The following is a 227574-nucleotide window of genomic DNA, read 5'->3' as shown; positions in this document are numbered from 1 at the left end:
AAATATTGCGCGTTGCGCTCAGAAACGCTGGCGCAGATCCCGGTCATGGGCGTTGGCGGGATCGTCAACGCGGCGGATGCGGAAGAGGGGCTGGATCACGGTTACGATCTGATGGCGGTGGGCCGAGCCTGCATCGCCTACCCGGACTGGGCTTCACGCATTGCCAACGGTGAAACCCTTGAGCTCTTTATGGACAGCACCCAGCGTGAAGCGCTGAACATCCCCGAGCCGCTATGGCGTTTCTCGCTGGTGGAAGCGATGATCCGCGATATGAGCATGGGCGCGGCGAAGTTCAAACCGGGCGTCTTTGCTGAAACCGTGCAGGATGACAGCACTACGCTGGTGTTCAACGTCAGTCTTGAAACGGACTGTATTGCGGATATTACGCTGGCGGAAGGCCCGCTGGACGATGTCGAGTTTACCAGCAGCTTTGAAGAGATCCGCAGCCGTATCATCGATGCCAACTCTCCGCACGTAGACGCTATCTCCGGCGCAACCAGCCAGAGCGAAGCGGTTAAAAAAGCGGTGTCGAAAGCGATGGTGAAATCGAGTAAAGCGCGGATCGCAGAGGAGGGTGGTGATATCAGCGCGCCGAAAAATTACGATGTGGTTGTTATCGGCAGCGGCGGTGCTGGTCTGGCTGCGGCAATTCAGGCGCACGACGAAGGTGCCAGCGTCCTGATCGTCGAAAAAATGCCGACTATCGGCGGCAACACCATCAAAGCATCGGCAGGGATGAACGCGGCAGAAACCCGCTTCCAGCGCGTAAAAGGCATTCAGGACAGTAAAGCGCTGTTCTACGCTGAAACTTTGAAAGGGGGCGGCGAGAAGAACGATCCTGCGCTGCTGCGCCGCTTTGTTGAACATGCGCCGGAAGCGATTGAGTGGCTGGCACGTCGCGGCATTATGCTTAACGACATTACCACCACCGGCGGCATGAGCATTGACCGTACGCACCGCCCACGCGATGGATCGGCGGTAGGTGGCTATCTGATCAGCGGCCTGCTGCGCAACGTTACCAAACGCAATATCGACGTCATGCTGGACACCTCCGTCGAAGAGATCCTCTTTGACGCCGGCGAAGTGCGCGGTGTACGCCTGCTGACCGAAGAGCAGGAGACCTTGAGCGTTGACGCGAAGAGCGTGATTGTCGCCACCGGTGGCTTCAGCGCCAACAGCGCGATGGTCGTGAAATATCGCCCCGATCTGGACGGCTTCGTCACCACCAACCATAAGGGCGCGACCGGTAGCGGGATTTCGCTGCTGGAACGCCTTGGCGCCGCCACCGTGGATATGGGCGAAATCCAGATTCACCCGACGGTTGAGCAAAATACCTCTTATTTGATTTCAGAGTCGATTCGCGGCGGCGGGGCAATTCTGGTCAATCAACAGGGCAACCGCTTCTTTAACGAGATGTCGACCCGCGATAAAGTCTCTGCGGCCATCATCGCGCTGCCGGAGCACTATGCTTACATCGTCTTTGATGAGCACGTTCGTGCGAAAAACAAAGCGGCGGATGAGTATATTGCCCGCGGTTTTGTCACCAGCGCGAGTTCACCACGCGAACTCGCGGATAAGCTGGGTATGGATTATCATGCCTTCCTCGCCACGCTGGAGCGCTACAATGGCTTTGTTGAAAAACAGCATGACGATGATTTTGGGCGCACCACCGCACTGCGCGCACCGATTAACGAAGGTCCGTTCCACGCTATTCAGATAGCGCCAGGCGTGCATCACACCATGGGCGGTGTAACCATCAACACCGACACTCAGGTGCTTAACAGCGAGCAGCAGGTTATTCCGGGTGCTTTTGCGGCGGGTGAAGTGGTAGGCGGCCTGCACGGCGGCAACCGCATCGGTGGCAACGCGGTGGCAGATATTATCGTCTTCGGTTCGCTGGCGGGGCATCAGGCTGCACTGCGCGCAAAACGGTAACGCATTAACGCAAAATGGCTGCGCCTTATCAGGCCTCTCACTCTCCCTGGCCTGATAAGCGTAGCGCCACCAGTACGCAACAGAAGGAGTATGCAATGTCTGCTAATCCGAGCTGGCGCTACTCAGCCGTGCTGATGGGCTCGCCCATCCTGCTCACGCTCTTTGTCCATGATGAGGCGCTCGCCTCCCGCGTATTCTCCCTGATTAAGCGCTACGAAGATCTTTTCACCGTCAACCGCGCCAACTCTGAAGTGATGGCAATCAATCACGCCGCAGGGCGGCATCCGGTTGCCGTTAGCCGTCCGGTTTTTGAGCTTATCAAATGCGCGAAAGCCGCCAGCATGATGCCTGGCAGCGCCTTTAATCTGGCAATTGGCCCGCTGGTGAAACTGTGGCGAATCGGGTTTAAAGGTGACCGGGTGCCAGAGGCGGACGCGATCGCCGCGCGGTTGCGCATCACGCGCGTTCAGGACGTTGTCCTTGATGATGCCGCGGGCAGCGTTTTTCTTACGCAGGCCGGGATGGAGATCGATCTCGGCGCGATTGCCAAAGGGTTTATTGCCGATCGGGTGCGCGACTATCTGCACCAGCAGGGGGTGAGCGAGGGATTAATCAATCTTGGCGGCAACGTGCAGACGCTGGGAACGCCGCAGGAGCGGTGGTCGATCGGCGTGAAAAAGCCGTTCGCACAGGCGGATGCGCTGATTGGCACGCTTGAGGTCGCCAACCAGTCGGTAGTCACTTCCGGCACCTATGAGCGCTATTTCGAGCAGGACGGCCGACGCTGGCATCATATCCTCGATCCGCGCAGCGGCTACCCGCTGGAAAATGAGCTCGACAGCGTGACCATCATCTCCAGCGACTCACTCGATGGCGATATCTGGACCACGCTGCTCTTTGGCGTCGGCGTCGAGAAAGGGTGTGAGCTTCTGAAACAGCGCGAGGATATTGAAGCGCTGTTCGTCACCAAAACGCATGAAGTGATCCTCTCTTCCCGCCGCCACTTCAGCTACACCCACGTTGACGACAGCTACCGGTTTATTGACTGTACTGCTTGAGCAGGCTGTACTGCTCCGCAATAAGCTGATAGCGATAGACCGGCCGACCGGTCGCACCATAGTGGATGGTGGTGTAGAGAATATTGATCTGCGCGAGCCAGATCAGATATTTACGGCAGGAGACGCGGGAGATATTGACCGCATTCGCCAGCTCATCCGTCGAAAACTCAATCCCCGGATGGGCATCGATCCACTGGCAAATGGTGCGCAGGGTCTGGGCAGTGAGCCCCTTCGGCAACCGACGGGTGTCTGCAACTTCCGGCGCGCCGCCGTGCAGCAGGCGATCAACATCCGACTGCTCATAGTAGGGGTGCGCATCCATCAGCTTGCGCTTCTCGCGCCAGGTGGTAAGCGCCTCTTCAAAACGCGGGAACTGGAACGGCTTAATCAGATAGTCGACCACACCGTAGTGCAGTGAGGTCTGAATGGTGGCGGCATCGGCAGAAGAGGTGATCATAATCACGTCGATAGCCCGCCCGCTGGCGCGAATAATCGGCAGCAGATCGAGACCGCTGTCCTGCTGCATATAGACATCCAGCAGCACCAGATCGATCTCAAGCAGCGGATTATTCACCATCTCCTCCGCCTGACGCAGCGTTGACGCCGTGCCGCAGCACTGAAAACCGGCTATCTGCGCCACATACATGCGGTTCAGCTCGGCAACCATGGCATCATCGTCAACAATTAATACATTTATCACGCGTTCTTCCTTTCACTATCCCACGGGAGATGGACAAAAAATTGGGTAAATACACCGGGTTCAGATTCCACGCTCACGGTGCCGCCAAGTTCAGCCAGCTGCTGGCTGGCGAGGAAAAGCCCGACACCGCGGTTTTCACCCTTGGTAGAGAAGCCTTTGCGAAAGATAGCCTCGATATTGCCCGGCGCAATACCCGGCCCGTCATCGCTCACTTCACCAGCCAGCCAGCCATCCTGGTAATGCAGGAACAGACCGACTTCACCCTCCTGCTGGCCGCTCATCGCATCGAGCGCATTTTCAATCAAATTACCAAGCACGGTAACCAGCACCGTCACCTGTTTCTCATTCGGGTTATCCGGCACGTGGCTCTCATCGGCCAGCGTCAGGGTAAAACCACACTCTTTGGCCCGGTTGATTTTACCGAGCAGAAAACCGGCCACCACCGGCGACTTGATCTGATGCTGGATCGCGCCGATATCGCTCTGGTAGTTCTGGGCCGTTTGCAGCACATACTCCTGCAGCTTGTCATAGCGCTTCATATTTAACAGACCGAGGATGACATGCAACTTGTTCATGAATTCGTGCGAGGTGGTTCGCAAGGCATCGACATAATTGACCATACCATCGAGTCTTTGCATCAACTGGCTCACCTCGGTCTTATCGCGGAAAGTACAAATCGCGCCGATAATACTCTCCTGGCTGCGTACCGGTACGGTGTTACTGAGCAGCAGACGACCATTGCACCCCAGCTCGCGATCGAAAATAGGTGTGCCGGTCTGCAACACGCTCAGCAGATCAGCAAGCAGAGGTTGATGGGTGCCTGCGCCCTGCGCCGTACTGCTGAGTAACATCCGCCGCCCGGCATGGTTCAGCAGCGTCACGCGCCCGTCGGCATCGACCGCCATTACTCCCTCTTTAAGGGACTGCAACATCGCCTGGCGCTGTTTAAACTGGGCTGAAATCTCATACGGCTCAAGCCCGAGCAGAATCCGCTTTAACACCCGCACCACTTGCCAGACGCCAACAAAGCCCACCAGTGCGCTGAATATTAAAATCCACATCGCCGCCTGGCGGCTACGGCTGACCTGCTCGTCGACCTCGCTTAACGAAATGCCGACCACCACGACGCCAATCTGCTGGTGGCGCTCATCATAAACCGGGGTAAAAACGCGCAGCGCCGGCGCCAGTACGCCGCGGTTCACTGCGGCATTCTCGTGGCCCTTTAACGCAGGCTGCAGATCCTCGCCAATAAAGTTCTGCCCGATCATGCTGGCATTCGGGTGCGCGTAGCGAATGCCCTGCATATTAGTCACCACCGCATAGAGCAGATCGTTTCGCGCCGCCACCGCCTGCGCAAGAGGTTGAATAACATTGCTATTGGGTGGCAGGAGCAGCCCGCGCCTGATTTCCGGGGCATTGGCAAGGGTACGCGCCACTGCGAACCCGGTTGCTTTCACGCCGTCGCGCGTGGCGTTGCTTATCTGCCAGAACCAGAGGGCGCAAGCCAGCAGCAGCACGGAACCCGTCACGCTGCACACCATAAGTGTAACCATGGTGCCGAACTTCATTGGCCGTTTGCGCGGGGAGGTCGCCGTGGGCGCTATTTGAGTCATGCCGAACCCGAATTATTCAACTGAGAAAAGGTATTATCGCCGATGGGCGGCAATTCATAAAGCCGCGTGATAAATGAGGAAAAATAGTCGCGCCGGGAAGCGTGACCCCACTCGCAAGCAGCAAGCGCAAATACCCTTATAGTGTGTGGGGAACCTTTAACAAGGAGCAGGGTATGAGCAGTAAGCCAAACGGTTCAATGGAGGCGCGTCGTAATAGCCGCACGGGCGATATCGACCGCCTCGCCACGCTGGATATGCTGACACTTATCCATCAGGAGAGTGAAGAGGTCACGCAGGCGGTAACCGCCTGTCTGCCGGCGATCACCCGGCTGGTTGACAACGCCAGCGCGACGCTTAACCAGGGCGCAAGAGTGGTGCTTGCCGGGGCGGGTGCCTCGGGGCGGGCGGCAGTACAAACTGTCGAGGCGTTCGCGCCGGATAGCCAGCACGGGCTGCTGGCGTTAATGGCCGGTGGCGCACGGGCAAGGAAAACAGAGCAGGATCGCGCCGCGAGCGACTACACCTGCGGCGGTAACGATCTCAAGGCGCTGGGGCTAACGGCGCGCGATATGCTGGTGGTGCTGTCGTTAAGCGGCAAAACACCGTGGGCAAACGGGGCGCTGCAGCAGGCGAGGGCGCTTGGGGCATGCGTGGCGTTGATCACTCGCGCACAGGCGTGCGAAGCGGCGCAGTACGCCGATATTGTCATTGCGCCCGATACGGGAGCCGAAGCGGTAAGCGGTTTTGGCGAGCCAAAAGCGCAGCTGGCACAGCAGCAGATCCTCAGCATGTTTTCTACCGGACTGGCCATTCGTGGTGGGCGCGTTTACGGCAACCTGCGCGTCGACGTGGCACCGGTGAATCTGCACTGGGCCGAGCGGCAGATCGCCGTGGTGATGGCGGCAAGCAACTGCACACGTGAAGAGGCGAAACGTGCGCTGGCGCAGGCGAATAATGAGTGTCGCGCTGCCATTTTAATGCTGCTGACCGGCGTGAGTGCTTCGCGGGCGCAGGTTCTGCTGGCAGAGAACCATCGCCATTTGCGTCTGGCGATCGCTGGTGCAGAAAGTGAAAGAGTAGACGCCTGATAATCGCTATTCGGCCGCTGCGTGCGGCCGTTATTTATTTTCCATTTAATTGAAATACGCTAAATTTTATTTCTCCCCCTAAGATAAATTCCCGCCAAAATAAGTCCACACAGAGTGCGTCACTACTTTTTTTAATTAAAAAAAGCAAAGAGCAAATAAAAACAAAATTATTCTATTTTGTGAATGATATTTTAAATTAACGTAAAAATACGTTAATATGCGTCACCACGAATCACTTGTTGTTACCTAACCGAATAATTATGCCTGCAATGAAAAAAACAATTATTGCCTTCAGCGCCGTCGCGATGCTCGTCAGCTCTGCGACCAGTGCATGGGCGGAAGAGAACCAAAAAACCGACTTCCTGCTGATTGGCGGCGGTATCATGAGCGCCTCCCTGGGCACCTGGCTGCAGACCCTGCAACCGGAGTGGAAACAGGTGATGGTTGAGAAGCTCGACGGCGTTGCGCTTGAGTCCTCTAACGGCTGGAATAATGCCGGTACCGGTCACTCGGCAAATATGGAACTGAACTACACGCCACAGCGTGAAGACGGCTCCATTGATGTCACCAAGGCGCTGGAAATTAATGAACAATTTATGATTTCCCGTCAGTTCTGGTCCACCCAGGTGAAGCGCGGTATTTTAACCAACCCGCACTCCTTTATTAATTCCACGCCGCACATGAGTTTTGTCTGGGGCGATAATGTGGATTATCTGGCAAAACGTTATGCAGCGCTGCAGCAAACCACGCTATTCCAGGGAATGAAATTCTCCACCGATCACCAGCAAATTAAACAGTGGGCACCGCTAGTGATGGAAGGGCGCGATCCGCAGCAAAAAGTGGCCGCGACCTGGACTCCGGTCGGTACCGATGTGAACTATGGCGAAATTACCCGCCAGCTGATCGGTAGCCTGAAAAAGAGCAAAAACTTCTCGCTGCAAACTTCGTCTGAAGTTACCGATTTCAAACGTAATGCCGACAACTCCTGGCATGTGACGATCAAAGATGTGAAAAGCGGCGATGAGCACACCATCGATGCGAAATATGTCTTTATCGGTGCCGGTGGCGGCGCGTTGAAGCTGCTGCAAAAAACCGGTATTCCGGAAGCGGACAACTATGCGGGCTTCCCGGTAGGCGGCTCCTTCCTGATGACCGAAAACCCGGCTGTAACCAACATTCACCGTCAGAAAGTGTATGGTCAGGCTTCCGTGGGCGCACCGCCGATGTCGGTTCCGCATATCGATGCGCGCGTCATTGACGGTAAACGCGTGGTGCTGTTCGGGCCATTCGCGACCTTCTCGACCAAGTTCCTGAAAAACGGCTCCTTCTTTGATCTGCTGAGCACCACCACCACCAGCAACTTTATGCCGATGACCCATGTAGGTCTGGATAACTTTGACCTGGTGAAATACCTGATGGGTCAGGTGATGCTGAGCGACGACGACCGCTTTGAAGCGCTGAAAGAGTACTACCCGCAGGCACGTAAAGAGGACTGGAAACTGATCCAGGCCGGTCAGCGCGTACAGATCATCAAGAAAGATGAAGATAAAGGCGGCGTGCTGAAGCTGGGCACCGAAGTGGTGGTCGATCAGCCGAAAACCCTCTCTGCGCTGTTAGGCGCATCGCCGGGTGCCTCTACCGCAGCGCCGATTGCCCTGAACGTCATCAAGAAGATGTTCCCGGAGCAGTTCAACTCGCCGGAGTGGCAGAGCAAGATCAAAGAGGTTGTACCAAGCTTTGGTCAGCATCTGAACGGCAACGTCGCACTGACGCAGCAGGTGTGGGATGACACCGCCGCCGCGCTGGAGCTGACCAAGCCGCCGGTTATCGACATGAAAGACGCGCAGGCTGCAACGCCAGCCGCGCCGAAGAGCGAAAACGCGCCACAGCATGATATGGCGCTGTAAATAAGAGAGGCGCACCGCGGTGCGCCTTTTTTTATGCCCTACAGATGGCGGGCAAACCATGCGGTTTGCACCTTGCTGACACGCTCAAACGCCTCCCCACTATAGATATCGTAATGGCGCGCGCCGGCCTCTTCGTGCAGCGCTTTCTCTGCTGCTGCCACTGCGTCAAACAGCGCCCGGCCTTGTGCGGGCGGGTTGACGCTATCCTCAGCCGCAATTACTACCAGCGTCGGACAGCTCACCTTTGCTGCCCACTCAGCGGGGTGATAATTCAGCGTTTCGCGAACGGTTAAAAAGGGGATTTTGATATCCATCTGCGGGAAGCGGGTGCGGTTCTCCTCAAAGAATGCTTTTGATTCCGCATCGGAGAGCACGCGCGTAATCGCCACCATCATCTCTTTGCCGGTCGCCTGCTGTTTCTGCGCCATCTTATCCAGCGTGTCGATAAAGGCGCGCTTTTCGCCTTCATTCATATGGCCGGTGACGATCGCCTCACCGTCGGCAAACGCCAGCTGGCTGACCACGCATTTTATACGCGCATCCTGCGCGGCAGCGGCGAAGATGTGGCAGCCGCCAAATGAGGTGCCCCACACTCCGATGCGCCCGGCATCCAGCGCGGGCTGCTCGCCGACCCACGCTACAACCGAAAGAATATCCTCAATCTGCATAGCAGGCACCAGGCGTCCACGCTCCCCTTCGCTGTCGCCAAAGCCGCGATAATCGAAGGTGACTGTAGCAAAACCGGCCCTGGTAAAGGCCTCAGCGAAAGCTGGCAGCAGAATCGGCTGGATGCCGCAGAAGCCATGACATAACACGACGGTAGGATGGGGGCCTGTCGCAGCAGGCGTGCGCAGGGTAAGGGCAATACCATTGGCGAGCGAGTAAGTTGAAGTATCCATATAACTTATGATTTCCTTTTTATCATTTGTCTGAATAATCAAACGCTTAACGGTGAAGGGCCATCTTACCCGCCCGCGCTTTTTATCGCCAGATATCAATGCAGAGATAACCGGTTTTGCCATGCTGAAATATTTATCAGATGTCGGCATTAATAACGGAGCAGGGATGATGAGGCGTTAAATCATTTTGTACGCCTTGTGCGAAGTGTGGGTTGAGAATAATCGCAACAACAGGAAAAGTGTCTCTGTTTACTTCCCGCGCCGCACTTTATATATTTCACTCAGCTTTAAATCATCAATATGACCCGGTTAACAGAATTACGCTATTTCAAAAAAGGCGGCGATTATTGCTGCCCTGCGTGTGTGTCGGCCCTATTTCGGAGAAAACAGAGTGAACCCAAAAATTAAAACGGCGCTTTGCGTTGTCGCCGCGCTTTTGCCATTTGCCAGTGTAAATATGGCTTCAGCCAGTGACCGCATGGTCAGGATCGTCAACGGCACACCGGCGCAACCCGGCGAATTTCCTGAGTTTATCACCATCAACGCCAACAATACGCTCGCCGGGCACCGCTGCGGTGGCGTACTGGTTAATTCCCGCTGGATATTAACCGCCGCGCACTGCGCCACCACATTTGATTTAACCGAAGCCAATATTTTAATTGGCGCGGAGAGTTACCAGCCGCTAAAAATAAAAGAGAGTGTGCCGGTTGAGAAAGTTGTTGTGCACCCCTCATATGATGAGTCGACAATGGAGGGCACGGCAAAATACGATATCGCTTTAATTAAACTGGCCCGTGAAACCACCAGCACCGATTTTGCGCTGCTGGCCGGAAATAACCCGGGCGATGAGCCACCCGCAGCGCTGACGGATATTCCACTGACCGGCGTGGGTTTTGGCGTGAATGAAAATGGTCTGCAACCTAATGTGCTCTATAAAGGGCACCTGAGCGTGCTGCCAGATAGCCAGTGTATCGATGTCCCGCAGTTCTATCCGCCGACCTATTTCGAGCCGCAGATGCATATCTGTGCTGGTTACGCCACCGCCGGGGGCGATTCTGGCGGCCCGTTGTTTGCTGATTACAATGGCAGCCGTTACGTTGTCGGCATTGTCTCGCGGGATCTCATTCTGCCGGCGCAGCAGTTCACGCGCGTCAGCTACTATGCGGACTGGATCAATGCCACCGTTGCCGGGTAGAGCCTGGCAGGGGGAGCCGGGCTGCCGCTTAGCGGCCTGGCTGCTCCTTCTCCAGCCGCCGGTAGAGCGTGCTGCGCGAAATGCCCAGCTTCTTCGCCGCCAGGCTCATATTGCCCTGCGCTTCGGCAATCGCCTGCCGGGCATCGGCCTGCGGTGCTGTATCTGTTTTTATGGCGCTGACCGGTTCGCCCGGCAGATCGCTAAGCGTAATGCGATCGCCATCTTCCGCCAGCGCCATCAGTACGCGCAGCTGGCTCAGCAACTGGCGCACATTGCCGGGCCACGGTCGCTGCGCCAGTGCGTTGAGCACCTCATCGCTTAATGTCAGCCCGCGGCGGGCAGCACCCAGTTCATGCCACAATTTTTCAATAAAGCCCGGCAGGTGCGGCCATGCGCGCAGCGGCGGGATCGGCAGGTGAAACTCCTGAATGCGATAGAGCAGATCCTCGCGGAAGCTGCCGGCCTGCACGCGCGCGGCGAGATCCTGGTGGGTGGCACAAATCAGCGTGAAGTTGACCTCCATGCTGCTGTTGGCGCCGAGCGGCGTCACGCGCTTCTCCTGTAGCACGCGCAGCAAGCGGGTTTGCAGCGCCAGCGGCATATCGCCAATCTCATCCAGGAACAGCACGCCGCCATCGGCTTCGCGGCATTTACCGATATACCCCTTCGGGTTTGCGCCGGTAAACGCGCCGGGGACATAGCCGAAGAGTTCAGACTCAATCAACGGCTCCGGCAGCGCCGCGCAGTTGATGGCGACAAATTTCCCCTCATGCCACTGGCTGCGCTGAAAAAGCTCACGCGCCAGATGCTCTTTGCCGCAGCCCGTTTCACCCGTAATACACAGGGCGATACCGGCATTAACGATGCGCAGCGCTTTCTCTTTTTCGCGCGCCATGTGATCCGGCTGATACACCGTACGCGGCGCGCTGTAGCGCCGGGCGGGCAGCGTCTGGCGGGCAAAGTAGTGGCGCGCGTGGCTCGATTCGAGGGCGCACTCACCGGCTTTTGCACTGAAACCGGGGAAGAGGGTGTCGATCTCCATCGCGCCAAAGTGGTTGGCGGTAAGGGAAAACTCCTCCATCGCCAGCCGGTTCGCGCCGAGCAGGGTGTTCTCTTCAAAAATAAGCAGCAGCTCCTGCGCGCTGCCGAGCACCGCCCGATCGTGATGCAGGCTTAACAACCACCGGTTTGCGCCGAGCGCGCTGCTGGCCCAGCTATGTTCAATCTGGCACACCGCACGGCGGATCAATGCCGAAGCATCGCGGCGCGGGGTCTGAGCCGGGGTGGAGAGATCCAGTACGCCAGCAATCTGCCCATCGGGGCGAAACACCGGCGCGGCGGAGCAGAATAGCCCGGCGTTACGGCTGAGAAAGTGTTCGCCGCCGGAGACTTCGCAGTGGCACTGTAATGCCAGCGCCGTGCCGATGGCATTGGTGCCGCGCGCGTGTTCGCCCCACAAATGGCCCGGCGAGAGGGCAAAACGCTGCGCTTTATGCAGAAAGTCGCTATTCCCGTAGGTCTCCAGCACCAGGCCGGTGGCATCGGACAACACCAGAATCGACGGATGGCTGGAGAGTTGCGGACGCAGGCGCGCCAGCAGCGGGGCGACCAGGTGGTTCACCCAGCCATTCTCCGCGCGGGCGTCATTGAGCAGAGAGGAGGCCACCCAGGGCTGCACGTCATCATCCCGGGTTAATCCATAACGTGAACTGCGCTGCCAGGAATCTTCCAGTTGATGTGGCAGGCTGACCTCGTGCGAGGCGGGGGACAACGATCGGGCGCGTGATGGCATGTTACTCTCCGATAATTGAAATGTTGCAATTGTGTATCACATGAGTGTCGCGTATGTAGCGACATGCAACACACTTCCCGTAATCGCCATCACACTTTTTTGTTACCCCACTTTGCATTCCCATAATGAAAATTTTATTACTCATTGATTTTTATAATATTTTACCTTTTTTTGTTGACGACATGTAAGCGGTTGGCATAACAACTGCTTATATGCTTCTGTCCACCACGATGTGAGACGCCTCTTCTGTACCGATAATAACGAGGAACACCTTATGAAATATCTGCACCCTGGCCTTGATGGCGCGAAAGTCTCTTATAAGCCGCGTTATGGCAACTATATTGGCGGCGAATTTGTCGATCCGATTGAGGGCCGCTGGTTTACGAATACCTCGCCGGTGACCGGAGAGGTAATTGCCGAGTTCCCGCGCTCCGGGTCGGAAGATATCGAAAAAGCGCTCGACGCCGCCCATGCCGCCGCCGAGAGCTGGGGCAAAACCAGCGTGCAGGATCGCGCCAATGTGCTGCTGAAAATTGCCGATCGCATCGAAGCCAACCTTGAGCTGCTGGCGTTAACGGAAACCTGGGACAACGGCAAGCCGATTCGCGAAACGCTGGGTGCCGATATTCCTCTTGCTGTCGATCACTTCCGCTATTTTGCCGGCTGCGTCCGCGCGCAGGAGGGGACAGCGGCAGAGATCGACAGCAATACCGTCGCATACCATATCTATGAACCGCTCGGCGTGGTCGGGCAGATTATCCCGTGGAACTTCCCGATCCTGATGGCCGCCTGGAAGCTGGCGCCCGCGCTGGCCGCCGGTAACTGCGTGGTGCTGAAACCTGCTGAGCAGACGCCGCTGGGCATCTGCGTGCTGATGGAAGTGATTGGCGATCTGTTGCCGAAAGGTGTGCTGAACGTGGTGCACGGTTTCGGTATGGAAGCGGGCGAGCCGCTGGCGCGCAGCAAGCGCATCGAGAAGATTGCCTTTACCGGCTCAACGCCGATTGGCCGCCACATCCTGGCCTGCGCGGCTGAAAACATCATCCCCAGCACCGTCGAACTGGGCGGTAAATCCCCCAATATCTACTTTGAAGATGTGCTTAATGGCGACGCCGAGTATATCGATAAAGCGATCGAAGGGGTGGTGCTCGGCTTCTTCAACCAGGGCGAAGTCTGCACCTGCCCGTCGCGCGTGCTGGTGCAGGAGTCCATCTACCCGCAGTTTATTGAAAAAGTGATTGCCCGCATGGAGAACATCCGTAAAGGCGACCCGTTCGACACCGACACCATGATTGGCGCGCAGGCATCCCAGGAGCAGTACGATAAAATCCTCTCCTACATCAATATCGCCCGTGAAGAGGGCGGCGAAATTATCGCTGGCGGCGCGCACCTTGAGCATGGCGATAAGCTGGAAAAGGGCTACTACATTCAGCCGACGCTGATCAAAGGCCACAACAAAATGCGCTGCTTCCAGGAGGAGATCTTCGGGCCTGTGATCGGTATCACCACCTTTAAAGATGAGGCGGAAGCGCTGCAAATTGCCAACGATACAGAATATGGCCTCGGTGCCGGGCTGTGGACGCTGGATATCAACCGCGCGTGGCGTATGGGGCGTGCGATTAAAGCGGGTCGTGTCTGGACCAACTGCTACCACCTCTACCCGGCGCATGCGGCGTTCGGCGGCTACAAAAACTCAGGCGTGGGGCGTGAAACCCACAAACTGGCGCTCAGCCACTATCAGCAGATCAAAAACCTGCTGGTCAGCTACAGCGGTTCCCCGCTGGGTCTCTATTGATTATCCATCAGCATGAGGGTGAAAGAATGCAACTGAAAAGCATGAAGGCCGCCGTCGTGAAGGCGTTTGGTCAACCGTTGGTGATTGAAGAGGTGATGGTGCCTGCCGTGGCACCGGGCAAGATCCTGGTCAAAATCGCTGCCACCGGCGTGTGCCATACGGATCTGCACGCCGCGGAAGGTGACTGGCCGGTAAAACCCAACCCGCCGTTTATTCCGGGCCATGAGGGCGTTGGCCATGTGGTTGCGGTGGGCGCAGGCGTGACGCATATCAAAGAGGGCGATCGCGTCGGCGTGCCGTGGCTCTACTCGGCCTGCGGGCATTGCGAACACTGCCTCGGCGGCTGGGAGACGCTGTGCCATGGCCAGCAGAACTCTGGTTACTCGGTTAACGGCAGCTTCGCCGAATATTGCCTGGCGGATGCTAACTACGTCGGCATCCTGCCGGATAATGTCGGTTTCAACGAAATCGCGCCGATTCTCTGCGCCGGGGTGACAGTCTATAAAGGGCTGAAGATGACCGAAGCCTCCGCCGGGCAGTGGGTGGTGATCTCCGGGATTGGCGGGCTGGGGCATTTAGCCATTCAGTATGCGGTGGCGATGGGGATGAATGTCGCGGCGGTCGATATTGACGATGAGAAACTGGCGTTTGCCCGCCGTCTTGGGGCGTCAGTGGTGGTAAATGCCCTTAACGAAGATCCCGGCACGCGTTTTCACGAGGAGTTTGGCGGCGCGCACGGCGTGCTGGTCACGGCGGTGTCGCCGAAGGCCTTCGCGCAGGCCACTACCATGATGCGGCGTGGCGGCACCATGGTGCTCAACGGTCTGCCGCCAGGCACGTTCGATCTGTCGATCTTCAATATGGTGCTGGATGGCATTACGGTGCGCGGGTCGATTGTCGGTACGCGTAAGGATCTGCAGGAGGCGCTCGATTTCGCCGGGCGCAACAAGGTGCATGCCGAGATCGCCGTGGAGCCGCTGGAGAACATCAACGACATTTTCGATCGTATGCGCGCCGGGAAGATCACCGGCCGTATTGTGGTGGATATGGCGATGTAAAAATTGCCGGATGGCGCGTAAACGCTTATCCGGCCTACAGCAACGAAGCCGCCATCCGGCGATGGGGTTGGTATGTGGCTTTGGTGGATGGGTTCCGTTCACCAGGCATTGGGGAGTTTCATTGATCTCTTATGCGGTGAACGGGACAAGGGGAGCGGCCGCGCTCCCCTTGTCAATCCCCGCGGCCCCGCGAGGAAATCGGTGCTGCGCACTGCGCTCACCTCCCGCGCGTCTGACGGCGGCCGGCTCGACTCGACTTACTCGTTCCATGCTGGAACGAGTCCATGTCTCGGTTCGCCTCTGTCCGCCATCCATGGCGTCCAGGCCTTGTCATTCACGCTTCGGTTCGCCGATTTCAGCGGGGGTCAACACCGTCGCTGCGAGACCGCAGGTAAATGCAATGAAGGTGTCGCTGTAGGCGCGGTTTTGTAGGCCGGATAAGGCGAAGCCGCCATCCGGCAAGGGTGCAGCGGAGATAATGCCGGATGGCGCGTTACACGCTTATCCGGCCTACGCGGTTTCAGTGGCTCCGTTTTTGTAGGCCGGATAAGGCGAAGCCGCCATCCGGCAATCGGTGCCGCGGAGAAATTGCCGGATGGCGCGTTACACGCTTATCCGGCCTACGCGGTTTCAGTGGCTCCGTTTACGTAACCGCCATCCGGCAATCCGCTTATAGCCCGCGTTTCGCCATCAGTGCCGCAAGCTCCACCAGCCGGTTGGAGAATCCCCACTCGTTATCGTACCAGGCGAGGATTTTCACCATATTGCCGCCAATCACCAGCGTTGAGAGCCCGTCGATAATCGATGAACGCGCATCGCCCTGATAATCACTGGAGACCAGCGGCTCATCGCTGTAACCGAGGATCCCTTGCAATGGCCCGGCGGCAGCGGCTTCGCGGAAGGCGTTATTCACTTCATCTGCCGTCACATCGCGCTTCAGGGTTACGGTCAGGTCAACAATCGACACCACCGGCACCGGCACGCGTAACGAATACCCGGTCAGGCGACCTTCGAGCTCCGGGATCACTTTCCCCAGCGCTTTCGCCGCGCCGCTGGAGTAGGGGACAATTGAGAGCGCCGCCGCACGCGCACCGCGCAGATCTTTCTCTGGCTGGTCGTGCAGCGCCTGGCTGTTGGTGTAAGCATGGGTGGTGTTCATCAGGCCATGCTCAATGCCAAAGTGCTGGTGCAGCACCTGGGCGGCGGGAGCCAGGCCGTTGGTAGTGCAGCTGCCGTTGCTCACCACGAGGTGTTTTTGCGGATCGTACTGCCCATCGTTCACGCCCAGCACAATGGTTAAATCGTCGTTTTTACCCGGCGCGGAGATAATCACCCGCTTTGCGCCGCCGCTGCTGATATGTACCGCCGCTTTCTCACGGTCGGTAAAAAAGCCGGTCGCTTCGATCACTATCTCTGCGCCCACCTCGCGCCACGGGATCGCTGCCGGATCGCGCTCGCTAAACACGCGGATCGTTTTGCCATCAACCCGCAGTTCGCCTTCGCCCGCCTCAACCGGCACCGGGAGTGTGCCGGAAAGCGAGTCGTACTTCAGCAGGTGCGCGAGGGTTTTACTGTCGGTGAGATCGTTAATCGCCACGATCTCAACGTCTGCATTGCCCAGCGCTGCTCGTAACACGTTGCGGCCGATACGGCCAAAACCATTAATGCCAACCTTAACCATGATGCTCTCCTTCCAATCGGGGTCTGCATTCACTGTAGGCCTGGCATCTTTTGGCGTAAATGACAAAAAAGGATCACTTTACGCCAAAGTGCGGCGGTGGAAACGCTGGCGATATTCGCCGGGGGTGAGGTGCAACTGGCGCTCAAAGGTGCGGCGCAGGTTGATGCTGCTGCCAAAGCCGGTTTGCAGGGCGATGCGCTCCAGCGTGTCGCGGCTCTGCTCAAGCCTGTCGCGCGCGGCGGCAAGGCGCGCTTCGGCAACATAACGCGCCGGGGAGATGCCGGTTTCGCGGGTAAAGACGCGGGTGAAATTGCGCGGGCTCATCGCCACCTGTTCGGCCAGCGCCTCAACGCTTAAATCCGCCGCGAGGTTTTGCAATATCCAGCTTTGCAGCGTGCTGATTGGCCCGCTGTTTTCGGCCTGTTGCAGATGGTAGCGGCTAAACTGTAGTTGCCCGCCGGGGCGGCGCAGATACATCACCAGATCCTGCGCCACATCGCGGGCGAGGGTAAACCCGTAATCCTCTTCCACCAGCGCAAGGGTAAGATCGAACCCGGAGCTGACGCCGCCGGAGGTCCAGACCGGGCCATCCTGAATATAGAGCGGGCCGCTTTCAACCGTGATAGCGGGGTAACAGCGCTGCATCGTCTCCAGCAGCCGCCAGTGTGTTGTCGCCCGGCGGCCATCCAGCAGACCCGCCTGCGCCAGCAGCATCGCACCGCCGCAGATGGAGACCACGCGGCGCGCATGGGGAGCGGCAAGACGCAGCCAGTCCACGACCGCCGTGCCTTCCTCTTCGTCGTTACCGCGACCGGTGATCATAATGGTGTCCCAGGGCTTGCGCGGATCGATCTCCGGCAGCCGATGGTCGGCTAACAGGTTTAAACCGGACTGGCCATGGATCACCGGGTGAGGTTGGGTGGTGGCAATACGCAGGGTATAACGGGGTTCACCGGTGCCGTCCGGGTGCAGGCGATTGGCCTGCATCAGAATGTCGGCAATACCGGCGGATTCAAACAGCATGCCGCCATCAGGCACAATAATCAGGAAGGTTTTCATGTCCTGAAAAGTACGCTGATAACAAAATAAGTCAACCAGCGGAGCGAAAAATGCCCGGCGTATAAAGGCCGGGCAAGTCAGGCAAGGCACATAGCGGGAGGGTCTTTACCCTCTGTTACTCATGTTGTTCAGCCAGCTCCTTCACCTGCTGGCGATTCGCCATCCTTGCGACGAGGTATTGCTGGAGCGGATCGAGCTTCGGTTCACGGTGTGCGCGTGGCAGTGCTTCTTCATTACTGGCGACCACCTGTACCGGTACGAAGGGTTTTTCCAGGCGAGTACGTTCAAACTCATCCTGCACCTGCCAGCCGAGATCGGCGCTGGTGCGCGAATTAACACGGACATTCCTTACACGTTTCAGGTTCTGTTGCATATCTTGTTCCTCATCGGTGACGACAGCCTGTCTGATTGCGAATCGAGGTGCCGACATTGCCGCAATATGTTCCAGGAGTGGTGATCGTAAAGACCACGCCAGTAAAAGAGGTATGCCGTTGTAACACACCGTGCATCCTGAAATAATTCAGTACGGCTAATCAAAGTGCTAAATCAAGGAATTAGGTCATTCTTATAATAATGACCACGCAGGTTATCGACGTTAATTTATCGTGCAATAACAAGAGTTCGCCTTGCCTGACTTTTGCCGTACCGTTTACCTTGGTGTGCGCATACTCTTTTGGCTGATAACGCCTTTAAATTGACCGCAGATTAACTCACTGTCATTTAAAGCGGTTATCAGCCACAACGAAGCGGGAAATTATTCCACTTCTGCTTTCTGGTTAATTTTGCTGGTGGCGATTTTAGTCAGGAGATTATCGGTATTTTTCTCCTCTTCCAGGGTTTGCGCCAGCAGCTCAGCTGCTTTCTTATAGCCCAACTGTTTTGCCAGCGTGCAGAGCGTGCCGTAAGAGGCAATTTCGTAGTGCTCCACTTTTTGCGCGGCGGCAATCAGGCCCGCATCGCGCAGGGTGCCTTTTTCGCTCGCTTCGATCACTTCGTTCGCTTCTTCAACCAGACCTTCCATCGCATGACACTTCATACGTTTCAGTTTCACGTTAGCTTCTGCTTCCAGCAGCATATCGATACGTTCAATCTGACCATGGGTCTCTTCGAGGTGCTGTTTAAATGCCTGCACCAGCTCAGCGTTAGAGGCTTCGCGCGCCATTTTGGTCAGTGCGCGCGCCAGCTGCTTCTCAGCGCTGTAAATGTCGGATAAACCATGAATAAAAAGGTCGTTAAGCGTATTAATCTGCATAATATCCACCCAATAATAGCGTTAAAAATAGCGAGCCATCGCTGGCTCGCCAGTTATTAATCTTTAATTTCAAAGCAGTGATTTTCCATCACGGCAATATTAGTTATTGCCGGATTTACGGCCGCCGCTGTGGCTATTCTGGCCGCCTTTTTTACCTGCTTCGGAAGCGCGCTGCGGATCGTTTTTGAAATTACCGCCGCTCTGTTGACCGCCTTTGCGGCCTGCTTCTGATGCCTTTTCACGATTCTCGGCGAAATTACCTGAGCCACCACGATGTTCAGCCATAATATTTCTCCTGTTTCGTTGTTTCAGTGTAACGACACTTTATTTGTGAACAGTGTCGCCAGCGTTCGTCATTAAATTTAGACCCGCTTGGGGAATAGTCAAACGGCAGGGGGAAGGCGGAAATTAACAAAAATATAATATCGTTTAAGAGGATATATTTTAATTAGACCAAACGGTCATCTGAAAGGCATCTTTAAAATAAGTGACTTAGCGAAAAGTAAAACCCATTCCGAATAATAACTTGCGAAACTATCGGCGTTGATTGTCACAAAACATTCTTGCGCTGCGCTTTTTTTGACAAAAATTTACGTTTGAAGGGGCGTGATATATCATTTTTGCTTATGGTTTTGAGAGAAATCTTAGGCTTACGAATAAATATATCGTGGCCGTTTGGCTCAGCGGGGCGGCAGGGTCTACGTTTAAACCTTAATAACCGATACGCCACCCGAACAGGGGCGACGAGCCGCACTGTTACGCGCGGTCGATTGCTCCGGGAGTGGACGTACAGCCCTTTATTGGTGAGGAAGTAACATGAGCCTGCAAAAATGTACCGTCATTTATGATGGTAAGCCCCTTATTGGCCCGGCGGACATGCCGCTGATCCCCTTCCTTGAACACTGTAATGTGAAACTGCCCCATGTCTGTTACCACCCGGCGCTCGATCCGCTGCAAACCTGCGATGTCTGCTGGGTGGAATCGGAAGGGGAGCTGGTACGCGGCTGCACGCTGCGTAGCCGTGAAGGCATGGTGATTAATTCAGCGAACGAACCCGCCCGCGCGGCGCGCGAAGAGGGGATGGATCGGCTACTGGCAAAACATGAACTCTACTGCACCGTCTGCGAGCACAACACCGGCGACTGCACGCTGCATAACACCGTAGTGGATATGCATATCCCGATTCAGCGCTATGCCTTTGAGCGCAAACCCTATGTCAAAGATCACTCCAACCCCTTTTACACCTACGATCCCGATCAGTGCATTCTCTGCGGCCGCTGTGTGGATGCCTGCCAGAATGTTGAAGTGAATGAAACCCTGAGCATCGATTACACCATGGAGCACCCGCGCGTGCTGTGGGACGGCGGCACACAAATTGCCGGTTCCAGCTGCGTCAGCTGTGGGCACTGCGTCACGGTATGCCCCTGTAATGCGCTGATGGAGAAGAGCATGCAGCCCGACGCCGGGCCGTTCACCTCGATGCGCCAGTCGCTGAAGCGCCCGCTGATCGACATCATTAAAACCCTGGAAAACTCCACCGGGGCGGAGATTATCTCCGGCGTCTCGGTGATCGATACTCACCTGCGCCAGCAGGAGATTAAACGCACCAAAACCGTCTGCACCTACTGCGGCGTTGGCTGCTCCTTCGAGATGTGGACCCGCGATCGCCACCTGTTAAAGGTGCAGCCGAGCGTCGAAGCGCCAGTGAACAGCATCTCCACCTGCGTAAAAGGCAAATTCGCCTGGGACTTTATCAACAGCCCGGAGCGCATCACCACACCGCTTATCCGCGAACACGGGCGCTTCCGCCCGGCAAGCTGGGACGAGGCGCTCGATCTGGTGGCGAAACGTCTCCTCTCCATCCGCGACAACGCTGGCGCAGAGAGCATCGGTTTTATCGGCTCCAGCAAAGGCAGCAATGAAGAGGCCTATCTGACGCAGAAAATTGCCCGCGCGATTATTGGCACCAACAGCGTTGATAACTCCTCCCGCTACTGCCAGAACCCGGCGACGGAAGGGCTGTTTCGTACTGTTGGTTACGGCGGCGATGCCGGTACCATTGAGGATCTCATCAAGGCCGATCTGGTGATCATTGTTGGCAGCAACACCGCTGAAAACCACCCGGTGATCGCCTCGCGTCTGAAAGCGGCGAAAAAGCACCACGGCCAGCAGTGGCTGGTGGTCGACCCGCGCCGTCACGAAATGGCCGAGCGCGCCGATCTGCACTTGCGCATTCAGCCCGGAAGCGATCTCGCCTGGGCCAGCGCCATGTCGCGCTACATGTTTGATAACGGCTATGCCGATGAGGCGTTTCTCGCCAGTAGAGTCAATAAGGTGGAGGAGTACCGCCAGTCCCTTGCTCCATTCACACTTGATTTTGCCGCCGAACAGACCGGCTTATCGCCCGAGCTCCTCACCCGTGCCGCCGATATGATCGGCAAGGCCGGGCGTGTCTGCATTATGTGGGCGATGGGCATCACGCAGCACAGCCACGGTGCGGATGCCAGCACCGCACTCTCCAATCTGTTACTGGTGACTGGCAATTACGGGCGGCCGGGCACTGGCGGCTATCCGATGCGCGGACATAATAATGTGCAGGGGGCGAGCGATTTTGGCTGCCTGAAGAACTTCTACCCTGGGTATGAGTCCGTCAGCGATCCCGCCGTGCGCGCGAAATGGGCCAACGCCTGGGGCGTGCCAGCGGAACGGCTCTCGCTGGAGGTGGGGGAGGACAACTTTATGATGGTGAAGATGGCGCGTGAAAAGCAGATCCGCGCCATGTATGTAATTGGCGAAGATACCGCCTTTGCGGATGCCGATGCCCACAGTGTGCATGAAGGCTTCACTGACCTCGACTTTCTTGTGGTGCAGGATCTCTTTCTCAGCCGCACCGCGCAGTTTGCCGATGTGGTGCTGCCCGGCTGCCCGAGCGTGGAAAAAGAGGGTAGCTTTGTGAATACCGAGCGGCGCATCCAGCGCTTCTACCCGGTGATGCCACCGCTTGGCGACAGCCGCCCGGACTGGCAGATCCTCACCCAGCTCGCCGCGCGTATGGGCTATGACTGGGGGTATCAACACCCGCAGGAGATTATGCATGAGGCGGCGAGCATTGCGGAGAGCTTCGCGGGCGTCAGCTATCAGCGCCTTGACGGGTGGAAATCGCAAATCTGGCCGGTGAAGGCGGATGGCAGCAGCACGCCGCTGCTCTATACCGAGCGCTTCAACACGCCGGATGGCCGCGCCAACCTCTACCCGTTAAGCTGGAGTGCGCCGGAAGAGAGTGCCGATGAGGAATACGATCTGCATCTTAACAATGGCCGCATGCTGGAGCATTTTCAGTCGACCAACCAGAGCGGGCAGGGCGGACGCACCACCAGCCTGTCGCCAAACTGGTTTGTTGAGGTCAGCCCGACCCTTGCCGCCGCGCGCGGTTTGCAGGAGGGAAGCTGGGTGAAACTCACCTCCCGACGCGGTGAGATCGACGTGCCGGTGGTGATCACCGATCGCGTGGCGGGCAACGAACTCTTTATCCCCATTCATCACGGCAAAGAGGGCGTCAACGTCCTTACCGGCGAGCACCACGATCCGCAGGTGAATACCCCGGCTTATAAAGAGCTGGCGGTGCGCCTGACGCTGCTCGATCGCCCGCCGCTGCCCGACCCGCTACCGAAACACAATTTCCGCCACGGCAGCCGCACGCCGATTGATAAGGTGCCCGTCGAAGAGAAGTGGCAGCGCGACGACTACCGCCAGCCCCCCGCAAGCGAACCCCATCCGGAGAAATTTTAATGGCTAAAGCAATTGATTATCAGCCGGAGCCGGCCAAAATCGGCCCCGACGCCCATGAAGAGCTGGAGCGTTTACTCCAGACATTGCACGAACACGGCGTGCTGCGCCTCGCCAACGATGTGGTTGGTGCCAATAACGAAATCGCCGAGGTGTTGGTAAAGGGCCTGCAGCGCGAAGGCACGCTCAACGCCCTGCAAAATATCTCGGTGCTGCTGATGGCGCTCTCCAGCGTCTCGCCGGACAAAATGTACAAGCTGGCCTTTGGCCTGCGCGATATGGCCGAAGCCTTCAGCCAGCCGCCGTCGCAGGAGCAGCATAAAGCGCCGGGGGTGCACGGCGTATGGAAGATGTTGCAGGATGATGAGCTGTGGGGCACCGTGCAGCCGCTGTTACAGGGGCTTAAGGCCTTTTCGCGGCGCATGGAGGAGCCGGTGGATAAACCGATCTCCGCCTTCACCGGCAAACCCAGCGACGCGTAATGAGCCAGGAGTTCGCTCTGCTGCTGGCGCGCAGCCAGTTTGCCTTCACTATCGGCTTTCATATTGTGCTGGCGGCCTTCACCCTCGGCCTCGCGCTGTTTCTGATGTTTCTCGAAGGGATGTGGCTGTGGCGCAGGCAGCCCGTGTGGCTCTCGCTCTGGCGCTACTGGAGCAAGATCTTCGCCCTCAATGTGGCGGTCGGCGTGGTCACCGGCGTGGTGATGGAATTCGTTTTCGGCACCAACTGGAGCGCACTCTCCAGCCGCGCCGGGGCGATACTCGGGCCGATGATGTATATGGAGATCCTCGTCGCCTTCTTCCTCGAGGCAGGGTTTATGGGGGTGATGCTCTTCGGCATGGGCCGGGTGCGCCCGTGGGTGCACTTTATGGCTACCACCATTGTCGCCATCGGTACGCTGTTTAGCGCCTTCTGGATCCTTGCGGCCAACTCATGGATGCAGACGCCGGACGGTTACACGCTGGCAGCCGACGGGCGTTTCCTGCCCGTCGACTGGTGGGCGGCCATTTTTAATCCCTCCTTTCCGTGGCGGCTGGCGCATATGACGGTGGCGGCGCTGCTCGGTACAGCCTGCCTGGTGGCGGCCTGCGGTGCATGGCATCTGCTGCGCGACGCGCATGCCGCGCCTGCCCGCAAAATGTTCTCGCTGGCAATGTGGATGCTGGTGCTGCTGGCACCTTTGCAGGCGGTGCTGGGCGATCTGCACGGCGAGAACACCCGCGATCATCAACCGATCAAACTGGCGGCAATGGAGGGTGCCTGGGATCCGCCGCCAGCGGGCGAGGGTGAACCGCTGCGCCTCTTTGCGCTGCCGGATATGCAGGCGCGGCGTAACCATTACGAAGTCGCCATCCCCAACATTGGCTCGCTCTATTTGCGGCACAATTTGCAGGGGCGCATCCATACGTTGAACCAGTATCCGGCGGCGGATCTGCCGTGGGTGCCGGGGGTGTTCTGGGCCTTTCGCCTGATGGTCGGGCTTGGCCTGCTGATGGTAGCAACCGGCATTGCGGGGCTGGTGGTGCGCCTGCGCGGCAGATTGTGGCAGGCACGCTGGCTACAGCGTGTGATGGTGCTGATGGCCCCCGCGGGCTTTGTGGCGATGCTCGCTGGCTGGTGGGTCACGGAGACCGGACGCCAGCCGTGGACCGTGTACGGTGTGTTGCGCACCATGGATAGCGTCTCGCCGGTCAGCGGCCAACTGGTGCTCGGGTCGCTTATCGCCACCGTGCTGGTCTATTTACTGGTCTTCGCCCTCGGCCTGCGGTTTTTACTGAAACTGATGTCGCATTTGCCGACTGAGGATGAGCCGGGCGCGGCACCGGAAGTGGCGCAGCGTAGCGGAAAGGGGGAGCAGTAATATGTTAACGATCCTTGGTTTTCCCTGGCTTGAAACGCTTTCCGCTGTCGCGCTGGCGGGCAGTCTGCTGATCTACGTACTCCTCGATGGCACCGATCTGGGTGCCGGGATCCTTACCGGTTTTCAGCGTAGCCCACAGGCGCGGCAGGATATTAACCTCTCGCTGCTGCCGGTGTGGGACGGGAATGAAACCTGGCTGGTGCTGGCGGCGGGCGGCCTGCTCGGCCTCTTTCCGCTGGCTTACGCCATTGTGCTGAGCGCGCTCTATATTCCGCTGTTTGTGATGATGCTGGCGCTGGTGGTGCGCGGCATGGCGATTGAGTTTCGCCCCCATGCGCCACGGCTATTTGACGCGATGCTCGTTAGCGGCTCGCTCCTCACTGCGCTGGCGCAGGGCGTGGTGGTCGGCGCGCTGATGCAGGGGATCGCTACCGACGGGCAGCAGTTTACCGGCAGCGCGTTCGCCTGGCTGCGGCCTTTCCCCCTTTACTGCGGCGTGGCGCTGGCGCTGGGCTATGCATGGCTCGGCGCGGGCTGGCTGGTGTGGCGCATGACCGGCGAACTGCGCACATGGGCGCGACGCGTGTTGCCATGGCTGGCGCTGAGCGGCCTGGTGATGATTGCAGGCCTGCTGGTGTGGTGCGCGCAGTTACAGGAGAGCTGGCGGCAGCATCTGCTCAACCCGTTCTTGTGGGGGCCATCTCTTGCGGCGGCGCTTGCGGGCATGGCGCTGTTTGTTGTTGGCCTGCGCAAAGGGCGCGATTTTTTGCCGTTGCTCGGCGTGCTGGTGATGGTCAGCGTGGCGTTTTGCCTGCTGGCCTTCACGCTCTTTCCGTGGATCGTGCCGCCGCATCTTACTCTCAGCCAGGCGGCGGCACCGCCTGCCACGCAAACATTCCTGCTGATCAGTTATGGCCTGTTGGTGCCGGTGACGCTGCTCTACAACACCTGGGGATTTCGTCTGTTTAGTGGAAAAATTGGCGGCTAGTTTGGCAAAAGCAGTCTATAAGAATAGGGGCGATGGTTTCTACAACGGCACTACGCGGAGAGGGCTTTATGTCCAGAGCAAAAGCGTACAACCTGAAACAGGCGTATCAGATGGCGACATCGGGCAAATATCAGCAGGTCGAGCTGGCATTTGATGTCGATGCCGATACCTTTTTTATGTTAACCACCAACTATGGTTTGAGCGGGGCGAAAATCGAACGCCACGATCGCCATTTTGTGCTGACGCTGGAGCAGGAGACCTCCCACACCTCGGGCTAAAATGCCACGCAACTGTCACACCGGCGTGACAATCATCCCTTTTAATGACCGCAAGCCTGCCGGAAAGCCTGCGGCTTGATCTGTTGTTACCCGAATTTTTGGCGGCTGCTTTGCCGCCGCACTTAACTCGTTATCACACACTTTTCCCGGCAGCCTGCCGGGATTTTTTTGCCAAAAAAAAGCCTGCGCCCCTTTTCAGGCGGCGCAGGCGTGTACGGTAATGCGAGCTTACAGCAGGTCGAAGCGATCCAGATTCATCACTTTCGTCCAGGCGGCGACGAAGTCGGTGACAAACTTCTCTTTGCCGTCAGCGCTGGCATAGACTTCCGCCAGGGCGCGCAGCACCGAGTTGGAGCCAAACACCAGGTCGGCGCGGGTGGCGGTAAACTTCACCTCACCGCTGCGACGATCGCGGCCGTCAAACAGTTCGCCTTTGTCGTCGCTCGCCTGCCAGACGGTGCGCATATCGAGCAGATTGACGAAGAAGTCGGTGTTCAGCACGCCCACGTTGTCGGTAAAGACACCGTGTTTGCTGCCGTCGTAGTTGGCACCCAGCGCACGCAGGCCGCCGACCAGCGCGGTCATCTCCGGCGCGGTTAAGGTCAGCTGCTGGGCTTTATCCACCAGCAGCGTTTCGGTGCTGACGCCATCCCAGACGCGGCGATAGTTACGGAAACCATCGGCCAGCGGCTCCATTAAGGCAAAAGAGTCGACGTCGGTCTGATCCTGACGCGCATCCACGCGGCCTGGCGTGAAGGGAACGGTGATCTGCACCCCGGCAGCGGCTGCGGCTTTTTCCACCCCAACCACACCTGCCAGCACAATCACATCCGCCAGCGACGCTTTGCCGGAGGTCTGCTGAATGCTTTGCAGGGCAGGCAGCGCTTTCGCCGCAATGGCATTCACTTCCCAGCCGTTCTGCGGGGCCAGCGCCAGACGCGCGCCGTTAGCGCCGCCGCGTTTGTCGCCACCACGGAAGGTGGAGGCCGACGCCCAGGCGACAGAGACCAGTTCGCTCACCGACAGGCCAGATTCGGCAATCGCCGCTTTCAGGCTGGCAATATCGGCACCGTTTGGCTGGTGCACTGCCGCCGGCAGCGGATCCTGCCAGATCAGATCTTCTTTCGGTACTTCCGGGCCAATGTAGCGTGATTTCGGCCCCATATCGCGGTGGGTCAGTTTGAACCACGCGCGGGCAAACGCTTCGTTAAATGCCTGCGGATCGTTAAGGAAGCGGCGGGAAATTTTCTCGAACCCCGGGTCAAAACGCAGGGTCAGATCAGTCACCAGCATTGTCGGTTTGCGTTTCTTCTCCGGGTCGAACGGATCCGGGATCACCGCTTCGGCATCGACCGCTTCAAACTGGATCGCGCCGCCCGGGCTGCGGGTCTGCACCCACTCATATTTGAACAGGTTCTCGAAGAAGTAGTGGCTCCACTGCGTCGGGGTTTGCGTCCAGGCCACTTCCAGCCCGGAGGTGATGGCATCTGCGCCAACGCCGCTGCCATAACTGCTGCTCCAGCCAAGCCCTTGCGCTTCCAGCGGCGCGGTTTCCGGGTCGGCACCGACATAATCCGGTGCATGGGCCGCACCGTGGGTTTTGCCCAGCGTATGACCACCGGCAATCAGCGCCACGGTCTCTTCGTCATTCATACCCATATTGCCAAAGGTCGCACGGATCGCGGCGGCGGCGGAGATCGGCTCCCCGCTGGCGTTTGGCCCTTCCGGGTTAACGTAAATCAGGCCCATCTCGGTCGCACCAATGGCGGCCTGCGCCAGGCTTTCCGGGTGGCGGTGGGTCAGCCACTCTTTCTCGCTGCCCCAGTCCACGTCCATATCCGGTTCCCAGACATCTTCGCGGCCTGCGCCAAAACCAAAGGTACGAAAGCCGGAGTTCTCCAGCGCAACGTTACCGGCGAGGATCATCAGGTCGGCCCAGGAGATCTGCTGCCCATACTTCTGTTTCACCGGCCACAGCAGGCGGCGGGCTTTGTCGAGGCTAACGTTATCAGGCCAGGAGTTGAGCGGGGCGAAACGCTGCTGACCACGGCCAGAGCCGCCGCGTCCATCAACGGTGCGGTAGGTGCCGGCGCTGTGCCAGGCCATACGAATAAAGAGACCAATGTAGCTGCCCCAGTCTGCGGGCCACCACTCCTGGGAGTCGGTGAGCACGCCGCGAATATCGGCTTTCAGGGCGCTGTAATCGAGTTGTTTAAAGGCTTCGCGGTAGTTGAACTGCTCGCCCAGCGGGTTCGAGCGGCTGGAGTGCTGATTTAACAGATCGACACGCAGTTGGTTCGGCCACCAGTCACGGTTGGTGGTAGGGCCGCTGCTTTTCGTTTCCGGCTTGCTGGCTTCATGATGAAACGGGCATTTGCCCATTCCGGCATCGCGGTTAGTCTCGTCTGACGTGCTCATAACTGGCTCCATTGGCTTACGTATGCCGCTACGATATCTCGCCACCATATTTAAAGGTACTTGGATGAATCTACGGATTTGATAGTTAATACCTTTCTTAAAAAACCGACCGCTTGGCACCACATTCCCGGATTATGGATGGGGATATATTGTGCAGCCCGCGCCACCGCTGCGTTTGTGCCGATCTGATTTGCCGTTTTCACTGGCTGAATAGCCGCAATGGGCTACCCTCATAACTCCAGATCATGATCAAAGGAGAGACAATGAAAAGGCTGGCCCTGTACCTCGTACTTCCCCTCGCTCTTGCCGGATGCAACGCCAATAACACCCCGCCGCAGACGCCGATCCCCGGTGAAAAAACCTCGGGTAAATTACAGACGCTGGAGAGCGGCGCAGCGGTGATGCAGTCCCGCCCGCCGATCGACGCCATCAGCACCTATCTCGACGGTTTCCACTTCTACAGCGGCAACCAGAAGGGGCAGATGGAGGCGCACCACTATGTCACGGTGTTAAATGAGGATGTGATGCAGGCGGTGATCTACGACGGCAATACCCGCGATGCGCGCCTGATGGGTGTCGAGTACATCATCAGCGAACGGCTGTTCAAGACCCTGCCAGCGGAGGAGAAAAAGCTCTGGCACAGCCATCGCTATGAGGTGAAATCCGGCAGCCTGGTCGCGCCGGGTCTGCCTGCGGTGGCAGATAAGGCGCTGATGAGCAAAATCGTCAACACCTACGGCAAAACCTTCCACACCTGGCACACGGATCGCGATAAAACCCTGCCGCTTGGCACACCGGCGCTGATGATGGGCTTTACCGCCGACGGGCAGCTCAACCCGGCGCTGCTGGTAGACCGCGATCGCCGCTTCGATATCAATACCGAAGCGATTAAAGCCGAGCGCGCCGATCTACCGGCTAACCCTGTCGCCAAAGGGGCAGATGCCTGGGAGCAGGGGAAAGCGGTACAGCTTCGCGTCGTCCCGGTCTCTGCAGGCGCAGCCCATTCTCACTGACTTTTCGGGAGGTCACGATGATCGTCCATCACCTTAACTGCGGGTGCATGTGCCCGCTTGGCGGCGCGCTGTATGACGGCTTCAGCAAAGGGCTGCATGCGCACCTGGTCTGCCACTGTCTGCTGATCGAGACCGACCGCGACGGGCTGGTGCTGGTCGATACCGGTTTTGGCCGCGAGGATATGCAGGCCCCACAGCGCCGTCTGTCGGGTTTCTTTCGCCTGATGAATAACATCCAGCGCCGGGATGAGCTGACCGCGCTGTCGCGCATTCAGGCGCTCGGCTTTAAGGCGGAAGATGTCCGCCATATCGTGCTGACCCATCTCGACTTTGATCATGCCGGCGGCCTGACCGATTTCCCCCATGCGCAGGTACACCTGATGCAGCAGGAGATCGACACCGCCCAGCAGCGCCACAGCTGGCTTCAGCGCGAGCGTTACCGGCCAGGGCAGTGGAGCGCGCGCTCCGGCTGGCACGGTTACGCGCCGCAGGGCGAAAGCTGGTTTGGTTTCGAGGCGGTGACAGCGCTGCATGGCCTGCCGCCGGAGATCCTGCTTATCCCCCTTGCCGGGCACACGCCGGGACATGCGGGTGTGGCGATCCAGCGCCCGGAAGGGTGGCTGCTGCACGGCGGGGATGCGTGGTTCTATCGTGAAGAGATGGGGCGTCCTGAACGCCACTGCACGCCGGGGCTGCGTTTTTACCAGTGGATGATGGGAATGGACAATCAGGCGCGCCGCGTTAACCAGCAGCGCCTGCGGGAACTCTCCTGCGCCCATCAAGCGGATCTGACGCTCTTTTGCAGCCACGATGCGCTTGAGCTGCGTGCATTGCAGCAGGGCCGGGCATAAAAAAACACACCCCGCAGGGGGTGTGTTTATTAACCGTAAGCAGAATTACTTTTTCGACTTCGGTTCGCCGGTTCCCAGTTCAAAACCGGTAATCGGTTCAACGGACGGGTCAGACATGGTGCGGTCGCTCATCGCTTTCACCATCGCCAGCTGTTCCGGCGTCAGCTGTACCGTGATCAGACCATCACCGCCATCAACAGCCGGCTGCGGATTGGCAACATACTCAAAGTTCTCGTCGCTGTTCCAGCTGCCGCGCGGATCATCGCCTTCCGACATGTTGTAGTAGACGTTGCTGTACTGCTCAATCGGCGGCAGTTTGCCCGGCGGGAAGTTGTTGCGAATCGAGTAGAGCGCTTTTTCAAACGACATCATATGCGCCACTTCACGGGTCATCAGGAAGCCGAGCGCATCTTTCACACCCGGATCGTCGGTGAGATTGATCAGGCGCTCGTAGATGATTTTTGCACGCGCTTCGGCGGCAATGTTAGAGCGCAGATCGGCTGTCACTTCACCGATGGTGTCGATATAGGACGCCGTCCACGGTTTACCCGCTGAGTTGGTCAGCGCCGGGCCACCGCCGTAGAGCAGGGAGGTGACATGGCTGTCGTTACCGCTCTGCGTCAGGGAACGATAGAGTTCCGCTTCGCTCTCGGTGCCTTCCGCCAGCGCACCTTTCGCGCCTTTGTTCAGCATACCGACCAGCGAGCCGATAATTTCGAGGTGGCTGAGTTCTTCGGTCGCGATATCCATCAGCATCTCTTTACGCCCGGCGTCATCATCACCCAGACCCTGAGTGAAGTAGCGGCACGCCGCGGCCAGTTCGCCCTGCGGTCCGCCAAACTGCTCAAGCAGCAGATTGGCAAGACCCGGGTTTGGCTCGCTAACGCGAACCGTATATTGCAGTTGTTTTACGTGACGAAACATTGCTTGCCTCCTGAATTCTAATAATTATTTTTTCGCTTCTACGCCATCCGCATCGCTGCGTAGCAGGAATTGAGCGGTAACGTCCGGAATATGATTCAGCGCCCATTCCGCCATTGCGACTTCTTCGGCAAGAATGCGTTTGAAAATATCTACGCTGGCGACATCGCCGGCTTTTTCCGCTGCGGTGATAAGGGAGGTGTAACAGGCAATCTCAAATTGCTCGAAGACGTAGCTGCTGATTGAACCTTTAACAACTTCATCCGGTGCAAACATGCCGCCGAAAGCCTGGCCCATGGCGGCCATTTTGCTGGTGGCATCTTTCATTACCGAACGATTAATATTATTGCGATCCATAACTTCTTCAAGTAATTGGATCTGACCCTGCGTTTCGGTTAAATGCTGGGCAATACGGGAACGCAGATCCGGGTAGTTATCGATACGCTCGCTCATGGACTTCAGCATCGACTCAGCCTGTTTTTCCATCGCATGGGCATCACGTAACCAGTCATGATAATTTTCTTGAGGTGTCATAATGTAATCCTTCTCTTCGTCGTTTTCGCGTAAGGGGAATTGTGTGCCAGCGTTTCGCTGTAGCACAGAAATATATTTTTGCGGTGATGATTTTTCGAATAACGAACCGGGAATGATTCGCCTTAGTCGTTAATTGAAATATGTGCAAGTCATCAGCTAATAATAATTTCCCTATGATCTAAAAACTCATCTCATTATTAAGCGAAGTTTTTTCGCACCCACAAATAAAACTAGCTGGAACTGCTCTTTAGTCAAATTACGCAGCGAAAAAACCCTTATTTCGCCGAGTTTGAGAACAATCTCAAAGCGGGTTATGCTTGAGCAGCGCAAATAAGCGAAGCGGCAGAGAATAGATGAATGACGAAATTGAACAGTACGGTATTTGACGCGTTTCGCTGCCTGAATTTACTGGCGACCGGCAACCGCGCGTTTGGCATTCGTGAGATTGGACGCGAGCTGGCGCTGGACTCGGCGAAAGTGACGCGCCTGATGCAAACCTTACTCGCATTAGAGATGGTGCAGCAGGATGCAAAGCGCAAATATCGCCTCGGTATGGGTATTCACCGCCTCTCCGCCAGCGCGATCCATCACTCCGCTTTTTATACCGCCGCGCTGGAGATGCTGGAAGAGACCGGTAGCCATAACGTCTCGATTGTGATTGGCGTGCTCAGCGGCAACCAGGTGGTCTACCTGCTGCATACGCGCGGTGGCAAAAGCATCGCCCGCGCGATTGGCAATTATGAGTCCTGGCCGGTGCGCGATTCGGTGATTGGCATCAAGCTGCTCGCCACCCTCAGCGATGAGGAGATCATCAACCGTATCGGCATCCACGATTACCATCTTTTGCAGCAGGATATTGAGCAGGCGCGCCAGCACCAGGTGTTTGGCAAGGCGTGGGCGCCGGGGGATTACCGGCTGGCCTGCATCATTCCGGGCATGCAGGCGGCGATTGCGCTCTCCAACATCGGTGGCGACAAGGTGAATATCGACACCCTGCGCCAGTTTCTCATCTCCGCCGCGCGCAAGATCAGCGGCGAATCACTCCCCCCGGTGTAATAACTGCTGGCAGCGCTGCGCAGTCACCGCCGCCGTCTGCCCCGGTTTATAGAGCGATGAGCCAATTCCAACGCTGTCGTAATGGGCGAGATAAGCCGCCGCATTACTGACATCGACGCCGCCGACGGCAGAGAAGGGCACTGCCTTCGAGAGCGGGCCTTTGATCATCTGCGGAAAGTTGAGCGGCAGCGCTGAAGCAGGGAAGATCTTCAGCACATCCACCCCCAGTTCGCAGGCGCGAAAAATTTCACTGCTGCTGAACACCCCGGCGCAGACGCGCAGCCCCTGCTGCTGCGCTGCCTCAACCACGCGGGCGTCGAGGTTTGGCGTCAGGATAAACTGCGCCCCGGCCGCGCGGCACGCCGTCACCTGCTGCGCGGTCAACACGGTGCCTGCCCCGAGCGTGATGGCGTCGCCAAACACCGAGGCCACGCGCGCAAGGCTGCTCTCCCACTGCGGCGAGTTGGTAGTGATCTCAATGGTAGTAATGCCGTGATCGCGCAGGCAGGCCACCTGTTCGATGCACTCGGCGGGCGCGATCCCGCGCAGGATGGCGACAATCTGCTCAGGCTTCATCACGGAACACCTCATTCAGCCCGGCGATCAGCGCCTGCTCCGCCTCAAGGGTGGTGAAGGGGAGATCGAGCGCCTCGCAGGCGAGGGCATAGCGCGGCAGCAACGCACGGCTGCCAATAAAGCAGACCGCCTCATGGCGCGGGTGGCCCTGCAGGATCTCATGGGCAATGAGTAAACCCGACAGCCATGCGCCTGCTGCGGCCGGGTCAAGATCGCCGAGAATATAGTGCCCGCGACAGCGAAACAGCTCGCTCACCAGCGTTGTTTCGCCGTGCTCAACCTGCCGGGCAGTGGCCACGCCGCGCAGAAACGCCTCGTCTGATGCCGACTGCTCTGGCAGCCCTTTGCCGACAATCGAGTGGTTGAGCACCAGATTCCACAGCTCGCCGGTCATCAGGGTGCGCAGGCTCTCCACCTGCTGCTGCGCGCGGTTGACCGTCAGCCATTTACTGTGGGTGCCGACGGCGGCGAAGGTCTGGCTGGTGGTCAGGGTTAGCGCACCGGCAAGTTGCATCTCCTCCCCGCGGCAGATCTCCATCACCCGCCGGTCGCAAATACCAGGACGCAGCGTGACAGGGTTGGGCAGAATGCCCGGCAGCGCGCGCCCCTTTGCCGTCAGTTGGGCAAAACTGAGCGGCAGCGCCAGATAGCCCGCGTCCGCGAGGCCAATATTGCTGCCGACCATGCCGCATAACAGCACCGGCAGCGTCTCATCCCACCCCTCTTCAAGGCGCAACAGCTGTTCGCGCAGAATATCCGGCAGCGCCTCGCGCGCGCATTTGCCCACCCCGCACCCGGCTTCAACGCTGCGATACACCTCGCCGTTACGCACGCTGAGGGCGCGGAAATTGCTGCTGCCCCAGTCCACCGCGATGTAGTTCATCGGCTCGCCTCCAGCACCGCCAGCGGCAGGGCACGGGTCAGATCGCGCAGTTCATCACGCGTTGCCTCATCAAGCCCTTTTGCCGGTTCACGCACTACATCGGTGGCGAAAATGCCCGCCTGATGCAGCACGGTTTTGTGGATGGCAACACCCAGACCCGGCTGCACGCCGTAGCGCAGGAAGGGGAGGTAGCGGTAGAAAATGGCCTGCGCTTCCTGTTTGTCGTGCTGCCAGGCGTGAAGGATGGCGTTAATCACCTCCGGGAATTCGCAGGCGGGCATGGTGCCGATAATGCCCCGGCGCAGCTCCTCATAGAGAAAACCGCCATTCAGGCCACCAAACAGCCCGACGCGATCGCCGAGCGCCTGCTTAAGCGCGCTGATCTTCAGCGTGGTCGGCGGTTGCTCCACCTTGATGTATTTGATGGAGGGAAAATCCTCGCACAGCTTCACCAGCGTCGGCACCGGGATGTTCACGCCGGTCATCAGCGGCGCATCCTGCACCATGATGTCAATGTCACAGGCGGAGCAGATATCGCGCCAGAAGTTGTAGATCTCCTGCGGGCCGGGTTTCACCACTGACGGCGGGTTGACCATCGCCACCTGCGCCCCCCAGCGCTGCACGCGCTGAATATCTTCAATCGCCACCACTGCCGAGGCACCGCCTGCGGCAGCAATAAGGGGCAACGCGCCGGTCAGACGTTTTACACAGGCAAACAGCGCCTCTTTTTCCCCGGTCGTTAGCGCATAACCTTCCGACGCATTGCCAAACAGCGCCAGCCCGTCGATCCCCTGGGCCAGCAGAAATTTCACTAACTTCTCGATGGAGCCAAAGTCCACCGCACCATGCTCATCAAACGCCGTCGCCAGAATTGGCACATTACCCTTTAACATGTGACCCTCATTACCGATTCGCGTACCCGCGCTTCATTAATTGCAATTCCCAAACCTGCCCCCTGCGGCAGCGTATAGTGACCCGCTTCGCACACCAGCGGCGTATCGAGCAACTGGTTGGCAAGCTCAAACACCGGCGGCTGATACTCAAGCATGAAGAGATTCGGCAGCGCGGCGGCGACGTGGATCGACGCGGCAATGCAGGGCCCGAGGCCGACGCTCAGGTGCGGCGCGACCTGCAAATTCCAGGTCTGCGCAAGGGAGGCGATATGCATCAGCTCGGTAATGCCGGTACGCCCGACATCCGGCTGCACAATGTCCATCGCCCGCTGTTCAATAAACGGCTTGAACTGGTAGCGGGTACGCTCGGTTTCGCCCAGCGCAATCGGCAGCGGGCTTTTTGCCCGCAATTCGCGATGCCCGGCGATATCCTCCGGCAGTAGCGGCGCTTCAAGAAAGCCGACGCCAAGGGGATGCAGCGCGTTGGCCAGCTCTGCCGCCTGCGCCACGCTGTAGTTCCAGTGGGCATCAAGAAAGAGGCTGGCTTGCGGGCCGAGGGCGTCACGAATGGCACGCACATTCTCAATGTCCTGCTGCACGCCGTAGCCAAGCGCCAGCTTGATGGCGTTGAAGCCTTTCTGCTGCCAGCGCAACGCCAGCGCGCAGCGCGCCGGAAGATCCGGCTCCGGCAGGCCCGAGACATAGCAGGGGATCTGCTCGCGGAATGCGCCGCCGAGCAGCTGGTAAACCGGCTGGTTGAGGATCTGGCCTTTCAGATCCCACAGCGCGATATCCACCGCCGCCAGCGCGTCAATGTGATACCCGGTGATATGGCCGCGATCGCGCATCGCGTCATACATCCGCGCATTGAGCACCTGGCTGGCAAAGGGCGACTGGCCGGTTAACAGCGGCGCAAAGAGCTGCGTAATTATCTCGGCAATCACCTGCGGCACGACGGGGGCGAGGGCTTCGCCCCAGCCTACGTGGCCGCTGTCGGTGGTGATTTTGACCAGGCAGGTCTCCATCTTGCGCGAATAGACGCAGCGGTACTCCGGGCGGTAGTAGTAATCGCTGTCGCTCGCCTTGACCTCGCCGCCGAGATAGGCCTGCGGCGTGGTGATTTTGAGCGGAAAACAGTCGATACGGCTGATCTTCATGACAACTCCAGGTCAGGTTAATCGAGAACTTTGCCGGCGGTCTCTTTGGCGATCCACACGACAATAAAAGAGATAAGGGCAGTGCCCATCACGTACCACGCCGGGGAGAGCGGGTCGCCGGTCAGGGTGATAAGCCCCGCCGAGGCGAACGGCGTTACGCCGCCAAAAACTGCAACCGTGAGGTTATAGGCGATGGCGATGCTGCCGTAGCGGATGGCGGTCGGGAACAGCTCGACCATCGCCGCACCGCAGCCGCCGTTAAACATGGCAACAAACACGCCGAGCAGGCTCATGGCGGCAATCGAGGCGCCTACCGATCCCTGGCTCATCAGCAGCATCGCCGGCCAGGTGAAGAGAATGAAACCGCCGCAGCCCATTAACATTAGCGGGCGTCGGCCCCAGCGATCCGACAGATAGCCGGTCAGCGGCATACAGATCGCCACGCTCAGCAGCCCTAAGGTGGTGATGAGGTAGGAGTCGGTGCGGCTGTAGTGCAGATGTGTAGAGAGATAACCCGGCATAAAAGATTGCAGCACCCAGCTGCTTACCGCTTTCACCACCACAAAGCCGGTGCAAAACAGCAGGGCGGTCATTGAGGTGGAGAGGGTTTTACGCAGCGGTGAGGCTTCGATTTTGCCGCTGGCTTTCAGCTTATGGAACTCGGCAGAGTCTTCCATATTGCGGCGCATATAGAGCCCACCGAGGCCAAGCGGGGCGGCCAGCAGGAAAGGAATGCGCCAGCCCCAGTCGTTCATCGTTGCTTCGCCGAGGGTATGGGTGAGCAGCAGCACCAGCCCGGAGCCGCAGACAAAGGCCATAAAGCTGAAGTTTTCGCTCCAGCAGGTGAGCGTCGCGCGACGGTGCGGCGGCGCGCTCTCGGCGAGATAGGTGATAACACCAGAGCTTTCACCCCCGGCGGCGAAGCCCTGCACCAGGCGGGTGAGCACCAGCAGTATCGGCGCGATGATCCCGGCCTGCTGGAAGGTGGGCAAGATGCCCATCACAAAGGTGGAGATGGAGGTGATAACGATCACTGTCACCAGCACTTTGCGCCGCCCCTGGCGGTCGCCCATTGAGCCGAAGAAGAGGCCGCCGAGCGGGCGCATTAAGAAGCCGGAGCCGAAGACGGCGAAGGATTTCAGCAGGCCGATCGCCGGATCATCGCTGACAAAGAAGTTGCTGGCGATGATCGCCGCCAGCGTGCCGTAAAGGCCGAAGTCGAACCATTCGATAAAGTGCCCGACGCCCGCCGAAAGCATAATTTTGGCGGTGCGACGGGCCGGCACTTTCTGCTCTGTGCCGTCGTAGGGCTGTGAGGTGGTGTGCTCCATTGAGCCTCCCGTAGTGAGTAGGGTATCTGCGTTGTTGTTATCGTGCAGGGAGTGTTGGGGATCGAAAGCGTGCAGGCGAGCGGCGTGTTGTGTTGCGTGAGGCTTATCAAAGATTGCGCGGGGAAAGTGCTTCATATAGTGAAGCAATGGGGTTCGGGCATTAGCCGATGCGATTCGCCCTTGTAGGCCGGATAAGGCGAAAGCCGCCATCCGGCAATGGGCCTGGTATGTGGCATTGGTGGAAGGGTTCCGTTCACCAGGCGCTGGGGAGTTTCATTAACCACTTATGCGGTGAACGGGACAAAGGGAGCGGCCGCGCTCCCCTTGTCAATCCCCGCGGCCCCGCGAGGAAATCGGTGCTGCGCACTGCGCTCACCTCCCGCGCGCCTGACTGCGGCCGGCTCGACTCGACTTACTCGTCCCATCCATGGGACTCGCCCCTTCGGGGCCAGCGCAAGCGCTGTTCAAAATTGCTCCCGGCAATTTTGTCCCTGTCTCGGTTCGCCTCTGTCCGCCATCCCTGGCGTCCAGACCTTGCCATTCACGCTCCGGTTCGCCGATTTCAGCGGGGACACAACCCCCATCGCTGTCATATCGAAGATAAAAAAAACCGGTGTCGCTGAAACATTGCCGGATGGCGCGTACCGCTTATCCGGCCTACGGAGCACCGATGCATAGGCTTTTGTAGGCCGGATAAGGCGAAAGCCGCCATCCGGCATTGCGGGGATGCCCGATGGCGCTGCGCTTATCGGGCCAACAAGTGCCGGGTAGGGTTGCCGGAAACTGACAAAATGTGCGCTTATCTTGACAATCCATTGACACTTATCTGCCTGGTCAGTAATTTCATTTGTAATTATTGACCAGGCAAATATCATGACAAATTCTGCGGATAACCCCAACCCGAAGCTGCACCTCGGCCTGCTGATCCATCTGGCAAACCAGTTCAAAGACCAGCTTCTCAGCCACTACTTTTCGCCGGCGGATATCACCGCCGCGCAGTTCAAGGTGCTGATCAGCATCTATAAAGGCTTCACCAGCCCGGTCGAAGTGAGCAAAAACCTGTTGATGGACGCCGGTGCCATGAGCCGCATGCTTGAGCGCATGGTAAAGCGCGACCTGGTGGTGCGCACCACCAACCCCGACGATAAACGCCAGGTGATCCTCGGCCTGACGGAGAAGGGGCGGGCAATTTGCGATCGCTTCCAGAATGAGGCGCTGGCATCGATCCTCACCTCACTCACCGAGCGTCTCACCGATGATGAAGCGCAACAGCTGGTGACGCTGCTGATCAAAATGCTGCCTGACGGCGCAACTCAACCCTATCGCTAAGTTTTCCTGAAAGGTGATCAAGATGACCGATTCAGCAGCTCAACCTGCACGCGCGCCGAGTAAACGTAAGCGCAACTTCGCCATTCTGTTTGTGCTGCTGGTGGTTATCGCCGCCGGCGGCCTGGCCTGGTATCTGCTCTATGCCCGCTATTACGAAACCACCGATGACGCCTATGTCAGCGCCAACCAGGTGACGCTGACGCCACAGATTGGCGGTACTGTCACCCAGGTTGCCGTCGATGAGGGCGACTTTGTGCAAAAAGGGCAGCCGCTGGTGCTGCTCGACCCGGCCGATACGGAAATTGCGCTGCAACAGGCGCAGGCCAACCTCGCCAGCACCGTGCGCCAGGTACGCGGGCTTTACAGCACGGCGGATAACTACCGTGCGCAGGTGGCGGCGAAAAAAGTGGCGCTGCAAACGGCGCAGAGTGACTACGCGCGTCGGCAGAAGATTTTCGCCACCGGCGCGGTCACCGCTGAGGATTTAGCCCATTATCGTGACAACGTCACCAGTGCGAAAAGTGACCTGATTGCCGCGCAGCAGGCGCTCAACACCAATATGGCAATGGTTGACGACACTGTTATCGACAGTCATCCGGAGATTAAAAGCGCCATCGCCACCCTGCGTCAGCGCTTTCTCGATAACGCCCGCAGCACCATCGTTGCACCGGTGAGCGGCTATGTGGCAAAGCGCGCGGTGCAACTTGGCATGCGTGTCGATTCCGGCACCACGCTGTTGTCGATTGTGCCGCTCGATCAGGTGTGGGTAGATGCCAACTTCAAAGAGAGCCAGATGAGCACCATGCGCCTCGGGCAGAAAGTGACGCTGACTGCCGATCTCTATGGTGATGACGTGGAGTATCACGGCACGATTGAGAGCCTCGGCATTGGTACCGGCAGCGCCTTCTCCCTGCTGCCCGCGCAGAACGCCAGCGGCAACTGGATCAAGATTGTCCAGCGCCTGCCGGTGCGCATTACCCTCGACCCCCATGATATGCAGAAACATCCGCTGCGCGTTGGTTTGTCGATGGCCGCCCGCGTCGATATTCGCGACACCGAAGGGCACCTGCTGCCGCAGCAGAGCGTCGCGCAGCCGCGTTTCGCAACAGACGTCTACCAGAATGCGCTTGATAAGGCCGACGCGCTGGTGGCGAAGATCCTTCATGATAATAGCCAGCCGGTAGCCGCCCGCTAAGAGAGACGCGATGCAAGATAAATCGGCATTTACGCCGCCCAGCCTGGTGCTGGCGACGATTGCGCTGTCGCTGGCGACCTTTATGCAGGTGCTGGACACCACCATCGCCAACGTGGCGCTGCCGACCATTGCGGGCAATCTCGGCGTTAGCGCCGATCAGGGCACCTGGGTCATCACCTCGTTTGCGGTGTGTAACGCCATTGCGCTGCCGCTCACCGGCTGGTTTACCCGCCGCTTTGGTCAGCTGCGGCTGTTTGTCGGCTCGGTGGCGCTCTTTACCCTGGCGTCATTTCTCTGCGGCTTTGCCCACAGCATGACGGAGCTGATTATCTTCCGTGCGCTACAGGGCTTTTTCGCCGGACCGATGTTTCCGATGTGCCAGACGCTGCTGCTGGTCATTTTCCCCACCAGTAAACGCAGCATGGCGCTGGCGCTGCTCTCAATGGTGACGGTGGTGGCACCGATTGTCGGGCCGATCACCGGCGGCTGGATCACCGATAACTACGCCTGGCCGTGGATCTTTTACATTAACGTGCCGATTGGTATCTTCGCGGCGATTGTCGTCTGGATGCAGCTGCGCGAGCGGGAAGAGACCACTACCACCTCGCCGATTGATTACATCGGCATTGCGCTGCTGGTGCTTGGCGTCGGCCTGCTGCAAGTGGTGCTCGATAAGGGCAACGATCTCGACTGGTTCGCCTCGAACGAAATTATCGTGATGTCGGTGCTCTCGGCGATTGCGCTGGTGTCGTTTGTGATGTGGGAACTTGGCGAGCAGCACCCGATTGTTAACCTGCGGCTGTTCAAAGATCGCAACTTCGCCATCGGCACCGCCACGCTGACCCTCGGCTACGCGGCCTTTTTCGCCATCAACATTATTTTGCCGCAGTGGCTGCAAACCCAGATGGGCTACACGGCGATCTGGGCCGGGCTGGCGGCGGCACCAATGGGCTTTCTGCCGCTGCTGCTGACGCCGTTTATTGGACGCTATGCTCATAAAGTTGACCTGCGTATTCTGGCAACGCTGTCGTTTCTGACCATGGGCGCCTCCTGCCTGCTGCGTGCGCAGTTCAATACCGAGGTCGATTTCCGCACCATTGCCGAAGTGCAGATGTTTATGGGCATTGGCGTGGCATTCTTCTTTATGCCCATCACCACCATTGTGCTCTCTAACCTGCACGGCCAGGCGGTGGCGGAAGGCTCTGGCCTGGCGACCTTTTTCCGCGTGCTGGGCGGCTCGTTTGCCTCCTCGCTCACCACTTGGATCTGGTCACGGCGCGAGATTTACCACCATGCCACTCTCAGCGAAAGTGTCTCGCAGTGGAACTCGGCGGCGACGGACTATCTGCATAAGATGGGCGGCGCGACGCAGCAGCACCTGGCGGCGGTGGATAAAACCCTTGAGCAGCAGGCCTATATGCTGTCGACTATCGACTACTTCTGGCTGCTGGGGTGGCTCTTTTTAGCACTGATGATTGTTATCTGGTTTGCCCGCCCGCCGTTTGTGCGTAGCGGTGCGCCCGGCGCGCCGTCGGCCGGACATTAATTACCACCCATAGAGAGATGTTATGGCACCCCTGTTATCCGCCAGCGATGGCCGTTTATTGCAGCACCGATCCTTTGTCGCCTTCTGGCTGGCGCGCACCAGCTCCAGCTTTGGCTTTCAGATGTTGTCGATTATTGTCGGCTGGCAGATCTACTCCCAGACGCAGAGCGCCTTCTGGCTGGGGATGATTGGCCTGGTGCAGTTTATTCCCTCCCTGACGCTGGCGCTGCCCGCCGGGCATATCGCCGATCAATTTGACCGCCGTCGCGTGGTGCTGCTGTCGCAGGTGTGCGAGTGGGTGGCGATTGTCGCGCTCGCCTGGCTCACCTGGCAGGGGGACGCCAGCGTTGGCGTCATCCTGGCGCTGATTTTTGTTATCTCCTGCGCGAAAACCGTCGAATCGCCGTCGATGATCTCAATGCTACCGGCGTTGGTTCCGGCCTCGATTCTGCCACGCGCCACGGCGGCGAATGCAGTCTCCGGCCAGGCGGCGCAGATCGTTGGCCCGGCGCTGGGCGGCTTTCTCTACGCTGCGGGCGCGGATGTGGTTTATAGCGTCACGGCGGCGCTCTATCTGCTCTCGCTGCTGCTGGTGATCACCCTGAGCTATGAGCAGGCGCAGCCAAAACGCACGCCCGCGACGCTCTCTTCCCTCTTTGCCGGGGTGCGGTTTATCCGTAACCGGCCGGATGTGCTGGGGGTGATCTCACTCGATCTCTTCGCCGTGCTGCTCGGCGGTGCGACGGCGCTGCTGCCGATTTTCGCCCACGATGTGTTGCATACCGGCCCGCTCGGGCTGGGGCTGCTGCGCAGTGCGCCAGCGGTGGGCGCGCTGCTGGTTGGCTTCTGGCTAAGCCACCGTGCGCTGACGCGCCGTGTCGGCATCATTATGTTTATGTCGGTCGCGGGTTTTGGTGTGGCGACGCTGGTGTTTGCCTTCTCAAGCTGGATGTGGCTCTCGCTGCTGGCGCTGTTTGCGCTCGGCGGGTTTGACATGATTAGCATGGTGATCCGTGGCTCGCTGGTACAGCTTGATACGCCGGATGAGATGCGCGGGCGGGTCAATGCGGTCAACTCGATTTTTATCAATACCTCCAATCAGCTTGGGGAGTTTGAGTCCGGGATGCTTGCCGCATGGCTGGGGGCGGTGCCCGCGGCGGCGATTGGCGGGGTGGGGACGCTGATTGTGGTGGCGCTGTGGATGAGGTGGTTTCCGGGGTTGCGGCATCGGCAGCGGCTGGAGAGTGATGCTGGGTGATTTGCCATCCGGGCGATGGGGCTTGCATGGGGGCATTGGTGGAATGTTTCCGTTCACCGGGAGTTGGGGAGTTTCATTCATCTCTTGTGCGGTGAACGGGATAAGGGAAGCGGCCGCGCTCCCCTTATCAATCCCCGCGGCCCCGCGAGGAAATCGGTGCTGCGCACTGCGCTCACCTCCCGCGTGCCTGACTGCGGCCGGCTCGACTCGACTTACTCGTTCCATTCTGGAACTCGTCCATGTCTCGGTTCGCCTCTGTCCGCCATCCATGGCGTCCAGACCTTGTCATTCCCGCTTCGGTTCGCCGATTTCAGCGGGGGTCAACACCGTCGCTGTGAGATGGATATCCAATGAAAAACAGTCGCTGCTGGAACCGCGTAGGCCGGATAAGCGTTCACGCGCCATCCGGCATTATTCCCGCCACGCCATTGCCGGATGGCGGCTACGCCTTATCCGGCCTACCAAACCGGAGCCCGCTGAAACGGCCCAGGCCGGATCAGCGTTCACGCGCCATCCGTTATTATCACCGCCATACCAATTGCCGGATGGCGGCTACGCCTTATCCGGCCTACCAAACCGGAGCCCGCTGAAACGGCGTAAGCCGGATAAGCGTTCACGCGCCATCCGTTATTATCACCGCCATACCAATTGCCGGATGGCGGCTACGCCTTATCCGGCCTACCAAACCGGAGCCCGCTGAAACGGCGTAGGCCGGATAAGCGTTCACGCGCCATCCGGCATTATTCCCGCCACGCCATTGCCGGATGGCGGCTACGCCTTATCCGGCCTGGCGATTGCAGAGGTTACTCGGGGGCGCCGCCGTCGCCCTGCGCGGAGGGCCATTTCCAGCCGCGGACTTCGGGTAAATCTTCCCCGTGTTCGCGCACGTAGCGGTGATGCTCGGCGATCTTTTCTGCCAGCTCATCCAGCACCGCATCCGCTCTACCTTGCAGGGAGGAGGTGCGCACAATTGCCTCCTGCGCCAGGTGGAAGCGGTCCAGCTCATTCATCACCGTCATATCGAACGGTGTGGTGGTGGTGCCTTCCTCCATAAACCCGCGCACGTGGAAATTGCCATGGTTATTGCGCGGGTAGGTGAGGCGATGGATCAGGCTCGGGTAGCCGTGGAAGGCGAAAATCACCGGTTTATCCGCTGTAAAGATGGCGTCAAACGCCTCATCGCTCAGGCCGTGCGGGTGCTGCTCTGCCGTTTGCAGCGCCATCAAATCGACAACGTTCACCACCTGAATGCGCAGATCCGGGAAGTAGTCGCGCAGCAGATCGACCGCCGCCAGCGTCTCCATCGTTGGCACATCACCGGCGCAGGCCATCACCACATCCGGTTCTTCACCCTCGGCCACCGTGCCCGCCCAGTGCCAGATGCCCATACCCGCCGCGCAGTGTTGCTGCGCCGCTTCAAGGTTGAGCCACTGCGGCGCAGGCTGCTTGCCAGCGACAATCACGTTAATGCGATCCCAGGTCTTCAGGCAGTGATCCGCCACGCAGAGCAGGGTGTTGGCATCAGGCGGCAGATAGACACGCACGATATCGGCTTTCTTATTCACCACGTGGTCGATAAAACCAGGATCCTGATGGCTGTAACCATTGTGATCCTGACGCCAGACGTGAGACGAGAGCAGGTAGTTAAGGGATGAGATTGGCTCACGCCACGGCAGTTTGCGCGTCACCTTCAGCCACTTGGCGTGCTGGTTAAACATCGAATCGACAATATGGATAAAGGCTTCATAACAGTTAAACAGGCCGTGCCGCCCGGTGAGCAGATAGCCCTCAAGCCAGCCCTGGCACTGATGTTCGCTGAGGATCTCCATCACCCGGCCATCGGCGGCAAGCTGCTCGTCGTAGGGTTTGACCGGCTCCTGCCAGGTGCGGCTGGTGACATCAAACACTTTGCTTAAGCGGTTCGAGGCGGTCTCATCCGGGCCAAACAGGCGAAAGTTATCCCGGTTGCGCTGGAAGATGCCCGCCAGATAAGCGCCGAGCGCAGCGGTGGATTCCGCCTGCGTCTCGCCGGGCGAGGTGACATCAACGGCGTAATCGGCAATCGCCGGAGTATTAAGCTCGCGGCGCAGACGGCCGCCATTGGCCCATGGCGTGGCGCCCATGCGTTTGTCGCCCTCGGGTGCCAGCGCGGCCAGCTCCGGGCGCAGCCGCCCCTGCTCGTCAAACAGATCCTCAGGCTGATAGCTGCGCATCCACTCTTCGAGGATCTGCCGGTGACCGTCATCTTCCCGGCAGGAGGAGACCGGCACCTGGTGCGCGCGCCAGAAGTCTTCCACTTTTTTACTATCCACCGTTTGCGGCCCGGTCCACCCTTTCGGGCTGCGCATAATAATCATCGGCCAGCGCGGTAACTCTTCAGCGGCTTCACCGCTGCGCGCCTGCTGCTGGTAGTGGCGAATACGCTCCAGCGCCTGCTCCAGCGTCTGCGCCATCTGGCGGTGCATCTTCTCCGGCTCATGACCGCTGACAATCAGCGGCTCGTAGCCGTAGCCGCGAAACAGATGCAGCAGATCCTCATCGCTACTGCGCCCAAGAATGGTCGGGTTAGCGATTTTATAGCCGTTGAGATGGAGGATCGGCAGCACCGCGCCATCGCGCGCGGCGTTGAGAAATTTAATACCGAACCAGCTCGACGCCAGCGGCCCGGTCTCCGCTTCGCCGTCACCAATCACGCAGGCGGCAATCAGCGACGGGTTATCAAACACCGCGCCAAAGGCGTGGGAGAGGGAGTAGCCCAGCTCGCCGCCTTCGTTAATCGACCCCGGCGTTTCCGGTGCGGCGTGGCTTGGAATGCCGCCCGGAAAGGAGAACTGGCGAAAGAGGGTTTTCATCCCCTGCGCGTCCTGGCTCACCTGCGGGTAGATCTCGCTGTAGCTCCCCTCAAGCCAGGTGTTCGCCACCATGCCTGGCCCGCCGTGTCCGGGGCCGCAGATGTAGATCATATCGAGATCGTGCTGGCGAATGGCGCGGTTGAGATGGGCATAGATAAAGTTCAGCCCCGGCGTGGTGCCCCAGTGGCCGAGCAGGCGCGGTTTGATATGTTCAGGCTTAAGCGGCTCGCGCAGCAGCGGGTTATCCATCAGGTAGATCTGCCCGACAGAGAGGTAGTTGGCCGCGCGCCAGTAGCGGTCGAGCAGGTGTAGTTGATCATCGGGAAGTGAGGCGTATTGCGTCATGCGTTTCTCCGCGTCAGTGAAGTGAGTTCCTGTTAAGCCTGGCACAGATGCGGGAACCCTTTGCGTCACCTACGCTTAAAGCGTAACCGCACGCATAAGGATCCGAATGAAAACCGACACTCAGACCACCGCCGTGATTGATAAGCACGGCATTATCGGCAACCTGCGGACCTGCGCGCTGGTGACCGTTGAAGGGGCGATTGATTTTCTCTGCTGGCCCAATCTCGACAGCCCTTCCGTTTTTAGCTCGCTGCTCGATGCTAAACGGGGCGGCTACTTCGCCGTCGCGCCGTTGGGCGAGGGCTGGCGCGCCATTCAGCACTATTTGCCGGATACCAATGTGTTGCAAACCCGCTGGCTCTCGAATGAGACGATGGTGGAGCTGACGGACTTTATCGCCATCAACGAGGATGACGAAGCCAACCCGCTGATCGTGCGGCAAATCACCCTTATCTATGGCGAGGCGACCATTAAGCTCCACTGCTCGCCGCGCTTCAATTACGCCAGCGACGTGCCGGAGGTGAAGGAGGATAAACGGGTTTATCACTTTAAGGGCAAGAAAGGCGCGGCACTGTCGCTGGCCTCATCCGAAACATTACAGGTGAAAAAAGGGCTGGTCGAAGGGGAGTTCACGCTTAAAACGGGCGAAACCGCGACCTTTGTGCTCGGTGACAGCAAAGTGAAGCATGCGGCGCTAAAACAGGTGGCGGCGATGCGCCAGCGCACGCTTGCCTACTGGCAAAGCTGGGTGGCGCAGAGCAAATACAGCGGCCGCTGGCGCGAAGCGGTAACGCGCTCTTCGCTGGTGCTAAAGCTGCTCACCTCGCAGCGCTACGGCTCGATTGCCGCGGCGGCGACTTTTGGCCTGCCGGAGTTGCCCGGCGGCGAGCGTAACTGGGATTACCGCGCCACCTGGCTGCGCGACGCCTCTTTTAGCTGCTATGCGTTGATCCGCTTAGGTTATGTGGAGGAGGCAAAAGCCTTCGGCGCGTGGATCGGCAGCTGTATGGAGAACAGTAAGTTCGACCCGAAAAAGTTGCAGGTGATGTACCGCCTCGACAGCGGAACGGATCTCACCGAAGAGGAGCTGCCGCACCTTGCTGGCTACCTCAACTCCCGGCCGGTGCGCAAAGGCAACGAAGCCTATAAACAGCTGCAACTCGATATCTACGGCGAACTGATGGACGCCGTCTATCTGACGACCAAATATGGCGACAACATCTCCCATCGTGCGTGGGGGCATGTGATGCGGCTGGTGGATTATGTCTGCGAGATCTGGGATTCACCCGATGCCGGCATCTGGGAGATGCGCGGCGAGCCGGAGAACTTTCTCTACTCGCGCCTGATGTGCTGGGTGGCGCTCGACCGCGCGCTGCGCCTGGGTGCCAAGCGGTCGCTCTCAATGCCGTTTGCCCGTTGGGAGGCGACGCGGCAGAAGATCCGCGACGACATCTGGCATAACTTCTGGAATGAGAAGCTCGGCCACTTTACCTCAACGCGCAACGGCAGCGATGTCGATGGTTCGATGCTGCTGATGCCGCTGTTTCGCTTTATCGGCGCCAAAGATCCTGACTGGCTGGCAACGCTCGACGCTATCCGCACAAAGTTAATGCGCGACGGCATGGTGCGGCGTTATTTGCAGGAGGAGACCCCGGCGGATTCGCTCCAGGGGGAGGAGGGCTATTTTGCGCCATGCTCCTTCTGGTATGTCGAATGCCTGGCGCGGGCGGATTTTGTCGATGAAGCGCGCATTGAGTTTGAGAAACTGCTGCACTACGCCAACCACCTTGGGCTTTACGCCGAGGAGTTCGATCAGCGCGGCTTCCCGCTCGGCAACTTCCCGCAGGCGTTGACGCATCTGGCGCTGATCAGTGCCGCGTTCTACTTAGATAAAAAGATGTCCGGGAATCAGCAAACCTGGCAGCCGTAAGGCTGCGGTTTACTGCGGGCCGTGAAAGGTGAGGGCGAAGCCCTGCTCCTGCCAGTGGGTAAACTGCTGTGACTGGCGCTGGGTCAGCGCTTTGCCCGTCCAGACCACCAGCTGCTTTCCCGGGAAAAACTCCGGGTGCGGGAGTCGAGCGGATCGGCGAGCACATCCAGAGACCAGCCCTGCTGCGAGAAGCGCCAGGCTTCCAGCCACAGGCGCGTACGATCGTCATTGTTCCAGGCAATAAACAGCGCCTCTTTACTTCCCTGCTGGCGATTGAGGGCCAGGCGGGTGACGGCAAAGTCGATCAATACACCGTCCAGCAGGCTTAAGATCACCCGCGCGGTGTTCTGATCCCGCGCCAGCAGCAGGCGCACCGGCATAATCACTTCATCGATAAATTGATCGACGCTGTATTTACGCCCCATATCCAGCACCATGGCGCGCAGCCTGGCCGGGTTAACCTGGCGCAGGGTTGCCAGCAGATCTTCCTGCACTTTTGCCCAGCCCTGCTCGACGCCGACGGGCGTCTCATCCAGCAACGCTTTTACTTTACTGACCGAGACGCCGCTTTCGATAAAGCGTTTAATGGCCTCAATGCGCAGAATGTCCGCTTCGTCAAACTGACGATGGCCGCCCTCGCTGCGCTGGGGCTTTAGCAAACCGTAACGACGTTGCCATGCGCGAAGTGTGACGGGGTTAATTCCGCACCGTTCTGCCACTTCGCCAATACTGTAAAACGCCATGACTTCCTCGTAACCCCGATATACACCCGCAAAGCCTAGTTAAGCCTTGCAGGCTGTACAAGCACTTTGTACAGCTTTACTTAAGGAGCAATTAAGCATCGTCCTGTTTTTCTGGCCAGCAGACTGCTGGAATACCGTTGATATCCGGGCGCGCGAAGAGGTAGCCCTGGAACTGGGAGATACCCGCCGACTCCAGCCACATCCACTCTTCAGCTTTCTCGACACCGACGGCGGAGATCTGAATTTCAAGGGATGTACAACATTTGATGATCGCCTGCACAATCGCCTGGCGTGAGCCGCTCTTATGCACATCCTGGATCAGATCGCGGTTGATTTTGATGCGGTCCGGCTGGAACTGCGCCAGCAGCAGCAGGCCCGCAAAGCCGGCGCCAAAGTGGTCAATTGCCACGCGGATGCCGGCGCCTTTCAGCAACTTCACCGCTTCGGTGAACTCTTCGAGGCGCGAAATGATCTCGCTCTCGGTGAACTCAACGATAATCTGCTCCGGCACCAGCCCGTTAGCCTCAATCTCGCGTAGGATAAACTCGACCGCACCGGGCACTTCAACCAGCGTCATCGGCAGCAGGTTGACCGAGAGGGTCTGCGCGCCAATATCCAGCGCGGTGGCCATTGCGAACGCCACTTTCTTACTCTCAAGATCGGCGTTATAGAGGGCATCACCCGTCAGGCCGTCAAAGTAGGCCTGCGGTGCATCGCCAGAAGGGGTACGCAGCAGGGCTTCAATCGCTACCACTTTGCGGGCGAAGGGATCGATCAGCGGCTGAAAGGCAAAGCGGCAGTCGGTGCTGGTGGCGGCAACGGACGCGGGCAGGGTAACGGCGCTGCCGTCGGGAACGAACTCCCACTCGTCGTCGACCGGGATCTCAAAGTAGTTCTCTTTCTGGCCCTCTTCGACAAAGGTCTGGAAGAACTGCAGCGCGCGGTCGTCATAAATAAGCTGGTATTTTGAGGTGCCTTTATCCAGCACCGTTTGCAGCACCTCTTCCCGGTCGTAGGCGCGCAGATCAAACAGCTCCATCCCGGCTTTACCAAAGCGTCGTGACGGCGCGTAGTCGCGCAGCAGCTCCACAACGTTAAAGTGGCGCTCATCATTGCAGATGGCGTTGTAAATCGGATCCAGCGTCTCTTCCGGCCCTTCAAGCAGCTGGAAGAAGTGGGTGCCATTAAACAGCAGAATGCCGGTTACGTTGGCCTGGCTGTTTTTTTGATTGGCCGCTTCAACCATCCCTTCAAGCATCGAAAACGATACGTTGTCGCGAAAATGGCTGCGGTAAATGAGGGTGGTGAGCATAAGCGTTCCGAAACGGGTGAATGAGCGCTCACACTACCAGATGCAAAGTACCTCGTCTCCCTTGATTTAGCAGAGAATTATGCTGTTTGTGCCGCTTGTACACGCGGCTTTTCAGCTTGTACAACCTTGTTCAACCGCGTAAAAATTTTCCTGGTTATAATCACCTGATAAATATAAAGATTGTGAAATATTCATTAGATGGCTAACAAACTTGTACAATTACTATGTACAAAACGGCGTTTTTTGTATAACTTTAACGTTACTTTAACAAGTTAATGGACTATTTGAGGAGTGACATATGCAGCAGAACGGTTATTTTCCGAATACAGCTAATGCCATTACCCGCTATTTCAACAAGGCATCACTCCCGACTCAGCAGCAGACGCTGGGACAGATCGCCGTTGAGATCCTGAGCGAAGGACGCAACCTGAACCGCAAGGCAATTTGTACTAAATTGCTGAGCCGTCTGGAGCAGGCTTCTGGTCCGGAAGAGGAGAGCCACTATCACACGCTGATTGGCCTGCTTTTCGATCGCTAACAGAGTTTGACCAACGGCAATACTTTTGGCTTTTGAGTCAATTCTCGCGGGGTGATGAAGCGCTTCATGCGCGTGCAGAAAAGTTAATCGTCCCCAAGGGAGAATTGGCTTCATGCCGCAATTGCAGTTCGGCAAGTAGCGGCAACCCGAGATGCAGTTATGAATAGTAGTGAAATAGAGCAACTGACAGATGAACTTATCGGAGTGGCAGTATTGTCACTTCTGAAAGATAACTCACCCATTAGCACACGTGCGCTGATTAACAGGCTGCGGTCGATGGAGGCCAGCGAGCAGGACAATCAGCGGCGGCAGATGCTGGGGCGGATTATTGCTGAAATCAGCAACAATAATTTTGCCTCCTTAAGGCGCGACAAGGGAAGCGAGCGCGATGAGTGGGATGAGCAGAGCAGGGATAACGTTTTCCAGCTGTTTGGCGACAACACCGCCAGTAGTTCGAAAAAACATTAACAGACACGGTTATTATCATTAAAAAACGGGGTAAACGATGAGCCAGGTTTTGCTGGATTCACACGAATATGAAAATTTGCCTGATCTCTCGCTTGCTGAGTATTTTCGCAGCGGCGGCGAGACGCTCGCAGAGGAGTCTGTGGTACTGGGCGCGGCGATTCGTGGTGTTATGGCAGCCGGTGAACGTATTACCCACAAAGCCTTGATCCTGGAGTTGATCAAGATGATCGAGACCACAGAGGATGTGGTGAAAAGCGATATTGTACGCCACACCCTGGAAATCGTTGTACACCATACAACGGACGATATTTAACCGTACTGGCATCACCTGCTCTGACACCAAATCCACGCTCCGGCGTGGATTTTTTTTTGCTATTTCGCGAGCGATGAAATAGTGTCGACAGGCTTATTAACATGCCATCACGGAGGATAGTATGGCCAGTAAAGTAGTGCAGATTCACTTCGATTTTAACGGCCCATTTGGCGATGAGATGTCGCGGCAGCTGGTGGAACTTGCCGAATCAATCAATCGGGAGCCGGGCTTTTTATGGAAAGTGTGGACCGAGAATGCGCTCGCGCAGGAAGCGGGAGGGATCTATCTCTTCGACAGCGAAGCGAACGCGCAGCGCTATATGGATAAACATATGGAGCGGTTAAAACAGTTTGGTGCCACCAACATCACCGTCAAACTGTTTGACGTCAATGCACCCCTGACACGGCTGAATCACGGCCAGCTGGGGTAGTTGTTGTTATGCGGTAGCGGGCCTTCATAGCGCTTGTTACCGCAATTCCCTTAAAGAGCATAAAGTTTTCAACGCTCGTGCCGATGCTAATAGATAACCGCACCGCCGGTTTCAATCTATTTTTACAAGGAGTTGTAGCATGGCCGTCATCAATACCAATACGCTGTCACTCATCAACCAAAATAACCTTAATAAATCCCAGGCGGCGCAAAGCTCTGCAATTCAGCGTTTATCCTCCGGCCTGCGTATTAATAGTGCGAAAGATGATGCTGCGGGCCAGGCAATTGCCAACCGTTTCTCTTCCAGCATTAGCGGTATGGGCGTGGCCGCAAGAAATGCCAACGATGCTATTTCGCTGGCACAAACGGCTGAAGGTGCATTAAGCGAAATCAATAACAACTTGCAGCGTATCCGCGATCTGGCCGTGCAGGCGCAAAACAGCACTAACTCTGCCTCCGATGTCGACTCTATTCAGTCGGAAGTGAATGAGCGTATGGCCGAGATTAACCGCGTGACCCTGCAGACTGATTTCAACGGTATCAAAATTCTCAATACCAGCTCCGGTACGGCCAGTTACGGCTTCCATGTAGGGACAGATGATGGCGAAGAGATTGTTATCACGATGAGCAGCAGCGATGACTACAACCTGGGGGCAAATTCCGGTTCGATTGGCCAGGTCTCTGGCGAATTCATTCACGGCAATGCACGCAGCGTAAAAGCAGTCGGCTTTGATGTGCTCCATGGCACCGTCACCCCCTTCAGCGGTGCGATACTCAATAATCCGCTTGCCGCCATTGACGATGCGATAAAAGCCGTCGATACCCAACGCAGTTCGCTCGGGGCATTTCAGAACCGCTTTGAATCGACGATCAATAACCTTAATCAGGCGGCGACGAATCTTTCCGCCGCGCGCAGCCGAATCAATGACGCCGACTATGGCACGGAAGTGTCGAATATGAGCAGGGCGCAGATATTACAACAGGCCGGCTCGTCCGTGCTGGCGCAGGCCAACCAGGTGCCGCAGACCATGCTGTCGTTGCTGCGTTAACCGTTCGTTGAATGATAAAAAATCCACGCTTATGCGTGGATTTTTGGTTTGTGGCTAACGAGGCGTAAAGCTTGAGCAAAGCAGCACATTAATCAGCCGCCAGCATGGAATCACGTCGCAGAAACGGGCTGGCAACCCGCGTAGTCTGCTTGTGTTCACTACCGTTAATAATATGCAGGGCGCTCAGGCGCCCGATCTCATAATGCGGGAGCTGCACCGTTGCAAGGGAGGGCAGGAACAGCTCGCCGATGCCCACCATATTGTCGTAGCCCACCACTGCCACATCCTGCGGAATGCGCAGCCCCTGTGCGAGTAACGTTTGATACACCATAAACGCAATGCGGTCGTTACCACATATCACCGAATCGAACTGCGGCTTTTGCGCGTGGATATGCGCCAGCACCTGCGCCGGAATGTCACGGTAATGCTCGTCACCCTGCGCCATATAGCGGTGAATCAGGCCGTCCGGGTTAACCCCGGCTTCACGGCAGGCACGCTCAAGACCCTTGCGACGACGCGCAGTGGCGAGCAGCGGTTCGGGCAGATGCAGACAAAGAGGCTGGCGATAACCCGCCTCCAGCAGGGCTTTTACCGCGCTGTACTGGCCCTGTTCATCGTCGGGAATATAGCTGGCGACCGGATGGTGCAGGCTTTCGCAGTTGGCGAGCACGCAGGGCAGGGTAAGCAGCTTGGCGGGCAGCGGCACCTGGCGTAGCCCCATGGTGGTGTAGATAATGCCGTCGGGCCGGTGGGAGAGCAGCAGATCAACAATCGCATCCGGATTGTCGTCGGTGAACATATTCATCACGAAGCTGTTCCAGCCGTGCGCCCGCGCGGTCTCTTCAATCGATAAGGTAATTTCCACCGAGAAGGGTGTTGTCACCGTATCCAGCGCCAGCACGCCGATGGTTTTCGGCGAGGCGTGCGCACCGCGGATCTTTTTCGCGGAAAGATCCGGAACGTAATTCATCTGCTCAATCGCCGCCTGCACCCGCGCCAGCGTCTCCGGCTTGAGGCGTTTCGGGCTGTTGAGCGCACGCGAGACCGTCATCAGCGAAACATTCGCCAGCTTTGCTACATCCTTCAGAGACGCCATATCTGTTACTCCATGCGGGCTTACTTGCGCAATCACTGCGACCAGAGAGGGCGCTATCGTAACGTATTTATGGTGTCGTCACAGGCGCGGAGTTTGATCTCCCTCTCACTCCTGTTATGTTAACGTTAACTCTTGTGATTAACATCATGAATCTCGGCAGAACCCAATGAGTAACGCATAATGTTAACGTTATCATCGCTGCACAACTCCAACATGAGACTGTCATGATGAAAGCCCATCACGCTCACAGCTACCCACTGCTCAGTGCCTTACTGTTCTTCTTTTTCGTCACCTGGTCCGCTTCCGGTTCGCTGCTCTCCATCTGGCTTCATCAGGAGGTGGGGCTGAGAGCGGGGGATACCGGGATCATCTACGCCGTGCTCTCCGTCTCCGCGCTGTTTGCGCAGATCTGTTATGGCTTTATTCAGGACAAGCTCGGCCTGCGCAAAAACCTGCTCTGGTATCTGACCGCCATGCTGGCGCTCTCCGGCCCGGCCTTTTTGCTGTTTGGCTATCTGTTACAGATCAACATCCTGCTCGGCAGCGTGTTTGGCGGCATCTATATCGGCTTAACCTTTAACGGCGGCATTGGGGTGCTGGAGTCCTACACTGAGCGCGTCGCGCGCCAGAGCCAGTTTGAGTTTGGTAAAGCACGAATGTGGGGTTCCCTTGGCTGGGCGGTGGCGACCTTTTTTGCCGGTCTGCTGTTTAACATCAACCCGAAACTCAACTTCGCGGTGGCAAGCGCCTCCGGGCTGATCTTCTTTGTGCTGCTGGCGCGCTTAAAAGTCTCCTCTGCGCCGCACGCGATGCAGGAGGCGGTGAGCGGCGGGAAGGTAACACTCGCCGATGCGCTGGGTTTACTGACGCTGCCGCGTTTCTGGGCGCTGGTGCTGTTTGTGATTGGCACCTGTATTTATGGCGTCTACGACCAGCAGTTCCCGGTCTATTTCTCGTCGCAGTTCCCGACCTTGCAGGAGGGCAACGCCATGTATGGCTATCTCAATTCGTTCCAGGTGTTTCTTGAAGCGGCGGGGATGTTCTGCGCGCCGTGGCTGGTGAACAGGATTGGCGCGAAGAACGGCCTGATTTTCGCCGGCATGGTGATGGCGATGCGCATGGTCGCCTCCGGGCTGGTGGAGGGGCCGCTGCTTATCTCCATCACCAAACTGCTGCACGCGGTCGAGTTGCCGATCCTGCTGGTGGCGATCTTTAAGTACAACAGCCTGCACTTCGATAAACGCCTCTCCTCAACGCTCTACCTGGTGGGCTTCGCCTGCACCAGCTCGGTGATCGCCTCGGTGCTGTCGCCGCTGGCGGGCTACAGCTATGAGAAATATGGCTTTGCCCAGTCCTACCTGATCATGGGGCTGCTGGTCTTCGCCACCACCTTTATCTCCATCTTCCTGTTGCGTTCCGGTAAGTCATCTTCTGACCCGCTGATGCCGCAACCCTCCACCATTTAACCGAAAAGAGTAGCGACTATGACATATTCACTTGCCGGCGCTGAGCAGGCGCTGCTGGCTAAACGAGACAACCTGAACCTGCGCTGGTATCCGCGCTACCACCTCGCGGCGCGCGCAGGCTGGATGAACGACCCGAACGGGCTGGTCTGGTTTGATGGCTGGTACCACGCGTTTTATCAGCATCACCCCTATTCAACACAGTGGGGGCCGATGCACTGGGGGCATGCGCGCAGTAAAGATCTGCTGCACTGGGAGCATCTGCCGGTGGCGCTGGCACCGGAAGGCCCGGCTGATAAAGATGGCTGCTTTTCCGGCTCGGCAGTGGTCGATGGCGACACGCTGGCGCTGATCTACACCGGGCATAAATTTCACGGCGATGCCACGGATGAGGCCAATCTCTATCAGGTGCAGTGCCTGGCCACCAGCCGCGACGGCATCCATTTTGAACGTCATGGGATGGTGCTGGATACGCCGCCCGGGCTGCACCACTTTCGCGATCCGAAAGTGTGGCGGGAAGGGGATGCGTGGTACATGGTCGTCGGCGCACGCGACGGCGAAACGGGCCATGTTCGTCTTTACCGCTCCGACGATCTGCGCGAGTGGCAGGACGCTGGCGTGCTGGATGAGGCGGAAAAAGCGCTTGGCTTTATGTGGGAGTGCCCGGACTTTTTCACCCTCGGCGACAAACGGGTACTGATGTTCTCGCCGCAAGGCATCGCGGCGCAGGGCTACAGCAACCGTAATCTCTTCCAGAGCGGCTATATTCTCGGCCAGTGGCAGCCAGGCCAGCCTTTTGTGCGCGAAACCGAGTTTATCGAACTGGATCACGGCCATGACTTCTACGCCCCGCAAAGCCTGCTGACGCCAGATGGTCGGCGGATTGTTATTGGCTGGCTGGATATGTGGGAATCGCCGCTGCCGGAGCAGCAGGATGGCTGGGCCGGTATGCTGTCGCTGCCGCGCGAAGTGAGCCTGAGCGCCGACAACCGCGTGCAGATGCGTCCGGCAAGAGAGGTGGAAACCCTGCGCGGCGTGTGGATGCCATGGCCGGTTACGCGGCTTGAGAATCAGCAAATCACGCTGCCGGAGAATGACGACGCGCTGGAAGTACTTTTACGCTGGGAGTGCGGCAACAGCAGCGCAGAGCAGTATGGCGTAAGCCTCGGTGAGGGGCTGCGCGTCTACGTTGATGCGCAGATGCAGCGCCTGGTGCTGGCGCGTCACTATCCGCAGTATGGGCTGTGCGGGATGCGTAGCGTGCCGGTTGATATCAACGCGTCGCTGGAACTGCGCCTCTTCTTCGACAGCTCGTCAGTTGAGGTGTTTGTTAACGACGGTGAGGCATGTCTCAGCAGCCGCATCTACCCTGATGCTGATAAGCGCGCGCTCGCGCTGTTTGCGTGGAGCGGTTCGGCGTGCGTAATTGAAGCCGGGGCCTGGCCGCTGGCGTAACAGAGCGAACACTCCACGCCAGCGCGTGGAGCTTTTTAATGATGGGTGTAAAGCGCTTCGCACACCGCCCTAACGCAAATTGTTTGACGCTAAGGTGAAAGTGCTCAAGTGATTGATATATATCATTAGACGCAATACGACCGGCGGCGTAGAGTACCGACCGGATTGTCCTGTTACCGCCCCCAAATCAGGGGGCTGTACGTATGAGCAAATTATCGGGAAAGTATGCGCAGAGAAAAATATTGACGCATGGCGCCTGCCGGAAAACATATTCTTCGGAAGAAATAACAGTATCAGAAACCGTTGTTTCAATTAATCAGAGGTTTTTTTGCAGAAATATTTCACTTATTAAGCTATTTCGAACATACAGCAAGACGTGAGTAAACAACAGGTTAAAAAATAAAATGACAAATTATACGGATGTGGCGGTGAAAGAGCAGAATATCGGGCCTGGATTGTGCTTTTTACTGCTGGTAGCGGTTTGGGCTGGCGTATTTTTCCTGCCTGAAACTATTATTTTTATTCTTCCCGGGATGATGGCTTTTGCACTGCTGTTTTTTATTTATTACCTGGCATCGGAAGGGCATCTTGCCGGTATGCTGCGTGGAATGGTCATCAGCTTCATTTTGATGGCTATCGCCGCAGCCATTCCGATTATTGGTTGGATAGTTCTTATCTGCTGGATTTTGTACAACATCGGCAAAGCATTTGAAGGTATTAAGAATTTGCTGCCGGATGCTCTGCTGAGCGTAACGCTTTATGCCAGCCTCTTAATTCCTGTTATTTATCATCTTAATAATAGCGACAGCAATGTGTGGCTGACGGCAGGATGCGGCGTCGTCTACTTTATCGCGGCAGCAGCATCTGTCGGGCGTATCAGCGAACGTTCGGCTACGCCAAAACACACTTTGTTCCTCTTTTGCGTGATGTTGCTATCTGTACCGATGATTATGCTACTGGTTGCCTCGATTTTCGCCTCGCTGCGCGCGGCTTTCAGGATGAGCCTGGTAAAAACCTCTGCAACACTGCCACAATCCGTTAGCGGGTACACCACGGCACGAGGAACTGTCGTTGCTGACTATACGCGTAATGTTACCCAAACGGTGGTCACCTCGACGATCGTTCCTGGTGCCGGAGCGGTGGGCGCATCGCTAACCCGCTCACTGGCTGAAGTGAGCACGCCTGCGGATGAACAGCCTGTCTACCAACTGAACCATGAAACAGAGCAGCGCTACGCGACGAACAAAGATCATCACTTTTATCGCTATGACCAACTGAACGATAAAAAAATCGCTCATTTTATCCAGGCCGTTGCCGCAGCGGGAACATTACCGCCGCTTAAAAAAGATGATCTTCTTTTTTACTTTGATGAAACACTGGCAGGAAAGGGCGATCGTGGCGTGGTGTTAACCGATGAGGCTATCTACTGTTTACCAGGCATGTTTGAGGATGAAAAAAAATTCTTCACGCGGTTCAGCGATATTCAGAAGGTGACTTTTTCCGGTGCGTTGAATAAGCAGATTACGCTCTGGCTGAAAGAGGGGAAAAAACAAAAAATCTCGCTGACGCAATCGAACGCTGGCGCGAAAAAACTCTTTGAGGTCATTGAACTGGCGATTGCCTGAGAGAAGATGAAAAAACTCCACGCCAATGTGTGGAGTTTAAGCTTTACCTGATGCCAGATCCTGCAATGAGGCAGGCTGGCAAAGCCCCCGTTATCAAGTGGTTGTTAAATGAACCATTATGAATAACTTTCCCGCGTGGCTCCCCATCGTCATTTGATCTAACCAGGTCCACATAAACGGTTAAAAAATGCTTCTCTCCGCTGAAGCGCAGCGCATCTGGCTGCTTTTTATTAGCTGCATCACAAAACCTTAAAAAATCTCCGCAAAATTGAAACCGGGCCCGCTCGCATCCCACTCAACGCTATCGTTGCGGGGTGAGCTATTCATTTCGCAAGTCATCAACTGACCGGTTACTGATAACCGGCACAATCTGGCGGAGTGAGAATGATGGAAGGAATTAGACGCCCAGCTTCCCCTGTACAGCACGATGCAATTGAACTGGCCTCGCGCGGTGGGCCATCAACCAGCGCAGTCGCTACGACAACCCCCGCTGCGAGGGCGCGCTTAGCGGAGATCGGGCGTATTGCGAATACGCTGCATAACGCCTGTAGAGGCGGGGCGGATGTACATGAATACCTGGATGATATAGCTGTTGCCCTGCACGATGATTTGCACCAGACGGACGATCAGGTAAAAGATGTGCTCAAATTTGCTCGCAGCTGCGACACGATGATCATGGCTAAGGCAAAGGGGGCTATTGGCATGATCTATGCCCTTTCCGGTGTCCCCGGCGATCTGGTCGGTAAGGGGATAGCGAGCGCGATGAAGCTGGAGCCGGGCACGCCCATGCACAACTTTGTCGCTGGCGTGGCGGGGGGGATGACCGCCGTAGCGTTCAAAGCCGTGCTCACACGGGTTATCGGTAGCAGCATTCAGGATTCGAGATGGATGCAGGCGGATATGGATTCGCTGCACCCTCTTATGCAGGAAGAGGCAAAAAAACGCGATACCTTTCTGCATAAATTAAAAATGACGGCGCTGGGCGGGACAGGCTTTAACGTCCGCAACCCGATTACCGGTGGGGTTTCCAGTGCAACTCAGCTATTACCTGAAAATATGCCGCGGCCAGAGCCGATGGGGATTATACAAGCCGCGCTTAAGCCGGGTTATGCCATTAATCAGATTGCTGGTTTTGGCCTGACCTCGGGTGCCGGTTCATTGAGTGGCGTCGTTGAAAACTACTACGACAACCTGCACGGCGCGGAGTTTTTATTTGGCCGTAACGACTGGAAAGATCGTTATATGGCGCTGTCCAACGGCAAGAAGAATAGTGGCGAGGGTAGCCACTTCGATGCAGTGCTGGCGCACGCAAAATCGCCAAAACGTTGGGTTGAGGGCGTTACCACGCTGAGTGCATTAAGCGTGGTAGCCTCGGAAGGGATGGAAGCTCTCGGTTTGGGCACCGGCTCGGGCGCAGCGCGCGTGGCCAAAGGCGGTTTCGAGAAAATTTTCACCGACGGTCAGAAGGGGGCGGCTGAGACCGCTTTGGAGCTGGCGAAAAAAGGCAGCTTCCGCGCTTCCCGCGAAAGTGTAGGCAATGCGGCGGCCCTGATACCGAACGCCTATTCTTACTTCCAGCAGGGTTTGTTTGGTCTTCTGTATAAGGAAGCTGAGAGTGCAGTGGCAAACAAGCTTCGCCCGAAGGCCGCCGCCACGATCGAAGAGGAAGCCCCGGTAAGTTCTGGCGCAAGACCGCCCGCAGGCGAACCGCCGGTAGCGGGTCCGTCAACGGAAGCCGAAGTGCCAGCTGAAGAGACCCGCCGGGAATCGCCCGAAGCGCCGGAGGTAGAGGCCCGTCGTGAATCACCGGAAGCGCCGGTTGTTGAGATTCCTCGTGAAAGCTCGCCGCAAGCGCCTGCCGTTGACGCCCGCAGGAGCGATTCACCGGCAGCGGGCGAGTCGGACAGCGCCAGCATCCATTCGCATACCTCCGGCCCGTTGCGTAACACTCCGCCCGGGCGTTCACCCGAGATGCGCCGGGGTGATACCTATGCATGGTGGCAAACCTTCCCGGGGCTGGCGAGTATCAAAAGCCCCCAGCCTGAGAAGTTAACGCAGGCTGACTACGAGGCCATTATCGCCCTGCTTGAATCTGAAGCAGAGAAGATGAGCGAGCGTATCGCCGAGATGATCCCGCTGCCCGACTCCTTACCGACATCATCAGCATCATCAGCGGCGTCCGGGTCTTCTGCTTCATCAGAAGCCGCAGGGCCAGCAGGATCGCCAGAGCCTGAAGAGCCGAAAAAAGCCTCCTGATGCCCCCTCTTAAAAGCCGCAGCGATGCGGCTTTTTTTCGTCTGAATTTTCGCTGTAGCACGCTCTGCGCGGAACCCGCGCCGCGCGCTGTCCACTCAATCATACCCCGGTAAAACCGGGAGGGATGCGTCAGCGTGACTGGCGCTAATGATGACCCTTTGTTGAGAGGACAGAAGGATGAATATCTCGTCAGGTTCGGTTTTCGCGCCGATACAGCCGCAAATGCCTGATTTCAGCGCGCTCGATGAAAAAAACGTTGCCTCGTTCAGCCCGACAGATTTTGCTGGCGGCAGCCAGGCAATTAACTTTGGCAATGATGCCATGAGCGGCACGGATTTCAGTAGCCTCAGCGCCACGCCCGGCAGTGAGAGCAGTATGGATCCGATGCAGATGCAGGGGCTAATGCAGCAACTGGGCCCGCAAATACAAGCACTACTGCAACTGCTGATGATGTTGCAGCAGCTCTTCTCCGGTCAGCAGCAAAATAACAGCGCAGGAGCAGGCGCTGGTGCTGGAGCGGGTAGCGGCGGCGGGTCAGGGATGCCGGGCGCCTCAGCAGAGGAGGGGGCTGCGCCCGCCGCACCGGTGAACGCCGCTGTGCAGCAGCCTGTTGATCAGCCTGCCGGCGCCTCTGCGCAACAGCCGGGCAGTGCGGCACAACCGGGCTCTCCCTCCAGTGCTGCCCTGAACACACCTGCCCAGCAGACACCGGCATCCGGCGGCGTTCCGCTGATAAAAGGCGAGTCGGGACTGCATTTACCTGCGCCGCTACTCGATCATGAGAAGGCGATAATGCATGCCGCCAGAGAGACCGACCAACCGCCTGAAGTGCTGGCGGGGCAAATCTGGCAGGAGTCACGCGGGAAAATCGATGCGACCACCGTTAACGGCGGCAATGGGCTTTCCGACAGCGGCCTGATGCAGGTCAATTCGAACACTTTCGCCGATCTGCAAAGCAGATACCCGCATCTGCTGGGATCCGATGCCAGCCCCTCCAACCCTAAAGACAGCATTATGGCCGGTGCGCTCTATTTGAAAGAGCAGCGGCAGGCGTTTGGCGGCGATCTCGGTGCCGGGCTGCGGGCCTATAACTCAGGGCCGGGGAATGTGAATGTCAACGATCTGACAGATATCTCGAAAACCGGTACCGGCGATGCAACCTATGTCGGGAAAGTGCTCAATTTTGCCGATGTTATCTCCAGCGGCAAAGGTACGTTACCTGCATAACAGGCAAAAAAAAGTCCCTGTACCAGGTACAGGGACAAACATCAGCAAGGTAATAAATCAGGCAAACGGCGGCGGTTCGTTCTTCCCTTTCCCTCCGGCATTCTCCACCGCAATCTGCACGGTGTCGGTAGCGGCCGTAATGCCCCAGCCAATCGGCCCACGCGCCACGCTCATTCCACCCTCAGCCAGACCTTTCAGGCCACCGGTAAAGACTTCGCCCAGATTACGGGCCTCGCCAATGTTGTTGAAGAAAGGCGCAGCAACAGATTTGAGAATCGGGATATTCGACAATATCTTGCCGAACTCGCCCATGCCCCACTGGAAGTTGTCTTTATTGGTCCCATCCTTTCTTACGTGCGTATCATTGGTTTGCGGCAGCTGCTTATTCTCCGGCAGCATTTTCAGCCCCTGTTCGGCGATATCCTTCAGTACACCTGCCTCGGTACCGTGGCGGGCGTCGCCATCCTTGGTGATGCCCTCTATTTTGTCGTTAGCGGAGATCTCCGTTCGCTCGCTGCCATCGCGGGCATTGAGGCCTTTTATGCTGTTTAACACGCAGGCCATGTTATACGCCGCATCAGCACGACTCTTCGGATCTTTATTGGCGTCCGTCCAGTCACCAAAGCGCTCTTTTAGCTGCTCGCGCTTGATATCTTTCTGATTGCCGAGGTTTTTCAGCACCGGGTTTTCATCAATGATCTGCTCGGCGCTGCGGTTATCTCCCGGCGGACGGCCTTTCAGGTTATCTTCCGTCGGCCTGACGCTGAGGTCCTTCTCGCTGGTCCGCACGCCATCGCCCGCTGCCTGCGGCGTCTCTTCACCTGCGGTTTCGCTGGTAAATAACGCCTCGGGCATCGTTTCCCCTTCGGCGGCGGGATCAACAAGCGCACCCAGTCCAACCTGCTTTAACAGCTGATCGAACTGTTGGGTCGGATCGCCCAGGCCCGCCAGCGGCGTTCCGCTAGTGCCGGAGTAGCAGATCGGCAGATCGTTACCCAGACCCGGCAAAGAAGATCCGGGCAGGGGAGTGGTTAATGGCAGGTTACCCGGCAGTTGCCCGCCGGGTGAAAAAGCGGGGGTGATCCCCCCCGCGCCAGGTACTTGCATAACCATATAAGCCCCCCTGAATTAGAGCTGCGTATTTTTCTGGGAAGATTGCTCCTGACCGCCGCCCAACAGACCCTGCAACAGTGACGTCAGCCCCAACAGCGACAGCAGATTTTGCATCATCCCACCCTGTTGACCGCCACCGTCAGCCGCTCCCTGAGCAGGAGCCTGCGGTGCGTTGCCGCTCTGTTCGCCGCTGTCTGCCCCCTTGCCCTTATCGAGACCCATCATCTGCTGCAGCAGTTGCTGGAGCATCTGCATCAGCTGCTCAAGCGGGTTACTGCTCTTATTCGCACCCTGAGACGGGGCCGGGGTAGTTGGCTGTTCCGGCTGCTGCGCCTTATTACCGCCGCCCAACAGCTGTTGCAGACCTAGCAGCATCATAAGCTGCTGCATTAAGCCGCCGCCCGGCAGGGAGTTGCTGCCGCTCGCAGGCGCGTTTGCACCGTTTGACTGACCGTTGCTTTGGCTTCCGCCGAGGCCGCCAAGCCCGGTCAGCGACGCGAGCGTGCTCAGGCCGCCAAAGGCGTTACTGGCAAAAGAGAGCGGGCCCATTTTCGAATTATTGAGGAAAGACAAAGGCGAGGATTTGCCTGGCTGATCGGGCAGGTCTGGTTTGCCTGACGGCGTGCCCCCCGGTTTGCCTGGCATATTCGCCGGCGGGAAATCGGCTCTGTTTGCGTTTGTTGCTCCACCACCAAATCCTGGAATCTTCATAAATGTGTTCCTCAGAGTTAATAAGTCAGCGATTGGTTGGGCAGCAGCCGAAGCTGTAACATTTTGCAAACCTAATTCATGCTGTTTGCACAATTTTACCTTTCGGGCTGATGCTGCCTCGCACTGTGAGTGGCGATTGTTCCAGGGTAGTTCCGCTTAAAAATCTCTGTTTGTGATGCGTATTCCGAGTTTTAAAACTTATCGCTGCAGCCGTTTCGTACTCAATTGGTTGTTTTTAAATCTCTTTTTTTAAATCAGGTAAGGAAATCCTTACCTGCTGAGCGGCTATCCCTACGAAATAATAATCCTGGACTGATAGCGAGGATTACCTGATTGAGTGAGAGTGAGGCCGCTGTAAATTTGTAATTCTTTACATCAGGCTCAACTTCCAAAAAATCCACAAGCGCTGAATTACCCGCGCGTCCCGTGCAAGGCGCGCTTACGTGAAGCTAATGGAGAATGTATGGTTCGTCTTACCAGGACAGAGTTAATCCAGGGGACTGCAGATGAGGGGAGTGAGGATAACGTTTTACGCCAGGTTGACTCCCGCCCACGCGCGGCGGCGGGTTATCCGGAACCTGTGACCGATATCCATACCCATCTGTATAAGATTTTAAATACGATTGCACCGTTAAAAATTGATGTCCTAATCGAGGGGGAAACGGGTACCGGGAAAGATGCTCTGGCCCGGCGGTTGTATCAACTTTCCGGCTGTCGCGGCCCGATGGTGCCGGTTAACTGCGCGGCCATCCCGGAGACACTGGCCGAAAGCGAGCTGTTCGGGGTGATGGCCGGGGCGTTTACCGGTGCCAGCACTTCCCGCGCGGGCTATATTGAGAGCGCCAATCATGGCGTGCTGTTTCTGGATGAAATAGACAGTATGCCGCTCACGGTGCAGGCCAAGTTGCTGCGGGTACTGGAAAACCGGGCGGTGGAGCGACTCGGCAGCACCAAAAGTATTGAACTCGATCTGCGCGTGGTCGCCGCCTCGCAAATTCCGCTCTCGCAGCTGGTGGCGCAGGGGCGTTTTCGCCGCGATCTCTTCTTTCGCCTCGACACGATCAAACTTGCCACGCCAACCGTGCGGTCGCGGCCGGAGCTGATCCTGCCGATGTTTCGCCGCTTCACCCAGGAAGCGGCGATGCGCCTGAACCAGCCGCTGCCGCCGGGGTCGCCCGTGCTGGATGAAACCCTGCTGCTGCATAGCTGGCCGGGGAATATCCGCGAACTGAAAGCGGCGGCGGAACGCTTTGTGCTGGGCTTGCCACCGCTGTGCTGTGAGATAAAGCAGGAGGGGCGCGGGCTATTAAAAGAGCGACTGCGGCGCATTGAGCGCAGCCTGATCCACGACTGCCTGAAACGGCACGGTAATCGTATTGATGACGTTATTCTTGAGTTAGGTATTCCCAGGCGCACCCTCTATCACCGCCTGAAGCTGTTAAAACTTACCGCCTGACATGTCGCCCGCCCCTCTCGCGGTGGGCCAGAAGGCCTCTTCTGCATAAATTTTTTCTTTGCGATGGAACCAGGTGGCTTCGTTTATCACTTAATGAACGCAACACCCAAATACAACCCATCATTAACGCGAGGAATTACTATGTCAGGTGCTAGCTTACTTGCCAACGGGATCACCAACGCAGCCTCTGCTTACACTCAGGTTGCCGGTGCCTATAGTGGTGCGAAATATATGGTCCGTTCGCAGCAGGCGATGGACAGAATGCAGGAAAACCAGGCCGATAAAATGGATCGCGATGTAGAGTTCCAGCGCATTAACGGCATCGCCGAAAGTAATGCGCAGGCCGCATCCGCCGCAGCCCAGGTCAAAATTCAGTACTAATCGACTCCGGCAGGGAGGCGTTATTGACGACTCCCTGCTCACTCACCTACAGGAGTTTTGCTGATGAAAGTCTCTCAATCTCCCTCGCTTACCTCCGAACCGGTACCGTCAGTTGACATCTACGATGAAGCACCGTCGGCGGAAGATATTCAGTGGTTTAATGCAAAGCTTAATGGCGCCGCGCCTGAAAGCAGCAAGGCGGCCTCTTCGGAGCCGGGCGTGGTCGGCAATATTCTGCAATCCCTTAGCGGCAACCAGCGTGCGCAAAAAGATGCCTTTCACGATCTCAGGGTCGCGTCGCGATCCTCCAGTGCGGAGGATTTCTCCCGCGCCAATGCGCAGCTGTCCAATTACTACATTGAGAGTCTGATGAACGCCAAAGTGATCGCCAAAACCGTTCAGTCAGTCGACAAACTCAGCAACCTGCAGTGAAGCTTATGAATGGCTCTGTCATTAAATCCCTCTGCGCCCTGTGGCTGGCGCTGCTGCTTACCGGCTGCGGTGACCAGACCCAGTTGCACAGCGGGCTTTCGGAAAACGATGCCAATGATGTGGTGGCAGAACTGAGCCGCTTTAAAATCGAAGCGGAAAAACAGGTCTCCAAAGAGGGCGTGAGCGTCAGCGTCGCGCGCGGTGATATCGAGCGCGCGGTGAATATCCTCAATGCCGCCGGGCTACCGCATCAGGCACGGACCAACCTCGGCGCGGTGTTTCAGAAAAGCGGCGTTATCTCCAGCCCGCTGGAGGAGCGCGCCCGCTATATCTATGCCCTGTCGCAAGAGGTAGAAGCGACACTGTCACAAATCGATGGCGTGGTGGTGGCGCGGGTGCATGTGGTACTGCCGGAGCGTATCGCCCCCGGCGAGCCGGTACAGCCCGCTTCCGCCTCGGTCTTTATCAAGTATCACGAAAATCTCGACCCGGACAGTATCGAGCCGCGCATTCGCCGGCTGGTGGCAACCAGTATTCCGGGGCTAGGCGGGCGTGATGACCGCGACCTGGCGATCGTCTTTGTCCCGGCGAAAGCCTGGCAAGACAGAGTTGAAATGGTGCAGCTGGGGCCGTTTCAGCTGACCCCGGAGCGTTACGGCATGGTCAAAATAGTGGCAACCTGCTTTGGGGTGCTGCTGCTGTTGCTGGTGGCGAATGCATTTATTCGTCAGGCACTGAATCGTAAGCGCCAGGCGGCAGAGGCGAAGTGACGGATATGCAGAGCGCTGCGCCCGACGAGCAACTCGCCCTGCGCTGGCTACGCTGGTGGCACGCTGACTTTTGGTTGCAGGCCGATGAAAGCTGGCGTACCCAGCCGCTGGCCCGCTTATCTGCCCCTTTGCAGAGGCACTATCTGCGCCAGCATGCCGCGTGCTGGCAGCGCACGCTGGGGATACAGGGCGAACTGGTGGAACCAGAGCCGATGGTGCTGGCGATCGGCGACTTAAGCTGCGAGCAGCGCGCGCAACTGCTGGTTTTGGTGGCAGAAATTTGTGCCGGGGGCATGCCGCTACCCGCTGAGTTAAAGATCTGGTTACGGCGTGTGGCGAAAGGGATGCGCACCGAGTGCTGGCTGCCCGCCGGGCTGTTCACCGCCGGCGGCAGCGCCGACAGCCTCTGCCTGCTGCAAGCGTTATTCCCGGCCATCTGGCCGCGCCTGCGGCTGCTCTTTCCTGCAAGCGATGCGCCTGTGGAACCGGCGCTCTCACTGCCTCTCCATCGTCTGCGTCCTTTATGGGAAGCGGCGCTCTGGCAGGTGCAACAACATTCGGAAGCGACGCGCGATGTGGAAACTTAAAAGCCTGCGCCTGCCGGACGGTAGCGCGCCAGCAGGTAATTTGCTACGCCGCGAGGAGATTGCGCTCGGGCTTGAAGCGGCTGCCATTATTGAGTTAGCTCATAAAGATGCGCAGACGATCCGCGAACAGGCACGCGCCGAGGCGCAAGCTGAAAGGGAGGCCTGCCAGCGCGAATGGGAAGCCGCGTTCTGGCAGCAGGCGCAGACACTTCTTACTGACTGGCAGCAACAGCGCGCAGCCGAAGAGGCGCAACTGGTGGTGCTTGCCGGGAAGATTGTCAACGAGGCGCTGCAACACCTGCTTGATGAGGTGGATGATGAGCGCCGTTTTCATGCGCTGCTCAAACAGCTGTTGCGTCACCATCCACGTCAGCAGCAGGCGACGCTCTATTGCGCAAGCCTGCAGGAGCAGGAGATCCACGGCTGGCTCGCCGCGCAGCCGCAGCTGAGCTGGACACTGTGCGCCGACCCGATGCTTGCGCCAGATCATTTGCGGCTTATCACCGACGCGGGCGAGCTAATGGTTGACTGGCAAACGCTGCGCCAGCAGCTCGCGCCCGCGCCTGCAGAAGAGGAGGCATAAAAAAAAGCAAAATGTGTGGAACTGCTTCGCTTGCCGCACCACTTAAAAGTGGTGCCTAACAAGAGGAGTGAACATCATGAGTTCAAACGATCTGTTCCAGCGTCAGTTATCTTCCAACTCCGCCCGCAAACATCATGAAGCCTATCAGTTTGCCCGCGATATCTCGGGCGAATCCTTCAGTCTTGCGGATATGTATGCTTTCCAGAACCGGCTGCAGGATATGTCCAACGCCAGCTGGGCAAGTTCGCAATATACCCAGTTTAAGTTTGGTATCCGTAAAGCGATTATCGACGCTATTAACTAAGCCCCTGTCAGCAAGGAGTCAGGCGTGTTTACGTTTTCTTTTCCGGGCCGCCTGCTGGCGGCCATTACCCTGCTGGTGCTGAGTATGGGCATCACCAATGCCCGTGTGCCGGATGAGTGGAAAAACGGTGCGTATGCCTATTCGGCAGATAACACCCCGCTTAGCATTATTCTTGAAGATTTTGCCACCAGCTTTGGTGTCGAGATCAATCTTGGCACGCTGGGCGACAGCAATGTCACCGGTAAACTGCGCGCAGAGAGCCCGGAAGCGTTTCTTAATCGCCTGGCGCTTGAGTATCGCTTTCAGTGGTTTGTCTACAACAACACGCTCTACGTCAGCCCACAGGCCGCGCAAACCTCCCAGCGTATTGAGATTTCTCCGGAAGCGGCGCCGGATCTGAAAGAGGCGCTGCGCGGCGTTGGCCTGCTGGAGCCACGCTTCGGCTGGGGCGAACTGCCGGATGAGGGCGTGGTGCTGGTGACCGGGCCGCCGGAGTATGTACACCAGATAACTGAATTTGCCCGTAAATCGGAGAGCAAACCGCAAGCCGAGGAGAGTAAAGATATGATGGCATTCCCGCTGCGCTATGCGGCCGTGGCGGATCGCACTATTCGCTATCGCGATCAGGAGCTGCTGGTGCCGGGGGTAGCCACCATTCTCAATGAACTGCTGGGCCAGGCCAGCAACGCCTCTGCCGGTGGCACCTCATCAGGCCAGGGGGATGATGAGCAGGTATCCCGTGAACAGTCGCAAACGATTTTAAATGAGCTGATTAATCGCAATATGCCGGTCTCCGGGCGTAAAAAAGCGCCGGTCAGCAAGCTGGCGGGGAAAGTGTCGGCGGATGTGCGTAACAACCTGCTGCTGGTGCGAGACGATCCGAAAACCCGCGGCTCTTACCAGGCGTTAATTAACTCTATTGACGTCCCGCAAAAGCTGATTGAGATCGATGCGGTGATTGTCGATATCGACCGCAGCGCGCTGAAGCGCTTCTCCAGCAGCCTGGGCGGTCAGTTCGGCAGTGTCGCCAGCGGCGCCAATATGCTCTCCGGTGCCAGCACGCTGTTTGTCACCGATTTCCAGCGCTTCTTTGCCAGTATCGAAGCGATGGAGGGGGAAGGGACGGCAACGATTATCGCCAACCCAACCATTCTGACGCTGGAGAATCAGCCTGCGGTGATTGATTTCAGCGACACCGCCTTTATTCGCGCCATTGGCGAGCGGGTGGCAGATATTCAGTCTGTTACCGCCGGGACCAGCCTGCGGGTGACGCCACGCGCCATCAGCACCTCACAAAAATCGGCTATCCAGCTCATTGTTGATGTGGAAGATGGCAAGCTCAACAAAGATGACGATGGCGACGCACAAGGCACCCATAACGCAGCGGTCAGCACCCAGGCGCTGGTGGAAGCGCGCCGCTCACTGGTACTGGGCGGGTTCCACTCCAAAGAGACGGGCGATCGCGAGCGACGCATCCCGATCCTCGGCAGCATTCCGCTGATTGGCAAGCTCTTTACCTCCACGCGCTACGAAACCTCCCAGCGTGAGCGGCTGTTTATTATTACGCCGCATTTGATTGGCGACCAGGTCGATCCCTCGCGCTATATCGCTGCCGAGTCGCGCGAACAGCTTAATAGCGCGATGGATGAGGTGAGCAATCGGCATAAATACACCGACATTCGCGGGATGGTGGAAGGCGCGATGCGCGACCTGGCGCTGAACCGTGTGCCGACGGGGATGACCAGCGGCGGCACCGGCCAGACGCTATCGGCCTTATGCCGTATTCCGGGCGCGTTCCAGAGCGATTTCCGCCGCCATCAGTGGTATGGCAACAGCAGCGTGCAGATAACCGTTGGGGTGATCACCAATAACACCCGTCAGACGCAGCGGTTTGATGAGAGTGTCTGCCGCAGCGATCGCACGCTGGCGGTGGCGGTCTGGCCGCGCGGGGAACTGCCGCCGGGAGGATCGGCGGAGGTGTTTGTCGCCTTTGACAGCAATGCTCCGGCACGCCCGTCGCGCGCTTCGCTGCTCTCGGCATCTGGCGGCGCACCGGCAAAAAACTTCTGATGAGTGATAAGGAAAAAGCATGTTACTGCGAATGATCTTACTTGCCGCCGCCGCGCTTATGCTGAGCGCCTGCGCGCGGCCACAGGCCGGGTGTAACGACGTAAGCTGCCGCCCGTCGTCCGATCTGCATAAGCTCACCATCTGGTGGCAACCGCAACTGCGTAATGGCCCGAACGACTACACGCAGATAGCGGTCGATAACTAACCCCGTTTCGGCAGTCTCAGACCCCGGGCGATCGCCGGGGCCGTATTTGAGCGAGGATCATCATGGCTATTCACCTCCCTTTTCTGGGAAGCCTGCGTGCGGCGCAATCTGTGTCGCACGCCAGCACCGGTAACGCTATTCCGTTACGTCAGTTTTCCCGCCGCCCGCAGCAGACCGCGGGCGGCTCGCTGGATCAGGAGGTGGCCAGCCAGGCCGCGCCGACCCTGCGCCAGCAGGCAGCCGAAGCCCGCCAGCGTATGGGAAACCTGCGCCAGAGCCTCCACCGCCTGCGGGAAACGCGCCACCCCCAACCCATACCCGGCGCGTCGAACAGCACCTGCCCGCCGGATGTTAACAACAGCGCACCGGTGGCAGCGAGCAGGCGCCACAGTGAAGCCGCGCCCGACGAACCGCCGTTACGCCCGATGCGCGAGCCGCAATCCCGGCCGTCCCGCCGCCGCCATCTGCTTTCCCCCATTGAAGAGGAGCGCTACGCCGCGCTGCAAGAGAGCCAGCGCAATACCCAGCAACAGCGGGCCTACCGCGCGGGGGAAGAAAGCGCGGCCACGCGGCGAGGCGGCCTGCAACCGCAGTTTGCCCGGCTTGCGCTTGCGGATAACGGCAGCTTAAGCGTCCTCGACAGCGCGTCGGAGCCTCTTACCGCGCTGCTCAACGAAACCCTCGCCCGACCACAGCATCGCTGGCTGGCGCACCAGGCCAGTGACGATAATTGCCAGCATCTCCTGCAGGATCCCGGCGGCAGGCTCTTTACGCTACAAGGATCGCCGGTGGCGTTTATCGGCCTGACCAGCAGCCGTCCGGTGCCCGGCTGGCAGCATCAAACCCCTCAGCAGCGGCTTGCAGCGCTACCGGATGAGGCGACCCAGGCGCTGATGACCGGCATCTTTCGCCACGACCGCAAAATCACCGGCGGTGATGAAGCAGGCGGTAGCCCGGCAGGTGAGGCTGTTTCAGAGCAACTGCGCGAGCACAACGGGCGGCTTTACCGGCTAAACGAAGCCGCCATGCGCTGGGAGCAGATCGATAAAGATGAAGAGAAAAGCTATAGCAAGTTAAGCAAGCAGCCTGACGGCATGCTGTATGCCATTTACGATAAGAAGACTCTGCATAATCTCTCCAGCGGCGAAAAGTCGGCAAAAATTGGCAAAATCACTGCCTACTGCGTCAGCGCGCAGGGTTCTGCACTGCTGCTCCTCAGCGATGAGAAAACCGCTGAACAGTCGGTAATGTTGCTCAACACCCTCACTGCTAAAAAGGAGCAACAGCAGAAAATCACCCTCAAAACCGGGAACGCGGAAGGCGACAAGCAGGCTTTTCACGCTACCGGCGTTGCGCTGCATAACGATAATCTCTATGCGCTGGACAGCGAAGGGGTGCTCTGGCGCGCGGCATTACCGCAAGGGCAGGAGGACAGCGAGATTGTTATGCAGCCTGATATGAAGCAGGCGGCGCTGTTGGAGCAACTGGGCGCAGGGGTGATGTTCAGCAGCCTGCTCTCCCATCAGGAGGGAGGGCTGATGGCGGTGGTGAAAAGCGGTGCTGACCAGAAACACCTCTGCGCGCGCAATGCGCAAGGGCAGTTTGCGGCGCGCTGGAATCTTAGCGAGAGCCTGGTGCTGGATCATCACGACGGTTTACTCCAGCCGCGCCCCTTAGCCTATGAGAGCATCGACCTTGGCCGCGCCGGGCAACTGCTGGTGCATGAAGGCAAACTCTATGCGTGGGATAAAAACGCCGGGCGCTGGGAGGCAAGCCAGGAGAAGGCGGATAGCATCAAGCGGGCGCAGGATGGCAGCGGCTGGGTGATCCGTGACGGGCTGCCTTCGCGCGTTAAGATAAGCCAGAAGAGCGACAAGATTGACGGTGCGCACCACCGTTTCGCCCTGCGGCAGTTAAAGGCCAGCCTGAGCGTCGAGCTGCCGCTGCCGGGGTTCGATGAGCATAATAAAGCGCGTGCCATTGCGCCGCTGGATGGCGAGCACTGTGCGGCGATCAGCGAAACCAACACCCTGCAATATCACCGCACGCAGGCCGGAACCCGGCAGGCGCATAAGATGATGCAGACCCTGACGAAAGCGGGGATCGCCAACTGGCTGCCGCACACCCGGGCGACGCTGCCTGCGAACGGCGAGGGCAACACCCTTACCGATATCACCACCGATCAGAAGCGTAACCTCTATGTTCTCGACTCACAGGGCAGGCTATGGACGATGCCGGAAGCGGAGTGGCGCGCATCCCCCGGGAGCCGCCCGGATGCGCGCTGGCAACCGGTGACGCTGCCCCCCGACCTCGGGCCATTAGAGCGGTTGCATAACAGTTCCAGCGGCGCGCTGATGGTGGCGGACAGAGGCGGGCGCAGCGCGATTTTGCAGTTGCCCGGTATGCCGCAGGAAAGTACGAACGAGCAGCAAGAGGGCGCAAATCAGCCGCCAAACGCTCTGGAGGCGAGCTGGCAAGTACAGGGTGAGTTTGACCCGACCGCACTGCCCGTCAGCATGCCCCGGCAGGAGCCGCTAAAAGCGATGGAGCGGCTGGATGAAGCCTCGAAAAGTGTCAACATTCGCGGCATGACCCTGAAGTATGAGACCAGCATCGCCGGAATGACCGGACGTGATGGTAACCATGTCAACAGCCGCCTGCGCGACCGGCTTGGCGCACACTTGATCAATACCCGGCTGACGACGCCAAGACCCCTGAAAACCGCCTGGTACGCCACGCGCCACAACTGGCAGGGGCGTGACGGGCTGCGTCCGCTCTATGCGCAACAGGCGCAGCTCTATCAGCGGCTTAAAACCTTACAGGCAGCCCCTGGCGCGACGGCGCAGGAGAGTTTAGCGGCGCGGCTCGCCGCGCTCGATACCCGCCACTTTGACCGGCAGTTTATCGGCCATCTGCAAAACCTTATCGACACGGTTGCTGACAGCGTGCAGCACCACGGCACGCTGCTCGGGCAGCATATGGGCGCGTTACGCGGGGACGGGCGTGAAAAAGAGGAGTTTAGCCCCTCGCGGATCAAGGCGGCCACCCAGGCGCTCAACCCCTACAGTGATGACGAGAATCTGCTGAAACGGCTGGATGCGGTCTACCGGCGCTATCCGCTGCGCGAGGGCAGCAGCACACCGGTCAGCCACTTGCAGGCGCACGGCGTGGTGGCCCGGCATCAGAAAGCGCAACCGCCGATGGGGCGCATGCGCGATCCCCATGATGAGATGGGGCTGGTGAAATCCCGCCTGATCCTTGATGGATTGATGATGTCCGCGCTGCACGAGGTAGTGGATCAGATGGCTGACTGTAACGCTAACCCGCAGGCCAGCCCGGCGCAGGTTGCGGCGATTAAAGAGCGGGTGCGTTTTTTGCGTGACGAGGAGTATGGTGAAAACCTGGTGCAGAAAGCCACCAGTCAGGGTTTTCTAAATAATAGCCAGCTGGAAGCCTGCTATGACGCCATCAAATCCTTTATTAATGCGCTGAGTAAGCCGCACCACGGCCTGAATATGACCACCCGCACGGTGCTGAAAACCCCCGACCAGCAGCAGATGGCAGCGCAACTTCTTAATACGCTCAAAGCGCTGGAGCCGGGGGAGAACTTTGCCTTTGGGCGTAACTATGGCGGCATGGTGACCCTGTCGGTGATCCCCGGCGGGGAGGTGATCGGTATTCCGGGCGTGCGCGGCAACCTCGATCGCGCCTACAGCGCCAGCTTCTCCCGGAATGATGGGGGGATTAATGTCACCTTTAGCCGTAACGGCGGCGGCACCGGCACGGTATTTGGTGCCGTAGGCTGGAACCCGTTAAGCCAGCTTGCCGAGAGCAGCAACAAGGAGCCTGGCGGCAACCGCAGCATCGCCCCCTCGGTGCGGCTCGGTGGTCTGGTGGCCATCGCCATGCAGCGCCAGTTGCAAAACAGCGTCAGCTTTACGCTGAGCGAAGCGGAGCTTCAACCCTTTATCGCGCAGCTTACCGGCGGAGAACTCAACCCCGGCGAGCTGCTGGAGAAGGGCGTCAGCCATAAAGTGAAGCAGGGCACCACGCTTAATTTTAATGTTGACGCCACGGCGATGGCGATGGCTGGCGGCGCTCTGCGCTTTCCTGTCGGTGGCGGTGACGGCAAGAAAAACCGCGCCACGGTGCGCGCTGGCGGTATGGCGCAACTGGGGGCGAATATCCTCAATGCGCAACGTGAGCGCTCCACCGCACACGGCGCGACGGGCAGCACGCTGGGCCGCAGCGATAACCGCCTGCGAATGTTTAACACCGCCAGCGCCGGGATCGGCCTTAATGGCGGGGTGGGCATCACCGCCAGGCCGGCGTCGAACCTGCGCATCCCGCTGTTTGGCGTCAACAGCACCACCATTCAGGCCAGCATCGATAACCGCACTAAACACAGTATGAGCATCGATATTGCCCGGGCTGAGCCGGTTCACCCGCGCCAGCTGGAGAAGCTGATAGAGCAGGCAGGCAGCAACTTTGACGACCCACAAACCAATAAGCTGTTGCAGGAGATAAAGGATGCCGACAAACCGCCGGAGAAAGCGAAAAGCGAGCTTTCGGCCGGGCTAAACGCGCTGCAAAAAGCGAGCCTGAGCGCACGCAAGGCGCACGCAGGCACCTTACGTCCGCTTTCTAAAACCGAACGCAACACGCTTGAGACGTTGAACAAAGAGGACGGTGCGGCAAAGACAAAAGAGAAGAGCGACACGTTCAGCACCTTTATGCAGGATGAACCGCAGGCAACGGCCAATAAGCTCGATAAACTGCTGACCCATCTGCTGGCGCTAACGCCTGCCAACAATGGCCAGTACGGCGTGATTAACAGCGCCCGGGCGCTGGATTTGCAACGCCAGGCGCATGGGCTGCACTGCCATCAGCTCAACAGTGCCGAGTATCAGAGCACTTATAACAATCTGCGCAAAGTCGACAGCAATAACCTGATGCATGTGGTGCATAGCCTGTTTGCCAGCGAACTGCCGGAGAGTGCCGCCGAGGCAATCAGCCGTTTTATGGAGGAGAAGCCGCTGCTTAAAGAGGCGATCCGCGAGCTGCAAAAAAACCGCAACACCCAGGCGGTAGTGACCCTTGAGCTACACGATGAGCGGCGCTATGCGCTTCAGCAAATGTGGCTGCGTCATGAAACCCAGCCGGAGGAGGTCGCAGCGCTGCTGCGCGATCGGCACTGCCTGCGGGTCAAATCGATTGCTTTTAGCGAAACCGACAGCAAACAAGAGGGCATCTCCATCCCGCTGTTTGTCGCCGGAAGCAGTAGCGCCGCCAGCGTCAGCGTCACTCGTAACCTCGGGAAAATTAACTTTAACTATGGTGCAAACCAACTTTCACCTCTCGCCTTTACCCTTGAGGGCGAAATCGCCCACGCCAGCCAGGCGCTGGTAGATGCGCTGACGAATGCCGAAATTCAGGAGAAGCGCGGGCGGCTGTAACCCGCGTTACACCTTACTTTTACAGGAGTTTATGATGACGCAGCAACGACAGCTACAAGGGCTTCTGGATGATTTTGGCCGCCGCCAGGGCATCTCTCTGACGCTGGTCAATGGCGTTTGCGCATTGCAGGATGAGCAGGGCCAGGAGGCGGTAGTGCTGGAGCTGCCGCCGGGAAGCGATACGCTACTGCTCCATTGCCAGCTCTTTGCCGCCACCCAGCTTGCAGAGCAACTCACCACCTGGCGGCTGTTAATGAAGCTCAACTTCGAGATGCATGCGATGCGCGGCTGCTGGCTGGCGCTGGATGAAGAGGAGCAGGTGCGGCTCTGCTACCAACAACCGCTGGCCGCTTTAACCCCGGCTACCTTTAGCACGTTAATGCTCGCCTTTATGCAGCAAGCCCGGGAAGCGCGGGCGTTACTGCCAGAGATTGTGGCTGCCTGATAAGCACAGATCCGCGCACTACTCTTCGCGGATCTCAATCACCTCATCCAGGTAGTGATCTTCCAGCTCCCGCAGCAGGCGATAGACGTGGGCCACGGCATTTAACGTTTCGCGCGGGATATAGGCACCTTCGCGGGTAGTGCGCCACAGCGTGCGGGTCAGCCAGATAAAGCGGATCACCGGTCTCTTTTTACGCTGCGCCTCTTCAATCAATACCCGCGCCTCTTCATCACACGCCTTAAAAAGCAGACGCGGCAGCGGCGTTTCATCCGGGCGGTAGTAGAGGCCGACGGCGAAATGGGTCGGGTTAACCAGCAGCACATCCGCTTCTTCGACGTTGATCTCGCGCGCGGGAACCGGCTCTTCATTCAGGATCTCCTGCGCCACCTGGCGGCGGTGGCCTTTCATATGCGGATCGCCTTCGCTCTGCTTGAACTCGTTTTTCAGATCTTCATGGCTCATACGCTGCTGTTTCAGGAAGAAGTAGCGCTGAATACCAAAATCGAAGAGGCTTATCACCAGCATTACCATCAGCACCCGGCGCGACACCTTCATAAACAGCGCCATTACCCCTTGCCAGAAACCATTGAGATCGCCAAGCGCCAGCTGAGCAAGGCCGCCGAGGTCCGGCAGGATCGCTTGCCATACTACCAGGCCTATCACCACCGCTTTAACGATGCTGGTCAGAAGCTGGGTAAACTGACGGGCGGAAAACATATTCTTCAGGTGATTAACCGGGTTAAGCGCATCCAGTTTCGGTGCCAGCGCTTCGCTGGAGAAGAGCGGGCCGAACTGCACCCAGCCGCCCACCACGCGCAGCAGCATAGCAATGGCGCAGGCGAGACCGACCAGCACCAGCATAACGGTGACGCTGTCACTTATTACCTCTTCCAGCGCATGATCAAACGGGTCGCGCAGGCGGGATAACGGCAGCAGCATCATTGCCTGCAACCGCTGCATACTCGAGTCGACCATGGCAAAAATGGTCTCAAGGATGCCGATAGAGATAAGCAGCTTAGGGATATCCTGGCTCTGGCTGACCTGGCCTTTTTTGCGCGACTCTTTCAGTTTTTGCGGTGTGGCGTCTTCGGTTTTTTCGCTCATGGCGCGCTCCCGGCGGAAGGGGTGAAGATCTGCGGCAGGATATGGATAAGATCGCGCAGTTCATACAGCCGCGCATTTCCCAGATGGTCCAGCAGCGGCAGATAGAGGATAAAAAAGAGCATGCCGAGCAGGCATTTCAGCGGGATCGTCAGCGCCGTCGCCTGGAGCTGCGGGCTATAGAGGCTCATAATCCCGATGGCAAAATCGAGCAGCAGCATCAGCGCCACCGGCGGCCCGGCGTAGAGCACCATATCGCTGAAGACTTTCCCCACCAGCGTCAGCCAGACGTGAAAACCTGCCTCTTTGGGAAACGGCATCCACTGGGTAGCGGACCACAGATGGTAGCTGTCCCAGATCACCTGGGTGATGGTTGATAATCCCAGCCCGGTCACCAGCAGCAATATCAGCACCTGCTGCATTAACTTGCCGAGCGGCGTCACATCCGGTCCCAGTTGGGGGTTGATCTGCCCACCCATCAATGCGCCGCGCTGGTTATCGAATAATGCACCGACAGACTCATAGAGCCAGAAAGGCAGCGCCAGCAGCAACCCGAGCATAGTGCCTATCAACAACTCTTTCAGCACCAGACCTGCCAGCGTCATCATCGTCGGCTCAAGCAGATCAATCTGCTCTTTAATACCCGGCGCGATAAATAGCGCCAGCGCCACGGCAATCGCGGTGCGCAGCAGCCCTTTGATGACGCTAAAGGAGAATATCGGCGTTAGTAGCAGGCAGGGGAAGATGCGCGCCATACCAAGGGATAGCGCGAGGATCCCATTGAAGGTGTCGGTAAGCGGGTAACCTATCAGCATCAGGAGCCGACCGTTGACATCATGGCAAACGCCGCCTGCGCCAGCTCCATCAGCTCAACACCGACCCAGCGCCCGGTGAGCGCCAGCGTCAGGCCGACCGCCATCAGCTTGATGCAAAACGGTAGGGTTTGATCCTGCAACTGCATCGCGGCCTGCACCAGCGAAATGATCACCCCGGAGATCACTGCCACCAGCAGCGGCGGCGCGGAGAGAATAACCACCAGCAGTAACCCCTGGCGAAACAGCGTCAGAATATCCATGCGGGCCTCATAAATAGCTGTAGAACAGACCGTCGAGCAGCCGCGTCCAGCCGCTGATGAGCACAAACAGCAGGATTTTCAGCGGCAGCGACACGGTCATCGGCGAGACCATCTGCATCCCGAGCGCCAGCAGGATATTGGAGACGATCAGGTCCACGACAATAAAAGGGATGAAGATCAGAAAGCCGATTTTGAAACCGTTTTGCAGCTCCGACAGCACGAATGCCGGGATAATAAGCAGCATATTCTCCGGGGTGACCGAATCAGCCATTCTCTTAGGCCACATACGCTGGGCATTTTCCTGCAGATGGATAACGATGTCCGGGTCGGTATTTTTGCGCATAAACGTTTTCAGCGGTTCGATACCGTTAGCGGTGGTGTATTCCAGCCGCTCCATACTGCTGAAATCGACCGGGATCGCTTTCAGCCGGTCGGTCATATCGCTAAACACCGGTGCCATAATAAAGAGCGTTGCCGCCAGCGCGATGCCGTTAAGCGCCATGGTTGGTGGTACCTGCTGTACGCCCATCGCGTTGCGCGTCAATTGCAGCACCATGGTGATTTTCAAAAAGCTGGTGCAGATAATGAGCATCATCGGCAGCAGCGCCAGCGCACCGAGAAACAGCGCCAGCATAATTGGGTTTAGCGGCCCCATCTCCATCGGAATCACCTGTTCACATCCACGACGCTCGCCACGCCCGGCAGCATATGGGTAATTTGCAGCCCCAGACGCCCTTCAACATCGACCAGTTCGCCTTTCGCCAGCGGAAACTCGCCGTGGCAGAGCAATGCTTCACCCGGCACGACGTTATCGACGGTGACCGTCGAGCCGACATCGAGGCGATTTAACTCACCGAGCGTCAGTCTGAGATGGCCGCAGCGCACGGTTAAAGCCAGCGGCAGCGCATCAAAAGGCGAGGCCGAAGGCATCGTGGTTTCAGTCAGGTTTTCATCCGGGTGTGGGGTGTCGGCAGGCAGATTATCTTCGGGGGTCACATTCACGTAAGTATTCTCCAGACGGGTAATAAGAAAACGGGCAGGATGCCCCTCCTCGAACAGCAATTCGCCCTCAAGGTGTAATTGCGCAAGGCGAAGCTCGCCGCGACCGGTCGGGGAAAAATACGAGGTAGCAGGGAAAATCACATCATCGGGGCGAAGTGTGCGTAACTGCGCGGGGGCAAACGACACCACGCCCAGATCTATCGGCAGCGATAACGGCAGGTCGCTGCAAAGCGGCGCAGGCAGCGAAACCCAGCCAGGCTGGTTTAACAACGCCGCAAGGGTGGCGTGCGCAAGGTATAACTCACTTTGCGCCTGCGACTCGCCGAGCGTGACGCTCATCGCAAGCCAGATACCGTCAAGGGGCGCGCAGGAGGCCTCTTGCGGCGTCAGGTCGCCAAACAGCGCGCGCAGCGCCGGGCTGAGATGCTGGTTAAAGAGCGGCCAGTACCACTCAGCGCACGCGCCAGGCTCCGGTAGCAGCGGGCAGGCGGAAAAGAGGCTCAGCAGCGCTTCGCTACCTGACAGAGATAACAGCCCGGCCTTGCAGGAGAAGCGCTGCGTCGGTGGCCGATCGCCGGGGAGAGTCAGCCGGAACTGAAGCTCACCCGCTTCCCCCTCAAGGGTGAAGGGATAGCCAACACCGTGGCCGATACGCCGGCGCAGGCTGGCCTCCTCGCGCGGCAGAGTGCGCAGGGTTAAGGGTTTCATTCCCGGCCTCCGCGCTGCTCAAAGCGCAGGCGCACGGCGCAGGCCATCCGGCGGCGCAGCGACTCGCGGCAACGCTCCTGATGGGCAGCCATCATATTCATCGCCGCTGGCGCAAAACGCAGGCTGATATCCCAGCCCGCAGCAAAAGGGCTCACGCGGGCATCCACTTCGCCTAACAGGGGCAGCAGCAGCGTCATGGAGACCGGGTCGGCAGGCTGCTTCTCCACCATGGCGCACAGCGGGGGCTCCAGCTGTTGCCAGGCCCTGGCCGGTGAAGCGGGAGGTTCATGCTCATGGCTGAGCTGTGGCCCAAAAGAGGCGGGGCCCTCCCACGGTGTGATAAGCGGTTGCGCCACGTCGCTGGTGGGGAGCAACAGCGCGTCAAACAGCGAGCTCTCTTCGCGAAACGGCTCGGCGCGGGATTTACGCTCGGGGTTAGCGGCGTCTGACGATGCGGTTTGCGGCGAACGGCGCTGCACCTCCGGGCGGGCAGGCGGCGCGGGGTTATTTTGCTGGGTGTGGGGTAAAGCTGTCATCGTAATGCCTCGCTATGCTCCATCAGGTATTCCAGTTTTTCCACATCACGCAGACGCGCCTGGGTTTGCTGCTGCGCGTGCTGCACCTGCTGCTGCTGCGTGACCTGCTGTGTGCGGCACTGTTGCAGCTGATGACGCTGCCCGCTCACCGCGTCGCTGGCCTGGCGCTCCTCCGTCAATCCTTCGACCAGACGCTCCTGTTTTTGCAGCCCCGACTGGTGGTGTTCGGCAAAGCTCTCGCGCAGCTGTTGATAGTGCTGTTGTGCGGCTGCGAGCTGTTGTTCTGCTTCGGCTGACTGACGCTGCGTTTCGCGCAAAGCCTGCTCCGCTTGCCGTTGCAGGCGTTCGCAGCGGCGTAAGCGCTGGCGGCGAATCGGCAGCAGCAGAGAGAAGGCCTGCTGCAATTCAGTGCTGCCATCGTCAGTAATGATGTCGTTATCAGGCAGCGGATGACGGCGCATGCTGGCTTACCTCCGATAAGTGGTGCAGGGTGTCGTCATACTCTGTGGGAGCGTGCATTGCCTGTTGCAGATAGCCATTAATCGCCTCCTGAGCCGCTACCGCCGCATCGGTCATCGCATCGTGGCCCGGCTGGTACTCCCCAAGGCGAATTAACATCTCAACCTGCTGCCAGGCGGACATCATGCGCCGCAGCTGCGTGGCGTCGCGGATATGCTCGCGCGTGGCAACGTTGCTCATGGTGCGGCTGAGGCTTGCCAGCACATCGATAGCCGGGTAATGCCCGCGCTCCGCCAGACGGCGGGTCAGCACAATGTGGCCGTCGATCAGGGATCGCACTTCATCGGCGACCGGGTCGTTCATGGAGTCGGCTTCAATCAGCACCGAGTAGAGGGCGGTGATGGCCCCGCGCGAGGTTTGCCCGGCGCGCTCCAGCAGGGTCGGTAACAGGGTATAAACCGAAGGGGGGAGACCGCCGCGCCCCGGCGGCTCGCCAAGGGCAAGGCCGATTTCACGCTGGGCGCGGGCAAAGCGCGTCAGGGAGTCGAGGATCAACAGCACGCTTTTGCCCTTATCGCGCCAGGCTTCGGCGATGGCGGTGGCGGTAAATGCGGCTCTGGCGCGCTCCATACTGCTGCGATCGGAGGTGGCGCAGATAAGCACCGTACGGCTGCGCAGCGCCTCGTCCAGTTCGTGGTCGAGAAACTCCCGCAATTCGCGCCCGCGCTCGCCAATCAAACCAAAGACGATGACATCGCAGGGGGTGTTACGGGCGATCTCCGCCAGCAGGGTGGTTTTCCCGCAGCCCGCACCGGCAAAGATCCCGACCCGCTGGCCGACGCCGAGGGTCAGCGGGCCGTCAATCGCGCGAATACCGGTTGGCAGCGGCGTCTCTATGCGCGGACGATCGGTGGGTGCCGGGGCATCGCCCAGCACGCCGACCGCATTTTCCACCGTACCGGGCAGGGCGAAGGCGCCGGGCTGGCCTGCATCGAGCGGGCGGCCAAAGCCATCCAGCACACAGCCGAGCAGGGCGTCAGAGACCACAATAGAGTGCGGCAGGCGCAGCGGAACCACGCGCGCGCCCCGGGCGATGCCGTCGAGCTGACCAAGGGCGGAGAGCAGAGTGTGCTGCGGGTTAAAACCAACGACTTCAGCCAGCACGCTCTGCCCGTCATCCCGGGCGATCTGGCAGAGATCGCCGATCCGCGCCTGGGGCAGGCTGCTTTCAAGCAATATGCCGTTAATCCCGGTGATGCGGCCAAAACTCTCGACCGGTGAAAAGCTCGCCAGCCGCCGCCGCTGCTGTTGATACCACTCCTCCAGCGCTACCGTCATTACCAGCTCACCTTGATGTTATCGCGACCGTTAAACTCAATCTGATCGCTGGTGATCGATACCAGCCGCAGGTGGTCCACTTCATCGCCGACAAACAGGCGCTGCCCGTCGTCGGTGACGATATTGGCGCGGCTACCGGTGGTGATTTGCACAATCCGGAAGGGCAGGCTGACCTTCAGCAGTTTGACCTGGTTATCCAGCGGGGTAGCGCTGGTGTAGGTGGCGTTAAAGCGCTCCAGCATTCGGTTAAAGATCTGCATCTGCGACTTACTGAGTCGGCCCGTCAGACGCAGCCGCTGGTTGTGCATATCCAGCTTCACCACCTTTGCCAGATCGCGTTCGCGCAACATTTTCTGTAACGGTGCCTGCAACTCTGCAGGCGTGCTCTGCGGTGTAGAGGAGGCAACCTGGGTCTGGGCAACGGTGGGCTGCAAAACCCAACTGGTTACCGTCAGGGTGAGCAGCAACATCAGGCTCCATGCCAGCGTGCGGATGCCGCGGGTGAAAAACCCTTTACTGGCGGCGACGGGGGGCGCTGCCTGTGGCGGTGCTGCCGTGGATCCTTCTGGCGCAGGCGGTGTGGCAGGGGGCAGGCAGGCGGCCCACGGCGTGTCGATACGCGCCACGCACAGCCAGACGTCAGCGACCTGAAAAGGCGCTTCAATATTGATGCTAAAAGCGTCGCCGCTCTCCGGCTGTGCCAGCCACTGGGTCTCTTCCCGGCGCAGCTCGCAGGCGCGGGGGGCAACGCGCGCATCGCTAAGCATCAGATCGGCCTCATCGGCCTGGCCAATCAGCCATTTATCGCCGAAGAGGGGTAACGCGGCGCCCAAATGCAGGCCAGACAGCACGCGCAGTTCGAACATGATCAACTCTCCCACGTGGTAAGCGAGTAAGCGGCCGGATCAAGCTCTATACGTCCCAGCACATTTACTGCGAGATTAGGTTGTAGCTCTGCAAACGAGAGCACCGGCACATAGTGAAACTCTTCCTGGATAAGCCCGCGCATCGGGCTGCGCAGATCCTGTGCCACCAGCAGCACGGCGCTTTCCGGCGTGTCGACCGGGAAGGCGTTGGCGATGACCGAGAGAATGGCGGTGATCTGCTCATGGGTGAGCGCGAAGAAGAGGTCGTTTTGCGTCTGACGCAGCGAGTCGCGCAACTGCTCTTCCAGCTCCGGCGTCAGCAGCCAGACATGCAGGCCATCCGGGCGGGCATACTGGTAACAGAGATGGTTTTTTAGCGAGATGCGCACCTGGTCGGTCAGCAGCCAGACGTCGCGCTCATGCTGCCCATGTTCGATCAGCGCTTCGGCAATGGCGCGAACCGAGCGCAGCGGAATACGTTCGGAAACCAGTTTTTGCAGGACGCTGGAGAAACGCGAGATAGGCATCACGCGCTGTAACTCCTGCGACAGCTCCGGCTGCTCCGCTTCCAGCCAGCTCACCAGCGCGCGGGTCTCCTGTAGCCCGATAAAGTGCGGGCTGCTGGCGTGGATCGCGTTCTCCATGCGCTTGACCAGCATTTCGCGCGCCGTCCAGCGCTCAACCTCTTCGTTTTGCAGCAGCGGATGCTCCGCCGCCAGCCAGATAAAATCGCCCTCCTGACGCCGCTCATCCCCCTCGATCACGCCCTCCCGGTCGGCTGGCGCGATCTCATCCAGCCAGCGGCGTTTCACCGCCCGGTGCGTCACAGTAAATGTGCCGATCACCTTCGGGATTTCATAAACCGAGAAGCGAAACTCATCTTCCGTTTGCTGGTCGAGAAACTCGATATCGAAGGCGGGCAGGGTAAAGCCGAAGTGGTAAACGATACGGTTACGCAGGCGGCGAATATCCTGCACCAGCTCCAGCATCTCGGGATGGCCGCGCCATGCGGAGGGGAAGTTGATCAGATAGGGTCGCGTTGGGTTGAACTGACGCAAATCTTCCTTGCCGTTTAGCTCCGGCGGAATGAGCTCATTCTCCATTTGTGGCTGCGCCAGGCTCAGGGTCTTTCTGATGCGCCAGATCTGGAAGCCGCCGCTAATCATCGTCAGCGCCGCCAGCAGCAGAAAAATCGCCGTTGGCATACCGGGCAGCAGGGCAAAGCCCACCATGCCCATTGAGGAGAGCAACCAGGCTTTCGGTTGGCTGGTTAACTGCTCGGCAATCTCGCGGCCGATATTATTATCCGCCGTCTGTTCATTGTCGGACGAGACGCGGGTAATCAGCATCCCGGCGGTCAGCGAGATAAGCAGCGCCGGGATCTGCGCGATCAGCCCATCACCGATGGTCAAAATCGAGTAGATGTGCATCGCTTCACCGGCAGGCATACCCAGTTGCAGCACCCCAATACTGATGCCGCCAATCAGGTTGATCACCACAATCACCAGTCCGGCGATGGCGTCGCCTTTGACAAACTTCATTGCGCCATCCATCGCCCCGAATAACTGGCTCTCTTTTGCCAGTTCATTACGGCGGTTTTTGGCCTGTACCACATCAATCAATCCGGCGCGCAGATCGCTGTCGATGGACATCTGTTTACCGGGCATCGCATCAAGGGTAAAACGCGCCGCCACTTCGGCCACCCTTTCGGAACCCTTGGTAATCACCAGGAAGTTCACCACGGTGAGGATCAGGAACATCACCATCCCGACCGCAAGGTTGCCGCCCACCACGAAGTTACCGAAGGCCGCCACCACATGGCCCGCGTCCTGCTGAATTAAGATCTGCCGGGTGGTAGAGATGGAGAGCGCCAGGCGAAACATAGTGGTCAGCAGCAGCACGGCAGGAAAGGTGGAGAACGCCAGCGGCTTCGGCAGATACATCGCCAGCACCACCAGCAGGGAGGAGAGGCAGATATTCACCGCAATCAGCGCATCAATTAATGGCAGCGGTAAGGGAATGATCAACATAAACACCAGCGCCATGGCAAAAGCCGCGCCGACCACTTCGGAGCGCTGCATGGCGCTGATGGCGATTCGATTTAATATCTGAAACAGGGTATTCATCTTGGTTGCCTCACGACGCGGCGTTCCGGTTGCGGCGCTGCTGTTGCTGCTCCGCTTTGGTGACGTTCGTAATCATGCCGCGCAGCAATTTCAACGCGTTACTTCGTTTTTCCAGGTCCGGCCACAGCGAGCGAGGCACGCCGCGCAGCAGCGGAAAAAGCGAGCTGTAAAACAGCGGCTCATGGTGTTTGCTCTCGCCGACAATCTCCTGCGCAAGGCCGGTGAAATCACTCTGGTAGGCGCCGTTGTGGCTGATCTGTAACATCCGGCGCGCCAGCGTCAGGCTGTTCATGTCAACATTGGACAGTTTGCTGCGCATACGCTGCAAAAATGTAGTGCTGTCGCTCAGCGTCTGGCTTATCCGGGCGGCATCGCGCAGCCCGTGGTGAATACGCCCGAGGGTAAGAGCGCTAATCGAAGGGGCAAGCGCGGCCATATCATCCGCCAGCGCGCGCTGCAAGGTACGCAGCGTCGGTATCAGATTGCGTGAGCCGATCGCCTCCAGCACCATATCCAGCATCATGATGGCGGATTGCTGGTGGACGATGCCGTCGTAATAGAGGTTGCGCAGGGACTGTTTACGCTGCGGGTCGCTGGTATACCCGGCGATGGCGGGGGCCGTGTTGTTACCTGCGCGGATGGTCTGGCCGTGGGTCTGCTCTAGCTTATCCAGCTGCGCTCCGGCCAGCGTGGCCAGTTCCCCGTCGCCTTCATCGTGTGCCTGGTTGCCAAGCATACGCAGCAGCAGGGCGGTGCGTGCCGGATCGCCGCCGGTCTTTTCCAGCAGCGTGTCGCTCTCCGGCGGCGGGTTCTGGCGCAGGGCGTTACGCAGCCACTCCATCTGCTCAAGGGCTTGTTGTTCATCGCCGCCGTCGAGCAGGGAAAACAGCTCGTTCAGCTCAGCGACTTTGCCGATCCCATGCTTGCTGCGTAGCTGGTTGCGTAACGCATTACGGCGCTCCTGCGCCTTTTGCTTGCGCTCCATCTTTTCACTGAACGCCGCGCCAATCTCTTCCATCGCGTCATTTAAAGCCTCTGCCCGCACGCGGACATTATCCGGCACGTTGGTTTTGCCTGCCGCTTGTGGCGTGTTTTTATGCAGGGCTTTTAGCGAGTGCGCCAGCGCCGGTATCGCATGTTGTATCTTGAACATCGCCAGCCATCCTCAGTGGTCATTACCCTCTTTCTGTGTCAAAGCGCGCCTGTCGGTTCCCTGAAAAAGAGCAAAAAAAAATGTGAATAATTTCATCGGGTAACCAATGCAATTTTTTGCATAACGCAGCGGTCGGGCGAGGTAAAAACTGGCTCGGAAAACTCTGTATTCACAATGAATTGCTTTTATAAACAGAGGGTTAATTTGCGATCGGCAGGTGGCATATCTCTTGCTAAGTAGCAGCGCACTCATTTGCTACCTATCAGAGAGACAAGAAAATGATTAATTCAACGCTCGTGTCCACTGTCGTAGAGTCACCGTTCGCGATGAACGTGAACTGGGATGAGATCTTCGTTACGCATAATAAGAAGCTCTTAAACTTCATTCGTAAACGTATCGCCAGCCAGGAGGATGCTGATGACATCTTGCAAATGACCTGTCTGGAAGTGTTGTGTAACCGGCATAAGTTTCGTGGCGCGTCCCGCCCGGAGACCTGGGTGTTTGGTATTGCCGTTAACTTGATCCGCAACTACTACAAATCGAAACAGAGCCACTATCTGTTCGACAGGCTGGATGATGAGATTACCGCCGATCTGCTGCTGGATGACGATCCCAGCGATTTAACGGAAAACAGGCAACTCCTTAGCCATACGCTGGCATCCATCGAAATATTATCGAAAGACGTTAAGGTTATGCTCTCAATACTCGTGGAGGAGGAGGGCAGCTATCAGGATATTGCGCAGCAGTTAGCTATACCGGTCGGGACCGTGCGCTCGCGGCTTTCACGGGCGCGGGAGACGCTAAAAGGGAGAATTTACGCCTGAATCCTGGTTTGCTGAAAACGGCAAATTAACTGCTAAGATTATTAGCTCATTAATATTTAGCGGGTTATGACTGTCATGCCGTCGGGACGCTATTCTCTGCGGCATGATATATCCGTGGAGGGAATGATGCTTTTACAGGGTGTAACTGGGCAGGTTGATAATCATGAGGTTAATATCAGCGGCTTATCCAACATTGCCTTAGACAAAATCCATGATGCCATTTATTTGATAGACAGCCAGCTGCGTATCAAATATGTCAACGAAAAAGCCTGCCAGTTGACGGGATATTCCCGCGAGGCATTTTCGCAACTCAGCTTTGATATTATTGATAAAGAACTGCGCGACAGTGATGTGTTTGCCCTGTGGTGGAAACTCAGTACCCGTCCTGAAGGGATAACATTTACGTCGCAGCATACCGGGCGTAATAATGTTTTTCCCGTCGAGGCGAGCTGTAGCGGATATAACCAGGAGGGTGAGCTACATATATTATGTATTGTTCGCGATATGCATGAAATTCGCCGGCAAAAAGAGCAGCAGCTGCTGCGGGAAAAACAGCTGCACCGGGTGGTGGAAAATTCTCCCGACCTCATTTTACGGTTTGATTTGCAGACCCGCTGTGTTTACGCCAACCTGGCGGTTCGTAACTGGTTTAACCTGAGCGAAAACGATATCAGCCGCGTGCCGCTGACCGAAAGCGTGCCGCGCGGAGGCGTCGGGCTGAGCCTGTTTAAGCTGGTTTCGCGCACCATGGTGGATGAAAACAGTGCCGAAGATGAACTGGTGGTAAAGCGTAACGGCGAGAAACGCATCCTCCATGTGCGCTGCGTCCCGGAATATGATCTGCGCGGCGAGATAATGAGCGTGCTGGCGGTGGGGCGAGATATTACCGCTATCCGTAAGACCGAAGAGGAGTTGCGGCAGCTGACGCATAATCTGGAGCGGGCGCGGGAAGCGGAAAAAAAACAGCTGGCGCGTGATATTCATGACGAGTTGGGCCAGCATTTAACCGCGTTGCGTACCGGGTTGTCGCTGCTGGCGATGCGTAAAGATCAGTCTGCCGACGAGCAGCAGGCGGAGATCGGGCAGTTGATGGGGCGTCTGGACAGCACCATTCAGGTGGTACGGGATGTCTCAACCCGTTTGCGGCCCAACGTGCTCAATCTCGGGTTGATTCCGGCACTGGAGTGGTTGCGCGATCAGTTTATAAAAAACAACTGTATCCGCTGCATTTTGCTGGCGCCCGACGAGCATACCGTGGTGCTGGATGATGCGAAGCTGACGGCGGCATTTCGCGTGGTTCAGGAGTCCCTTACCAATATCGCCCGCCATGCCAGCGCCAGCAATGTCTATATCTTTGTCAAACTCCAGCCGGACGCGCTGCTTATCGAAGTGGTCGATAACGGCAAAGGCTTTCATCTGCAACGTGTGAAGAAAGGAACCTGCGGGCTGCACGGGATCGAGGAGCGTGGACGCATGCTAAACGGCGAGGCGACCATCAATAGCACACCCGGTAAAGGAACACGGGTTAAACTGAAGTTCCCCCTCTCTGTGAGCGTTAAATCAGCACCATCCTGTTCGAAAACCAGGAGGATAGATCGATGAGTGAACGCATACGTCTGATGATTGCCGACGATCATGCCATCATGCGCGAGGGCCTGAAGCAAATTTTTGCACTCGATGACACTATCGAGGTGGTGTGTGAAGCGCCGGATAGCGGCCAGGTGCTGGAGCGTTTGCGCCAGCACGACGTCGATCTGCTGCTGCTGGATATTTCAATGCCGGGCATGAGCGGGGAAGATCTTATTACCCGCCTGATACCGCTCTACCCCCAACTGCGCATTCTGGTATTGAGTATGTTTAACGAACCGCAAATTGCCCGGCGGGTGTTAAATAATGGCGCGCTGGGCTATATCACTAAAGACAAGTCGCCGGAGATTTTACTCAAAGCGATCCGTACCGTGGCGCAGGGATCACGCTATATCGATCACGATCTGGCGCAGGAAATTATCTTTTCCGACTACCAGAGTAATAATCGTGCGCCGCATGAGAGCCTGACAATGCGCGAACGGCAAATAATGATCATGCTGGCCCACGGCGAGTCGATTAATGCGATAGCCGATGCGCTCTCCATCAGTAATAAAACCGTCAGCACCTATAAATCACGCATGATGAAGCGGATGAAATTCACCAATAACGCCCATATCGTCAAATATTCCCTGCGGCATAACCTGGTGCAATAAGGGTTTTCACCACCGCCTGACGGGGGCAATTATATTGCTACGTGCCCGACCTCATTTTTAGCGGCGCTGCAGTGAGATTGAAGAGAGGGTATAAAAAAAATCCACGCAGATGCGTGGATTTTATCGTTTTTGTGATGCGTATGAGATTTAGCAAAACCTCATAAGACAACATAATCGTCAAGAGTTATCGTTTTTTAAATTTCCCTTTTTGTCCTGAGATAATTTCTCAAGCGTTAATAATTCTTGACTTTTGACTTTGCGGCAAAGAGAAACCTATAGTAGTGCACCGCCTTCTATGAATAGACGGCCATTTAATCGCTGGAAGAAAAAATATTGGAAAGCACGAGCACTGGACTTTTAGGAGACTAAAGTGATTGATATTTATAAAGAACTTGATGATTTAATTAGTGCAAGTGGTGAGGAAGCGCGAGGAAGTGGTCCCGCCCCTGAGGATGTAATTGAGCTTTATGAGAAAGAGCTTAAGGTTAAATTCCCTCCCACATATAAGTTTTTTTTAGAGAAATATGGGACGCTTTCATTTAATGGAGAGTCATTTTATGGCATCTCAAAGTTAGGCTTGGCCGCACAATCTGCACCTGATGTCAGGTATACAACCCTTAAGACCAGGGAACTTGGCGATATTGATAACAATATGATTTTGATAAAATCCTCTGGTTATGGCCCACTATTTTCTATTGACGTATCTGTTCAAAGTGGTGGCGAGGCAGCAGTAGTGGAAACAGACTTATCATTCAAGAGAGATGGCAGTAAAAAAATCGTGGCTAAGACTTTTGCAGATTTTTTGGTTTGTGAAATTAAAAAGTCTTTGGAAGATTTATAATATCTTTGAAGAGCTTACATGCGCACCGTGTTAACCAGGCTGTAAGGTATAGTATCCAGAGCAGGATTCAGTATGACGCTCTCGGTGGCATGAGTGTCCCAGGAATTCCAGACATAATAAATTAGATGAACTTATGAATATAAACCAGGCATCGATCGAAAAGTTATTAAGAATCAACTGGCTTTCAAACGCAGGAAAAGATAGCTCTATTCCTGACACTATACGCGTTAAAAATATAAATACTTTTCAAATTAATCTGGAAAGTGAAGAGTGGGAAAATGTTACTTTAGAAGCCCGAAATAATATCACAGGTTGGTTGGCGAAAAAACATGTGAATGCTTTTCTTGAATGGAACAAGCTCGCAGATGCTGCTGCTATTATCATTGAAAGTAAAATTGTTCCACAAATCCCTCCTATAGGAGGGAATCAAAAGGCTTTGCTTAATAATATAAAGTGGGATTTATTAAATTATTTACTAGAGGATGCTTATAGTCCCTTTTTAAATAAGTCACTTTTTTTTATGAATCTTATTTCTATTTATGAGCAAGGTCATATGCCCTGTGGCTGGGCCGGTCAGTGGCCCCAGGGCGAGCTGATAATTTACTAGCCCTACTGGCGGAATGCGCCGCGAACTGGTTTTCGAGCGCCGCTACCGCTGGGACCGCACCGATCAGAGAGTCCAGCAGATACACACCGACGCGACGCCCGCCATGCCGGGCGAGAAGTACAGCCAGTACCTGTGGTCTACGACGCGGCGGGGCAGGTGACAAAGGCTCTCGAACCGCAGAAAAAGAGCGCTTCTTCTGGGAACCTGCAGGCAACCGCACCGAAGAACACCGTAACCCGGTGTGGCACAACCTGCTGCTGCGCCTGGGCGGGCTGAAGCTCGATTACGACGGGTTCGGGAGGCTCACGCGCCGTCAGGATAAAATAGCGTGGTGCAGCATTTTGCGTATGATGATGAGCAGCAGGTGAAGGAAATCACCTTCATCGGTCATGCCGAATTCAGAAAGGTGGAATACCGCTACGACCCGGTCGCCGGGCGTTACACCCAGATGGACCTGATTGGGTTTGCGGGCGGGATTAATACCTACAGCTATGCGGGTGACCCGCTGGTGTGGGTGGATCCGTTGGGGTTGAGTTGTGGAAAGATAAAAGAGTTTGATATTGTTCCTTATTGACCTGGTAATTCTCCAACGATTGCTTTATCTGTAGAGAATCATGCTGCGACAAAAGTAGTCTATCGTGATTAATTAAGACAAAGAACAGGTAAACCAGTCGGTGGGAAGGTTGACTGGACAACAGTTAGCAATAGAGAAATGAAAGATCTTCCAGAAAAAATGTTTGATGCCGCACATGTTCCTGCGGCAAGTAGAGATGCATATTATCGAGCAGTAAACCAATATTTACATGATGGGTCTTTTGAGCCTGTGATATTTTAAGGTGAAGAGTATGGATAAAATAGATAACTTACTTGATTTGATTAAGAAAGATAAAAGGTGTGAAGTGACTCCTCCCAAAGGGGATCTGCCATCACTCCCTAATAATAAATTAAAATACCCTGAAGATGTAATTTACTTTCATCAAAAATGTAATGGAGTTAAACTTTTTTGCAACGATAACTCTCTGATCACATTTACCATTCTGCCTAATGATGAAGTTTTGAATTCAAACATGAAGATTGTAGGTGAATTATGTGAATATGATATATCTTCCACATGGTATCTGATAGCAAAAACGGATAACAATGATTATTTATCTATAGATTTATCTCTTGAGAGAAATGGCCGTTGTTATGATAGTAATTACGAGGTTCATGGGGTAGTCGGAAGCAGTACAGTTATAGCACTTAGTTTCTCTGAGTTATTGTCGGAGTTGTATAACACAGGTGGTAAAGATATTTACTGGAAAAAGAAAAACTATGGAGATGCGTATGATTAAATGAGGTTTTATAAAGGCGAAATATTATGAGATATCGAGTTTAAGGAAGCGCAGTGTATTATCACGTTTGCTCGTGATTGCTTGCCATTAAATTCTTTATTTTTAGAGTTGATGGGCTCTTTCTGTAATTTATTTGAGAGAGATTTTTTCATTATTAATCTATGCGCCAATTGCGTGAGTTTATTATTTCTTGATAAACAAAAAGTTTATGTTAAATAATTTAATTTCTTAGGCAGTCGCTGAGAATACGGTTACGACGAGCAGGGAAACCTGACGGAAGTGCGCGACCCGCTCGGCAATAGCACGTTCACCACCTGGCACCCGGTTTTCACGTTCCCGCTGAAGGAAGCGCTGCCGGACGGTGCCACCTGGCAGTATGAGTACAACGCGCGCGGCGATGTGGTCTTATTGGTACAATTCAATCTAAAACCAGGTACGCGAGCACAGTTAGAAGGTATTGGCATTAGAGATAAGTCTGATCTGGCTGCTGTAACCCATCCTGATATACCAAGCCCAGTAAAACCAAAAGGTTGGGGGTTGAAAATGCTTAATTTAAAGGCGATGATGACCAGATAAATATTAGTCCTGGAAGGGAAGGGGCGCTGCTTTAAAAATCTTTAACGATGGTGTCGATTCTTTTAATGTGTTGAGGCAATAATGAATTCAGAGCAAAAGAACTTAGTGCTTTCCGTGGTTAATAATAAGCCACTTAGAGCTGGAAAAATAACAGATGAAGAATTTCTAAAGCTCTTTCCATGTGCTCAGGGGAGTGTTGAGGATTTTATAGATGACATTTTAAAAAATGCGCACTCTTCTAAAGACCTGAAAGAAGTTGAATACGCTTTATATATTGGCTTTCATTTTGGATTTACAAGCAAGCATGAAGATATCTTGATACATCTTTTGGGTGATGATTTTCATTATAAACATGATGATGTTGTCCGGGCTTTAGTTGAAACAAAGGCTAAAAGCGATGATGCAGTAAATGCCCTGTATAACTGTGCTTTGTCTGAATATGATTATTTGGCTGATGACAGAGAGGATGATAATTACATGTTGAAATGGAATTGTATATACGCGTTAGCGAAAATAGGTTCTAAATACGCTGTTGAGAAATTAAAAGCATTGTCAAGAAATTCCATTCCTGAAATAAATAGTAAAGCAGTACAGGTTGGAAAGTCTTACGGTGTTTTAGATTAGAAAATAAATTTTTATTTAAGCCGGTTTCCGGCTTGAATTTTATAAGGCCGTTCTTGAGGGAGAAGCGAAATTGCTAAATGTATGTCCCCAGTATCTATGCACCCTTTTCTCTTTTTGACAAGGCTGGTTACATCTAAAATGTTGGCAATCCATTTTTTGCAATATTCGGGTGTCGCGCAGCATCAGCTTTGAAAATGAGGCAGCGCGAGGTGAAGGCGGGCTTAACAACGTCCGCTCCTGGCACAAAGTGGCTCTTGAGGAATGAGTTCTATCTTGTGGTTCACTAAGTGTATTAAGTTCTACTCGGATCCTGCTACCCATTTGTCCAACATATCCTCCCATTCCCGAATCATCACTTTACGCTCATCAAGATAGGTTGCATGGTTGTATGTGCGACGAACATTATTGGTATCAGTGTGCGCAAGTTTGACCTCAATAGCATCAGGTCGATAGCCCCTCTCGGCTAAACGGGTACTTTCTGTGGTTCGGCTTGCATGAGGGCTATAAGTACCACTCCAGCCCATGCTTTTCAGTAGCTGACGAAGAGAGTGCGATGTCATTGGACCTGGTGGATTATCCCTCCCCGAAAAAAGGTGCTGCCAATGCCTGGTTAATCCTTGTAATGTTTTGAGCATGTTGAGGGCCAGGGAGGGGAATAATATTTTCCCTACCAGCTTTCATGCGCGTTGCTGGGATGGTCCACAGTCCGTTATCAAGATGATGATCTCTCTGATAGGGAGCTTACCGATTAAAACAAAAATCCACGCAGATGCGTGGATTTTATCGTTTTTGTGATGCGTATGAGATTCAGCGAAACCCCATAAGACAACACATTATATTTAGACGTTAAACAGGAAGTTCATCACATCGCCATCTTTTACGATGTACTCTTTCCCTTCTGAACGCATCTTGCCGGCTTCCTTCGCGCCTTGCTCGCCTTTATAAGCGATGAAATCTTCATAGGCGATGGTCTGGGCGCGGATAAAGCCTTTCTCGAAGTCGGTGTGGATTTTACCGGCCGCCTGCGGAGCGGTTGCGCCGACAGGAATGGTCCATGCGCGTACCTCTTTCACGCCAGCGGTGAAGTAGGTTTGCAGGTTCAGCAGTTCATAACCGGCACGGATGACGCGGTTCAGGCCCGGCTCTTCCAGACCCAGCTCAGCCATAAACTCGTCGCGGTCGGCATCGTCCAGCTCGGCGATGTCGGACTCAACGGCGGCGCAAACGGCAACCACCACGGAACCCTCTTTCGCGGCGATGTCGCGCACGGTGTCGAGGTACGGGTTGTTCTCGAAGCCATCTTCATTGACGTTGGCAATGTACATGGTCGGTTTCAGGGTCAGGAAGCTCAGGTAGCGAATAGCCGCTTTCTCTTCAGCAGAGAGATCCAGCGAGCGCAGCATACCGGCGTTTTCCAGCTGCGGCAGGCATTTTTCCAGTGCAGACAGCTCAGCTTTCGCATCTTTATCGCCGCCTTTGGCTTTCTTCTGCACGCGGTGGATTGCGCGTTCGCAGGTATCCAGGTCCGCCAGCGCCAGCTCGGTATTGATAACGTCAATATCGTCAGCCGGATCGACCTTGTTGTTAACGTGAATGATGTTGTCATTCTCGAAGCAGCGCACCACGTGGCCGATGGCTTCGGTTTCACGGATGTTGGTCAGGAACTGGTTGCCCAGGCCTTCACCTTTGGACGCGCCTTTTACCAGACCGGCGATATCAACGAACTCCATGGTGGTCGGCAGGACGCGCTGCGGTTTAACAATTTCCGCCAGCTTATCGAGACGCGGATCGGGCATCGGTACGACACCGGTGTTCGGCTCTATGGTACAGAAGGGGAAGTTCGCCGCTTCGATACCCGCTTTGGTGAGCGCGTTGAACAGGGTGGATTTACCTACGTTAGGCAGACCAACGATACCGCATTTGAATCCCATGATGTAATTACCTTAATCTCTTGATAATCAACCCGTTATTGAAAACGGATTGTCGAAAAGTGAAAAACTGCGCCTAGTATACACATAACCAATGTTATGCGCGGCAAAAAAGGCGCTGGGCGCGCTTACTGCGCTTTAAAAGCGTGCAGGCGATTAGTGGCTTTGGTCAGCCCCTCTTTCAGCCACACTTCGGTACAACGCGCCGCTTCGTCTACCGCATCGTCGATTAGCGTCTGTTCTGACACCGGCGGTTTACCCAGCACAAAACCGACAACTTTGTTTTTATCGCCCGGATGGCCAATTCCGATGCGTAAGCGGTGAAAATTGGGGTTATTGCCCAGTTTGCTGATGATATCTTTCAGGCCGTTATGGCCGCCGTGACCGCCGCCAAGCTTAAATTTTGCCACCCCTGGCGGCAAATCGAGTTCATCGTGCGCCACGAGGATCTCGTCGGGATTGATACGGTAAAAGGTCGCCATCGCCGCCACGGCTTTACCGCTCAGGTTCATAAATGTCGTGGGCACCAGCAGGCGCACATCTTCGCCCGCCAGCTGAATGCGCGAGGTGAAACCAAAGAACTTCGGCTCGTCGCGTAACGGCGCGCGGGCGCGCTCCGCTAGTAAATCCACATACCATGCGCCAGCGTTATGGCGTGTCGCGGCATACTCCGCGCCGGGGTTTGCCAGCCCGACAATCAGTTTAATCGTCACTTTCTCTTCCTGACCAGGTCAATGTCCGGCGCGTAGTTTACGTCGAGCGGCGCGCGATGACAAAATTCTCACAACTTATGAGCCGTTAAGTGGAAATGATTGCTCACCTCAATCATTCGAATTTCAACTAGTTCATGGGGTTATGTGTAAATTTATGTTAGGTGGATATGTGTAATTGTGATCCTGCCCGCAACCGCTAAAAAGTGCGCTGTCTATACTTTGCACACAAGGATTGGGGATATCCCATCCAACCCACTGTTCGGAGGTGACACATGAAACGTAGAAACGCGTCGTTACTCGGCAATGCGCTCATGGGGTTGGGGTTAATCGTGATGGTTGTCGGCGTCGGTTATTCGGTTCTCAACCAGCTTCCGCAGATTAACCTGCCACAGTTTTTCGCCCATGGTGCGGTGCTCAGCATCTTCCTTGGCGCGGTGCTTTGGCTGGCAGGCGCGCGCGTCAGCGGTCATGAAGAGGTGTGCGACAAATACTGGTGGGTGCGTCACTATGACAAACGCTGCCGTCGCGACCGGCAAAACCACGGCTAACCAGCACTGATTTCGATAACGGCTCCTGCGGGAGCCGTTTTTTTTTGGTCTTTTGCTTGACCCTCACGTAACGTGAGGCACGAAAGTGGCGTCTGTGGAGCACGAAAGGAGCAGTTATGTTAATTCAGGTAGGTGAGCTGGCGCGGCGCGCGGGCATTAGCGTTCGCACCCTTCATCATTATGAGCACATTGGCCTGCTGCTGCCTTCTGCCCGAAGCGCCGCCGGTTACCGGCTCTATAACCTCGCGGATGTGAAGCGCCTGCAGATGATCCAGGCGCTGGCAAAATCGGGGATGGAACTGGCGGCAATTGGTGACTACCTGGCGCGGGAAACGCGCCCGCTGGCTGAATTGTTAAATGACCAGATTTCCCGGCTCGACAGGCAGGTGCGCGATATCGTGACCCTGCGCGATCGCCTTGTCGATCTCCGGGATGGTCTTGCCCGCGGCGCGGAGCCCGACCTTGAGTCCTGGCTACAGACACTGGAGTTGATGAAAATGTACGATCGTTGGTTTACGCCGCAAGAGTTAAACGAGTTACCCTTTGCCGCCCGGGATGAAGCGCGTGACCGCGTCTGGGCGACGCTGGTGGGTGAAGCAGAAACGCTGATGGCAAACAGCGTGGCGCCGGATGATGCGCAGGCGATGGATCTGGCGACCCGCTGGATGACGCGCCTTGAGCAGGATACCGCCAATAAGCCGGAGTTTTTAACGCGGCTTAATGAGATGCACAGCGCCGAACCACAGATGCGCGAGCAGACTGGCATTACGCCTGCAATGACCGAGTACATCACCCGCAGTTTTGCCGAGAGCAAGCTGGCTATCTGGCAGCGCTACTTAACGCCGCAGGAGATGGCCTTCACCCGCGCACACTACTTCGACCGCATGATGGAGTGGCCTGCGCTGGTGGCAAAACTGCACGATGCCAGCCGCCGCGAGCTTGATCCACACAGCGATGAGGCGCAGGCGCTGGCGGCAAACTGGCTGGAGCTTTTTCAGTCCTATGCCGGGCGCGATCCGCAGACGCAGCAGAAGTTTCGCACGGCGATGGAGCAGGAGCCGCACCTGATGAAGGGGACATGGATGACGCCCGCGGTGCTGCAGTGGCTCCAGCGGGCAATTGAAGTGATGATGCGCGCCCGTTACGGCGCGCCGGGATCAGAGATCGGCTAACGCCGCGTCGCGGTTCGGGAAGAAGGCCAGCCTGCCGGGGATGGGTTGAATACCGGCGCGGGCAAAGGTGCGCAGCGGCTGGAACTCCAGGTTGCTGACGCGAAGCTCCACGCCCTCCGGCAGGCGGCTGACGAAACGGCGGAAGGCATCAAGCCCACCGGCGTCGAGCACCGGAACCGCGTCCCACTTCAGCACCACGATGCGTTTTCCGGCGATACGCGTCTCCAGATCGCTGAACAGCCCCTCTGCCGCCGCGAAAAAGAGCGGGCCGATCACTCTCAGCACCAGCACATCATCCGGTACGCTGACATTCACCGCCGCAAGACGCGTCATGCGCGCGATGCGGCGCATAAACAGCAGCGAGGCGAGGACAATGCCGACGCTGATAGCAATCACCATATCGAACAGCACCGTCAGCGACATACAGATCAGCATCACCACAATGTCATCGGCCGGTGCGCGGCGCAGCAGATCGACCACCTTATGCGCTTCGCTCATATTCCACGCCACCATCAGCAGCAGCGCGGCCATCGCCGAGAGCGGCAGCCAGGAGAGCAGGGGAGCCAGCACCAGCAGCGCCATAATCACCAGCAGGGAGTGGATCACCGCCGAAATGGGCGACGTGGCACCGGCGCGCACGTTTGCCGCCGAGCGGGCAATCGCCGCAGTAGCCGTAATACCGCCAAAGAAGGGCGCGACAATATTGCCCATTCCCTGACCAATCAGTTCACTGTTGGCTTTATGCTTGGTGCCGGTCATGCCGTCGAGCACTACTGCGCAGAGCAGGGATTCAATCGCGCCAAGCATGGCCATAGAAAACGCCGCGGGCAACAGGGCGCGCAGGGAGTCCCAGCTTAAGGTAAAGGTTGAGCCAGGCAGATCCCACGGCAGCACCAGTTGCGGCAACAACTGCGGAATGCCGTTGCCCTGGCTGCCGTCAGCCAGCAGATAGTGAAACTGCGAACCAATGGTGGCGACATGGCCGCCGAGCAGGTTGACCACTCCCATCACCGCACAACCGGCCAGCAGCGCCGGCAGATGCCCCGGCACGCGCAAACGCAGGCGCGGCCAGAGGATCAGCGTGCCGAGCGTCACCACGCCGATGGCGGCATCGCCTGGGTTAATGGTCGGCAGCGCCATTACCAGCGCGCCCACTTTTTGCAGGTAGTGCTCCGGCACATGGGCCATTTGCAGACCGAGAAAATCTTTGATCTGCATGGTGCCGATGGTAATGCCGATCCCGGAGGTAAACCCGAGGGTCACGGAGAGCGGGATGTACTCAATCAGGCGACCAAAACGCGCCAGACCGAAAAGGATCAGGAATACCCCGGACATCAGCGTCGCCACCAGCAGGCCACCGAGGCCGAACTGTTGCGAAACCGGGTAGAGGATCACCACAAACGCCGCGGTCGGGCCGGAGACGCTGTAGCGCGATCCGCCGCTCAGGGCAATCACAATGCCCGCGACGGCGGCGGTGTATAAACCGTATTGCGGCGCGACGCCGCTGCCAATTGCCAGCGCCATCGCCAGCGGAATGGCAATAATGCCCACCGTGACCCCGGCGATCAGATCGCGGGTAAAGCGGGCAGCGGTATATTTTTCTTTCCAGCAGGCATCAATCAGCGCGCGGAAAGGCATGATGTGGGGAGAAAGTAACGTTTTCACAGGAGTCACTCTTTTGCGAAGCGTAGTCTAACTAATTAATAAATCATACAAATAAAAAAGAGGGTTAAAAAAACCCGCCGGAGCGGGTTTGATATGAAGCATCGATTAATGTTCGAACATCGCAGAGATCGATTCTTCATTGCTGATACGACGGATAGCTTCGGCCAGCATGCCAGAGAGCGTCAGCGTACGTACGTTCGGCAGCGCTTTGATCTCTTCGCTCAGCGGAATGGTGTCGCAGACCACCACTTCGTCAATCACAGAGTTGCGCAGGTTATTTACCGCATTACCGGAGAAAATCGGGTGCGTGGCGTAAGCGAAGACGCGTTTGGCGCCGCGCTCTTTCAGGGCTTCTGCTGCTTTGCACAGCGTACCGCCGGTGTCGATCATATCGTCAACCAGCACGCAGTCGCGGTTCGCCACGTCACCGATGATGTGCATCACCTGCGAGACGTTGGCGCGCGGGCGGCGCTTATCGATGATCGCCATGTCGGTATCGTTCAGCAGTTTGGCGATGGCGCGTGCGCGAACCACGCCGCCGATATCCGGTGAAACCACAATCGGGTTGTCGAGGTTCAGCTGCAGCATATCTTCGAGCAGAATCGGGCTGCCGAACACGTTATCAACCGGTACATCAAAGAAGCCCTGAATCTGTTCAGCATGCAGGTCTACGGTGAGGACGCGGTCAACGCCAACGCTTGAGAGGAAATCGGCAACGACTTTTGCGGTAATCGGTACGCGAGCGGAGCGGACGCGGCGATCCTGACGGGCGTAACCAAAGTAGGGGATAACGGCGGTGATACGGCCTGCGGAAGCACGGCGCAGGGCATCGACCATCACAACCAATTCCATCAGGTTGTCGTTAGTAGGAGCACAAGTGGACTGGATGATGAAAATATCACCACCGCGTACGTTTTCATTGATTTGTACGCTGACTTCGCCGTCGCTAAAGCGACCTACGGCGGCGTCGCCGAGAGAAGTGTACAGGCGGTTGGCAATACGTTGTGCTAGTTCCGGGGTGGCGTTACCAGCAAAAAGCTTCATATCAGGCACGAGAAGAACCTCAGGCATGCGTCCAGTGGTGGATAGGATACGCCAAAATGTGCGGTCAGGGCGAAAAACTATCCATGCGGTGTATTAAAGAGCGCGATGCAACGTCTGGAACAAGTGACGTTGTCACCGTGACTCAGCTTGCCCGGCGATGGTTTGTGCTAGCGGCGAGAGGTTAACGCCTCGCGCGACAAAACCGTTCAGCCATTCCGGGGCTTGCTCAAGCACCTGACGAGCGGAGGATTCGGTGTCAAATTCGGCAAAGACACAGGCTCCTGTGCCAGTCAGGCGCGACGGCGCGTATTCTAACAGCCAGGAAAGCGCCGCATCAACCTCACGAAAACGTTTTCTTGCGATAACCTCGCAATCGTTGCCGAATTCACAATTCAGTAACGTATTGATTGACCTGACGGGTGTATTGCGCGGGAGCGCCGGATCGCCAAAGATAAGCGGCGTCGGAATGCTGACGCCAGGGTGGGCGACCAGGTACCATTTTTCCGGCGGATCGACCGGCGTAAGCAGCTCGCCGACCCCTTCAGCAAACGCCGCATGGCCGCGCACAAACACCGGCACATCGGCACCAAGCGTTAAGCCCAGGTGCGCCAGCTCATCAACGCTCAGCCCGCACTGCCAGAGATGGTTAAGCGCCACCAGCACCGTTGCCGCATTCGACGAGCCGCCGCCAAGCCCGCCGCCCATCGGCAGACGTTTTTCAATGGCGATGTCCGCACCACAGCCTGCGGCCAGGCGCTCGGTCTCGGCGGCGCGTTTCATCAACAAGCGCGCCGCGCGCACGATCAGGTTCTCCTCGTCGGGCACGCCCTCGACCGGCGTCAGCAGGCAGATTTTGCCATCCTTGCGCGGCTCGATGGTCAACGTATCGCCATAATCGAGAAACTGAAACAGCGTTTGCAGGGTGTGGTAACCATCCTCACGCTGGCCGGTGATGTATAAAAAGAGGTTAAGTTTTGCCGGAGCAGGCCAGGTCATCATTTAACGATCCAGTTATCCATCTTTAACTTGATGCGCTGCTTGCCGTCGCTCAGCTCCATATTAGAAGGCAGGGCCGGCTGGGTTTTGCTGTCATAGCCGCCATACACCACTTTCCAGCTCTTACCGTCCTGGCTGTAGTTGACCTGGCTCAGGCGATACTGGTCGTCGAGTTTGTAATCGGTGGCATCGCCCGGCAGGCCGAGGATCCACTGGCGCAGGCTGTTAAGCGGAATCGGCATGCCGGTCAGCTTGCCAATCATCTCTTCCGCGTCGTCGGCGGTGTAGTGCTTACCTTTATTATCCACCAGCTCAACATTGCCCGGCTGCGCCTTTAGCTCAAGCTCGGTGCTGCCCAGCGGGTTGGTGAGCAGTAAGCGGTAGCGATCCTGGCCGGTTTGCTGCCAGAAGAAGCGGGCATAGACTTTTTGCTCATCCGAGAGATAAGCAAACGCGCCGCGCGTCTGGTACTGGTGTAAATCGCGCACCTGCTGCTGATGCTGACGCCACTGCGGCGCATCGGGGCTTTTTCCCGGCCCTTTCGGCGCGGTCAGGGTACAGGCGGTGAGCACGAGGCTTGCCAGCGGTAGCAGGCGAATGAGGCGGAAATCCGACAGAATCATAACGATGACAAATCCTTGTAACAGTTTACAGACAGAAGCTTAATGCTAGCGCCGCACAGAAAGAGCGTCTACGTTCACGTTGTCTTAAATCATAAAAAGACCAATTACTCCGAAAGGATAGTCTCCCTTTTATTGACTGGGCTCATCCTGTATGATGCGTGCAGTCTAACCTTATCAACGTTGGTACTATTCCCGCGCCCATGACCCTTTTAGCACTCGGCATCAACCACAAAACAGCACCTGTTGCGTTGCGAGAACGTATTGCGTTTTCGCCGGAAACGCTTGACCAGGCGCTGGAAAGCCTGTTGGCGCAGCCGATGGTGCAGGGGGGCGTGGTGCTCTCAACCTGTAACCGCACCGAGCTCTATCTGAGCGTCGAAGAGCGGGAGAACTTACAGGAAGCGCTGGTGCGCTGGCTCTGCGACTATCACCATTTACGTGAAGATGAGGTTCGTCAGAGCCTCTACTGGCACGAAGATAACGACGCCGTCAGCCATTTAATGCGCGTGGCGAGCGGGCTTGATTCGCTGGTGCTCGGTGAGCCGCAGATCCTCGGCCAGGTGAAAAAAGCCTATGCCGACTCCCATCGCGGACACGGGAATGCCAGCGAGCTGGAGCGCATGTTCCAGAAATCCTTCTCTGTCGCCAAGCGCGTGCGCACGGAAACCGATATCGGCGCCAGCGCCGTGTCGGTCGCTTTTGCTGCCTGTACCCTGGCGCGGCAGATCTTTGAATCCCTGTCGACGGTTACCGTGCTGCTGGTCGGCGCGGGCGAGACCATTGAACTGGTGGCGCGCCATCTGCGCGAGCATAAAGTACAAAATATGATCATCGCCAACCGCACCCGCGAGCGCGCGGAGCTGCTGGCGAATGAGGTCGGGGCGGAAGTGATCGACCTGAGCGAAATCGATGAGCGCCTGAAAGATGCTGATATCGTCATCAGTTCGACCGCCAGCCCGCTGCCGATTATTGGCAAAGGGATGGTCGAGCGGGCGATGAAGGCGCGTCGCAATAAGCCGATGCTGCTGGTGGATATCGCCGTTCCGCGCGACGTTGAGCCGGAAGTGGGTGAAATTGCCAACGCCTATCTCTACAGCGTCGACGATCTGCAAAGTATCATTCAGCACAACCTGGCGCAGCGCAAAGCCGCGGCGGTGCAGGCGGAAACTATCGTCGCCCAGGAGACCAGCGAGTTTATGGCCTGGCTGCGCGCGCAAAGCGCCAGCGAGACGATTCGCGACTATCGCAGCCAGTCAGAACAGGTTCGCGATGAGCTGACGGCAAAAGCGCTCGCAGCGCTGGAGCAGGGCGGCGATCCGCAGACCATTATGCAGGACCTGGCGTGGAAGCTGACCAACCGTTTGATCCACGCCCCAACCAAATCTCTTCAGCAGGCCGCCCGTGACGGGGATGACGATCGCCTGCATATTCTGCGCAACAGCCTCGGGCTGGATTAGCACACCACACTCCTGATAATTACTAAAAGGTGCCTTTACGCCTATGAAGCCTTCTATCGTTGCCAAACTGGAAGCCCTGCATGAACGCCATGAAGAAGTTCAGGCGCTGCTGGGCGACGCGCAAACCATCGCCGACCAGGATCGCTTCCGCGCCCTGTCGCGCGAATATGCGCAGCTGAGCGACGTTTCCCGCTGTTTTACCGACTGGCGACAGACGCAGGACGATATCGAGACCGCGCAGATGATGCTCGAGGACCCCGAAATGCGCGAAATGGCGCAGGAGGAGTTACGCGACGCGAAAGAGAAAAGCGAGCAGCTTGAGCAGCATTTACAGGTGCTGCTGCTGCCGCAAGATCCCGATGATGAGCGCAACGCGTTTGTCGAAGTCCGCGCCGGTACCGGCGGGGATGAAGCCGCGCTGTTTGCCGGCGATCTGTTCCGTATGTACAGCCGTTATGCCGAGGCCCGCCGCTGGCGCGTTGAGATCATGAGCGCCAACGAAGGCGAGCATGGTGGCTATAAAGAGGTGATTGCCAAAATCAGCGGCGACGGCGTCTATGGCCGTCTGAAGTTTGAATCGGGCGGGCACCGCGTGCAGCGCGTCCCGGCAACCGAATCGCAGGGGCGCATTCACACCTCCGCCTGTACCGTTGCGGTGATGCCGGAGCTACCGGAAGCGGAGCTGCCGGATATCAACCCGGCGGATCTGCGTATCGATACTTTCCGCTCCTCCGGCGCGGGCGGTCAGCACGTTAACACCACCGACTCGGCGATCCGTATTACTCACTTGCCGACCGGCATTGTGGTCGAGTGCCAGGATGAGCGTTCGCAGCATAAAAACAAAGCCAAAGCGCTCTCGGTGCTGGGTGCGCGCATTCGCGCGGCTGAAGTGGCAAAACGCCAGCAGACGGAGGCTTCCACGCGCCGTAACCTGCTCGGCAGCGGCGATCGCAGCGACCGCAACCGCACCTATAACTTCCCGCAGGGGCGTGTGACCGATCACCGCATCAACCTGACGCTCTACCGTCTGGATGAGGTAATGGAAGGCAAGCTTGATGCACTGATCGAACCGATCGTGCAGGAGTACCAGGCCGACCAGTTGGCGGCGCTCTCCGAGCAGGATTGATGGAGTATCAACAGTGGTTGCGCGAGGCAGTCAGCCAGCTGCAGGCCAGTGAAAGCCCGCGGCGCGATGCCGAGATCCTGCTCGGCTTTGTCACCGGCAAAGCGCGCACCTTTATTCTCGCCTTCGGTGAAACGCCTCTTACGGACGAGCAGCAGGAGCAGCTTGCTGGGTTACTGGCCCGGCGCGTGCGCGGCGAGCCGGTGGCGCATCTGATTGGTGAGCGCGAATTCTGGTCGCTGCCGCTGTTTGTCTCGCCCGCGACGCTGATCCCACGCCCCGATACCGAGTGTCTGGTCGAGCAGGCGCTCGCCCGGCTTCCCGCCGCGCCGTGCCGCATCCTTGATTTGGGGACCGGCACCGGTGCGATTGCGTTGGCGCTGGCCAGCGAGCGGCCAGATTGCCAGGTCACCGCTGTCGATCTCATCCCTGACGCGGTCGCGCTGGCGCAGCGTAACGCCGATCATCTTGGCATCCGCAATATTGAGATTGTGCAGAGCCGCTGGTTTAGCGCCCTTGAGGGGCAGCAATTTTCGCTTATCGTCAGCAACCCCCCCTATATTGATGCGCAGGATCCCCATCTGGCGCAGGGCGATGTGCGCTTTGAACCGCTCAGCGCATTGGTGGCGGCGGAAAATGGCCTTGCGGATCTGCATACACTGATTAAAGACGCATCGCGCTATTTACTGCCGCAGGGCTGGCTGTTGCTTGAGCATGGCTGGCAGCAGGGTGCGGCGGTGCGCGAGATTTTTGCCCGCTACGGCTGGCAGCAGGTAGAAACCTGCCGGGATTATGGTGATAACGAACGCCTGACGCTGGGACGGCGGCCGTAACGGGAGCAACAGGGAATGTGCCTCTTTAACATCCTGATTACGTTACATTTGACGTCGGTGGCGCTGACCATTAGCCTGTTCACCCTGCGTTACTGGTGGCGCTGGAGCAACAATCCCCGCTTTCAGGCGCGTTGGGTGCGGGTGTTACCGCATATTGTCGACAGCGTTTTGCTGCTCAGCGGCGTGGGGTTGATAGCTCTGACCGGCTATTTGCCTTTTACTGTTAAAGGCGCATGGCTGACTGAAAAGCTGTTTGGCGTTATCATCTATATCGTTTTGGGTTTTATTGCGCTCGGGCGACATCGTCCGCGCGGCCAGCAGGCAGGTTTTATCGCCTTTATGCTGGGGCTGGTGGTGCTGTACATCATCATTAAACTCGCCGCCACAAAAGTACCGATACTGGGGTAAGACATGAGGTCGTTAGCTGATTTCGAATTTAACAAAGCGCCATTATGCGACGGAATGATCCTTGTTTCCGAGCTGATACGCGATGATTTTCCTTCACAATACGTACAAGACGAACTGGAGCATCTGCTCGCGCTTGCCCGTGAAGAGATCAGTCAGGCAAAGCCTCAGGAGCATCAACTGGAGGAGCTCCTCGCGCTGTTTTACGGCGAATGGGGCTTCAAAGATACCCGCGGCGTCTACCGTCTCTCCGATGCGCTGTGGCTGGATAAAGTGTTGCAGAACCGCCAGGGCAGCGCCGTGTCGCTGGGGGCGATTCTGCTGTGGGTCGCCGGGCGGCTCAATATTCCGCTGACTCCGGTTATTTTCCCGACGCAGCTGATTCTGCGCGGTGAGTGGCTGGATGGCGAAATGTGGCTGATTAACCCGTTTAATGGCGACACGCTGGACGAACATACGCTCGAAGTTTGGCTGAAGGGCAATATTAGCCCGGTGGCCGAGCTGTTTAACGAAGACCTTGATGAGGCAGACAACGCTGAAGTGATCCGCAAACTGCTGGATACCCTGAAGTCGGCGTTGATGGAAGAGCAGCAGATGGAGCTGGCCCTGCGCGCCAGCGAAGCGTTACTGCAGTTCAATCCGGAAGATCCGTATGAGATCCGCGATCGCGGGCTGATTTATGCGCAGCTGGACTGCGACCACGTGGCGCTGCATGACTTAAGCTATTTTGTCGAGCAGTGCCCGGAAGATCCAATCAGCGAAATGATCCGCGCGCAGATCAACACGATTTCCCATAAACAGATTACCCTGCATTAAGCATTCACACTCGATAAGGCGATTTTATGAAACAAAAAGTGGTCAGCATTGGCGACATCAACGTGGCGAACGACCTGCCGTTCGTGCTGTTCGGCGGCATGAACGTGCTGGAATCCCGCGATTTAGCCATGCGCATTTGTGAGCACTACGTCACCGTGACCCAGAAGCTGGGCATTCCGTACGTGTTCAAAGCCTCTTTCGATAAAGCCAACCGCTCTTCCATCAAGTCCTATCGTGGACCGGGTCTGGAAGAGGGGATGAAGATTTTCCAGGAGCTGAAGCAGACCTTCGGTGTCAAACTGATCACCGACGTGCACGAAGCAAGCCAGGCCCAGCCGGTCTCCGAAGTGGTGGATGTGATCCAGCTTCCGGCCTTCCTTGCCCGCCAGACCGATCTGGTGGAAGCGATGGCAAAAACCGGCGCGGTGATTAACGTCAAAAAACCGCAGTTCGTAAGCCCGGGCCAGATGGGCAATATCGTCGACAAATTTATCGAGGGCGGTAACGACAAAGTTATCCTCTGCGATCGCGGCGCGAACTTCGGTTATGACAACCTGGTGGTCGACATGCTCGGCTTCAGCGTGATGAAAAAAGTCTCCAACAACTCGCCGGTGATCTTTGACGTCACCCACGCCCTGCAGTGCCGCGACCCGTTTGGCGCCGCTTCCGGCGGCCGTCGTGGTCAGGTCGCCGAGCTGGCGCGCGCGGGCATGGCAACCGGTCTTGCCGGTCTGTTTATTGAAGCGCACCCGGATCCGGATAATGCCAAGTGCGATGGCCCGTCGGCGCTGCCGCTGGCGAAGCTGGAGCCGTTCCTGCAGCAGATCAAAGCGATTGACGATCTGGTGAAGAACTTCGACGAGCTCAACACCGAAGCGTAAAAGAAAAACCCCGCGAAAGCGGGGTTTTTTGTATCCGAATAACTCAGGCGAAGATGGTCATCAGGTAGGCGGCAAACAGCGCCAGATGCGCCGCGCCGTTAAGCACATTGGTGCGCCCGGTCGAGAAGGAGATCTGGCACAGCATCAGTGATGCCACCATCACAATCATCTCCGGCGCATCGAGGCCGAACACCAGATCGTTGCCGGTAAACCAGGCAATCAGCGTGACCACCGGTACGGTCAGCGAGATGGTTGCCAGCACCGAACCGAAAAAGAGATTCATCGCACGCTGCACCTGGTTGTTCAGCACCGCTTTTAACGCGCCCAGCCCTTCCGGCGAGAGGATCAGCAGTGCGACGAGGAAGCCGGTAAAGGCCACCGGGGCGTTCACTTCCGTCAGCAGCGCTTCCAGCGGCTGTGCGTTCATCTTGGTCACCGCAATCACCGCAATCAGATGCACAATCAGCCACGCGGTGTGCCAGAAATTGCCGTGCGCCGACGGCTTACCGTGGTGCGGATCGTCGCCGTCATCTTCATGCTCATAGACAAACAGGCTCTGATGGGTTTTGGTCTGGATCAGCAAAAACACGCCATACATCGCCGCCGAGATGAGCGCCACCAGCAGTGCCTGGCCGGTGGTGAAGTTCGCTTCCGGCAGCGCCATCGGAAAGACCAGCACGATAATCGCCAGCGGAAAGAGGGCGATCAGATACTGCTTGATGCCAAACAGATTGACGTACTGCGTGGCAAATTTACGCCCGCCCAGCAGCAGTGAGAAACCTACCAGCCCGCCGGTAACAATCATAATGATGGAGTAGAGCGTATCGCGCATCAGCGTTGGCGCGGCATCGCCAGTCGCCATCAGCGCGGAGATCAGGCTCACTTCGAGGATAACGACGGAGAGACTCAGAATTAACGAGCCGAAAGGTTCGCCCAGACGGTGAGCAAGAACGTCAGCGTGGCGAACCACGCTAAAGGCGCTGGCTAAAATCCCGACCAGCGCCAGCACATTGATTCCGACTATCGCCGGCAGTGACTGCGAGCTTCCCCAGAAGAGCAGCACGGCCAGCGCCAGCACCGGGAAAATGAGCGTGGTCTCCTTGTGGCGGGTTTTAACCGCCTCGTGGGTTGTTGTCATTATGATTCTCCTCAGAGGGCAGTGTTGTTGAAGTATAGATAAAGAATGCAAGGTGATTAAAATAGCAAAAAAGTCGCATTTACGTGGTTATTTTTACCTATTTTTACGGCAGTAAAATTTTTTCCGTTTTAAAGCCGCGAAAATTGCTGTTTTGTGGAAATAATGAAATATAAACATAACGATAGTTACTTTAAAAAGTCATTTATCCTCCATGCCTGGCGCTCAGGCAGGTTGTCGACCAGACTTAACCTTTTAGCCCAACAAGGAGCAGAAAAGTGCCATATAAAGCAAAATCCGAGCTTCCCGATAGCGTGCAACACGTTCTTCCAGCCCATGCGCAGGAGATCTATAAAGAGGCCTTTAACAGCGCCTGGGATCAATACAAAGATAAAGATGACCGCCGCGGCGATGCCAGCCGGGAGGAGACGGCGCACCGCGTCGCCTGGGCGGCGGTCAAAAATGAGTATGAGAAGGGGGATGACGACAAGTGGCATAAGAAGAAATAGCGCGTAGCAGCGCCACCTTCGCCATTTATAGCTTTATTCGATGGATTGATGCTGTTGCATGCGGCGCGTGAATTGCATATCGTCATATGGCGCTGCGTTGAAACGACGGCGTATGTCGGGAAGGCAGCAGTAAAGCAGTCGCAAGGACGCAGGCAGTGGCGGAGGTAAAAGATGTTAACGCGTGATTTCTTGCGAACGGCCGATTGCAAAACGGCGTTTGGCGACATAGAAGAGTCGTTGTTGTGGTCGGCTGAGCAGCGGGCGTCCTCGCTGGCGGCGACGCTGGCCTGTCGGCCGGATGATGGCCCGGTGTGGCTTTTTGGCTACGGTTCGCTGATGTGGAACCCGGCAATGGAGTTCGATGAATCCTGCCCGGGAACGCTGGTCGGCTGGCATCGAGCCTTCTGTTTGCGCCTGACTGCCGGGCGCGGTACTGCGTGTCAGCCAGGGCGCATGCTTGCACTGAAAGAGGGCGGGCGCACCACTGGCGTAGCTTACCGGCTGTCGGAAGAGAGCCTGCACGACGATCTGACGCTGCTGTGGAAACGGGAGATGATCACCGGCTGCTATCTGCCGAGCTGGTGCAAACTTTCGCTCGACGATGGCCGCGTAGTCAACGCGCTGGTGTTTATTATGGATCCGCGCCACCCGCTCTATGAGTCAGATACCCGCGCGCAAACCATCGCGCCACTGATCGCGGCCGCCAGCGGCCCGCTTGGCACCAATGCCCAGTACCTCTTCTCCCTTGAGCAGGAGCTGATTAAGCTCGGCATGCACGATGACTGCCTGAATGAACTGGTGGGACGAGTGCGTATGCTGCAGGAGGGGGACAAACCAGGCCCGGAAATGGTGCCTGGTTTTGCCTGCTAAGGATGAAGTTTACGCCGCAACATAGCTGATCGAGTGCTCCAGCGACTGGCTGTGGCTGTCGATCAGCACGCTCCAGATGCCGCTGTAAGGCACCGAAAGATAGGCGCTGGCGCGGTTCTGGACACTCAGAATATCCGCCTGCGCATTCGGCCTGCGGCTCTTCTCACACATCAGATGGATATGGCAATTTTCAGAACAGCGAACCACCACCGTATCCCCGCCAAACAGTTTTAAACTTGCTTTTACTACCGCCATTTTTTTTAACCCCGTCATTTGAATAACGCCATCCCTGCGTGATGTTGTTCACAAAACACTCCGTGCATCACACCAAACGACCGTTAGCCAGATGCTGATTTTGATCAACAAATGACGTAAGGATTAAACAAAAATAACAATCTGCGGCGAGGGGGGAGATCCGGCGCGCGAAATCGTAGTCTTCACGCGCCGGTAAAAGATTAAATGCGGAAATGTCCGGCGGTGTCGGCAAGTTCACCCGCTTGCGCGCGCAGTGCCCCGGCAGCAGCGGTTGACTCGACGACCAGCTCGGCGTTCTGCTGCACCATACGGTCAAGATTTATCACCGCATGATTAATCTCCTGAATACCTTTCATCTGCTCGCTGGTGGCGACGGTGATTTCGCGCATGATCACCGATACGCTGTCGATGCTGGTGACGATATCCGTCATGCTGTCGCCCGCCAGCCGCACATAGCGCGAGCCGGTGGCAACGCTGTCGGTGGTGGAGTCAATCAGCGTTTTAATCTCCTTCGCCGCCTGCGCGCTGCGGCTGGCGAGATTACGCACTTCGCCTGCCACTACCGCAAAGCCACGACCCTGTTCACCGGCGCGCGCCGCTTCCACCGAGGCGTTAAGCGCGAGGATATTGGTCTGGAAGGCGATGGCATCAATAACGCTGGTAATATCGCCAATCTTCGCCGAGGCGACTTCAATCGACTGCATGGTGTTAATGGCCTGCGTCACCACCTGACCGCCGCGCGAAGCGGCTTCTGATGCGACGTGCGCCTGGGTATTCGCCTGCGCTGCGGCATCAGTCGATTGCGCGACCGACGCGGTGATCTGCTCTACGGCGCTGGCGGTTTCACGCAGGCTGGAGGCCGCCTGCTCCGTGCGCCCGGAGAGATCCTGGTTCCCGGCGGCAATCTCCTGCGCCGCCAGCTGCACCGAGTGGGTGGAGTCGCGCAGTTTCACCATCACCACCGCCAGCTTGTCGCTGAAGGCGTTAAAGGCGTGGGCGATTTGCGCCACTTCATCGTTACCGCTCTCCGGCAGGCGCTGGGAGAGGTCGTTGGTGCCGCTGCTGATGGCGTTCATCGCATCGCGGATCACCACCAGGCGTTTAAGCAGCGCTGCGACCATCCACTGCATCAATGCCCCGGCAATAATTACCAGCACAATAAGCGACACGGCGGAGGCTTTTAACTGGGCGCGCAGACCGGCGGTGGCGTCATCCCCATCGAGGGCGACCACCAGCAGCCAGTCGGTTCCTTTTACCCGGCTGGCTAACAGCGACTTCTCATTCCCGGCATACTCGCCAGAGACGGTTTTCCCGCTGCTCAGCTCGGCAAAGGAGACGCCATGAATGGCGTCAGAGAAGGGCTTCATCGTCAGCTTTTCGTCAGCGGCGGCAATCACTGAGCCATCGCTGGCAAGCAGCATACCGCTGCTGTGCGGCGTCGGGCTGATGCCGCGCACGTTAGCCACCACGCTGGTCATCGAGACATCCCCGGCGACCACGCCCTTCAGCGTGCCGTTCTCTTTTACCGGCACGGCAAACGTCACCACCAGTTGACCGGTGCTGGCATCAACATAGGGGGCGGTGACGACCGGCGCATCGGCTTTCACAGCCTGCTGATACCACGGGCGAATGGTCGGATCGTAATCCGCCGGGACGCCGCCGGGATCGGAGAACTTGGCGGTTTTGCTGGCGTAGCCAACGTAGACATTGATAAACCCGCCGGCGCGGGCAATTTGGGCAAATACCGGTACTGGATCGTCCGTTAAGGCGACGCTTTGCAGAGAGGCGATCATCGCGGTTTTGCTGGCGACCCAGTCGGCAATGGCAATGCCATGGCTGTCGCGGGTACTGGAGAGAATATCCTGCTGGGTTTGCTGGTTGTGCTGGCGTGTAACCTGGTAGTTGATGATGGTGTTAAGCAGTAAGGCGACAGTAAGACAACCTGCCGTCGCCGCCATAATCCGGGCCTTGATCGATGTGAACATTTTTATTGTACCTGCTGTGTTTGTCTTAAGTGGCTATCGGCAACACAGCAGGCAAACTTGATGACTCGACGCCATCCATAAGTAAATTGTATTAAACTCGCCGTTCCATTAGAAAGTTAATACTTTGTCTGCCGCCAGCGTCCACTGCGCCAGCTCGACAAGGGTACCGATCTCCACGCCTTCGACCAGCGGCAGGGCGCTGACGCCACGTCCGTCGGCGCAGGTCTTGCACAGTTTCACCGGCACGCCCTGGGCGGTAAGGATCTCCAGCATCTGCTGAATGTTATAGCCCTCAGCGGGCTTCTGGCCGCGCAGCCCGGCGGTCACCGCATCGGACATTAAAAACAGCTTCAGCGCGACAGACTCCTCCTGTTCGCGCAGCGCAATTGCCAGCCGCAGGCTGTTAAACAGCGATTCACTTCCGTAGGCCGCACCATTGGCGATGATCACAACGTTTTGCATTGTCACTCCTTCGATTAACCGTAGCGAAAAGGGCTATGCTACTGCGCCGCGCGGGCGGCGAAAAGGTAAAATCACTGCCCGAAGCGGCCAATCAGCCCGGCGGCGGCAAGGGCGTTGCCTTTAAGCTTGCTGAAAAGCTCCTCGCGGGTCAGCCCCTCCTCTAAGGTCGGTGGCAGTGAGGTGGCAATAAGGGTGAAGGTGTAGTGATGCGCGCCGCTGCCAGGCGGCGGGCAGGGGCCATGCCAGCGGAAATTGCCGGGCGTGTTTTTCCCGCCGGTAAAGCCTTTGCCATCGCGCAGCGCGTTTTGCGCAAAGCCCGCGCTGGAGGGCGAAATGTTATAGGCCACAAGATGCGTTACCCCCAGCCCGCGTGCGCCCTCCGGATCGTGCACGATCAGCGCAAAACTCTGCGTGTTAGTCGGCGCGTTACTCCACACCAGCGCTGGCGAGAGGTTTTCGCCGGTGCAGTTGGGGTTGTTGCTGGCGTTACCGGCGAATTTTTTCTCCATCATCGCGTTATCGGCAAAGGCCGGGGATTGCAGTGCGAAGAGGGGAGTGGCGCTAGCCTGCGCGCCGCAGAGCAGCATCCAGCCGCACAGCAGAGTTATTTTTGTTTTCATGACGCGTCTCTCGTGACAAGGATGCATTAACTGTAGCCGCAGCGAGGCGCGTCGATTAGGGATTTTCCTGATATATCGCCAGCGGCTGTAATCGCCCGCTAAAACCGCTAGACTAAGTGACTTACTTCACAAATTTAGCCCAGGAACCCCGTTAACGTCGTGATGCGCCGCTCCTTTACTTCTCCAGTTCTCTCCCTTCTTGCCTTCTTAGTGGCGGGAGGCGATGCCCATGCGCTGCAGAGCAAATATGTGCAGCAGGCGGAAAACCCGTTCGATAACAATGGCGACGGCCTGCCGGATCTCAGCATGGCACCCGAAACGGATGCGCAGGAGAAACACTTTGCCGAAGTGGCGAAAGCGTTTGGTGAAGCGAGCATGACCGACAGCGATCTCAGCGCTGGCCAACAGGCGCGCCAGTTTGCCTTTGGCCAACTGCGCGATGTGGTGAGCGGCGAGGTCAATCAGCAGGTGGAGTCCTGGCTTTCGCCGTGGGGCAACGCCACCGTCGATATGAAAGTGGATAACGAAGGGCAGTTTAACGGCAGTCACGGCAACTGGTTTGTGCCGTTGCAGGACAATAACCGCTATCTGAGCTGGAGCCAGCTGGGCCTTACGCAGCAGGATAGCGGGCTAATAGGTAACGTGGGTCTCGGGCAGCGCTGGGTCGCCGGCGACTGGCTGCTCGGCTACAACACCTTTTACGACACCCAACTGGAAGAGAATACCGGCCGTGCCGGGTTTGGCGCGGAAGCGTGGGGCGAATACCTGCGTCTGTCGGCCAACTACTACCAGCCGGTGAGCCACTGGCGTTATGACACGGCGACGCAGCAGCAGCGCATGGCGCGCGGCTATGATGTGACGGCACAGGCACGGCTGCCGTTCTACCAGTACGTCAACACCAGCGTCAGCGTGGAGCAGTACTTTGGCGACAGTGTCGATCTGTTTGACAGCGGCACCGGCTATCACAACCCGGTCGCCGTCAAACTGGGGGTCAATTACACCCCGGTGCCACTGGTGACCATCACCGCAGAGCATCGCCAGGGGGAGAGCGGGGTAAGCCAGAACGACCTGGGGCTAAAACTCAACTACCGCTTTGGCGTGCCGCTGCATAAGCAACTCTCCCCCTCTGAAGTTGCCGTCAGCCGCTCGCTGCGCGGCAGCCGCTACGATAGCCCGACGCGCAACAATCTGCCGGTGTTTGAGTACCGCCAGCGCAAAACGCTTTCCGTCTTCCTGGCGACGCCGCCCTGGGATCTACAGCCGGGGGAAACTGTGGCGCTTAAGCTGCAAATCCACAGTACGCATGGTATTCGCAGCCTGACCTGGCAGGGCGATACCCAGGCGCTGAGCCTGACGCCGCCGGTGAATGCGCGCAGCGGCGATGGCTGGACGTTGATTATGCCGCGCTGGGACAGCAGCGAAGGGGCGAGCAACAGCTGGACGCTGTCGGTGCTGGTGGAGGATGAGAAGGGGCAGAAAGTGGAGTCCAACACCATTGTGCTGAAACTGACCGAGCCGGTGATCCCACCGGCAACAGAAGGCGGTACGGACTGGTCGCTGCCAGCCGCGCCGTGATCAGAAAACCCGCTCCTGGTGTACCCAGACCGCCGCTTCGACGCGGGATTTAAGCTTCATCTTTTTCAGCATATGTTTGACGTGCACTTTCACCGTGCTCTCGGTGATATCCAGACGGCGGGCAATCATCTTGTTTGGCAGCCCCTGGGCGATCAGTTTCAGGATGTCGCGCTCGCGCGGCGTTAACTGGGAGATATCGCGATCGGTAGTCGCGCGGTTGGCGCGCAGGCTGGCCGCGAGCACCGGGGTCAGCGCTTCGCTCAGCACCATTTCGCCTGCCGCCGCCTGCTGTAACGCCTTCAGCAAATCTTCCGGCTCCATATCTTTCAGCAGGTAGCCGTCGGCACCGCGCTTGAGGGCGGTGACCACATCCTCTTCATGATTAGAGACGCTGAACACCACGATGCGCCCGGAGAGGGTTTTCTCCCGCAGCTTATCGAGGGTTTCCAGCCCGTTCATGCCCGGCATATTGAGATCGAGCAGGATCAGGTCCGGGTCCAGCGACTCCGCCAGCTCAATGCCTTGCTCCCCGTTGCTCGCCTCGCCGACGACGGTGATGTCATGGGCCATGCTAATTAACTGCTTCACACCGGTACGCAGCATCGGATGGTCGTCGATCAGCAGGATAGTTGCCGGATCCTGATTACTCATGGTTATCTCCTTGCATGGATGAGAGAAACGTTTCGGGTATAAACGTCACGACAACGTCAGTCCCCCCGGAGGCTCCGGGACGCACCTGGCAGTCGCCGCGCAGGCTTTGCGCGCGGTCACGCATAATAATTAATCCGTAGTGGTTGGTCCGTTCCGCATTGTCCGGGATCCCGCACCCGTTATCGCTGATGCGTAATATCACCCGGTTTTCCTGTTGTTGCACGGCGACGCTGACCGCGGTAGCGCCGGAGTGTTTTAACGCATTGCTCAGCGCCTCGCGGGCGATCTGCAACAGATGAATGGCCTGATGCGCCGGGACAACGCGCGGCGGAAGCTGGTAATCAAGCCGCACGTCGAAACCAAAATGGGCGCTGTACTCCTGACAGCTGGACTCCAGCGCCGGGCGCAGACCCGGCTCGGTGAGCTGTAAGCGGAAAGTGGTCAGCAGCTCGCGTAGCTGCGCCCATGAGGTATTGAGTTCATTGCGGATCTGGCTCAATAACTGGCGGCTGCTCTCGGGGATTTCATCGCCCTGCATCTGCAAACAGCTGACCTGCATCTTCATACAGGAGAGGGACTGAGCAATCGAGTCATGCAGCTCGCGGGCAATGGTCGCGCGCTCCTCCATCACCATTAATTGCTGCTGGCGATCCTGATGGCGATCCAGCGCCAGCGTGGCGGTAAGCTGTTCAACCAGAGTATCAACCAGCTGCTGCTGGTCATGGCTTAAATGGCGGCCCGGCGGCAGTTTCGCCAGCAGCAAACCGTACTGCATATGGGCATCCGCCAGCCGCCATTTGAGCGTCGAGCCAATGCCGGTCGATTCAATCAGCTTACCGTCGCGCGGGCAGAGGTGGCAGCCTTTCACGTCGCAACTGGCCGTCGACTGGCAGGTAAACTCCTGGTGATTCTCTTCATCTTCCAGGTCATAAACCCGCAGTTCAATATCGTGCAGCAGGGTCAGATTCTGTAAGCCATTGAGCACCGGCGAGAGGCGCTCACACATCGGAATGCGTGAATGCAGGCGGTGGTTGGCCTGCCATAAGAAGGAGAGGATTTCGTTCTTCTGCTCAAGCCCGGCGGTCTTCTCCTGTACGCGCCGCTCAAGCACCGCGTAACTTTCGCCCAGCTCCGCAGACATATTGTTAAGCGCCTCGCCAAGCGTTGCCATCTCGTTGCCGCCGCTGATATGGGCGCGCTGGGTAAAATCTCGCTGGCTGACGGCACGCGCCATATGCAGCAGCTGCTGCCACGGACGGAGCAGACGCGCCCGCAGCCACACCAGCGCAATCAGGATCAGCAAGCCCATCAGAATCGCCATCACCCGGTGCAGCACCACCACTTCGGCGATGCGGTGCTCGGTATTGCTGTCAAAAGCGGAGACCAGTTTATCGATGCGCCCAACGAAGACGGCGATGATCTCTGCAACCTGCGCTGGCTGCCGGGCATCTTTAATCGCCGGGATCACCACGTTGTGCCAGTAGGTTTGCAAATCAGCAAGCTGCGCCTGCTGGCCATCGCGTTTTGCCGCCAGCGCCAGTTCGGGGCTGAAAGCGGTGTGCTCCATCTCATCTAACAGATATTGCTCGCTTTCCTGCAGCGGGATGGCCGACATCAGGCGGTAGCTCTGCATACGCAGCGAACCCGCTTTGTTGATGGCGTGCGCGCTGCCCTGAACGCCCTGCACCAGCCAGCCGGAGACCGCCATACCGGTCACGCCAATCAGCGTGGATAACAGCATCAGTACGGCCAGTTGGCTGACCAGCGACATCGGTGAAAAGAGGCGTTTAAGCATGGGGAAATGAGACTCCTTGGCCGCGAAAGGTGCGGGTGGCGTTATTGTCAGATATCGCCTGGAGTATACCCATACCCACAAAGAGTTACTCCTTTATTGCCAGTGGGGTGACATTTGGAGGGGCAAACGACCCGGCAGCGGTCAGCGCCGTGAAAAACCACACCTTTTTTAGCGTTAAACGCTACTCATAAATGAGCATGATGTTTTTTTGCGCTTTATAACGCCAGCTTTTCCTTTGATTTATATCAACTTAACGCGCGCCACAGAAATTAATGTGGCAGGCATCAAACTGCACATCAGAGGTGTCTATGCATCAAACATCCGTTCCGGATTCGCGTTCGTCATCACGGGTTATTACCGAGTGGCGTCCCGAAGATCCGGCTTTTTGGCAGCAGCAGGGGCAGCAGATTGCCAGCCGCAATCTGTGGATCTCCGTGCCCTGCCTGCTTTTAGCGTTCTGCGTCTGGATGCTGTTTAGCGCAGTGGCGGTAAATCTCCCCAAAGTGGGCTTTCAGTTCACCACAGACCAGCTGTTTATGCTGACGGCGCTGCCGTCGGTCTCCGGCGCGCTGCTGCGCGTACCGTACTCCTTTATGGTACCGGTGTTTGGCGGTCGTCGCTGGACGGCATTCAGCACCGGCATTCTGATTATCCCCTGCGTCTGGCTCGGTTTTGCGGTGCAGGATATCTCCACGCCATTCACCACATTTATTATTATCTCCCTGCTGTGCGGTTTTGCCGGGGCGAACTTTGCCTCCAGCATGGCGAACATCAGCTTCTTCTTCCCGAAAGAGAAGCAGGGCGGGGCGCTCGGCATCAATGGCGGCTTCGGCAACCTTGGCGTCAGCGTGATGCAGCTGATTGCGCCGCTGGCGGTCTCCTTCTCCATCTTTGCTGCCTTTGGCGGCGGTGGCGTAACCCAGCCTGATGGCACCATGCTCTACCTGCAAAACGCAGCGTGGATCTGGGTGCCGTTCCTGGCGGTGTTTACGCTGGCGGCATGGTTTGGCATGAACGAACTGGCGACCTCGAAAGCCTCCCTCAGCGCGCAATTGCCGGTGCTGAAGCGCTCGCATCTGTGGATCATGAGCTTCCTCTACCTGGCGACCTTTGGCTCGTTTATCGGCTTCTCCGCTGGCTTTGCGATGCTGTCAAAAACCCAGTTCCCGGAGGTGCAGATCCTGCACTTTGCCTTCTTCGGGCCGCTGGTTGGCGCGCTGGCACGTTCCGCAGGCGGCGCGATTTCCGACCGTCTTGGCGGAACGCGCGTGACGCTGGTGAACTTTGTGGTGATGGCGATCTTCAGCGCCTTGCTGTTCCTGACGCTGCCGTCGAACGGCGAGGGCGGCAACTTCACTGCCTTCTTCTGCGTCTTCCTGGTGCTGTTCCTCACCGCCGGGCTGGGCAGTGGCTCCACCTTCCAGATGATCTCCGTTATCTTCCGTAAGATGACCATGGAGCGGGTGAAGAAAGCGGGTGGCAGTGAGAGCGACGCGATGCGTGAAGCTGCGACGGAAACGGCGGCCGCGCTGGGCTTTATCTCGGCGATTGGCGCGATTGGCGGCTTCTTTATCCCGAAAGCGTTTGGTACCTCGCTGGCGCTGACCGGCTCACCGGCGGGTGCGATGAAAGTGTTCCTTGTGTTCTATATCGCCTGTGTGGTGATCACCTGGGCGATATACGGGCGTAAAAAACAATAATAAATGTAGTGTGTTGATTATCATTGCGCGGCTTCGGTCGCGCATTTTTTTGTCTTCTTCATAGTTACAACATACTAACAGCCTTAACTGCGCCTGCTGCGGCCAGCACTGTGACCGCTATCGCATCGCAGCGGCGTCTACCCCTTAATACCTGGATACCGGGATAAATCTGAATAATCCAGTAACTAAATATAATATATTTATGTGAATCAGTTAGTTACGTGAAAATCATCGATAACTCTTTGGGAGTACTCCGTTGTCAGCGCATAAATGGCGCGCTATGGCGGCTTGATCATCATCAATTCTCGTTGTCTTTGCGGGGGTTACCTTCGCGGCAAATGCAGCAATGTCGATTTAGCCAGAGAGCCGTACAGGCTCCAACAGGAGAACCCCCGATGAGTAAATTCCTGGACCGGTTTCGCTACTTTAAACAGAAAGGCGAAACCTTTGCCGATGGGCACGGCCAGCTCGTAAACACCAACCGGGACTGGGAGGATGGATACCGCAGCCGCTGGCAGCACGACAAAATCGTGCGCTCTACCCATGGCGTAAACTGCACCGGCTCGTGCAGCTGGCAGATTTTCGTCAAGAACGGCCTGGTCACCTGGGAAACCCAGCAAACGGACTACCCGCGTACCCGTCCTGATATGCCGAATCACGAACCACGCGGCTGTCCGCGCGGGGCGAGCTACTCCTGGTATCTTTACAGCGCCAACCGCCTGAAATACCCCCTGATGCGTAAACGCCTGATCAAACTCTGGCGTGAAGCGAAAGCGCAGCACAGCGATCCGGTGAATGCCTGGGCTTCTATCATTGAAGATGTGGATAAAGCGAAGAGCTTTAAACAGGCGCGCGGACGCGGTGGCTTTGTGCGCTCCTCCTGGCAGGAGGTGAATGAACTGATTGCCGCCTCTAACGTCTACACCGTGAAAACTTACGGCCCTGACCGCGTGGCTGGCTTCTCGCCAATCCCGGCGATGTCGATGGTCTCTTACGCCTCCGGCGCACGCTATCTGTCGCTGATTGGCGGCACCTGCCTGAGCTTCTACGACTGGTACTGCGACTTGCCGCCTGCCTCACCGCAGACCTGGGGCGAGCAGACCGACGTGCCGGAATCCGCTGACTGGTACAACTCCAGCTACATTCTCGCCTGGGGCTCTAACGTGCCGCAGACCCGTACCCCGGATGCGCACTTCTTTACCGAAGTTCGCTACAAAGGAACTAAAACCGTCGCGATTACTCCGGACTACGCGGAAATCGCCAAGCTGTGCGATTTGTGGCTGGCGCCGAAGCAGGGCACCGATGCGGCAATGGCGCTGGCGATGGGGCACGTGATGCTGCGTGAATTCCACCTCGATAAGCCGAGCCAGTACTTCACCGATTATGTCCGTCGCTACACCGACATGCCGATGCTGGTGATGCTGGAAGAGCGTGATGGCTACTACGCCGCGGGCCGCATGCTGCGCGCCGCCGATCTGGTGGATGCACTGGGTCAGCAGAACAACCCGGAGTGGAAAACCGTCGCGCTGGATAGCGAAGGCAATATGATCGCGCCGAACGGCTCGATTGGTTTCCGCTGGGGCGAAAAAGGGAAGTGGAACCTCGAGCAGCGCGATGGCGGCAACGGCGCGGACGTTGAGCTGACCCTCAGCCTGCTGGGCAAACACGATGACGTTGCACAGGTTGGCTTCCCCTACTTTGGTGGTGACAACACCGAGCACTTCCAGGGTGTCACTCTGGATAACATCCTGCTGCACAAACTGCCGGTCAAACGCCTGCAACTGGCGGATGGCAGCAGCGCGCTGGTGACCACCGTTTATGACCTGAACATGGCCAACTACGGTCTGGATCGCGGCCTGGGTGATGAAAACTGCGCCAGCCGTTATGACGAAATCAAAGCCTATACGCCGGCCTGGGCAGAGAAAGTGACCGGTGTGCCGCAGGCACAGATCATTCGCGTTGCGCGCGAGTTCGCCGAGAATGCCGATAAAACTCATGGCCGTTCGATGATCATCGTCGGTGCCGGGATGAACCACTGGTATCACCTCGATATGAACTATCGCGGGTTGATTAACATGCTGGTCTTCTGTGGCTGTGTTGGTCAGAGCGGCGGCGGCTGGGCGCACTATGTCGGCCAGGAAAAACTGCGTCCGCAGACCGGCTGGCAGCCGCTGGCCTTTGCCCTCGACTGGCAGCGTCCGGCACGCCATATGAACAGCACCTCCTACTTCTATAACCACTCCAGCCAGTGGCGCTATGAAACGGTGACGGCGCAAGAGTTCCTCTCGCCGATGGCGGATAAATCCCGCTACAGCGGCCATCTGATTGATTTTAACGTCCGCGCCGAGCGTATGGGCTGGCTGCCTTCTGCACCGCAGTTGGGTACAAACCCACTGCGTATTGCCGCCGAAGCGGAAAAAGCGGGCATGTCAGCGGTGGATTACACCGTTAAGTCTCTGAAAGAGGGTTCGCTGCGCTTTGCCGCCGAGCAGCCGGAAAACGGCAGAAACCATCCGCGCAACCTCTTTATCTGGCGCTCCAACCTGCTTGGCTCCTCCGGGAAAGGGCATGAGTACATGCTGAAATATCTGCTCGGCACCGAGCACGGTATTCAGGGCCAGGATCTGGGCAAACAGGGCGGCGTGAAACCGGAAGAGGTGGAGTGGCAGGATAACGGCCTCGACGGCAAACTCGACCTGGTGGTGACCCTCGACTTCCGTCTCTCCAGCACCTGTCTTTATTCTGACATCGTGCTGCCGACCGCAACCTGGTATGAGAAAGACGACATGAATACTTCGGATATGCATCCGTTTATTCATCCGCTCTCTGCCGCCGTCGACCCGGCGTGGGAATCAAAAAGCGACTGGGAAATCTATAAAGGCATCGCCAAATCCTTCTCTGCGCTCTGCGTCGGACATTTAGGCAAAGAGACCGACGTCGTGACGCTGCCGATCCAGCATGACTCCGCCGCCGAGCTGGCGCAGCCGCTGGGCGTGAAGGACTGGAAAAAAGGCGAGTGCGATCTTATCCCGGGTAAAACTGCACCGCACATTATTCCGGTTGAACGCGATTACCCGGCAACCTACGAGCGCTTTACCTCTATCGGCCCGCTGATGGAGAAAATCGGTAACGGCGGCAAAGGCATCGCGTGGAATACCCAGAGCGAAATGGATCTGCTGCGCAAGCTCAACTACGTGAAAGCGGATGGCCCGGCGAAAGGCCAGCCGATGCTCAACAGCGCCATCGATGCAGCAGAGATGATCCTCACCCTCGCACCGGAAACCAACGGCAACGTGGCGGTGAAAGCCTGGGCGGCGCTGAGTGAATTCACTGGTCGCGACCATACGCATCTGGCGCTGAATAAAGAAGATGAGAAGATCCGCTTCCGCGATATTCAGGCGCAGCCGCGCAAAATCATCTCCAGCCCAACGTGGTCTGGCCTGGAAGATGAGCATGTCTCTTACAACGCCGGTTATACCAACGTTCATGAGCTGATTCCATGGCGTACGCTCTCTGGCCGTCAGCAGCTCTACCAGGATCACCAGTGGATGCGTGACTTTGGCGAAAGTCTGCTGGTCTACCGCCCGCCAATCAATACCCGTTCGGTAAAAGAGATGCTGGGCGTGAAAGGCAACGGCTACCCGGAAAAAGCGCTTAACTTCCTGACGCCGCATCAGAAGTGGGGGATCCACTCCACTTATAGCGACAACTTGCTGATGCTGACGCTTGGTCGCGGCGGCCCGATTGTCTGGCTGAGTGAAACCGACGCCAAAGAGATGGGCATTGCCGATAACGACTGGATCGAAGTCTTTAACAGCAACGGCGCACTCACCGCCCGTGCGGTGGTCAGCCAGCGCGTACCGTCCGGTATGACGATGATGTACCACGCCCAGGAGCGCATTGTGAACCTGCCAGGCTCGGAGATCACCGGCCAGCGCGGCGGCATTCACAACTCGGTCACGCGTATTACGCCGAAACCGACGCACATGATTGGCGGCTACGCGCAGCTGGCCTACGGCTTTAACTATTACGGCACGGTCGGGTCCAACCGCGATGAGTTTGTGGTGGTACGTAAGATGAAAAACATTAACTGGTTGGATGGCGAAGGCAATGACCAGGTACAGGAGAGCGCAAAATGAAAATTCGTTCACAAGTCGGCATGGTGCTGAATCTCGATAAGTGCATCGGCTGTCATACCTGTTCAGTCACCTGTAAAAACGTCTGGACCAGCCGCGAAGGGATGGAGTACGCGTGGTTTAACAACGTCGAAACCAAACCGGGCACCGGCTTCCCGACCGACTGGGAAAACCAGGAGAAGTGGAAGGGCGGCTGGATCCGTAAAATCAACGGCAAGCTGCAGCCGCGTATGGGTGGCCGCGCGATGCTGCTGGGTAAAATCTTCGCTAACCCGCATCTGCCGGGCATCGATGACTACTACGAGCCGTTTGATTTTGACTATCAGAACCTGCATAACGCGCCGGAAAGCAAGCATCAGCCGATTGCGCGTCCGCGCTCGCTGATCACCGGCCAACGCATGAACAAAATCAGCGCTGGCCCGAACTGGGAAGATGATCTCGGCGGCGAGTTTGAGAAGCTGAGCCGCGATCAGAACTTCGAAAATATGCAGAAGGCGATGTACGGCCAGTTCGAAAACACCTTCATGATGTATCTGCCGCGCCTGTGCGAACACTGCCTCAACCCGGCCTGTGTCGCCACCTGCCCGAGCGGTGCCATCTATAAACGTGAAGAAGATGGCATTGTGCTGATCGATCAGGATAAATGCCGCGGCTGGCGCATGTGCGTTACCGGCTGCCCGTACAAAAAAATCTACTTCAACTGGAAGAGTGGCAAGTCTGAGAAGTGCATCTTCTGCTACCCGCGTATCGAAGCGGGCATGCCGACGGTCTGCTCCGAAACCTGCGTAGGGCGTATTCGTTACCTCGGCGTGCTGCTGTATGACGCGGATGCGATTGAGAACGCGGCCAGCACCGAAAATGAGAAAGATCTCTATCAGCGTCAGCTGGATGTCTTCCTCGATCCGCACGATCCGGCGGTGATCGCTCAGGCTCTGGAAGATGGCGTACCGCAGAGCGTAATCGACGCGGCACAGAAATCGCCGGTCTACAAAATGGCGATGGACTGGAAGCTGGCGCTGCCGCTGCACCCGGAATACCGCACGCTGCCGATGGTCTGGTATGTGCCGCCTCTGTCACCGATTCAGTCCGCTGCCGATGCGGGCGAGCTGGGCAGCAACGGTATTCTGCCGGACGTCGAGAGCCTGCGCATTCCGGTGCAGTACCTGGCGAACCTGCTGACCGCCGGGGATACCCAGCCGGTGCTGCTGGCGCTGAAACGTATGCTGGCGATGCGTCACTTCAAACGGGCTGAAACCGTCGACGGCGTGATTGATACCCGTGCGCTGGAAGAGGTGGGTCTGACGGAAGCGCAGGCGCAGGAGATGTACCGCTATCTCGCCATCGCCAACTACGAAGACCGTTTTGTGGTGCCGTCCAGCCATCGTGAACTGGCGCGTGAAGCCTTCCCGGAGAAGAGCGGGTGTGGCTTTAGCTTCGGCGATGGGTGTCATGGTTCAGATAACAAATTCAACCTGTTCAACAGCCGCCGCATCGATGCGGTGAATGTGACAGTGAAAACGGAGCCGCACGCATGATTGAACTGGTGGTTATCTCCCGCCTGCTTGAGTACCCGGATGCTGCCCTGTGGCAGCATCAGCAGGAGCTGTTTGATGCGCTGGCCTCTGGCGACAATCTGTCAAAAGCGGACGCCCAGCAGGTTGGTATCTTTTTACGCGACCTGACGTCGCAGGATCTGCTCGATGCCCAGGCCACTTACAGCGAGCTATTCGATCGCGGTCGCGCCACCTCGCTGCTGCTGTTTGAACATGTGCACGGTGAATCGCGCGATCGTGGCCAGGCGATGGTGGACCTGCTGGCGCAGTATGAGCGCCACGGGTTGCAGCTCGACAGCCGCGAACTGCCAGACCATCTGCCGCTCTACCTGGAGTATCTGGCGCAGTTACCAGCCGCTGAAGCAATTGGCGGTTTACAGGATATCGCGCCGATTCTGGCACTGTTACAGGCGCGCTTACAGCAGCGTGAAAGTCACTATGCCTCGCTGTTTGACGCGCTGTTGACGCTGACGAAAACCGAGGTGGATAACGCGCAGGTGGCTGAAAAAATTGCCGGCGAAGCGCGTGACGATACGCCGCAGGCGCTGGACGCAGTGTGGGAAGAGGAGCAGGTGAAGTTCTTTGCTGAACAGGGCTGTGGCGATTCTGACATTACTGCGCACCAGCGTCGTTTTGCCGGTGCCGTTGCGCCGCAATATCTGAATATCTCAACAGGAGGAGAGCGCTAATGCACTTCCTTAATATGTTCTTCTTTGACATCTATCCCTATATGGCGGGTGCAATCTTCCTGATTGGCAGCTGGCTGCGGTATGACTATGGGCAGTACAGCTGGCGCGCGGGCTCGAGCCAGATGCTTGACCGTAAAGGGATGAACATTGCATCCAACCTGTTTCACTTAGGCATCCTCGGGATTTTTGCTGGTCACTTCCTTGGCATGCTGACGCCTCACTGGATGTACGAATCCTTTCTGCCGATTGAAGTGAAGCAGAAGATGGCGATGATCGGTGGCGGTGCCAGCGGCGTGCTGTGCCTGGTCGGCGGCCTGATGCTGCTCAAACGCCGTCTCTTTAACCCGCGTATTCGTGCCACGTCGACGGCGGCAGATATTCTGATCATGATCCTGCTGATGGTGCAGTGTACGCTCGGTTTGCTGACCATTCCGTTCTCCGCGCAGCATATGGACGGCAGCGAAATGATGAAGCTGGTGGCCTGGGCGCAGTCTGTGGTGACCTTCCATACCGGTGCCTCCGCGCATCTCGATGGCGTTGCCTTTATTTACCGCGTGCATCTGGTGCTCGGCATGACGCTGTTTGTGCTCTTCCCGTTCTCACGCCTGGTGCATATCTGGAGCGCGCCGGTGGAGTATTTAACGCGTAAATACCAGATTGTCCGCGCCCGCCGCTGATAACGATGGTTGACGATGATAAACCCTGCTTCGGCAGGGTTTTTTGTTTTCGGCGCGGTGCGGTTTGCGTGCCGGATGGCGGCTGCGCCTTATCCGGCCTACGGGGTGGCACGATGCAGAACCGGGCATTTTGCACGATTCAACATTGGGCGCTGGTTTTGTAGGTCCGATAAGCGAAGCGCCATCGGGCAATGGTGAGGTTGCAGAACTGGTAAATATAAAAGAAGGGTTGCGGAATAAGCTGGGGGGAAGGATTACTCGTCGCTGCGCTCCTCGCCCTTCGGGTCGTTGCCTGCGGCAACGCTCTCTCGCGATGCTCGAGTCGAACCTTAGTCGAAGCTTCTCAGCCTTCCCCGAATGGAGAATATGAGGTAATGGAACAGGTGATTTGATTGGGGAGTTATTTAGAAGATGGTGGTGGGGGAAGGATTCGAACCTTCGAAGTCGATGACGGCAGATTTACAGTCTGCTCCCTTTGGCCGCTCGGGAACCCCACCACGGGGTTACTACATTGTATGGTGTTGCAGAGGAAGGATTATTCGGAGCTACGCTCCTCACCCTTCGGGCCGTTGCCGTTGGCAACGTTCTCTCGCTGGTGCTCGAGTCGAACCTTCTAAGTCGGTGACGGCAGATTTGCAGTCAGCTCCCTTATGATCGCTCGGGAACCCCACCACGGGGTAATACAAATTGTGATGCAGGACGTAGATGGTGGTGGGGAAGGATTCGAACCTTCGAAGTCGATGACGGCAGATTTACAGTCTGCTCCCTTTGGCCGCTCGGGAACCCCACCACGGGGTCACTACATTTTACTGGCCGCTTCCTTCTCGGGAAGCGCGGCGCATCATACCAAATGACGCGTCTCTGTAAAGCATTCAATCGTGAAAAATGAATCGGTTGCCTGCTTTTTACCCGTAACGCTGTAAAGCCAGGCAACCTCAAGAGTAAGTGCTTAAAGAATGATCGTCCGGTTGCCGTAAACGAAGACGCGCTGGGCCAGCACCTGGTAGAGCGCGCGGCTGAGCACGTTCTTCTCGACGTCGCGACCTGCGCGCATCATATCTTCAGCAGTATAGGTGTGATCGACATGAATCACGTCCTGCATGATGATCGGGCCTTCATCCAGGTTGTCATTCACGTAGTGCGCCGTAGCACCAATAATTTTCACGCCGCGCTCGTAAGCCTGGTGATACGGGCGTGCGCCGATAAACGCCGGCAGGAAGGAGTGGTGAATATTGATGATCTTATTCGGGAAGCGCGAAACAAAGTCCGGCGTGAGTACACGCATATACTTCGCCAGCACCACGTAATCAGGCTGATGGGCTTCAATCGCTTTCACCATCAGATTGTCGTGCGCTTCACGCGTTAAGCCTTCATGGCTGACCAGCTCGAAAGGAATGTCGAAGCGTTCAACCAGCGGGCGCAGCGTTTCATGGTTGCCGATGACTGCTGCAATCTCCACATCCAGGCCGCCATAGTTGGCTTTCATCAGCAGATCGCCCAGGCAGTGCGCCTCTTTGGTCACCAGAATCACCACCCGACGACGACCCGCCGCGTTCAGCTCACGAACAGAGCCTTCCGGCAGCGCGCTGTCGAGATCGGCCAGCAGCGTGGCATCGTTAAAAATGCCCTCAAGCTCGGTACGCATAAAGAAGCGGCCGGTACGGTGGTCGACAAATTCATTATTCTGAACAATGTTCAGCTCGTGCTTATAACAAATGTTAGTAATACGAGCGATAAGGCCCTTCTGATCGGGGCAGATGGTGCGCAGAATTTTACGTTGTAAAGAGTGCATTGCCGGGTAAATCCTGTTGAGTGTGTTTGTTAAGGGTGCTGGCGGCTTATTGCCCGCAGCACTTTTTAAATTTTTTACCTGACCCGCAGGGGCAGGGATCGTTACGACCAAACTGTGGGTGCGTACCGTCAATGTAGTACCATTCGCCGTTTTCCTTTAAAAAACGGGAACGTTCAATAATTGCGCCATTTTTGTCATTCTCGCGAAAGCGAGCAACAAAACTGACATAACCTTCATTGTCATCGTGACCGTAAGCGTGCTCAAATAGCGTCAGTCCGAGCCAGGTTGTGGCGGCGAAACCGGCCTCAATCTGTTCCCGAAAGGTGTGTGCCGCGCAGGAGGGATGCCAGGTTTTCACCAGATAATCCGTCTGATGTAGGACAAAAGCGGTATAGCGAGAACGCATCAGGCGAGAGGGATCCGGCGCTGCGTGTTGACCAGACAGATAAGGCTGGCAACATACGCTATACTCCTGAGCGCTACCGCAAGGACATGTTTGAGACAAAACAGCATTCCTGAAACAATAATAACGGCGCAGCACGCGCCAGGGTGGCAATATGTTAACTGAGCCGCCGCGTTGTGGCTACAGTAAGCCGGGGGAAGTGAAGCACGCGGAATGAGAACGGTAAAAATCGGTCTGGCGCTGGGTTCTGGCTCAGCCAGAGGTTGGTCGCATATCGGCGTCATTAATGCGTTAGAGCGCGCCGGCATTACTATTGATGTCGTGGCGGGATGCTCAATCGGGTCATTAGTTGGCGCGGCATACTCCTGCGGACGTTTGTCTCTGCTGGAGAATTGGGTGCGCTCTTTCCGCTACTGGGACGTACTGCGGCTTATGGATCTCTCCTGGCGCCGCGGCGGTTTGCTGCGCGGTGAACGCGTGTTCAATCAATACCGTCAGCTCCTTCCTTTCGAAGACTTTAGCCACTGCGAAAAGCGTTTTGGCGCGGTCGCAACCAATCTCAGCACCGGGCGTGAGTTATGGTTTACCGAGGGCGATCTGCACCGTGCTGTGCGCGCCTCATGCAGTATTCCCGGTTTGATGTCGCCCGTTGCGCATAATGGCTACTGGCTGGTCGATGGCGCGGTAGTCAACCCGGTGCCGGTCTCATTAACCCGCGCGCTGGGCGCTGACATCGTCATAGCTGTTGATCTCCAGCATGATGCCCATTTGATGCAGCAGGATTTGCTCTCCGTAACGCCCTCCGATAGCGAGATGGAAAAAGGCAGCGGTGAAGCTCTGCGCTGGCATCAGCGCCTGCGCGAGCGGCTTAGCCGCACCACGCCGAAGCGCCCGGTGACGCCGACCGCGATGGAGATCATGACCACGTCGATCCAGGTGCTGGAAAACCGCCTTAAGCGCAACCGTATGGCGGGCGATCCGCCGGATATTTTGTTGCAACCCATTTGTCCGCAAATATCCACTCTCGATTTTCATCGTGCTGATGCGGCCATTGCCGCCGGGCAATTAGCGGTGGAAAAGAGCATGGACGAGTTACTTCCGCTGGTGCGGACTTTAGCGTGAACATAATTTTTATAAGACTTCAGCAAATTCTGACAGGCGAGTGTCGGCGAAGCATGCCACTATTGATCTACTGTCAGGCAGGGGAGAAGAGATGACGCAGCCGTTGGTCGGGAAACAGATATTGATAGTGGAAGACGAACTCGTTTTCCGATCGCTGCTGGATTCATGGTTGCAATCTCTTGGCGCAACGACGTTGCTGGCCGGAGACGGGGTGGATGCGCTGGAGCAGATGGCTGGCAATCAACCCGATTTAATTATTTGCGATCTGGCCATGCCGCGTATGAATGGTCTTGCGCTGGTTGAAGCGCTGCGTAACCAGGGCATGCAGACGCCGGTGCTGGTGATTTCCGCTACCGAAAATATGGCCGACATTGCAAAAGCGCTGCGTCTTGGCGTGCAGGATGTCGTGCTGAAGCCCGTTAAAGATTTCAATCGTCTGCGGGAAACCATCTTCGCCTGCATCTACCCAAATATGTTTAATTCCCGGGTCGAGGAGGAGGAGCGTTTATTCCAGGATTGGGATGCGCTGGTGGATAACCCGCAGGCCGCAGCCAATTTATTAAAAGAGCTTCAGCCGCCTGTTCAGCAGGTCATTTCCGGCTGCCGCGTAAATTATCGCCAGCTTGTTTCGGCAGAAAGCCCCGGGCTGGTGCTGGATATTGCACCGCTTTCCGGACACGATCTCGCCTTCTATTGTCTTGATGTAACCCGCGCCGGCAATAATGGCGTGCTGGCCGCGCTGCTGCTGCGCGCATTATTTAATGGCTTACTTCAGGAACAATTGTCACATCAACGCCAGCGCTTACCTGAAATGGGTGCTTTACTTAAGCAGGTAAACCAACTGTTGCACCAGGCAAATTTGCCGGGGCAGTTCCCGTTACTGGTGGGGTATTACCACAGTGAGCTTAAGAATTTGTTATTAGTCTCGGCCGGTTTAAACGCCACGTTAAATACCGGAGAGCATCAAATTCAAATCAGCAGTGGCGTTCCTCTCGGTACGCTTGGGAATACCTATCTCAACCAGGTAAGTCAGCGCAGCGAAGCGTGGCAATGCCAGGTCTGGGGTGCAGGCGGGCGGTTACGCTTAATGTTGAACGCGGAATGAGCGATCGCGTGGCGAAGCTCAGATAGATTTACCCGTCATATAAAAACGGGTGCTAATATCGCCGCAGTTTCTTCGTATTAATCCTAATTAGTTGTTAGCGCGTCCTTTTCAGACCTGGTCATTGGGTTGGTACTGATATACTCAGACGCGAGTTAATTCATGAACCTGTTCAAATCATGGACAGTCCAGGAGATTTCAATGGCTGCAATAAATTCGAAAGTGACTAAAGCAGTAATCCCGGTCGCGGGTTGGGAACGAGGATGCTACCAGCTACGAAGGCAATTCCGAAAGAAATGTTGCCGCTGGTTGATAAGCCATTAATTCAGTACGTGGTCAATGAGTGCATTGCTGCGGGTATTACTGAAATCGTTCTGGTAACACATTCATCTAAAAACTCTATTGAAAACCACTTCGATACCAGCTTTGAGCTTGAAGCAATGCTGGAGAAGCGCGTTAAACGTCAGCTTCTTGAAGAAGTGCAATCTATTTGCCCGCCGCACGTGACCATCATGCAGGTGCGTCAGGGGCTGGCGAAGGGTCTGGGTCATGCCGTTATGTGCGCGCATCCGGTTGTCGGCAACGAGCCGGTCGCCGTAATCCTGCCAGACGTTATCCTTGATGAGTTCGAGTCCGATCTGTCGCAGGATAACCTCGCTGAGATGATCAAACGCTTCGACGAATCCGGTGCCAGCCAGATCATGGTTGAGCCGGTAGATGACGTTACCGCTTACGGCGTAGTGGACTGCAAAGGCGCCACGCTGAACCCGGGTGACAGCGTGCCGATGGTTGGCGTGGTTGAGAAACCGAAAGCGAACGTCGCGCCGTCAAACCTGGCAGTTGTTGGCCGTTATGTCCTGAGCGCTGAGATTTGGCCGCTGCTGGCGAAAACGCCTCCGGGAGCCGGTGATGAGATCCAGCTTACCGATGCTATCGATATGCTGATCGAAAAAGAGACCGTTGAAGCCTATCACATGAAAGGCAAAAGCCATGACTGTGGTAATAAACTCGGCTATATGCGCGCCTTTGTAGAATATGGCATTCGCCATAAATCACTGGGCGAAGAGTTTAAAGCCTGGCTGAACGAAACAGTAGGCGCTGCTAAAGCATAACCCCCAGCGCAGACAGTAAATAAGGTCGACGTTAATCGTGCTCAGCACTGTTTATCGTCGGCCTTTTTTATTGCGCGTTTATCAGCGGCCCGCTGTGAAGAGGGGGATAAGAAAAAGCGTATAATGCTGGTAATGAAAGTGGCGGGTTTTTGAGCGCTGCCCATGACGAAAACAAACGACGTGTTTGTCCGGGCTATTTGTGAAGAAATTGTGTAGAACGGATAAAAAAAATCCCGCCAGCGGCGGGATATTAAAAGCAGATAAGAGTTTACTCACTTACGCGAGCAGGAAATCTTCCAGCTTTTTACCTTGTTCATCGATAGCTTTTTTGATTACTGCTGGAGTACGACCCTGGCCGGTCCAGGTTTTCGTTTCGCCATTTTCATCTACGTAGCTATATTTAGCCGGACGCGCAGCGCGTTTTGCTTTGGTACCCGTTTTAGCCGCAGCCATGCTGTTCAGCAATTCATTCGGGTCAATACCATCAGCAATTAACATTTCACGATACTGCTGCAGTTTACGGGTACGCTCTTCAACTTCAGCTGCGGCAGCGTTCTCTTCTTCACGACGCTCATTAACCACAACTTCTAATTTTTCCAGCATCTCTTCCAGTGTTTCCAGCGTGCATTCTCTTGCCTGTGCGCGCAGAGTACGGATGTTGTTCAGAATTTTAAGGGCTTCGCTCATTGTAGTAATCTCAAACTTATATTGGGGTGGTTTGTTGGGCTAATAATAGAGCGTTAAATTCAGCAGTGCAATAGCCGCGAATGTAAGGAATTCAAAATGGCCCTTTATTTAAGTTTTTCTAAATACCGTTATCTTAAATTTTTAATCAACAACCACACTGCCAAACAGGTATAAGCGTGCAATGCAGGTTCGGTCATATGCAAAGGTGAAGCGATATTTTTTGATTATTCCTTTGGGAGAAATAGCCATAATGGATAAATAACAACCGCGTTTATTACCCGCTTAAATGCGGTTACTTTAGTAAAATATTAATAATTTCTGAATGATATGATGAGAATCATCGCATAAGAACAGTATGCTAACTTCCTGAATTTGTTATGGCTGTTTCTTTTGCAGCTACAACCGCTGCGATCGGAAAGTGCGCATTTATGCGTAAATCTGTCTACAGGATTAACCTAAGCTGCAATGGTTGCTCAGGTCCGGCCGTTAAAACATGATACAATTCGCCGCAGGATCATCACACTTTGATTAGGGTTTTGCGCGCAATGGCACAGCTTTATTTCTACTATTCAGCAATGAATGCAGGGAAATCGACGGCATTACTACAGTCCTCGTACAATTATCAAGAGCGAGGCATGAGAACGGTAGTTTATACCGCAGAAATTGATAACCGCTTTGGTGCAGGGAAAGTCAGTTCCCGGATTGGTTTATCCTCGCCCGCACGTCTGTTTAATCAGCACACCTCGCTGTTTGACGACATTAAAGCTCAACACCAGCAAGAAGCCGTGCACTGTGTGCTGGTGGACGAATGCCAGTTTTTAACGCGAGAGCAGGTATACGCCCTTTCAGAAGTGGTGGATGAGCTTGATATTCCCGTGCTCTGTTATGGGCTGAGAACCGATTTCCGCGGTGAACTCTTCGGCGGGAGCCAGTATTTGCTGGCGTGGTCAGATAAATTAGTTGAGCTTAAAACCGTCTGTTTTTGCGGACGCAAGGCAAGCATGGTGTTGCGACTCGATCACGAGGGGCGTCCTGATAATAAAGGCGAGCAGGTGGTTATTGGCGGGAATGAACGCTACGTCTCCGTTTGCCGTAAACATTACAAGGAAGCGCTGTCAGAAGGCTCTCTTGCGACAATACAGGCGCGGGTAAGAGGGTAGTGATTGCACTGTCGGTACCCGAGTAAATACCTTCTGGTAAGCAGAAAATAAAAAACCCGCCGAAGCGGGTTTTTTTATGACGCTATACCATTAAGCGGGTTTCTTCGCTTTTTTGTCAGCTTTAACCGGTGCGGCTTCCACTTTTGGTGTGGGAGCGGCTTCACCCTCTTTATATTCGCGACCGTAGAAGGTATCCAGCAGGATCTGCTTCAGCTCTGCGATCAGCGGGTAACGCGGGTTGGCGCCGGTGCACTGGTCGTCAAACGCATCTTCAGAGAGTTTGTCGACGTTAGCCAGGAAGTCTGCTTCCTGTACGCCAGCTTCACGAATCGACTTCGGAATACCCAGTTCCGCTTTCAGGCTCTCCAGCCAGGCCAGCAGTTTCTCAATTTTCGCAGCGGTACGGTCGCCCGGTGCAGAGAGACCCAGGTGATCGGCAATCTCTGCGTAACGGCGGCGCGCCTGCGGACGGTCATACTGACTGAACGCGGTCTGTTTGGTCGGGTTGTCATTCGCGTTGTAGCGGATAACGTTGCTGATCAACAGGGCGTTAGCCAGGCCGTGCGGAATATGGAACTGCGAGCCCAGTTTGTGCGCCATGGAGTGACACACACCAAGGAAGGCGTTAGCGAACGCGATACCAGCGATGGTTGCGGCACTGTGGACACGCTCACGGGCAACCGGGTTTTTCGACCCTTCGTTGTAAGAAGCCGGCAGGTTCTCTTTCAGCAGTTTAAGTGCCTGCAGCGCCTGACCGTCGGAGAACTCAGAAGCCAGAACCGAGACGTACGCTTCAAGCGCGTGGGTTACCGCATCCAGGCCACCAAAGGCGCAGAGGGATTTCGGCATATCCATCACCAGATTGGCGTCAACAACCGCCATATCCGGGGTGAGGGCGTAATCCGCCAGCGGGTATTTCTGGCCGGTAGCATCATCGGTAACAACCGCAAACGGCGTCACTTCAGAACCGGTACCGGAGGTGGTGGTCACGGCGATCATTTTCGCTTTGACGCCCATTTTCGGGAACTTGTAGATACGTTTACGGATATCCATAAAGCGCAGCGCCAGCTCTTCGAAGTGGGTTTCCGGATGTTCGTACATCACCCACATGATTTTCGCAGCATCCATCGGGGAGCCGCCGCCGAGGGCGATAATCACGTCCGGTTTAAAGGAGTTCGCCAGCTCAGCGCCTTTACGCACCACGGTCAGCGTTGGATCCGCTTCCACCTCGAAGAACACTTCGGTTTCCACGCCCGCAGCTTTCAGCACGGAGGTGATCTGGTCAGCATAGCCGTTGTTAAAGAGGAAACGGTCGGTCACGATCATCGCGCGTTTGTGACCATCAGTAATCACTTCATCCAGCGCGATTGGCAGAGAGCCGCGGCGGAAGTAGATTGATTTCGGAAGTTTATGCCACAACATGTTCTCAGCTCGCTTAGCAACGGTTTTCTTGTTGATCAGGTGCTTAGGACCAACGTTTTCTGAGATGGAGTTACCACCCCATGAACCACAACCCAGAGTCAGGGAAGGCGCAAGTTTGAAGTTGTAGAGGTCACCGATACCACCCTGAGAAGCCGGGGTGTTGATAAGGATACGCGCGGTTTTCATCATCTGGCCGAAGTGCGCCACACGCTCAGGCTGGTTGTCCTGGTCGGTGTAGAGGCAGGAGGTGTGCCCGATACCGCCCATGGCGACCAGTTTCTCCGCTTTCACCACCGCGTCGTCGAAATCTTTCGCGCGATACATTGCCAGGGTCGGAGAGAGTTTTTCATGTGCAAACGGTTCGCTCTCATCCACCACGGTAACTTCACCGATAAGGATTTTGGTGCTTGACGGTACGCTAAAGCCCGCCAGTTCAGCAATTTTGTGCGCCGGTTGGCCAACGATAGCCGCGTTGAGCGCGCCGTTTTTCAGGATAATGTCCTGAACCGCTTTCAACTCCTGTCCCTGCAGCATATAGCCACCGTGGCTGGCGAAACGCTCACGCACGGCGTCATACACGGAGTCAACAACCACAACAGACTGTTCAGAAGCACAGATAACGCCGTTGTCGAAGGTTTTGGACATCAGCACTGACGCGACAGCGCGTTTGATATCGGCGGTTTCGTCGATAACAACCGGGGTGTTACCTGCACCCACGCCGATAGCCGGTTTACCGGAGCTGTAAGCGGCTTTCACCATGCCCGGACCGCCGGTCGCGAGGATCAGGTTGATATCCGGGTGATGCATTAACGCATTTGAGAGTTCGACGGAAGGCTGATCAATCCAGCCGATAAGGTCTTTCGGCGCACCTGCCGCGATGGCCGCCTGCAGCACGATATCCGCTGCTTTGTTGGTGGCATCTTTTGCACGCGGGTGCGGAGAGAAGATGATTGCGTTACGGGTTTTCAGGCTAATCAGTGATTTAAAGATTGCAGTAGAGGTGGGGTTAGTGGTCGGTACGATACCGCAGATAATGCCGATAGGCTCAGCGATAGTGATCGTGCCGAAGGTATCATCTTCCGATAATACGCCGCAGGTTTTCTCATCTTTATACGCGTTGTAGATATACTCAGAAGCAAAGTGGTTTTTAATCACTTTATCTTCGACGATACCCATGCCGGATTCAGCTACGGCCATTTTCGCGAGGGGGATTCGAGCATCTGCGGCAGCCAGGGCGGCGGCGCGGAAGATTTTATCTACTTGCTCTTGAGTAAAGTTGGCATATTCACGCTGGGCTTTCTTCACACGTTCAACGAGTGCGTTCAGTTCAGCGACATTAGTAACAGCCATAATGCTCTCCTGATAATGTTTAAACTCTTTTAGTAAACCATCTGCGCAAACTGTCAGTATAGACAGCGCCGAAACAGGTTGTGTAAAGCTATGTAAGTCAATAAGTTACACAGCATAAATACCACTGGTTTACTAAAAGAGCCTTAACGAACCGGGAGCAATTATTGACATTTCTGCTCTCTATTCGTGGCATCAAGATTACCCACTTCTGAGTAATTAATGCGTGATCCATATCAAGTTTTCACTAAGCTGACACCTTTCAGCTTGGCCATTATTGGCGAGTTGTATCAATTGTTAACGTTTATCCGCTAAAGAAGGCTCGGATTTTTCACATTTGCCTTAACTCAATAACACACTGTTTTATCAGGGTTATTAGCGAATGAACTGGTGGACTCCACAAAAAAATCGCGTATCTTCTGCATGGATTTTCCTGTCACGCTATTGTTTCTAAGGTACTGGCGATAACGCGGAGCTTGCTGTGGATCACTTTGGGTTTGATTTTCCTCTCTATTTTAAATTTTTCGTCGGTCTTTTTGCGCTGGTGAACCCGGTTGGCATCATCCCGGTTTTTATCAGTATGACCAGTTATCAAATGGCCGATGCCCGTAATAAAACTAACCTTACGGCGAATGTTTCGGTCGCTATCATTCTCTGGACGTCACTCTTTCTGGGCGACACCATCCTGCAGCTGTTTGGTATCTCAATTGACTCTTTCCGTATAGCTGGCGGTATTCTGGTCGTTACCATTGCAATGTCGATGATCAGCGGCAAGCTGGGGGAGGATAAACAGAACAAGCAGGAGAAATCAGAAACCGCTATCCGTGAAAGCGTGGGCGTGGTGCCGCTTGCATTGCCCTTGATGGCAGGGCCGGGTGCCATCAGCTCCACCATCGTTTGGGGGACGCGTTATCACACTCTTGCACACCTGATTGGCTTCTCACTGGCGATTGCGCTATTTGCTCTCTGCTCATGGGGGCTGTTCCGCATTGCGCCCTGGCTGGTGCGCCTGCTCAGGCAAACCGGCATTAACGTCATCACGCGTATTATGGGGCTGTTGCTGATGGCGTTAGGTATTGAGTTTATTGTTGCTGGCGCGAAGTCGCTTTTCCCCGGCCTGCTGAATTGATTCATTCTTTCATTTATATAGGTTTTATTTTTTTCGGGGCGCGAGAACATCGCGCTTTCGAATGTGAGCCTGCTCGCATAATTAGCAAAAGATATGAAGAATCAGCAGAAGGGCGGCAGGCATAACAAATTACAATAATCAGAAAAGCTGTTTTCTATCATAGAATTATAAGTTTCATGAATCATTAATGTCTGCATTTTGAGCAATTAACTCTGTTATTTCTCTCACATCATACTATTGGGCTTGCCGAGTCATTATCGAAATGATATTAGTACTTTCAATCTCCTCGCAGAGTAATGTGCTAAAAAGTAGTCAATTGTTGATTTTTTGTGCAAATCTCTGTGAAGGCAGCCAACAAGTATCACAAGGCGGTGATACTTCTTTATCTGATTGATAATTCATAAGAAAAAACCAACAGGGAGACGCAGTCGTCATCTCGCTGCGGCTGTCGCTACGCCGTAAAAGAGAAATGGTTAACAAATTTGCAAAATGTATTGGCGGCGGTCTCGGGCATTTGTTATTTTCCGGCGAATGTCTTTATCAGCCTCATAATTTACAGCGTAAAGCGATTTGTTGAGAATCGTTTTCAATTAGAAAATAAATACCATGAATACAACGCGTCTCGACAGGGGAGGCGCGTTAATGAATCGACGCGAGATTGCCGTTCGAGCGATCCGTAATAAAAAAGTCGGTGATAGCAGAAGTAAAAAAAAGATGTCTGAAAGCGCCAAAAGCTCCTGCGCTATTCAGGCCCCCGAACAGGGGATGATACAGCTGGCATAAATGTCGGTAATTATAATGATTGGAGTCACAACACAATGTCCATCATCACAAAGAAAAGCGTAGTTGCAGCGGGTATTTTAGCAGCGCTAATTTCCGGTAACGCCGCCTTCGCGGCCGACGTACCGGCTGGCGTTCAACTGGCGGAAAAACAGACGCTGGTGCGCAATAACGGTGCTGAAGTGCAATCTCTCGATCCGCATAAAATCGAGGGCGTTCCGGAATCAAACGTTAGCCGTGACCTGTTTGAAGGTCTGCTTATTTCCGATGTTGAAGGCCACCCGACTGCCGGTGTTGCTGAAAAATGGGAAAACAAAGATTTTAAAGTCTGGACATTCCATCTGCGTAAAAACGCAAAATGGTCAGACGGCACCCCGGTTACCGCCCATGACTTCGTCTATAGCTGGCAGCGCCTGGCAGATCCTAAAACGGCTTCTCCGTACGCCAGCTATCTGCAATATGGCCATATCGCCAATATCGATGATGTTATCGCCGGTAAAAAACCGACCAGCGAATTGGGCGTAAAAGCGATCGATGATAATACCTTCGAAGTCACGCTGAGCGAGCCGGTTCCCTATTTCTATAAACTGCTGGTTCACCCGTCCGTTTCCGCTGTGCCAAAAGCCGCGATTGAAAAATTTGGCGATAAGTGGACCCAGCCTGCAAATATCGTTACCAACGGCGCTTATAAGCTGAAAGATTGGGTGGTCAACGAACGTATCGTTCTTGAGCGCAACACCAATTACTGGGACAACGACAAAACCGTTATTACCCAGGTGACCTACCTGCCAATCTCGGCAGAAGTGACGGACGTTAACCGCTACCGCAGCGGCGAAATCGACATGACCTATAACAACATGCCGATTGAACTGTTCCAGAAATTGAAAAAAGAGATCCCGAAAGAAGTTCACGTCGATCCGTACCTCTGTACTTATTACTACGAGATCAACAACCAGAAAGCGCCATTCACTGACGTTCGCGTGCGTACCGCCCTTAAACTGGCGCTGGATCGCGATATCATCGTTAATAAAGTGAAAAACCAGGGCGACCTGCCTGCTTACAGCTACACCCCGCCGTATACCGATGGTGCAAAACTGACCGAACCGGCCTGGTTCAAAATGACCCAGGAGCAGCGTAACGCCGAAGCGAAAAAACTGCTCGCCGAAGCGGGTTACACAGCCGACAAACCGCTGAGCTTCAGCCTGCTGTATAACACCTCCGATCTGCACAAAAAACTGGCGATTGCCGTTGCCTCTATCTGGAAGAAAAACCTCGGTGCCAACGTCAAGCTGGAGAACCAGGAGTGGAAAACCTTCCTCGACACACGTCATCAGGGCACCTTTGATGTTGCACGTGCCGGCTGGTGCGCGGATTACAATGAGCCGACCTCCTTCCTGAACACCATGCTTTCAGACAGCTCGAACAACACCGCGCACTATAAGAGCCCGGCGTTTGACAAGCTGATCGGCGACACGCTGAAAGTGACCGACGAAGCGCAGCGCGCTGAGCTTTACTCCAAAGCTGAACAGCAGCTTGATAAAGACTCCGCCATCGTTCCGGTCTACTACTACGTGAACGCCCGTCTGGTGAAACCGTGGGTGGGTGGCTACACCGGTAAAGACCCGTTAGATAATATCTACGTGAAAAACTTGTATATTATCAAGCATTAATGGCAATGAGTGGGGCAGGGCAACCTGCCTCACAGTGTCTTATTTTTATCGCACCAGAACACACATCGGTCGCAGACGGCACCTGGGTCGTCTGAAAGAGAATGTGTAAAAGGCACAGGCCAGAAGGTACGGGCAATGTTGAAATTTATCCTGCGTCGCTTTCTTGAAGCGATTCCAACACTCTTTATTCTGATTACGATTTCGTTCTTTATGATGCGTCTTGCGCCGGGAAGTCCTTTTACCGGTGAACGTGCGCTTGCGCCGGAAGTAATGGCCAATATCGAGGCGAAATACCATTTAAACGATCCCATCACCACCCAGTATTTCAGCTACCTGAAACAGCTGGCGCATCTGGATTTTGGTCCGTCGTTTAAATACAAAGATTACACCGTGAATGACCTGGTGGCGGCGAGCTTCCCGGTTTCCGCCAAATTGGGCGCCGCGGCGTTTATCCTCGCGATTGTGTTCGGCGTGACGGCAGGCGTTATTGCCGCCTTGAACCAGAACACCAAATGGGACTACACGGTAATGGGGTTAGCCATGACCGGGGTAGTGATACCCAGCTTCGTTGTAGCTCCTCTGTTAGTGATGATATTTGCCATTGTGCTGCAGTGGTTACCGGCCGGCGGCTGGAATGGCGGGGCACCTAAATTTATGATCCTGCCGATGGTCGCGCTCTCGCTCGCCTATATCGCCAGCATCGCGCGTATCACCCGTGGTTCAATGATTGAAGTGCTGCACTCCAATTTCATCCGCACCGCGCGCGCGAAAGGGCTGCCGATGCGCCGGATCATCTTCCGTCACGCGCTGAAACCGGCGCTGCTGCCCGTGCTCTCCTATATGGGCCCGGCTTTTGTCGGCATCATTACTGGCTCCATGGTTATCGAAACGATTTATGGCTTGCCGGGTATCGGCCAGCTGTTCGTGAACGGCGCGCTTAACCGCGACTACTCGCTGGTGCTGAGCCTGACGATTCTGGTCGGCGCGCTGACCATCACCTTCAACGCGATTGTTGATGTGCTCTACGCCATCATCGATCCGAAAATTCGTTATTGAGACTGGAGTTCGCCATGATGTTAAGTAAGAAAAACAGCGAGGCGCTGGAAAACTTCAGTGAGAAACTCGAAGTCGAAGGGCGTAGTCTTTGGCAGGACGCGCGTCGTCGCTTTATGCACAACCGCGCAGCGGTCGCCAGCCTGTTTGTACTGGTGCTGATTGCGCTGTTCGTGACGCTGGCACCAATGCTGTCGCAGTTCAGCTACTTTGATACCGACTGGGCGATGATGTCTAACGCGCCGGATATGGAGTCAGGGCACTATTTCGGCACCGACTCCTCCGGGCGCGATCTGCTGGTGCGCGTTGCTATCGGCGGGCGTATCTCGCTGATGGTCGGCATCGCCGCGGCGCTGGTGGCGGTGGTTCTCGGTACGCTCTACGGTTCGCTCTCTGGCTACCTGGGCGGCAAAACCGACTCGGTGATGATGCGTCTGCTGGAGATCCTCAACTCCTTCCCGTTTATGTTCTTCGTTATCCTGCTGGTCACCTTTTTCGGGCAGAACATCCTGCTGATCTTTGTGGCTATCGGCATGGTCTCCTGGCTGGATATGGCGCGTATTGTGCGCGGCCAGACCCTGAGCCTGAAGCGTAAAGAGTTTATCGAAGCGGCGCAGGTGGGCGGGGTCTCTACCGCCAATATCGTAATGCGCCATATCGTGCCGAACGTGCTGGGCGTGGTGGTGGTGTATGCCTCGCTGCTGGTGCCGAGCATGATCCTGTTCGAATCCTTCCTGAGCTTCCTCGGCCTCGGTACGCAGGAGCCGCTCAGCAGCTGGGGCGCGCTGTTAAGCGATGGCGCAAACTCAATGGAGGTTTCTCCATGGTTGCTGCTCTTCCCGGCGGGTTTCCTTGTGATCACCCTGTTCTGTTTCAACTTTATCGGCGATGGCCTGCGTGATGCCCTCGACCCGAAAGATCGTTAAGGAGTGCCGTTATGAGCATGACTGAAACCGTAGTAGCGTCAACGACGCGGCAGCAAACGGACCTCCTGCTGGATGTGAAAGATCTCCGTGTGACCTTTGGCACGCCGGATGGCGATGTCACCGCGGTCAACGACCTGAACTTCTCCCTGCGTGCAGGCGAGACGCTGGGCATCGTGGGCGAATCGGGCTCCGGTAAATCCCAGACCGCATTTGCGCTGATGGGGCTGCTGGCTTCCAACGGGCGTATTGGTGGCTCGGCGCTGTTCAACGGCAAAGAGATCCTGAATCTGCCGGAACATGCGCTGAACAAACTGCGCGCCGAGCAGATCTCGATGATTTTCCAGGATCCGATGACCTCGCTGAACCCGTACATGCGCGTTGGCGAACAGCTGATGGAAGTGTTGATGCTGCACAAAGGCATGAACAAAGCCGAAGCGTTTGAGGAGTCGGTAAAAATGCTCGACGCGGTCAAAATGCCGGAAGCGCGTAAGCGCATGCGCATGTACCCGCATGAGTTCTCCGGCGGGATGCGTCAGCGCGTAATGATCGCCATGGCGCTGATGTGCAGGCCAAAGCTGCTGATTGCCGACGAACCGACCACCGCGCTAGACGTTACCGTACAGGCGCAGATTATGACGCTGCTCAATGAGCTGAAGCGCGAATTCAACACCGCGATTATCATGATCACTCATGACCTCGGCGTAGTGGCGGGCATCTGCGATAAAGTGCTGGTGATGTATGCCGGTCGAACCATGGAGTATGGCAAAGCGCGCGATGTCTTCTATCAGCCGTCGCACCCGTACTCTATCGGCCTGCTGCATGCGGTGCCACGTCTGGATGCCGATGGCGAAGCGATGCTGACCATTCCGGGCAACCCGCCAAACCTGCTGCGTCTGCCGAAAGGCTGCCCGTTCCAGCCGCGCTGTCCGCACGCGATGGAGATCTGTCATAACGCGCCGCCGCTGGAAGAGTTTGCGCCGGGCCGTCTGCGCGCCTGCTTTAAGCCGGTGGAGGAGTTAGTATGAACGCCGTAACCGAAGAGAGAAAAGTGCTGCTCGAAATCGCCGATCTGAAGGTGCATTTCGATATTAAAGATGGCAGACAGTGGTTCTGGCAGCCGCCGAAAACCCTGAAAGCGGTCGATGGCGTAACGCTGCGCCTCTATGAAGGCGAAACCCTTGGCGTGGTCGGTGAATCCGGCTGCGGCAAATCAACCTTCGCGCGCGCGATTATTGGCCTGGTGAAAGCGACCGACGGGAAAGTGGCCTGGCTGGGGCGCGATCTGCTGGGCATGAAACCGGATGAGTGGCGCGCCGTACGCAGCGATATCCAGATGATTTTCCAGGATCCGCTGGCCTCGCTGAACCCGCGTATGACCATCGGTGAAATCATCGCCGAGCCGCTACGCACCTACCATCCGAAGATGCCGCGTCAGGAAGTGAAAGACCGCGTCAAAGCGATGATGATGAAGGTCGGCCTGCTGCCTAACCTGATCAACCGCTATCCCCATGAGTTCTCCGGCGGTCAATGCCAGCGTATCGGCATCGCACGCGCGCTGATCCTTGAGCCGAAACTGATTATCTGCGATGAGCCAGTCTCCGCGCTCGACGTGTCAATTCAGGCGCAGGTGGTCAACCTGCTGCAGCAGTTACAGCGTGAAATGGGGCTGTCGCTGATCTTTATTGCCCACGATCTGGCGGTGGTTAAGCACATCTCCGACCGCGTGCTGGTGATGTACCTGGGCCATGCGGTAGAACTGGGCACCTATGATGAGGTGTACCAGAATCCGCTGCACCCTTACACCAAAGCGCTGATGTCAGCGGTGCCGGTGCCCGATCCGGATGTCGAGAAGAACAAAACTATCCAGCTGCTGGAGGGGGATCTGCCATCGCCGATCAACCCGCCATCGGGCTGCGTCTTCCGCACCCGTTGCCCGATTGCCGGGCCGGAGTGTGCGAAAACCCGTCCGGTGCTGGAGGGCAGCTTCCGCCACGCGGTCTCCTGCCTGAAGGTCGACCCGCTTTAAGCTAGGCATAAAAAAAGGGCTGACAACTTGTCAGCCCTTTTTCTTTTCAGCGCTTATTCGCGCCAGAGAATATGGCACAGCTTATGGTCTTTCTCGCGGCACAGCAGCACGCGCGCAAAGACATCATTCAGCTCACCGCCATCCGTCTCCGCCAGGCCAATCACTACCTCAGCAAAGAAATCCGGATTTAAATCGTAATCCACATGCTCCTGCCAGTCCTCGCCGGGATCGAACAGTTCTGCACCGCCACGCTCTTCAAACTGCAGGTTGAAAAGAATGATGTCCGCCGGATCCAGGTTGTCCGCCGCCAGTTCCAGGAAGATGTCATACGCTTGCTCAAGCGTTTCATCTTCCGTCAGGCGGTTATTCAGGTCCATTTCCATAAGTTACCTCATCACGTCTGTTGGGCACGTTTTACAGCAACGGACTAAAGAAGTAAAACAGTCGTTCAGCAATGCGGTGCCAGAAGGGCCGTTTTACCCACAAGCGCGCATCCAGCAAGCGCGAGCGGGAGATGTAATCATCCTGCACCGCCGCCAGATCGCCGCCAAATCCCGCGTCGTCAATCACCAGCGTAATCTCAAAGTTGAGCCACAGGCTGCGCATATCAAGGTTCACCGTGCCGACCAGGCTCAGCTCGCCGTCGACCAGCACGCTCTTGGTATGCAGCAATCCGCCTTCAAACTGGTAGATCTTCACCCCGGCGGCCAGCAGCTCGGTAAAGAATGCGCGGCTGGCCCAGCCGACCAGCACGGAATCATTTTTGCGCGGCAGAATAATGCTCACATCCACCCCGCGCTGCGCTGCGGTACAAATCGCATGCAGCAGATCGTCGCTCGGGACAAAGTAGGGGGTGGTCATGATCAAATATTCACGCGACGCATATACCGCCGTCAACAGCGCCTGGTGGATCAAATCCTCCGGGAAGCCAGGCCCCGATGCAATGGTGTGAATAGTGTGCCCGCTGGCCTCTTCAAACGGCATGATATTGGCATCGGGCGGCGGCGGGAGAATGCGCTTGCCGGTCTCAATCTCCCAGTCGCAGGAGTAGACGATGCCCATAGCCGTGGCGATAGGGCCCTCCATGCGCGCCATCAGGTCGACCCACTGACCGACGCCGGAGTCCTGTTTAAAGTAACGCGGATCGACCATGTTCATGCTGCCGGTATAGGCAATATAGTTATCGATCAGTACGATTTTCCGGTGCTGGCGCAAGTCCATGCGGCGCAGGAAGACACGCATCAGGTTGACCTTCAGCGCTTCAACGACATCAATGCCCGCATTGCGCATCATTCCCGCCCACGGGCTACGAAAGAAGGTGACGCTGCCTGCCGAGTCCAGCAGCAGACGGCAGTGCACGCCGCGGCGCGCTGCCGCCATCAGCGACTCTGCCACCTGGTCGGCCATACCGCCGGGCTGCCAGATATAGAAAACCATCTCGATATTGTGGCGGGCGAGCTGGATATCGCGGATCAGCGCCTGCATCACGTCATCTGAGGAGGTCAGCAGTTGCAGCTGATTACCTTTGACCCCGGCGATACCCTGGCGGCGCTCGCACAGCTTAAACAGCGAGGAGGCAACGCTGCTGTTCTCGGTGGCGAAGATATGGTTGAAGTGTTTAAGATCGCTGAGCCATTTAGCGGTTGAGGGCCACATTGCCCGCGCACGCTCGGCGCGCCGTTTACCGAGATGCAGCTCGCCAAGCGAAAGGTAAGCGATAATGCCCACCAGCGGCAGGATATAGATGACAAGCAGCCACGCCATGGCCGACGTGACCGCCCGGCGCTTCATCAGAATACGCAGCGTAACACCAGCAATAAGCAACCAGTAACCAACAACAATGAGCCAACTCATTACGGTGTAAAACGCGGACATCGACAAAAATCCTTTTACAATCTGTATTGGTTGAGTTTACGCATACGAATTCATCTGGCAAATAAAAACGCCGAAAAGCGCTGGCCTGAAAGAGGCGACAGACTATAATGGCGGCTTCTATTTTGTATAGAGTTGTAACAATGAAGCGTAGTCGAACGGAAGTGGGGCGCTGGCGTATGCTGCGTCAGGTTGGCCGCCGGAAAGCGCGCTGGCTGGAAGCGCAGTCCCGCCGTAATATGCGAATCCACAGCATCAGGAAATGCGGCGTTAATCGCCATCGTAATGTGTTGCTGTTTGCCATCTACGATATCTGAATCCCGGGCACCGAAAAGGTGCCCGCGGTCGTTTTTAGCCCCTTAGTTTCAGGAGAGAGATGATGTCAGTAATCGACAGCCTTATGGCGTTTACCTTTGCCGCTACGCTCCTAACGCTCACGCCGGGTCTTGATACCGCGCTGATCTTGCGCACAGCCTCGGTAGAAGGGCGTAAACAGGCTTTTCAGGCGCAGATGGGGATTAATGCCGGCTGCCTGATCTGGGGTGCAATGGTGGCATTCGGACTTGGGGCGCTAATTGCCGTTTCAGAACTGGCGTACAACGTCCTCAAATATTGCGGTGCCGCGTACTTATGCTGGTTGGGGTTAACTATGTTGCTGCGTCCGCGCGGGGCATTGACCGGTATCAATAGCGTTGAGAACCCTTCGCAGAACTGGTTTATCAAAGGGATACTTGGCAATGTACTTAATCCGAAGGTAGGGATTTTTTACGTTTCGTTTCTGCCGCAGTTTATCCCTCACGGGCAACCGCTTATTGCCTGGACATTTGGCCTGGTGATGATTCATGTACTGATTGGCACATGCTGGTCAACGGCACTGATTTCGGCGACCCGGCCACTGGCAACCTTCCTGCGCAAGCCGCGTGTGATCCGCTGGATGGATCGCTGCACGGGTATCGTATTCCTGCTTTTTGCTACCCGGTTAGCGCTAAGCAAGCGCTGAAGCCATGCGGGGCAATGACCTGCATTGCCCCGGACTGACTTAGAAAACTTTTTTATAGGGTTTGACCGTGACACTCTGATAGACGCCCGCCGCCACGTAGGGATCGGCTTCCGCCCAGGATTTCGCCGCTTCCAGCGATTCAAACTCAGCAATCACCGTTGAGCCGCTAAACCCGGCAACACCAGGATCGTTACTGTCGACTGCCGGCAGTGGGCCTGCGGTTAACAGACGGCCTTCATCACGCAGCAGTTGCAGACGTGCAAGGTGGGCCGGACGTACGGAGAGGCGTTTTTCCAGAGAATCGGCAATATCTTCAGCAAAAATAACGTATAGCACAGAGCAAGCTCCTGTCTTTTCAGAAAGGCATAACGTAAGTGAAAGGTGCAGTGACTGCAATGCTAAGATTGCAACGGGCAGGCAACCCTGCCAATTAACGGGGCTTTTTTACCCGCTTCAGTGATAAATTTGATCTGCACCAGGCTGGCTTGTTGAATATGATTGCTATTTGCATTTAAAATCGAGCCCTGGTTTTTTAACTGACATGATTATGACTTCAATGACCCTGGATTTACCTCGCCGCTTTCCCTGGCCGACGCTGCTCTCCGTCGCCATTCACGGTGCTGTTGTGGCGGGTCTGCTTTATACCTCGGTACATCAGGTTGTTGAACTGCCCGCACCCGCGCAGCCTATCTCTGTCACTATGGTCTCGCCTGCGGAGCTGGAGCCTGCTCCCGCCCCGGCACCGCCGCAGCCGGTTGTTGAGCCTGAACCCGAACCGGTCGTCGAGCCAGAGCCGATCCCCGAGCCGCCTAAAGAGGCGCCGGTGGTGATTGAGAAGCCAAAGCCCAAACCCAAACCGAAGCCTAAACCCAAGCCGGTGAAAAAAGTGGAGCAGCCGAAGCGCGAAAGTAAGCCGGTTGAGCCGCAGCAGGCGAATCCGTTTGAGAACAGTGCTCCGTCGCGTCCGGCGGCAAGCACCACGACCTCGACCGCGACAAAACCGGCACCGTCGGTCCCGGCAGGCCCGCGCGCATTAAGCCGCAACCAGCCGCAATATCCACCGCGTGCGCAGGCGCTGCGCATTGAAGGACGTGTGAGAGTGAAATTTGACGTCACGGCGGATGGACGTGTTGAGAACGTGCAGATCCTCTCGGCGCAACCGGCGAATATGTTTGAGCGCGAAGTGAAGGCCGCAATGCGCAAATGGCGCTATGAGGCCGGTAAGCCCGGCTCGGGGCTGATCGTCAACGTCGTCTTCCGCCTCGATGGCAGCACCTCGATGGAATAAAAGAAAAGCCTCCTTGCGGAGGCTTTTTTTATGGCTGCGCGGGCAGCGGACGCGGTTTGCCTTCATTGTCCACCGCGACATAGATAAACAGCGCTTCGGTGGCTTTATAGCGCTGACCAATCGGTTCAGACATCACTTTTTTCACCCACACTTCGACGTTGATCGTAATGGAAGTATTGCCGCGTTTGACGCAGCGGGCGTAGCAGCAGACCACATCGCCAACCGCGACCGGGCGCAGGAAGGTCATGCCGTCTACCCGCACTGTCACCACGCGCCCGTGGGCGATCTCTTTTGCCTGAATGGCGCCGCCCATATCCATTTGCGACATTAACCAGCCGCCAAAAATATCGCCGTTAGCGTTGGTATCGGCGGGCATTGCGAGTGTGCGTAGTACAAGTTCGCCCTGAGGCGCAGTTGAAGGCGTTGTCATTGTTATCTCTTCTGTGATGAGGGATTTCCGGCGGGATGCTACTACGAATATGGGAGGTTCGGAAAGAAAAAAGCCAGGCATTGCGCCTGGCTTTCAGCATCAGGATTTCTCATCCTGCGCCGGCATGTGCCGGTAGATATAGACGCCGCTCAGCACGGTGAACAGCAGGGTGAGGATCGTCAGGCCAAAGACCTTGAAATTGACCCACACGTCAAACGGCAGCCAGAACGCGATATAGATATTCGCCAGCCCGCAGACGATAAAGAAGAGCGCCCAGGCGATATTGAGCTTCGACCAGACGGCGTCGGGCAGCGTCAGCTCTTTGCCCAGCATGCGCTGGATAAGCGTCTTCTTCATCACCCACTGGCTGAAGAGCAGCGCTGTGGCAAACAGACCGTAGATCACCGTCACTTTCCACTTAATAAATTCCACGTCATGGAATTTAATTGTCAGCCCGCCAAACACGGCGACCAGCACAAAGGTAATCAGCGCAACTTTTTCTACCTTGCGATAGCGGATCCAGCAGTAGATCAGCACGATGGCCGAGGCGACAATCAGCACCTTGGTGGCGGTGAAAATGTCGTACATCTTGTAGACCACAAAAAAGAGCGCCAGCGGCAGAAAATCAAGAAACTGCTTCATTCTACGATTCCATCAAAAGGGTCACCCGGAGGGGGGACCGGGATAATTATTTGCGCATCAGCATATAGAGGCGGAAAAGGTAAATCAGTAGCACTGCCGAGAAGAGATTACTCAGTGCATTGGCAATTATCGCGCCACCTTCCGGCGAAAACGCGATGAGATGGTGACCATATCTCAGCATCAGAAATTTCGTCAGCAGCCAGGCTACTACCGGCGGAGCGACGAAACGCATATTTGCCCGGCTAAAGCGCATACTGCTACGCATCGAGGCAAAGACGCCCATTTTTTCCTGCACCAGCAGAATCGGTGCAAGGGCGAGGAAAATAGCCAGAAATATGCCCGGAACGTAAAGGAACAGCATGCCGAGTTGCACGATAAAAATGGCCAGCAGAAGCAGTAAAAAGAGCTTCGGTGCCGTCGGCACGCTGGCTCCCATTGCACTTAACGCGCTGACAGGCTGCCGGGCTGTAACCCTTTGCATCAGCACAACCAGCGCGCCTATCAGCAGCGCATACCCCGTCAATCCGGCAATCGTTGCCGCAGCCGAGGTGTGTAACAGCATTTTTTGCTGTTCCAGCGTCATACTCTGCACCAGCTCGAATGGATTATTTGTTTCCGCCAGGTTGTCAGCATCCATTACGCTGGAGAACTGCTCTTCACTGGGTGAAAGGACGTGCCCGATGACTGCGGTGATAACGGTACACGACAGCACAATCAGTAAGATTGTAATGAACTGGTAACGAAGAAAATCCCCCGTGTCACGGTAAACGGATTTCGCCGTGATAGACATGCACTCTCCTTGAGTATGGCGATATTAATTGACGGGCGATTGTACCCCGAATAGCCCCTCAGTGGCAGCATCACGGCTTGTATGGAAAAGCATATCTTTGTAAAGGGGCGCTAAACCGTAGCGCGCCCGCGCCCGATCGCAGGCTTCATTTACCTGGCCCGCTTCGCCTGACATCTGAAATTCACGGCACGGGGAAGGGCGTTGCGCATAAATGCTGCAGGAGGCGTTTTCCCCCGGCGTACCGACCAGCGCCACACAGCGGCTCTGTTTTTGATTGGTTCCGCTCATACAGCGCAAAAATGGGGTGAGGGGTTCAGTTAACTGAACCGGAACCGGGCCGCCGGCATCATCCGCTTCAGCCCAGTAGAAAGAGACACGAAAATACGCACAACAGGCTCCGCACGACATGCACGGGTTGAGATCACTCATAGCGCACCTGCACTTAACGACGCATCAACAGGAAAAGTCAGGCAGATAAATTATCGCTGCTCAAACGGGCGCACAAGAGGGGGGCGAAAAGAATATTTTTTGCCTTCATAAGGCAAAAATTGATGCAACAACAAAAGTTAAGGAGTGTAACGAAACGCAAAAATTAACCCAGATCAACGAATGTTAAATTACAGGGTTAAGTGTGATCAGGATTGGATCACATCCTACCTCATACCAGGTATAGTGCGCGGCGATAAAACCTCAAACATGGAGTGGATATGAAGAAGTTAGCCGTGGCAGCACTGATCCTGAGCACCCTTTCCGGGGTAGCATACGCGCACGACGCAGGCGAGTTTTTCATCCGGGCCGGTTCGGCCACCGTCCGTCCAACGGAAGGTTCAGATAACGTTTTGGGCGCGCTTGGCAGTTTTAACGTCGATAACAATACGCAGCTTGGCCTGACCATGACATGGATGGCGACCGACAACGTCGGTATTGAACTGCTGGCCGCAACGCCGTTTCGCCACCACGTTGGCACCGCACCGACCGGCGACCTGGCTACCGTAAGCCATCTGCCGCCTTCACTGATGGCGCAGTGGTACTTCTTTGATGCCCAGAGCAAAGTGCGCCCCTACCTTGGCGCCGGTATCAACTACACCACCTTTTTCGATGAGAAATTTAACGCCACCGGCAAAGCCGCAGGGCTCTCTGATTTGAGTCTGAAGGATTCGTGGGGCGTAGCGGGACAGGCGGGCGTGGATTATCTGATTAACCGCGACTGGCTGATCAACATGTCGGTGTGGTGGATGGATATCGATACCGATGTGCGCTTCAAACACAACGGCGTACAGCAGAGTGTGCATACCCGTCTCGATCCGTGGGTGTTTATGTTCTCTGCTGGTTACCGCTTCTGATGGTAATAACGGAAACAGGCCTTTGCAGACCCGTTTCCGTTTTTTACGCCCTTAGCTCGCCAGCGTGGCGGCTTTCAGGCGTTGCACAAACCCTTTCAGCTCGGCCAGCATTGTGGTCGGGTTATCCAGGTTGCTCTCGATAATCTTCACAATCGCCGATCCGGAAATTGCCCCTGCGGCACCGGCTTCAATTGCGGAAGCCACCTGATCCGGTGCGGAGATGCCAAAGCCCTGCAGCGCAGGCGCAGCATGATACTCCGTCAGTTTCTCCACCAGATGATGCAGCGGCAGCGCCGCGCGGTTCTCCGCACCGGTCACGCCAGCGCGCGACAGCAGGTAGGTGTACCCGCGACCGTAAGAGGCAATCTGGCGCAGCAGATCATCATCGGCATTCGGCGGGCAGATAAAGATAGGCGCGATATTATGGCGCATCGCCGCCTGGCGGAACGGGGCAGACTCCTCAATCGGCACGTCGGCGACCAGCACCGAATCGACACCAACGCTGGCACACTGGGCGTAAAACTCATCAACGCCGCGGCTAAAGACCAGGTTGGCATACATCAACAGGCCAATCGGAATGGTCGGATGCTTCTGGCGGATCGCCGCCAGCATTTCAAAACAGTGACCAACCGTAACGCCCGCGGCGAAGGCGCGCAGCGTGGCACTCTGAATGGTCGGGCCATCTGCCAGCGGATCGGAGAAGGGGATGCCCAGCTCCAGCGCATCCGCGCCGCCTTCGATCAGCGCATCGATAATTTGCAGCGACAGGCCAGGTTCCGGATCGCCAAGGGTGACAAACGGGACAAAGGCACCTTCCCGGCGCGCGTTGAGCTGGTTGAAGAGGTTGTCATAGCGTTCCATCAGATTTCGCCTCGCGCTTTCAGAATGTCATGGACGGTGAAGATATCTTTGTCGCCGCGCCCGGAGAGGTTAACCACCAGCAACTGCTCCTTCTCAGGGTTCTCGCGCATCATCTTCAGCGCGTGCGCCAGCGCATGGGAGGACTCCAGCGCCGGGATAATCCCTTCATGGCGGCAGAGCGTTTTAAACGCCTCCAGCGCTTCATCATCGGTAATCGAGACATATTCAGCGCGACCGGTGCTGTTGAGATGAGCGTGCTGCGGCCCTACTGACGGGAAATCAAGCCCGGCGGAGATGGAGTAGGACTCCTCAATCTGCCCGTCTTCGGTCTGCATCATCGGCGATTTCATGCCGAAGTAGATGCCGACGCGGCCATGTTTCAGCGGTGCGCCATGTTCGCCAGACTCAATGCCGTGACCCGCTGGTTCCACGCCAATCAGGCCGACGGCGCTCTCTTCGATAAAATCGGCAAACATCCCGATGGCGTTAGAGCCGCCGCCAACACAGGCGATCACCGCATCCGGCAGACGTCCCTCTCTTTCAAGGATCTGCGCTTTGGTCTCTTCGCCGATCATGCGCTGGAACTCGCGTACAATGGTCGGGAAGGGGTGCGGGCCAGCTGCGGTGCCGAGCATATAGTGCGCGGTTTCGTAGCTGCCGGACCAGTCGCGCAGCGCTTCGTTGCAGGCATCTTTCAGGGTGGCTGAACCGCTGTGTACCGGGATCACTTCCGCGCCCATCAGTCGCATACGGAAGACGTTCGGCGACTGGCGCTCAACATCTTTTGCGCCCATATAGATGCGGCACTTCAGTCCAAGCAGGGCGCTGGCAAGTGCAGAGGCCACGCCATGCTGTCCCGCGCCGGTTTCGGCGATAATCTCGGTTTTGCCCATCCGTTTGGCGAGCAGCGCCTGGCCGAGCACCTGGTTAGTTTTGTGCGCGCCGCCGTGGAGCAGATCTTCACGCTTAAGATAAAGGGTGGTGCGGGTGCCGGCGGTCAGGTTCTGACATTTTGTCAGCGCCGTCGGGCGACCGGCGTAGTTTTTCAGCAGGTCATTAAACTGCTGCTGGAACGCTGCATCGCTCTGCGCGCTGACAAACGCTTCTTCCAGCTGGCGCAGCGCGGGCATCAGAATTTGCGGAACATACATACCGCCAAATTCGCCAAAGTAGGGGTTCAGTAGTGTCGTCATCTTGCTTCCTTAATATGCACGCAGCGTACGGAACACCGAGGCCAGTTTGCTGGCGTCTTTAATACCCGGCTCCGACTCTACGCCAGAATTGAAATCTAATCCGGCACAGCCAGCTTTCGCTGCCTGTACACAGTTATCCGCGCCCAGGCCGCCCGCCAGCAGCACATTGTCGAGCGTTTCGCCGGTCAGCAGTGACCAGTCAAAACTTTTGCCCGTGCCGCCCTGGCCGTTATCCAGCACATATTTATCGACGTGCTCAAGGTTGCGCGGCGGCAGTGTGGTGGTGACGCTCAGGGCTTTCCAGATTTGCGTCTGCTCGCCAAGCTGTGTGCGCAGGGAGGAGATGTAGGCCTGATCTTCATCGCCATGCAACTGAACGGCACTCAGCTTAAGTTTAGCTGCGGTCGCCACAACTTCGTCGACTGGAGCATTACGGAACACGCCAACATAACTCAGGGGCGCGCCCTGCATCACTTTTTCTGCCTGCTCAACGCTCACCGCCCGCGGCGAGGCGGCAACAAAAATCAGCCCGCCATAAAGCGCTCCGGCGTCATATGCTGCCTGCGCATCTTCAGCGCGGGTTAAGCCGCACACTTTGTTTTCACCCAGCAGGACGCGTTTTACCGCTGCATCCAGATCGTCGTGAGACATCAGCGCGGAGCCAATCAGGAAACCGTTGGCAAAGTGGCTCAGTTCACGCACCTGCGCATAGGTGTTGATGCCGGACTCGCTGATTACCGTGACGCCTGCGCCAAGACGCGGGGCCAGTTCACGGGTGCGGTTAAGATCGATAGAGAGATCGCGCAGATCGCGGTTATTAATGCCGACAACTTTGGCGCCCAGCGCGATTGCGCGCTCCAGTTCCTCTTCATTACTCACTTCTGTCAGCACGCCCATATTGAGGCTGTGCGCCACGGCGGAAAGCGTGCGGTACTGCTCATCATCCAGTACCGAGAGCATTAACAGGCAGGCGTCGGCATGGTAGTAGCGCGCCAGGTAAATCTGGTAGGCATCGATAATAAAGTCTTTGCACAGCACCGGCTGCGGCGCGATTTCGCTGACGATACGCAGGAAGTCGAAGCTGCCCTGGAAATATTTCTCATCGGTCAGCACCGAGATTGCCGAGGCGTGATGCTGATAGATATCCGCAATGCGCGCCGGGTCGAAATCTGCGCGGATCACCCCTTTCGAGGGCGACGCTTTTTTGCACTCGAGGATAAACACGGTATGTGTTCCACGCAGTGCATCATAGAAGTGGCGTGTGCTCGGCTGCACCTCGTTCTGAAAAGAGGCCAGCGGTTGTTGCTCCTTGCGCGCCGCAACCCATACAGCTTTGTCGGCGACGATTTTCGCTAAAACGGTCTGCATTGTTTACCCTCTTGCCGCAAGTGCGGTGACTTTGTCGTAAGCGGCCCCGCTGTGCAGGACGTCCAGTACCTGTTGCGCGTTAGCCTTCAGATCTTCTTTGCCGTGCAGCCGCATCAACATGGCGACGTTGGCGGCGACGGCAGCCTCGTGAGCAGGCTCGCCTTTACCTTGTAATAAGCGGGTCAGAATGTCACGGTTTTCTTCCGGCGTGCCGCCCGCCAGCGCCTGCTGGTGGTATGGCGTCAGGCCGAAGTCAGCCGCCGTTAGCTGATAGCTCCTGATTTCCCCCTCGTGCAGTTCGGCAACCACCGTCGGCGCATGCAGCGAAACCTCATCCATTCCGCCGCTGTGTACCACCGCCGCACGCTGATAACCGAGCACGCGCAGGGTTTCGGCAATCGGCAGCACCAGTTCGGCGCTGTAAACGCCAATCAGCGCCAGCGGCGGGTGCGCCGGGTTGATCAGTGGCCCCAGTACGTTAAACAGCGTACGGGTCTTTAACTGCTGGCGAACCGGCATCGCGTGGCGAAACCCGGTGTGGTACTTCGGCGCGAAGAGGAAGCAGACGCCGAGATCATCAAGCGCCGTGCGAGATTTATCCGCATTCATATCCAGATTGATGCCAAACGCCGCCAGCAGATCCGACGAACCAGAGCGGCTTGAGACGCTGCGGTTGCCGTGCTTTGCCACCTTCAGGCCGCAGGCGGCGGCGACAAAGGCGCTGGCGGTCGAGATATTGATGCTGTTGCTGCCATCGCCGCCAGTGCCAACGATATCGGCAAAAGCATATTCCGGGCGCGGGAAGGGCGCGGCATTTTCCAGCAGGGCAGTCGCCGCGCCGGCAATCTCCTGCGGCTGCTCGCCGCGGATCTTCATACTGACCAGCGCCGCAGCCAGTTGCTCCGGCTTCAGCTCACCGCGCACCACTGCGGAGAAGAGCTGGTGGCTCTCCTGCTGGCTCAGCGTTTCGGCCTGATAGAGCTTCTCCAGGATCGGCTGCAGCGTGTTTGCTTGCTCCAGCTTCTGCAACGCCCATGCCAGCGTCTGCTCCAGCAGGCGTGCGCCCTGGGTGGTGAGAATCGATTCCGGGTGGAACTGGAAGCCGCAAACGCGATCGGCGTCATGACGCACCGCCATCACCATGCCATCAAAATGGGCATTGATGGTGAGCCCGGCCGGAATATTACTGCCAACCAGCGAGTGGTAGCGGGCAACCGGCAGCGGGTTGCTGAGGCCCGCGAACATCGCCTGGCCATCATGTTCAATGCTGGAGGCTTTACCATGCAGGATCTCACCGGCCTGGCCGACATATCCGCCATAAGCTTCAACAATCGCCTGGTGACCGAGGCAGATGCCGATAATCGGCAGCTTGCCGCGCATACGCGTCAGCAGCTCCGGCATGCAGCCCGCTTCAGAAGGGGCGCCCGGGCCAGGTGAGAGCATCAGCACCGGGTTTTGCATGGTCGCCAGGCGGTCAATTAAGGTTTGGGCCGGAACATGGTTACGGTAAATCACCACATTGTGTCCGCTTGCGCGCAGCTGATCCGCCAGGTTGTAAGTAAAGGAGTCGATATTATCGAGCAGCAGAATGTCAGCCATCAGAAAATCTCCTGTGCGTGGTGGGCGGTGGCGATTGCGCGCAGAACCGCGCGCGCTTTGTTACGGGTTTCATCGGCTTCAGACTGCGGAACGGAATCCAGCACCACGCCTGCGCCGGCCTGAACGGTGGCGATACCATCCTCAACCCACGCGGAGCGGATGACGATGCAGGTATCGAGATCGCCGTGGGCGGTGAAGTAACCCACCGCACCGCCGTAGCTGCCGCGGCGCGTGCCTTCGGCTTCGGCAATCAGCTGCATAGCGCGTACTTTCGGCGCGCCGCTGAGGGTGCCCATATTCATGCAGGCGCGATAGGCGTGCAGCACATCGAGATCGTGACGCAGCTCGCCCACCACGCGGGAGACCAGGTGCATCACATAGGAGTAACGGTCGACTTTCGTCAGATCCGCCACGTAACGGCTGCCCGGTGTACAGATACGTGCCAGGTCGTTACGTGCCAGGTCAACCAGCATCAAGTGTTCTGAGAGCTCTTTGTGGTCGGTACGCATTTCAAGCTCAATGCGGCTGTCGAGATCGCGATCCAGTGAACCATCGGCGCGACGACCGCGTGGGCGCGTCCCGGCAATCGGGTAGATCTCAATCTGGCGGTTGCTGGCGTCATACTTCAGCGAGCTCTCCGGCGAGGCGCCGAACAGCGTGAAATCCGCATCCTGCATAAAGAACATGTAGGGGCTGGGGTTGCTCTTTTTCAGCACTTCATACGCGGCGAGCGGCGATGGGCAGGGCAAGGTGAAGCGGCGCGACGGTACAACCTGGAAAATTTCACCGGCGCGAATCGCTTTTTGCATTTTGCGCACCACATCACCGTACGCGTCATCGCTCTGGTTACAGTCGCACTGCATATGTTCAACGGTTTCTACCGGCAGCGGCGTGACCGGCGCATCCAGCTGCTGGCGCAGCGTCTCGACGCGTTGCAGCAGGCGATCTTTTTCACTCGCAGACGGGGTAAAAAGGCTCGCCTGAATACGCGTCTCTTTTTTCTGGTGGTCGATCACCAGTAAGGTTTCAGCGAGATAGAAGCAGTAGTCCGGGCAATTGCGGTCGTGCTTCAGCTCCGGCAGATCTTCAAAACCCGCGACCAGGTCATAGGCAAACAGGCCACCGAAAAACATCGCTTCCCGCTCATCAGCTGGCAGTTCAACCAGCCCCTGCAGCAGACGAAACGCATCAAACACCGAGAGCGAGCAGAGACGGGCATCTTCATCAAGCAACTGACTGACCGCCGGGAAGCGCAGTTCACGGCCATTTTCCAGCACGCGGTTTTCGACGCCTGAAGGCAGCACCGTATCAAGCAGTGTCAGCAGCGCGGCACCGTTAGCGGTCAGTGCGGTTAAGGTGACAGTGTCACCTAATGCGGTAATGCGCAGCGCGCTGTCTACCAGCAGCAGGCTTTTAAGATCGTCTTTGCTGTCGATGTCGGCAGATTCAAGCAGCAGTGTTGCAGGACGGGCATCGCACAGCTGGTGGAACAGCGCCGTCGGGTTGTTATGGTAACGCGCCTGGGTGGTCAGAAGGTCGAGTGCTGGTTTTTGCATCTGCATCGCTCTCATTAATTTGTTCAAAAAAAAGCCCGCTGAAAAAAGCGGGCCTGGTATCGGTATGCTGAATGCGCACGTGATCACAAAGCCCTTAACAGGGAGTGCGCCACCAGCGATTGTTAAAGAGATGTGCATTCATTTTTGCGATACCGTTGTCGAGTGAACTTGCGTACTAGTTAACTGGTTCATGAAAAGAAAGTCAACCATGAATTCAGAAAATGTGTGCTACCCGTTATGATAGGTCACAAATTGCAGTTTGATGAATTAGCGGAGCCGCTTTGAGCGACACGAATTACGCCATTATTTACGATCTTCACAGCCACACGCTCGCCTCTGATGGCCTGCTTTCCCCCGAGGCGCTGGTGCACCGCGCGGTTGAAATGCGCATCGGTACGCTAGCGATCACCGATCACGACACTACCGACGCCATTCCTGCCGCCCGCGCTGAGATAGCCCGCGCCGGGCTGGATCTCAATTTAATCAGCGGGGTGGAGATCTCAACGCTTTGGGAAAACCACGAGATCCATATTGTTGGGCTGAATATTGATATTGACCACCCGGCAATGCGTGATTTTCTTGAGCAGCAATCACAGCGCCGCACCGAGCGCGCAAAGCTTATCGCTGAGCGGCTGGAGAAAGCGCATATTCCCGGCGCGCTGGAAGGGGCGATGCGCCTGGCGCAGGGGGCGAATGTGACGCGCGGCCATTTCGCCCGCTTCCTGGTTGAGCAGGGCAAAGCGGGCAATATGGCCGATGTTTTCAAAAAGTATCTCGCCCGTGGCAAAACGGGTTACGTTCCGCCTCAGTGGTGTACAATAGAACAAGCCATTGATGTGATTCATCATTCTGGTGGAACGGCGGTAATGGCCCATCCGGGGCGTTATAATCTTTCTGCCAAATGGCTTAAAAGGCTGCTGGCGCATTTTGCTCAATGCGGCGGTGAGGCGATGGAAGTCGCCCAATGCCAGCAGGCTCCCAATGAGCGAACCCAGCTGGCGGAGTATGCCCGTCAGTTTGGTCTGTTAGGGTCGCAGGGGTCTGATTTCCATCAGCCCTGTCCCTGGATCGAACTGGGACGCAAACTTTGGCTTCCGGCGGGCGTCGATGGCGTCTGGGCGGCGTGGGAGCAGCCGCAGAACAACACAGAGAGGGTTGTATGAGTCAGTTTTTTTATATTCATCCAGATAATCCGCAGCCGCGTTTAATCAACCAGGCCGTCGATATCGTGCGCAAAGGCGGCGTTATCGTCTATCCCACCGATTCCGGCTATGCGCTGGGCTGCAAACTTGAAGATAAAGGGGCGATGGAGCGTATTTGCCGCATCCGTCACCTGCCGGACGGCCACAACTTTACGCTGATGTGCCGCGATCTCTCCGAACTCTCCACCTACGCGTTCGTCGATAACGTGGCGTTTCGCCTGATCAAAAACAACACGCCGGGTAACTACACCTTCATCCTGAAAGGGACGAAAGAGGTACCGCGCCGCCTGTTGCAGGAGAAGCGTAAAACCATCGGTCTGCGCGTGCCGTCGAACCCGATTGCGCTGGCGCTGCTGGAGACGCTCAATGAGCCGATGCTCTCGACGTCATTGATGCTGCCGGGTAGCGAGTTTACCGAGTCGGATCCCGATGAAATTAAAGATCGTCTGGAGAAGCTGGTGGATCTGGTGATTCATGGCGGCTATCTCGGCCAGCAGCCGACGACGGTGGTCGATCTGACTGACGCTGCGCCGGTGGTGATCCGTGAAGGCGTCGGTGACGTTAGGCCTTTCTTATAGCGGCGCAAGTCGCTATACTACGCGGCCATTTCAGACGCGGCTTAAGCCGGGCTGATGACCCTATTCGACGCCTGTGAAGGCGACATAAAGGATGCTCTATGAGCGAGAAACTACAGAAAGTGCTGGCGCGGGCCGGCCACGGCTCCCGCCGTGAAATCGAAACTATTATCCAGGCAGGCCGCGTCAGCGTTGATGGCAAAATCGCCACGCTGGGCGACCGCGTCGAGGTCACGCCGGGGCTGAAAATCCGTATCGATGGTCATCTCATTTCGGTGAAAGAGTCCGTCGAACAGATCTGCCGCGTACTGGCTTATTACAAACCGGAAGGCGAGCTCTGCACCCGTAACGATCCGGAAGGGCGCCCGACGGTGTTTGACCGTCTGCCGAAACTGCGCGGTGCGCGCTGGATTGCCGTCGGTCGTCTGGACGTCAACACCTGCGGTCTGCTGCTTTTCACCACCGACGGTGAGCTGGCGAACCGCCTGATGCACCCGAGCCGCGAAGTCGAGCGCGAATACGCCGTGCGCGTGTTTGGCGAAGTGGATGACGCGAAGCTGCGCGATTTGTCGCGCGGTGTGCAGCTGGAGGATGGTCCGGCAGCGTTCAAGACCATCAAATTCAGCGGTGGTGAAGGTATTAACCAGTGGTACAACGTTACGCTGACCGAAGGGCGCAACCGCGAAGTGCGTCGCCTGTGGGAAGCGGTCGGTGTGCAGGTAAGCCGTCTTATCCGCGTACGCTACGGCGATATTCCGTTGCCGAAAGGGCTGCCGCGCGGCGGCTGGACCGAGCTGGATCTGGCGCAGACCAACTACCTGCGCGAGCTGGTCGGGCTGGACGCTGAGACGCAATCAAAAGTCGCGGTGGAGAAAGATCGCCGTCGCATGAAAGCGAATCAGATCCGCCGTGCCGTGAAGCGCCACGCTCAGCCGACTGGCGGTAAGCCTGCCGGTGGTAATCGCCGCCCGGGTGGCGGACGCACTAAAAACGATTAATGAAAAAGGGGCGCAAGCCCCTTTTTTATCGCTAATAATCGATGCCGATCTGCGCTTTTATTCCCGCCTCAAACGCATGCTTCACCGGTCTTAGCTCGCTTACCGTATCCGCCGCCTCGAGAATATCGCGATGGCAGCCGCGTCCGGTAATGATCACCGTCTGCATCGGCGGGCGGTTTTGCAGGGCGGTTAACACCTTTTCCAGCGGCAAATAGTCATACGCCACCATGTAGGTCAACTCATCCAGCAGCACCATATCCAGCGCCGGGTCGGCCAGCATTCGCTCGGCGTGCTGCCATGCTTCAAGACAGGCGGCGGTATCGCTTTCGCGGTTTTGTGTGTCCCAGGTAAAGCCGGTGGCCATCACCTGAAATTCGACGCCCAGCGGTTCGAGCAGGTTACGCTCACCGTTTGGCCAGGTGCCCTTAATAAACTGAATCACGCCCACCTTTTTGCCATGCCCGACGGCGCGCGTGGCGGTGCCGAAGGCCGCCGTGGTTTTGCCTTTGCCGTTGCCGGTGAAGACAATAACAATTCCACGCTCATCCTGGGCGGCGGCAACCCGTGCGTCGACACGCTCTTTTACCTTCTGCTGACGCTGCTGATAACGTTCATCGCTCATTGGGCGATCCCCGGTTTGCGGCCTGGCTGCGCATCGAACGTCATGCCGGTTTTGCGGCGACTGTCATCGCCCATCAGCCACAAGTAGAGCGGCATAATGTAGGCAGGGGTTTTAAGCTTCTGCGGATCTTCCGTCGGGAAGGCGCTGGCGCGCATGCTGGTGCGCGTTCCACCGGGGTTGATGCAGTTAACGCGCAGCCGGTTCTGGTACTCTTCCGCCAGCACCTGCATCATCCCTTCGGTGGCAAATTTTGAGGTTGCATACGCGCCCCAGTTGGCACGTCCCTGGCGACCGACGCTGGAGGAGGTAAAGACCAGCGAGCCGCAGTCTGATTTAAGTAATAAAGGAAGCAGCGCCTGGGTAAGGTAGAACGTCGCGTTTACGTTGACCTGCATCACTTCGTTCCAGACAGCCGGATCCTGTTCGCTCATCGGGCAGATATCGCCGAGCAGGCCGGCGTTATGCAGCACGCCATCCAGATGGGATGTGGTAGTGGCGATTTCACTGGCGAGCTGTTGGCACGCTTCGGGGGTGCAGGTTGCCATATCGAGGATAAACCACTGTGCGGCCTGGCCTTCGTCTTTCACCTGCTGCGCAACGTGGCGCAGTTTCTCTTCATTACGACCCAGCAGAATCAGGCTGGCGCCGTGGCGGGCGTAGGTTAATGCCGCCTCTTTTCCAATACCGTCGCTGGCACCGGTGACAAGAATGATGCGACCGTTTAGCAGGTCGCGTTTGGGCTGATAGTGCACTCTGTCTCCTCAGGCCGCAGCCTGTAATCACCTTCACGTGTTGGCTTTATGCCTTAAACATCCGGCTATTTCAATCGGTGAAGGAGAGAGTTACACACCCTTTACCTTAAGGAGTGCTAAAAAATTCAGCAACATGGCGACACGGGCGCACGCCTGGCGCGAGACGCGCCCGCAGCGCTCATGTACACTGAGCCGATTATTGAGTGAAGTCACCGAGGTGGTATGCATGGAATTACTCTCTGAATATGGTCTGTTTTTAGCCAAAGTCGCCACCGTGGTGGTTGCGGTAGCGATCGTTATGACGCTTATCATCAATTTGCGCCAGCGCAAACGTCAGCGCGGCGAGCTGAAGATCACCCGCTTTAACGAGCACTATAAAGAGATGCAGGAGGAGATGTCCGTCGGCCTGATGGATGCTCACCAGCAGAAGCAGTGGCATAAAGCGCAGAAGAAAAAGCTGAAGGCAGATGCGAAGGCGGCAAAAGCACAGGCGAAGGCGGGCGTGTCAAAAGATCCGGTCAAACCGCGCGTTTATGTGCTCGACTTTAAAGGCAGTATGGATGCCGGCGAAGTGCACGGCCTGCGTGAAGAGGTAACCGCCGTGCTGAGCGTCGCAACGCCGAACGATCAGGTGCTGCTGCGCCTTGAAAGCCCGGGCGGCGTGGTGCACGGTTACGGTCTGGCAGCCTCCCAGCTGCAACGCCTGCGTGATAAGCAGATCCCGCTCACCGTTGCCGTGGATAAAGTCGCCGCCAGCGGCGGGTATATGATGGCCTGCGTGGCGGATAAAATTGTCGCCGCGCCGTTCTCCATCATTGGCTCGATTGGCGTGGTGGCGCAGGTTCCCAACTTCAACCGCTTCCTGAAAAGCAAAGATATTGATATCGAGCTGCATACCGCCGGGCAGTATAAGCGCACGTTGACGCTGCTGGGTGAGAATACCGAAGAGGGACGGCAGAAGTTTCGTGAGAACCTTAATGAAACGCACGATCTCTTCAAAGACTTTGTCAGCCAGATGCGGCCGCAGCTTGATATCGAGCAGGTGGCGACCGGCGAGCACTGGTACGGTAGCCAGGCACTGGAGAAGGGGCTGGTGGATGAGGTCGGCACCAGCGATGAGCTGTTACTGGGCCTGATTCAGGAGCATGAAGCGATAGGCGTGCGTTACCAACAGCGTAAAAAGTTGCTGGAGCGCTTTACCGGTAGCGCAACAGAAAGCGTTGATCATCTGCTAATGCGCTGGTGGCAGCGCGGGCAAAAACCGATGATGTAAACAAAAACGCGAGGCTCAGGCCTCGCGTTCTTCTTTAATCGATCAGGTGGTACTTTTCAGAAAGTTCATGGGCTAAATATTTGAACATATTGAATACCGCCGTACTTTTCCCCGTTGGCAACCCTTGCTCATCCAGGTAGTACTCGCCGCTGAACACCAGCACGCCGTTGCGCTGCGTCACACCAGTGGCTTCAATGCCCGCCAGCGTGTCGTCATGATCGCGAATCAGTTGATTTGCCAGCTCAAGCAGGGACTGACGATCGATAGGCTGAGATGTCTCGCTCATTTTTATTCTCCTCAATTTTTGTCAGAGTTTACTGCTAGCCGCGATGAGGGGCAAATTTTCCCTTGTCTTGTGAGGGGCTTACGGTCTCGTTAACCTGGCGCGATGCGTTTTTGCATGCTAATAAAGTTGCTTAACAAATTTTATCAGGTACAGTGTGACCCTTTCGTCAATCTGGCAACAGAATTGCTTGACATTCGACCGGATTATCGTCTTGCTATACCACGCTGATATGAAAAAGCCTGAAATCTCAGTCACCTGAATACCTCTATTCGCGTGACCGGCAACGTCAAAGGGTTGATATCCATTGGCGCCGCCGCAATAGTGACTGTTTATCAGTGGATGTGACGCAACATGCGACGCATTTCCGGAAGAATACAATAGGTAAAGGTGAATATGGGTAAAGCTCTCGTTATCGTTGAGTCCCCGGCAAAAGCCAAAACGATCAATAAATATCTCGGCAATGACTACGTGGTGAAATCCAGCGTAGGGCATATCCGTGATTTGCCGACCAGTGGCTCAGCACCTAAAAAGAGCGCCGACTCCACCGCCACCAAGCCGGCTAAAAAGCCTAAAAAGGATGAGCGGGGCGCGCTTGTAAACCGCATGGGCATTGACCCGTGGCACAACTGGGACGCGCATTATGAAGTGCTGCCCGGTAAAGAGAAGGTGGTTTCCGAGCTGAAATCCCTCGCTGAAAAAGCTGACCACATCTATCTCGCAACCGACCTTGACCGCGAAGGGGAAGCCATCGCATGGCACCTGCGGGAAGTGATTGGTGGCGATGAGACACGCTACAGCCGTGTCGTGTTTAACGAAATTACCAAGAATGCGATTCGTCAGGCCTTTGAAACGCCTGGCGAGCTGAATATCGACCGTGTGAATGCCCAACAGGCGCGCCGCTTTATGGACCGCGTGGTGGGTTATATGGTCTCGCCGCTGCTGTGGAAAAAGATCGCGCGTGGTTTGTCCGCCGGTCGTGTGCAGTCCGTCGCCGTTCGCCTGGTGGTAGAGCGCGAACGCGAGATCAAAGCGTTTGTCCCGGAAGAGTTCTGGGAAGTTGACGCGGCTACGACAACGCCAGGCGGTGATACTCTGCCGCTGCAGGTGACCCACGAAGGCGATAAAACCTTCCGTCCGGTTAACCGTGAGCAGACAATGGCGGCGGTCAGCCTGCTGGAAAAAGCGCGCTATACCGTTATCGATCGCGAAGATAAGCCGACCAGCAGCAAGCCTGGCGCGCCGTTTATCACCTCTACGCTACAGCAGGCCGCCAGCACGCGTCTTGGCTACGGCGTGAAGAAAACCATGATGATGGCCCAGCGCTTGTATGAAGCGGGTTACATCACCTATATGCGTACCGACTCCACCAACCTGAGCCAGGACGCGGTCAGCATGGTGCGCAGCTATATCGGCGATAATTTTGGTAAGAAATATCTGCCAGAAAACGCCAACCAGTACGCCAGCAAAGAGAACTCGCAGGAAGCGCATGAAGCGATTCGTCCTTCTGATGTAAGTGTGCTGGCTGAATCGTTAAAAGATATGGAAGCGGACGCGCAGAAGCTTTATCAGCTGATCTGGCGCCAGTTCGTTGCCTGTCAGATGACACCGGCGAAATATGACTCCACCACGCTCACCGTTGGCGCGGGCGATTTCCGCCTGAAAGCGCGCGGACGTATCCTGCGTTTCGATGGCTGGACGAAAGTGATGCCTGCGCTGCGTAAGGGCGACGAAGATCGCACCCTGCCAGCGGTCAATAAAGGTGATGAGCTGACGCTGATTGAACTGACACCAGCCCAGCACTTTACTAAACCGCCTGCGCGCTTCAGCGAAGCGTCACTGGTAAAAGAGCTGGAAAAACGCGGTATCGGCCGTCCGTCTACCTATGCGTCGATCATCTCGACCATTCAGGATCGCGGCTATGTACGCGTTGAAAACCGCCGCTTCTACGCGGAAAAAATGGGTGAAATCGTCACCGATCGCCTGGAAGAGAACTTCCGCGAGCTGATGAACTACGACTTCACCGCGCAGATGGAAGATAGCCTCGACCGCGTCGCCAACCACGAAGCTGAATGGCGCAGCGTGCTGGACAGCTTCTTTGGCGATTTTTCGCGTCAGCTGGAGCAGGCTGAACAGGATCCGGAAGAGGGCGGTATGCGCCCGAACCAGATGGTGCTGACCAGCATCGACTGCCCGACCTGCGGGCGCAAGATGGGTATTCGTACCGCCAGCACCGGCGTTTTCCTGGGCTGTTCCGGTTATGCGCTGCCGCCGAAAGAGCGCTGCAAAACCACCATCAACCTGATCCCGGAAAATGAAGTGCTCAACGTGCTGGAAGGCGACGACGCCGAAACCAACGCGCTGCGTGCCAAACGCCGCTGCCAGAAGTGCGGCACGGCGATGGACAGCTACCTGATCGATCCGAAGCGCAAGCTGCATGTCTGCGGTAATAACCCGACCTGTGACGGCTACGAGATTGAAGAGGGCGAGTTCCGCATCAAGGGCTATGATGGTCCGATCGTTGAGTGTGAAAAGTGTGGTTCTGAAATGCACCTGAAGATGGGGCGTTTCGGCAAATACATGGCCTGTACCAACGACGATTGCAAAAATACGCGTAAGATCCTGCGCAATGGTGAAGTCGCGCCGCCGAAAGAAGATCCGGTGCCGCTGCCTGAGCTGCCGTGCGAGAAATCAGATGCCTATTTCGTGCTGCGTGACGGTGCGGCGGGTGTCTTCCTCGCGGCTAACACCTTCCCGAAATCGCGCGAGACCCGTGCGCCGCTGGTGGAAGAGCTCTATCGCTTCCGCGATCGCCTGCCGGAGAAGCTGCGCTATCTCGCCGATGCGCCGCAGGAAGATCCGAACGGGAATAAAACCATCGTGCGTTTTAGCCGTAAAACCAAGCAGCAGTATGTCGCCTCTGAGAAAGAGGGGAAAGCCACCGGCTGGTCCGCTTTCTATATCGACAACAAATGGACTGAAGCGAAAAAGTAATCGCTATCAAGCACCTACTGAGAAGGGCCGGATAATCCGGCCCTTTTTATTATCTGTTATTATTCTTAGTTCCTCGCTATACACAGAAGCTATAAATGATATAGTGGTTATAGTTTTTCTCTTTTTTATTATCAAATCGTCTTAAGCGCTCACCGCTTGCCTCATTCGGATGGTCTGTCATGAAACTACAGCAGCTTCGCTATATTGTTGAGGTGGTCAACCACAACCTCAACGTCTCCTCTACGGCTGAAGGCCTCTATACCTCGCAGCCTGGCATCAGCAAACAGGTGCGGATGCTTGAGGATGAACTCGGTATTCAAATCTTCGCCCGTAGCGGAAAGCATCTTACGCAGGTGACGCCAGCCGGGCAGGAGATTATCCGCATTGCACGGGAAGTGCTGTCCAAAGTGGAGGCCATTAAATCGGTGGCTGGGGAACACACCTGGCCGGATAAGGGGTCACTCTACGTCGCGACCACCCACACTCAGGCGCGCTATGCGCTGCCAAATGTGATTAAAGGCTTTATTGAGCGCTATCCGCGCGTCTCGTTGCATATGCATCAGGGATCGCCGACGCAGATCGCTGAGGCGGTCTCCAAAGGCAATGCTGACTTTGCCATTGCCACTGAAGCGCTGCATCTCTATGACGATCTGGTGATGCTGCCCTGCTACCACTGGAACCGCTCGATTGTGGTCACGCCGGATCATCCGCTGGCGGCGAAGCAGTCCGTGTCGATTGAAGAACTGGCGCAGTATCCGCTGGTCACCTATACATTTGGTTTCACTGGCCGCTCAGAGCTCGATACCGCCTTCAATCGCGCCGGGTTAACGCCGCGCATTGTCTTTACCGCGACAGACGCCGATGTGATTAAAACCTATGTCCGCCTCGGTTTAGGGGTAGGAGTGATTGCCAGCATGGCGGTTGATCCCGTCTCGGACCCGGATCTGGTGAAACTCGATGCCGATGGCGTCTTCAGCCACAGCACAACCAAGATAGGCTTTCGTCGCAGCACCTTCCTGCGAAGCTATATGTATGATTTTATTCAACGCTTTGCGCCGCATTTAACGCGCGATGTGGTCGATGCCGCCGTAGCGTTGCGTTCGAATGACGATATCGAAGCGATGTTTAAAGATATTAAGCTGCCGCAGAAATAATACCGACGGGTATCTTATCACCCGAAAAGATACCCATAATGCCGCCTAAACCTAAATTAGAATTATCATCAACTCTGATAAAATCCCTCCGCAGAGTGATTGACGTCACATTTCAAATCCGCACCGTCTCTATTTTGCGACAAACATAGAAACTAAATAGCAACTCTGCAAATTCATTACTTCAATTATTTCTTTGTTGTCAAAAGATTTAATATTTCTTTGGAAATGGTGAGTAAATTCACTGGATTTTCCGCTAAAGTTCTTTTAGGATTTGTCTCATCCCATGATTACTAATACCGATTGTTGGTGCACAGAATGATAAGCGATGTCGATTGTACGAGGTTAGCAATGCCAACAGGAAGTGAAGAGCCGCAAAGGGACCCTGAGCTGAAGCGTAAAGCCTGGCTAGCGGTATTTCTTGGCTCTGCCTTGTTCTGGGCAGTGGTTGCGTTACTGGTCTGGAAATTTTGGGGGTAAAATGGCGATAGCAGGTCGATGCGAACCCGTTAAGCGAGTGTGTCAGCTTCGTGACACGCCACCAAAAGCAAAAAACAAAGCGGTGACCGTTCTTCCGGCCTCCTGGAAGCTGACGCCGCAGCAGAAAGCGTTTATTGACGCCTTTGCTGAAGACGACATTAAAAAACAATAAATATACCAGCAAGATCAATGTGGGGAATTAACCCGCTATTCATTGACGTGCTCTTTTGTACTCTTTAATTAATACACAGCATAAATGAATTGAGTAAAAACTCAGTTTCGATGAATAGATTCACGAGGTAAATTTTTATGATTAATAACCTTGGTATGAAATATTGGTCATGGCTGACAGCGTTCTCGGTTTCCGCCCTCATCTGGGGTGAGCTGGTCTGGCTGGCCCTGCAGTAACGAATTGAAAAACCTCGCGTCGGCGGGGTTTTTTATTATCCGCGCCTTACCCCCGCCCGTAAGATTTTCCCTTTTGTAGCAATTTAGGGTGTTATCAAAACGTTACGATATGTTTGTGTTATCTTTAATACAGACCCTGATAAGCATCAGGGTAAAGCTATCCCTGTAATAAAGGAGGAGCACATGTCGTCGACCCTACGCGAAGCCAGTAAGGACACGTTGCAGGCAGAGAACAAAACGTACCACTACTACAGCTTGCCGCTGGCTGCGAAACAACTTGGGGATATTTCGCGCTTACCCAAGTCCCTGAAAGTGTTACTTGAGAACCTGCTGCGCTGGCAGGATGGTGAATCCGTCACCGAAGAGGATATCCAGGCGCTGGCCGGCTGGCTGAAAAATGCCCATGCCGACCGGGAGATCGCCTATCGTCCGGCCAGGGTTTTGATGCAGGATTTTACCGGCGTACCGGCCGTTGTTGACCTCGCCGCCATGCGCGAAGCGGTTAAACGCCTCGGCGGCGATACCGCCAAAGTGAACCCGCTCTCACCGGTCGATCTGGTAATTGACCACTCGGTCACAGTCGACCACTTCGGTGATGATGACGCGTTTGAAGAGAACGTACGTCTGGAGATGGAGCGCAACCACGAGCGTTATGCCTTCTTACGCTGGGGCCAGCAAGCCTTTAGCCGCTTCAGCGTTGTGCCACCGGGCACCGGTATTTGCCACCAGGTCAACCTGGAGTATCTGGGCAAAGCGGTCTGGAGCGAGTTGCAGGATAAAGAGTGGATTGCTTATCCGGACACGCTGGTAGGTACCGACTCGCACACCACCATGATCAATGGTCTCGGCGTGCTGGGCTGGGGCGTGGGCGGGATTGAGGCCGAAGCCGCTATGCTCGGTCAACCCGTATCAATGCTTATTCCCGATGTGGTTGGTTTTAAACTCACCGGCAAGTTGAGTGAGGGCATTACCGCGACGGATCTCGTGCTGACCGTGACGCAGATGCTGCGTAAACACGGCGTGGTCGGGAAGTTTGTCGAATTTTATGGCGACGGGCTGGACTCGCTGCCGCTGGCGGACCGTGCAACCATCGCGAATATGGCACCAGAATATGGCGCAACCTGCGGCTTCTTCCCGATTGACAGCGTCACGCTCGGCTATATGCAGTTGAGCGGGCGTAGCGAAGAGCAGGTCGCACTGGTCGAAGCCTATGCGAAAGCGCAGGGAATGTGGCGTAATCCGGGCGATGAGCCGGTTTTCACCAGCACGCTGGCGCTTGATATGGGCGAGGTTGAGGCGAGCATCGCCGGGCCGAAGCGTCCGCAGGATCGCGTAGCTCTTAATGAAGTGCCGAAAGCCTTTGCCGCCAGCACTGAGCTGGAACTTAACACCGCGCAGAAAGATCGCAAACCGGTCAGCTATGTTCACAAAGGCCATCAATATGAGCTGCCGGACGGCGCGGTAGTCATCTCTGCGATCACCTCCTGCACCAACACCTCTAACCCCAGCGTATTGATGGCTGCCGGCCTGCTGGCGAAGAACGCGGTAACCCTCGGGCTGAAACGCCAGCCGTGGGTGAAAGCCTCGCTGGCACCGGGATCGAAAGTGGTCTCCGACTACCTGGCGCAGGCACGTTTAACGCCATACCTCGATGAGCTGGGCTTTAACCTTGTCGGCTACGGCTGCACAACCTGTATCGGTAACTCCGGCCCGCTGCCGGAACCTATCGAGCAGGCGATTCGCGAAGGCGATTTGACTGTTGGCGCGGTGCTGTCGGGTAACCGTAACTTTGAAGGCCGTATTCACCCGCTGGTGAAAACCAACTGGCTGGCTTCGCCGCCGCTGGTTGTCGCCTATGCGCTGGCCGGGAATATGAATATCAACCTTGCCACCGATCCGCTCGGGGTCGATCGCAAAGGCGATCCGGTCTACCTGAAAGATATCTGGCCATCGAGCGCCGAGATTGCGCGCGCGGTCGAGCAGGTATCAACCGATATGTTCCGCAAAGAGTATGCGGAGGTGTTTGAAGGCACCGACGAGTGGAAATCGATCGAGGTTGAGCGCTCCGATACCTACAGCTGGCAGGATGACTCCACCTATATCCGTCTGTCGCCATTCTTTGACGAGATGCTGGCAGAGCCGAAACCGGTTGAGGATATTCACGGTGCACGCATCCTTGCGATGCTGGGCGACTCTGTGACTACTGACCATATCTCACCGGCGGGCAGTATCAAAGCGGACAGCCCGGCAGGGCGCTATCTGCAAAGCCATGGCGTGGAGCGGGGCGATTTCAACTCCTACGGGTCGCGTCGCGGTAACCATGAAGTGATGATGCGCGGCACCTTTGCCAATATCCGTATTCGCAATGAGATGGTCCCGGGCGTTGAGGGTGGTATGACGCGCCACCTGCCGGGCAGTGAAGTGATCTCCATCTATGACGCGGCGATGCGTTATCAGCAAGAGGGCACGCCGCTGGCGGTGATCGCCGGGAAAGAGTATGGCTCCGGCTCAAGCCGTGACTGGGCTGCGAAAGGTCCGCGCCTGCTTGGCATTCGCGTGGTGATTGCCGAATCCTTCGAACGTATTCACCGCTCGAACCTGATTGGCATGGGGATCCTGCCGCTGGAGTTCCCGCAGGGCGTCACGCGTAAGACGCTGGCCTGACCGGGGAGGAGCGGCTGGATATTGCCGATCTGCAAAATATCAAACCGGGTGGCGAACTGCCGGTGACCTTAACGCGCGCCGACGGCTCGCAAGAGGTGATTCCGTGCCGCTGCCGTATTGATACTTCGACAGAGCTTACGTACTACCGTAACGACGGCATCCTGCACTATGTGATCCGTAATATGCTCAACTAAACAAAAAGGCCTGCTTATGCAGGCCTTTTTTACTACTTCAGCAGATGTCCCATCTTTTCCGCTTTCGTATCGAGATAGTGCTCATTCTTCGGATTGCGTCCCACAATCAGCGGCACGCGCTCGACAATATTGATCCCGGCTTCGGTCAGGATCTCCACTTTCTTCGGGTTATTGGTCAGCAGACGTACCTCATCCACCGCCAGCAATTTGAACATATCAGCGCAGAGGGTGAAGTCACGCTCGTCGGCGGCAAAGCCAAGCTGGTGGTTGGCTTCGACGGTGTCATAGCCCTGATCCTGCAGCGCATAGGCGCGGATCTTATTCAGCAAGCCGATGTTACGGCCCTCCTGACGATGATAGAGCAGGACACCGCGGCCCTCTTCAGCAATGTGATTCAGCGCCGCTTCAAGCTGGAAGCCGCAGTCGCAGCGCAGGCTGAACAACGCATCGCCGGTTAAACACTCGGAGTGCACACGTGCGAGAACGGGCAACTGCCCGGAAATATCACCATACACCAGGGCCACATGATCCTGTCCGGTTGCCAGTTCTTCAAAACCCACCATCAGGAAGTCGCCCCATGGGGTTGGCAGTTTGGCTTCTGCCACACGTTTAAGTTGCATGTGAATCTCCGGATTATTTGGGCGCAGCGCGCACCGTTAACCTGTAAGTTTTCTGAGTCGCGCCATTTTGCCACAAGGTGCCTGACGACGCCTACATCTGCGCGGTGAATACCGCATAAACGCACAAATGCGCCGTTTCAGCGAAACTGTCATTTTTCGGTTATGATTGTGTCACTTACGCACAAGGAGATGAGATGCTGTCTATTGCTAAGCGAACAACCGCCGGTGCGGCGATTTTATTAATTATGCCGCTGGCGGTCTGGATCTCCGGCTGGCACTGGGAGCCCGGGCAAAACCACTGGTGGCTGCGTGTGCTCTTCTGGATGACCGAAACGGTGACGCAGCCCTGGGGCATTATCACCCACGTTGTACTTTGTGCCTGGTTCCTGTGGTGCTTACGTTTTCGCCTGAAAGCCGCATTGATGCTCTTTGTGATCCTCGGCTGCGCGATTGTGGCCGGGCAGGGGGTGAAATCCTTTGTCAAAGGGCAGGTGCAGGAGCCACGCCCCTTCGTCTTATGGCTGGAAAAAGAGCATGCTGTCCCAACCGATCACTTCTACAGCCTGAAGCGCAAGGAGCGCGGCGCGCTGGTAAAAGAGCAGCTCGCCAGCCAGCATGATATTCCGGGGTTTTTACGTCACCACTGGCAAAAAGAGACCGGATTTGCTTTCCCGTCCGGGCACACCATGTTTGCGGCAAGCTGGGCATTGCTTGGCGTCGGGCTGCTGTGGCCGCGCAGAAGAACCTGGACTATCGTGATTCTGCTCGCCTGGGCGACGAGCGTGATGGGCAGCCGTCTGTTGCTTGGCATGCACTGGCCGCGCGATTTAGCGGTCGCGACGCTTATCTCCTGGATTCTGGTTACGCTGGCAACATGGCTGGCGCAGCGCATCTGCGGGCCGCTCACGCCGCCAGCGGAAGAGGTACCGGAGATCGTCGAGCGTGACAGCGAGACTTGATTTCCATCATTTTGGCCGCAAATCAGAAATTAACATTATGCATCCCCATTTCGCGGCGGGCGCTAAAATGGTAGTTTATAAGGCTTGTGGCAGTCAGTTGCACATAAATTCATCGCACGAACCACATAACGGGATGTAATGTGAAATATTTACTCATTTTTCTACTGGTGTTAGCGATTTTTGTCGTGTCGATTACGCTTGGTGCGCAAAACGATCAGCAAGTCACGTTTAATTATCTCCTTGCACAGGGTGAATATCGCATCTCTACGCTGCTGGCCGTGCTGTTTGCTACCGGCTTCGCGATCGGCTGGCTGATTTGCGGTCTCTTCTGGTTACGCGTGCGTGTTTCTCTCGCTCGTGCAGAGCGTAAAATCAAACGCCTCGAGCAGCAGATTGCCCCCGCCGCGGACGTTCCGGTTACGCCCGGCACGCCGGCGGTGAAGGAATAATATTTTATGCTGGAGTTGCTGTTTCTGTTGTTGCCTGTCGCAGCGGCCTATGGCTGGTACATGGGGCGCAGAAATGCTCAACAAACTAAACAGGATGAGGCTAACCGGCTGTCGCGTGAATACGTTGCCGGGGTTAACCTTTTACTGAGCAATCAACAGGATAAAGCGGTAGACCTCTTTCTCGATATGCTGAAAGAGGATACCGGCACGGTTGAGGCGCACCTTACTCTCGGCAATCTGTTCCGTTCGCGCGGCGAAGTTGACCGCGCTATCCGCATCCATCAAACCCTGATGGAGAGCGCCTCCCTCTCTTACGATCAGCGCCTGTTAGCGGTGCAGCAGCTTGGCCGCGATTATATGGCGGCCGGTATGTACGATCGCGCCGAAGATATGTTTAACCAACTGGTGGATGAGACCGATTTTCGCGTCAGCGCGCTGCAACAACTGCTGCAGATCTACCAGGCGACCAGCGAATGGCAGAAAGCGATCGACGTCGCTGAACGCCTTGTGAAGCTCGGTAAAGATAAGCAGCGCGGTGAAATTGCCCACTTCTATTGCGAGTTAGCGCTGCAGCAGATGGGCAATGAAGATATGGATCGCGCCATGGCGCTGCTGAAGAAGGGCGCAGCAGCCGATCGCGATAGCGCGCGCGTCTCTATCATGATGGGGCGTGTCTTTATGGCCAGCGGTGATTACGCGAAAGCGGTAGAGAGCCTGCTGAAGGTGATCGATCAGGATAAAGACCTGGTCAGCGAAACGCTGGAGATGCTGCAAACCTGCTACCTGCAGTTGGGTAAAACCGACGAGTGGGCCGCTTTCCTGCAGCGTTGCGTCGAGGAGAATACCGGTGCTGCCGCCGAACTGATGCTGGCAGAGATCGTTGAGCGCCGTGAGGGGGCAGATGCCGCGCAGGGATACGTCACGCGGCAGCTGCAACGTCATCCGACTATGCGTGTGTTCCACAAACTGATGGACTATCACCTCAACGAAGCGGAAGAGGGGCGCGCGAAAGAGAGCCTGATGGTGCTGCGCGAGATGGTAGGCGAGCAGGTACGCAGCAAGCCGCGTTATCGCTGCCACAAATGCGGTTTTACGGCCTATACCATGTACTGGCACTGCCCATCCTGCCGCGCCTGGTCGACGGTTAAACCGATCCGCGGCCTCGACGGCCAGTAATTTTTTAAAACCGCCTTTTTTAGTTACAACATACTTAGAAGATTTTCTAAGACGGTTTCATCAACTCCTGTGCGGTCAGCGCTTTGCAGGTAAGGGAAACTGTCATTTCGCTCGCGGCGCAGGTAGAATGCTGCCCGTTTATCCATTTTGCGCCTGAGCGGGTGCCCTCATTTCAGAAGGTCTGATCATGACGTCCACTGCTTTATCGACTTCCCGCGCGGTTACCGACTCTCCGGTCGTTGTCGCCCTCGATTACGCCAACCGCGACAGCGCCCTGGCTTTTGTAGACCGCATCGATCCGCGCGATTGCCGGCTGAAAGTGGGCAAAGAGATGTTCACGCTCTTCGGGCCGCAGTTCGTGCGTGAGTTACAGCAACGCGGGTTCGATATCTTCCTCGATCTGAAATTTCACGACATTCCCAATACCACGGCGCATGCGGTAAAAGCGGCGGCCGATCTTGGCGTCTGGATGGTCAACGTCCACGCCTCGGGCGGCGCGCGCATGATGACCGCAGCCAAAGAGGCGCTGTTACCATTTGGCGCAGATGCACCGCTGCTGATTGCGGTTACCGTGTTAACCAGCATGGAAGCGAGCGATTTACAGGATATCGGCATTACCGCCACGCCTGCGGAGCATGCCGAACGCCTGGCGCGTCTCACTCAGCAGTGTGGGCTTGATGGCGTGGTCTGCTCGGCGCAGGAAGCGGTGCGTTTCAAAAGCGAGCTTGGGCACGCCTTTAAACTGGTCACGCCGGGTATTCGCCCGCAGGGCAGCGACGCAGGCGATCAGCGCCGGATTATGACGCCCGAGCAGGCGTTGCAGGCCGGTGTTGATTATATGGTAATTGGCCGCCCGGTTACGCAATCTGCCGATCCGGCGCAAACCCTGAAAGCAATCAACGCCTCGTTAGGCAAGGGGAGAGCATGAGCGATAACAACAACCGTCTGGTCTACTCCACCGAAACCGGGCGCATTGATGAAGAGAAAGCGCCCGTAGAGCGCCCAAAAGGCGATGGCATTGTGCGTATCCAGCGCCAGACCAGCGGACGTAAAGGCAAAGGCGTCTGTCTAATCACCGGCATCGATCTTGATGACGAGGCGCTAACCAAACTGGCAGCAGAGCTAAAGAAAAAATGCGGCTGCGGCGGGGCGGTGAAAGAGGGTGTTATTGAGATTCAGGGTGATAAACGCGACCTGCTGAAAACACTGCTGGAAGCAAAAGGCATGAAAGTAAAACTTGCCGGTGGCTAAAAAAGAAAGGCCGCGTTATTCACGCGGCCTTTTATTTACCTGTTTTTTAAATCAGACCTGAAAGAAAGTAGATTTCTTGATATTTATTTGCCGTAGTACCGACTAATTATTTACCGACCTGATGGCCAATAATACCGCCGACTGCCGCGCCGCCCAGCGTGCCGAGCGTGCTGCCGTCTGTTAATACAGCACCACCAAGCGCACCCGCACCCGCGCCAATCGCGGTGTTACGAGAACGTTTATCCCAGTGACCACAAGCACTCAGAGACATTGCCAGGGTAACTGCCAGTACTGCCGCGGCCATTTTTTTACTTGTTAACATCATCATACTTTCTCCTGAATAATCGATTCACGGAACCAGAGGCTCTCTAAGTATAGTCTTAGAAATAATCTCAAAGATCTTCCGTGAAACCTTGCTGCGCAGGGGGTAATGCAATCACCTGAGTGATAATTACTCCCTGTTATATCGCTGATAATAATTTTACGCAGCGGCACGCAACAAACCAGGTAAAAACTCTTAATAAAATGCTCAGAATCGTCTCAGAAAAGAGAGAGATAGCCCGCCCTGGCGGGCAAAGGGATCAGGCGTTGGTTGGAGTTTGAACTATATCGATAATTAACCCCGCTTCTTTAAGCTGGCGCTGTGCCTCAGCGGAAATGGCGTCATCTGTAATCACCCGCTGAAAGCGGTCAACCGGGCCAAGCGTGTAAGGGTGTACGACGCCAAATTTTGAGCTGTCCGTCAGCACAATCGCCTCGCTGCCTTTTTCCAGCACCGCGTTCACCACATCGGTGCGCATCATATCGCGCCCGGTAAAGCCCGTTTCCGGCTGCCAGCCATCAATGCCGATAAAGGCTTTGCTGAAATGGACCTGGGAGATGTACTGGCGCGTCAGCGGCCCCACCATGCTTTCGCTCTTTTTCTGGTAAATGCCGCCGAGCAGAATCACTTCGCACTGCGCCGATTTAAGCAGATGCGCAATATAGCTGCTGACCGTAATGATGGTGATGTCCCGCTGCTCGCCAAGCTTGCGGGCGAGAAGGGCGTTGCTGCTACCGTTCTCAATAAACACTGTTTCACCGGCGCTGACCAGCGAGGCGGCAAAGTCAGCCAGCTCGCGCTTAACGGCATAGTTAGTCAGCATGCGTGTTTCGACGTCTTCGCTGTCGAGCGGCACGGCAAACCCGTGGGTGCGACGTAAATAGCTCTGCTTTTCCAGCGTATTCAGATCCTGGCGAATCGTCACTTCAGAAACGCCGGTCATGCGAGCAAGATCGGCGACGCTCATCTGACCTTTGTCGATGACCGTTTGCAAAATAAGTTGTTGTCGGGAATTCATAGCCACACTTTTTATCTTTCGCGCGAATGTAAATCGCCACGACTGCGGTGGCATTCCCGGCTGCCGCGTCATGGCGAAAAGAGATTACTTAAATTTCCCAGGGCGTTTTCTGCGTGCCTGAATGGGGGGACTGGTCGCTGTTATCGAGATCCCGCAACTCCGTCTTAAGAATTTCCAGATTACGGATAGCGGACTGATAATCTCCGGCCACCAGAATATCAAGCACGGTATCGATCCGGGCGGCCAGCTGTTTTACATCGATCTCTGCCATACCTTCACCTTCATATCGAAAAACGAATAAATTCAATGATGCAGAAAAGCGTTTAAAAAGAGAAGGGAAAAAAGCGCATCTCAACGGCTTCTCTGCATGAAGTATATATTCATCTCTCCGCCCGTGGTCGGTTCAGCGCGTGACGTAGTCTTTTCAGGCGCGCAACGCGCACTATCTGGAGGAATACGCAATGACGATAAGTAATCAACCGACCTGCAAACTCTTTACCGATGAACAACGTTTCACGCAACTCTCAGGTTTTTACGAAGAGGAGCGGCGCACCGTGTGGATGATGCTGCGCGCCAGGCCGCGTCCCTGCTTCAACCACCAACTGATTGAGGAGATCATGAACCTCTCCTGGCTGGTCAGGCAGAGCGGATTTGCCGTCGACTTCTGGGTCACCGGATCGCTGGTTCCCGGTATGTTCAACACCGGCGGCGATCTGCACTTTTTTGTCGAGTGCATCAAAAACGGGCGGCGCGAAGCGTTGCGCGCTTATGCCCGCGCCTGCGTTGACTGTGTGCATGCCGCTTCACGCGGTTTTGATACTGGCGCAATTTCGCTGGCGATGATCGAAGGGAGCGCGCTCGGCGGTGGGTTTGAAGCCGCGCTGGCGCACCATTTTGTGCTGGCGCAGCGCGATGCGCGTCTCGGTTTCCCGGAGATCGCCTTTAATCTCTTTCCCGGCATGGGAGCCTACTCATTAGTCACGCGCCGCGCAGGGATGAAACTGGCGGAAGAGCTTATCTACAAAGGGGAGTCCCATTCGGCGGAATGGTATGCGCCAAAAGGGCTGGTCGATATCGCGTTTGAAGAGGGACAAGGCTTTATGGCCGTGCGTACCTTTATCGATACGCTGCAACCCCGCCTGAATGGCGTGCGGGCGATGCTCAGAGCGCGTCAGCGTGTGCTGCAACTGCCACGCAGTGAGCTAATGGATATCACGGAAGATTGGGTAGATGCCGCCTTCTGCCTGCAAGCGAAAGATATCGCCTATATGGAGCGCCTGGTGCTGTTGCAAAACCGCCATACGGCGGTTGCGCTCAGTAAAGCCGGTTAACGCGCCTTGCGTGGCTGGTAGCGTGTAAACCAACGTTCAAACGCGGCAGCGGGCATCGGTCTGGCGAACAGAAACCCCTGCCGCTCATGGACGCCGTTGTCGGTCAAAAACGCATCCTCCTGCGCACTCTCAACCCCTTCCGCAATCACCTGCAGGTTAAGCGCCGCCGCCACCGCGACAATCGCGCGCACCAGCGATTGCGAAATCGGTTGTTGATGAATATCGCGCACGAAACTCTGGTCGAGTTTGATGGCGTTAAGCGGAAAGCGCGCCAGTTGTGACAGTGAGGAGTAACCGGTACCAAAGTCATCCAGATGCACCTGCGATCCCAACGCGCTGAACTGCTGGATCACCGAGAGCGCCAGCGCTTCGTTTTCGATTATGCAGCTTTCGGTCAATTCAACATCAATCGGACAGTCAGCAAAATGAAGCTCGCTGAGCGCCCGTTTCAGATCGCTAAAGATGGTCTGATCGGCCAGCTGTCGGGCAGAAACATTCACCGCCACGCGCAGGTTAATCCCCTGGTCGCGCCATTGCGCCACTTGCCGTACCACATCCAGCATTACCCAGCGGCCGAGCGGCACAATCAGGCCGGACTCTTCGGCGTAGGAGATAAAATCGAGCGGTGGGATCAACCCGCGTTCGGGCGACTGCCAGCGCACCAGCGCTTCGAGGCTGCGCACTTCGCCATCCCGATTCACTTTCGGCTGGTAGTGAATCACCAGTTGCTCTTTATCCAGCGCTTTGCGCAGATTGGTGTCGAGCCAAAGGTACTCAAACACCCGCTGGTTCATCTCGGCGCAAAACACGCAAAACTTGCCGCGACCGTTCTCTTTAGCGGTATACATCGCGGTATCGGCATTGCGGATCAGGTTTTCGCGATCGTTGCCATGTTCAGGGGCGAGGGCGATACCAATCGAGCAGCCGGAGTAGATCTCAATCAGCCCGATACGGAACGGCGCGCGCAGCCGGCACAAAATGCGCGAGGCCATCGCTTCCAGCGCCATTTGCGAGGTATTCGTCGCCAGCACGATAAACTCATCGCCGCCAAGACGCGCCAGCACCTGGCCCTCATCAAGACAGCCTAATATGGCCAGCGCAACGGCCTGCAGCAGCTGGTCGCCAAACATATGCCCGTAGGCATCGTTCACTTTTTTAAAGTTATCGAGGTCGAGATAGACCACGCCGACCTGGGTGTCGCCGCGCGCAGCAATCGCATCGCTGATGCGATCCTGGATAGCGTTGCGATTGGGTAAACCGGTAACGGTATCGGTATTCGCCAGCACCCGCAGCCGCTCCTGGGCGTGGCGCTCCTCGGTAATGTCGGTACCGGAGCAGATAAGGTAAACCTCATTTTTGCCGCTGCCGCTGTGCACAAACTTATTGCGAAAGATAAACAGCCGCTGGCCTTTGCGCGTCTTTACCCAGCGCTCCACTTCATAAGAAGATCCATCGCGGAAAAATTGGGTGATGTTGCGCTTTGAGGCCGCCGCTTCGCTGCGGCTCATAAACAGCTTAAAGACGTTTTGCCCAATCACTTCGTGCTCTTTCAGGCCGGTGTACTCTTCGCTCAGGCGGTTAAAACGCTGAATGTTGCCCAGCCGGTCAAGGATGACAATCACTGAATTGGCTTCCGACACCACCTGCTCTGCAAAGGAGAGACCCTGCACCAGATCGCGAGCGACTGCCTGGGTATCGTCCCATGCCGATACGCTACCCGCCCAGGCGTTACGGGTAATTTTGCGCCCGACAAGGTGAACCGTCACCTCTTCGCCAAACAGGGTGAGGGGCATGGTCAGGCTGGAGGTGATCACCGTCATCGCGCGGATCTGCGCCGCCTGCTCATCGGTCAGCGCGACCACCTGCGTCGTATCGGCATGCTCTTCAGGGGCGAAATGCAGGGCGTTGCTGTCAGCCGTAAGCCGCCAGTAAGGACTGTGTGAACCCAGATAGCGAAACAGCACGCTCTGTTCCTGCGTCTCTCTCATGCGTTCTCCCAACCTACCCGCCACAGGACGGGCACCTGTTGATGACCGACAACCGCCGTTAATAACAGGACGGTTCTCCGTTAACGTATTGTTTTTATAGGAGTGTTGAGTAAAGCGTTACCTGGTGTGGAAAAGCAGAGACGGCTGCCGCACGCAAATGTGGGCGGTAAACAAACCGCTGCATGATGAGAAGTGTGGTCGGTTTTCGCTATTTGTGGGAGGGAAAGTGCTTAAAAATGCGCGATATATTGGTAGAAAAGCGCTCCCTCCCGAACGGGAAGGAGCGTAGAAGCGTTACATCACCGGACGGGCGATCACGCTGCGGGTTTCCATGCGCACTTCGGCGATGGTGACATCAATGACATCCGTCACTTTGAACACCACTTCACCTTTGATCTGCACGGTGCCGCTCTCCTGGCTGCACACCAGCTCATCACGCACGGCATGAATGAACGGGGCAGGGATAAAGGCGACCGCACCGTTATCCACCAGGCGAACGCGCATGCCGCCACGGCTGACATCGATAATCTCTGCCGCGAAGCGGGTGTCGGTGCCGGCTTTGTTTTGCAGGAAACGGGCATAGAGCCAGTCGCCGACATCGCGCTCGGCCATGCGGTTCAGGCGACGACGCTCCGCCATCTGCACGGTAGTCTCATCCTGCGGACGCACCGGCGTTTCACCTTTGATGATCGCTTTCAGCAGGCGGTGGTTGACCATATCGCCATACTTACGGATCGGCGAGGTCCAGGTCGCGTAAGCATCCAGCCCCAGGCCAAAGTGCGGGCCTGGATTGATGCTGATTTCGGCGAAGGACTGGAAACGACGAATGCGGCTGTCGAGGAACCCGGAAGGCTGCGCGTCGAGTTCACGGCGCAGTTTGCAGAAGCCTTCCAGCGTCAATACTTCTTCAGCATTCACTTCAACGCCGTGGGTTTTCAGCATCGCCACCAGTTGCTCGCTGTTCGCCGGGTCAAAACCTAAATGGACGTTGTAGATACCAAAGCCCAGCTTGTCGCGCAGCACGCGCGCGGCGCAGATGTTGGCGGCAATCATCGACTCTTCAACGATGCGGTTGGCAATGCGGCGCGGCTCGGCAACGATATCCAGCACTTCGCCTTTTTCGCCCAGTACAAAGCGGTAATCCGGACGGTCTTTAAACACCAGCGCATGGGTCTGACGCCACTGGCCGCGCAGATCGCAGGCACGTTTCAGCAAACGGATCTGCGAGGCGATGGCGTCATTAACAGGCTGCCACTCACCGCGGTTTTCCAGCCAGTCAGAGACATCGTCATAGGCCAGTTTGGCTTTTGATTCGATGGTGGCGGCGAAAAATTCAATGTTCTCTTCAATCGTGCCGTCGCTGTCCAGCGTCATGCGGCACACCAGCGCCGGACGCACTTCGTTCGCGCGCAGGGAGCAGAGATCGTCGGAGAGTTCGCGCGGCAGCATCGGAATGTTGAAGCCCGGCAGGTAGTTGGTGAAGGCGCGAATTTTCGCCGCATCGTCAAGCTTGCTACCTTCGGCAATCCACGCGGTAGGATCGGCAATCGCCACGGTCAGCTGCAGCTTGCCGTCCGCCAGCTCTTCAGCATAAAGCGCATCATCCATATCTTCGGTGCTGGCGCTGTCGATGGTGACGAAATCAAGCGCGGTCAAATCGACACGCTGCAGGCCATCATCGAGCATCTCTGTTGCCACACCGTTTGGCGCCTCTTTTTCGAGGTTATGACGGGCAAGCGTTACCCACCACGGCACAAAGTGGTCATCGGAGAAGGTGATAAATTGCGTGAGTTCCGCGTAGAAGCCGCGATCGCCCTTCAGCGGGTGACGACGCATCTCGGCGACCGCCCAGTCACCCTCTTTAAAATCATGCTCCACGCCACGCGCGGCGCGGCAGGGGATGGAGTCTTTGAGTAAAGGATGATCCGGCACAATCGACAGGCGGTCATCTTTCTTGTGCACTTTGCCCACGAAACGGGTCAGAAAAGGCTCGACCAGCGTTTCCGGCTCCGCGCTTTCGCGCTCTTTTTCCGTGTGAATAACGGCAACAATACGATCGCCGTGCATCACTTTTTTCATCTGCGGCGGCGGGATGAAATAGCTTTTTTGAGCATCGACTTCCAGAAATCCGAAGCCTTTCTCGGTGCCTTTAACAACACCTTCTGCACGCGGTGTCTGAGAGTGGAGCTGCTGTTTAAGCTGCGCGAGCAGCGGGTTATCTTGGAGCATAATCATCTATTTTCGTGGCTAAAAGAGCGGCTGACAGTTTTACGCGATTCCGCCTGTTGCAGCAAGCGCTCTTTCAGCAAAATCTCCTGCGCGCCGCCCGGTTTATAGCCTTACGCCGCAGGCTCGCCGAGGGCGATCTTCAGCCGGTTGATCCAGCCGCACAGGGCGCAGCGCAGCAGCAGACTGAATGCTACCTGGGGGCTAAAACCCGCATCTGAGAGTGCTGCAAGCTGAGCGGGGCTGAATCTGTCCGGCGCGCAGGTCAGCACCTGCACCGCTTGCACCAGCGAGCGCTCTTTATCGTTATCGGCCAGAAACGCGCTGAGGGCAGGTTCGCCCTGGCGCAGCGCTTCCCGTAGTCCGGCGGCGTGAACGCCGCGCTGCAGCCGCTCAGCAAAACAGCCGGTGCTGCCATTGATCCGCGCTGTAGAGGCCCCGACCAGCCAGCCCAGCGTTTTATTCGGCGTAATGGCGTTCACCTGCTGGCAAATCTCGCCCAGCTCGTTAAGCAGCAGATGCTCGTGCGCCAGTAGCGGCGCAAGCTGGCGCAGCTCGGGCAGCGGCTGCCAGTGGGCAAGGGAGCCCATTTGCGCGGCGTTTGAAATACGGGGATCAACCCCCTCAATCGCCGGTTGCCAGCCCGCGTTTTCATCGGCAAACAGGCTGGCGTCGGCGGGCGGCTGCGTCTCCATGCCGGGAATATAGCGCACTGGTTGTCCCAGCAGCGCCTGCAAAATGGCGAGCACCCGCGCCTGGAAGGCGATAAACCCGACAATCTGGTTGAAGAGCACAATATCGAACAGCGTCAGGCCCACCTCTTCGAGCTGCTGGCGGGCCCGGGTATCAATCACCGACGGCGAAGCGGCAAGCTGACGCGCATATTGTGTAATTTGCGCCAGCCGGCAGTTGCTCTCGCGCGATGAGTCGGGTGCTGCGAGGGGAGCGAGCCGTGCCGCGTAGTGGTTGCATAAACGCTGGACGCCAAACACCTGCGCCACGGTGAGCGCGGTGCTGAGCCGATCGTAGGCGCTGAAGGTACGCAGCCGCGTCGTCTGTACCCGCTGCGGAAAGAGCAGGGCGTAGAGTTTGCGTGCAGGCGCAGCAATGGCCTCGACATCGCCATGCAGATCATCCGGCACAGTCAGGTCGAGCAGAAAGGGGTCATTAACGGTAGCGGCTTCGGGAACCAACGGTAGCGCGTGTACCCGGCTGGCGCTTGACTGGGTCTCATGATACCAGTGGCTTTTGCCTGCAATCCGGCGTTGTTCCATGGTCGTTCCTTGGTCTCAAAGTGGCGATCCGGGGACGACGTCAGGTCTTAGCTTGCCGGATCGGTGGTGCTGCTTAATCCTGGCGTAAGGGGGAGGCGGGATAAAAGATTGTTAGGTGATAACAAATATCAGAAAGGCATAAAAAAACGCCCCTTCGGCAGAAGGGGCATTGGGGAATTATTTGATTTCCAGCTCGTTCATCGCAGCGATGTTGAAACCGCCGTCGACGTGAACCACTTCACCGGAGATACCGGCAGAGAGGTCAGAGCAGAGGAACGCCGCGGAGTTGCCGACGTCTTCGATGGTCACGGTGCGACGAATCGGGGTAACCGCTTCGCAGTGTGCCAGCATTTTACGGAAGTCTTTGATACCGGAAGCCGCCAGGGTGCGGATCGGACCGGCGGAGATGCCGTTGACGCGCACGCCTTCCGGACCCATCGCGTTCGCCATATAGCGCACGTTCGCTTCCAGAGAGGCTTTCGCCAGACCCATCACGTTGTAGTTCGGGATAGCGCGCTCTGCGCCCAGGTAGGAGAGGGTCAGCAGCGCGGAGCCCGGGTTCAGCATTTCGCGGCAGGCTTTTGCCATCGCTACAAAGCTGTAGGAGCTGATGTCGTGGGCAATTTTGAAGCCTTCACGGGTTACGGCGTTAACGTAGTCGCCGTCCAGCTGATCGCCCGGTGCGAAACCGATGGAGTGCACGAAGCCGTCAAATTTTGGCCAGACTTTCGCCAGGTCAGTAAACAGGGCGTCGATGCTCTCATCTTGCGCCACATCACACTCCAGCACGATGCTGGAACCCAGCTGGGCGGCAAACTCTTCAACACGGCCTTTCAGCTTGTCGTTCTGGTAGGTGAACGCCAGCTCCGCGCCTTCGCGATGCATAGCCTGTGCGATGCCGTATGCGATGGAGAGTTTGCTGGCTACGCCAGTCACCAGAATGCGCTTACCGGAAAGAAAACCCATAGCTTTAATCCTTATATTCATTGTTGTGGCGCTCGCGGCTCTGTTGGGGCGAGCGTCGTTAAAACGCGGCGATTCTATCATGAGTCGCCGTCTCCGTTAATCCGACCACTGAAAGGTTTGGTCTCAGCGGTCTTTTCGCCAGGCGTCGGCGGTTAATGCTTCGCCAAAGTGGCCGGCAATTAAGCGTTTAGTGAGATCGTGCAGCGGCGAGGCGAGCACATCGGCAGTGCTGCCGCGCTCAACCACTTCCCCCTGATGCATCACCAGTACCTGATCGCTGATATGTTTCATCATGCCGATATGCTGGGTGACATAAATATAAGAGATACCCTGTTTCTCCTGTAATTCCAGCATCAGGTTGATTAACTGCGAACGCATCGACATATCGAGCGAGGCCAGCGCTTCGTCAGCAATAATCACTTTCGGGCGCAGGATCAGCGCACGCGCCAGCCCAAGGCGCTGTTTCTGCCCCGGTGCCAGCATGTGCGGGTAATAGCTGACATGATCCGGCAGCAGGCCGACCATGCGCAGGGTTTCCAGAATGCGCTTACGCCGCGCTTCCGGCTCGAGATCGGTATTCAGGCGCAGAGGGAAGTCGAGGATCTGCGACAAGCGCTGGCGCGGGTTAAGCGAGGTGGTCGGATCCTGAAAAATCATGCGGATATGCTGGCTACGGAAGGTGTAATCGCCGTAATGCAGCGGCTTATCGTCAATCACCAGTTCACCGGCGGTAGGGGCAATCATTCCCGCCAGCATTTTCGCCAGCGTCGATTTTCCGGAGCCGTTCTCGCCAATAATCGCCAGCGTCTGCCGTTCACGCAGGGTAAAGCTGAGCGGCTTGACCGCTTCCACGGTCTGGCGGCGGAACCAGCCGGTACGGTAGCGAAAAGTTTTGCTCAGGTTGCGCACTTCAAGCAAGGTTTCAACCATCTCACTCACTCTCCATATTCAGCGGGAAATGGCAGGCAAACAGGTGATTACGCGGTCCTGCAAGCCGCGGCGTTTCAATACATTTGCGCTGGGCATAAGGGCAGCGCGGCCCAAGACGGCAGCCAATCGGCAGATGCTCAAGCAGCGGGATCGCGCCTGGCAGCGTATTCAGGCGGCTTTTATGCGGCATCGCGCTGCCAAAATCGGGGATAGCGCGGATCAGTGCCTGGGTATAGGGGTGATGCGGCGTGGCGATCAGATCTTCGCTCGGCGCGGTCTCGACCGTCTGCCCGCAGTACATCACATTGATACGATCGGCCCACTTGCTCAGCATCTGCAAATCATGGCTGATCAAAATGATGGTCGTGTTGTTGTTCTGGTTCAGCCGGTCGAGCAGGCGGAAAATCTGCGCCTGGGTGGTCGGCTCCATGGCGTTGGTCGGTTCATCGGCAATCAGCAGGCGCGGCTGGTTGGCCAGCGCAATGGCGATCATCACTTTCTGACACTCGCCCTCCGTCAGCTCATAAGGGAAACTGCGCATCGCATCTTTATGATCTTTAATACCAACGCGATGCAGCAGCTCAATCGCCCGGCGTTTGCGCCAGCCCATGCGCTGCCACCATTTGCCTTTAAAGGTCCAGCGCGGGATGTTTTGCATCAGCTGCTTGCCGACACGCTCGGAGGGATCAAGACAGGATTGCGGCTCCTGGAAAATCATCGACACGTTGTGACCAAGCAGTTTGCGCCGCTCGCGCGCCGAGAGGCGCATCAGGTCGATATCATCAAAGCGCATACGGTCCGCCGTGACGCGCCAGTTATCCTTGGTAACGCCACAGATCGCTTTCGCAATCAGGCTTTTACCAGAGCCTGATTCACCCACCAGCCCGCGAATTTCCCCCTCGGCGAGGGTCAGGCTGACGCGGTCGACTGCTTTCACCCATTCAGAACCGGTTTTGACTTCAATAGTCAGGTTACGGATATCAAGAAGCGGCATTACTCCACCCCCGCAGTGATGGCGCGACGGATGCCATCGCCCAGCACGTTAACCAGCAGCACGCTCACCATAATTGCCGCGCCCGGCAGCATCACTGTCCACGGCGCAACATAGATCAGCTCCAGCGCATCGCCCAGCATCGCGCCCCACTCCGGGGAGGGGAGCTGCGCGCCGAGATCGAGAAAGCCCAGCGCGGCAATATCAAGGATTGCCATCGACAGCGCGCGGGTAATCTCTGTCACCATACCGGCAGTGATATTCGGCAGAATGGCGTACCACAAAATATTCATCGTTGACGCGCCATCGAGACGGGCGGCAACGACATACTCTTTTTCCAGCTCGTCATGCACCAGGCTGTAGACCGAGCGCACCATGCGCGGCAGCAGCGCCAGCCAGACGGCAAACATCGCATGAGAGAGATGCGGGCCAACAAAGGCCACCACAATAATCGCCAGCAGCAGGGTTGGCAGCGAAAGCAGGGTATCGAGAATATGGTTCAGCACCGCCGAACGCAGCCCGTGCGTTGCCCCGGCGAACACGCCGAGCAGCAGCCCGCACACCGTGGCAGCGAGCGTAACCAGAAATGCGCCGCCAACAGTAGGCGCCGCGCCGCTCAGCAGGCGGCTTAGCACATCGCGGCCGAGATCGTCGGTGCCGAGGAAAAACGACACATCGCCGTAGCGCGACCACGACGGCGGCAGGAGTTGATAGCCGAGAAACTGCTGGTCGATGCCGTAAGGGGCGAACCAGTGACCGAACAGGCAGAGCAGCGCCAGCGCGCCGCAGCCATAGAGGCCGATCATCGCCGTGGGATCGCCATAAAAGTGGCGCCACGCGGTACGCAGCGCGCCGGGCGCACGTTTTTCGCTGTAGACGCTATCGTAAGGCATACCATTCCTTATGTTTTAACGGGTTCGCCAGCGCGCCAAGAATATCGGAGAGCACGTTGACGATAATCACTAATGAACCGATAACCATCACGCCGGCGGAGATCGCGGCATAATCCTGCTGGCGGATAGCGTTGATCAGCCAGCGGCCCAGCCCCGGCCAGCTAAAGACCACTTCAGTGATCATCGCCAGCGTCAGCATGGTGGAGAATTGCAGACCCAGACGCGGGATCACCGGCGGCAGGGCATTGTGCAGCACATGGCGGCGCAGAATGGTAAAGCGGGACAAGCCGCGCGTCGCCGCTGCTTTAATGTAGTTTTTCTCAAAGACCTCAATGGTGCTGATACGCATCAGGCGGATCACTTCGGTGGTCGGCGCCACCGCCAGCGTCACCACTGGCAGGATGACGTGACGCAGAGCGCTCATCAGCATCTCATCGCGCCACGGCGAGTCAGAAATCCAGGCATCAATCAGTGAAAAACCGGTAACAGTTTTCACTTCATACAGCAGATCAAAACGCCCGGAGACCGGCAGCCAGCCGAGATTGAGAGAGAAGAAGAGGGTAAGCAGCAGCGCCAGCCAGAAGACCGGAATGGAGAAGCCGAGCAGCGCGACGGCGCTGATGGCTTTATCCTGCCAGCGGCCACGCATGACGCCCGCCAGCATCCCCACCGGAATACCGACCAGTAACGCCGAGCCAAAGGCGAGGATACAGAGCTCCATCGTCGCCGGGAAAACTTCCTGCAACTGCTCGGAGATCAGCTGTCCATTAATGCTCGAGACGCCAAAATCCCAGTGCAGCAGACCGTTAAACCAGAAGATCCACGCATTCCACAGCGTCGCGCCCTGTAAAGGCGCATGGGGGGTAAAGTAGCTCAGGCTGAAGCCAACAAAGGTCAGTAAAAAGAGGGTGACCAGCAGCAGCAGCAAACGACGCAAAGTAAAAATAATCACGGCGACACCTCTTTTTTATCCCGCGACACGCCAGCGAAAGAGGCGCTGCCGAACGGGCTCAGCACCAGGCCTTTAATATCGTACCGGTATGCCTGCAGGCGCAGGGAGGAGGCGAGCGGCAGCACCGGCAGTTCCCGGGCGAGGATCTGCTGGGCTTCATCATACTCATCGATGCGCGATGCCAGCTGCTGCGAGGCGAGCGCTTTTTGCAGCACCTCATCAAACTCGCGCTGGCACCAGTGAGCAAAGTTGGTTTGTGAATCAATCGCCGCACAGCTCAACAGCGGGCGGAAGAAGCTGTCCGGATCGTTACTGTCCGTCGCCCAGCCGGTGAGCGTCAAGTCGTGGTTCATATCCATCAGGCGCGCCTCCTGGAAGCGCCCCTCAACCGGCACAATCACCACTTTTACACCCACCTGCGCCATATCTGCCTGAATCAGTTCGGCGGTTTTCAGCGGGCTGGGGTTCCAGGGCTGCGAGCTGGTTGGCACCCACAGTTGCAGGGTGAGGTTCTCCAGCCCCAGCGCTTTCAGGCGCTCGCGGGCCTGTTTCGGGTCATATTCGGTAATTTTGGCATCGTTATCGTACGCCCAGGAGGCGCGAGGCAGGATCGACGCCGCAGTTTCCGCCGTGCCGTAATAGATCGACTGCATCAGGCGCTGATTATTGATCGACAGGGCTAACGCGTGGCGCACCGCCGGGTTATTGAGCGGCGGTTTGTTGGTGTTAAACGCCAGATAGGCAATGTTCATCCCCGGGCGCAGGGTTAAACGCAGCCGCGGGTCGTCACGCAAAATGGTTAACTGGCTGGCAGCAGGCCACGCCAGCACATCGCACTCGCCGGTGAGCAGTTTCGATAAACGTCCGGTACCGCCCGAGCCGAGATCGACCACCACCTGTTGCATCAGCGGTTTGCCGAGCCAGAACTTTTCGTGACGTTGTAACCGAACATACTGCCCGGCGCGATACTCATCCAGCTGGAACGGCCCGGTGCCGACCGGCTGGCGGTCAATCAGCTCCTGGCGGTCGATTTTTTGCAATTGCGCGGCATATTCTGCCGACATCACCGAGGCGTAGTGGGTAGCGAGATGCCATAAGAAGGAGGCATCCGGCTTTTTCAGGCGAAACTCGACGGTGCGGTTATCCAGCTTACGCACGCTCTCCACCGAGTCGGCAAATTGCAGGCTGTCGAAATAGGGGAAGCTGTCGCCATTGACGTTATGCCATGGATGGTGGCGATCGAAAATGCGCTGGAAGGTAAAGACCACGTCGTCGGCATTCAGCGTCCGGGTGGGGGTAAACCACGCGGTATGCTGGAAATTGACGCCGCTGCGCAGGCGAAACCGGTAGGTCGCGCCGTTATCCAGCACCTCCCAGCTCTCCGCCAGCTCCGGCACCAGACGATAAGTATAAGGGTCAACATCCAGCAGGCGGCTGTAGAGCTGCGCGGCGAGGGTGTCGACAATCAGCCCGCTGCTCGCTTTTTGCGGGTTAAAGGTATTAACCTGGCCATTCACGCAATAGACAAAGCCACTTTCGCGGATATCTGACGTGGCCGCGGGCGCAGCCTGAGCCGTACCGGTCGCCAGCAGTGCGGTGAAAAGCAGGGAAGAGAAAACCAGACGCATGATTTTTTCAACGGTTTTAAAATAATGGGCAAAGTGTATCGCACTTACCTGGGCTACGTACAAATGTCTGCGGACAACTGCTGTTATTGTCGACGATTTCAGCGTATTTGATGCTTTTTCAGCAGTGCGCGTAGCTGGTGATAGGTTAAACCAAGCCGCTCTGCCGCCCGTTTCTGATTAAATTCGGCCTGTTGCAGGCTCTGCTCGAGCAGGTTTTTCTCCTGATCGAGCTGAAACTGTCGCAGGTCCAGCGGCAGCTCTGGCAGCGAAGTTGCGCTATTTTCTTGCCTCGGCGCTGGCGCTTTCTCACTCACATCGCGGCGGAAAGGGTCGAGGATAATAGTGTCCAGCGGCGTATCGCTGCTGCCGTGACGGTAGACCGATCGCTCCACCACGTTTTTCAGTTCGCGGATGTTTCCCGGCCACCCATAGTTCATCAGCACGTCGCGGGCATGCTCCGTAAAGCCGGGAAAGAGCGGCATATGCAGCTCGCGGCACATCTGGATGGCGAAATGATCAGCCATCAGCATGATGTCGCTCTGGCGCTGGCGCAGCGGCGGTAACAGCACCACATCAAAGGCCAGCCGGTCGAGCAGGTCGGCGCGAAAGGTTCCTTCCTGCACCATCTGCGGCAGATCGGCGTTGGTGGCGCACACCAGCCGCACATTAACCTGCAGCGGCTGGCTGCCGCCGACGCGCTCCAGCTCGCCATACTCAATCACTCGTAGCAATTTCTCCTGCACCAGCATCGGCGCGGTTGCCAGCTCATCCAGAAACAGCGTGCCGCCGTCGGCGCGCTCAAAGCGGCCAGGGTGGCGCTTCTGCGCACCGGTAAAGGCGCCCGCTTCATGACCAAACAGTTCGCTGTCGAGCAAGTTTTCATTCAGCGCCGCGCAGTTTAAGGAGATAAACGGCCCCTGCCAGCGCGAGGAGAGGTAGTGCAGGCGGTTGGCAATCAGCTCTTTACCGGTGCCGCGCTCGCCGATAATCAGCACCGGTTTATCGATCGGTGCAAGGCGGGAAACCTGTTCCAGCACCTCAATAAAGCTGTTGGCTTCGCCAAGAAGGTTATCTTTCTGTTCTGCCATGATGAAATTCGCCACAAGTTGGTCTCTTTAACCACTCTAGTCTAAGTTATGGTTAAGGTAAAATCATTCATTCCCTTTATAATCAAGAAGATGAAAAGTTGGCACGGAGATTGTATTAATCAGGCAGCAGGGCTCAGCCCGATAACAGAAATCAAGAGGATTAGATTATGGGTATTTTTTCTCGTTTTGCCGACATCGTGAACGCCAACATCAACTCGCTGCTGGAGAAAGCGGAAGATCCGCAAAAACTGGTCCGCCTGATGATCCAGGAGATGGAAGACACGCTGGTTGAAGTGCGTTCCACCTCTGCACGTGCGCTGGCTGAAAAGAAACAGTTAACGCGCCGTATTGAGCAGGCGAGCGCGCAGCAAGCCGAATGGCAGGAGAAAGCCGAACTGGCGCTGCGTAAAGAGAAAGAGGATCTGGCGCGTGCGGCGCTGATCGAAAAACAGAAAGTGACCACGCTTATCGAGACGCTGGAGCAGGAAGTGACGCTGGTTGACGAAAGCCTGGCGCGCATGAAGAAAGAGATTGGCGAGCTGGAGAACAAACTGAGCGAAACCCGCGCCCGCCAGCAGGCGCTGACGCTGCGTCACCAGGCGGCAAGCTCCTCGCGCGATGTGCGCCGTCAGCTCGACAGCGGCAAAATGGATGAAGCGATGGCACGCTTTGAGTCCTTCGAGCGTCGTATCGACCAGATGGAAGCCGAAGCGGAAAGCCACGGTTTTGGTAAGCAAAAACCGCTGGATCAGCAGTTTGCCGATCTGCAGGCAGATGATGAAATCAGCGAGCAACTGGCGCAACTGAAAGCCAGAATGAAACAGGACAACCAATAATAACGAGCGGCGGCATCAGAAGATGCCGCTGGCATCCCTGTAAGGAGTACACATGAGCACGCTTTTTCTGGCTATACCCCTGACATTATTCATTCTGTTTGTTTTACCGGTCTGGTTATGGCTGCACTACAACAACCGCGCTTCACGCGGTGCACTTAACCAGAACGAGCAGCAACGTTTGCTGCAACTGACGGATGAAGCAACGCGCATGCGCGAACGCATTCAGGCGCTGGAAGATATTCTGGATGCAGAACATCCAAACTGGAGAGATCGCTGATGGCTACCCTCAATCTGAATAAAAAATTATGGCGTATTCCGCAGCGCGGTAAGCTCGGCGGCGTCTGCGCCGGTATCGCGGAATATCTCGATATCCAGGTCAGACTGGTGCGTATCATCACCGTGCTGGCGATGCTGTTTGGCCTCTTTTTCTTTGTCGTCGTCGCCTATATCGCGCTCTATTTTGCGCTCGATCCGCTGCCGGATAACTACACTGAAGGTGAAGTTCCGGCCAGCAACAGCGAGTTGCTGGATGCGGTAGATGCCCAGTTGGCCGCAGGCGAGAGCCGTTTGCGCCAGATGGAGCGTTATGTCACATCCGATACGTTCTCGCTGCGTAGCCGTTTTCGTCAGCTTTAAGAGGTGAATATGAATAGACACTGGCAACAGGTAAACCGCAATGTCAAACCCGGCCTGAAGCTGGTCGGCAAACTGATGTTGCTGACCGCACTGCGCGTTGGACCTGCGGGCGTGGCGGGCTGGGCGGTAAAATCCGTTGCCCGTCGACCGTTGAAAATGGTGCTGGCCTTCGCACTGGAGCCGCTTCTTAAGCGCGCGGCGAATAAGCTTTCCCGCCGCTTTGATAACAAGCCTGTTACGCGTAAGCGTTGACAACTGCGTCGCCGCCCATATCTCATAGTGAGCAGGACTCTTCTGGATTTAAGGGCGCATACGCATGGCGATGGAACGATTACGAAACGAACTCAACTCGCTGGTCAACCGCGGGATGGACAAGCATCTCCGTCTCGCGGTGACCGGCCTCAGCCGCAGCGGTAAAACCGCGTTTATTACCGCGCTGGTTAATCAACTTCTCTCAATTCACACGGGCGCGCGCCTGCCGCTGTTCAGCGCGGTGCGCGAAGAGCGCTTGCTCGGCGTTAAACGCGTTCCCCAGCGTGATTTCGGCATACCCCGTTTTACCTATGATGAAGGGCTGGCCCAGCTTTACGGCTCGCCGCCGGTATGGCCAACCCCGACGCGCGGCGTGAGTGAAATCCGCCTCGCGCTGCGCTTTCGCTCCCGCGATTCGCTGTTACGCCACTTTAAAGAGACTTCCACTCTCTATCTGGAAATTGTCGACTACCCCGGCGAATGGCTGCTCGATCTGCCGATGCTGGCGCAGGATTACCTGAGCTGGTCGCGGCAGATGACCGGCCTGCTTACCGGGCAGCGGCAAGCGTGGTCTGAGAAGTGGCGCGCGCTCTGCGCCGGGCTCGATCCGCTCGCGCCTGCCGATGAGAACCGGCTGGCGGAGATCGCCGCCGCCTGGACTGAGTACCTTCATCAGTGCAAGCGTGAAGGGCTGCACTTTATCCAGCCGGGGCGATTTGTACTGCCGGGCGATATGGCAGGCGCACCAGCATTACAGTTCTTCCCGTGGCCGGACGTTGATGGCACCGGCGAGGCGAAGCTGGCGCAGGCCGGCAGGCATACCAACGCCGGGATGCTGCGCGAACGCTATCAATACTATTGCGACCACGTAGTAAAAGGCTTTTATAAAAACCATTTCCTGAAATTTGACCGTCAGATCGTGCTGGTTGACTGCCTGCAACCGCTCAACAATGGCCCGCAGGCCTTTAACGATATGCGCCTCGCGCTCACTCAGCTGATGCAGAGTTTCCACTACGGCCAGCGCACGCTGTTTCGCCGCCTCTTTTCGCCGGTGATCGATAAGCTGCTCTTTGCCGCCACCAAGGCGGACCACATCACCGTCGATCAGCACGCCAATATGGTGTCGCTCCTGCAGCAGCTGATTCAGGACGCGTGGCAAAATGCCGCCTTTGAAGGCATCAGCATGGATTGCATGGGGCTGGCCTCGATTCAGGCGACACAGAGCGGCCTTATCGAGGTTAACGGCGAGACGATTCCGGCGTTACGCGGTCACCGATTAAGCGACGGTTCGCCGCTCACCTTCTATCCAGGCGAAGTGCCGGCGCGCTTGCCGGGGCAGGCCTTCTGGGAGAAGCAGGGCTTTAATTTCGAGGCGTTTCGCCCGCAGGTGATGGATGTCGATTCGCCGCTGCCGCACATCCGGCTGGATGCCGCGCTGGAGTTTTTACTGGGAGATAAATTGCGATGACCGAGCCGCTAAAACCGCGTATCGATTTCACCGGGCCGCTGGAGACGCCAGCGCAGGAGCAGTTTAAACAGGCGCAGCGCTTTGATGCTCTCGCCGCCGAGAAGTTTGCGCCGGTCGCCGTTGAGGATCTGCCCGAAGAGGGGCAGGCGGAAGCGGTGGTTGAAGCCGCCCTGCGCCCGAAGCGCACGTTATGGCGCAAAATGGTCACCGCCGGGCTGGCGCTGGCAGGCATTACCGTGATTGGTCAGGGCGTGCAGTGGGCAATCAATGCCTGGCAGACCCATGACTGGGTAGCGCTTGGCGGCTGCGCGGCGGGGACGCTGATTGTCGGCGCTGGCGTCGGATCCATTGCCAGCGAGTGGCGGCGGCTGTGGCGTTTACGTCAGCGTGCGCATGAGCGCGATGAAGCGCGCGAACTGTTGCAGAGCCACGGCACAGGCAAAGGGCGCGCCTTCTGCGAAAAACTGGCGCAGCAGGCGGGGCTGGATAAATCGCATCCCGCCTTGCAGCGCTGGTACGCGGCGATCCATGAAACCCAGAGCGACCGTGAAATCGTCACGCTCTATGCCCACCTGGTGCAGCCGGTGCTGGATGCGCAGGCACGGCGTGAAATCAGCCGCTCGGCGGCGGAATCGACGCTGATGATTGCCGTCAGCCCGCTGGCGATGGTCGATATGGCGTTTATCGCCTGGCGCAATCTGCGCTTAATTAACCGCATCGCCGCGCTCAATGGTATTGAGCTGGGTTATTACAGTCGCCTGCGTCTTTTTCGCCTGGTGCTGCTGAACATGGCTTTTGCCGGCGCCAGCGAACTGGTGCGCGAAGTGGGGATGGACTGGATGTCGCAGGATCTTGCCGCGCGTCTCTCAGCGCGCGCAGCGCAGGGGATCGGCGCCGGGCTGCTTACCGCGCGACTCGGTATTAAAGCGATGGAGCTTTGCCGTCCGCTGCCATGGATCGATGGTGACAAACCCCGGCTGGGCGATTTCCGCCGTCAGCTGATAACCCAGGTCAAAGAGACGCTACAGAAAGGCAAATCTTCCGGCACAGCCGGTTAGAAAGCAGGCGCTGCGCGCTTATCTTTACGCCGCCGCGCCGCTTTTTTCCGCAGGCTGTCAATATTTGTTGACAGACATCTTCCTGCCGACCGTTAAGTGGCATATCATCCTTTCATTACGTGAATGAATAAGGGTGAAGGTTCCCATGCGTCTTGAAGTTTTTTGTGAGGACCGGCTTGGTCTGACACGCGAATTACTTGATCTGCTGGTGCTGCGCGGCATCGATCTGCGCGGCATTGAGATCGATCCCATCGGGCGTATCTACCTCAATTTCGCCGCGCTCGACTTTAACAGCTTCAGCAGTCTGATGGCGGAGATCCGCCGTATTCAGGGTGTCACCGACGTCCGCACCGTGCTGTGGATGCCCTCCGAGCGCGAACACCGCGCGATGAGCGCGCTGCTTGAAGCGTTGCCGGAACCGGTGCTGTCGCTCGATATGAAGTGCAAAATCGAACTGGCAAACGCCGCCAGCGCGCAGCTCTTTGGGCAACAGCCGGATAAGCTACTCAACCATAATGCGGCTCAATTAATCACCGGTTTCAACTTTCAGCGCTGGCTGGAGGGCAATCCGCAACATTCGCATAACGAACATGTGGTGATCGGCGGGCAAAACTTCCTGATGGAGATCACGCCGGTGCATCTGGAAGGGGAAACCGGCGAGGCGGTGCTGACTGGCGCAGTGGTGATGCTGCGCTCAACGGCACGGATGGGCCGCCAACTGCAAAATATCACCCAGCAGGATGTCAGCGCGTTCAGCCAGATTGTCGCTGTCAGCCCGAAAATGCGCCACGTGGTTGAGCAGGCGCGCAAGCTGGCAACCCTCACCGCACCGCTGCTGATTACCGGCGACACCGGCACCGGGAAGGATCTGCTGGCGCATGCCTGTCATCTTTCCAGCCCGCGCGCGGCAAAACCCTATCTGGCGCTGAACTGTGCCTCGATTCCTGAAGAGTCTGTCGAAAGCGAACTGTTTGGCCATGCGCCGGAAGGCAAAAAGGGCTTTTTCGAGCAGGCGAACGGCGGTTCAGTGCTGCTGGATGAGATTGGCGAAATGTCGCCGCGTATGCAGGTGAAACTGCTGCGTTTCCTCAATGATGGTACTTTCCGTCGCGTTGGCGAAGATCACGAAGTGCATGTGGATGTGCGGGTCATCTGCGCCACGCAGCGTAACCTCGTGGAGCTGGTGCAGAAGGGGCTGTTCCGCGAAGATCTTTACTACCGCCTGAACGTGCTGACCCTCAATCTGCCGCCGCTGCGCGATCGCCCGCAGGATATCGTGCCGCTGACCGAACTGTTTGTTGCGCGCTTTGCCGATGAACAGGGTCTGCCCCGGCCGAAACTCGCCCACGATTTGACGCAGTTGCTTAGCCGCTATAACTGGCCGGGCAACGTGCGCCAGTTGAAAAACGCCATCTATCGCGCCTTAACCCAGCTGGAGGGGTATGAGCTGCGCGCGCAGGATATCCAGCTGCCGGATTACGATGCGGCCACCGTGCCGGTCGGGGATGATGCGATGGAGGGATCGTTGGACGATATCACCAGCCGCTTCGAGCGTTCGGTGTTAACCCAGCTCTATCGAAATTACCCCAGCACGCGCAAGCTGGCGAAGCGCTTAGGCGTCTCGCATACGGCGATTGCTAACAAGCTGCGGGAGTATGGCTTGAGCCAGAAGAAGAGCGACGAGTAACGTTGTAGTGATAAAAAAGGCCGGATAGCGGTAAGCGCTTATCCGGCCTGTTTCATTCCAGACGCGATTAGCCTTTCAGCACGTCCAGTGCAGCGGTGTAATCCGGCTCGTTGGTGATCTCATTCACCAGCTCGCTGAAGATGACCGTATCGTTCTCATCAAGCACCACGACCGCACGTGCAGCCAGGCCTTTCAGCGCGCCGTCGGAGATACCGACGCCATAGTTGTCGAGGAAATCTGCACCGCGCAGGGTGGAGAGGGTGATAACGTTGCTCAGGCCTTCTGCGCCGCAGAAGCGGGACTGGGCAAACGGCAGGTCAGCAGAGATGCACAGTACAACGGTGTTGTTCACCTCTGTCGCCAGCTGATTGAATTTGCGCACGGAAGCGGCGCAAACACCGGTATCGATGCTCGGGAAAATGTTCAGCACTTTGCGCTTACCGGCGAACTGGTTCAGCGCAACATCGGTAAGATCTTTAGCGACAAGCGTGAACGGCTGCGCTTTTGCGCCAACCTGCGGAATAGCGCCAGCAACGGGAACCGGGTTGCCCTGAAAATGAACGAGTTGCGACATAATAGCTTCCTGTTTACATATAGTTAACGTCGGCGCTAGTTTATGCCATCGTCCAGGACCACGGCAAACCAATTTTCGTATCTATACTGGTTTACATTCCGTCAAAGGAGCATGTATGAGAAATGTGAACGTTTATGAGGAAACCTGGCCGCTGCATTCGCCGTTTGTGATTTCGCGCGGCGCGCGCAGTGAAGCGAAAGTGGTGGTGGTCGAACTGGAAGAGGACGGGATCAAAGCGGTTGGCGAATGTACCCCTTACGCACGCTATGGCGAGAGCGAGGCGTCGGTGATGGCACAAATCATGACCATTGTGCCGCAGCTGCAAAACCGCCTCAGCCGTGAAGCGCTGCAAACCCTGTTGCCGCCTGGTGCAGCGCGCAATGCGGTCGATTGCGCGCTGTGGGATCTGGCTGCGCGCAAAGCGGGGCGTTCACTGGCGCACTACACTGGCGTAACCCTGCCGGAAACGGTTATCACCGCGCAAACGGTGGTGATCGGCACACCAGAACAGATGGCCGCCAGCGCGGCGGCACTGAGCGAAACCGGCGCCCGGCTGCTGAAGATTAAGCTTGATGATCATCTTATTAGCGAGCGGCTTGTGGCGATCCGCGCCGCCGCGCCAGAGGCAACGCTGATTGTCGATGCTAACGAGTCGTGGCACAGCGAAGGGCTTGCAGCACGCTGCCAGCTGCTGGCTGATTTAGGTGTGGCGATGCTTGAGCAGCCACTGCCCGCTGGCGAAGACGCGGCGCTGATCAACTTTATCCACCCGTTACCGATCTGCGCAGATGAGAGCTGCCATACGCGTGAAAGCCTTGATGCGCTGCAGGGGCGCTATGAGATGGTCAACATTAAGCTGGATAAAACTGGCGGGCTGACCGAAGCGCTGGCGCTGGCCCATGAAGCCGCCGAACGCGGCTTCGGATTGATGCTCGGCTGCATGATCTGCACCTCACGCGCCATTGCAGCGGCGCTACCGCTGGTTAGTGGTGTGCGCTTCGCCGATCTTGATGGCCCCACCTGGCTGGCGGTGGATGTCGAGCCGTCGCTGCGCTTCTCCACCGGAGAGCTTCACCTTTCGGCATCCCAGCAAAGCAGTGAGGTCATTGCCGCGAGATAATCTTCGCTGGCGGCATCGGCAGAGACCGGCGGCAGCTCCATGGTAATGCAGGGCAGATTGATCTCCGCACACCAGCTGCCGAAGGAGCCGGGCGTCTCATACCCGACGCTTTTGACTAACGGCAGCGAAAAAGCCTGCGCCAGCCACTCGCCAAGCGGGCTTTCGCGCGGATCTTCCACGCAGGCCAGCGGATCGTGAAAGCTAACCACCCACGCCGGATGCAGGCGATGAATTAACTGGCAGAGCGCGCGGGTTTCCGGCTCGGAACCCGGAGCAGCACCCGTGTGCAGCACCACATCACGCTCTGGCGCTGCGCTGTTCCAGCGATAAACGGTATCGCCCGCCTTCCAGTTGGCCGCCGGAAAGTTACGGTTGAGATCGACGCCGTTGGCGTTGGCGCGTAAACCGAGTTGGCAACCATCCGGGTTCACCGCCAGCACCACGTGATGATGGCGCAGATCGCTCTTGAGCGCACGCATGGCGCAGGAGAGGGCGACCATCGCGGCATTCTCATCCCCGTGCGTGCCGGCAATAATCAGCCCGCTTTTCGCCGTTGCCAGCGGTGCCGGAAACCAGAAAAGCGGGGCACCGAGCAGGGACTCACCATACTGCTGACGGCTGTCAGCAAAGTTTCCCCGTAAAGAGCGCGGACGTGTCGCTGGCATAGGTTTACCTGTTTCTGCATTGAATAAACCAAGTGTTGGATATAAAGCGGTGCGACGCAAATCATTTTCCTGATGTATGAGTTTGCATTCCTTAGAGCTAAAACAAATAATTACCGCATCTTTTTTGCGGGATGTGGCACATCACAAGGGGCTTTCATGACATACCGATTTTCAAAACTTTGCTGCGCGCTGGCGCTGTGCGGCTTATCTGTTAGCGTGTTTGCAGCGGATGTGCCGCCGGGAACCCCGCTTGCGGAAAAACAAGAAGTGGTGCGCCACCTCAAAGATGAGCCGGCAACGCTCGATCCGGCAAAAGCGGTTGGCCTGCCGGAAATTCAGGTGATCCGCGATCTCTTTGAAGGCCTGGTCAATCAGAATGAGAAGGGTGAAGTCATTCCCGGTGTGGCGAAAAGCTGGCAGAGCAGCGATAACCGCATCTGGACCTTTACGCTGCGTGATGATGCCCGCTGGTCCGATGGCACGCCGGTCACGGCGCAGGATTTTGTCTACAGCTGGCAGCGGCTGGTTAACCCGCAAACTACATCCCCGTTTGCCGGGTTCGCTGCCTTAGCGGGCATCAGCAATGCGAAAGCGATAACCGATGGCAAAATGGCGGTTGATAAACTGGGCGTCAGCGCGGTGGATGCGAAAACGCTGCGCGTGCAGCTTGATAAACCGCTGCCGTGGTTCCCGAACCTTGCGGCCAGTTTCGCGCTCTATCCGGTGCAGCAAAAGAATGTCGAGAGCGGCGCAGAGTGGACGCGTCCCGGCAATCTGGTGGGTAACGGCGCTTTTGTGCTGACTAACCGCGTGGTGAATGAAAAGCTGGAGCTGGCGCGCAATAAACAGTACTGGGACGATGGCAAAACGGTGATCAATAAGGTGACCTTTGTGCCGATCAATCAGGAGTCTGCCGCTACCAAACGCTACCTGGCGAATGGCGTTGATATCACCGAATCTTTCCCGAAAAACCTCTACCAGAAGCTGCAAAAAGAGATCCCGGGCCAGGTCTATACGCCGCCGCAACTGGGCACCTATTACTACGCGTTCAATACTCAGAAGGGGCCGACGGCAGATGCGCGCGTGCGCCTGGCGTTGAGCTTAACCATCGATCGCCGGGTGATTGCCGAGAAAGTGTTGGGCAGCGGCGAGAAACCGGCGTGGCGCTTTACTCCGGATGTCACCGCCGGGTTTACGCCGAAGCCGTCGCCATTTGAACAGATGAGCCAGCCGGAGTTGAACGCACAGGCGAAAACCCTGCTGCAGGCGGCGGGTTACGGTCCGCAGCGACCACTGAAGCTGACGCTGCTCTATAACTCCTCTGAGAACCATCAAAAGATTGCCATTGCAGTGGCGTCGATGTGGAAGAAAAACCTCGGTGCGGAGGTGAAGCTGCAAAATCAGGAGTGGAAAACCTATATCGACAGCCGTAACAGCGGCAATTTCGATGTCATTCGCGCCTCGTGGGTGGGGGATTACAACGAGCCATCGACCTTTCTCTCCGTGTTGACCTCCAACAGCAGCAGCAATATTCCGCGTTTTAGCGACGCGGCCTATGACAAAGCGTTTAACCAGGCGACACAGGAAAATACGCCGGAAGCGCGCAATGCGGATTACAACGAAGCGGAGCAGATTATCGCCAGCAAAGCGCCGATTGCACCTATTTATCAGTACACCAACGCGCGGTTGATCAAGCCGTGGCTGAAAGGCTATCCGATCACCAACCCGGAAGATGTGGCCTACAGCCGTACGCTATACATCATAAAACATTAACATGCATGTAAGTGGCTGAATTATAGATTATCTATATTCCAGCCACTTTCTTGTGGGGCATGGGTGGGGTATTGAAGTCAAAATTTGTATTTAGCAAAGCGATCTGATCAACGTCATGTTCGGACATCCATTTTCCATACACAGTAAAAACCATCTGTGCATTTGTATGCCCCATCTGGTTTGCAATAAAGCTCGGGTTAGCTCCGGCGCTTAAAGCCCAGCATGCAAAAGTATGGCGTGACTCGTATGCTTTGCGGTGACGGATTCCGGCACGCTTTAGAAGATTATTCCATGACGCTGCCAGTGAACCTGGAATGTAACAGAAGCTTTTCGTCTGATGCCTTGCAGAAACAGACGGATTAAAAACAAATGTGCAGAGATCTTTTCGCTTTTTACCGTACTCGCGCAGGTTAACAATTACCTCACGCTGCGTCTGCATACGCGTTAATTGCATCTGACTTTTGAGCGCATTTATGGCTGGTGTGGTGAGATTTACGGTCCTGATGCCACTTTCTGTTTTGGGTGGTGTAAAGTGATCAGAAATTGCCAGATTGCGATTGATTCTTACCGCCCAGTTGACAGTATCGATGTCCTCCCACGCTAAAGCGCACAACTCACCATGTCTCATTCCCGTACCTACTGCCAGAATCCAGAGGTTCCGGATTTGCTCATGCGTGGTTGCATCTAACAAACGAATGAATTCATCCTTAGTCAATGGATCCGGTTCTGCCTTCGATTTTCTCAGCGGCCTTAGGTCTGTGATGACTGACCCTCGGGTGTAGTTATTTCTCTCAGCAAACTTCAGCATTTCAATCATAACGGACATGTAGGCATTCACCGTCCGTACTGTTCGACCTTTTTTATGAGAGCGCTGAAGGGTTTTTCCAACGAGTTGATAGCCTGTCAGTAGCTCATGCCGCAAAGACAAAAGACTCTCATGCGTCAGTGCTGACACTGGCTTTGTATCATCCATAATGCGTAAACACATCTTTATATAGGATGTGTAACGCATTAGCGTGTTACGGGATAACACCGTCTCCTTCAATGAAAGCCATTTAGCTGCGAGCTCTGCAATCGTCACCTTGAGTTTGTGATCATCATTAACTTCAGCTCGCGGAGAGTTTGGGAACTGCGCTGAGTAATCAAAGGTGCCGGTCTTGATCGCATAGCAGATCGACGTTCTTAACTCCCCAGCTAGTTTCCTGTTCTTGGGGGTGTCAGGTACGCCCAGGCTTTCGCGTACCCGCTCACCCTGGTAGATAAACCACAGGCGCAGTGTGCCCCCGTGGTTCTCGACCCCGGTTGGATATTTAGACATGCTTCTTCCTCTGTTATGAAAGAGGGCCTATTTAAGCAGATTTTTGACGGGGGATCGCCGGGCGCTGACGTTCAACCCAGTTATCGACTTCGTGGCGGTTGTAGAGGATAGGGGAGTTGTCCTTCGGCTGGCAGTCGCCGGAGTAATGCCGGTACTCTCGGCCTTCCATCCAAGACTTTTCGCGCGCGGACTTGATAGCGTTTTTGGTCAGGCCAGTGATCGCCATCAGAACTTCTTCTGATACCCATTTATTGGGCACCAGTTGGATCGCTTCACTCATGGTTTACTCCAGGCAAAAAGAAGCCGCCCGCAGGCGGCAAACATCAAGCTAGGTCTTATCTGTGATCTGCACACGACAGGATATCGGTGAGAAAATTTTTGTGCCGATTATTCGGGGTATGTGATACCCCGTCATAGCGAGGTCTAAATTATGTTAACGCTGAGATATAGGTTCGGCCTTTAAATCAATCAGCGCCTTCTCTACTTCTTCATTTGATGGCTTTTTGTCGTAAGCTATCTGGTAAAGGAATGTTTCATTGGTTTCATGATCAACTTTTACATATTCATGAACCTCATAAGCATCCTTCTTTCCAGTGCTGACATTCGCAACGTAAAAAAAAGGCGAATCGAGCTTCATTTTCAAATCCATCACTGGAGCATCGTTTCTAAAAAGTAAGCAACTTGGCATACCTTATCCTCCTTATGCTAATTATTGGGATCGCTTCAGACAACACCGTTCAATAATTAGGTAGCGCCTAATTATTTACTTTAGTGCTGGAAGGCAGGTATCACCTTACGCCCTTCCTTGTTTCTGCCGAAGCTCTTTTTCTGCCTGACACTCAGCGCACATCTGGCAGCCGGGCATCGCCGCGCGCCGTAGATCAGGAATAGGATCGCCGCACTCCTCGCAATGCTCAGCTGATACCGCGCTGCGGTTGATGCGTTGAGCGGAAAGGGCAGCGTTACGCTGAAGCTCTTCAATCTCTGATGCGCTGTCGATGATGTCAGCCATTGCGTGCTCTCCTGCGTTTCTTGGCGGCCCGGCGCGATGCTGCGATGCCAGTCTTTCCGCTGCTCACCGGATAGCTAAATCCGGCATAAAGGGAAGGGGATAGAGTGGCGACGCTCCACGATTTAACCGAAGCCATGACAGCCAATGCGATGGATATTCGTTTCATGGGTGCTCCCGGAACTGTTGGTTAATACGGTTGAAGGTGAACGCCAGCAATAAAAAAGGCCGCTTTAGCGACCTGGTGATTTTGGCTTTCATGCTGCCGCTTTCCTCATTCACATAATCCATAGCGAGATGCACACACAGATGTGTCAATGCTCGCTTTTACCAGGTCATAAACCTTTCCACCGCGACCTGTCTTTGCCCACTCGATAACTTCCGGAACAGACGGCGCGCCCATGTTTCCGCGCGGGCCATAAAACCCGGACCAGTCGATATTCTGAACTTCCGTGTCAAGACCATAGAGGCGCGGCACGTCTCCCAGTAGACGCCGAACTTTCACTGTTTCGCCATGTCGTTTTGCTATCTCTCGGAAACCAATTATCGAGTTGACCCATGCCTGGCTCTCTGTGCCAACGCTCATCCAGTGCACCCAGCGAGAAACGAGGCGAACCTTCTGCTCCCACAAACGGTGCTTTTCAATGTGCTCTGGCCAGCGGGCAGCTGTTTCTGCAATCTCTTCTTTGTTGCACAGGACACAGTTCATGCAACCGACGCGAGCAGCTCCCTGGGTGTAGAGAGGGTTTGGTGAAATGCCAAAATATTTATGAAGGGCAAAAACTTCAGCTGCTGTCCATTGGTGGATCGGGAGAAAGTTATATAGAAACTCCGGGTCCCGCTGGTCGCTTGAGAAACGATCGTAACCGGCGCGCTTCGATGATTCATCGCCGCGCACCCCTGACCACTGAACAACCACTTCGCCATCATCCAGCAATGGCTTAATTGCAAAATCGTATGCAACCTGTATTTTCAGCTCATCTGTGCAAAACCGGTTACGTAGCATGGGAAACATGCCGTGTAGCAGAGCCGCGTCGAGGAAGCTGTTGCCGCTTGGATGGAGAACAGAAAGCGCCGCTTCTAGAGGGGTGCTGAATTCAATGCCCCATCGTTCAGCTGTTTTTTGCCATGCGCGTCCAAAAGGAGTATCAGATCGGGCGAGCGAAGGCATGATTACTCCGCGGTATGCGCCACTTCTTATGGCCTGCCTCTTGCTCCAGTTTTTGGTTAAAGACAAACGCCGTGCATCGAATTCCTGCTGTGTATAAATGCGTTTAACGACCTGAATTGGTGAGCACCCGATTTTCTCATGAATGTTTTTGCCGAATTCGATAGTCAGCTCATGCTCGTTGTCGGTATCGGCCATAACGCCTTGAACCTTTTCGCCGAACAGCGCATGTGCTATGGCCATAGTGGCCGTTGAGTCTTTGCCAGCGGAGAAGTTAACGACGATCTTGTGATCGTCTGGAATGCGGAAATCGGTTAGATAGCGGCTGTATTCCTTCTCAATTTCACTAATTTTTTGGCTGATGTCCGTTGGGACGATAATCATCGCTGCTTTGCTCATGATTCCACTCCATAGCGCCCATTCATGCGGCCAATTCTGCTAACGAATGCCACTAGGCTGACGCCCATAGGCTCTATCTTTGCGTGATGCTTTTTGAGGATCGGCGGCACCACTGAATTCCATTTCGGCTTTGGCCGGGCTTTCATTGCCTGGCGGATTTCATCCACGCATTTACGGCCCTGCGCGCGGATGGCGTTTTCGATTTCTGGTGTCATGCTGCCTCCCGGCGGGCGAGAAGTTTCGCCCCGAAAGTCATTAACTCGTCCCGATCCACAGTTGCGAAGTGGCAGTGTGTTCTCGGGTACGGATGCCAGATGATGAGCATCGACCCTTTGTTGTTTCCTGACACAGGCTTACCCGTCACCGGATTGATGAATGCCAGCCGCCCGGCGGTAATAAATCGAACCTCGCTTGCGGTCTGGAGCGCCTCTTTGAACCAGCCAACTGAGGTGTCTGCCGGTACCAGCATCACCGTGCCGATCTGATTGCCGCTCTCGGCAGAGGCTTTCTTCACGAAAGGAGTGATGTCGCTGTAGGGCGGGTTGAGCCAAACGTAACCGGGAATGCTGAGGTAATCAGCCCAGGGCGTTTCGAGCGTGTTCTGCTCGGCGGTGATGAACCTCTTACACAGAGCGTTGCGCGGCGCTGCGGCCGCATCAAGTTGGAAGCAGAACTCGGCATTAAGAGAAGCGAAGAGTGCCGGTGGAGTTCGCCATAGGTCGCGCTGGTCGAGCGGGGTTTTACTTCCGCCATAATCACCAGTCATCTTCTCGGCTGGCAGAGCAGACGCTATACGCTCACCAATCCAGCGCATTACCGGTACAGCCATAGAGTTGCCGATCGCTTTATAGCGCGGACCATCCGGGCATTCAGCTGCGTCTTTGCCACGCCAAGCAATCAAGGTGTGATCGTCAGGGAATCCCTGAAGGCGCTCGCATTCGACTGGAGTAAGGCGGCGGACCTGCATACCGTACTGAACGACATCAGCAGATGAGCGCGAATCCTGAGTAAAAGCCACATCTTCCTGATAACCTCTACCCTGAGGACCTGCTGCATCGTGACGACCGATAGAAGCATGCTGAATGCAAATTGCAGGCGTACCCTGGCCTGGCTTGCCACCACCAGTTGAAAGGCAACCGGTGATGCCGCCGTTTCCATCCTCCAGTCTTATTTCACCGCGGCTGTTTTCAGCAAACGCGTGAGCGATAAAATGACCTGCAGCAGCGCCTTCAGGGCGGCCACCTGCGCCGCCGGTAAACGAATGCGCAGACAGAGTGCCAACAATTCCCGATCCCCGCTGAGCAAATAATTCCTGATTGCTCTGCCAAATTCCGCCTACATTGTTGGACTGATTCAGGGTTGGGTGAGGGTTTGCTGGGTTATCCCAGTGACTACCGACTTTAGAGCGCGCTCCAGCATTTCTGGCAATTTCCGGTTGCGATTCTCTGCGCGGCGCAGAATCCCGGCGCACGCCGTCGAACTCAAAAAGTACTTCTGCGGGATCGAACCCTGCTCGAGCACTTGCGACAACGAACACACGCTTGAGGCGTTGGGCCACTCCGAAGTATTGGGCATCTCTGACAACCCAGGCCAGCGCGCGCTGTGGTCCATAAACACAACCACGCTGCGGCCATGCTGCAATGTGATGACCGGCTTTTTTGCTCCAGCGCCAGAACTGGTTACTTTTTCCTGCTGCAGGTCGGTCACCAGGTTCGATTGCTTCATTTTCTCCAGCCAGACCGGCAAGGAGGCAGCCGAAGGCGTTGTCTTTGCTGCTGAGCACGCCGGGGACGTTTTCCCAGACGATAATGGCTTCTTCTTCACCGGCTTCGCGGCGCTTGTCATCGATGGCATCAGCCAGCTCCACATAGGAAAGGGTTAATTGCCCGCGCGCGTCAGCGAGGCCGTTACGTAAACCAGCAATGCTGAACGCCTGGCACGGCGTACCGCCAACCAGAACATCCGGCGCTTCGACTTCACCAGCGCGCACCGCGGCGGCGATTTTGGTCATATCGCCAAGGTTGGAAACTTCAGGCCACCGGGCGGCCAGCACGGCTGACGGGAATTTTTCAATCTCGGCGAACCACGCAGCTTTCCATCCAAGCGGTGCCCATGCCACTGTTGCGGCTTCGATGCCACTGCATACAGATCCATATCTCATGACTCACGCTCCGGGTCGAACTCAGGCCAGTTATTGCGCTCGTAGTTGGCTTTCAAACGCCGATCCCCAACTTCCTCAACGCTGCGCCCGGTCATTTCAGCGACCTGCTCATTGTTGTAACGCCAGAGCAGGGCGAGCTCTTCGCTTGTCCATTCAGACATAATTTTTCCTCCTGACTTTCGTGCCAGTGAGTTGCGCTTATTGCGTACAGAGATAATCGAACGGCCGGTAGCTACTGCTATCTCTTCGATACTGAATCGCCCAAAGAGGAATAGCTCAGCATCGGTCCATGGCCTGCCGTTCATTCGACTGAGTAGATGAGCACCGATGCGGGATGCCTGCCGGGTGATTGCCGATTCAGATCGCTCAAGCTTCGCTGCTATCTCGGGGAGGGGCATCTTTTCCCCAACCTCATGCAGAAAAAGGTTTTCAAAGGGCTGCCAACGTTCACATCGCATTGAGCACCCCGCAGCTATTTGATGATTAAGGAAGGTTTCCCAAGCTTGATCTGCGCGCCGGGGATGACTGCGCCTGCTTCGATTTGGTGTTTGATTGCCAACTTGTCAGGTTTAATGTTCGTCTCGTACTCGACGAATTCAGGCGGCAGCGCGCTGGCGTCAGTGATTTCAACTGACTTTGAAGGTGCGCGGACGGTTACCTGATGAATGCCAGCCTTGAGGGTCTTTTTACCGGCTGTTTCAAGTGACTTGGCAACATAATCTTTCATGCTTGTCACGCGGATTTCAGAGGCTTTAGCGCGCTCTGCAAGGCGCTTGCTCTCTTCCTTGAGAGCTTCTGCATAAGCAGTTTCGTTTTTGCAGACAGCGAGAATCTGCTCAACCTTTGCTTCCAGCTCCCACTCGATGCCATCAAGAGTGTCGGCGATCATTTCCGGTTCCATGCCGGAATCAGTCAGCTTGGCGAAATCATTCGCGATTTGGTAAAGGGCTGTCATTGAGTGACCTCTTCAAGTTTAACTTTGCGTTGGGCGTAAACTGCCTGGACGTCCTGCTGAAGATGCGTGCCTGCCGTCATTTTGTAGGCTGCCTGGAAGTGGGTTTTGAGGGCGTGCATGTTTTTTGCCTGCTTCATGTCTTCGCAAAGGGAGTGCACGCTGTTGATCAGCTCCTGTTTCGCGTTCTCTTCCGACTGGATCACTTCACTTTCAGGTGTGTAAGCCATCACCGGTTCAGTGAAAACCCCTTCGGTTTCGTTGAGAACGTCCACGGCATTATCAAGACGGTCAGCGCGCGGCCAGTATTTATAGGCGCGCTTGACGATGGTTTTTCTCGCCATTTCAGACCAGAAGTTGACCCACGGTCCCTTTGCCGATGAACCGGCCTTGCTCACCTTCCTGATCTCTTCAATCTCGGCGAAGCTCATCTCTTCAGTGAGGTAGTCACCGTCGGCAGTTTTAACCGTGCAATAACCACCGATCACCGGGCCGCGCTCATCAGGCGTGGCAAAAGGAGCGTATTTGTGCGCTGGCGCCTTATCGAGACCAAGCGTTTCATACTGGTCGCTGGCGTGCACAAGCTTGCATTGCCCCCACTTGATGACGCCAGCCGACTGCGCGATGTGCAAAAGCCCCATGTAGCTGATGTCGAGGCAGACCATGCCGTCGCGCGGTACCAGATAAGCCAGTTTGCTGGCAGGATTAAGGCTGATACCAATGGCGGCTACGTTGATGATTGCGTTCTGCGCGCTGGTTGGGTTGGCGACAGCTGTTTCAGCCAGCTTCTGGTTACGCTGGAAAAGCTGAATTGCGAACTGGCACTCCTTTGCCCAGGTCAGTGAGGAGTCGGTCAGTGCGCCGACAAACAGCGGTTCCTGTTGTTTAACGAATTGAATCAGGTCGAAGCTCATAAACCCTCCTTAGAATGGGCAGCCGGTACGGTGTTCCCACTCGTAATCCGCCTGGGCGTAAGCAACAGCCGTCACAAAGTCGTTATAGGTTTCGGTGGCGTTATCGTGGCTGAGACCGGCGTAAGGTTTGTTTTCCGGCGGGATAGAGAAAGTGACGAGTTGCGCCGGTGTTTTTGGGAAGAGGGCGATAATTTCACACGCCCGGTCATCAACCCACTTTTCACGTTCAATTTCTGCCTGGTGATCGAACGAGCGTCGCGCCTCGATACGGTCCTGGGTGAGAAATGCGTTCATAGGCACCTCAGTATTGAATTTTTGCGCGCGGTACCAGACCGTCTTTCAGTGCCGTCAGCACTTCAATGGCCTGTTCGCGGGTGAGTGAGGTATTCGCCAGAAGGGCGTTAACGATTTCGGTACCGACAGTTTTTCGGTGCTTAACGTCGGCTTCGCGTTTCGCTGTTTCGTCTGCTATGCGTTGCTCTTCAGCCAGGCGGGCAGATTCTTTGGCTTCGGCCTCGCGCTTGATGCGATCGGCTTCTTCCTGTGCTTTGCGCTGCTCGGCGGCGATAGCGGCCTGCTTTTCACGCTCAGCGCGCAGGCGTGCCTCTTCGGCTTCACGTTGCGCACGCTGTTCAGCTTCAATGCGCTGGCGTTCTGCGGATTCTGCGCGGGCTTTCACTTCAGCTTCCCGGCGGGCTGCCGCTTCAATCTCTGCACGATGGCGCGCTTCTGCTTCGCGCTGAGCCTTCTCCGCTGCTTCACGTTGCAGTTGCTCATCACGCTCTCGCTGTGCCTTTTCTTCTGCTTCTTTTCGAAGTCTCTCCAGTTCGGCGACCTCATGCTCACGCTGCGTAGCAACGATGACTGCTGCCTCCAGCTTCTGTAAGGTGGCGTCCTTCGCCAATCCTGCCTCGCCTGCAAGTTCCTGCCAGCTATCGTCCAGCGTTACCGCTTTAGCTTCTCCGAGACGCGCTTGAATGTCTTTGGAGGAAAGATAGTTACCACCATCATCAATCACTTCGGCCAGCGCGAGTAGGTCACGCAGACGCTGCTTTAACGCCTGTTTCCGCTCTTCTTCAGCTTGCTCCCATTCCGTGAGAGGTCGGCGCACCTCATCTTTCAGTGAGTCGAGGCGCTCACGAACTAACCGGCGGCTTTCGTCGATCTGTTTCGGCAATGCCTTAAGCTCAGCCACAAGGTCTTTACCGGCGTTATCGATGTACGTTTTCGATCGCGCTACCTGGTTCGCAATAGAAGCTATGGCTTTACGCCCCTTGAGAGTCGACACGTCCGGTACATGACTGCGAGCCTCGGCTTCAATCCTTTCAAGAAGCGGCTCCAGTTGCTCCTTTGTGGTGAACACGGCCATCGCGTTCTGCTTTTCAATGACGACTAAATCCGTTACTTCGCTCATGGCATCTCCAGAAATTTTTGTGTGCGTCGCCCGGCTGCGTGAAGCCAGCCAGTCGGTTGATAAAGGGGAATCAGTGGATCAGCGGTTCGCCGCGACCGTCGAGCAGCACGTCGATAACGCAGTCGTTAATGCGGAGGACTTCAGCGTCGGTGTGCAGATAAACCCAGCAGCGCTGGTGAATGACCGCAGAGACGCGGTACGTGCGGCCGCCGAATATCGCCATCATGCCAGGCTTAAGACACTGGCGGATGAGTGGGGTGGTACCGTAATGCGCGATCATCGCTTGACCCCCTCTACATGAACGAAGCCAGCAAGAATCATGTGCTTGCGGCTCATTGGAAAGCTGTTACGCGGGCAACCAACTTCAGACAGGCGCCATGTTTGACCATCGGCAAGCTTGCGTACTGAGTACTGCTTGCCTTTGTGAGTGACGATTTGCTGCATAATTTCCTCCCGGACTTTCCCGGCGTCAGAGCTATTAACCTTTGCGCATAAAAAAAGGCGGTGGATAGCCGCCTGTGTTTTGGATAACTAAATTCCCTCGTAAGGGCGCTTGGGTATCCAGTAAAAACCCGCCGGAGCGGGTCTATTGCTGCGGAGAAAGTGAGTTCATAACGAACTTCGCTTCATTCCATTTTTCAACAGCAGCTTCATGCTGCTTAATTAATGAAGCCACTGAATCGCAGAGTCCGTTATCAATCCAGTGTCGATGCATGTTGCACAGGCGATCATTAAGTCTTACAACCTCAACCTGGGCAGCAATCACACTTGTCCGTGCTTCTTGATATGTCATTTTCTTACCCTCTGTAGTTACCCGCTGATGCGGGAGAAATGCTTTGGTGCTGGCTCCCAACAATGAAGCAGGGAAGACCGTCGTCGCCTTGTTGAGCCATTGCCTCACCAACTAGCTGATAGCCGTCTGCCAGCCCAAAACATTCCAGTTTTGTGCACCCGACATTGTCCGCCGCGCGCCCGGTATGCCATGACCCCTTAAGGTCTGGAGATAGCGGGGAACTGAGTTATGCGAATCTCTTCGCTCAACATCAGGTGCAATGAATAAGTTGTTAATGTGCAGGCTGACTCATGTCTGCCGCGGCTTAACTTCCGATGGCCGCATCGCTGTGTTGTCGCGATGGGTTGATAATAGCCATGAGTATTGTTCATAGCAATACGTATTGATATTAATTAATAGCATTTGCTATTAATAGGTTGATATCTAAAGGTATTTAATTTGATATTTTTTCTAGTGATTGAGATTTGGATCGTGTTTTCACTGAGGTGGGTATTGCGGTGGTGAGAGTCTTGTCGGTAGGCAATAAAAAACCCAGCACTATGGCTGGGCTTGATTCTTAGATGGGTGTGTTAGCCGTGTTTTCTGTATGTCTGAGGCATGCTGCCAATCACCTTGCCAAACACGAGTATCCGGTTCATTTCTTCTTTTTCGATCGGCTCCCACGGGCGATAGGTCTGGTTGTCTGAGATGACCAACAGCTTATCCTTCATTTTCTGCAGGCGTTTCACGTGGGATGTGTCGTCGTAGATGAAGGCGTAGATCCCATCACCATCAAAGTGCTGAACACTGATATCGACGAAGAGTAGGTCGCCCGGCTCAATGGTGCCGGACATGCTGTCGCCGCGAACATTGATAATTCTGATCTGCTCAGCCTTCCTGCCATTGAACATCCCGCGAGCGTCTTCGACTGAATATTCCACGGATCTAAGCACCTCTACAAATTCGCTGTTGATGGCCCCAGGCCCAGCGCTTACGTAAAAGTCTAGCGCTTCAATGCGGAACGTGTCAGTAGGCCCTGGCTCTGTTTTTTGCTGATAAATTACCGGTGCTTGACCATCGTCACGCATTGGGCCAACTCCGGTTGAAAGCCACTCAGAGCGAACGCCAAGCGCATTGGCGATCTCAACAATTTTAGTTGAGCCTCGAGCGTTGCCACTTGTCAGCCTCCAGATAGTTGGCTGAGCAACGCCAGACGCTTTAGCTAAAGCGCCCTGAGACATACCAGATAGATCCATCGCCTTATTCAGGCGTTCTGCAAGAGTTTCTTTTTTCATGAGTTTAAATTTATACGCTTGCGTATTGGCGGTCAAAACACGTTTAGCTATTGCGTAATACAATACGCATTGCTATTATCAGTTCACACCAATACTCATAGGAATTGGAATATGACGAACAAAACTATCCAGCGCGCAATTGATATTGCTGGAAGCCAGAAGAAATTAGCCGACCTTTGCGGCGTGGCTCAGCCAACGGTATGGCGATGGTTGCACGGTGGCGGCATTGATGCCCGCTACGTAATGAAGATTGTCACCGCAACAAACGGCAAGCTCAAACCAGCGGATATCCGTCCAGATCTCGCCCAACTGCTCGGGTCGAATAACACAGCCGCCTGAGTGGCGGCTCTACTCAATTACAAACAGGAATTATCGCAAATGGAAAGTTCAACAACACGCAACAAAGCGGAGGCGCGGCGGATAGAGAGCTGGTTACACAGCCAGATCGCAGAACTTGGCGCGACTCGCATCGCAGAGCTGCTTGGCGTCAACAAATCGACCGTGAGTCGGTGGCGGGAGAACCTGGTGCCGAACATGTCGCTTTTGCTGGCAATCCTGATTTCGAACCGTGAAGGGGTAAAAGGGGATTTCGAGGCATGAGAGTTACAAAAATGGCGAAAGCCGCGGTGCGCTAACACCAACGGCCTTCTAAGCGAATTAACTGGATCAATTCACAGGAATAATTATGAGTTCACTATCCCAGCTTTACAAGCAAAAAGACAAGAACGGCACCGAAACCACGGTGAAAAAGACGTTTCTTGTCCCACTGTCAGAAATCTACGTTGAGCCGGGCTTTAACGTCCGTGAAATTGATGAGCAGCATGTCGAAGAGTTTCGCGATGCGTTTATCGCTGGTGAGTTTGTGCCGCCGCTGGCCGTTCAGGTGACAGAGCAGGGCGTCAAAATCATCGACGGTCACCACCGCTATTACGGTGCGCTGGCTGCCACTGCCGCGGGCACTGAAGTTGCGCGCATCGAGTGCAAAGACTTTATCGGTTCCGAAGCCGATCGCATCGCCTTCATGATTACCAGCAGCCAGGGAAAAGCGCTGTCTCCGCTGGAGCGCGCGGCGGCATATCAGCGACTGGTGAATCAGGGCCGCACGCCGAATGAAATCGCAAAGATGGTCAAGCGCTCTGTCGGCGATATCGATCACCACCTCCAGCTGCTGTCGTGCGGCGATGAGCTAATCGATATGGTGAAGTCCGGTGATGTCTCGGCTACCACGGCCGTTGCGCTGACCCGAGAGCACGGCGCTCAGGCGGCCACTGTGGCAACCCGTCAGCTGGACAAGGCCAAAGCCGCCGGTAAGAACAAGCTCACCCGTAGCGCTGCCCTTCCTCAGTTATCCCCGGCGCGTGCCCGTCGCCTCGCCGAGCTGCTGGCAGATGCAGAAATCGAAAATAACCGCCTCACAGTGCCCGCTACGGCGCTTGAAGAGGTTATGGCAATCATCGGTGAGCAAAAAGATCTGCTGCGTGACAGTGGCTGGGAGGAAGCGTGAACACACCAAACGAACATAAAAATATTATCCGGGCCAGATTCGCCAAGACGGTGAGTCCTGTAGTGATCGCCAGGCTGCGCGCCATCCTGGAAGAACACAAACGCAAGGAGGCTGGCCGTGGGTAACGTATCTAACTTAGCCGAAGCCAGAGAGGCCAGAAGGCTCCATCAACCGCGTACAGAAGGCGGTAAGGGGTTTGCCTTGCTGCACCGTAAAATCATGGATGTCCCGTTCTACAAGGACGCGGAGGCGTCACACTTGTGGGTGCATCTCATCCTTAAAGCCAAGCATGCTCCTGAGTCAGTTCTCACTGATATCGGCGAAATGCTGGTTAACCGCGGGCAGTTGCTCAGTGGTCGAAACGCACTGGCATTTGAGACCGGACTGAAAGCAGATCGTGTTCAGTACCTGCTCAGAAAGTTCCAGAAGCTGGGTATGGTGAGCTGGGTTTCACACGGTAAATTCTCAGTTTTTACCATCGTGAAATATGACGATTATCAGTCAAATTCTGTACCAGCAGATTACCAGCAGATTACCAGCGCAAAGCCAGAAGTGGCGCAGCCTGTAGCGAAGAGTGTACCAGCAGATTACCAGCAAATTACCACAGATAAAGAAGTTATTAATATCTCTCTTACTAACGTAAGAGAGAGTGCATCAGCGACAGAAAATCAGGACAAGAAAAAATCGTCTCTCAGCTGTGAGCAGGTGGTCGAGGTTTATCACCGTGTACTGCCTGAAGCCCAGGGCATACGAGTCCTGACTGACAAGCGTCGCAATCTGATCCGCAGCTTCTGGAAAAAAGCCGGAGCAGCGAACCGCCAGCTCGGCGGCGCAGGGTTCACCCTGGCAGACTGGGAAGCGTACCTGAACTACATCGCCACCAACTGCCGATGGATGCTGGAGAACCGCCCGGACAACCGCACCGGCCGCACATGGCGCCGCAAGTCGCTTGAATACTTCCTGAACGTTGACGTTTACGTGAAGACGCGCGAGGGGGCCTGTGATGATCTCTGAAATCATGACCGTACCTCACAACCTCGAAGCAGAGCAGAGCGTCATCGGTGGCCTCCTGTTGGACGACGACAGCAGCGAGCGAGTGCAGAAGGTGCTTTCCATCCTGAAGCCGGAATCGTTCTACCTCCGCGCTCACCAGGTGCTGTTTGCAGAAATGCGCGAGATGTTCCGCGACAGCAAGCCGGTAGATGGCCTGACGCTCTTCGACGTACTGGAAAGCAAAGGCCTGACGGCGCAGGTTGGCGGGTTTGCCTACCTGGCTGATATCGCCAAGAACACACCGAGCGCAGCAAACATCGTCGCCTATGCCATGTCTGTTCGTGAGGCTGCCATGGAGCGTTACGGCATTCAGCGCATGACCGAAGCCACTGAGTTGCTCTACGCCCGCAACGGCATGAACGCAACGCAGAAGTACGAGGCCATTCAGGCAATTTTCACCCAGCTTGCCGATCACTCTAAAACCGGCAGCCGCCGCGGGCTTCGCTCATTCGGTGATGTGATGGATGGCTGGGTATCAGATCTGGAAAAACGCTTCGACCCGTCAGGTGAGCAGCGCGGACTCAGCTCAGGTATTCCGTCACTGGATCGCATGCTGGCACCAAAAGGCCTCGTCAAAGGCTCCCTGTTTGTCATCGGCGCGCGACCAAAGATGGGTAAAACCACGCTTTACAGCCAGATGGCGATCAACTGTGCCGTTCGTGAGAACAAGCCCGCACTGATGTTCAGCCTGGAGATGCCTGGAGATCAGATTCTGGAGAAGCTGGTCGGGCAGAAATCCGGCGTTAACCCCAGCATTTTCTACATGCCTGCCACTGAAGACGCTGACGCTGGTTACGAGGGTGATTACGACGCTGATTTCCAGCGGGCGATAGCAACTGCCAACAGGTTGCGTGAGATCGACATGCTCTACATCGACGACACACCCGGCCTGTCGCTGGCGCAGATCGTCACCGAGTGCCGCCGAATCAAGCGAGAAAAGGGTGTTGTGGGAATGGTGCTGGTTGACTACCTCACACTGATGACCGCCGAGCGCGCGGAGCGAAACGACCTGGCCTTCGGGATGATCACCAAAGGGCTCAAGAATCTGGCTAAGGAGCTTGGTTGCGTGGTTGTGCTGCTGACACAGCTTAACCGCGAACTGGAGAAAAGAGCCAACAAGCGACCTCTACCCAGCGATTCCCGCGACACCGGACAGATTGAGCAGGACTGCGACTACTGGGTTGGCGTTCACCGTGAAGGTGCATTTGATGACTCGGTGCCGGCAGGCGAAACGGAGTTACTCCTGCGATTGAACCGTCACGGTAAGACCGGAACCGTTTACTGCAACCAAATCAATGGCGCTATTTATGACTGCGATCAGGATGCGGCCCGTATGACCGCGCGCAGCCGGGAAGAGAAGCCAGCAACGAAGAAAGGTGGATTCTGATGACAGGCAAAGAAGCGATTTTTGAATACCTGAAAACCCATAAGACGTTCTGCTCGGCTGATGTGTCTGCCTTCAGCGGTGTATCGCATACCGGCATCAACCAGGCAGCAAGCGATCTGGCGCGAAAGGGGCTTCTGGTAGTCGACGGTAAGGTCTGGCGCACCGTGTATTACCGCATGGTCACCGAGGATGAGAAAGAGGGACGCAGAAGCACCAACCGGATTTTTCAGGAGTGTCGCAACAGCGAGGCAATGAAGCGGGTACTGGCGGTTTACGGGAGAACACAGGCATGACTAACAACGACGAGCTGGCGATGCAGGCTGAGCAATGCGCCAATATTCTGGAAAATATCTCCGGTTTTGAGCCTGACGATATTGATGGCGATGCCGTAGATCTGCGCTTTGACTTGGACGGCATGGACACTGGTTGCACGGTTAGCCTTGTTGAGCAGTGCCAGCATGCCGCTGATGCGTTGCGCGCCCTGCTGGCAGAGCGTGACGCCGACAAGAAGCGTATTGCTGATTACCGGCATCAACTGTCACGTTACTCCATGTCGCCAGGGGAGGCTGACCAGCGTCGCTGTGAATCAAGGGCGGTGCGAGATGCATTAGGCTTCGGTAAAGATGCTGACAACGTGGCGCCAGTAGACCTTCGCGAAAAAATCAGCGTACTTCGCCAGCGCATCGATGAGCTGGAAGCGCGGACGGTGAGCGTTAAGTTGCCGCCAAAGGTTGATTCTTCAAATTTGCCTTTTGCTGCGCATAGCTGGAATTCATGTATCGACGAGGTTACTAAGAGCCTTGCCGCCGCTGGCATCAAACTGGAAGTGGGGGAGTAGGTATGTCGAAAATGACTGAATTCGAGCGTGGAGTTTTCTACGCCGCTTATCTGATTTGCGAATTACATGACCAGCCTACGATAGCGGCAGACGTTATCCGCGAAGCCAATATGGATGGCTGCAAAATTATCGAGCTTGACGACTGTGAATATCACGTTTTGCGCAAGCTTAATTCTTCTGAAGGCCTGCAACTGAGGACTCGATAATGACAGGGCAATTTAACCGCGATGAACTTGAGGTTCTGGCATTCAACGGTGAAACGCACACTGAACGGGCGCTTGCCCGCATGCTGCTGGCGGGAATCGACAGAGAGCCGGTGGCGAAGGTGGATAATATCGGAGTCTGCTGGTACGCCGACGACGGGGTATCACGCAAACCTGCCGTTGGTGAGAAGCTTTACGCCGCACCGCCAGCGCCTGTGGCTGTGCCTGATGTTGGAGAATTCCGCATTTTCACACAGGCTGGTGGGGTTAAGGTTGCCGTCAAAGATGGCAAAACCAAAAACCACCTATTTGGCATGGGCTGGAACGCCTGCCGCGCCGCCATGCTCAAAACCGGGCCTGTAACGGCGGCTACGGTGCCGGATGGGTGGACTGCAAACGCTGATGCTAACGACGCTCTGGTCATGCTCGACAGAATTGACACTGTCGACTGTGACGATGATGAACGCATTGAGAGCGTAAAAAACATCATTCGTCGACTGGCGGCAGCGCCTGTGTTTGGCAGTTTTCGGGAAAATGAAAATTCGTCAACCAACAATTTTCGTGAAAACTCGGAAACGTCAACCAAGTCACATGAGAAATGCTGGTGCCGCACATGTCGTCCCGTGGGTATTACCGACATGCGCTTTGTCGTTTGCCCGGATTGTGGCAATAAGCGATGCCCGCACGCTAATGACCACCGCAACGCTTGCAGCGGTAGTAATGAGCCCGGGCAAGTCGGTAGCGCATACCCGGCAGCGCCTGAGCAGGAGGGGTGAGGTGGCTACTTTACAGCTTGCAGTCAAAGGTGAGTACTTCGACGCCATGAAGCGCGGGGAGAAAACCGAGGAGTATCGCCTGGTGAATCCGTACTGGGGTAATCGCATCTTTAATCGATGGTATGACACGCTGATCATCACGCGCGGCTATCCACGGAAAGATGATGCCAGCCGCCGAATTGTAGTGCCGTATGACGGCTTTGAAGTAAAGACCATTACGCACCCGCACTTCGGGCCCGAGCCGGTAAAAGTATTTGCGATAAAGGTGAATATCGATGCCTAACCCATTCGACGCCGTGAAACTAAACGTCAAGCAACATTGATTTAGCATTATCAACCCGCCATAATATCAATGCCGCCGGATTGAGCCCCGGCGGTACCTTTGCGCTAAACGGGGACGTTTATGCGCACACACAACGAGCAAATCACCTTGTCACAGATGCAGAAATGCACCTGCGATTTTCTGCATTCTGCGGTTTCCGTTAAGGGGGCCGTATGAACCTGCCATCAGACGGCATCAAACTTCATCGAGGCAACTTCGCTGCCATCGGTCAGCAGATTCAGCCGCTGCTGGATGCTGGCCAGTGCTTCCGCCTTCAGGTCAAACCGTGGCGCGAGAAGCGCAGCCTCTCTCAGAACGCACTTTTTCATATGTGGATGGGTGAAATCAGCGAATACCTGATTAACTCCGGGCGCACCGACGCAACGCCGGAATGGGTTAAGCGCAACCTCAAAAAGACTTACCTCGGCTGCGAAGAGGTAACCTATACGGACTTCATTACCGGCACCAAAGAGACCACTTGGGAACCACGCCACACTTCCCGCCTCGATACCGGTGAGATGCATATCTTTATGTGCAAGGTCGAAGCCTGGTGCGCCCAATTTGGTCTGGCAGTGACTATCCCGACCGGCTGCGAGTTCCAGCAGTTGCGCGATAAGCAGGAGGCGTGATGCACAGTCCCCTCGCTAAAGTCATTGAGCGCGCAATCTTCCGCATGCCAGCGCGCCGCCGTAAGACTACTCCGGCACCTTCCGAAATCCCAACCCTGAAGGGCTACACCGCCCGTCTCGTCGATCAGAAGTGGCTGCGCCTGGCAGCGAGGAGGAAGCATGCCTGATTTACGCAAAGCCGCGCGAGGCCGTGAATGCCAGGTGCGAATCCCCGGTGTCTGCAATGGCAATTCTGAAACGTCTGTTTTGGCGCATATCCGCCTGGCTGGACTGTGCGGTACCGGAATCAAACCGCCTGACCTGATTGCCACCATCGCATGCAGCAGCTGTCACGACGAGATTGATCGCCGCACCCATTTAGTCGATGCGGAGTATGCAAAAGAGTGTGCGCTGGAAGGCATGGCCCGCACGCAGGTTATCTGGCTTAAAGAGGGGTTCGTTAAAGCATGAATGAATATCGCATCAGTCTCCCGTGGCCGCCGAGCAATAACCGCTACTACCGGCACAACAGAGGTCGCACGCACATTAGTGCTGAAGGAACCGCTTACCGGAATGCTGTGATGCAGATCATCAAGGCGGCATTGTTGGACATCGGAACACCTTCGCAGCTGCGCGTGCGCATCGAATGCCACATGCCTGATTGCCGTCGCCGAGACCTTGATAACCTTCAGAAAGCTGCTTTCGATGCTCTGACCAAGGCCGGATTCTGGATGGATGACTCACAGGTTATCGATTATCGCGTTCTGAAAATGCCACTGCTTAAAGGCGGAAAGCTGGAGTTGACCATAACCGAGCTGGAGGATGCAGCGTGAACCGAGAGTCATTCGATAACTATGAGCGCGACAGCCTGCTGCGTGCCGATGGCCAGTACCGGCACCCGCGTGGACAGCCAGGCGACAAGACAGCGCAGACAATCATCCGTAACAGTGAGCGCCGTAAGGCGCAATCAAAAAAGAAAGAAGGGGCAGCCGCATGAAACTGGAACTTACCACAGATCAGTATCGCTGGATTGATGGGCAGCTCCAGTTGTGGGGCGCATGGGTGCAGACGGGGCGAATAGATAAAGCCATGATCAACATGATTGCCAAATTCATGGCTACGGTTGAACCTCAGCAAACAAGCCGGCCGGTATGCAGTGACGATGACGGCATGCTGATCAGCCAGGTTATCGGCAGTCACCTTAAAGCCGTCGACGAGAACGCATACAAAATGCTACTGGCTTATTACGTGTACCAGTCCAGCGAAATCCGCATTGCAACATGGCAGCATGCAGTCGCCTGCCCGCGCCTGATGAAGACGCGCGGCGGTAATCAATATAAGAAGCCAAGCATTTCCACGGTGCGCCGGGAGGTTAAAGAGGTGCTTAATGCAGCACTGTTTTGCCTATACCAACCGATGCAAAATGCGTTTATCGTTCGCGATAATGCGAAGAAAATCTCAAAAAATGTTCATTACTCGCTTGCTTTTCAATGAACAAATGAGCAGAATAAATCGTATATGTTGCCCTTGTTGTGTGTGACATGAAATTTTGAATGAAGCCTCGCCATCGTGCGGGGCTTTTTTGCATTCAGGGCCGGAAGCTCATTTGGTATGAGCGGTCCCCTCATAAGGGAAGGGTAGACAGGTTCGAATCCTTCACGGCCCACCAAATTTAGCCACGACGCCGGGCGAGCGCCGGTCTCCAAAACCGAGTGAAGAAGGTTCGACTCCTTCCGGGGCTGCCAGATTGTGGTGAAAGAACATATAGCATCAAAAATGCTGCCGATAACGGATGGTTGCGTTTAGCGACGCCGTTGAGCGTGAGATGGGCGCGCGCCACCACACACCAAACCCAGCCAGGGTATCTTCGGACACAGAGCCGACATTGCCACACCCTCATATTCCCGCCTTGTGCGGGTTTTTTATTATCAGGCTCCGGGAATCAACTTCAGATGGCTTCGTTGTTAAATGCAGCCCGAGAGCCTGACCCTTTTACTCACGCACAGCACCGACCCTATACAGGCGGAGGTGGAGATGAAACGTATGCCGGACAAAGACGCTGGTTTCTGGGCAAGTCTTATCGCCTGGCTATACAGCCACAAAACAGAATGGGGATATGCGGGCGTGGCGGGCATGTTTTCTTTGCTGCGCAGCGCCTATGCACAGTCTTCATGGAGTAAGCGTGTTCTCGACGCCGTATCTTGCAGCGCGCTGGCATTCTTCGCCGCGCCGACGCTTCAGGTGGTCGGTGGTGTTCTTAACTGGAATGTCCCCGATACAGCCGCTCAGGTGTTTGCGGTTTACATCGGGTATGTCGGCAATGACTACATAAGCGAGAAGCTGCGCGGGTGGATCAGCCGCAGAACGGGAGATAACAGTGAAAATCAGTCCTGACGGTATTGCACTGATTAAGCGCGAAGAAGGCGAGCGCCTGAAAGCGTATCGCGACACCAAAGGCATTCTGACGATCGGCGTCGGTCATACCGGTCCGGTGGATGGACAGACCATAACTCCGGCACTGACCATCAGCAAAGAGAAATCAACCGCATTGCTACTGGCTGATATCGCCTGGGTTGAAAAAGCTATTAACTCCAGCGTTAAGGTGCCGCTCACCCAACATCAGTATGACGCGCTATGCAGCCTGGTCTTTAATATCGGCAAAAATGCCTTTGAAGATTCCACCGTCCTTAAGCGGCTTAATGCCCATGAATATCACGGCGCGGCCGATGCTTTCCTGATGTGGAAACGCGCCGGTAACGATCCGGATATTCTCCTGCCGCGCCGCCAGCGTGAAAGAGAGGTGTTTCTGACATGAACCCGATCAACTTCATAAAGAACTATTCGCACATCATCGTTATCGGCCTGATTTGTGTGGCGCTGTGGGGACTGAATGCCCGTAACGCCCAGTTAACAGCCACTAATGAGCGGCTGGAAAAGCTGGCGAACAGCAAAGACGACCAGATTAACGATCTGCGGTCAAAAAATGACGGCCTGGCCGCCAGCGTGGGAGAACTGGTTACCGCCGTCAGGCAGCAGAACCAGGTAATGTCTCAGGTCACTGAACAGCGCGCTGTAACCGCACAGCAGAACCGGAAGCTACAGAATGAAATCAAGCAATACCTTGAAGCTGATAAGTGTGCCCAGTCTCGCGTGCCTGACAATGCTGCTGACCGGCTGCGCGCCGCAGCAAAAGCCGCTGGTGGAGTACCGGACAATAAGCCAGCCGCAAATCAGCCTGCCGGCAGAGCTGACCTCCCGCATTGATGCACCTGAGCCGCCGGACGGAATGACGTTCGGTGACAGCGTTCAGCTCAGTGCGCAGCTATACGGGCTGGTGGGGCAGTGTAATATCGATCGCGCTGCCATCCGGCAGATTGAAGAGAACAGACAGCATATTGCTGATGGTCTGGAAAAAATGTCCCCTCCGCGAAATGAAATCCGATGACCACTTCGGAAGGGAGACCAAAACGGTCGCTCGTTACGTATAACAAGCGAAGCATAGAGCAAAGTGGATAAATAGATATATAACCTAAGTCAAATCAGTGGTTTTCTTATTTACTTTTTTGATCTGTAATGGTTTGGCTGTTTATTTGCGCAAAAAAAAGCCCTCCAGGTGAGGGCTGCAATACTGCATGCTTGATTTGAAGAGATAGTTTCTTTGCTACGACGTGCTCATCCCTGAGCTTCCCCTAGTGTGGGTAGGAGCCACAGTGAGGAGATTTAACCTTTGCACACAATTCCCAAACAACAAGCGTAAGCGGTAAGCATTAGGAGTAATCCTGGGATTGTTAAAGCGGAAACCCTCGCAGATCACACTGGTGGGTTTTTGCAGGAATATATCGTCACACAATGTTTAAGCGAGGTAATCATGGCAGTTCAAGGTTCGGACAACCCAACCAAATTCGCGAAGAATGGGATAAGCAGACATGCAGTTCAAGGGAACAACAATCGCGAAGAATGATAAGCAGACAGAGAAATAGATCCTCATCCATGAGGTTCCTACACAGTCTCTCCACTGGACTTTAAACGTAGCAAATTCTTACAGCCTCGCAATAGCGGGGCTTTTTTATATGCATTTGACCGCGCACCGCAATGCGCATCCAGAAACGTCGAACCCAACCCTTTGAAATGAGCCTTTGAGGAAGTCAGTTAGTGCTGGCGAGCCTCGACGGGCTGATTTCCATTGCGGCAAAGGTTCATTTCAAAGAAAGGTAAACGCTATGACATATCCAACTGTAGTGAATGGCCTGGACTTCCGTGAGCTTGTATTCCTGACCGGCGCGGAGTCGTCGACTGACACTTTCAAAGTAGCCTTGGCGTTTGGCAAGGATCACAAAGAGGTCCTTCGAAAAACACGAAGCGTTATCAGCCAGTGCTCAACTTGCAGGTTCTTGCAGAAGCGTAAATGTTACAGAACGGAAAGCCCAACCCTTCTACCAGATGACCAGAGATGGATGGACGATGCTGGTATTCAGCTTTACCGGCAAGGCTGCAATGGCATTTAAAGAGGCATATATCGCGGCCTTCAACTGGATGACAGACATGATCCGACAGGGCGTCGCTAACCTTGAGGCGGAACGAAACGCAGCCATGCTGGAGCTTATGAAAGAGAAAGATGTGGCGAGCATGTCGGGCCGATTGTTGAACCGCTGGGGAAGGGTAAAAAAACCGCAGTTGCTGGAGAGAATTGAGCGAATCGACCAGCACGGGCAAATCACCATCCCAGGACTTCCAAAGTGACCATTACAGAAGTCCTTCAACGAGGGGCTTCGATAATGACCAACAGAGGGCAGGTAAATGTCCGACATCTACGAAATCACCATCACCACTCAGGATGGCGAAGAGTACGCCGGTAAGATGACGCGCCGTCAGCCTGAGCTAACGGCTTTGTTGCTCTGGCGCAGGAAAGCGGGGAGTGGCTTTACTTCGCTCCAGGAGACGTTAAGCGCTTCCGGTTCACACCTGTAGTCGAAGAGTCTGAGCAGGCCGCACCAGAAGAAAGCACCACAGAAGAAAAAACGGAGTAACCAATGAGCAAACCAGATTGGGAGGCCATTGAATCGGCTTACCGGGCTGGTTCATTGTCAGTAAGGGCCATCGGTGAAAAGCACGGCGTTAACCACGCCACCATACTGAAGAGAGCCAACAAAGAGGGATGGCAGCGCGACCTGACTGAAAAAGTCAGGACGGCAACGAAGGCAAAGGTAACCAAATCGGTAACCAAAGACGGTAACCAGGCACCAGTGGTTACTGACGATGAGATAATCGACCAGGCGTCTGATGAGGCCGCAGCGGTAATCATGGCTCACCGTGAAGGTCTGGCGGCATGGCGTGGCATCACCAACAAGCTTCGCGACTTCCTCGAAGACGCAGAAAACGGAAGACAATCACGCGTCAATGTCTCGCTCGATAACAGCCGGTGTCGATGCTCAAATCAAAGTCATAAACGCAGAGCGCAAGGCGTATAACCTCGACACCGAGGAAGGCAACAAGACGGTTGATGACCTGTCTAACCTTATGGATTCATTGTCTCAGGGGGCGTAATGAAACCTGAGCACATCAAGCTGCTGAGTGATAAAGACTGGCGGCTGAATAACCTTTACTGGATCACCGATAAAGAAGGTAAGCCCACGCGCTTCAGAATGACGCCTGAGCAGCGCGAATACTTCGAAGGCATCCATACCCGCAATATCATCCTGAAAGCCAGGCAGCTCGGATTCACTACCGAGGTATGCATTATCCAGCTCGACGCCGCGCTATTTGAGTCGGCGAAATGCGCGCTTATAGCCCATACGCTGAATGACGCAAAGCGCCTGTTTCGCGAAAAGGTGAAGTACGCATACGACAACCTGCCGGCAGAAATTAAGGCTGCCAACCCGGCCAGCAATGACTCCTCCGGTGAACTCGTATTCAAGAAGGGCGGCTCACTTTACGTCAGCACGTCTTTCCGTGGCGGCACGCTGCGCTACCTGCACGTTTCCGAGTTCGGGAAGATATGCGCCAAGTTTCCGCATAAAGCCCGGGAGATTGTTACTGGTGCGTTTGAAGCCGTATCAACCGGCTGCTTTGCGACTATCGAGAGTACGGCAGAGGGGCGAGCGGGTTACTTCTTCGATTACTGCCAGACAGCAGAGAAGGCCTTGCTTCAGGGGAAGCAGTTATCCGCTCTCGACTGGAAGTTCTTTTTCTTCTCCTGGTGGAAGAATCCGCTTTATGCAATCGACCCGGTTGAGCCGCTGCCAGCGCGCCTAGTTGAATACTTCGCTGAGATGGAGGCGAAGCACGGCGTTGTACTGAACGAGCGCCAGAAGGCCTGGTATCACGCCAAAGAGAAAACTCTCGGCGATGACATGAAGCGTGAATATCCGACCATCCCGGCAGAGGCATTCCAGCAATCGGTCGAAGGCGCGTATTACGCCAAACAGTTCCGTTGGCTCTACACCAACAAGCGAATCGGGAAAATCCCTGACAACTCACACCTCCCGGTTCATACGTTCTGGGATATCGGCGTGGGCGACTCGACGGTTATCTGGTTCGTTCGTGAGGTCGGTGCCGAATTCCACGTTATCGACTATTACGAAAACTCAGGTGAGGGCCTGAGGCACTACATGAAGGTGCTGAAAGACCGCGGCTATGAGTACGGCGAGCACTGGGGCCCACACGATATAGAAAATCGCGAGTTCGGCGCAGACGCGAAGTCACGCAAAGAGCTGGCGCAAGAGGGCTACGAGATTGACGGCCAGATGTACTCCATGACCTTCAATGTTGTGCCGAAGGCAGGCGTCGACACCGGCATCGAGTCGGTTCGTGAGATTCTTCCATCATGCGTGTTCGATGAAGAGAAGTGCGCCGAAGGCATCTCTCACCTCGAAGGCTACCGCAAGGAGTGGGACGACAAGCGCGGCTGCTGGAAAGATAAACCTCTTCACGATTTCACCTCTCACGGCGCTGACGGCTTCCGTTACTTTGCTGTAGCGAAGAACAACCGCAAGCAGGTCGGCGCAGTATTCTTCTAAGGAGCTCATCAGTGAGTGAACAACAAGGCGAGGTTTCATTCCTCGTGAACGCCCTTGCTGATGCTATCGGGCGGCAGCGTATGCTGTACGCAGGCCAGCCAGGGAATACCAAACGCACGAAGCTGTGGGATGAGTTTGGTTACCCCAACAGTCTTGAGTTCGACCGCTACTATCGAGCCTACGAGCGGAATGCTGTGGCTTATGCTGCAGTGCACAAGTTGCTTGAATCCTGCTGGATGGATAACCCGACAATCATCGACGGCGAGGAAGCCAAAGAGGCGACCAAAACCACTGATTGGGAGAAGTCGGTAACGAAGAT

Annotated in this window: 224 protein-coding genes, 4 tRNA genes, 2 other RNA genes, 7 pseudogenes and 1 other annotated feature (2 of these 238 cut by a window edge); of the genes and pseudogenes, 133 read left to right on the top strand and 104 right to left on the bottom strand. The window is 56.3% G+C overall.

The window, feature by feature from the left end; translation table 11 throughout:
• Nucleotides 1–1935 carry the 3' portion of a flavocytochrome c gene (locus BWI95_RS18205; protein ID WP_076769985.1) on the top strand. Its footprint begins 843 nt before the window's first position, so 1935 of the gene's 2778 nt are visible here — the last part of the coding sequence; its start codon lies beyond the left edge, outside the window; it ends in the stop codon at nucleotides 1933–1935.
• A gap of 95 nt (nucleotides 1936–2030) precedes the next feature.
• A complete protein-coding gene (locus BWI95_RS18200) occupies nucleotides 2031–2993 on the top strand; it encodes an FAD:protein FMN transferase (RefSeq protein WP_076769984.1) in 963 nt (320 codons plus the stop codon).
• Here BWI95_RS18200 and dcuR read toward each other — a convergent pair.
• Together dcuR and BWI95_RS18190 are read right to left on the bottom strand one after the other, a co-directional pair.
• Nucleotides 2974–3693 (bottom strand): two-component system response regulator DcuR, encoded by a 720-nt coding sequence (gene dcuR / locus BWI95_RS18195; protein ID WP_054804197.1) that lies wholly within the window; start codon nucleotides 3691–3693, stop codon nucleotides 2974–2976. The two genes, BWI95_RS18200 and dcuR, sit on opposite strands and share 20 nt — an antisense overlap.
• Nucleotides 3690–5306 (bottom strand): sensor histidine kinase, encoded by a 1617-nt coding sequence (locus BWI95_RS18190; protein WP_076769983.1) that lies wholly within the window; start codon nucleotides 5304–5306, stop codon nucleotides 3690–3692. Before BWI95_RS18190 ends, dcuR begins: the two co-directional genes overlap by 4 nt.
• A gap of 173 nt (nucleotides 5307–5479) precedes the next feature.
• Between BWI95_RS18190 and BWI95_RS18185 the strand changes: the two genes are divergently transcribed.
• The gene (locus tag BWI95_RS18185) at nucleotides 5480–6394 is read left to right on the top strand and encodes an N-acetylmuramic acid 6-phosphate etherase (protein WP_076769982.1); all 915 of its coding nucleotides are present in this window, start codon (nucleotides 5480–5482) and stop codon (nucleotides 6392–6394) included.
• A 260-nt stretch (nucleotides 6395–6654) separates the two neighbouring features.
• Nucleotides 6655–8301 (top strand): malate dehydrogenase (quinone), encoded by a 1647-nt coding sequence (gene mqo, locus BWI95_RS18180; protein ID WP_076769981.1) that lies wholly within the window; start codon nucleotides 6655–6657, stop codon nucleotides 8299–8301.
• Between the two features lie 38 nt (nucleotides 8302–8339).
• Here the strand turns inward: mqo and uilS are convergent, their stop codons facing one another.
• A complete protein-coding gene (gene uilS / locus BWI95_RS18175; RefSeq protein ID WP_054804204.1) occupies nucleotides 8340–9200 on the bottom strand; it encodes a UilS family quorum-quenching N-acyl-homoserine lactonase in 861 nt (286 codons plus the stop codon).
• Nucleotides 9201–9657: 457 nt separating this feature from the next.
• Here uilS and BWI95_RS18170 point away from each other — a divergent pair, with 457 nt between their 5' ends.
• Nucleotides 9658–10395 carry a S1 family peptidase gene (locus BWI95_RS18170; RefSeq protein ID WP_156884925.1) on the top strand — a complete coding sequence of 246 codons (738 nt, stop codon included), beginning with the start codon at nucleotides 9658–9660 and terminating at the stop codon, nucleotides 10393–10395.
• A gap of 28 nt (nucleotides 10396–10423) precedes the next feature.
• Here BWI95_RS18170 and BWI95_RS18165 read toward each other — a convergent pair whose 3' ends face one another.
• Complete coding sequence (locus BWI95_RS18165) at nucleotides 10424–12187, bottom strand: sigma-54-dependent Fis family transcriptional regulator (protein WP_054804195.1); 1764 nt, start codon at nucleotides 12185–12187, stop codon at nucleotides 10424–10426.
• 274 nt (nucleotides 12188–12461) lie between these two features.
• Here BWI95_RS18165 and exaC point away from each other — a divergent pair, with 274 nt between their 5' ends.
• Together exaC and adhP are read left to right on the top strand one after the other, a co-directional pair.
• On the top strand, nucleotides 12462–13982 hold the full coding sequence (gene exaC / locus BWI95_RS18160) for an acetaldehyde dehydrogenase ExaC (RefSeq protein ID WP_054804194.1): 1521 nt from the start codon (nucleotides 12462–12464) through the stop codon (nucleotides 13980–13982).
• Nucleotides 13983–14008: 26 nt separating this feature from the next.
• Complete coding sequence (gene adhP / locus BWI95_RS18155; protein WP_054804193.1) at nucleotides 14009–15040, top strand: alcohol dehydrogenase AdhP; 1032 nt, start codon at nucleotides 14009–14011, stop codon at nucleotides 15038–15040.
• A gap of 670 nt (nucleotides 15041–15710) precedes the next feature.
• Here the strand turns inward: adhP and gap are convergent.
• From gap to BWI95_RS18130, 5 genes are all read right to left on the bottom strand, one after another.
• Entirely contained in the window at nucleotides 15711–16721 is a 1011-nt protein-coding gene (gap, locus tag BWI95_RS18150; RefSeq protein WP_076769979.1) for a type I glyceraldehyde-3-phosphate dehydrogenase, read from the bottom strand.
• 78 nt (nucleotides 16722–16799) lie between these two features.
• Nucleotides 16800–17780 (bottom strand): GlxA family transcriptional regulator, encoded by a 981-nt coding sequence (locus BWI95_RS18145; protein WP_054804192.1) that lies wholly within the window; start codon nucleotides 17778–17780, stop codon nucleotides 16800–16802.
• A 115-nt stretch (nucleotides 17781–17895) separates the two neighbouring features.
• Nucleotides 17896–18153, bottom strand: a complete 258-nt coding sequence (locus tag BWI95_RS18140; protein WP_054804191.1) for a hypothetical protein — start codon at nucleotides 18151–18153, stop codon at nucleotides 17896–17898.
• Nucleotides 18154–18534: 381 nt separating this feature from the next.
• On the bottom strand, nucleotides 18535–19032 hold the full coding sequence (locus tag BWI95_RS18135; protein WP_034812573.1) for a YciE/YciF ferroxidase family protein: 498 nt from the start codon (nucleotides 19030–19032) through the stop codon (nucleotides 18535–18537).
• Between the two features lie 99 nt (nucleotides 19033–19131).
• Entirely contained in the window at nucleotides 19132–19317 is a 186-nt protein-coding gene (locus tag BWI95_RS18130; RefSeq protein WP_034812569.1) for a con-10 family general stress protein, read from the bottom strand.
• Between the two features lie 531 nt (nucleotides 19318–19848).
• Between BWI95_RS18130 and fdhF the strand changes: the two genes are divergently transcribed.
• The 5 genes from fdhF (at nucleotide 19849) to BWI95_RS18105 (ending at nucleotide 25945) form a co-directional block, all read left to right on the top strand.
• Nucleotides 19849–22821: a formate dehydrogenase subunit alpha gene (gene fdhF, locus BWI95_RS18125; RefSeq protein ID WP_076769978.1), complete on the top strand. Its 2973-nt coding sequence runs from the start codon at nucleotides 19849–19851 to the stop codon at nucleotides 22819–22821.
• Entirely contained in the window at nucleotides 22821–23300 is a 480-nt protein-coding gene (locus BWI95_RS18120) for a helical membrane plugin domain-containing protein (protein WP_054804190.1), read from the top strand. The genes fdhF and BWI95_RS18120 overlap by 1 nt, the downstream gene beginning before the upstream one ends.
• Nucleotides 23300–24679 carry a cytochrome ubiquinol oxidase subunit I gene (locus BWI95_RS18115; RefSeq protein WP_076769977.1) on the top strand — a complete coding sequence of 460 codons (1380 nt, stop codon included), beginning with the start codon at nucleotides 23300–23302 and terminating at the stop codon, nucleotides 24677–24679. The genes BWI95_RS18120 and BWI95_RS18115 overlap by 1 nt, the downstream gene beginning before the upstream one ends.
• A 1-nt stretch (nucleotide 24680) precedes the next feature.
• Nucleotides 24681–25667 carry a cytochrome d ubiquinol oxidase subunit II gene (locus tag BWI95_RS18110; protein ID WP_076769976.1) on the top strand — a complete coding sequence of 329 codons (987 nt, stop codon included), beginning with the start codon at nucleotides 24681–24683 and terminating at the stop codon, nucleotides 25665–25667.
• Nucleotides 25668–25735: 68 nt separating this feature from the next.
• On the top strand, nucleotides 25736–25945 hold the full coding sequence (locus BWI95_RS18105) for a hypothetical protein (RefSeq protein ID WP_034812560.1): 210 nt from the start codon (nucleotides 25736–25738) through the stop codon (nucleotides 25943–25945).
• A gap of 228 nt (nucleotides 25946–26173) precedes the next feature.
• Here the strand turns inward: BWI95_RS18105 and katG are convergent, their stop codons facing one another.
• Nucleotides 26174–28363, bottom strand: a complete 2190-nt coding sequence (gene katG / locus BWI95_RS18100; RefSeq protein WP_054804189.1) for a catalase/peroxidase HPI — start codon at nucleotides 28361–28363, stop codon at nucleotides 26174–26176.
• Nucleotides 28364–28626: 263 nt separating this feature from the next.
• On the opposite strand from katG, the gene BWI95_RS18095 reads away from it, so the two are divergent.
• Together BWI95_RS18095 and BWI95_RS18090 are read left to right on the top strand one after the other, a co-directional pair.
• Entirely contained in the window at nucleotides 28627–29376 is a 750-nt protein-coding gene (locus BWI95_RS18095; RefSeq protein ID WP_076769975.1) for an OBAP family protein, read from the top strand.
• A gap of 17 nt (nucleotides 29377–29393) precedes the next feature.
• Nucleotides 29394–30227: an MBL fold metallo-hydrolase gene (locus tag BWI95_RS18090; protein WP_054804188.1), complete on the top strand. Its 834-nt coding sequence runs from the start codon at nucleotides 29394–29396 to the stop codon at nucleotides 30225–30227.
• A 45-nt stretch (nucleotides 30228–30272) separates the two neighbouring features.
• Here BWI95_RS18090 and BWI95_RS18085 read toward each other — a convergent pair whose 3' ends face one another.
• Both BWI95_RS18085 and BWI95_RS18080 read right to left on the bottom strand, forming a co-directional pair.
• Nucleotides 30273–31151, bottom strand: a complete 879-nt coding sequence (locus BWI95_RS18085) for a manganese catalase family protein (protein ID WP_023479276.1) — start codon at nucleotides 31149–31151, stop codon at nucleotides 30273–30275.
• 24 nt (nucleotides 31152–31175) lie between these two features.
• The gene (locus BWI95_RS18080) at nucleotides 31176–31682 is read right to left on the bottom strand and encodes a ferritin-like domain-containing protein (protein WP_023479263.1); all 507 of its coding nucleotides are present in this window, start codon (nucleotides 31680–31682) and stop codon (nucleotides 31176–31178) included.
• Nucleotides 31683–32039: 357 nt separating this feature from the next.
• Here BWI95_RS18080 and BWI95_RS18075 point away from each other — a divergent pair, with 357 nt between their 5' ends.
• On the top strand, nucleotides 32040–32738 hold the full coding sequence (locus tag BWI95_RS18075) for a helix-turn-helix domain-containing protein (protein ID WP_094419701.1): 699 nt from the start codon (nucleotides 32040–32042) through the stop codon (nucleotides 32736–32738).
• Here the strand turns inward: BWI95_RS18075 and BWI95_RS18070 are convergent.
• From BWI95_RS18070 to BWI95_RS18050, 5 genes are read right to left on the bottom strand one after another with little or no spacing between them, the layout of a single operon-like run.
• Nucleotides 32721–33314, bottom strand: coding sequence for a beta/alpha barrel domain-containing protein (locus BWI95_RS18070; protein ID WP_076769974.1), 594 nt, complete (start codon nucleotides 33312–33314; stop codon nucleotides 32721–32723). The two genes, BWI95_RS18075 and BWI95_RS18070, sit on opposite strands and share 18 nt — an antisense overlap.
• Nucleotides 33304–34197 (bottom strand): 2-dehydro-3-deoxygalactonokinase, encoded by an 894-nt coding sequence (locus tag BWI95_RS18065; protein WP_076769973.1) that lies wholly within the window; start codon nucleotides 34195–34197, stop codon nucleotides 33304–33306. Before BWI95_RS18065 ends, BWI95_RS18070 begins: the two co-directional genes overlap by 11 nt.
• Nucleotides 34194–35090, bottom strand: a complete 897-nt coding sequence (locus BWI95_RS18060) for a dihydrodipicolinate synthase family protein (RefSeq protein WP_042712278.1) — start codon at nucleotides 35088–35090, stop codon at nucleotides 34194–34196. The genes BWI95_RS18065 and BWI95_RS18060 overlap by 4 nt, the downstream gene beginning before the upstream one ends.
• Nucleotides 35084–36247, bottom strand: coding sequence for a mandelate racemase/muconate lactonizing enzyme family protein (locus BWI95_RS18055; RefSeq protein WP_076769972.1), 1164 nt, complete (start codon nucleotides 36245–36247; stop codon nucleotides 35084–35086). Before BWI95_RS18055 ends, BWI95_RS18060 begins: the two co-directional genes overlap by 7 nt.
• Before the next feature lie 17 nt (nucleotides 36248–36264).
• Complete coding sequence (locus BWI95_RS18050) at nucleotides 36265–37578, bottom strand: MFS transporter (RefSeq protein ID WP_076769971.1); 1314 nt, start codon at nucleotides 37576–37578, stop codon at nucleotides 36265–36267.
• A gap of 873 nt (nucleotides 37579–38451) precedes the next feature.
• Between BWI95_RS18050 and BWI95_RS18040 the strand changes: the two genes are divergently transcribed.
• The 4 genes from BWI95_RS18040 to BWI95_RS18025 are packed head-to-tail and all read left to right on the top strand — an operon-like array spanning nucleotide 38452 to nucleotide 42906.
• Nucleotides 38452–38907 (top strand): MarR family transcriptional regulator, encoded by a 456-nt coding sequence (locus BWI95_RS18040; RefSeq protein WP_054804186.1) that lies wholly within the window; start codon nucleotides 38452–38454, stop codon nucleotides 38905–38907.
• Nucleotides 38908–38929: 22 nt separating this feature from the next.
• Nucleotides 38930–40102 carry an efflux RND transporter periplasmic adaptor subunit gene (locus BWI95_RS18035; RefSeq protein ID WP_076769970.1) on the top strand — a complete coding sequence of 391 codons (1173 nt, stop codon included), beginning with the start codon at nucleotides 38930–38932 and terminating at the stop codon, nucleotides 40100–40102.
• Nucleotides 40103–40112: 10 nt separating this feature from the next.
• On the top strand, nucleotides 40113–41648 hold the full coding sequence (locus tag BWI95_RS18030; RefSeq protein ID WP_076769969.1) for a DHA2 family efflux MFS transporter permease subunit: 1536 nt from the start codon (nucleotides 40113–40115) through the stop codon (nucleotides 41646–41648).
• A 22-nt stretch (nucleotides 41649–41670) separates the two neighbouring features.
• Nucleotides 41671–42906: an MFS transporter gene (locus BWI95_RS18025; protein WP_042716430.1), complete on the top strand. Its 1236-nt coding sequence runs from the start codon at nucleotides 41671–41673 to the stop codon at nucleotides 42904–42906.
• 803 nt (nucleotides 42907–43709) lie between these two features.
• Here the strand turns inward: BWI95_RS18025 and BWI95_RS18020 are convergent.
• A complete protein-coding gene (locus BWI95_RS18020) occupies nucleotides 43710–46103 on the bottom strand; it encodes a phosphoketolase family protein (protein WP_076769968.1) in 2394 nt (797 codons plus the stop codon).
• Between the two features lie 106 nt (nucleotides 46104–46209).
• Between BWI95_RS18020 and BWI95_RS18015 the strand changes: the two genes are divergently transcribed.
• Nucleotides 46210–48033, top strand: coding sequence for a glycoside hydrolase family 15 protein (locus tag BWI95_RS18015; protein ID WP_076769967.1), 1824 nt, complete (start codon nucleotides 46210–46212; stop codon nucleotides 48031–48033).
• 9 nt (nucleotides 48034–48042) lie between these two features.
• Here the strand turns inward: BWI95_RS18015 and BWI95_RS18010 are convergent.
• A pseudogene (locus BWI95_RS18010) lies at nucleotides 48043–48776 on the bottom strand (MerR family transcriptional regulator).
• A gap of 91 nt (nucleotides 48777–48867) precedes the next feature.
• Nucleotides 48868–50088: a diguanylate phosphodiesterase gene (locus BWI95_RS18005; protein WP_076769966.1), complete on the bottom strand. Its 1221-nt coding sequence runs from the start codon at nucleotides 50086–50088 to the stop codon at nucleotides 48868–48870.
• A 298-nt stretch (nucleotides 50089–50386) separates the two neighbouring features.
• Between BWI95_RS18005 and ycgZ the strand changes: the two genes are divergently transcribed.
• From ycgZ to BWI95_RS17980, 5 genes are all read left to right on the top strand, one after another.
• Nucleotides 50387–50626: a regulatory protein YcgZ gene (ycgZ, locus tag BWI95_RS18000; protein ID WP_023478790.1), complete on the top strand. Its 240-nt coding sequence runs from the start codon at nucleotides 50387–50389 to the stop codon at nucleotides 50624–50626.
• Nucleotides 50627–50785: 159 nt separating this feature from the next.
• Nucleotides 50786–51094 (top strand): hypothetical protein, encoded by a 309-nt coding sequence (locus BWI95_RS17995; protein ID WP_076769965.1) that lies wholly within the window; start codon nucleotides 50786–50788, stop codon nucleotides 51092–51094.
• Between the two features lie 37 nt (nucleotides 51095–51131).
• The gene (locus tag BWI95_RS17990; RefSeq protein WP_023478767.1) at nucleotides 51132–51407 is read left to right on the top strand and encodes a biofilm development regulator YmgB/AriR family protein; all 276 of its coding nucleotides are present in this window, start codon (nucleotides 51132–51134) and stop codon (nucleotides 51405–51407) included.
• A 121-nt stretch (nucleotides 51408–51528) separates the two neighbouring features.
• On the top strand, nucleotides 51529–51837 hold the full coding sequence (locus BWI95_RS17985) for a monooxygenase (protein WP_054804472.1): 309 nt from the start codon (nucleotides 51529–51531) through the stop codon (nucleotides 51835–51837).
• Nucleotides 51838–51976: 139 nt separating this feature from the next.
• Nucleotides 51977–52885: a flagellin N-terminal helical domain-containing protein gene (locus BWI95_RS17980; RefSeq protein ID WP_054804473.1), complete on the top strand. Its 909-nt coding sequence runs from the start codon at nucleotides 51977–51979 to the stop codon at nucleotides 52883–52885.
• Nucleotides 52886–52973: 88 nt separating this feature from the next.
• Here BWI95_RS17980 and BWI95_RS17975 read toward each other — a convergent pair whose 3' ends face one another.
• Entirely contained in the window at nucleotides 52974–53981 is a 1008-nt protein-coding gene (locus BWI95_RS17975) for a LacI family DNA-binding transcriptional regulator (protein WP_054804474.1), read from the bottom strand.
• 224 nt (nucleotides 53982–54205) lie between these two features.
• On the opposite strand from BWI95_RS17975, the gene BWI95_RS17970 reads away from it, so the two are divergent.
• The 5 genes from BWI95_RS17970 (at nucleotide 54206) to BWI95_RS17950 (ending at nucleotide 62007) form a co-directional block, all read left to right on the top strand.
• Nucleotides 54206–55447: an MFS transporter gene (locus tag BWI95_RS17970; protein WP_076769964.1), complete on the top strand. Its 1242-nt coding sequence runs from the start codon at nucleotides 54206–54208 to the stop codon at nucleotides 55445–55447.
• 18 nt (nucleotides 55448–55465) lie between these two features.
• Nucleotides 55466–56899, top strand: coding sequence for a glycoside hydrolase family 32 protein (locus tag BWI95_RS17965; protein WP_076769963.1), 1434 nt, complete (start codon nucleotides 55466–55468; stop codon nucleotides 56897–56899).
• A 404-nt stretch (nucleotides 56900–57303) separates the two neighbouring features.
• Nucleotides 57304–58524 (top strand): hypothetical protein, encoded by a 1221-nt coding sequence (locus BWI95_RS17960; protein ID WP_076769962.1) that lies wholly within the window; start codon nucleotides 57304–57306, stop codon nucleotides 58522–58524.
• 384 nt (nucleotides 58525–58908) lie between these two features.
• Nucleotides 58909–60780 carry a hypothetical protein gene (locus BWI95_RS17955; protein WP_232374389.1) on the top strand — a complete coding sequence of 624 codons (1872 nt, stop codon included), beginning with the start codon at nucleotides 58909–58911 and terminating at the stop codon, nucleotides 60778–60780.
• A 177-nt stretch (nucleotides 60781–60957) separates the two neighbouring features.
• Nucleotides 60958–62007: a transglycosylase SLT domain-containing protein gene (locus BWI95_RS17950; RefSeq protein WP_076769961.1), complete on the top strand. Its 1050-nt coding sequence runs from the start codon at nucleotides 60958–60960 to the stop codon at nucleotides 62005–62007.
• A gap of 57 nt (nucleotides 62008–62064) precedes the next feature.
• On the opposite strand, the gene BWI95_RS17945 is transcribed toward BWI95_RS17950, so the two are convergent.
• Together BWI95_RS17945 and BWI95_RS17940 are read right to left on the bottom strand one after the other, a co-directional pair.
• Entirely contained in the window at nucleotides 62065–63120 is a 1056-nt protein-coding gene (locus BWI95_RS17945; RefSeq protein ID WP_076769960.1) for a hypothetical protein, read from the bottom strand.
• Nucleotides 63121–63135: 15 nt separating this feature from the next.
• On the bottom strand, nucleotides 63136–63831 hold the full coding sequence (locus tag BWI95_RS17940) for a hypothetical protein (protein WP_076769959.1): 696 nt from the start codon (nucleotides 63829–63831) through the stop codon (nucleotides 63136–63138).
• Between the two features lie 463 nt (nucleotides 63832–64294).
• Here BWI95_RS17940 and BWI95_RS17935 point away from each other — a divergent pair, with 463 nt between their 5' ends.
• The 11 genes from BWI95_RS17935 to BWI95_RS17885 all read left to right on the top strand — a co-directional run bounded on the left by BWI95_RS17935 (nucleotide 64295) and on the right by BWI95_RS17885 (nucleotide 76520).
• Nucleotides 64295–65287, top strand: a complete 993-nt coding sequence (locus tag BWI95_RS17935) for a sigma 54-interacting transcriptional regulator (RefSeq protein WP_042711762.1) — start codon at nucleotides 64295–64297, stop codon at nucleotides 65285–65287.
• 141 nt (nucleotides 65288–65428) lie between these two features.
• On the top strand, nucleotides 65429–65668 hold the full coding sequence (locus BWI95_RS17930) for a hypothetical protein (RefSeq protein ID WP_023478588.1): 240 nt from the start codon (nucleotides 65429–65431) through the stop codon (nucleotides 65666–65668).
• A 63-nt stretch (nucleotides 65669–65731) separates the two neighbouring features.
• Nucleotides 65732–66100 carry an EscI/YscI/HrpB family type III secretion system inner rod protein gene (locus BWI95_RS17925; RefSeq protein ID WP_042711766.1) on the top strand — a complete coding sequence of 123 codons (369 nt, stop codon included), beginning with the start codon at nucleotides 65732–65734 and terminating at the stop codon, nucleotides 66098–66100.
• A 5-nt stretch (nucleotides 66101–66105) separates the two neighbouring features.
• Entirely contained in the window at nucleotides 66106–66870 is a 765-nt protein-coding gene (gene sctJ / locus BWI95_RS17920) for a type III secretion system inner membrane ring lipoprotein SctJ (RefSeq protein ID WP_054804483.1), read from the top strand.
• Nucleotides 66871–66875: 5 nt separating this feature from the next.
• Complete coding sequence (locus BWI95_RS17915; protein WP_076770333.1) at nucleotides 66876–67457, top strand: serine kinase; 582 nt, start codon at nucleotides 66876–66878, stop codon at nucleotides 67455–67457.
• The gene (sctL, locus tag BWI95_RS17910; protein ID WP_054804481.1) at nucleotides 67444–68040 is read left to right on the top strand and encodes a type III secretion system stator protein SctL; all 597 of its coding nucleotides are present in this window, start codon (nucleotides 67444–67446) and stop codon (nucleotides 68038–68040) included. The genes BWI95_RS17915 and sctL overlap by 14 nt, the downstream gene beginning before the upstream one ends.
• Nucleotides 68041–68116: 76 nt before the next feature.
• Nucleotides 68117–68344: a hrpF family protein gene (locus BWI95_RS17905; protein ID WP_023478821.1), complete on the top strand. Its 228-nt coding sequence runs from the start codon at nucleotides 68117–68119 to the stop codon at nucleotides 68342–68344.
• A 24-nt stretch (nucleotides 68345–68368) separates the two neighbouring features.
• Nucleotides 68369–70414: a type III secretion system outer membrane ring subunit SctC gene (sctC, locus tag BWI95_RS17900; RefSeq protein WP_083699416.1), complete on the top strand. Its 2046-nt coding sequence runs from the start codon at nucleotides 68369–68371 to the stop codon at nucleotides 70412–70414.
• Nucleotides 70415–70433: 19 nt separating this feature from the next.
• Nucleotides 70434–70619, top strand: coding sequence for an HrpT family type III secretion system protein (gene hrpT, locus BWI95_RS17895; RefSeq protein WP_023478744.1), 186 nt, complete (start codon nucleotides 70434–70436; stop codon nucleotides 70617–70619).
• 62 nt (nucleotides 70620–70681) lie between these two features.
• Nucleotides 70682–76075, top strand: a complete 5394-nt coding sequence (locus tag BWI95_RS17890; protein WP_076769958.1) for an AvrE-family type 3 secretion system effector — start codon at nucleotides 70682–70684, stop codon at nucleotides 76073–76075.
• 31 nt (nucleotides 76076–76106) lie between these two features.
• The gene (locus BWI95_RS17885; RefSeq protein ID WP_076769957.1) at nucleotides 76107–76520 is read left to right on the top strand and encodes a type III secretion system chaperone; all 414 of its coding nucleotides are present in this window, start codon (nucleotides 76107–76109) and stop codon (nucleotides 76518–76520) included.
• Nucleotides 76521–76538: 18 nt separating this feature from the next.
• Here BWI95_RS17885 and sctU read toward each other — a convergent pair whose 3' ends face one another.
• From sctU to sctW, 11 genes are read right to left on the bottom strand one after another with little or no spacing between them, the layout of a single operon-like run.
• The gene (gene sctU, locus BWI95_RS17880) at nucleotides 76539–77624 is read right to left on the bottom strand and encodes a type III secretion system export apparatus subunit SctU (RefSeq protein ID WP_076769956.1); all 1086 of its coding nucleotides are present in this window, start codon (nucleotides 77622–77624) and stop codon (nucleotides 76539–76541) included.
• Nucleotides 77621–78436, bottom strand: a complete 816-nt coding sequence (gene sctT / locus BWI95_RS17875) for a type III secretion system export apparatus subunit SctT (protein ID WP_076769955.1) — start codon at nucleotides 78434–78436, stop codon at nucleotides 77621–77623. Before sctT ends, sctU begins: the two co-directional genes overlap by 4 nt.
• Nucleotides 78436–78696, bottom strand: a complete 261-nt coding sequence (sctS, locus tag BWI95_RS17870; protein WP_023478855.1) for a type III secretion system export apparatus subunit SctS — start codon at nucleotides 78694–78696, stop codon at nucleotides 78436–78438. Before sctS ends, sctT begins: the two co-directional genes overlap by 1 nt.
• A 7-nt stretch (nucleotides 78697–78703) precedes the next feature.
• Nucleotides 78704–79357: a type III secretion system export apparatus subunit SctR gene (gene sctR, locus BWI95_RS17865; protein WP_076769954.1), complete on the bottom strand. Its 654-nt coding sequence runs from the start codon at nucleotides 79355–79357 to the stop codon at nucleotides 78704–78706.
• Between the two features lie 5 nt (nucleotides 79358–79362).
• The gene (locus BWI95_RS17860; RefSeq protein ID WP_054804622.1) at nucleotides 79363–80406 is read right to left on the bottom strand and encodes a FliM/FliN family flagellar motor switch protein; all 1044 of its coding nucleotides are present in this window, start codon (nucleotides 80404–80406) and stop codon (nucleotides 79363–79365) included.
• Nucleotides 80403–80942, bottom strand: coding sequence for a type III secretion system HrpP C-terminal domain-containing protein (locus BWI95_RS17855; protein WP_076769953.1), 540 nt, complete (start codon nucleotides 80940–80942; stop codon nucleotides 80403–80405). Before BWI95_RS17855 ends, BWI95_RS17860 begins: the two co-directional genes overlap by 4 nt.
• Nucleotides 80939–81403, bottom strand: a complete 465-nt coding sequence (locus BWI95_RS17850) for a hypothetical protein (RefSeq protein ID WP_054804620.1) — start codon at nucleotides 81401–81403, stop codon at nucleotides 80939–80941. Before BWI95_RS17850 ends, BWI95_RS17855 begins: the two co-directional genes overlap by 4 nt.
• Complete coding sequence (sctN, locus tag BWI95_RS17845; RefSeq protein WP_083699412.1) at nucleotides 81381–82739, bottom strand: type III secretion system ATPase SctN; 1359 nt, start codon at nucleotides 82737–82739, stop codon at nucleotides 81381–81383. The genes BWI95_RS17850 and sctN overlap by 23 nt, the downstream gene beginning before the upstream one ends.
• Nucleotides 82739–83605, bottom strand: coding sequence for an FHA domain-containing protein (locus tag BWI95_RS17840; protein WP_054803476.1), 867 nt, complete (start codon nucleotides 83603–83605; stop codon nucleotides 82739–82741). Before BWI95_RS17840 ends, sctN begins: the two co-directional genes overlap by 1 nt.
• Before the next feature lie 2 nt (nucleotides 83606–83607).
• Nucleotides 83608–85731 carry a type III secretion system export apparatus subunit SctV gene (gene sctV, locus BWI95_RS17835; protein WP_076769951.1) on the bottom strand — a complete coding sequence of 708 codons (2124 nt, stop codon included), beginning with the start codon at nucleotides 85729–85731 and terminating at the stop codon, nucleotides 83608–83610.
• A gap of 10 nt (nucleotides 85732–85741) precedes the next feature.
• The gene (gene sctW / locus BWI95_RS17830) at nucleotides 85742–86884 is read right to left on the bottom strand and encodes a type III secretion system gatekeeper subunit SctW (protein ID WP_054803475.1); all 1143 of its coding nucleotides are present in this window, start codon (nucleotides 86882–86884) and stop codon (nucleotides 85742–85744) included.
• A 278-nt stretch (nucleotides 86885–87162) separates the two neighbouring features.
• On the opposite strand from sctW, the gene BWI95_RS17825 reads away from it, so the two are divergent.
• The 10 genes and pseudogenes from BWI95_RS17825 (at nucleotide 87163) to BWI95_RS17780 (ending at nucleotide 93930) form a co-directional block, all read left to right on the top strand.
• Nucleotides 87163–87708 (top strand): RNA polymerase sigma factor, encoded by a 546-nt coding sequence (locus BWI95_RS17825; RefSeq protein WP_042713537.1) that lies wholly within the window; start codon nucleotides 87163–87165, stop codon nucleotides 87706–87708.
• Nucleotides 87709–87831: 123 nt separating this feature from the next.
• A complete protein-coding gene (locus tag BWI95_RS17820) occupies nucleotides 87832–89310 on the top strand; it encodes a PAS domain-containing sensor histidine kinase (protein WP_232374388.1) in 1479 nt (492 codons plus the stop codon).
• The gene (locus BWI95_RS17815) at nucleotides 89307–89948 is read left to right on the top strand and encodes a response regulator (RefSeq protein WP_076769950.1); all 642 of its coding nucleotides are present in this window, start codon (nucleotides 89307–89309) and stop codon (nucleotides 89946–89948) included. The genes BWI95_RS17820 and BWI95_RS17815 overlap by 4 nt, the downstream gene beginning before the upstream one ends.
• A gap of 370 nt (nucleotides 89949–90318) precedes the next feature.
• Nucleotides 90319–90789, top strand: coding sequence for an SMI1/KNR4 family protein (locus tag BWI95_RS17810; protein WP_076769949.1), 471 nt, complete (start codon nucleotides 90319–90321; stop codon nucleotides 90787–90789).
• A gap of 133 nt (nucleotides 90790–90922) precedes the next feature.
• Nucleotides 90923–91396 (top strand): hypothetical protein, encoded by a 474-nt coding sequence (locus BWI95_RS17805; RefSeq protein WP_076769948.1) that lies wholly within the window; start codon nucleotides 90923–90925, stop codon nucleotides 91394–91396.
• Nucleotides 91397–91412: 16 nt separating this feature from the next.
• Nucleotides 91413–91925, top strand: a pseudogene (locus tag BWI95_RS24140) (RHS repeat domain-containing protein); the annotation flags it as partial.
• A 183-nt stretch (nucleotides 91926–92108) separates the two neighbouring features.
• A complete protein-coding gene (locus tag BWI95_RS24060) occupies nucleotides 92109–92231 on the top strand; it encodes a hypothetical protein (RefSeq protein ID WP_415859149.1) in 123 nt (40 codons plus the stop codon).
• A 10-nt stretch (nucleotides 92232–92241) separates the two neighbouring features.
• Nucleotides 92242–92730, top strand: a complete 489-nt coding sequence (locus BWI95_RS17790; RefSeq protein ID WP_076769947.1) for an SMI1/KNR4 family protein — start codon at nucleotides 92242–92244, stop codon at nucleotides 92728–92730.
• A 279-nt stretch (nucleotides 92731–93009) separates the two neighbouring features.
• The gene (locus tag BWI95_RS17785) at nucleotides 93010–93306 is read left to right on the top strand and encodes a hypothetical protein (protein ID WP_054803471.1); all 297 of its coding nucleotides are present in this window, start codon (nucleotides 93010–93012) and stop codon (nucleotides 93304–93306) included.
• A gap of 81 nt (nucleotides 93307–93387) precedes the next feature.
• On the top strand, nucleotides 93388–93930 hold the full coding sequence (locus BWI95_RS17780) for a HEAT repeat domain-containing protein (RefSeq protein ID WP_076769946.1): 543 nt from the start codon (nucleotides 93388–93390) through the stop codon (nucleotides 93928–93930).
• A gap of 299 nt (nucleotides 93931–94229) precedes the next feature.
• Here BWI95_RS17780 and BWI95_RS17775 read toward each other — a convergent pair.
• From BWI95_RS17775 to pth, 3 genes and pseudogenes are all read right to left on the bottom strand, one after another.
• Nucleotides 94230–94647 (bottom strand): annotated as a pseudogene (locus tag BWI95_RS17775) (tyrosine-type recombinase/integrase); the annotation flags it as partial.
• Nucleotides 94648–94769: 122 nt separating this feature from the next.
• Nucleotides 94770–95861 (bottom strand): redox-regulated ATPase YchF, encoded by a 1092-nt coding sequence (ychF, locus tag BWI95_RS17770; protein WP_042711685.1) that lies wholly within the window; start codon nucleotides 95859–95861, stop codon nucleotides 94770–94772.
• A 125-nt stretch (nucleotides 95862–95986) separates the two neighbouring features.
• Nucleotides 95987–96571 carry an aminoacyl-tRNA hydrolase gene (gene pth, locus BWI95_RS17765; RefSeq protein WP_023478596.1) on the bottom strand — a complete coding sequence of 195 codons (585 nt, stop codon included), beginning with the start codon at nucleotides 96569–96571 and terminating at the stop codon, nucleotides 95987–95989.
• 272 nt (nucleotides 96572–96843) lie between these two features.
• On the opposite strand from pth, the gene ychH reads away from it, so the two are divergent.
• Both ychH and BWI95_RS17755 read left to right on the top strand, forming a co-directional pair.
• Entirely contained in the window at nucleotides 96844–97119 is a 276-nt protein-coding gene (ychH, locus tag BWI95_RS17760; protein ID WP_042711688.1) for a stress-induced protein YchH, read from the top strand.
• Nucleotides 97120–97235: 116 nt separating this feature from the next.
• Nucleotides 97236–98291: a MerR family transcriptional regulator gene (locus BWI95_RS17755; protein WP_054803470.1), complete on the top strand. Its 1056-nt coding sequence runs from the start codon at nucleotides 97236–97238 to the stop codon at nucleotides 98289–98291.
• On the opposite strand, the gene dauA is transcribed toward BWI95_RS17755, so the two are convergent.
• The 4 genes from dauA to lolB form a co-directional block, all read right to left on the bottom strand.
• Nucleotides 98277–99929, bottom strand: coding sequence for a C4-dicarboxylic acid transporter DauA (gene dauA / locus BWI95_RS17750; protein ID WP_076769945.1), 1653 nt, complete (start codon nucleotides 99927–99929; stop codon nucleotides 98277–98279). The two genes, BWI95_RS17755 and dauA, sit on opposite strands and share 15 nt — an antisense overlap.
• 132 nt (nucleotides 99930–100061) lie before the next feature.
• Nucleotides 100062–101009: a ribose-phosphate diphosphokinase gene (gene prs, locus BWI95_RS17745; protein ID WP_007371855.1), complete on the bottom strand. Its 948-nt coding sequence runs from the start codon at nucleotides 101007–101009 to the stop codon at nucleotides 100062–100064.
• Between the two features lie 123 nt (nucleotides 101010–101132).
• Nucleotides 101133–101999 carry a 4-(cytidine 5'-diphospho)-2-C-methyl-D-erythritol kinase gene (gene ispE / locus BWI95_RS17735; protein ID WP_054803469.1) on the bottom strand — a complete coding sequence of 289 codons (867 nt, stop codon included), beginning with the start codon at nucleotides 101997–101999 and terminating at the stop codon, nucleotides 101133–101135.
• Entirely contained in the window at nucleotides 101996–102619 is a 624-nt protein-coding gene (lolB, locus tag BWI95_RS17730; RefSeq protein ID WP_023478783.1) for a lipoprotein insertase outer membrane protein LolB, read from the bottom strand. Before lolB ends, ispE begins: the two co-directional genes overlap by 4 nt.
• A gap of 200 nt (nucleotides 102620–102819) precedes the next feature.
• Between lolB and hemA the strand changes: the two genes are divergently transcribed.
• Genes hemA through kdsA form a run of 6 tightly spaced genes read left to right on the top strand, consistent with a single transcriptional unit; the run spans nucleotide 102820 to nucleotide 108134 of the window.
• The gene (gene hemA / locus BWI95_RS17725; RefSeq protein ID WP_076770332.1) at nucleotides 102820–104076 is read left to right on the top strand and encodes a glutamyl-tRNA reductase; all 1257 of its coding nucleotides are present in this window, start codon (nucleotides 102820–102822) and stop codon (nucleotides 104074–104076) included.
• A 43-nt stretch (nucleotides 104077–104119) separates the two neighbouring features.
• On the top strand, nucleotides 104120–105202 hold the full coding sequence (gene prfA / locus BWI95_RS17720) for a peptide chain release factor 1 (RefSeq protein ID WP_076769944.1): 1083 nt from the start codon (nucleotides 104120–104122) through the stop codon (nucleotides 105200–105202).
• Complete coding sequence (prmC, locus tag BWI95_RS17715; protein WP_054803468.1) at nucleotides 105202–106032, top strand: peptide chain release factor N(5)-glutamine methyltransferase; 831 nt, start codon at nucleotides 105202–105204, stop codon at nucleotides 106030–106032. Before prfA ends, prmC begins: the two co-directional genes overlap by 1 nt.
• 15 nt (nucleotides 106033–106047) lie before the next feature.
• Complete coding sequence (sirB2, locus tag BWI95_RS17710) at nucleotides 106048–106440, top strand: invasion regulator SirB2 (protein ID WP_023478628.1); 393 nt, start codon at nucleotides 106048–106050, stop codon at nucleotides 106438–106440.
• Between the two features lie 3 nt (nucleotides 106441–106443).
• Nucleotides 106444–107253, top strand: a complete 810-nt coding sequence (gene sirB1, locus BWI95_RS17705; protein ID WP_023478892.1) for an invasion regulator SirB1 — start codon at nucleotides 106444–106446, stop codon at nucleotides 107251–107253.
• Between the two features lie 26 nt (nucleotides 107254–107279).
• Nucleotides 107280–108134 carry a 3-deoxy-8-phosphooctulonate synthase gene (gene kdsA, locus BWI95_RS17700; protein WP_076769943.1) on the top strand — a complete coding sequence of 285 codons (855 nt, stop codon included), beginning with the start codon at nucleotides 107280–107282 and terminating at the stop codon, nucleotides 108132–108134.
• 43 nt (nucleotides 108135–108177) lie between these two features.
• On the opposite strand, the gene chaA is transcribed toward kdsA, so the two are convergent.
• Nucleotides 108178–109272 (bottom strand): sodium-potassium/proton antiporter ChaA, encoded by a 1095-nt coding sequence (gene chaA, locus BWI95_RS17695; protein ID WP_054803465.1) that lies wholly within the window; start codon nucleotides 109270–109272, stop codon nucleotides 108178–108180.
• Nucleotides 109273–109547: 275 nt separating this feature from the next.
• Here chaA and chaB point away from each other — a divergent pair, with 275 nt between their 5' ends.
• Nucleotides 109548–109778, top strand: a complete 231-nt coding sequence (chaB, locus tag BWI95_RS17690; protein WP_023478915.1) for a putative cation transport regulator ChaB — start codon at nucleotides 109548–109550, stop codon at nucleotides 109776–109778.
• A gap of 171 nt (nucleotides 109779–109949) precedes the next feature.
• Nucleotides 109950–110648 (top strand): gamma-glutamylcyclotransferase, encoded by a 699-nt coding sequence (locus BWI95_RS17685; RefSeq protein WP_054803464.1) that lies wholly within the window; start codon nucleotides 109950–109952, stop codon nucleotides 110646–110648.
• Nucleotides 110649–110657: 9 nt separating this feature from the next.
• On the opposite strand, the gene BWI95_RS17680 is transcribed toward BWI95_RS17685, so the two are convergent.
• From BWI95_RS17680 to BWI95_RS17665, 4 genes are all read right to left on the bottom strand, one after another.
• A complete protein-coding gene (locus BWI95_RS17680) occupies nucleotides 110658–110903 on the bottom strand; it encodes a DUF1883 domain-containing protein (protein WP_023478761.1) in 246 nt (81 codons plus the stop codon).
• Between the two features lie 200 nt (nucleotides 110904–111103).
• Nucleotides 111104–112888 (bottom strand): methyl-accepting chemotaxis protein, encoded by a 1785-nt coding sequence (locus BWI95_RS17675; protein WP_076769942.1) that lies wholly within the window; start codon nucleotides 112886–112888, stop codon nucleotides 111104–111106.
• A gap of 108 nt (nucleotides 112889–112996) precedes the next feature.
• Nucleotides 112997–113350 carry a DsrE/DsrF/TusD sulfur relay family protein gene (locus BWI95_RS17670; RefSeq protein WP_054803463.1) on the bottom strand — a complete coding sequence of 118 codons (354 nt, stop codon included), beginning with the start codon at nucleotides 113348–113350 and terminating at the stop codon, nucleotides 112997–112999.
• Between the two features lie 71 nt (nucleotides 113351–113421).
• The gene (locus BWI95_RS17665) at nucleotides 113422–113937 is read right to left on the bottom strand and encodes a YbhB/YbcL family Raf kinase inhibitor-like protein (protein WP_232374464.1); all 516 of its coding nucleotides are present in this window, start codon (nucleotides 113935–113937) and stop codon (nucleotides 113422–113424) included.
• Between the two features lie 195 nt (nucleotides 113938–114132).
• On the opposite strand from BWI95_RS17665, the gene BWI95_RS17660 reads away from it, so the two are divergent.
• A complete protein-coding gene (locus BWI95_RS17660; protein WP_054803462.1) occupies nucleotides 114133–115545 on the top strand; it encodes a YchO/YchP family invasin in 1413 nt (470 codons plus the stop codon).
• On the opposite strand, the gene narL is transcribed toward BWI95_RS17660, so the two are convergent.
• Entirely contained in the window at nucleotides 115546–116196 is a 651-nt protein-coding gene (gene narL / locus BWI95_RS17655) for a two-component system response regulator NarL (protein WP_023478729.1), read from the bottom strand. It abuts the gene before it with no gap.
• Complete coding sequence (narX, locus tag BWI95_RS17650) at nucleotides 116189–117991, bottom strand: nitrate/nitrite two-component system sensor histidine kinase NarX (RefSeq protein ID WP_054803461.1); 1803 nt, start codon at nucleotides 117989–117991, stop codon at nucleotides 116189–116191. Before narX ends, narL begins: the two co-directional genes overlap by 8 nt.
• Nucleotides 117992–118299: 308 nt before the next feature.
• Here narX and BWI95_RS17645 point away from each other — a divergent pair, with 308 nt between their 5' ends.
• The 5 genes from BWI95_RS17645 (at nucleotide 118300) to narI (ending at nucleotide 126746) form a co-directional block, all read left to right on the top strand.
• Nucleotides 118300–119691, top strand: a complete 1392-nt coding sequence (locus BWI95_RS17645; RefSeq protein WP_076769940.1) for a NarK family nitrate/nitrite MFS transporter — start codon at nucleotides 118300–118302, stop codon at nucleotides 119689–119691.
• A 395-nt stretch (nucleotides 119692–120086) separates the two neighbouring features.
• Nucleotides 120087–123830, top strand: a complete 3744-nt coding sequence (locus BWI95_RS17640) for a nitrate reductase subunit alpha (RefSeq protein WP_076769939.1) — start codon at nucleotides 120087–120089, stop codon at nucleotides 123828–123830.
• Nucleotides 123827–125362, top strand: a complete 1536-nt coding sequence (gene narH / locus BWI95_RS17635; RefSeq protein WP_054803460.1) for a nitrate reductase subunit beta — start codon at nucleotides 123827–123829, stop codon at nucleotides 125360–125362. Before BWI95_RS17640 ends, narH begins: the two co-directional genes overlap by 4 nt.
• Entirely contained in the window at nucleotides 125359–126069 is a 711-nt protein-coding gene (gene narJ, locus BWI95_RS17630; RefSeq protein ID WP_076769938.1) for a nitrate reductase molybdenum cofactor assembly chaperone, read from the top strand. Before narH ends, narJ begins: the two co-directional genes overlap by 4 nt.
• The gene (gene narI / locus BWI95_RS17625; protein WP_076769937.1) at nucleotides 126069–126746 is read left to right on the top strand and encodes a respiratory nitrate reductase subunit gamma; all 678 of its coding nucleotides are present in this window, start codon (nucleotides 126069–126071) and stop codon (nucleotides 126744–126746) included. The genes narJ and narI overlap by 1 nt, the downstream gene beginning before the upstream one ends.
• Before the next feature lie 237 nt (nucleotides 126747–126983).
• Here narI and BWI95_RS17620 read toward each other — a convergent pair.
• The 6 genes from BWI95_RS17620 to BWI95_RS17595 all read right to left on the bottom strand — a co-directional run bounded on the left by BWI95_RS17620 (nucleotide 126984) and on the right by BWI95_RS17595 (nucleotide 129043).
• A non-coding RNA gene (locus BWI95_RS17620) (RtT sRNA) lies at nucleotides 126984–127114 on the bottom strand.
• A gap of 44 nt (nucleotides 127115–127158) precedes the next feature.
• Nucleotides 127159–127243 (bottom strand) — tRNA-Tyr (locus tag BWI95_RS17615).
• 21 nt (nucleotides 127244–127264) lie between these two features.
• A non-coding RNA gene (locus tag BWI95_RS17610) (RtT sRNA) lies at nucleotides 127265–127409 on the bottom strand.
• A gap of 43 nt (nucleotides 127410–127452) precedes the next feature.
• Nucleotides 127453–127536, bottom strand: a tRNA-Tyr gene (locus BWI95_RS17605).
• 159 nt (nucleotides 127537–127695) lie between these two features.
• Nucleotides 127696–128538, bottom strand: a complete 843-nt coding sequence (gene purU / locus BWI95_RS17600) for a formyltetrahydrofolate deformylase (protein WP_023478636.1) — start codon at nucleotides 128536–128538, stop codon at nucleotides 127696–127698.
• Nucleotides 128539–128584: 46 nt separating this feature from the next.
• Nucleotides 128585–129043, bottom strand: coding sequence for a YchJ family protein (locus BWI95_RS17595; protein ID WP_076769936.1), 459 nt, complete (start codon nucleotides 129041–129043; stop codon nucleotides 128585–128587).
• Nucleotides 129044–129154: 111 nt separating this feature from the next.
• Here BWI95_RS17595 and rssA point away from each other — a divergent pair, with 111 nt between their 5' ends.
• From rssA to galU, 3 genes and pseudogenes are all read left to right on the top strand, one after another.
• Nucleotides 129155–130063 (top strand): patatin-like phospholipase RssA, encoded by a 909-nt coding sequence (gene rssA, locus BWI95_RS17590; RefSeq protein WP_054803458.1) that lies wholly within the window; start codon nucleotides 129155–129157, stop codon nucleotides 130061–130063.
• 91 nt (nucleotides 130064–130154) lie between these two features.
• Nucleotides 130155–131168 (top strand): two-component system response regulator RssB, encoded by a 1014-nt coding sequence (gene rssB / locus BWI95_RS17585; protein WP_054803457.1) that lies wholly within the window; start codon nucleotides 130155–130157, stop codon nucleotides 131166–131168.
• Nucleotides 131169–131366: 198 nt separating this feature from the next.
• Nucleotides 131367–132277: pseudogene (gene galU / locus BWI95_RS17580) on the top strand (UTP--glucose-1-phosphate uridylyltransferase GalU).
• A gap of 276 nt (nucleotides 132278–132553) precedes the next feature.
• Here galU and hns read toward each other — a convergent pair.
• A complete protein-coding gene (hns, locus tag BWI95_RS17575) occupies nucleotides 132554–132964 on the bottom strand; it encodes a histone-like nucleoid-structuring protein H-NS (protein ID WP_023478663.1) in 411 nt (136 codons plus the stop codon).
• Nucleotides 132965–133509: 545 nt separating this feature from the next.
• On the opposite strand from hns, the gene tdk reads away from it, so the two are divergent.
• Complete coding sequence (tdk, locus tag BWI95_RS17570; RefSeq protein WP_076769935.1) at nucleotides 133510–134124, top strand: thymidine kinase; 615 nt, start codon at nucleotides 133510–133512, stop codon at nucleotides 134122–134124.
• A gap of 90 nt (nucleotides 134125–134214) precedes the next feature.
• Here tdk and adhE read toward each other — a convergent pair whose 3' ends face one another.
• Complete coding sequence (gene adhE, locus BWI95_RS17565; RefSeq protein ID WP_076769934.1) at nucleotides 134215–136896, bottom strand: bifunctional acetaldehyde-CoA/alcohol dehydrogenase; 2682 nt, start codon at nucleotides 136894–136896, stop codon at nucleotides 134215–134217.
• Nucleotides 136897–137374: 478 nt separating this feature from the next.
• Between adhE and BWI95_RS17560 the strand changes: the two genes are divergently transcribed.
• The 6 genes from BWI95_RS17560 (at nucleotide 137375) to oppF (ending at nucleotide 144477) form a co-directional block, all read left to right on the top strand.
• Nucleotides 137375–138022, top strand: coding sequence for a YchE family NAAT transporter (locus BWI95_RS17560; RefSeq protein ID WP_054803455.1), 648 nt, complete (start codon nucleotides 137375–137377; stop codon nucleotides 138020–138022).
• Nucleotides 138023–138840: 818 nt separating this feature from the next.
• Complete coding sequence (gene oppA / locus BWI95_RS17555) at nucleotides 138841–140472, top strand: oligopeptide ABC transporter substrate-binding protein OppA (protein ID WP_076769933.1); 1632 nt, start codon at nucleotides 138841–138843, stop codon at nucleotides 140470–140472.
• Nucleotides 140473–140607: 135 nt separating this feature from the next.
• Nucleotides 140608–141528, top strand: coding sequence for an oligopeptide ABC transporter permease OppB (gene oppB / locus BWI95_RS17550; protein WP_054803454.1), 921 nt, complete (start codon nucleotides 140608–140610; stop codon nucleotides 141526–141528).
• A 14-nt stretch (nucleotides 141529–141542) separates the two neighbouring features.
• A complete protein-coding gene (oppC, locus tag BWI95_RS17545) occupies nucleotides 141543–142451 on the top strand; it encodes an oligopeptide ABC transporter permease OppC (protein WP_023478831.1) in 909 nt (302 codons plus the stop codon).
• An 11-nt stretch (nucleotides 142452–142462) separates the two neighbouring features.
• Nucleotides 142463–143476 (top strand): ABC transporter ATP-binding protein, encoded by a 1014-nt coding sequence (gene oppD, locus BWI95_RS17540; RefSeq protein ID WP_023478897.1) that lies wholly within the window; start codon nucleotides 142463–142465, stop codon nucleotides 143474–143476.
• The gene (gene oppF / locus BWI95_RS17535; protein ID WP_023478603.1) at nucleotides 143473–144477 is read left to right on the top strand and encodes a murein tripeptide/oligopeptide ABC transporter ATP-binding protein OppF; all 1005 of its coding nucleotides are present in this window, start codon (nucleotides 143473–143475) and stop codon (nucleotides 144475–144477) included. Before oppD ends, oppF begins: the two co-directional genes overlap by 4 nt.
• 53 nt (nucleotides 144478–144530) lie before the next feature.
• On the opposite strand, the gene BWI95_RS17530 is transcribed toward oppF, so the two are convergent.
• Both BWI95_RS17530 and cls read right to left on the bottom strand, forming a co-directional pair.
• Nucleotides 144531–144860 (bottom strand): HI1450 family dsDNA-mimic protein, encoded by a 330-nt coding sequence (locus BWI95_RS17530; RefSeq protein WP_042713297.1) that lies wholly within the window; start codon nucleotides 144858–144860, stop codon nucleotides 144531–144533.
• A gap of 31 nt (nucleotides 144861–144891) precedes the next feature.
• Nucleotides 144892–146352, bottom strand: coding sequence for a cardiolipin synthase (gene cls, locus BWI95_RS17525; RefSeq protein ID WP_023478590.1), 1461 nt, complete (start codon nucleotides 146350–146352; stop codon nucleotides 144892–144894).
• Nucleotides 146353–146492: 140 nt separating this feature from the next.
• Between cls and BWI95_RS23385 the strand changes: the two genes are divergently transcribed.
• Nucleotides 146493–146666 carry a YciY family protein gene (locus BWI95_RS23385; protein WP_023478828.1) on the top strand — a complete coding sequence of 58 codons (174 nt, stop codon included), beginning with the start codon at nucleotides 146493–146495 and terminating at the stop codon, nucleotides 146664–146666.
• 62 nt (nucleotides 146667–146728) lie between these two features.
• A complete protein-coding gene (locus BWI95_RS17515) occupies nucleotides 146729–147349 on the top strand; it encodes a LysE family translocator (protein ID WP_076769931.1) in 621 nt (206 codons plus the stop codon).
• Between the two features lie 39 nt (nucleotides 147350–147388).
• On the opposite strand, the gene BWI95_RS17510 is transcribed toward BWI95_RS17515, so the two are convergent.
• Entirely contained in the window at nucleotides 147389–147685 is a 297-nt protein-coding gene (locus BWI95_RS17510; protein WP_054803453.1) for a YciI family protein, read from the bottom strand.
• A 220-nt stretch (nucleotides 147686–147905) separates the two neighbouring features.
• On the opposite strand from BWI95_RS17510, the gene tonB reads away from it, so the two are divergent.
• On the top strand, nucleotides 147906–148637 hold the full coding sequence (gene tonB, locus BWI95_RS17505) for a TonB system transport protein TonB (RefSeq protein WP_167552481.1): 732 nt from the start codon (nucleotides 147906–147908) through the stop codon (nucleotides 148635–148637).
• 28 nt (nucleotides 148638–148665) lie between these two features.
• Here the strand turns inward: tonB and yciA are convergent, their stop codons facing one another.
• The 4 genes from yciA to BWI95_RS17485 form a co-directional block, all read right to left on the bottom strand.
• Complete coding sequence (gene yciA / locus BWI95_RS17500) at nucleotides 148666–149067, bottom strand: acyl-CoA thioester hydrolase YciA (RefSeq protein ID WP_076769929.1); 402 nt, start codon at nucleotides 149065–149067, stop codon at nucleotides 148666–148668.
• A 99-nt stretch (nucleotides 149068–149166) separates the two neighbouring features.
• A complete protein-coding gene (locus tag BWI95_RS17495; protein WP_023478762.1) occupies nucleotides 149167–149709 on the bottom strand; it encodes a septation protein A in 543 nt (180 codons plus the stop codon).
• Between the two features lie 46 nt (nucleotides 149710–149755).
• On the bottom strand, nucleotides 149756–150499 hold the full coding sequence (locus BWI95_RS17490) for a YciC family protein (RefSeq protein WP_076769928.1): 744 nt from the start codon (nucleotides 150497–150499) through the stop codon (nucleotides 149756–149758).
• Nucleotides 150500–150523: 24 nt separating this feature from the next.
• A complete protein-coding gene (locus BWI95_RS17485; protein ID WP_054803452.1) occupies nucleotides 150524–150928 on the bottom strand; it encodes a YkgJ family cysteine cluster protein in 405 nt (134 codons plus the stop codon).
• Nucleotides 150929–151206: 278 nt separating this feature from the next.
• Here BWI95_RS17485 and ompW point away from each other — a divergent pair, with 278 nt between their 5' ends.
• Nucleotides 151207–151842, top strand: a complete 636-nt coding sequence (gene ompW, locus BWI95_RS17480; protein ID WP_023478900.1) for an outer membrane protein OmpW — start codon at nucleotides 151207–151209, stop codon at nucleotides 151840–151842.
• A gap of 51 nt (nucleotides 151843–151893) precedes the next feature.
• Here the strand turns inward: ompW and trpA are convergent, their stop codons facing one another.
• From trpA to BWI95_RS17455, 5 genes are read right to left on the bottom strand one after another with little or no spacing between them, the layout of a single operon-like run.
• Complete coding sequence (gene trpA, locus BWI95_RS17475) at nucleotides 151894–152703, bottom strand: tryptophan synthase subunit alpha (RefSeq protein WP_054803451.1); 810 nt, start codon at nucleotides 152701–152703, stop codon at nucleotides 151894–151896.
• The gene (trpB, locus tag BWI95_RS17470) at nucleotides 152703–153896 is read right to left on the bottom strand and encodes a tryptophan synthase subunit beta (protein WP_023478707.1); all 1194 of its coding nucleotides are present in this window, start codon (nucleotides 153894–153896) and stop codon (nucleotides 152703–152705) included. Before trpB ends, trpA begins: the two co-directional genes overlap by 1 nt.
• A gap of 9 nt (nucleotides 153897–153905) precedes the next feature.
• The gene (gene trpCF / locus BWI95_RS17465; RefSeq protein WP_076769927.1) at nucleotides 153906–155264 is read right to left on the bottom strand and encodes a bifunctional indole-3-glycerol-phosphate synthase TrpC/phosphoribosylanthranilate isomerase TrpF; all 1359 of its coding nucleotides are present in this window, start codon (nucleotides 155262–155264) and stop codon (nucleotides 153906–153908) included.
• Nucleotides 155265–155267: 3 nt separating this feature from the next.
• Entirely contained in the window at nucleotides 155268–156863 is a 1596-nt protein-coding gene (gene trpD / locus BWI95_RS17460; protein WP_054803450.1) for a bifunctional anthranilate synthase glutamate amidotransferase component TrpG/anthranilate phosphoribosyltransferase TrpD, read from the bottom strand.
• Entirely contained in the window at nucleotides 156863–158425 is a 1563-nt protein-coding gene (locus BWI95_RS17455) for an anthranilate synthase component 1 (RefSeq protein ID WP_076769926.1), read from the bottom strand. The genes trpD and BWI95_RS17455 overlap by 1 nt, the downstream gene beginning before the upstream one ends.
• 19 nt (nucleotides 158426–158444) lie before the next feature.
• Nucleotides 158445–158540, bottom strand: a sequence feature (Trp leader region).
• Between the two features lie 160 nt (nucleotides 158541–158700).
• Here BWI95_RS17455 and rnm point away from each other — a divergent pair.
• From rnm to rluB, 3 genes are all read left to right on the top strand, one after another.
• Entirely contained in the window at nucleotides 158701–159582 is an 882-nt protein-coding gene (gene rnm, locus BWI95_RS17450) for an RNase RNM (protein WP_054803449.1), read from the top strand.
• On the top strand, nucleotides 159579–160199 hold the full coding sequence (locus BWI95_RS17445) for an L-threonylcarbamoyladenylate synthase (RefSeq protein WP_023478797.1): 621 nt from the start codon (nucleotides 159579–159581) through the stop codon (nucleotides 160197–160199). Before rnm ends, BWI95_RS17445 begins: the two co-directional genes overlap by 4 nt.
• Nucleotides 160200–160297: 98 nt before the next feature.
• On the top strand, nucleotides 160298–161194 hold the full coding sequence (gene rluB, locus BWI95_RS17440) for a 23S rRNA pseudouridine(2605) synthase RluB (RefSeq protein WP_054803447.1): 897 nt from the start codon (nucleotides 160298–160300) through the stop codon (nucleotides 161192–161194).
• A gap of 31 nt (nucleotides 161195–161225) precedes the next feature.
• Here rluB and cobO read toward each other — a convergent pair whose 3' ends face one another.
• Nucleotides 161226–161816 (bottom strand): cob(I)yrinic acid a,c-diamide adenosyltransferase, encoded by a 591-nt coding sequence (gene cobO, locus BWI95_RS17435; protein ID WP_054803446.1) that lies wholly within the window; start codon nucleotides 161814–161816, stop codon nucleotides 161226–161228.
• Nucleotides 161813–162568: a YciK family oxidoreductase gene (locus tag BWI95_RS17430; RefSeq protein ID WP_076769925.1), complete on the bottom strand. Its 756-nt coding sequence runs from the start codon at nucleotides 162566–162568 to the stop codon at nucleotides 161813–161815. The genes cobO and BWI95_RS17430 overlap by 4 nt, the downstream gene beginning before the upstream one ends.
• 226 nt (nucleotides 162569–162794) lie before the next feature.
• On the opposite strand from BWI95_RS17430, the gene sohB reads away from it, so the two are divergent.
• The gene (sohB, locus tag BWI95_RS17425) at nucleotides 162795–163841 is read left to right on the top strand and encodes a protease SohB (RefSeq protein WP_054803480.1); all 1047 of its coding nucleotides are present in this window, start codon (nucleotides 162795–162797) and stop codon (nucleotides 163839–163841) included.
• Nucleotides 163842–163875: 34 nt separating this feature from the next.
• Here sohB and BWI95_RS17420 read toward each other — a convergent pair whose 3' ends face one another.
• The gene (locus BWI95_RS17420; RefSeq protein WP_023478774.1) at nucleotides 163876–164127 is read right to left on the bottom strand and encodes a YciN family protein; all 252 of its coding nucleotides are present in this window, start codon (nucleotides 164125–164127) and stop codon (nucleotides 163876–163878) included.
• Between the two features lie 393 nt (nucleotides 164128–164520).
• Between BWI95_RS17420 and topA the strand changes: the two genes are divergently transcribed.
• From topA to acnA, 6 genes and pseudogenes are all read left to right on the top strand, one after another.
• On the top strand, nucleotides 164521–167118 hold the full coding sequence (topA, locus tag BWI95_RS17415; RefSeq protein ID WP_076769924.1) for a type I DNA topoisomerase: 2598 nt from the start codon (nucleotides 164521–164523) through the stop codon (nucleotides 167116–167118).
• Between the two features lie 179 nt (nucleotides 167119–167297).
• Nucleotides 167298–168272 (top strand): HTH-type transcriptional regulator CysB, encoded by a 975-nt coding sequence (gene cysB / locus BWI95_RS17410; RefSeq protein ID WP_023478728.1) that lies wholly within the window; start codon nucleotides 167298–167300, stop codon nucleotides 168270–168272.
• Nucleotides 168273–168587: 315 nt separating this feature from the next.
• Nucleotides 168588–168749: a YmiA family putative membrane protein gene (locus BWI95_RS17405; protein ID WP_076769923.1), complete on the top strand. Its 162-nt coding sequence runs from the start codon at nucleotides 168588–168590 to the stop codon at nucleotides 168747–168749.
• Between the two features lies 1 nt (nucleotide 168750).
• Nucleotides 168751–168921, top strand: coding sequence for a hypothetical protein (locus BWI95_RS23560; RefSeq protein ID WP_164896941.1), 171 nt, complete (start codon nucleotides 168751–168753; stop codon nucleotides 168919–168921).
• A gap of 137 nt (nucleotides 168922–169058) precedes the next feature.
• The gene (gene ymiC, locus BWI95_RS23785; RefSeq protein ID WP_225975715.1) at nucleotides 169059–169157 is read left to right on the top strand and encodes a small membrane protein YmiC; all 99 of its coding nucleotides are present in this window, start codon (nucleotides 169059–169061) and stop codon (nucleotides 169155–169157) included.
• 183 nt (nucleotides 169158–169340) lie between these two features.
• Nucleotides 169341–172015, top strand: a pseudogene (gene acnA, locus BWI95_RS17400) (aconitate hydratase AcnA).
• Between the two features lie 32 nt (nucleotides 172016–172047).
• On the opposite strand, the gene ribA reads toward acnA, so the two are convergent.
• Nucleotides 172048–172635: a GTP cyclohydrolase II gene (gene ribA, locus BWI95_RS17395; protein ID WP_054803444.1), complete on the bottom strand. Its 588-nt coding sequence runs from the start codon at nucleotides 172633–172635 to the stop codon at nucleotides 172048–172050.
• Nucleotides 172636–172829: 194 nt separating this feature from the next.
• On the opposite strand from ribA, the gene pgpB reads away from it, so the two are divergent.
• The 5 genes from pgpB to yciH all read left to right on the top strand — a co-directional run bounded on the left by pgpB (nucleotide 172830) and on the right by yciH (nucleotide 176470).
• Nucleotides 172830–173594, top strand: a complete 765-nt coding sequence (pgpB, locus tag BWI95_RS17390; RefSeq protein ID WP_054803443.1) for a phosphatidylglycerophosphatase B — start codon at nucleotides 172830–172832, stop codon at nucleotides 173592–173594.
• Nucleotides 173595–173734: 140 nt separating this feature from the next.
• Nucleotides 173735–174043 carry a LapA family protein gene (locus BWI95_RS17385; RefSeq protein WP_023478720.1) on the top strand — a complete coding sequence of 103 codons (309 nt, stop codon included), beginning with the start codon at nucleotides 173735–173737 and terminating at the stop codon, nucleotides 174041–174043.
• 6 nt (nucleotides 174044–174049) lie between these two features.
• Entirely contained in the window at nucleotides 174050–175219 is a 1170-nt protein-coding gene (gene lapB, locus BWI95_RS17380; protein WP_054803442.1) for a lipopolysaccharide assembly protein LapB, read from the top strand.
• 187 nt (nucleotides 175220–175406) lie between these two features.
• On the top strand, nucleotides 175407–176147 hold the full coding sequence (gene pyrF / locus BWI95_RS17375; RefSeq protein WP_054803441.1) for an orotidine-5'-phosphate decarboxylase: 741 nt from the start codon (nucleotides 175407–175409) through the stop codon (nucleotides 176145–176147).
• Nucleotides 176144–176470: a stress response translation initiation inhibitor YciH gene (gene yciH / locus BWI95_RS17370; protein ID WP_076769922.1), complete on the top strand. Its 327-nt coding sequence runs from the start codon at nucleotides 176144–176146 to the stop codon at nucleotides 176468–176470. Before pyrF ends, yciH begins: the two co-directional genes overlap by 4 nt.
• 106 nt (nucleotides 176471–176576) lie before the next feature.
• On the opposite strand, the gene osmB is transcribed toward yciH, so the two are convergent.
• The 3 genes from osmB to yciZ all read right to left on the bottom strand — a co-directional run bounded on the left by osmB (nucleotide 176577) and on the right by yciZ (nucleotide 178081).
• Nucleotides 176577–176795 (bottom strand): osmotically-inducible lipoprotein OsmB, encoded by a 219-nt coding sequence (gene osmB / locus BWI95_RS17365; RefSeq protein WP_034812242.1) that lies wholly within the window; start codon nucleotides 176793–176795, stop codon nucleotides 176577–176579.
• Nucleotides 176796–177051: 256 nt separating this feature from the next.
• Nucleotides 177052–177810: a DNA-binding transcriptional regulator YciT gene (gene yciT / locus BWI95_RS17360; protein WP_054803440.1), complete on the bottom strand. Its 759-nt coding sequence runs from the start codon at nucleotides 177808–177810 to the stop codon at nucleotides 177052–177054.
• Nucleotides 177811–177898: 88 nt separating this feature from the next.
• Nucleotides 177899–178081, bottom strand: a complete 183-nt coding sequence (yciZ, locus tag BWI95_RS17355; RefSeq protein WP_054803439.1) for a protein YciZ/DeoL — start codon at nucleotides 178079–178081, stop codon at nucleotides 177899–177901.
• 190 nt (nucleotides 178082–178271) lie between these two features.
• On the opposite strand from yciZ, the gene BWI95_RS17350 reads away from it, so the two are divergent.
• On the top strand, nucleotides 178272–179141 hold the full coding sequence (locus tag BWI95_RS17350; protein ID WP_054803438.1) for a crotonase/enoyl-CoA hydratase family protein: 870 nt from the start codon (nucleotides 178272–178274) through the stop codon (nucleotides 179139–179141).
• On the opposite strand, the gene pdeR is transcribed toward BWI95_RS17350, so the two are convergent.
• The 10 genes from pdeR to pspF all read right to left on the bottom strand — a co-directional run bounded on the left by pdeR (nucleotide 179138) and on the right by pspF (nucleotide 192077).
• Nucleotides 179138–181129 (bottom strand): cyclic di-GMP phosphodiesterase, encoded by a 1992-nt coding sequence (gene pdeR / locus BWI95_RS17345; RefSeq protein ID WP_054803437.1) that lies wholly within the window; start codon nucleotides 181127–181129, stop codon nucleotides 179138–179140. The genes BWI95_RS17350 and pdeR overlap by 4 nt on opposite strands.
• 294 nt (nucleotides 181130–181423) lie before the next feature.
• Nucleotides 181424–183358 carry an exoribonuclease II gene (locus BWI95_RS17340; RefSeq protein ID WP_042714825.1) on the bottom strand — a complete coding sequence of 645 codons (1935 nt, stop codon included), beginning with the start codon at nucleotides 183356–183358 and terminating at the stop codon, nucleotides 181424–181426.
• Between the two features lie 110 nt (nucleotides 183359–183468).
• Nucleotides 183469–184629, bottom strand: a complete 1161-nt coding sequence (locus BWI95_RS17335; RefSeq protein WP_054803436.1) for a hypothetical protein — start codon at nucleotides 184627–184629, stop codon at nucleotides 183469–183471.
• 177 nt (nucleotides 184630–184806) lie between these two features.
• The gene (gene fabI, locus BWI95_RS17330) at nucleotides 184807–185595 is read right to left on the bottom strand and encodes an enoyl-ACP reductase FabI (RefSeq protein WP_023478625.1); all 789 of its coding nucleotides are present in this window, start codon (nucleotides 185593–185595) and stop codon (nucleotides 184807–184809) included.
• A gap of 123 nt (nucleotides 185596–185718) precedes the next feature.
• Nucleotides 185719–186525 carry a peptide ABC transporter ATP-binding protein SapF gene (sapF, locus tag BWI95_RS17325; protein ID WP_023478701.1) on the bottom strand — a complete coding sequence of 269 codons (807 nt, stop codon included), beginning with the start codon at nucleotides 186523–186525 and terminating at the stop codon, nucleotides 185719–185721.
• Nucleotide 186526: 1 nt separating this feature from the next.
• Nucleotides 186527–187519 (bottom strand): putrescine export ABC transporter ATP-binding protein SapD, encoded by a 993-nt coding sequence (sapD, locus tag BWI95_RS17320; protein WP_023478893.1) that lies wholly within the window; start codon nucleotides 187517–187519, stop codon nucleotides 186527–186529.
• A complete protein-coding gene (sapC, locus tag BWI95_RS17315) occupies nucleotides 187519–188409 on the bottom strand; it encodes a putrescine export ABC transporter permease SapC (RefSeq protein WP_023478710.1) in 891 nt (296 codons plus the stop codon). Before sapC ends, sapD begins: the two co-directional genes overlap by 1 nt.
• On the bottom strand, nucleotides 188396–189361 hold the full coding sequence (gene sapB, locus BWI95_RS17310) for a putrescine export ABC transporter permease SapB (RefSeq protein ID WP_054803435.1): 966 nt from the start codon (nucleotides 189359–189361) through the stop codon (nucleotides 188396–188398). Before sapB ends, sapC begins: the two co-directional genes overlap by 14 nt.
• Nucleotides 189358–190989 (bottom strand): ABC transporter substrate-binding protein SapA, encoded by a 1632-nt coding sequence (gene sapA, locus BWI95_RS17305; RefSeq protein ID WP_054803479.1) that lies wholly within the window; start codon nucleotides 190987–190989, stop codon nucleotides 189358–189360. Before sapA ends, sapB begins: the two co-directional genes overlap by 4 nt.
• A 98-nt stretch (nucleotides 190990–191087) precedes the next feature.
• Nucleotides 191088–192077 carry a phage shock protein operon transcriptional activator gene (pspF, locus tag BWI95_RS17300; protein ID WP_054803478.1) on the bottom strand — a complete coding sequence of 330 codons (990 nt, stop codon included), beginning with the start codon at nucleotides 192075–192077 and terminating at the stop codon, nucleotides 191088–191090.
• Between the two features lie 167 nt (nucleotides 192078–192244).
• On the opposite strand from pspF, the gene pspA reads away from it, so the two are divergent.
• The 7 genes from pspA (at nucleotide 192245) to tyrR (ending at nucleotide 198014) form a co-directional block, all read left to right on the top strand.
• The gene (gene pspA, locus BWI95_RS17295) at nucleotides 192245–192913 is read left to right on the top strand and encodes a phage shock protein PspA (RefSeq protein WP_023478673.1); all 669 of its coding nucleotides are present in this window, start codon (nucleotides 192245–192247) and stop codon (nucleotides 192911–192913) included.
• Between the two features lie 52 nt (nucleotides 192914–192965).
• A complete protein-coding gene (gene pspB / locus BWI95_RS17290) occupies nucleotides 192966–193190 on the top strand; it encodes an envelope stress response membrane protein PspB (protein WP_023478697.1) in 225 nt (74 codons plus the stop codon).
• Nucleotides 193190–193549 (top strand): envelope stress response membrane protein PspC, encoded by a 360-nt coding sequence (gene pspC, locus BWI95_RS17285; protein WP_023478705.1) that lies wholly within the window; start codon nucleotides 193190–193192, stop codon nucleotides 193547–193549. Before pspB ends, pspC begins: the two co-directional genes overlap by 1 nt.
• 9 nt (nucleotides 193550–193558) lie before the next feature.
• Nucleotides 193559–193801, top strand: coding sequence for a phage shock protein PspD (gene pspD, locus BWI95_RS17280; protein WP_023478580.1), 243 nt, complete (start codon nucleotides 193559–193561; stop codon nucleotides 193799–193801).
• Nucleotides 193802–193871: 70 nt separating this feature from the next.
• A complete protein-coding gene (locus BWI95_RS17275) occupies nucleotides 193872–195269 on the top strand; it encodes a YcjX family GTP-binding protein (RefSeq protein ID WP_076770331.1) in 1398 nt (465 codons plus the stop codon).
• Nucleotides 195266–196327 carry a TIGR01620 family protein gene (locus BWI95_RS17270; RefSeq protein ID WP_076769921.1) on the top strand — a complete coding sequence of 354 codons (1062 nt, stop codon included), beginning with the start codon at nucleotides 195266–195268 and terminating at the stop codon, nucleotides 196325–196327. The genes BWI95_RS17275 and BWI95_RS17270 overlap by 4 nt, the downstream gene beginning before the upstream one ends.
• Before the next feature lie 145 nt (nucleotides 196328–196472).
• Entirely contained in the window at nucleotides 196473–198014 is a 1542-nt protein-coding gene (gene tyrR / locus BWI95_RS17265) for a transcriptional regulator TyrR (RefSeq protein ID WP_076769920.1), read from the top strand.
• Nucleotides 198015–198081: 67 nt separating this feature from the next.
• On the opposite strand, the gene tpx is transcribed toward tyrR, so the two are convergent.
• A complete protein-coding gene (tpx, locus tag BWI95_RS17260; protein ID WP_054803811.1) occupies nucleotides 198082–198588 on the bottom strand; it encodes a thiol peroxidase in 507 nt (168 codons plus the stop codon).
• A gap of 115 nt (nucleotides 198589–198703) precedes the next feature.
• Here tpx and ycjG point away from each other — a divergent pair, with 115 nt between their 5' ends.
• Nucleotides 198704–199708, top strand: a complete 1005-nt coding sequence (gene ycjG, locus BWI95_RS17255; protein ID WP_076769919.1) for an L-Ala-D/L-Glu epimerase — start codon at nucleotides 198704–198706, stop codon at nucleotides 199706–199708.
• On the opposite strand, the gene mpaA is transcribed toward ycjG, so the two are convergent.
• Entirely contained in the window at nucleotides 199660–200373 is a 714-nt protein-coding gene (mpaA, locus tag BWI95_RS17250; protein WP_054803810.1) for a murein tripeptide amidase MpaA, read from the bottom strand. The two genes, ycjG and mpaA, sit on opposite strands and share 49 nt — an antisense overlap.
• A 156-nt stretch (nucleotides 200374–200529) precedes the next feature.
• Between mpaA and BWI95_RS17245 the strand changes: the two genes are divergently transcribed.
• Entirely contained in the window at nucleotides 200530–202146 is a 1617-nt protein-coding gene (locus tag BWI95_RS17245; RefSeq protein WP_076769918.1) for a peptide ABC transporter substrate-binding protein, read from the top strand.
• Nucleotides 202147–202177: 31 nt separating this feature from the next.
• Here the strand turns inward: BWI95_RS17245 and BWI95_RS17240 are convergent, their stop codons facing one another.
• The 17 genes and pseudogenes from BWI95_RS17240 to BWI95_RS17175 form a co-directional block, all read right to left on the bottom strand.
• Nucleotides 202178–203464, bottom strand: a complete 1287-nt coding sequence (locus BWI95_RS17240; RefSeq protein ID WP_076769917.1) for a site-specific integrase — start codon at nucleotides 203462–203464, stop codon at nucleotides 202178–202180.
• Nucleotides 203465–203495: 31 nt separating this feature from the next.
• On the bottom strand, nucleotides 203496–203744 hold the full coding sequence (locus BWI95_RS17235; protein ID WP_054803809.1) for an excisionase family protein: 249 nt from the start codon (nucleotides 203742–203744) through the stop codon (nucleotides 203496–203498).
• A gap of 153 nt (nucleotides 203745–203897) precedes the next feature.
• Entirely contained in the window at nucleotides 203898–204152 is a 255-nt protein-coding gene (locus tag BWI95_RS17230; protein ID WP_054803808.1) for a hypothetical protein, read from the bottom strand.
• 105 nt (nucleotides 204153–204257) lie between these two features.
• Nucleotides 204258–204476: a TraR/DksA family transcriptional regulator gene (locus tag BWI95_RS17225; RefSeq protein WP_054803807.1), complete on the bottom strand. Its 219-nt coding sequence runs from the start codon at nucleotides 204474–204476 to the stop codon at nucleotides 204258–204260.
• A 271-nt stretch (nucleotides 204477–204747) separates the two neighbouring features.
• Nucleotides 204748–206040, bottom strand: coding sequence for a phosphoadenosine phosphosulfate reductase domain-containing protein (locus BWI95_RS17220; RefSeq protein ID WP_076769916.1), 1293 nt, complete (start codon nucleotides 206038–206040; stop codon nucleotides 204748–204750).
• A complete protein-coding gene (locus BWI95_RS17215; protein WP_045343381.1) occupies nucleotides 206037–206255 on the bottom strand; it encodes a hypothetical protein in 219 nt (72 codons plus the stop codon). The genes BWI95_RS17220 and BWI95_RS17215 overlap by 4 nt, the downstream gene beginning before the upstream one ends.
• Nucleotides 206252–206806 carry a phage N-6-adenine-methyltransferase gene (locus tag BWI95_RS24135; protein WP_332308570.1) on the bottom strand — a complete coding sequence of 185 codons (555 nt, stop codon included), beginning with the start codon at nucleotides 206804–206806 and terminating at the stop codon, nucleotides 206252–206254. Before BWI95_RS24135 ends, BWI95_RS17215 begins: the two co-directional genes overlap by 4 nt.
• 84 nt (nucleotides 206807–206890) lie before the next feature.
• Nucleotides 206891–208201 (bottom strand): annotated as a pseudogene (locus tag BWI95_RS17210) (DNA cytosine methyltransferase); the annotation flags it as partial.
• Nucleotides 208198–208362 (bottom strand): hypothetical protein, encoded by a 165-nt coding sequence (locus BWI95_RS23555; RefSeq protein ID WP_167552472.1) that lies wholly within the window; start codon nucleotides 208360–208362, stop codon nucleotides 208198–208200. The gene BWI95_RS23555 and the pseudogene BWI95_RS17210, both read right to left, overlap by 4 nt.
• 311 nt (nucleotides 208363–208673) lie before the next feature.
• Nucleotides 208674–209156 carry a siphovirus Gp157 family protein gene (locus BWI95_RS17200; protein WP_054803805.1) on the bottom strand — a complete coding sequence of 161 codons (483 nt, stop codon included), beginning with the start codon at nucleotides 209154–209156 and terminating at the stop codon, nucleotides 208674–208676.
• The gene (locus BWI95_RS17195) at nucleotides 209153–210067 is read right to left on the bottom strand and encodes a recombinase RecT (protein WP_054803804.1); all 915 of its coding nucleotides are present in this window, start codon (nucleotides 210065–210067) and stop codon (nucleotides 209153–209155) included. Before BWI95_RS17195 ends, BWI95_RS17200 begins: the two co-directional genes overlap by 4 nt.
• A gap of 9 nt (nucleotides 210068–210076) precedes the next feature.
• Nucleotides 210077–210361: a host nuclease inhibitor GamL gene (gamL, locus tag BWI95_RS17190; RefSeq protein ID WP_054803803.1), complete on the bottom strand. Its 285-nt coding sequence runs from the start codon at nucleotides 210359–210361 to the stop codon at nucleotides 210077–210079.
• A gap of 7 nt (nucleotides 210362–210368) precedes the next feature.
• Entirely contained in the window at nucleotides 210369–211481 is a 1113-nt protein-coding gene (locus BWI95_RS17185; protein ID WP_054803802.1) for a coiled-coil domain-containing protein, read from the bottom strand.
• Nucleotides 211482–211551: 70 nt separating this feature from the next.
• Nucleotides 211552–211761 carry a cell division protein FtsZ gene (locus BWI95_RS17180; protein WP_054803801.1) on the bottom strand — a complete coding sequence of 70 codons (210 nt, stop codon included), beginning with the start codon at nucleotides 211759–211761 and terminating at the stop codon, nucleotides 211552–211554.
• On the bottom strand, nucleotides 211758–211925 hold the full coding sequence (locus tag BWI95_RS23550; protein WP_167552471.1) for a hypothetical protein: 168 nt from the start codon (nucleotides 211923–211925) through the stop codon (nucleotides 211758–211760). Before BWI95_RS23550 ends, BWI95_RS17180 begins: the two co-directional genes overlap by 4 nt.
• A 142-nt stretch (nucleotides 211926–212067) precedes the next feature.
• Nucleotides 212068–212274: a hypothetical protein gene (locus BWI95_RS23380; protein ID WP_156884923.1), complete on the bottom strand. Its 207-nt coding sequence runs from the start codon at nucleotides 212272–212274 to the stop codon at nucleotides 212068–212070.
• A 569-nt stretch (nucleotides 212275–212843) separates the two neighbouring features.
• Nucleotides 212844–213548: an XRE family transcriptional regulator gene (locus BWI95_RS17175; RefSeq protein ID WP_076770330.1), complete on the bottom strand. Its 705-nt coding sequence runs from the start codon at nucleotides 213546–213548 to the stop codon at nucleotides 212844–212846.
• 111 nt (nucleotides 213549–213659) lie between these two features.
• Here BWI95_RS17175 and BWI95_RS17170 point away from each other — a divergent pair, with 111 nt between their 5' ends.
• The 27 genes and pseudogenes from BWI95_RS17170 to BWI95_RS17050 form a co-directional block, all read left to right on the top strand.
• Nucleotides 213660–213887, top strand: a complete 228-nt coding sequence (locus BWI95_RS17170) for a helix-turn-helix domain-containing protein (protein ID WP_054803798.1) — start codon at nucleotides 213660–213662, stop codon at nucleotides 213885–213887.
• A 39-nt stretch (nucleotides 213888–213926) separates the two neighbouring features.
• Nucleotides 213927–214148, top strand: coding sequence for a CII family transcriptional regulator (locus BWI95_RS17165; RefSeq protein ID WP_054803813.1), 222 nt, complete (start codon nucleotides 213927–213929; stop codon nucleotides 214146–214148).
• Nucleotides 214149–214233: 85 nt separating this feature from the next.
• Entirely contained in the window at nucleotides 214234–215052 is an 819-nt protein-coding gene (locus tag BWI95_RS17160; protein WP_054803797.1) for a ParB/RepB/Spo0J family partition protein, read from the top strand.
• Between the two features lie 117 nt (nucleotides 215053–215169).
• On the top strand, nucleotides 215170–216066 hold the full coding sequence (locus BWI95_RS17155; protein ID WP_076769914.1) for a DNA replication protein: 897 nt from the start codon (nucleotides 215170–215172) through the stop codon (nucleotides 216064–216066).
• Entirely contained in the window at nucleotides 216056–217492 is a 1437-nt protein-coding gene (locus BWI95_RS17150) for a DnaB-like helicase C-terminal domain-containing protein (protein ID WP_076769913.1), read from the top strand. The genes BWI95_RS17155 and BWI95_RS17150 overlap by 11 nt, the downstream gene beginning before the upstream one ends.
• Entirely contained in the window at nucleotides 217492–217785 is a 294-nt protein-coding gene (locus BWI95_RS17145) for a hypothetical protein (RefSeq protein WP_054803796.1), read from the top strand. The genes BWI95_RS17150 and BWI95_RS17145 overlap by 1 nt, the downstream gene beginning before the upstream one ends.
• A complete protein-coding gene (locus BWI95_RS17140; protein ID WP_076769912.1) occupies nucleotides 217782–218330 on the top strand; it encodes a hypothetical protein in 549 nt (182 codons plus the stop codon). The genes BWI95_RS17145 and BWI95_RS17140 overlap by 4 nt, the downstream gene beginning before the upstream one ends.
• 2 nt (nucleotides 218331–218332) lie before the next feature.
• Nucleotides 218333–218536 (top strand): hypothetical protein, encoded by a 204-nt coding sequence (locus BWI95_RS17135; RefSeq protein ID WP_054803793.1) that lies wholly within the window; start codon nucleotides 218333–218335, stop codon nucleotides 218534–218536.
• Nucleotides 218536–219309, top strand: coding sequence for a hypothetical protein (locus tag BWI95_RS17130; RefSeq protein WP_076769911.1), 774 nt, complete (start codon nucleotides 218536–218538; stop codon nucleotides 219307–219309). Before BWI95_RS17135 ends, BWI95_RS17130 begins: the two co-directional genes overlap by 1 nt.
• Before the next feature lies 1 nt (nucleotide 219310).
• Nucleotides 219311–219592, top strand: a complete 282-nt coding sequence (locus BWI95_RS17125) for an ASCH domain-containing protein (protein WP_054803791.1) — start codon at nucleotides 219311–219313, stop codon at nucleotides 219590–219592.
• A 212-nt stretch (nucleotides 219593–219804) separates the two neighbouring features.
• Complete coding sequence (locus BWI95_RS17120; RefSeq protein WP_076769910.1) at nucleotides 219805–220260, top strand: YbcN family protein; 456 nt, start codon at nucleotides 219805–219807, stop codon at nucleotides 220258–220260.
• The gene (locus BWI95_RS17115; protein ID WP_076769909.1) at nucleotides 220260–220427 is read left to right on the top strand and encodes a NinE family protein; all 168 of its coding nucleotides are present in this window, start codon (nucleotides 220260–220262) and stop codon (nucleotides 220425–220427) included. Before BWI95_RS17120 ends, BWI95_RS17115 begins: the two co-directional genes overlap by 1 nt.
• Nucleotides 220420–220710 carry a DUF1364 domain-containing protein gene (locus tag BWI95_RS17110; protein ID WP_054803790.1) on the top strand — a complete coding sequence of 97 codons (291 nt, stop codon included), beginning with the start codon at nucleotides 220420–220422 and terminating at the stop codon, nucleotides 220708–220710. Before BWI95_RS17115 ends, BWI95_RS17110 begins: the two co-directional genes overlap by 8 nt.
• Nucleotides 220707–221072 carry a crossover junction endodeoxyribonuclease RusA gene (rusA, locus tag BWI95_RS17105; protein ID WP_054803789.1) on the top strand — a complete coding sequence of 122 codons (366 nt, stop codon included), beginning with the start codon at nucleotides 220707–220709 and terminating at the stop codon, nucleotides 221070–221072. Before BWI95_RS17110 ends, rusA begins: the two co-directional genes overlap by 4 nt.
• Complete coding sequence (locus BWI95_RS23375) at nucleotides 221069–221236, top strand: hypothetical protein (RefSeq protein WP_156884922.1); 168 nt, start codon at nucleotides 221069–221071, stop codon at nucleotides 221234–221236. Before rusA ends, BWI95_RS23375 begins: the two co-directional genes overlap by 4 nt.
• A complete protein-coding gene (locus BWI95_RS17100; RefSeq protein WP_076769908.1) occupies nucleotides 221233–221733 on the top strand; it encodes an antiterminator Q family protein in 501 nt (166 codons plus the stop codon). The genes BWI95_RS23375 and BWI95_RS17100 overlap by 4 nt, the downstream gene beginning before the upstream one ends.
• Nucleotides 221734–221830: 97 nt before the next feature.
• A tRNA-Met gene (locus BWI95_RS17095) sits at nucleotides 221831–221908 on the top strand.
• A gap of 5 nt (nucleotides 221909–221913) precedes the next feature.
• Nucleotides 221914–221984 (top strand) — tRNA-Trp (locus BWI95_RS23370).
• A gap of 289 nt (nucleotides 221985–222273) precedes the next feature.
• Nucleotides 222274–222633 carry a phage holin, lambda family gene (locus BWI95_RS17090; RefSeq protein ID WP_232374387.1) on the top strand — a complete coding sequence of 120 codons (360 nt, stop codon included), beginning with the start codon at nucleotides 222274–222276 and terminating at the stop codon, nucleotides 222631–222633.
• Nucleotides 222617–223054 carry a lysozyme gene (locus tag BWI95_RS17085; protein ID WP_054803787.1) on the top strand — a complete coding sequence of 146 codons (438 nt, stop codon included), beginning with the start codon at nucleotides 222617–222619 and terminating at the stop codon, nucleotides 223052–223054. The genes BWI95_RS17090 and BWI95_RS17085 overlap by 17 nt, the downstream gene beginning before the upstream one ends.
• Nucleotides 223051–223503, top strand: a complete 453-nt coding sequence (locus BWI95_RS17080; protein WP_076769907.1) for an Rz lytic protein — start codon at nucleotides 223051–223053, stop codon at nucleotides 223501–223503. Before BWI95_RS17085 ends, BWI95_RS17080 begins: the two co-directional genes overlap by 4 nt.
• Nucleotides 223400–223684, top strand: coding sequence for an Rz1-like lysis system protein LysC (gene lysC / locus BWI95_RS24130; RefSeq protein ID WP_462977603.1), 285 nt, complete (start codon nucleotides 223400–223402; stop codon nucleotides 223682–223684). The genes BWI95_RS17080 and lysC overlap by 104 nt, the downstream gene beginning before the upstream one ends.
• Before the next feature lie 995 nt (nucleotides 223685–224679).
• Complete coding sequence (locus BWI95_RS23940) at nucleotides 224680–224979, top strand: Rha family transcriptional regulator (RefSeq protein WP_332308569.1); 300 nt, start codon at nucleotides 224680–224682, stop codon at nucleotides 224977–224979.
• A gap of 57 nt (nucleotides 224980–225036) precedes the next feature.
• Nucleotides 225037–225266: pseudogene (locus tag BWI95_RS17065) on the top strand (hypothetical protein).
• Between the two features lie 3 nt (nucleotides 225267–225269).
• On the top strand, nucleotides 225270–225707 hold the full coding sequence (locus tag BWI95_RS17060; protein WP_232374385.1) for a hypothetical protein: 438 nt from the start codon (nucleotides 225270–225272) through the stop codon (nucleotides 225705–225707).
• A gap of 75 nt (nucleotides 225708–225782) precedes the next feature.
• Complete coding sequence (locus BWI95_RS17055; RefSeq protein ID WP_054803784.1) at nucleotides 225783–227255, top strand: hypothetical protein; 1473 nt, start codon at nucleotides 225783–225785, stop codon at nucleotides 227253–227255.
• 11 nt (nucleotides 227256–227266) lie between these two features.
• Nucleotides 227267–227574, top strand: partial view of a DUF1073 domain-containing protein gene (locus BWI95_RS17050; RefSeq protein WP_076769905.1) — the 5' end (the start) only. 1138 nt of this gene lie beyond the right edge of the window; the window shows 308 of its 1446 coding nt (coding positions 1–308); its start codon is at nucleotides 227267–227269; the stop codon falls past the right edge of the window.

It is taken from the genome of Kosakonia cowanii JCM 10956 = DSM 18146 (assembly GCF_001975225.1).
GTDB lineage: Bacteria > Pseudomonadota > Gammaproteobacteria > Enterobacterales > Enterobacteriaceae > Kosakonia > Kosakonia cowanii.
The sequence above is the reverse complement of the archived record's forward strand: the minus strand, read 5'-3'. Positions and strand labels throughout refer to the sequence as shown.

Coding starts and splice junctions, on each gene's coding strand:
- BWI95_RS18200 (WP_076769984.1), top strand. CDS start 2,031: ATGTCTGCTAATCCGAGCTGGCGCTACTCAGCCGTGCTGATGGGCTCG.
- BWI95_RS18190 (WP_076769983.1), bottom strand. CDS start 5,306: ATGACTCAAATAGCGCCCACGGCGACCTCCCCGCGCAAACGGCCAATG.
- BWI95_RS18185 (WP_076769982.1), top strand. CDS start 5,480: ATGAGCAGTAAGCCAAACGGTTCAATGGAGGCGCGTCGTAATAGCCGC.
- mqo (WP_076769981.1), top strand. CDS start 6,655: ATGCCTGCAATGAAAAAAACAATTATTGCCTTCAGCGCCGTCGCGATG.
- uilS (WP_054804204.1), bottom strand. CDS start 9,200: ATGGATACTTCAACTTACTCGCTCGCCAATGGTATTGCCCTTACCCTG.
- BWI95_RS18170 (WP_156884925.1), top strand. CDS start 9,658: ATGGCTTCAGCCAGTGACCGCATGGTCAGGATCGTCAACGGCACACCG.
- BWI95_RS18165 (WP_054804195.1), bottom strand. CDS start 12,187: ATGCCATCACGCGCCCGATCGTTGTCCCCCGCCTCGCACGAGGTCAGC.
- exaC (WP_054804194.1), top strand. CDS start 12,462: ATGAAATATCTGCACCCTGGCCTTGATGGCGCGAAAGTCTCTTATAAG.
- adhP (WP_054804193.1), top strand. CDS start 14,009: ATGCAACTGAAAAGCATGAAGGCCGCCGTCGTGAAGGCGTTTGGTCAA.
- gap (WP_076769979.1), bottom strand. CDS start 16,721: ATGGTTAAGGTTGGCATTAATGGTTTTGGCCGTATCGGCCGCAACGTG.
- BWI95_RS18145 (WP_054804192.1), bottom strand. CDS start 17,780: ATGAAAACCTTCCTGATTATTGTGCCTGATGGCGGCATGCTGTTTGAA.
- BWI95_RS18140 (WP_054804191.1), bottom strand. CDS start 18,153: ATGCAACAGAACCTGAAACGTGTAAGGAATGTCCGTGTTAATTCGCGC.
- BWI95_RS18135 (WP_034812573.1), bottom strand. CDS start 19,032: ATGCAGATTAATACGCTTAACGACCTTTTTATTCATGGTTTATCCGAC.
- BWI95_RS18130 (WP_034812569.1), bottom strand. CDS start 19,317: ATGGCTGAACATCGTGGTGGCTCAGGTAATTTCGCCGAGAATCGTGAA.
- fdhF (WP_076769978.1), top strand. CDS start 19,849: ATGAGCCTGCAAAAATGTACCGTCATTTATGATGGTAAGCCCCTTATT.
- BWI95_RS18120 (WP_054804190.1), top strand. CDS start 22,821: ATGGCTAAAGCAATTGATTATCAGCCGGAGCCGGCCAAAATCGGCCCC.
- BWI95_RS18115 (WP_076769977.1), top strand. CDS start 23,300: ATGAGCCAGGAGTTCGCTCTGCTGCTGGCGCGCAGCCAGTTTGCCTTC.
- BWI95_RS18110 (WP_076769976.1), top strand. CDS start 24,681: ATGTTAACGATCCTTGGTTTTCCCTGGCTTGAAACGCTTTCCGCTGTC.
- BWI95_RS18105 (WP_034812560.1), top strand. CDS start 25,736: ATGTCCAGAGCAAAAGCGTACAACCTGAAACAGGCGTATCAGATGGCG.
- katG (WP_054804189.1), bottom strand. CDS start 28,363: ATGAGCACGTCAGACGAGACTAACCGCGATGCCGGAATGGGCAAATGC.
- BWI95_RS18095 (WP_076769975.1), top strand. CDS start 28,627: ATGAAAAGGCTGGCCCTGTACCTCGTACTTCCCCTCGCTCTTGCCGGA.
- BWI95_RS18090 (WP_054804188.1), top strand. CDS start 29,394: ATGATCGTCCATCACCTTAACTGCGGGTGCATGTGCCCGCTTGGCGGC.
- BWI95_RS18085 (WP_023479276.1), bottom strand. CDS start 31,151: ATGTTTCGTCACGTAAAACAACTGCAATATACGGTTCGCGTTAGCGAG.
- BWI95_RS18080 (WP_023479263.1), bottom strand. CDS start 31,682: ATGACACCTCAAGAAAATTATCATGACTGGTTACGTGATGCCCATGCG.
- BWI95_RS18075 (WP_094419701.1), top strand. CDS start 32,040: ATGACGAAATTGAACAGTACGGTATTTGACGCGTTTCGCTGCCTGAAT.
- BWI95_RS18070 (WP_076769974.1), bottom strand. CDS start 33,314: ATGAAGCCTGAGCAGATTGTCGCCATCCTGCGCGGGATCGCGCCCGCC.
- BWI95_RS18065 (WP_076769973.1), bottom strand. CDS start 34,197: ATGAACTACATCGCGGTGGACTGGGGCAGCAGCAATTTCCGCGCCCTC.
- BWI95_RS18060 (WP_042712278.1), bottom strand. CDS start 35,090: ATGTTAAAGGGTAATGTGCCAATTCTGGCGACGGCGTTTGATGAGCAT.
- BWI95_RS18055 (WP_076769972.1), bottom strand. CDS start 36,247: ATGAAGATCAGCCGTATCGACTGTTTTCCGCTCAAAATCACCACGCCG.
- BWI95_RS18050 (WP_076769971.1), bottom strand. CDS start 37,578: ATGGAGCACACCACCTCACAGCCCTACGACGGCACAGAGCAGAAAGTG.
- BWI95_RS18040 (WP_054804186.1), top strand. CDS start 38,452: ATGACAAATTCTGCGGATAACCCCAACCCGAAGCTGCACCTCGGCCTG.
- BWI95_RS18035 (WP_076769970.1), top strand. CDS start 38,930: ATGACCGATTCAGCAGCTCAACCTGCACGCGCGCCGAGTAAACGTAAG.
- BWI95_RS18030 (WP_076769969.1), top strand. CDS start 40,113: ATGCAAGATAAATCGGCATTTACGCCGCCCAGCCTGGTGCTGGCGACG.
- BWI95_RS18025 (WP_042716430.1), top strand. CDS start 41,671: ATGGCACCCCTGTTATCCGCCAGCGATGGCCGTTTATTGCAGCACCGA.
- BWI95_RS18020 (WP_076769968.1), bottom strand. CDS start 46,103: ATGACGCAATACGCCTCACTTCCCGATGATCAACTACACCTGCTCGAC.
- BWI95_RS18015 (WP_076769967.1), top strand. CDS start 46,210: ATGAAAACCGACACTCAGACCACCGCCGTGATTGATAAGCACGGCATT.
- BWI95_RS18005 (WP_076769966.1), bottom strand. CDS start 50,088: ATGCTCACCACCCTCATTTACCGCAGCCATTTTCGCGACAACGTATCG.
- ycgZ (WP_023478790.1), top strand. CDS start 50,387: ATGCAGCAGAACGGTTATTTTCCGAATACAGCTAATGCCATTACCCGC.
- BWI95_RS17995 (WP_076769965.1), top strand. CDS start 50,786: ATGAATAGTAGTGAAATAGAGCAACTGACAGATGAACTTATCGGAGTG.
- BWI95_RS17990 (WP_023478767.1), top strand. CDS start 51,132: ATGAGCCAGGTTTTGCTGGATTCACACGAATATGAAAATTTGCCTGAT.
- BWI95_RS17985 (WP_054804472.1), top strand. CDS start 51,529: ATGGCCAGTAAAGTAGTGCAGATTCACTTCGATTTTAACGGCCCATTT.
- BWI95_RS17980 (WP_054804473.1), top strand. CDS start 51,977: ATGGCCGTCATCAATACCAATACGCTGTCACTCATCAACCAAAATAAC.
- BWI95_RS17975 (WP_054804474.1), bottom strand. CDS start 53,981: ATGGCGTCTCTGAAGGATGTAGCAAAGCTGGCGAATGTTTCGCTGATG.
- BWI95_RS17970 (WP_076769964.1), top strand. CDS start 54,206: ATGATGAAAGCCCATCACGCTCACAGCTACCCACTGCTCAGTGCCTTA.
- BWI95_RS17965 (WP_076769963.1), top strand. CDS start 55,466: ATGACATATTCACTTGCCGGCGCTGAGCAGGCGCTGCTGGCTAAACGA.
- BWI95_RS17960 (WP_076769962.1), top strand. CDS start 57,304: ATGACAAATTATACGGATGTGGCGGTGAAAGAGCAGAATATCGGGCCT.
- BWI95_RS17955 (WP_232374389.1), top strand. CDS start 58,909: ATGATGGAAGGAATTAGACGCCCAGCTTCCCCTGTACAGCACGATGCA.
- BWI95_RS17950 (WP_076769961.1), top strand. CDS start 60,958: ATGAATATCTCGTCAGGTTCGGTTTTCGCGCCGATACAGCCGCAAATG.
- BWI95_RS17945 (WP_076769960.1), bottom strand. CDS start 63,120: ATGGTTATGCAAGTACCTGGCGCGGGGGGGATCACCCCCGCTTTTTCA.
- BWI95_RS17940 (WP_076769959.1), bottom strand. CDS start 63,831: ATGAAGATTCCAGGATTTGGTGGTGGAGCAACAAACGCAAACAGAGCC.
- BWI95_RS17935 (WP_042711762.1), top strand. CDS start 64,295: ATGGTTCGTCTTACCAGGACAGAGTTAATCCAGGGGACTGCAGATGAG.
- BWI95_RS17930 (WP_023478588.1), top strand. CDS start 65,429: ATGTCAGGTGCTAGCTTACTTGCCAACGGGATCACCAACGCAGCCTCT.
- BWI95_RS17925 (WP_042711766.1), top strand. CDS start 65,732: ATGAAAGTCTCTCAATCTCCCTCGCTTACCTCCGAACCGGTACCGTCA.
- sctJ (WP_054804483.1), top strand. CDS start 66,106: ATGAATGGCTCTGTCATTAAATCCCTCTGCGCCCTGTGGCTGGCGCTG.
- BWI95_RS17915 (WP_076770333.1), top strand. CDS start 66,876: ATGCAGAGCGCTGCGCCCGACGAGCAACTCGCCCTGCGCTGGCTACGC.
- sctL (WP_054804481.1), top strand. CDS start 67,444: ATGTGGAAACTTAAAAGCCTGCGCCTGCCGGACGGTAGCGCGCCAGCA.
- BWI95_RS17905 (WP_023478821.1), top strand. CDS start 68,117: ATGAGTTCAAACGATCTGTTCCAGCGTCAGTTATCTTCCAACTCCGCC.
- hrpT (WP_023478744.1), top strand. CDS start 70,434: ATGTTACTGCGAATGATCTTACTTGCCGCCGCCGCGCTTATGCTGAGC.
- BWI95_RS17890 (WP_076769958.1), top strand. CDS start 70,682: ATGGCTATTCACCTCCCTTTTCTGGGAAGCCTGCGTGCGGCGCAATCT.
- BWI95_RS17885 (WP_076769957.1), top strand. CDS start 76,107: ATGATGACGCAGCAACGACAGCTACAAGGGCTTCTGGATGATTTTGGC.
- sctU (WP_076769956.1), bottom strand. CDS start 77,624: ATGAGCGAAAAAACCGAAGACGCCACACCGCAAAAACTGAAAGAGTCG.
- sctT (WP_076769955.1), bottom strand. CDS start 78,436: ATGCTGATAGGTTACCCGCTTACCGACACCTTCAATGGGATCCTCGCG.
- sctS (WP_023478855.1), bottom strand. CDS start 78,696: ATGGATATTCTGACGCTGTTTCGCCAGGGGTTACTGCTGGTGGTTATT.
- sctR (WP_076769954.1), bottom strand. CDS start 79,357: ATGGAGATGGGGCCGCTAAACCCAATTATGCTGGCGCTGTTTCTCGGT.
- BWI95_RS17860 (WP_054804622.1), bottom strand. CDS start 80,406: ATGAAACCCTTAACCCTGCGCACTCTGCCGCGCGAGGAGGCCAGCCTG.
- BWI95_RS17855 (WP_076769953.1), bottom strand. CDS start 80,942: ATGACAGCTTTACCCCACACCCAGCAAAATAACCCCGCGCCGCCTGCC.
- BWI95_RS17850 (WP_054804620.1), bottom strand. CDS start 81,403: ATGCGCCGTCATCCGCTGCCTGATAACGACATCATTACTGACGATGGC.
- sctN (WP_083699412.1), bottom strand. CDS start 82,739: ATGACGGTAGCGCTGGAGGAGTGGTATCAACAGCAGCGGCGGCGGCTG.
- BWI95_RS17840 (WP_054803476.1), bottom strand. CDS start 83,605: ATGTTCGAACTGCGCGTGCTGTCTGGCCTGCATTTGGGCGCCGCGTTA.
- sctV (WP_076769951.1), bottom strand. CDS start 85,731: ATGAATACCCTGTTTCAGATATTAAATCGAATCGCCATCAGCGCCATG.
- sctW (WP_054803475.1), bottom strand. CDS start 86,884: ATGTTCAAGATACAACATGCGATACCGGCGCTGGCGCACTCGCTAAAA.
- BWI95_RS17825 (WP_042713537.1), top strand. CDS start 87,163: ATGATTAATTCAACGCTCGTGTCCACTGTCGTAGAGTCACCGTTCGCG.
- BWI95_RS17820 (WP_232374388.1), top strand. CDS start 87,832: ATGATGCTTTTACAGGGTGTAACTGGGCAGGTTGATAATCATGAGGTT.
- BWI95_RS17815 (WP_076769950.1), top strand. CDS start 89,307: ATGAGTGAACGCATACGTCTGATGATTGCCGACGATCATGCCATCATG.
- BWI95_RS17805 (WP_076769948.1), top strand. CDS start 90,923: ATGAATATAAACCAGGCATCGATCGAAAAGTTATTAAGAATCAACTGG.
- BWI95_RS24060 (WP_415859149.1), top strand. CDS start 92,109: ATGAAAGATCTTCCAGAAAAAATGTTTGATGCCGCACATGTTCCTGCG.
- BWI95_RS17790 (WP_076769947.1), top strand. CDS start 92,242: ATGGATAAAATAGATAACTTACTTGATTTGATTAAGAAAGATAAAAGG.
- BWI95_RS17780 (WP_076769946.1), top strand. CDS start 93,388: ATGAATTCAGAGCAAAAGAACTTAGTGCTTTCCGTGGTTAATAATAAG.
- ychF (WP_042711685.1), bottom strand. CDS start 95,861: ATGGGATTCAAATGCGGTATCGTTGGTCTGCCTAACGTAGGTAAATCC.
- ychH (WP_042711688.1), top strand. CDS start 96,844: ATGAAACGTAGAAACGCGTCGTTACTCGGCAATGCGCTCATGGGGTTG.
- BWI95_RS17755 (WP_054803470.1), top strand. CDS start 97,236: ATGTTAATTCAGGTAGGTGAGCTGGCGCGGCGCGCGGGCATTAGCGTT.
- dauA (WP_076769945.1), bottom strand. CDS start 99,929: ATGCCTTTCCGCGCGCTGATTGATGCCTGCTGGAAAGAAAAATATACC.
- ispE (WP_054803469.1), bottom strand. CDS start 101,999: ATGATGACCTGGCCTGCTCCGGCAAAACTTAACCTCTTTTTATACATC.
- lolB (WP_023478783.1), bottom strand. CDS start 102,619: ATGATTCTGTCGGATTTCCGCCTCATTCGCCTGCTACCGCTGGCAAGC.
- hemA (WP_076770332.1), top strand. CDS start 102,820: ATGACCCTTTTAGCACTCGGCATCAACCACAAAACAGCACCTGTTGCG.
- prfA (WP_076769944.1), top strand. CDS start 104,120: ATGAAGCCTTCTATCGTTGCCAAACTGGAAGCCCTGCATGAACGCCAT.
- prmC (WP_054803468.1), top strand. CDS start 105,202: ATGGAGTATCAACAGTGGTTGCGCGAGGCAGTCAGCCAGCTGCAGGCC.
- sirB2 (WP_023478628.1), top strand. CDS start 106,048: ATGTGCCTCTTTAACATCCTGATTACGTTACATTTGACGTCGGTGGCG.
- sirB1 (WP_023478892.1), top strand. CDS start 106,444: ATGAGGTCGTTAGCTGATTTCGAATTTAACAAAGCGCCATTATGCGAC.
- kdsA (WP_076769943.1), top strand. CDS start 107,280: ATGAAACAAAAAGTGGTCAGCATTGGCGACATCAACGTGGCGAACGAC.
- chaA (WP_054803465.1), bottom strand. CDS start 109,272: ATGACAACAACCCACGAGGCGGTTAAAACCCGCCACAAGGAGACCACG.
- BWI95_RS17685 (WP_054803464.1), top strand. CDS start 109,950: ATGTTAACGCGTGATTTCTTGCGAACGGCCGATTGCAAAACGGCGTTT.
- BWI95_RS17680 (WP_023478761.1), bottom strand. CDS start 110,903: ATGGCGGTAGTAAAAGCAAGTTTAAAACTGTTTGGCGGGGATACGGTG.
- BWI95_RS17675 (WP_076769942.1), bottom strand. CDS start 112,888: ATGTTCACATCGATCAAGGCCCGGATTATGGCGGCGACGGCAGGTTGT.
- BWI95_RS17670 (WP_054803463.1), bottom strand. CDS start 113,350: ATGCAAAACGTTGTGATCATCGCCAATGGTGCGGCCTACGGAAGTGAA.
- BWI95_RS17665 (WP_232374464.1), bottom strand. CDS start 113,937: ATGCTGCTCTGCGGCGCGCAGGCTAGCGCCACTCCCCTCTTCGCACTG.
- BWI95_RS17660 (WP_054803462.1), top strand. CDS start 114,133: ATGCGCCGCTCCTTTACTTCTCCAGTTCTCTCCCTTCTTGCCTTCTTA.
- narL (WP_023478729.1), bottom strand. CDS start 116,196: ATGAGTAATCAGGATCCGGCAACTATCCTGCTGATCGACGACCATCCG.
- narX (WP_054803461.1), bottom strand. CDS start 117,991: ATGCTTAAACGCCTCTTTTCACCGATGTCGCTGGTCAGCCAACTGGCC.
- BWI95_RS17645 (WP_076769940.1), top strand. CDS start 118,300: ATGCATCAAACATCCGTTCCGGATTCGCGTTCGTCATCACGGGTTATT.
- BWI95_RS17640 (WP_076769939.1), top strand. CDS start 120,087: ATGAGTAAATTCCTGGACCGGTTTCGCTACTTTAAACAGAAAGGCGAA.
- narH (WP_054803460.1), top strand. CDS start 123,827: ATGAAAATTCGTTCACAAGTCGGCATGGTGCTGAATCTCGATAAGTGC.
- narJ (WP_076769938.1), top strand. CDS start 125,359: ATGATTGAACTGGTGGTTATCTCCCGCCTGCTTGAGTACCCGGATGCT.
- narI (WP_076769937.1), top strand. CDS start 126,069: ATGCACTTCCTTAATATGTTCTTCTTTGACATCTATCCCTATATGGCG.
- purU (WP_023478636.1), bottom strand. CDS start 128,538: ATGCACTCTTTACAACGTAAAATTCTGCGCACCATCTGCCCCGATCAG.
- rssA (WP_054803458.1), top strand. CDS start 129,155: ATGAGAACGGTAAAAATCGGTCTGGCGCTGGGTTCTGGCTCAGCCAGA.
- rssB (WP_054803457.1), top strand. CDS start 130,155: ATGACGCAGCCGTTGGTCGGGAAACAGATATTGATAGTGGAAGACGAA.
- hns (WP_023478663.1), bottom strand. CDS start 132,964: ATGAGCGAAGCCCTTAAAATTCTGAACAACATCCGTACTCTGCGCGCA.
- tdk (WP_076769935.1), top strand. CDS start 133,510: ATGGCACAGCTTTATTTCTACTATTCAGCAATGAATGCAGGGAAATCG.
- adhE (WP_076769934.1), bottom strand. CDS start 136,896: ATGGCTGTTACTAATGTCGCTGAACTGAACGCACTCGTTGAACGTGTG.
- oppA (WP_076769933.1), top strand. CDS start 138,841: ATGTCCATCATCACAAAGAAAAGCGTAGTTGCAGCGGGTATTTTAGCA.
- oppB (WP_054803454.1), top strand. CDS start 140,608: ATGTTGAAATTTATCCTGCGTCGCTTTCTTGAAGCGATTCCAACACTC.
- oppC (WP_023478831.1), top strand. CDS start 141,543: ATGATGTTAAGTAAGAAAAACAGCGAGGCGCTGGAAAACTTCAGTGAG.
- oppD (WP_023478897.1), top strand. CDS start 142,463: ATGAGCATGACTGAAACCGTAGTAGCGTCAACGACGCGGCAGCAAACG.
- oppF (WP_023478603.1), top strand. CDS start 143,473: ATGAACGCCGTAACCGAAGAGAGAAAAGTGCTGCTCGAAATCGCCGAT.
- BWI95_RS17530 (WP_042713297.1), bottom strand. CDS start 144,860: ATGGAAATGGACCTGAATAACCGCCTGACGGAAGATGAAACGCTTGAG.
- cls (WP_023478590.1), bottom strand. CDS start 146,352: ATGTCCGCGTTTTACACCGTAATGAGTTGGCTCATTGTTGTTGGTTAC.
- BWI95_RS23385 (WP_023478828.1), top strand. CDS start 146,493: ATGAAGCGTAGTCGAACGGAAGTGGGGCGCTGGCGTATGCTGCGTCAG.
- BWI95_RS17515 (WP_076769931.1), top strand. CDS start 146,729: ATGTCAGTAATCGACAGCCTTATGGCGTTTACCTTTGCCGCTACGCTC.
- tonB (WP_167552481.1), top strand. CDS start 147,906: ATGACCCTGGATTTACCTCGCCGCTTTCCCTGGCCGACGCTGCTCTCC.
- yciA (WP_076769929.1), bottom strand. CDS start 149,067: ATGACAACGCCTTCAACTGCGCCTCAGGGCGAACTTGTACTACGCACA.
- BWI95_RS17495 (WP_023478762.1), bottom strand. CDS start 149,709: ATGAAGCAGTTTCTTGATTTTCTGCCGCTGGCGCTCTTTTTTGTGGTC.
- BWI95_RS17490 (WP_076769928.1), bottom strand. CDS start 150,499: ATGTCTATCACGGCGAAATCCGTTTACCGTGACACGGGGGATTTTCTT.
- BWI95_RS17485 (WP_054803452.1), bottom strand. CDS start 150,928: ATGAGTGATCTCAACCCGTGCATGTCGTGCGGAGCCTGTTGTGCGTAT.
- ompW (WP_023478900.1), top strand. CDS start 151,207: ATGAAGAAGTTAGCCGTGGCAGCACTGATCCTGAGCACCCTTTCCGGG.
- trpA (WP_054803451.1), bottom strand. CDS start 152,703: ATGGAACGCTATGACAACCTCTTCAACCAGCTCAACGCGCGCCGGGAA.
- trpB (WP_023478707.1), bottom strand. CDS start 153,896: ATGACGACACTACTGAACCCCTACTTTGGCGAATTTGGCGGTATGTAT.
- trpCF (WP_076769927.1), bottom strand. CDS start 155,264: ATGCAGACCGTTTTAGCGAAAATCGTCGCCGACAAAGCTGTATGGGTT.
- trpD (WP_054803450.1), bottom strand. CDS start 156,863: ATGGCTGACATTCTGCTGCTCGATAATATCGACTCCTTTACTTACAAC.
- BWI95_RS17455 (WP_076769926.1), bottom strand. CDS start 158,425: ATGCAGATGCAAAAACCAGCACTCGACCTTCTGACCACCCAGGCGCGT.
- BWI95_RS17445 (WP_023478797.1), top strand. CDS start 159,579: ATGAGTCAGTTTTTTTATATTCATCCAGATAATCCGCAGCCGCGTTTA.
- rluB (WP_054803447.1), top strand. CDS start 160,298: ATGAGCGAGAAACTACAGAAAGTGCTGGCGCGGGCCGGCCACGGCTCC.
- cobO (WP_054803446.1), bottom strand. CDS start 161,816: ATGAGCGATGAACGTTATCAGCAGCGTCAGCAGAAGGTAAAAGAGCGT.
- sohB (WP_054803480.1), top strand. CDS start 162,795: ATGGAATTACTCTCTGAATATGGTCTGTTTTTAGCCAAAGTCGCCACC.
- BWI95_RS17420 (WP_023478774.1), bottom strand. CDS start 164,127: ATGAGCGAGACATCTCAGCCTATCGATCGTCAGTCCCTGCTTGAGCTG.
- topA (WP_076769924.1), top strand. CDS start 164,521: ATGGGTAAAGCTCTCGTTATCGTTGAGTCCCCGGCAAAAGCCAAAACG.
- cysB (WP_023478728.1), top strand. CDS start 167,298: ATGAAACTACAGCAGCTTCGCTATATTGTTGAGGTGGTCAACCACAAC.
- BWI95_RS17405 (WP_076769923.1), top strand. CDS start 168,588: ATGATAAGCGATGTCGATTGTACGAGGTTAGCAATGCCAACAGGAAGT.
- BWI95_RS23560 (WP_164896941.1), top strand. CDS start 168,751: ATGGCGATAGCAGGTCGATGCGAACCCGTTAAGCGAGTGTGTCAGCTT.
- ymiC (WP_225975715.1), top strand. CDS start 169,059: ATGATTAATAACCTTGGTATGAAATATTGGTCATGGCTGACAGCGTTC.
- ribA (WP_054803444.1), bottom strand. CDS start 172,635: ATGCAACTTAAACGTGTGGCAGAAGCCAAACTGCCAACCCCATGGGGC.
- pgpB (WP_054803443.1), top strand. CDS start 172,830: ATGCTGTCTATTGCTAAGCGAACAACCGCCGGTGCGGCGATTTTATTA.
- lapB (WP_054803442.1), top strand. CDS start 174,050: ATGCTGGAGTTGCTGTTTCTGTTGTTGCCTGTCGCAGCGGCCTATGGC.
- pyrF (WP_054803441.1), top strand. CDS start 175,407: ATGACGTCCACTGCTTTATCGACTTCCCGCGCGGTTACCGACTCTCCG.
- yciH (WP_076769922.1), top strand. CDS start 176,144: ATGAGCGATAACAACAACCGTCTGGTCTACTCCACCGAAACCGGGCGC.
- osmB (WP_034812242.1), bottom strand. CDS start 176,795: ATGATGTTAACAAGTAAAAAAATGGCCGCGGCAGTACTGGCAGTTACC.
- yciT (WP_054803440.1), bottom strand. CDS start 177,810: ATGAATTCCCGACAACAACTTATTTTGCAAACGGTCATCGACAAAGGT.
- yciZ (WP_054803439.1), bottom strand. CDS start 178,081: ATGGCAGAGATCGATGTAAAACAGCTGGCCGCCCGGATCGATACCGTG.
- BWI95_RS17350 (WP_054803438.1), top strand. CDS start 178,272: ATGACGATAAGTAATCAACCGACCTGCAAACTCTTTACCGATGAACAA.
- pdeR (WP_054803437.1), bottom strand. CDS start 181,129: ATGAGAGAGACGCAGGAACAGAGCGTGCTGTTTCGCTATCTGGGTTCA.
- BWI95_RS17340 (WP_042714825.1), bottom strand. CDS start 183,358: ATGCTCCAAGATAACCCGCTGCTCGCGCAGCTTAAACAGCAGCTCCAC.
- BWI95_RS17335 (WP_054803436.1), bottom strand. CDS start 184,629: ATGGAACAACGCCGGATTGCAGGCAAAAGCCACTGGTATCATGAGACC.
- fabI (WP_023478625.1), bottom strand. CDS start 185,595: ATGGGTTTTCTTTCCGGTAAGCGCATTCTGGTGACTGGCGTAGCCAGC.
- sapF (WP_023478701.1), bottom strand. CDS start 186,525: ATGGTTGAAACCTTGCTTGAAGTGCGCAACCTGAGCAAAACTTTTCGC.
- sapD (WP_023478893.1), bottom strand. CDS start 187,519: ATGCCGCTTCTTGATATCCGTAACCTGACTATTGAAGTCAAAACCGGT.
- sapC (WP_023478710.1), bottom strand. CDS start 188,409: ATGCCTTACGATAGCGTCTACAGCGAAAAACGTGCGCCCGGCGCGCTG.
- sapA (WP_054803479.1), bottom strand. CDS start 190,989: ATGCGTCTGGTTTTCTCTTCCCTGCTTTTCACCGCACTGCTGGCGACC.
- pspF (WP_054803478.1), bottom strand. CDS start 192,077: ATGGCAGAACAGAAAGATAACCTTCTTGGCGAAGCCAACAGCTTTATT.
- pspA (WP_023478673.1), top strand. CDS start 192,245: ATGGGTATTTTTTCTCGTTTTGCCGACATCGTGAACGCCAACATCAAC.
- pspB (WP_023478697.1), top strand. CDS start 192,966: ATGAGCACGCTTTTTCTGGCTATACCCCTGACATTATTCATTCTGTTT.
- pspC (WP_023478705.1), top strand. CDS start 193,190: ATGGCTACCCTCAATCTGAATAAAAAATTATGGCGTATTCCGCAGCGC.
- pspD (WP_023478580.1), top strand. CDS start 193,559: ATGAATAGACACTGGCAACAGGTAAACCGCAATGTCAAACCCGGCCTG.
- BWI95_RS17275 (WP_076770331.1), top strand. CDS start 193,872: ATGGAACGATTACGAAACGAACTCAACTCGCTGGTCAACCGCGGGATG.
- BWI95_RS17270 (WP_076769921.1), top strand. CDS start 195,266: ATGACCGAGCCGCTAAAACCGCGTATCGATTTCACCGGGCCGCTGGAG.
- tyrR (WP_076769920.1), top strand. CDS start 196,473: ATGCGTCTTGAAGTTTTTTGTGAGGACCGGCTTGGTCTGACACGCGAA.
- tpx (WP_054803811.1), bottom strand. CDS start 198,588: ATGTCGCAACTCGTTCATTTTCAGGGCAACCCGGTTCCCGTTGCTGGC.
- ycjG (WP_076769919.1), top strand. CDS start 198,704: ATGAGAAATGTGAACGTTTATGAGGAAACCTGGCCGCTGCATTCGCCG.
- mpaA (WP_054803810.1), bottom strand. CDS start 200,373: ATGCCAGCGACACGTCCGCGCTCTTTACGGGGAAACTTTGCTGACAGC.
- BWI95_RS17245 (WP_076769918.1), top strand. CDS start 200,530: ATGACATACCGATTTTCAAAACTTTGCTGCGCGCTGGCGCTGTGCGGC.
- BWI95_RS17240 (WP_076769917.1), bottom strand. CDS start 203,464: ATGTCTAAATATCCAACCGGGGTCGAGAACCACGGGGGCACACTGCGC.
- BWI95_RS17235 (WP_054803809.1), bottom strand. CDS start 203,744: ATGAGTGAAGCGATCCAACTGGTGCCCAATAAATGGGTATCAGAAGAA.
- BWI95_RS17230 (WP_054803808.1), bottom strand. CDS start 204,152: ATGCCAAGTTGCTTACTTTTTAGAAACGATGCTCCAGTGATGGATTTG.
- BWI95_RS17225 (WP_054803807.1), bottom strand. CDS start 204,476: ATGGCTGACATCATCGACAGCGCATCAGAGATTGAAGAGCTTCAGCGT.
- BWI95_RS17220 (WP_076769916.1), bottom strand. CDS start 206,040: ATGAGCAAAGCAGCGATGATTATCGTCCCAACGGACATCAGCCAAAAA.
- BWI95_RS17215 (WP_045343381.1), bottom strand. CDS start 206,255: ATGACACCAGAAATCGAAAACGCCATCCGCGCGCAGGGCCGTAAATGC.
- BWI95_RS24135 (WP_332308570.1), bottom strand. CDS start 206,806: ATGACTGGTGATTATGGCGGAAGTAAAACCCCGCTCGACCAGCGCGAC.
- BWI95_RS23555 (WP_167552472.1), bottom strand. CDS start 208,362: ATGTCTGAATGGACAAGCGAAGAGCTCGCCCTGCTCTGGCGTTACAAC.
- BWI95_RS17200 (WP_054803805.1), bottom strand. CDS start 209,156: ATGACAGCCCTTTACCAAATCGCGAATGATTTCGCCAAGCTGACTGAT.
- BWI95_RS17195 (WP_054803804.1), bottom strand. CDS start 210,067: ATGAGCTTCGACCTGATTCAATTCGTTAAACAACAGGAACCGCTGTTT.
- gamL (WP_054803803.1), bottom strand. CDS start 210,361: ATGAACGCATTTCTCACCCAGGACCGTATCGAGGCGCGACGCTCGTTC.
- BWI95_RS17185 (WP_054803802.1), bottom strand. CDS start 211,481: ATGAGCGAAGTAACGGATTTAGTCGTCATTGAAAAGCAGAACGCGATG.
- BWI95_RS17180 (WP_054803801.1), bottom strand. CDS start 211,761: ATGATCGCGCATTACGGTACCACCCCACTCATCCGCCAGTGTCTTAAG.
- BWI95_RS23550 (WP_167552471.1), bottom strand. CDS start 211,925: ATGCAGCAAATCGTCACTCACAAAGGCAAGCAGTACTCAGTACGCAAG.
- BWI95_RS23380 (WP_156884923.1), bottom strand. CDS start 212,274: ATGACATATCAAGAAGCACGGACAAGTGTGATTGCTGCCCAGGTTGAG.
- BWI95_RS17175 (WP_076770330.1), bottom strand. CDS start 213,548: ATGAAAAAAGAAACTCTTGCAGAACGCCTGAATAAGGCGATGGATCTA.
- BWI95_RS17170 (WP_054803798.1), top strand. CDS start 213,660: ATGACGAACAAAACTATCCAGCGCGCAATTGATATTGCTGGAAGCCAG.
- BWI95_RS17165 (WP_054803813.1), top strand. CDS start 213,927: ATGGAAAGTTCAACAACACGCAACAAAGCGGAGGCGCGGCGGATAGAG.
- BWI95_RS17160 (WP_054803797.1), top strand. CDS start 214,234: ATGAGTTCACTATCCCAGCTTTACAAGCAAAAAGACAAGAACGGCACC.
- BWI95_RS17150 (WP_076769913.1), top strand. CDS start 216,056: ATGATCTCTGAAATCATGACCGTACCTCACAACCTCGAAGCAGAGCAG.
- BWI95_RS17145 (WP_054803796.1), top strand. CDS start 217,492: ATGACAGGCAAAGAAGCGATTTTTGAATACCTGAAAACCCATAAGACG.
- BWI95_RS17140 (WP_076769912.1), top strand. CDS start 217,782: ATGACTAACAACGACGAGCTGGCGATGCAGGCTGAGCAATGCGCCAAT.
- BWI95_RS17135 (WP_054803793.1), top strand. CDS start 218,333: ATGTCGAAAATGACTGAATTCGAGCGTGGAGTTTTCTACGCCGCTTAT.
- BWI95_RS17130 (WP_076769911.1), top strand. CDS start 218,536: ATGACAGGGCAATTTAACCGCGATGAACTTGAGGTTCTGGCATTCAAC.
- BWI95_RS17120 (WP_076769910.1), top strand. CDS start 219,805: ATGAACCTGCCATCAGACGGCATCAAACTTCATCGAGGCAACTTCGCT.
- BWI95_RS17115 (WP_076769909.1), top strand. CDS start 220,260: ATGCACAGTCCCCTCGCTAAAGTCATTGAGCGCGCAATCTTCCGCATG.
- BWI95_RS17110 (WP_054803790.1), top strand. CDS start 220,420: ATGCCTGATTTACGCAAAGCCGCGCGAGGCCGTGAATGCCAGGTGCGA.
- rusA (WP_054803789.1), top strand. CDS start 220,707: ATGAATGAATATCGCATCAGTCTCCCGTGGCCGCCGAGCAATAACCGC.
- BWI95_RS17100 (WP_076769908.1), top strand. CDS start 221,233: ATGAAACTGGAACTTACCACAGATCAGTATCGCTGGATTGATGGGCAG.
- BWI95_RS17090 (WP_232374387.1), top strand. CDS start 222,274: ATGAAACGTATGCCGGACAAAGACGCTGGTTTCTGGGCAAGTCTTATC.
- BWI95_RS17080 (WP_076769907.1), top strand. CDS start 223,051: ATGAACCCGATCAACTTCATAAAGAACTATTCGCACATCATCGTTATC.
- lysC (WP_462977603.1), top strand. CDS start 223,400: ATGCTGCTGACCGGCTGCGCGCCGCAGCAAAAGCCGCTGGTGGAGTAC.
- BWI95_RS23940 (WP_332308569.1), top strand. CDS start 224,680: ATGACCAGAGATGGATGGACGATGCTGGTATTCAGCTTTACCGGCAAG.
- BWI95_RS17060 (WP_232374385.1), top strand. CDS start 225,270: ATGAGCAAACCAGATTGGGAGGCCATTGAATCGGCTTACCGGGCTGGT.
- BWI95_RS17055 (WP_054803784.1), top strand. CDS start 225,783: ATGAAACCTGAGCACATCAAGCTGCTGAGTGATAAAGACTGGCGGCTG.